Origin of the sequence: Streptomyces sp. NPDC048504 (genome assembly GCF_043200035.1) — a bacterium.
In the GTDB taxonomy this organism is placed as follows: Bacteria; Actinomycetota; Actinomycetes; order Streptomycetales; family Streptomycetaceae; genus Streptomyces.
In genome coordinates, this window is record NZ_JBICXA010000001.1 from 234,183 (window position 1) to 457,477 (window position 223,295).

General features: G+C 70.1%; 218 protein-coding genes, 1 tRNA gene and 2 pseudogenes (1 of these 221 only partly in view). 108 read left to right on the forward strand and 113 right to left on the reverse strand.

The features are described from left to right. Positions 1-25 precede the first annotated feature (25 nt). Complete coding sequence (locus tag ACGFY9_RS01040) at positions 26-469, reverse strand: ATP-binding protein (protein ID WP_393750662.1); 444 nt, start codon at positions 467-469, stop codon at positions 26-28. Positions 470-716: 247 nt separating this feature from the next. Here ACGFY9_RS01040 and ACGFY9_RS01045 point away from each other — a divergent pair, with 247 nt between their 5' ends. Genes ACGFY9_RS01045 through ACGFY9_RS01055 form a run of 3 tightly spaced genes read left to right on the forward strand, consistent with a single transcriptional unit; the run spans position 717 to position 1,966 of the window. Then, on the forward strand, positions 717-1,595 hold the full coding sequence (locus tag ACGFY9_RS01045; protein ID WP_393750664.1) for a helix-turn-helix domain-containing protein: 879 nt from the start codon (positions 717-719) through the stop codon (positions 1,593-1,595). Between the two features lie 5 nt (positions 1,596-1,600). Further along, a complete protein-coding gene (locus ACGFY9_RS01050) occupies positions 1,601-1,777 on the forward strand; it encodes a DUF397 domain-containing protein (protein ID WP_393750666.1) in 177 nt (58 codons plus the stop codon). 3 nt (positions 1,778-1,780) lie between these two features. After that, the gene (locus ACGFY9_RS01055; protein ID WP_393750668.1) at positions 1,781-1,966 is read left to right on the forward strand and encodes a DUF397 domain-containing protein; all 186 of its coding nucleotides are present in this window, start codon (positions 1,781-1,783) and stop codon (positions 1,964-1,966) included. On the opposite strand, the gene ACGFY9_RS01060 is transcribed toward ACGFY9_RS01055, so the two are convergent. Both ACGFY9_RS01060 and ACGFY9_RS01065 read right to left on the reverse strand, forming a co-directional pair. Beyond that, positions 1,963-2,697 carry a hypothetical protein gene (locus tag ACGFY9_RS01060; protein ID WP_393750670.1) on the reverse strand — a complete coding sequence of 245 codons (735 nt, stop codon included), beginning with the start codon at positions 2,695-2,697 and terminating at the stop codon, positions 1,963-1,965. The two genes, ACGFY9_RS01055 and ACGFY9_RS01060, sit on opposite strands and share 4 nt — an antisense overlap. 116 nt (positions 2,698-2,813) lie before the next feature. Continuing rightward, the gene (locus tag ACGFY9_RS01065) at positions 2,814-3,722 is read right to left on the reverse strand and encodes a D-alanyl-D-alanine carboxypeptidase family protein (protein ID WP_393750671.1); all 909 of its coding nucleotides are present in this window, start codon (positions 3,720-3,722) and stop codon (positions 2,814-2,816) included. A 315-nt stretch (positions 3,723-4,037) separates the two neighbouring features. Between ACGFY9_RS01065 and ACGFY9_RS01070 the strand changes: the two genes are divergently transcribed. Next, positions 4,038-4,721 (forward strand): GntR family transcriptional regulator, encoded by a 684-nt coding sequence (locus ACGFY9_RS01070; protein WP_393750673.1) that lies wholly within the window; start codon positions 4,038-4,040, stop codon positions 4,719-4,721. Next, positions 4,718-6,040 carry a nitrate/nitrite transporter gene (locus tag ACGFY9_RS01075; protein WP_393750675.1) on the forward strand — a complete coding sequence of 441 codons (1,323 nt, stop codon included), beginning with the start codon at positions 4,718-4,720 and terminating at the stop codon, positions 6,038-6,040. Before ACGFY9_RS01070 ends, ACGFY9_RS01075 begins: the two co-directional genes overlap by 4 nt. Before the next feature lie 7 nt (positions 6,041-6,047). On the opposite strand, the gene ACGFY9_RS01080 is transcribed toward ACGFY9_RS01075, so the two are convergent. Then, positions 6,048-6,854: an SAM-dependent methyltransferase gene (locus tag ACGFY9_RS01080; protein ID WP_393750677.1), complete on the reverse strand. Its 807-nt coding sequence runs from the start codon at positions 6,852-6,854 to the stop codon at positions 6,048-6,050. Between the two features lie 103 nt (positions 6,855-6,957). After that, positions 6,958-7,782 (reverse strand): maleylpyruvate isomerase family mycothiol-dependent enzyme, encoded by an 825-nt coding sequence (locus tag ACGFY9_RS01085; protein ID WP_393750678.1) that lies wholly within the window; start codon positions 7,780-7,782, stop codon positions 6,958-6,960. Positions 7,783-7,961: 179 nt separating this feature from the next. Here ACGFY9_RS01085 and ACGFY9_RS01090 point away from each other — a divergent pair, with 179 nt between their 5' ends. Beyond that, positions 7,962-8,786 carry a carbon-nitrogen family hydrolase gene (locus ACGFY9_RS01090; RefSeq protein WP_393750680.1) on the forward strand — a complete coding sequence of 275 codons (825 nt, stop codon included), beginning with the start codon at positions 7,962-7,964 and terminating at the stop codon, positions 8,784-8,786. 21 nt (positions 8,787-8,807) lie between these two features. Here the strand turns inward: ACGFY9_RS01090 and ACGFY9_RS01095 are convergent, their stop codons facing one another. Together ACGFY9_RS01095 and ACGFY9_RS01100 are read right to left on the reverse strand one after the other, a co-directional pair. Further along, positions 8,808-9,299, reverse strand: a complete 492-nt coding sequence (locus ACGFY9_RS01095; RefSeq protein ID WP_033285334.1) for an LURP-one-related/scramblase family protein — start codon at positions 9,297-9,299, stop codon at positions 8,808-8,810. After that, on the reverse strand, positions 9,296-10,303 hold the full coding sequence (locus ACGFY9_RS01100) for a GlxA family transcriptional regulator (RefSeq protein ID WP_393750681.1): 1,008 nt from the start codon (positions 10,301-10,303) through the stop codon (positions 9,296-9,298). The genes ACGFY9_RS01095 and ACGFY9_RS01100 overlap by 4 nt, the downstream gene beginning before the upstream one ends. Before the next feature lie 52 nt (positions 10,304-10,355). Here ACGFY9_RS01100 and ACGFY9_RS01105 point away from each other — a divergent pair, with 52 nt between their 5' ends. Both ACGFY9_RS01105 and ACGFY9_RS01110 read left to right on the forward strand, forming a co-directional pair. Then, positions 10,356-10,751, forward strand: a complete 396-nt coding sequence (locus ACGFY9_RS01105; protein ID WP_393750683.1) for a cupin domain-containing protein — start codon at positions 10,356-10,358, stop codon at positions 10,749-10,751. Between the two features lie 106 nt (positions 10,752-10,857). Further along, the gene (locus ACGFY9_RS01110) at positions 10,858-11,649 is read left to right on the forward strand and encodes a class I SAM-dependent methyltransferase (protein ID WP_393750685.1); all 792 of its coding nucleotides are present in this window, start codon (positions 10,858-10,860) and stop codon (positions 11,647-11,649) included. 160 nt (positions 11,650-11,809) lie between these two features. Here ACGFY9_RS01110 and ACGFY9_RS01115 read toward each other — a convergent pair whose 3' ends face one another. Beyond that, on the reverse strand, positions 11,810-12,001 hold the full coding sequence (locus tag ACGFY9_RS01115; protein ID WP_393750687.1) for a DUF397 domain-containing protein: 192 nt from the start codon (positions 11,999-12,001) through the stop codon (positions 11,810-11,812). 10 nt (positions 12,002-12,011) lie between these two features. After that, a complete protein-coding gene (locus ACGFY9_RS01120) occupies positions 12,012-12,857 on the reverse strand; it encodes a helix-turn-helix domain-containing protein (RefSeq protein WP_393750689.1) in 846 nt (281 codons plus the stop codon). 219 nt (positions 12,858-13,076) lie between these two features. On the opposite strand from ACGFY9_RS01120, the gene ACGFY9_RS01125 reads away from it, so the two are divergent. From ACGFY9_RS01125 to ACGFY9_RS01150, 6 genes are all read left to right on the forward strand, one after another. Beyond that, positions 13,077-13,520 carry an ATP-binding protein gene (locus ACGFY9_RS01125; RefSeq protein WP_393750691.1) on the forward strand — a complete coding sequence of 148 codons (444 nt, stop codon included), beginning with the start codon at positions 13,077-13,079 and terminating at the stop codon, positions 13,518-13,520. Between the two features lie 76 nt (positions 13,521-13,596). Further along, positions 13,597-13,770 (forward strand): hypothetical protein, encoded by a 174-nt coding sequence (locus tag ACGFY9_RS01130; protein WP_393750693.1) that lies wholly within the window; start codon positions 13,597-13,599, stop codon positions 13,768-13,770. Positions 13,771-13,780: 10 nt separating this feature from the next. Further along, complete coding sequence (locus tag ACGFY9_RS01135) at positions 13,781-14,953, forward strand: DUF262 domain-containing protein (RefSeq protein ID WP_393750695.1); 1,173 nt, start codon at positions 13,781-13,783, stop codon at positions 14,951-14,953. Then, positions 14,950-16,083 (forward strand): DUF3696 domain-containing protein, encoded by a 1,134-nt coding sequence (locus tag ACGFY9_RS01140; RefSeq protein ID WP_393750697.1) that lies wholly within the window; start codon positions 14,950-14,952, stop codon positions 16,081-16,083. The genes ACGFY9_RS01135 and ACGFY9_RS01140 overlap by 4 nt, the downstream gene beginning before the upstream one ends. Further along, entirely contained in the window at positions 16,064-17,059 is a 996-nt protein-coding gene (locus ACGFY9_RS01145; RefSeq protein WP_393750699.1) for a hypothetical protein, read from the forward strand. The genes ACGFY9_RS01140 and ACGFY9_RS01145 overlap by 20 nt, the downstream gene beginning before the upstream one ends. A 45-nt stretch (positions 17,060-17,104) precedes the next feature. Then, entirely contained in the window at positions 17,105-18,976 is a 1,872-nt protein-coding gene (locus tag ACGFY9_RS01150) for a thioredoxin-like domain-containing protein (RefSeq protein WP_393750701.1), read from the forward strand. Positions 18,977-18,999: 23 nt separating this feature from the next. On the opposite strand, the gene ACGFY9_RS01155 is transcribed toward ACGFY9_RS01150, so the two are convergent. The 5 genes from ACGFY9_RS01155 to ACGFY9_RS01175 form a co-directional block, all read right to left on the reverse strand. After that, positions 19,000-19,164, reverse strand: a complete 165-nt coding sequence (locus ACGFY9_RS01155; RefSeq protein WP_393750702.1) for a hypothetical protein — start codon at positions 19,162-19,164, stop codon at positions 19,000-19,002. 52 nt (positions 19,165-19,216) lie between these two features. Next, a complete protein-coding gene (locus ACGFY9_RS01160) occupies positions 19,217-20,275 on the reverse strand; it encodes a glycosyltransferase (RefSeq protein WP_393750704.1) in 1,059 nt (352 codons plus the stop codon). 216 nt (positions 20,276-20,491) lie between these two features. After that, complete coding sequence (locus ACGFY9_RS01165) at positions 20,492-20,731, reverse strand: DUF6458 family protein (RefSeq protein ID WP_393750706.1); 240 nt, start codon at positions 20,729-20,731, stop codon at positions 20,492-20,494. A gap of 87 nt (positions 20,732-20,818) precedes the next feature. Then, positions 20,819-22,114, reverse strand: coding sequence for a M18 family aminopeptidase (locus ACGFY9_RS01170; protein WP_393750708.1), 1,296 nt, complete (start codon positions 22,112-22,114; stop codon positions 20,819-20,821). Between the two features lie 131 nt (positions 22,115-22,245). Further along, positions 22,246-24,072: an acyl-CoA dehydrogenase gene (locus ACGFY9_RS01175; RefSeq protein WP_393750710.1), complete on the reverse strand. Its 1,827-nt coding sequence runs from the start codon at positions 24,070-24,072 to the stop codon at positions 22,246-22,248. A gap of 133 nt (positions 24,073-24,205) precedes the next feature. Between ACGFY9_RS01175 and ACGFY9_RS01180 the strand changes: the two genes are divergently transcribed. The 3 genes from ACGFY9_RS01180 to ACGFY9_RS01190 all read left to right on the forward strand — a co-directional run bounded on the left by ACGFY9_RS01180 (position 24,206) and on the right by ACGFY9_RS01190 (position 26,419). Next, the gene (locus ACGFY9_RS01180; protein WP_019073480.1) at positions 24,206-24,679 is read left to right on the forward strand and encodes an SseB family protein; all 474 of its coding nucleotides are present in this window, start codon (positions 24,206-24,208) and stop codon (positions 24,677-24,679) included. 109 nt (positions 24,680-24,788) lie between these two features. Then, entirely contained in the window at positions 24,789-25,760 is a 972-nt protein-coding gene (locus ACGFY9_RS01185) for a pirin family protein (protein WP_078622785.1), read from the forward strand. A 215-nt stretch (positions 25,761-25,975) separates the two neighbouring features. Beyond that, on the forward strand, positions 25,976-26,419 hold the full coding sequence (locus ACGFY9_RS01190) for a VOC family protein (protein WP_393750711.1): 444 nt from the start codon (positions 25,976-25,978) through the stop codon (positions 26,417-26,419). Here the strand turns inward: ACGFY9_RS01190 and ACGFY9_RS01195 are convergent. After that, positions 26,362-27,537, reverse strand: a complete 1,176-nt coding sequence (locus ACGFY9_RS01195) for an MFS transporter (protein ID WP_393751739.1) — start codon at positions 27,535-27,537, stop codon at positions 26,362-26,364. The genes ACGFY9_RS01190 and ACGFY9_RS01195 overlap by 58 nt on opposite strands. 120 nt (positions 27,538-27,657) lie before the next feature. Here ACGFY9_RS01195 and ACGFY9_RS01200 point away from each other — a divergent pair, with 120 nt between their 5' ends. The 3 genes from ACGFY9_RS01200 (at position 27,658) to ACGFY9_RS01210 (ending at position 30,105) form a co-directional block, all read left to right on the forward strand. Continuing rightward, a complete protein-coding gene (locus ACGFY9_RS01200; RefSeq protein WP_393750713.1) occupies positions 27,658-28,449 on the forward strand; it encodes an AraC family transcriptional regulator in 792 nt (263 codons plus the stop codon). An 82-nt stretch (positions 28,450-28,531) separates the two neighbouring features. Further along, on the forward strand, positions 28,532-28,930 hold the full coding sequence (locus tag ACGFY9_RS01205; protein ID WP_393750715.1) for a peptidase inhibitor family I36 protein: 399 nt from the start codon (positions 28,532-28,534) through the stop codon (positions 28,928-28,930). 80 nt (positions 28,931-29,010) lie between these two features. Beyond that, positions 29,011-30,105 (forward strand): AI-2E family transporter, encoded by a 1,095-nt coding sequence (locus tag ACGFY9_RS01210; protein ID WP_393750716.1) that lies wholly within the window; start codon positions 29,011-29,013, stop codon positions 30,103-30,105. Here ACGFY9_RS01210 and ACGFY9_RS01215 read toward each other — a convergent pair. Then, positions 30,027-32,219 (reverse strand): SpoIIE family protein phosphatase, encoded by a 2,193-nt coding sequence (locus tag ACGFY9_RS01215; protein ID WP_393750718.1) that lies wholly within the window; start codon positions 32,217-32,219, stop codon positions 30,027-30,029. The two genes, ACGFY9_RS01210 and ACGFY9_RS01215, sit on opposite strands and share 79 nt — an antisense overlap. 165 nt (positions 32,220-32,384) lie before the next feature. Here ACGFY9_RS01215 and aspS point away from each other — a divergent pair, with 165 nt between their 5' ends. The 4 genes from aspS to ACGFY9_RS01235 all read left to right on the forward strand — a co-directional run bounded on the left by aspS (position 32,385) and on the right by ACGFY9_RS01235 (position 36,452). Then, complete coding sequence (gene aspS, locus ACGFY9_RS01220) at positions 32,385-34,148, forward strand: aspartate--tRNA ligase (RefSeq protein ID WP_393750720.1); 1,764 nt, start codon at positions 32,385-32,387, stop codon at positions 34,146-34,148. A gap of 147 nt (positions 34,149-34,295) precedes the next feature. Continuing rightward, positions 34,296-35,273, forward strand: a complete 978-nt coding sequence (locus tag ACGFY9_RS01225) for an intradiol ring-cleavage dioxygenase (protein ID WP_393750722.1) — start codon at positions 34,296-34,298, stop codon at positions 35,271-35,273. A gap of 189 nt (positions 35,274-35,462) precedes the next feature. Beyond that, entirely contained in the window at positions 35,463-35,837 is a 375-nt protein-coding gene (locus tag ACGFY9_RS01230; protein WP_393750723.1) for a hypothetical protein, read from the forward strand. Positions 35,838-35,978: 141 nt separating this feature from the next. Further along, entirely contained in the window at positions 35,979-36,452 is a 474-nt protein-coding gene (locus ACGFY9_RS01235) for a carboxymuconolactone decarboxylase family protein (protein ID WP_393750725.1), read from the forward strand. Here the strand turns inward: ACGFY9_RS01235 and ACGFY9_RS01240 are convergent. After that, positions 36,440-37,486, reverse strand: a complete 1,047-nt coding sequence (locus ACGFY9_RS01240) for a helix-turn-helix domain-containing protein (protein ID WP_393750727.1) — start codon at positions 37,484-37,486, stop codon at positions 36,440-36,442. The two genes, ACGFY9_RS01235 and ACGFY9_RS01240, sit on opposite strands and share 13 nt — an antisense overlap. Before the next feature lie 228 nt (positions 37,487-37,714). On the opposite strand from ACGFY9_RS01240, the gene ACGFY9_RS01245 reads away from it, so the two are divergent. Beyond that, positions 37,715-38,443: a DUF4142 domain-containing protein gene (locus ACGFY9_RS01245; protein WP_393751741.1), complete on the forward strand. Its 729-nt coding sequence runs from the start codon at positions 37,715-37,717 to the stop codon at positions 38,441-38,443. Between the two features lie 5 nt (positions 38,444-38,448). Here ACGFY9_RS01245 and ACGFY9_RS01250 read toward each other — a convergent pair whose 3' ends face one another. Then, positions 38,449-40,119 carry a glycoside hydrolase family 13 protein gene (locus ACGFY9_RS01250; protein WP_393750729.1) on the reverse strand — a complete coding sequence of 557 codons (1,671 nt, stop codon included), beginning with the start codon at positions 40,117-40,119 and terminating at the stop codon, positions 38,449-38,451. A gap of 159 nt (positions 40,120-40,278) precedes the next feature. Between ACGFY9_RS01250 and ACGFY9_RS01255 the strand changes: the two genes are divergently transcribed. Beyond that, complete coding sequence (locus ACGFY9_RS01255; protein ID WP_393750731.1) at positions 40,279-41,226, forward strand: LAETG motif-containing sortase-dependent surface protein; 948 nt, start codon at positions 40,279-40,281, stop codon at positions 41,224-41,226. An 80-nt stretch (positions 41,227-41,306) separates the two neighbouring features. Here ACGFY9_RS01255 and ACGFY9_RS01260 read toward each other — a convergent pair whose 3' ends face one another. The 5 genes from ACGFY9_RS01260 to ACGFY9_RS01280 form a co-directional block, all read right to left on the reverse strand. Next, a complete protein-coding gene (locus ACGFY9_RS01260) occupies positions 41,307-42,818 on the reverse strand; it encodes an ATP-binding protein (protein ID WP_393750733.1) in 1,512 nt (503 codons plus the stop codon). An 87-nt stretch (positions 42,819-42,905) separates the two neighbouring features. Continuing rightward, positions 42,906-43,865 (reverse strand): nucleoside hydrolase, encoded by a 960-nt coding sequence (locus ACGFY9_RS01265; RefSeq protein ID WP_393750735.1) that lies wholly within the window; start codon positions 43,863-43,865, stop codon positions 42,906-42,908. A gap of 129 nt (positions 43,866-43,994) precedes the next feature. Next, positions 43,995-45,245 carry a threonine--tRNA ligase gene (thrS, locus tag ACGFY9_RS01270; RefSeq protein ID WP_393750736.1) on the reverse strand — a complete coding sequence of 417 codons (1,251 nt, stop codon included), beginning with the start codon at positions 45,243-45,245 and terminating at the stop codon, positions 43,995-43,997. A 582-nt stretch (positions 45,246-45,827) separates the two neighbouring features. After that, positions 45,828-47,198: a hypothetical protein gene (locus tag ACGFY9_RS01275; protein WP_393750738.1), complete on the reverse strand. Its 1,371-nt coding sequence runs from the start codon at positions 47,196-47,198 to the stop codon at positions 45,828-45,830. Then, positions 47,191-47,958, reverse strand: a complete 768-nt coding sequence (locus ACGFY9_RS01280; protein WP_393750740.1) for a cyclase family protein — start codon at positions 47,956-47,958, stop codon at positions 47,191-47,193. The genes ACGFY9_RS01275 and ACGFY9_RS01280 overlap by 8 nt, the downstream gene beginning before the upstream one ends. 113 nt (positions 47,959-48,071) lie before the next feature. Between ACGFY9_RS01280 and ACGFY9_RS01285 the strand changes: the two genes are divergently transcribed. Next, complete coding sequence (locus ACGFY9_RS01285; protein WP_393750741.1) at positions 48,072-48,935, forward strand: LysR family transcriptional regulator; 864 nt, start codon at positions 48,072-48,074, stop codon at positions 48,933-48,935. A gap of 205 nt (positions 48,936-49,140) precedes the next feature. Here the strand turns inward: ACGFY9_RS01285 and ACGFY9_RS01290 are convergent, their stop codons facing one another. Continuing rightward, entirely contained in the window at positions 49,141-49,722 is a 582-nt protein-coding gene (locus tag ACGFY9_RS01290; protein WP_393751743.1) for a hypothetical protein, read from the reverse strand. Beyond that, positions 49,674-50,765, reverse strand: coding sequence for a substrate-binding domain-containing protein (locus ACGFY9_RS01295; RefSeq protein ID WP_393750743.1), 1,092 nt, complete (start codon positions 50,763-50,765; stop codon positions 49,674-49,676). The genes ACGFY9_RS01290 and ACGFY9_RS01295 overlap by 49 nt, the downstream gene beginning before the upstream one ends. A gap of 679 nt (positions 50,766-51,444) precedes the next feature. On the opposite strand from ACGFY9_RS01295, the gene ACGFY9_RS01300 reads away from it, so the two are divergent. After that, positions 51,445-52,224, forward strand: a complete 780-nt coding sequence (locus ACGFY9_RS01300) for a hypothetical protein (protein ID WP_393750745.1) — start codon at positions 51,445-51,447, stop codon at positions 52,222-52,224. On the opposite strand, the gene ACGFY9_RS01305 is transcribed toward ACGFY9_RS01300, so the two are convergent. From ACGFY9_RS01305 to ACGFY9_RS01330, 6 genes are all read right to left on the reverse strand, one after another. Then, on the reverse strand, positions 52,221-54,254 hold the full coding sequence (locus ACGFY9_RS01305; RefSeq protein WP_393751745.1) for a TerD family protein: 2,034 nt from the start codon (positions 54,252-54,254) through the stop codon (positions 52,221-52,223). The genes ACGFY9_RS01300 and ACGFY9_RS01305 overlap by 4 nt on opposite strands. A gap of 140 nt (positions 54,255-54,394) precedes the next feature. After that, positions 54,395-55,165, reverse strand: coding sequence for a TIGR03943 family putative permease subunit (locus tag ACGFY9_RS01310; protein WP_393751747.1), 771 nt, complete (start codon positions 55,163-55,165; stop codon positions 54,395-54,397). Next, positions 55,162-56,121, reverse strand: coding sequence for a permease (locus tag ACGFY9_RS01315; RefSeq protein WP_393751749.1), 960 nt, complete (start codon positions 56,119-56,121; stop codon positions 55,162-55,164). Before ACGFY9_RS01315 ends, ACGFY9_RS01310 begins: the two co-directional genes overlap by 4 nt. Positions 56,122-56,266: 145 nt before the next feature. Further along, the gene (locus tag ACGFY9_RS01320) at positions 56,267-57,610 is read right to left on the reverse strand and encodes a tetratricopeptide repeat protein (RefSeq protein WP_393750747.1); all 1,344 of its coding nucleotides are present in this window, start codon (positions 57,608-57,610) and stop codon (positions 56,267-56,269) included. Between the two features lie 48 nt (positions 57,611-57,658). Continuing rightward, a complete protein-coding gene (locus ACGFY9_RS01325) occupies positions 57,659-57,913 on the reverse strand; it encodes a DUF397 domain-containing protein (protein ID WP_393750749.1) in 255 nt (84 codons plus the stop codon). Continuing rightward, positions 57,885-58,721, reverse strand: a complete 837-nt coding sequence (locus ACGFY9_RS01330; RefSeq protein ID WP_393750751.1) for a helix-turn-helix domain-containing protein — start codon at positions 58,719-58,721, stop codon at positions 57,885-57,887. Before ACGFY9_RS01330 ends, ACGFY9_RS01325 begins: the two co-directional genes overlap by 29 nt. Before the next feature lie 113 nt (positions 58,722-58,834). Here ACGFY9_RS01330 and ACGFY9_RS01335 point away from each other — a divergent pair, with 113 nt between their 5' ends. Beyond that, positions 58,835-59,152: a DUF6401 family natural product biosynthesis protein gene (locus tag ACGFY9_RS01335; RefSeq protein WP_393750752.1), complete on the forward strand. Its 318-nt coding sequence runs from the start codon at positions 58,835-58,837 to the stop codon at positions 59,150-59,152. 237 nt (positions 59,153-59,389) lie between these two features. On the opposite strand, the gene ACGFY9_RS01340 is transcribed toward ACGFY9_RS01335, so the two are convergent. The 5 genes from ACGFY9_RS01340 to ACGFY9_RS01360 form a co-directional block, all read right to left on the reverse strand. Further along, positions 59,390-59,980 carry a Uma2 family endonuclease gene (locus ACGFY9_RS01340; RefSeq protein WP_393750754.1) on the reverse strand — a complete coding sequence of 197 codons (591 nt, stop codon included), beginning with the start codon at positions 59,978-59,980 and terminating at the stop codon, positions 59,390-59,392. Positions 59,981-60,160: 180 nt separating this feature from the next. After that, positions 60,161-60,829 (reverse strand): hypothetical protein, encoded by a 669-nt coding sequence (locus tag ACGFY9_RS01345; RefSeq protein ID WP_393750756.1) that lies wholly within the window; start codon positions 60,827-60,829, stop codon positions 60,161-60,163. 151 nt (positions 60,830-60,980) lie between these two features. Further along, the gene (locus ACGFY9_RS01350; RefSeq protein ID WP_393750758.1) at positions 60,981-61,817 is read right to left on the reverse strand and encodes a hypothetical protein; all 837 of its coding nucleotides are present in this window, start codon (positions 61,815-61,817) and stop codon (positions 60,981-60,983) included. A gap of 134 nt (positions 61,818-61,951) precedes the next feature. Further along, positions 61,952-62,497 carry a WD40 repeat domain-containing protein gene (locus ACGFY9_RS01355; protein WP_393750760.1) on the reverse strand — a complete coding sequence of 182 codons (546 nt, stop codon included), beginning with the start codon at positions 62,495-62,497 and terminating at the stop codon, positions 61,952-61,954. Beyond that, positions 62,391-63,005 carry a helix-turn-helix domain-containing protein gene (locus ACGFY9_RS01360; RefSeq protein ID WP_393750762.1) on the reverse strand — a complete coding sequence of 205 codons (615 nt, stop codon included), beginning with the start codon at positions 63,003-63,005 and terminating at the stop codon, positions 62,391-62,393. Before ACGFY9_RS01360 ends, ACGFY9_RS01355 begins: the two co-directional genes overlap by 107 nt. 206 nt (positions 63,006-63,211) lie before the next feature. Here ACGFY9_RS01360 and ACGFY9_RS01365 point away from each other — a divergent pair, with 206 nt between their 5' ends. Continuing rightward, positions 63,212-64,456: an amidohydrolase gene (locus tag ACGFY9_RS01365; RefSeq protein WP_393750763.1), complete on the forward strand. Its 1,245-nt coding sequence runs from the start codon at positions 63,212-63,214 to the stop codon at positions 64,454-64,456. Here ACGFY9_RS01365 and ACGFY9_RS01370 read toward each other — a convergent pair whose 3' ends face one another. The 3 genes from ACGFY9_RS01370 to ACGFY9_RS01380 all read right to left on the reverse strand — a co-directional run bounded on the left by ACGFY9_RS01370 (position 64,457) and on the right by ACGFY9_RS01380 (position 67,632). Continuing rightward, positions 64,457-65,677, reverse strand: a complete 1,221-nt coding sequence (locus tag ACGFY9_RS01370; RefSeq protein ID WP_393750765.1) for a hypothetical protein — start codon at positions 65,675-65,677, stop codon at positions 64,457-64,459. 99 nt (positions 65,678-65,776) lie between these two features. Further along, positions 65,777-66,958 (reverse strand): PP2C family protein-serine/threonine phosphatase, encoded by a 1,182-nt coding sequence (locus ACGFY9_RS01375; RefSeq protein ID WP_393750767.1) that lies wholly within the window; start codon positions 66,956-66,958, stop codon positions 65,777-65,779. Between the two features lie 35 nt (positions 66,959-66,993). Further along, complete coding sequence (locus ACGFY9_RS01380) at positions 66,994-67,632, reverse strand: NAD(P)-dependent oxidoreductase (RefSeq protein ID WP_393750769.1); 639 nt, start codon at positions 67,630-67,632, stop codon at positions 66,994-66,996. Between the two features lie 101 nt (positions 67,633-67,733). On the opposite strand from ACGFY9_RS01380, the gene ACGFY9_RS01385 reads away from it, so the two are divergent. After that, positions 67,734-68,204, forward strand: coding sequence for a hypothetical protein (locus tag ACGFY9_RS01385; RefSeq protein WP_393750770.1), 471 nt, complete (start codon positions 67,734-67,736; stop codon positions 68,202-68,204). 70 nt (positions 68,205-68,274) lie between these two features. Here ACGFY9_RS01385 and ACGFY9_RS01390 read toward each other — a convergent pair whose 3' ends face one another. After that, complete coding sequence (locus ACGFY9_RS01390) at positions 68,275-68,844, reverse strand: SH3 domain-containing protein (RefSeq protein ID WP_393750772.1); 570 nt, start codon at positions 68,842-68,844, stop codon at positions 68,275-68,277. 189 nt (positions 68,845-69,033) lie between these two features. Here ACGFY9_RS01390 and ACGFY9_RS01395 point away from each other — a divergent pair, with 189 nt between their 5' ends. Beyond that, positions 69,034-70,011: a hypothetical protein gene (locus tag ACGFY9_RS01395; protein ID WP_393750774.1), complete on the forward strand. Its 978-nt coding sequence runs from the start codon at positions 69,034-69,036 to the stop codon at positions 70,009-70,011. Here ACGFY9_RS01395 and ACGFY9_RS01400 read toward each other — a convergent pair. Then, entirely contained in the window at positions 69,893-71,254 is a 1,362-nt protein-coding gene (locus ACGFY9_RS01400; protein WP_393750775.1) for a PLP-dependent aminotransferase family protein, read from the reverse strand. The two genes, ACGFY9_RS01395 and ACGFY9_RS01400, sit on opposite strands and share 119 nt — an antisense overlap. Positions 71,255-71,350: 96 nt before the next feature. On the opposite strand from ACGFY9_RS01400, the gene ACGFY9_RS01405 reads away from it, so the two are divergent. From ACGFY9_RS01405 to metG (ACGFY9_RS01430), 6 genes are all read left to right on the forward strand, one after another. Continuing rightward, a complete protein-coding gene (locus tag ACGFY9_RS01405) occupies positions 71,351-72,103 on the forward strand; it encodes an alpha/beta fold hydrolase (RefSeq protein ID WP_393750777.1) in 753 nt (250 codons plus the stop codon). A 36-nt stretch (positions 72,104-72,139) separates the two neighbouring features. Then, the gene (locus tag ACGFY9_RS01410) at positions 72,140-73,138 is read left to right on the forward strand and encodes an endonuclease/exonuclease/phosphatase family protein (protein WP_393750779.1); all 999 of its coding nucleotides are present in this window, start codon (positions 72,140-72,142) and stop codon (positions 73,136-73,138) included. A gap of 26 nt (positions 73,139-73,164) precedes the next feature. Then, positions 73,165-75,267 (forward strand): FUSC family protein, encoded by a 2,103-nt coding sequence (locus ACGFY9_RS01415; RefSeq protein WP_393750781.1) that lies wholly within the window; start codon positions 73,165-73,167, stop codon positions 75,265-75,267. Between the two features lie 147 nt (positions 75,268-75,414). Beyond that, the gene (locus tag ACGFY9_RS01420) at positions 75,415-77,181 is read left to right on the forward strand and encodes a VWA domain-containing protein (protein ID WP_393750783.1); all 1,767 of its coding nucleotides are present in this window, start codon (positions 75,415-75,417) and stop codon (positions 77,179-77,181) included. A gap of 134 nt (positions 77,182-77,315) precedes the next feature. Next, entirely contained in the window at positions 77,316-79,037 is a 1,722-nt protein-coding gene (gene metG / locus ACGFY9_RS01425) for a methionine--tRNA ligase (RefSeq protein WP_393750785.1), read from the forward strand. Between the two features lie 4 nt (positions 79,038-79,041). After that, entirely contained in the window at positions 79,042-80,625 is a 1,584-nt protein-coding gene (metG, locus tag ACGFY9_RS01430) for a methionine--tRNA ligase (protein WP_393750787.1), read from the forward strand. Here the strand turns inward: metG (ACGFY9_RS01430) and ACGFY9_RS01435 are convergent. Then, positions 80,622-81,365: an SDR family NAD(P)-dependent oxidoreductase gene (locus tag ACGFY9_RS01435; protein ID WP_393750789.1), complete on the reverse strand. Its 744-nt coding sequence runs from the start codon at positions 81,363-81,365 to the stop codon at positions 80,622-80,624. The two genes, metG (ACGFY9_RS01430) and ACGFY9_RS01435, sit on opposite strands and share 4 nt — an antisense overlap. Positions 81,366-81,481: 116 nt before the next feature. Here ACGFY9_RS01435 and ACGFY9_RS01440 point away from each other — a divergent pair, with 116 nt between their 5' ends. Beyond that, entirely contained in the window at positions 81,482-82,132 is a 651-nt protein-coding gene (locus tag ACGFY9_RS01440) for a TetR/AcrR family transcriptional regulator (protein WP_393750791.1), read from the forward strand. Positions 82,133-82,178: 46 nt separating this feature from the next. Next, positions 82,179-82,655 (forward strand): hypothetical protein, encoded by a 477-nt coding sequence (locus ACGFY9_RS01445; RefSeq protein WP_393750792.1) that lies wholly within the window; start codon positions 82,179-82,181, stop codon positions 82,653-82,655. Between the two features lie 50 nt (positions 82,656-82,705). Here ACGFY9_RS01445 and ACGFY9_RS01450 read toward each other — a convergent pair whose 3' ends face one another. From ACGFY9_RS01450 to ACGFY9_RS01470, 5 genes are all read right to left on the reverse strand, one after another. After that, positions 82,706-84,067: a polysaccharide lyase family 1 protein gene (locus ACGFY9_RS01450; RefSeq protein WP_393750794.1), complete on the reverse strand. Its 1,362-nt coding sequence runs from the start codon at positions 84,065-84,067 to the stop codon at positions 82,706-82,708. 127 nt (positions 84,068-84,194) lie between these two features. Next, positions 84,195-85,205: an intradiol ring-cleavage dioxygenase gene (locus tag ACGFY9_RS01455; protein WP_393750795.1), complete on the reverse strand. Its 1,011-nt coding sequence runs from the start codon at positions 85,203-85,205 to the stop codon at positions 84,195-84,197. A gap of 77 nt (positions 85,206-85,282) precedes the next feature. After that, entirely contained in the window at positions 85,283-85,471 is a 189-nt protein-coding gene (locus ACGFY9_RS01460) for a DUF397 domain-containing protein (RefSeq protein WP_393750797.1), read from the reverse strand. 17 nt (positions 85,472-85,488) lie between these two features. Continuing rightward, positions 85,489-85,668 carry a DUF397 domain-containing protein gene (locus tag ACGFY9_RS01465; protein ID WP_393750799.1) on the reverse strand — a complete coding sequence of 60 codons (180 nt, stop codon included), beginning with the start codon at positions 85,666-85,668 and terminating at the stop codon, positions 85,489-85,491. A 3-nt stretch (positions 85,669-85,671) separates the two neighbouring features. Further along, entirely contained in the window at positions 85,672-86,523 is an 852-nt protein-coding gene (locus tag ACGFY9_RS01470; RefSeq protein ID WP_393750801.1) for a helix-turn-helix domain-containing protein, read from the reverse strand. Positions 86,524-86,755: 232 nt separating this feature from the next. Here ACGFY9_RS01470 and ACGFY9_RS01475 point away from each other — a divergent pair, with 232 nt between their 5' ends. The 3 genes from ACGFY9_RS01475 to ACGFY9_RS01485 all read left to right on the forward strand — a co-directional run bounded on the left by ACGFY9_RS01475 (position 86,756) and on the right by ACGFY9_RS01485 (position 88,979). Continuing rightward, on the forward strand, positions 86,756-87,178 hold the full coding sequence (locus ACGFY9_RS01475) for an ATP-binding protein (RefSeq protein WP_393750803.1): 423 nt from the start codon (positions 86,756-86,758) through the stop codon (positions 87,176-87,178). A gap of 80 nt (positions 87,179-87,258) precedes the next feature. Beyond that, a complete protein-coding gene (locus ACGFY9_RS01480; protein WP_393750805.1) occupies positions 87,259-88,194 on the forward strand; it encodes a hypothetical protein in 936 nt (311 codons plus the stop codon). An 86-nt stretch (positions 88,195-88,280) separates the two neighbouring features. Then, a complete protein-coding gene (locus ACGFY9_RS01485) occupies positions 88,281-88,979 on the forward strand; it encodes a DUF6445 family protein (RefSeq protein WP_393750807.1) in 699 nt (232 codons plus the stop codon). A 47-nt stretch (positions 88,980-89,026) separates the two neighbouring features. Here ACGFY9_RS01485 and ACGFY9_RS01490 read toward each other — a convergent pair whose 3' ends face one another. Next, entirely contained in the window at positions 89,027-89,518 is a 492-nt protein-coding gene (locus ACGFY9_RS01490; protein WP_393750809.1) for a hypothetical protein, read from the reverse strand. Positions 89,519-89,677: 159 nt separating this feature from the next. On the opposite strand from ACGFY9_RS01490, the gene ACGFY9_RS01495 reads away from it, so the two are divergent. The 5 genes from ACGFY9_RS01495 to ACGFY9_RS01515 all read left to right on the forward strand — a co-directional run bounded on the left by ACGFY9_RS01495 (position 89,678) and on the right by ACGFY9_RS01515 (position 93,968). Next, positions 89,678-90,958, forward strand: a complete 1,281-nt coding sequence (locus ACGFY9_RS01495; protein WP_393750811.1) for a hypothetical protein — start codon at positions 89,678-89,680, stop codon at positions 90,956-90,958. Between the two features lie 72 nt (positions 90,959-91,030). Then, the gene (locus ACGFY9_RS01500) at positions 91,031-91,546 is read left to right on the forward strand and encodes a hypothetical protein (RefSeq protein WP_393750813.1); all 516 of its coding nucleotides are present in this window, start codon (positions 91,031-91,033) and stop codon (positions 91,544-91,546) included. Between the two features lie 50 nt (positions 91,547-91,596). Further along, positions 91,597-91,998, forward strand: coding sequence for a VOC family protein (locus ACGFY9_RS01505; RefSeq protein WP_393750815.1), 402 nt, complete (start codon positions 91,597-91,599; stop codon positions 91,996-91,998). A 113-nt stretch (positions 91,999-92,111) separates the two neighbouring features. Next, positions 92,112-92,849: a response regulator transcription factor gene (locus ACGFY9_RS01510; protein WP_393750817.1), complete on the forward strand. Its 738-nt coding sequence runs from the start codon at positions 92,112-92,114 to the stop codon at positions 92,847-92,849. Between the two features lie 6 nt (positions 92,850-92,855). After that, the gene (locus ACGFY9_RS01515; RefSeq protein ID WP_393750819.1) at positions 92,856-93,968 is read left to right on the forward strand and encodes a sensor histidine kinase; all 1,113 of its coding nucleotides are present in this window, start codon (positions 92,856-92,858) and stop codon (positions 93,966-93,968) included. A 42-nt stretch (positions 93,969-94,010) separates the two neighbouring features. Here ACGFY9_RS01515 and ACGFY9_RS01520 read toward each other — a convergent pair whose 3' ends face one another. Continuing rightward, a complete protein-coding gene (locus ACGFY9_RS01520) occupies positions 94,011-94,382 on the reverse strand; it encodes a DUF6479 family protein (protein WP_393750821.1) in 372 nt (123 codons plus the stop codon). A 10-nt stretch (positions 94,383-94,392) separates the two neighbouring features. Beyond that, positions 94,393-95,937 carry an FAD-dependent monooxygenase gene (locus tag ACGFY9_RS01525; RefSeq protein WP_393750823.1) on the reverse strand — a complete coding sequence of 515 codons (1,545 nt, stop codon included), beginning with the start codon at positions 95,935-95,937 and terminating at the stop codon, positions 94,393-94,395. Between the two features lie 120 nt (positions 95,938-96,057). Here ACGFY9_RS01525 and ACGFY9_RS01530 point away from each other — a divergent pair, with 120 nt between their 5' ends. Beyond that, on the forward strand, positions 96,058-96,693 hold the full coding sequence (locus ACGFY9_RS01530) for a TetR/AcrR family transcriptional regulator (protein ID WP_393750825.1): 636 nt from the start codon (positions 96,058-96,060) through the stop codon (positions 96,691-96,693). 97 nt (positions 96,694-96,790) lie between these two features. Here ACGFY9_RS01530 and ACGFY9_RS01535 read toward each other — a convergent pair whose 3' ends face one another. Continuing rightward, the gene (locus tag ACGFY9_RS01535; RefSeq protein ID WP_393750826.1) at positions 96,791-98,740 is read right to left on the reverse strand and encodes a YncE family protein; all 1,950 of its coding nucleotides are present in this window, start codon (positions 98,738-98,740) and stop codon (positions 96,791-96,793) included. Positions 98,741-98,925: 185 nt separating this feature from the next. On the opposite strand from ACGFY9_RS01535, the gene ACGFY9_RS01540 reads away from it, so the two are divergent. Continuing rightward, positions 98,926-99,183 (forward strand): hypothetical protein, encoded by a 258-nt coding sequence (locus tag ACGFY9_RS01540; protein WP_393750828.1) that lies wholly within the window; start codon positions 98,926-98,928, stop codon positions 99,181-99,183. Between the two features lie 25 nt (positions 99,184-99,208). On the opposite strand, the gene ACGFY9_RS01545 is transcribed toward ACGFY9_RS01540, so the two are convergent. Both ACGFY9_RS01545 and ACGFY9_RS01550 read right to left on the reverse strand, forming a co-directional pair. Beyond that, entirely contained in the window at positions 99,209-100,090 is an 882-nt protein-coding gene (locus ACGFY9_RS01545; RefSeq protein ID WP_393750830.1) for a calcium-binding protein, read from the reverse strand. A 189-nt stretch (positions 100,091-100,279) separates the two neighbouring features. Beyond that, positions 100,280-101,413, reverse strand: a complete 1,134-nt coding sequence (locus tag ACGFY9_RS01550; protein ID WP_393750832.1) for an acyltransferase family protein — start codon at positions 101,411-101,413, stop codon at positions 100,280-100,282. A 164-nt stretch (positions 101,414-101,577) separates the two neighbouring features. Between ACGFY9_RS01550 and ACGFY9_RS01555 the strand changes: the two genes are divergently transcribed. The 3 genes from ACGFY9_RS01555 to ACGFY9_RS01565 all read left to right on the forward strand — a co-directional run bounded on the left by ACGFY9_RS01555 (position 101,578) and on the right by ACGFY9_RS01565 (position 106,772). After that, entirely contained in the window at positions 101,578-103,122 is a 1,545-nt protein-coding gene (locus tag ACGFY9_RS01555) for a PH domain-containing protein (RefSeq protein WP_393750834.1), read from the forward strand. Positions 103,123-103,284: 162 nt separating this feature from the next. Beyond that, complete coding sequence (locus ACGFY9_RS01560; protein WP_393750835.1) at positions 103,285-105,840, forward strand: hypothetical protein; 2,556 nt, start codon at positions 103,285-103,287, stop codon at positions 105,838-105,840. A 74-nt stretch (positions 105,841-105,914) separates the two neighbouring features. Further along, the gene (locus tag ACGFY9_RS01565; RefSeq protein ID WP_393750837.1) at positions 105,915-106,772 is read left to right on the forward strand and encodes a hypothetical protein; all 858 of its coding nucleotides are present in this window, start codon (positions 105,915-105,917) and stop codon (positions 106,770-106,772) included. 132 nt (positions 106,773-106,904) lie between these two features. Here ACGFY9_RS01565 and ACGFY9_RS01570 read toward each other — a convergent pair whose 3' ends face one another. The 7 genes from ACGFY9_RS01570 to ACGFY9_RS01600 all read right to left on the reverse strand — a co-directional run bounded on the left by ACGFY9_RS01570 (position 106,905) and on the right by ACGFY9_RS01600 (position 115,591). Then, positions 106,905-108,044 carry a hypothetical protein gene (locus ACGFY9_RS01570; protein WP_393750839.1) on the reverse strand — a complete coding sequence of 380 codons (1,140 nt, stop codon included), beginning with the start codon at positions 108,042-108,044 and terminating at the stop codon, positions 106,905-106,907. A gap of 87 nt (positions 108,045-108,131) precedes the next feature. After that, on the reverse strand, positions 108,132-110,222 hold the full coding sequence (gene fxlM, locus ACGFY9_RS01575; RefSeq protein WP_393750841.1) for a methyltransferase, FxLD system: 2,091 nt from the start codon (positions 110,220-110,222) through the stop codon (positions 108,132-108,134). A 24-nt stretch (positions 110,223-110,246) separates the two neighbouring features. Then, positions 110,247-111,515: a lanthionine synthetase C family protein gene (locus tag ACGFY9_RS01580; RefSeq protein WP_393750843.1), complete on the reverse strand. Its 1,269-nt coding sequence runs from the start codon at positions 111,513-111,515 to the stop codon at positions 110,247-110,249. Next, on the reverse strand, positions 111,512-114,466 hold the full coding sequence (locus ACGFY9_RS01585) for a lantibiotic dehydratase (protein ID WP_393751751.1): 2,955 nt from the start codon (positions 114,464-114,466) through the stop codon (positions 111,512-111,514). The genes ACGFY9_RS01580 and ACGFY9_RS01585 overlap by 4 nt, the downstream gene beginning before the upstream one ends. Positions 114,467-114,684: 218 nt before the next feature. Next, entirely contained in the window at positions 114,685-114,864 is a 180-nt protein-coding gene (locus ACGFY9_RS01590) for an FxLD family lanthipeptide (RefSeq protein ID WP_393750845.1), read from the reverse strand. Between the two features lie 89 nt (positions 114,865-114,953). Beyond that, positions 114,954-115,130 (reverse strand): hypothetical protein, encoded by a 177-nt coding sequence (locus ACGFY9_RS01595; protein ID WP_393750847.1) that lies wholly within the window; start codon positions 115,128-115,130, stop codon positions 114,954-114,956. 14 nt (positions 115,131-115,144) lie between these two features. Continuing rightward, the gene (locus ACGFY9_RS01600; protein WP_393750849.1) at positions 115,145-115,591 is read right to left on the reverse strand and encodes an ATP-binding protein; all 447 of its coding nucleotides are present in this window, start codon (positions 115,589-115,591) and stop codon (positions 115,145-115,147) included. Between the two features lie 239 nt (positions 115,592-115,830). Between ACGFY9_RS01600 and ACGFY9_RS01605 the strand changes: the two genes are divergently transcribed. After that, positions 115,831-117,114, forward strand: coding sequence for an XRE family transcriptional regulator (locus ACGFY9_RS01605; protein ID WP_393750851.1), 1,284 nt, complete (start codon positions 115,831-115,833; stop codon positions 117,112-117,114). Continuing rightward, positions 117,111-117,650, forward strand: a complete 540-nt coding sequence (locus ACGFY9_RS01610; RefSeq protein WP_393750853.1) for a GNAT family N-acetyltransferase — start codon at positions 117,111-117,113, stop codon at positions 117,648-117,650. The genes ACGFY9_RS01605 and ACGFY9_RS01610 overlap by 4 nt, the downstream gene beginning before the upstream one ends. A 51-nt stretch (positions 117,651-117,701) precedes the next feature. Here ACGFY9_RS01610 and ACGFY9_RS01615 read toward each other — a convergent pair whose 3' ends face one another. Further along, positions 117,702-117,980 carry a hypothetical protein gene (locus ACGFY9_RS01615; RefSeq protein ID WP_393750855.1) on the reverse strand — a complete coding sequence of 93 codons (279 nt, stop codon included), beginning with the start codon at positions 117,978-117,980 and terminating at the stop codon, positions 117,702-117,704. 87 nt (positions 117,981-118,067) lie between these two features. Between ACGFY9_RS01615 and ACGFY9_RS01620 the strand changes: the two genes are divergently transcribed. After that, positions 118,068-118,292: a transposase gene (locus tag ACGFY9_RS01620; protein ID WP_393751753.1), complete on the forward strand. Its 225-nt coding sequence runs from the start codon at positions 118,068-118,070 to the stop codon at positions 118,290-118,292. A 276-nt stretch (positions 118,293-118,568) separates the two neighbouring features. Here the strand turns inward: ACGFY9_RS01620 and ACGFY9_RS01625 are convergent, their stop codons facing one another. Next, positions 118,569-118,919 (reverse strand): antibiotic biosynthesis monooxygenase family protein, encoded by a 351-nt coding sequence (locus tag ACGFY9_RS01625; protein ID WP_393750857.1) that lies wholly within the window; start codon positions 118,917-118,919, stop codon positions 118,569-118,571. 382 nt (positions 118,920-119,301) lie between these two features. On the opposite strand from ACGFY9_RS01625, the gene ACGFY9_RS01630 reads away from it, so the two are divergent. From ACGFY9_RS01630 to ACGFY9_RS01655, 6 genes are all read left to right on the forward strand, one after another. Beyond that, on the forward strand, positions 119,302-120,438 hold the full coding sequence (locus tag ACGFY9_RS01630; RefSeq protein ID WP_393750859.1) for a beta-ketoacyl-ACP synthase 3: 1,137 nt from the start codon (positions 119,302-119,304) through the stop codon (positions 120,436-120,438). 264 nt (positions 120,439-120,702) lie between these two features. Continuing rightward, a complete protein-coding gene (locus ACGFY9_RS01635) occupies positions 120,703-120,939 on the forward strand; it encodes a phosphopantetheine-binding protein (protein ID WP_393750860.1) in 237 nt (78 codons plus the stop codon). After that, positions 120,936-122,171: a beta-ketoacyl-[acyl-carrier-protein] synthase family protein gene (locus ACGFY9_RS01640; protein WP_393750861.1), complete on the forward strand. Its 1,236-nt coding sequence runs from the start codon at positions 120,936-120,938 to the stop codon at positions 122,169-122,171. Before ACGFY9_RS01635 ends, ACGFY9_RS01640 begins: the two co-directional genes overlap by 4 nt. A gap of 46 nt (positions 122,172-122,217) precedes the next feature. Further along, the gene (locus ACGFY9_RS01645; protein WP_393750863.1) at positions 122,218-123,213 is read left to right on the forward strand and encodes a 3-oxoacyl-ACP synthase III family protein; all 996 of its coding nucleotides are present in this window, start codon (positions 122,218-122,220) and stop codon (positions 123,211-123,213) included. Positions 123,214-123,294: 81 nt separating this feature from the next. Next, the gene (locus ACGFY9_RS01650; protein ID WP_393750865.1) at positions 123,295-124,074 is read left to right on the forward strand and encodes a ferredoxin; all 780 of its coding nucleotides are present in this window, start codon (positions 123,295-123,297) and stop codon (positions 124,072-124,074) included. Further along, positions 124,071-125,279, forward strand: coding sequence for a cytochrome P450 (locus ACGFY9_RS01655; protein WP_393750867.1), 1,209 nt, complete (start codon positions 124,071-124,073; stop codon positions 125,277-125,279). The genes ACGFY9_RS01650 and ACGFY9_RS01655 overlap by 4 nt, the downstream gene beginning before the upstream one ends. 10 nt (positions 125,280-125,289) lie before the next feature. On the opposite strand, the gene ACGFY9_RS01660 is transcribed toward ACGFY9_RS01655, so the two are convergent. Further along, positions 125,290-126,669, reverse strand: coding sequence for a GMC oxidoreductase (locus tag ACGFY9_RS01660; protein WP_393750869.1), 1,380 nt, complete (start codon positions 126,667-126,669; stop codon positions 125,290-125,292). Between the two features lie 274 nt (positions 126,670-126,943). On the opposite strand from ACGFY9_RS01660, the gene ACGFY9_RS01665 reads away from it, so the two are divergent. Beyond that, entirely contained in the window at positions 126,944-128,887 is a 1,944-nt protein-coding gene (locus ACGFY9_RS01665; RefSeq protein WP_393750871.1) for a protein kinase, read from the forward strand. 61 nt (positions 128,888-128,948) lie between these two features. Here the strand turns inward: ACGFY9_RS01665 and ACGFY9_RS01670 are convergent, their stop codons facing one another. Beyond that, entirely contained in the window at positions 128,949-130,289 is a 1,341-nt protein-coding gene (locus ACGFY9_RS01670) for a lipase family protein (RefSeq protein ID WP_393751755.1), read from the reverse strand. A gap of 160 nt (positions 130,290-130,449) precedes the next feature. After that, entirely contained in the window at positions 130,450-130,740 is a 291-nt protein-coding gene (locus ACGFY9_RS01675) for a hypothetical protein (RefSeq protein ID WP_393750873.1), read from the reverse strand. Positions 130,741-130,839: 99 nt separating this feature from the next. On the opposite strand from ACGFY9_RS01675, the gene ACGFY9_RS01680 reads away from it, so the two are divergent. Then, positions 130,840-131,322 carry a hypothetical protein gene (locus ACGFY9_RS01680; protein WP_393750875.1) on the forward strand — a complete coding sequence of 161 codons (483 nt, stop codon included), beginning with the start codon at positions 130,840-130,842 and terminating at the stop codon, positions 131,320-131,322. 37 nt (positions 131,323-131,359) lie between these two features. Here ACGFY9_RS01680 and ACGFY9_RS01685 read toward each other — a convergent pair whose 3' ends face one another. Next, positions 131,360-131,731: a winged helix-turn-helix transcriptional regulator gene (locus ACGFY9_RS01685; protein WP_393750877.1), complete on the reverse strand. Its 372-nt coding sequence runs from the start codon at positions 131,729-131,731 to the stop codon at positions 131,360-131,362. A gap of 93 nt (positions 131,732-131,824) precedes the next feature. Here ACGFY9_RS01685 and ACGFY9_RS01690 point away from each other — a divergent pair, with 93 nt between their 5' ends. Then, positions 131,825-132,685: an SDR family oxidoreductase gene (locus ACGFY9_RS01690; protein WP_393750879.1), complete on the forward strand. Its 861-nt coding sequence runs from the start codon at positions 131,825-131,827 to the stop codon at positions 132,683-132,685. A gap of 32 nt (positions 132,686-132,717) precedes the next feature. Here the strand turns inward: ACGFY9_RS01690 and ACGFY9_RS01695 are convergent, their stop codons facing one another. Continuing rightward, entirely contained in the window at positions 132,718-133,329 is a 612-nt protein-coding gene (locus tag ACGFY9_RS01695; RefSeq protein WP_393750881.1) for a TetR/AcrR family transcriptional regulator, read from the reverse strand. Positions 133,330-133,403: 74 nt separating this feature from the next. Here ACGFY9_RS01695 and ACGFY9_RS01700 point away from each other — a divergent pair. Next, a pseudogene (locus ACGFY9_RS01700) lies at positions 133,404-133,688 on the forward strand (alpha/beta fold hydrolase); the annotation flags it as partial. Positions 133,689-133,948: 260 nt separating this feature from the next. Here ACGFY9_RS01700 and ACGFY9_RS01705 read toward each other — a convergent pair. Beyond that, on the reverse strand, positions 133,949-134,779 hold the full coding sequence (locus ACGFY9_RS01705; protein ID WP_393750883.1) for an alpha/beta fold hydrolase: 831 nt from the start codon (positions 134,777-134,779) through the stop codon (positions 133,949-133,951). A gap of 233 nt (positions 134,780-135,012) precedes the next feature. On the opposite strand from ACGFY9_RS01705, the gene ACGFY9_RS01710 reads away from it, so the two are divergent. Beyond that, positions 135,013-135,660: an RNA polymerase sigma factor gene (locus ACGFY9_RS01710; RefSeq protein WP_393750885.1), complete on the forward strand. Its 648-nt coding sequence runs from the start codon at positions 135,013-135,015 to the stop codon at positions 135,658-135,660. After that, positions 135,657-136,628 carry a hypothetical protein gene (locus ACGFY9_RS01715; protein ID WP_393750887.1) on the forward strand — a complete coding sequence of 324 codons (972 nt, stop codon included), beginning with the start codon at positions 135,657-135,659 and terminating at the stop codon, positions 136,626-136,628. Before ACGFY9_RS01710 ends, ACGFY9_RS01715 begins: the two co-directional genes overlap by 4 nt. A 127-nt stretch (positions 136,629-136,755) precedes the next feature. Here the strand turns inward: ACGFY9_RS01715 and ACGFY9_RS01720 are convergent, their stop codons facing one another. From ACGFY9_RS01720 to ACGFY9_RS01735, 4 genes are all read right to left on the reverse strand, one after another. After that, positions 136,756-137,379 (reverse strand): NADPH-dependent F420 reductase, encoded by a 624-nt coding sequence (locus ACGFY9_RS01720; protein WP_393750888.1) that lies wholly within the window; start codon positions 137,377-137,379, stop codon positions 136,756-136,758. A 43-nt stretch (positions 137,380-137,422) separates the two neighbouring features. After that, the gene (locus ACGFY9_RS01725) at positions 137,423-138,157 is read right to left on the reverse strand and encodes an SDR family NAD(P)-dependent oxidoreductase (protein WP_393750890.1); all 735 of its coding nucleotides are present in this window, start codon (positions 138,155-138,157) and stop codon (positions 137,423-137,425) included. 126 nt (positions 138,158-138,283) lie between these two features. Then, positions 138,284-139,219 (reverse strand): SDR family oxidoreductase, encoded by a 936-nt coding sequence (locus ACGFY9_RS01730; protein WP_393750892.1) that lies wholly within the window; start codon positions 139,217-139,219, stop codon positions 138,284-138,286. Positions 139,220-139,326: 107 nt separating this feature from the next. Further along, positions 139,327-139,959, reverse strand: a complete 633-nt coding sequence (locus ACGFY9_RS01735; RefSeq protein ID WP_393750894.1) for an NADPH-dependent F420 reductase — start codon at positions 139,957-139,959, stop codon at positions 139,327-139,329. A 278-nt stretch (positions 139,960-140,237) separates the two neighbouring features. On the opposite strand from ACGFY9_RS01735, the gene ACGFY9_RS01740 reads away from it, so the two are divergent. Next, positions 140,238-141,140 carry a LysR family transcriptional regulator gene (locus ACGFY9_RS01740; protein ID WP_393751757.1) on the forward strand — a complete coding sequence of 301 codons (903 nt, stop codon included), beginning with the start codon at positions 140,238-140,240 and terminating at the stop codon, positions 141,138-141,140. A gap of 569 nt (positions 141,141-141,709) precedes the next feature. On the opposite strand, the gene ACGFY9_RS01745 is transcribed toward ACGFY9_RS01740, so the two are convergent. The 4 genes from ACGFY9_RS01745 to ACGFY9_RS01760 form a co-directional block, all read right to left on the reverse strand. Further along, complete coding sequence (locus ACGFY9_RS01745) at positions 141,710-142,015, reverse strand: hypothetical protein (RefSeq protein WP_393750896.1); 306 nt, start codon at positions 142,013-142,015, stop codon at positions 141,710-141,712. 218 nt (positions 142,016-142,233) lie between these two features. Then, positions 142,234-143,415, reverse strand: a complete 1,182-nt coding sequence (locus tag ACGFY9_RS01750; protein WP_393750898.1) for a serine hydrolase domain-containing protein — start codon at positions 143,413-143,415, stop codon at positions 142,234-142,236. 158 nt (positions 143,416-143,573) lie between these two features. After that, the gene (locus tag ACGFY9_RS01755) at positions 143,574-144,233 is read right to left on the reverse strand and encodes a response regulator transcription factor (protein ID WP_393750900.1); all 660 of its coding nucleotides are present in this window, start codon (positions 144,231-144,233) and stop codon (positions 143,574-143,576) included. Positions 144,234-144,325: 92 nt separating this feature from the next. Continuing rightward, on the reverse strand, positions 144,326-145,621 hold the full coding sequence (locus tag ACGFY9_RS01760) for a sensor histidine kinase (protein WP_393750902.1): 1,296 nt from the start codon (positions 145,619-145,621) through the stop codon (positions 144,326-144,328). A 178-nt stretch (positions 145,622-145,799) separates the two neighbouring features. Here ACGFY9_RS01760 and ACGFY9_RS01765 point away from each other — a divergent pair, with 178 nt between their 5' ends. The 3 genes from ACGFY9_RS01765 to ACGFY9_RS01775 are packed head-to-tail and all read left to right on the forward strand — an operon-like array spanning position 145,800 to position 149,287. Further along, positions 145,800-146,012 carry a hypothetical protein gene (locus tag ACGFY9_RS01765; protein ID WP_393750903.1) on the forward strand — a complete coding sequence of 71 codons (213 nt, stop codon included), beginning with the start codon at positions 145,800-145,802 and terminating at the stop codon, positions 146,010-146,012. Beyond that, entirely contained in the window at positions 146,009-146,752 is a 744-nt protein-coding gene (locus tag ACGFY9_RS01770) for an ABC transporter ATP-binding protein (protein WP_393750905.1), read from the forward strand. The genes ACGFY9_RS01765 and ACGFY9_RS01770 overlap by 4 nt, the downstream gene beginning before the upstream one ends. A gap of 3 nt (positions 146,753-146,755) precedes the next feature. Further along, positions 146,756-149,287, forward strand: a complete 2,532-nt coding sequence (locus ACGFY9_RS01775; RefSeq protein WP_393750907.1) for an FtsX-like permease family protein — start codon at positions 146,756-146,758, stop codon at positions 149,285-149,287. A gap of 67 nt (positions 149,288-149,354) precedes the next feature. Here the strand turns inward: ACGFY9_RS01775 and ACGFY9_RS01780 are convergent, their stop codons facing one another. After that, on the reverse strand, positions 149,355-150,365 hold the full coding sequence (locus ACGFY9_RS01780; RefSeq protein WP_393750909.1) for an FG-GAP-like repeat-containing protein: 1,011 nt from the start codon (positions 150,363-150,365) through the stop codon (positions 149,355-149,357). Positions 150,366-150,421: 56 nt separating this feature from the next. Continuing rightward, positions 150,422-152,608 carry an ATP/GTP-binding protein gene (locus ACGFY9_RS01785; RefSeq protein WP_393750911.1) on the reverse strand — a complete coding sequence of 729 codons (2,187 nt, stop codon included), beginning with the start codon at positions 152,606-152,608 and terminating at the stop codon, positions 150,422-150,424. A gap of 324 nt (positions 152,609-152,932) precedes the next feature. Here ACGFY9_RS01785 and ACGFY9_RS01790 point away from each other — a divergent pair, with 324 nt between their 5' ends. Then, positions 152,933-154,144 carry a serine hydrolase domain-containing protein gene (locus tag ACGFY9_RS01790; protein WP_393750913.1) on the forward strand — a complete coding sequence of 404 codons (1,212 nt, stop codon included), beginning with the start codon at positions 152,933-152,935 and terminating at the stop codon, positions 154,142-154,144. A 77-nt stretch (positions 154,145-154,221) separates the two neighbouring features. Continuing rightward, positions 154,222-154,929, forward strand: coding sequence for an alpha/beta fold hydrolase (locus ACGFY9_RS01795; RefSeq protein ID WP_393750915.1), 708 nt, complete (start codon positions 154,222-154,224; stop codon positions 154,927-154,929). On the opposite strand, the gene ACGFY9_RS01800 is transcribed toward ACGFY9_RS01795, so the two are convergent. The 5 genes from ACGFY9_RS01800 to ACGFY9_RS01820 all read right to left on the reverse strand — a co-directional run bounded on the left by ACGFY9_RS01800 (position 154,896) and on the right by ACGFY9_RS01820 (position 158,193). Continuing rightward, complete coding sequence (locus ACGFY9_RS01800) at positions 154,896-155,819, reverse strand: YihY/virulence factor BrkB family protein (protein WP_393750917.1); 924 nt, start codon at positions 155,817-155,819, stop codon at positions 154,896-154,898. The genes ACGFY9_RS01795 and ACGFY9_RS01800 overlap by 34 nt on opposite strands. Then, complete coding sequence (locus tag ACGFY9_RS01805) at positions 155,809-156,396, reverse strand: hypothetical protein (RefSeq protein ID WP_393750919.1); 588 nt, start codon at positions 156,394-156,396, stop codon at positions 155,809-155,811. The genes ACGFY9_RS01800 and ACGFY9_RS01805 overlap by 11 nt, the downstream gene beginning before the upstream one ends. 100 nt (positions 156,397-156,496) lie before the next feature. Then, complete coding sequence (locus ACGFY9_RS01810) at positions 156,497-157,489, reverse strand: DUF6286 domain-containing protein (protein WP_393750921.1); 993 nt, start codon at positions 157,487-157,489, stop codon at positions 156,497-156,499. After that, positions 157,486-157,671, reverse strand: coding sequence for a hypothetical protein (locus ACGFY9_RS01815; RefSeq protein ID WP_393750923.1), 186 nt, complete (start codon positions 157,669-157,671; stop codon positions 157,486-157,488). The genes ACGFY9_RS01810 and ACGFY9_RS01815 overlap by 4 nt, the downstream gene beginning before the upstream one ends. A 63-nt stretch (positions 157,672-157,734) precedes the next feature. Next, positions 157,735-158,193, reverse strand: coding sequence for an Asp23/Gls24 family envelope stress response protein (locus ACGFY9_RS01820; protein ID WP_393751759.1), 459 nt, complete (start codon positions 158,191-158,193; stop codon positions 157,735-157,737). Here ACGFY9_RS01820 and ACGFY9_RS01825 point away from each other — a divergent pair. Next, positions 158,150-158,341, forward strand: a complete 192-nt coding sequence (locus ACGFY9_RS01825; protein ID WP_393751802.1) for a hypothetical protein — start codon at positions 158,150-158,152, stop codon at positions 158,339-158,341. The two genes, ACGFY9_RS01820 and ACGFY9_RS01825, sit on opposite strands and share 44 nt — an antisense overlap. A gap of 109 nt (positions 158,342-158,450) precedes the next feature. Here the strand turns inward: ACGFY9_RS01825 and ACGFY9_RS01830 are convergent, their stop codons facing one another. From ACGFY9_RS01830 to ACGFY9_RS01845, 4 genes are all read right to left on the reverse strand, one after another. Then, positions 158,451-159,590, reverse strand: coding sequence for a lactonase family protein (locus ACGFY9_RS01830; protein WP_393750925.1), 1,140 nt, complete (start codon positions 159,588-159,590; stop codon positions 158,451-158,453). A gap of 151 nt (positions 159,591-159,741) precedes the next feature. Further along, the gene (locus ACGFY9_RS01835; RefSeq protein ID WP_393750927.1) at positions 159,742-160,053 is read right to left on the reverse strand and encodes a hypothetical protein; all 312 of its coding nucleotides are present in this window, start codon (positions 160,051-160,053) and stop codon (positions 159,742-159,744) included. An 86-nt stretch (positions 160,054-160,139) separates the two neighbouring features. Next, a complete protein-coding gene (locus tag ACGFY9_RS01840; RefSeq protein ID WP_393750929.1) occupies positions 160,140-161,837 on the reverse strand; it encodes a transglycosylase domain-containing protein in 1,698 nt (565 codons plus the stop codon). Continuing rightward, positions 161,834-162,970, reverse strand: a complete 1,137-nt coding sequence (locus ACGFY9_RS01845; protein WP_393750931.1) for a sigma factor-like helix-turn-helix DNA-binding protein — start codon at positions 162,968-162,970, stop codon at positions 161,834-161,836. The genes ACGFY9_RS01840 and ACGFY9_RS01845 overlap by 4 nt, the downstream gene beginning before the upstream one ends. A gap of 157 nt (positions 162,971-163,127) precedes the next feature. Here ACGFY9_RS01845 and ACGFY9_RS01850 point away from each other — a divergent pair, with 157 nt between their 5' ends. Both ACGFY9_RS01850 and ACGFY9_RS01855 read left to right on the forward strand, forming a co-directional pair. After that, positions 163,128-163,676 (forward strand): SigE family RNA polymerase sigma factor, encoded by a 549-nt coding sequence (locus ACGFY9_RS01850; RefSeq protein WP_393750933.1) that lies wholly within the window; start codon positions 163,128-163,130, stop codon positions 163,674-163,676. After that, positions 163,669-164,376: a hypothetical protein gene (locus tag ACGFY9_RS01855; RefSeq protein WP_393750935.1), complete on the forward strand. Its 708-nt coding sequence runs from the start codon at positions 163,669-163,671 to the stop codon at positions 164,374-164,376. Before ACGFY9_RS01850 ends, ACGFY9_RS01855 begins: the two co-directional genes overlap by 8 nt. Before the next feature lie 24 nt (positions 164,377-164,400). On the opposite strand, the gene ACGFY9_RS01860 is transcribed toward ACGFY9_RS01855, so the two are convergent. The 5 genes from ACGFY9_RS01860 to ACGFY9_RS01880 all read right to left on the reverse strand — a co-directional run bounded on the left by ACGFY9_RS01860 (position 164,401) and on the right by ACGFY9_RS01880 (position 168,737). Continuing rightward, on the reverse strand, positions 164,401-164,976 hold the full coding sequence (locus ACGFY9_RS01860; RefSeq protein ID WP_393750937.1) for a hypothetical protein: 576 nt from the start codon (positions 164,974-164,976) through the stop codon (positions 164,401-164,403). A 26-nt stretch (positions 164,977-165,002) separates the two neighbouring features. After that, complete coding sequence (locus tag ACGFY9_RS01865) at positions 165,003-166,457, reverse strand: hypothetical protein (RefSeq protein ID WP_393750939.1); 1,455 nt, start codon at positions 166,455-166,457, stop codon at positions 165,003-165,005. Beyond that, entirely contained in the window at positions 166,454-167,263 is an 810-nt protein-coding gene (locus ACGFY9_RS01870; protein WP_393750941.1) for an ABC transporter ATP-binding protein, read from the reverse strand. The genes ACGFY9_RS01865 and ACGFY9_RS01870 overlap by 4 nt, the downstream gene beginning before the upstream one ends. A 74-nt stretch (positions 167,264-167,337) precedes the next feature. Then, positions 167,338-168,180: a zf-HC2 domain-containing protein gene (locus ACGFY9_RS01875; RefSeq protein WP_393750943.1), complete on the reverse strand. Its 843-nt coding sequence runs from the start codon at positions 168,178-168,180 to the stop codon at positions 167,338-167,340. Further along, a complete protein-coding gene (locus ACGFY9_RS01880) occupies positions 168,177-168,737 on the reverse strand; it encodes an RNA polymerase sigma factor (RefSeq protein WP_393750945.1) in 561 nt (186 codons plus the stop codon). Before ACGFY9_RS01880 ends, ACGFY9_RS01875 begins: the two co-directional genes overlap by 4 nt. Before the next feature lie 283 nt (positions 168,738-169,020). Here ACGFY9_RS01880 and ACGFY9_RS01885 point away from each other — a divergent pair, with 283 nt between their 5' ends. Beyond that, positions 169,021-169,392 carry an acetyl-CoA synthetase gene (locus tag ACGFY9_RS01885; protein WP_393750947.1) on the forward strand — a complete coding sequence of 124 codons (372 nt, stop codon included), beginning with the start codon at positions 169,021-169,023 and terminating at the stop codon, positions 169,390-169,392. A 37-nt stretch (positions 169,393-169,429) separates the two neighbouring features. Here ACGFY9_RS01885 and ACGFY9_RS01890 read toward each other — a convergent pair whose 3' ends face one another. Further along, entirely contained in the window at positions 169,430-172,090 is a 2,661-nt protein-coding gene (locus ACGFY9_RS01890; protein WP_393750948.1) for a glycosyl hydrolase, read from the reverse strand. A gap of 155 nt (positions 172,091-172,245) precedes the next feature. Further along, positions 172,246-173,454: an MFS transporter gene (locus tag ACGFY9_RS01895; protein ID WP_393750950.1), complete on the reverse strand. Its 1,209-nt coding sequence runs from the start codon at positions 173,452-173,454 to the stop codon at positions 172,246-172,248. 299 nt (positions 173,455-173,753) lie between these two features. Here ACGFY9_RS01895 and ACGFY9_RS01900 point away from each other — a divergent pair, with 299 nt between their 5' ends. From ACGFY9_RS01900 to ACGFY9_RS01935, 8 genes are all read left to right on the forward strand, one after another. Beyond that, entirely contained in the window at positions 173,754-174,521 is a 768-nt protein-coding gene (locus tag ACGFY9_RS01900) for an RNA polymerase sigma factor (protein WP_393751761.1), read from the forward strand. Further along, positions 174,518-175,483, forward strand: a complete 966-nt coding sequence (locus ACGFY9_RS01905; protein WP_393750952.1) for a CU044_5270 family protein — start codon at positions 174,518-174,520, stop codon at positions 175,481-175,483. The genes ACGFY9_RS01900 and ACGFY9_RS01905 overlap by 4 nt, the downstream gene beginning before the upstream one ends. Positions 175,484-175,596: 113 nt before the next feature. After that, positions 175,597-176,805: an AAA family ATPase gene (locus ACGFY9_RS01910; protein ID WP_393750954.1), complete on the forward strand. Its 1,209-nt coding sequence runs from the start codon at positions 175,597-175,599 to the stop codon at positions 176,803-176,805. A gap of 20 nt (positions 176,806-176,825) precedes the next feature. Beyond that, positions 176,826-178,445 carry a VWA domain-containing protein gene (locus ACGFY9_RS01915; protein WP_393750955.1) on the forward strand — a complete coding sequence of 540 codons (1,620 nt, stop codon included), beginning with the start codon at positions 176,826-176,828 and terminating at the stop codon, positions 178,443-178,445. Between the two features lie 63 nt (positions 178,446-178,508). Then, entirely contained in the window at positions 178,509-179,684 is a 1,176-nt protein-coding gene (locus ACGFY9_RS01920) for a sensor histidine kinase (protein ID WP_393750957.1), read from the forward strand. Beyond that, entirely contained in the window at positions 179,681-180,340 is a 660-nt protein-coding gene (locus ACGFY9_RS01925) for a response regulator (protein WP_393750959.1), read from the forward strand. The genes ACGFY9_RS01920 and ACGFY9_RS01925 overlap by 4 nt, the downstream gene beginning before the upstream one ends. 111 nt (positions 180,341-180,451) lie before the next feature. Then, complete coding sequence (locus ACGFY9_RS01930) at positions 180,452-181,090, forward strand: GPP34 family phosphoprotein (RefSeq protein ID WP_393750961.1); 639 nt, start codon at positions 180,452-180,454, stop codon at positions 181,088-181,090. Between the two features lie 21 nt (positions 181,091-181,111). Further along, on the forward strand, positions 181,112-182,662 hold the full coding sequence (locus ACGFY9_RS01935; RefSeq protein ID WP_393750963.1) for a carboxylesterase/lipase family protein: 1,551 nt from the start codon (positions 181,112-181,114) through the stop codon (positions 182,660-182,662). A 1-nt stretch (position 182,663) separates the two neighbouring features. On the opposite strand, the gene ACGFY9_RS01940 is transcribed toward ACGFY9_RS01935, so the two are convergent. The 4 genes from ACGFY9_RS01940 to ACGFY9_RS01955 all read right to left on the reverse strand — a co-directional run bounded on the left by ACGFY9_RS01940 (position 182,664) and on the right by ACGFY9_RS01955 (position 186,090). Next, a complete protein-coding gene (locus ACGFY9_RS01940; protein ID WP_393750964.1) occupies positions 182,664-183,401 on the reverse strand; it encodes an NADPH-dependent F420 reductase in 738 nt (245 codons plus the stop codon). Between the two features lie 105 nt (positions 183,402-183,506). Further along, positions 183,507-184,103, reverse strand: a complete 597-nt coding sequence (locus ACGFY9_RS01945; protein WP_393750966.1) for a TetR/AcrR family transcriptional regulator — start codon at positions 184,101-184,103, stop codon at positions 183,507-183,509. 90 nt (positions 184,104-184,193) lie between these two features. Beyond that, positions 184,194-185,084: a helix-turn-helix transcriptional regulator gene (locus ACGFY9_RS01950; RefSeq protein WP_393750968.1), complete on the reverse strand. Its 891-nt coding sequence runs from the start codon at positions 185,082-185,084 to the stop codon at positions 184,194-184,196. Between the two features lie 256 nt (positions 185,085-185,340). Beyond that, positions 185,341-186,090: an SDR family oxidoreductase gene (locus ACGFY9_RS01955; protein ID WP_393750970.1), complete on the reverse strand. Its 750-nt coding sequence runs from the start codon at positions 186,088-186,090 to the stop codon at positions 185,341-185,343. A gap of 221 nt (positions 186,091-186,311) precedes the next feature. Between ACGFY9_RS01955 and ACGFY9_RS01960 the strand changes: the two genes are divergently transcribed. The 11 genes and pseudogenes from ACGFY9_RS01960 (at position 186,312) to ACGFY9_RS02010 (ending at position 195,482) form a co-directional block, all read left to right on the forward strand. Further along, positions 186,312-186,596: a hypothetical protein gene (locus ACGFY9_RS01960; RefSeq protein ID WP_393750972.1), complete on the forward strand. Its 285-nt coding sequence runs from the start codon at positions 186,312-186,314 to the stop codon at positions 186,594-186,596. Positions 186,597-186,742: 146 nt separating this feature from the next. Then, positions 186,743-187,558, forward strand: coding sequence for an oxidoreductase (locus tag ACGFY9_RS01965; RefSeq protein WP_393750973.1), 816 nt, complete (start codon positions 186,743-186,745; stop codon positions 187,556-187,558). 79 nt (positions 187,559-187,637) lie between these two features. Then, complete coding sequence (locus tag ACGFY9_RS01970) at positions 187,638-188,240, forward strand: TetR/AcrR family transcriptional regulator (RefSeq protein WP_393751763.1); 603 nt, start codon at positions 187,638-187,640, stop codon at positions 188,238-188,240. A gap of 313 nt (positions 188,241-188,553) precedes the next feature. Next, positions 188,554-189,471 (forward strand): alpha/beta hydrolase, encoded by a 918-nt coding sequence (locus ACGFY9_RS01975; RefSeq protein ID WP_393750975.1) that lies wholly within the window; start codon positions 188,554-188,556, stop codon positions 189,469-189,471. 137 nt (positions 189,472-189,608) lie between these two features. Then, entirely contained in the window at positions 189,609-190,181 is a 573-nt protein-coding gene (locus tag ACGFY9_RS01980; protein WP_393750977.1) for a TetR/AcrR family transcriptional regulator, read from the forward strand. A gap of 434 nt (positions 190,182-190,615) precedes the next feature. Next, positions 190,616-191,620 (forward strand): NADP-dependent oxidoreductase, encoded by a 1,005-nt coding sequence (locus tag ACGFY9_RS01985; protein WP_393750979.1) that lies wholly within the window; start codon positions 190,616-190,618, stop codon positions 191,618-191,620. Between the two features lie 228 nt (positions 191,621-191,848). Further along, a pseudogene (locus ACGFY9_RS01990) lies at positions 191,849-192,626 on the forward strand (IS5 family transposase). After that, positions 192,623-193,054: a hypothetical protein gene (locus ACGFY9_RS01995; protein ID WP_393750981.1), complete on the forward strand. Its 432-nt coding sequence runs from the start codon at positions 192,623-192,625 to the stop codon at positions 193,052-193,054. The pseudogene ACGFY9_RS01990 and the gene ACGFY9_RS01995 overlap by 4 nt, the downstream one beginning before the upstream one ends. A 119-nt stretch (positions 193,055-193,173) precedes the next feature. Next, positions 193,174-193,752, forward strand: a complete 579-nt coding sequence (locus ACGFY9_RS02000; protein ID WP_393750983.1) for a GNAT family N-acetyltransferase — start codon at positions 193,174-193,176, stop codon at positions 193,750-193,752. A gap of 213 nt (positions 193,753-193,965) precedes the next feature. Next, entirely contained in the window at positions 193,966-194,628 is a 663-nt protein-coding gene (locus ACGFY9_RS02005) for a hypothetical protein (RefSeq protein WP_393750985.1), read from the forward strand. A gap of 11 nt (positions 194,629-194,639) precedes the next feature. Next, entirely contained in the window at positions 194,640-195,482 is an 843-nt protein-coding gene (locus tag ACGFY9_RS02010) for a hypothetical protein (protein WP_393750987.1), read from the forward strand. A gap of 406 nt (positions 195,483-195,888) precedes the next feature. Here ACGFY9_RS02010 and ACGFY9_RS02015 read toward each other — a convergent pair whose 3' ends face one another. The 4 genes from ACGFY9_RS02015 to ACGFY9_RS02030 form a co-directional block, all read right to left on the reverse strand. Next, positions 195,889-197,295 (reverse strand): restriction endonuclease, encoded by a 1,407-nt coding sequence (locus tag ACGFY9_RS02015; protein WP_393750989.1) that lies wholly within the window; start codon positions 197,293-197,295, stop codon positions 195,889-195,891. Between the two features lie 1,142 nt (positions 197,296-198,437). Then, the gene (locus tag ACGFY9_RS02020; protein WP_200679579.1) at positions 198,438-198,830 is read right to left on the reverse strand and encodes a type II toxin-antitoxin system VapC family toxin; all 393 of its coding nucleotides are present in this window, start codon (positions 198,828-198,830) and stop codon (positions 198,438-198,440) included. After that, entirely contained in the window at positions 198,830-199,063 is a 234-nt protein-coding gene (locus ACGFY9_RS02025; RefSeq protein WP_381245451.1) for a hypothetical protein, read from the reverse strand. The genes ACGFY9_RS02020 and ACGFY9_RS02025 overlap by 1 nt, the downstream gene beginning before the upstream one ends. Positions 199,064-199,375: 312 nt before the next feature. Next, a tRNA-Gly gene (locus ACGFY9_RS02030) sits at positions 199,376-199,446 on the reverse strand. A gap of 561 nt (positions 199,447-200,007) precedes the next feature. On the opposite strand from ACGFY9_RS02030, the gene dcd reads away from it, so the two are divergent. Continuing rightward, positions 200,008-200,583, forward strand: a complete 576-nt coding sequence (dcd, locus tag ACGFY9_RS02035) for a dCTP deaminase (protein ID WP_393750991.1) — start codon at positions 200,008-200,010, stop codon at positions 200,581-200,583. Positions 200,584-200,585: 2 nt separating this feature from the next. Beyond that, positions 200,586-201,083, forward strand: a complete 498-nt coding sequence (locus ACGFY9_RS02040; protein ID WP_393750993.1) for a phosphoribosyltransferase — start codon at positions 200,586-200,588, stop codon at positions 201,081-201,083. A 103-nt stretch (positions 201,084-201,186) separates the two neighbouring features. Here ACGFY9_RS02040 and ACGFY9_RS02045 read toward each other — a convergent pair whose 3' ends face one another. The 5 genes from ACGFY9_RS02045 to ACGFY9_RS02065 all read right to left on the reverse strand — a co-directional run bounded on the left by ACGFY9_RS02045 (position 201,187) and on the right by ACGFY9_RS02065 (position 208,628). Continuing rightward, positions 201,187-202,215 (reverse strand): Yip1 family protein, encoded by a 1,029-nt coding sequence (locus ACGFY9_RS02045; protein ID WP_393750995.1) that lies wholly within the window; start codon positions 202,213-202,215, stop codon positions 201,187-201,189. A 116-nt stretch (positions 202,216-202,331) separates the two neighbouring features. Next, on the reverse strand, positions 202,332-203,828 hold the full coding sequence (locus tag ACGFY9_RS02050) for an FG-GAP and VCBS repeat-containing protein (protein ID WP_393750997.1): 1,497 nt from the start codon (positions 203,826-203,828) through the stop codon (positions 202,332-202,334). Between the two features lie 1,447 nt (positions 203,829-205,275). Further along, positions 205,276-205,668, reverse strand: coding sequence for a hypothetical protein (locus tag ACGFY9_RS02055; RefSeq protein WP_393750999.1), 393 nt, complete (start codon positions 205,666-205,668; stop codon positions 205,276-205,278). A gap of 61 nt (positions 205,669-205,729) precedes the next feature. Then, positions 205,730-206,131, reverse strand: a complete 402-nt coding sequence (locus tag ACGFY9_RS02060) for a hypothetical protein (protein ID WP_393751001.1) — start codon at positions 206,129-206,131, stop codon at positions 205,730-205,732. 205 nt (positions 206,132-206,336) lie between these two features. Then, positions 206,337-208,628 carry a (Fe-S)-binding protein gene (locus ACGFY9_RS02065; RefSeq protein WP_393751002.1) on the reverse strand — a complete coding sequence of 764 codons (2,292 nt, stop codon included), beginning with the start codon at positions 208,626-208,628 and terminating at the stop codon, positions 206,337-206,339. 240 nt (positions 208,629-208,868) lie between these two features. Between ACGFY9_RS02065 and ACGFY9_RS02070 the strand changes: the two genes are divergently transcribed. The 6 genes from ACGFY9_RS02070 to ACGFY9_RS02095 all read left to right on the forward strand — a co-directional run bounded on the left by ACGFY9_RS02070 (position 208,869) and on the right by ACGFY9_RS02095 (position 215,774). After that, positions 208,869-209,891, forward strand: a complete 1,023-nt coding sequence (locus ACGFY9_RS02070; RefSeq protein WP_393751003.1) for an MraY family glycosyltransferase — start codon at positions 208,869-208,871, stop codon at positions 209,889-209,891. Positions 209,892-209,987: 96 nt separating this feature from the next. Next, positions 209,988-211,832: a molecular chaperone DnaK gene (gene dnaK, locus ACGFY9_RS02075; RefSeq protein ID WP_393751005.1), complete on the forward strand. Its 1,845-nt coding sequence runs from the start codon at positions 209,988-209,990 to the stop codon at positions 211,830-211,832. Continuing rightward, positions 211,829-212,500 (forward strand): nucleotide exchange factor GrpE, encoded by a 672-nt coding sequence (gene grpE, locus ACGFY9_RS02080; RefSeq protein WP_393751007.1) that lies wholly within the window; start codon positions 211,829-211,831, stop codon positions 212,498-212,500. Before dnaK ends, grpE begins: the two co-directional genes overlap by 4 nt. A gap of 60 nt (positions 212,501-212,560) precedes the next feature. Continuing rightward, complete coding sequence (dnaJ, locus tag ACGFY9_RS02085) at positions 212,561-213,748, forward strand: molecular chaperone DnaJ (RefSeq protein ID WP_393751009.1); 1,188 nt, start codon at positions 212,561-212,563, stop codon at positions 213,746-213,748. A 5-nt stretch (positions 213,749-213,753) separates the two neighbouring features. Further along, a complete protein-coding gene (locus ACGFY9_RS02090) occupies positions 213,754-214,206 on the forward strand; it encodes a heat shock protein transcriptional repressor HspR (protein WP_033284884.1) in 453 nt (150 codons plus the stop codon). A gap of 461 nt (positions 214,207-214,667) precedes the next feature. Continuing rightward, on the forward strand, positions 214,668-215,774 hold the full coding sequence (locus ACGFY9_RS02095; RefSeq protein ID WP_393751011.1) for a substrate-binding domain-containing protein: 1,107 nt from the start codon (positions 214,668-214,670) through the stop codon (positions 215,772-215,774). A 100-nt stretch (positions 215,775-215,874) separates the two neighbouring features. Here ACGFY9_RS02095 and ACGFY9_RS02100 read toward each other — a convergent pair whose 3' ends face one another. Further along, a complete protein-coding gene (locus ACGFY9_RS02100) occupies positions 215,875-216,057 on the reverse strand; it encodes a DUF397 domain-containing protein (protein ID WP_393751013.1) in 183 nt (60 codons plus the stop codon). Between the two features lie 10 nt (positions 216,058-216,067). Then, a complete protein-coding gene (locus tag ACGFY9_RS02105; RefSeq protein WP_393751015.1) occupies positions 216,068-216,949 on the reverse strand; it encodes a helix-turn-helix domain-containing protein in 882 nt (293 codons plus the stop codon). Between the two features lie 227 nt (positions 216,950-217,176). Here ACGFY9_RS02105 and ACGFY9_RS02110 point away from each other — a divergent pair, with 227 nt between their 5' ends. Together ACGFY9_RS02110 and ACGFY9_RS02115 are read left to right on the forward strand one after the other, a co-directional pair. Next, positions 217,177-217,575: an ATP-binding protein gene (locus tag ACGFY9_RS02110; protein WP_393751017.1), complete on the forward strand. Its 399-nt coding sequence runs from the start codon at positions 217,177-217,179 to the stop codon at positions 217,573-217,575. Positions 217,576-217,738: 163 nt separating this feature from the next. Next, positions 217,739-218,386, forward strand: a complete 648-nt coding sequence (locus tag ACGFY9_RS02115; protein ID WP_393751019.1) for a Uma2 family endonuclease — start codon at positions 217,739-217,741, stop codon at positions 218,384-218,386. Between the two features lie 16 nt (positions 218,387-218,402). Here the strand turns inward: ACGFY9_RS02115 and ACGFY9_RS02120 are convergent, their stop codons facing one another. From ACGFY9_RS02120 to ACGFY9_RS02130, 3 genes are read right to left on the reverse strand one after another with little or no spacing between them, the layout of a single operon-like run. Continuing rightward, positions 218,403-219,245: a transglutaminase N-terminal domain-containing protein gene (locus ACGFY9_RS02120; RefSeq protein WP_393751021.1), complete on the reverse strand. Its 843-nt coding sequence runs from the start codon at positions 219,243-219,245 to the stop codon at positions 218,403-218,405. A gap of 1 nt (position 219,246) precedes the next feature. Next, the gene (locus ACGFY9_RS02125; protein WP_388110794.1) at positions 219,247-220,179 is read right to left on the reverse strand and encodes an alpha-E domain-containing protein; all 933 of its coding nucleotides are present in this window, start codon (positions 220,177-220,179) and stop codon (positions 219,247-219,249) included. Continuing rightward, positions 220,176-221,723, reverse strand: a complete 1,548-nt coding sequence (locus ACGFY9_RS02130) for a circularly permuted type 2 ATP-grasp protein (protein WP_393751023.1) — start codon at positions 221,721-221,723, stop codon at positions 220,176-220,178. The genes ACGFY9_RS02125 and ACGFY9_RS02130 overlap by 4 nt, the downstream gene beginning before the upstream one ends. A 262-nt stretch (positions 221,724-221,985) precedes the next feature. Between ACGFY9_RS02130 and ACGFY9_RS02135 the strand changes: the two genes are divergently transcribed. After that, positions 221,986-223,047: a LuxR C-terminal-related transcriptional regulator gene (locus ACGFY9_RS02135; protein WP_393751025.1), complete on the forward strand. Its 1,062-nt coding sequence runs from the start codon at positions 221,986-221,988 to the stop codon at positions 223,045-223,047. Here ACGFY9_RS02135 and ACGFY9_RS02140 read toward each other — a convergent pair. Further along, positions 223,010-223,295 carry the 3' end of a helix-turn-helix transcriptional regulator gene (locus tag ACGFY9_RS02140; RefSeq protein ID WP_393751026.1) on the reverse strand. 698 nt of this gene lie beyond the right edge of the window, so the window shows 286 of its 984 coding nt (coding positions 699-984); the start codon falls outside the window, past its right edge; it ends in the stop codon at positions 223,010-223,012. The two genes, ACGFY9_RS02135 and ACGFY9_RS02140, sit on opposite strands and share 38 nt — an antisense overlap.

A 223,295-nucleotide genomic window follows, 5' to 3' on the forward strand; every position in this document is an offset into this window, starting at 1 on the left:
CGCAGTGGCCCCGGAGCGAGGCCGTTCAGGGTCCCGCGATGTCCAACTCCGCCCAGACGGTCTTGCCCACCGTGAGTCTCTCCACGGCCCAACGGGCGGCCAGGGTACGGACGATGAGCAGGCCGCGGCCGAACTGGTCATCTGGGGTGGAGGTTTGGGGAGACGGCAGCCGTTCGCCCCTCGGGTCGGTGACCGCCACGCGTAGTGCGTTGCCGGTGAGGGACGTCTCCACACGGAACAGGCGGTCCCGCAGGCACCCGTGCAGTAAGGCGTTCGTGCACAACTCGCTTGCCAGTAGCGCCGCGTCGCCGACGGAGTGGGGGTGTCCCCAGGCGGCGGTGAGGTGGGCGACGTGTCTGCGGGCGCGGGGGATGTTGATCGGGTACGGGGTGTAGGTGACGGCGTCGTAGTGGTCGTAGCGGCGGTGGTCGTGGGGATTGGGGAGTCCGGGAGGACAGGAGTCGGTCACCGGGGTGCACCTCCTTGTGCGGTGGGGGGACGGGGGCCAGGTGGGGTGGGTCTGCCGTGCTGTGCTGGGTGTGGGCAGCGCGGTGCACTTCCGCCAACTGGTTTCGCTGGGTGGCTTGTTGTGCACTGACGGTAGCGCTCCATGGCGGACGGCAGCAACTAGATCTCGGCAGAAAAATTCCTGCCTTGGTTGTGGGTTGCTTCGGGAGGACTACAGACTGGGGCGACTCATGGGGAAGGAACGCTGTATGGGCAACAACCCTGACCGCGGGCGGACGGTGACCACCGTGTTGGGCCGCAGGCTCGGTGGAGAGCTTCTTCGGATGCGGGAGGCGCGTGACCTGCGGCAGGCGCATGCCGCCGAAGCGCTGACGGCGTCCGTGACCAAGGTCGCGAAGATCGAGCGCGGGCAGGTGCCGATGCGCGACCCCGACGTCAGGGCGCTGTGCCACTTGTACGGCGAGAGCGACGAGGCCGTGATCGGGAAGCTGCTGGCCCTCGCGAAGGCGGACCGTGAGCGGCGGAAAGCGCACGGCTGGTGGAACCAGTACCCGCAGCTGGAGGCGATGGTCGAGTACGTGGCGCTGGAGGACATCGCCACCAACATCAGGACATGGCAACTGGCCGTAGTCCCGGGGCTGTTGCAGACGCCGGACTATGCGCGGGCACTGGCGGTCGGCAACGGCCACTGGGAGGACCCGGATGGGATCGAGCCGTTCGTCGAGTCCCGAATGGCACGACAGGCCCGGCTGCACGGAGAGGCCCCGCTGGAACTGTGGGCGGTCGTGCACGAGGCCGCCCTGCGTCAACTCGTGGGTGGGCGTGAGGTCATGCGGGCCCAGCTTGGGCATCTGCTGGACATGGCACGCCGACCGAACGTGAAGCTCCAGGTGCTGCCATACCTGGCCGGTGCGCATCCGGGGATGACGAGTGCCTTCACCATCGTGTCGTTCGCCGAGCCGGGTGCACTGGACGTGGTCCACGTGGATACCACCTCGTCGACCGTATGGCTGGAGAGCGATACTGATGCCGACCACCACAACGGGCTCTTCGACCGGATCACGCGGTTGGGCCTCGCGGGGCAGAACTCGGTCAGACTGATCGACGCGATCCTGAAGGAGACGTAGCCCGCGTGCCCGCATTCGAGTTCGTCAAGTCCAGCTACAGCGGCGGGAACGCCGGTCAGGAATGTGTCGAAGTCGCCCGCAACATGTCCGACACGGTAGCCGTCCGTGACTCGAAAGACTTGGACGGGCCGATACTCCGGCTCACCCCCATTGCATGGACAACGTTCACCAGAGACCTCTGAACCGTGCCCCTCTTCGAGTTCACCAAGTCCAGCTACAGCGGTGGAGATGCCGGGCAGCAGTGCGTCGAAGTCGCCCGCAACATCCCCACCACCATCGCCGTCCGCGACTCCAAGCAAGGCAACGGACCCGTACTCCAGCTCGCCCCCCCCGCCTGGGCCGCGTTCGCCGCGCACGTGGGTGCCGTCTAGCCCCGCTCCCACATCGGGGAGTGCGCTTCCCTCAAGTGCTCCGTGAACACGTTGACGACGATCGGGAAGAAGTCGGTGAACCGTTCACCGGCCGACCCCCCTCCCATCCCGCCCCCGCCGAAGAACGCGTCCAACTGCTCCTCGGTGTGGAACACGGCGCGCGCCTCCGCGCACTCGGCGATCAGTCCCGGCAGCTGCCAGGGGCACCACGGGTGGGTGTCCGAGACGACCAGCTGGAGGCCCTCCTCCAACGTGGCGTCCTGCATGTCGTCGTCGACGGCGAGTCCGTCCTGGCCGAAGTAGTTCAGCAGGAACTGGTTCAACCGGGGGAAACGCAGGGCGAGTTCACGGGTGGTCAGGGGTGTTCCGAAGAGCGTTTCCCGGTCGAACGGTGCCTTCCAGCGCTCCACATACGCAGCCATCGCCCGGTAGACCTCGGGTGTGCGGGCCGCCGACTCGGCCCTCGGGAAGTTCGTGAGGGAGGGGTGTCCGCCGGCCGGGTCGTGCGCGAACAGGTTGGCCGCCAGGTGGAGTTGGGCCGCGATCTCGTACAGGTTCCGGCCGCCGCCCTCCCCGGCGTTCCACAGCCCTCTGATCACCGGGAACAGGTCCCGCCGCCACGCTTCGGCGTCGTCAGGGACGGGTTTGCCGTGGTCCCCGTACTGGCTGAGCAGAGTTCGGGCGCCCTCAAGAGCGAAGTGCTGCGCAAGTTCCCGGTCGTTCGCCGGCATCGCCGACCCAACTCCTCACGTGACGGTCGTACGAGCAGCCGTACGACAGGAGCCGCCGTACGACAAAGGGACCCGCCGCTGGCATGCGGCAGGTCCCCGAAGAACGTGTCGGTATGTCAGATCGTCGCGAAGCCGTAGTTCAGGAGCTTCGTCGCGTCCGTCGCGCGCTGGGTGACCGACGACGAGGCGAGGACCGTGCCGATGACCGTCTTGCCGTTGCGGGTGGCGGCGAAGACGAGGCAGTACTTGGCCTCGGGGCCGGAGCCGGTCTTCACGCCGATGGTGCCGCTGTAGCTGCTGAGCAGGGTGTTCGTGTTGGTCCAGGCAGCCATCGTGCGGGTGCTGCCGGTCTTGGTGACCGTCTTGGCGGTGTACTTCTTGGTCTTGACGACCGTCTTGAACGTGGAGTTCTTCATCACGTTGCTGGCGAGCTTCGTCAGGTCGCGCGGCGTCGAGTAGTTGTTGCCGTTGCCGATGCCGTCGAACGAGTCGAACTTGGTGTTCGTCAGGCCGAGCGTCTTCGCCGTCGAGTTCATCTTGCCGATGAACGACTTCACGCGCGCGGCCCGGGTCGAGCCCGTACCGAACTTGTCGGCCAGCGCGTACGCCGCGTCGCAGCCCGACGGCAGCATCAGGCCGTAGAGGAGCTGACGGACGGTGACCTTGTCGCCGACGATCAGGTGGGCGGAGGAGGCGGTGTTGGCGACGATGTAGTCGCTGTACGCCTTCTGGATGGTGACCTTGGCGTCGAGGTTGAGGTTCGACTGGGAGAGAACGACCTTCGCGGTCATGATCTTCGTCGTGGAGCCCGTCGACCGCTTGGTGTCCGCGGCCTTCGTGTAGAGCGTCTTGCCGGTGGCGTTGTTCATCACAAAACCGCCCGCGGCCACGATCGACGGCTTGGTGACAGCCTGCGCGGGTGCCGCGGTCAGGGCGCCGGTCGCGAGCACGGCGCCTGCGGTCACGGTGACCGCGGCGGCTCTGCGGAAGCGGCTGCCCTTGATGCCGGTAATGGCAGTAATCAACTGAGGTACCCCGAATACGTTGAATGCCCCTGAGGAACGGCCCAGTTGGAGGGGGGAAAGAGAGGGCCGCACGTGTGTGACACGTAAGTAGCACAGAAGGTTGTGCGGTTGCTGCGCCGGGTTCCCCGAATGTGTGAAACGCCCCCGAGAACCGGCCGCGGAAACTACGGAAACTCACGCCGTACACGCATCCCCGTAGACGCAATCCCGGCTTCCCCCGGTTCCCTTCGATCCCCCTCGGTTCCGCTCCCCTCGCTTCCGTCCGCATCCTGGACGCCCGTCCTCATGCGTACGTGTTGTATCTATGCTGTCCTCATGCCGTCCCCGTCCCCCGCTCCGTCCCTCGCCTCACCATCCGCCGTCAAGCAACCCCCCGCCGCCGACCGCGTCTACGCCCACGTCAAACAGGGTGTCCTGGACCGGCGTTACGAAGGCGGAACCCTGCTCACCGAGGGCGAGTTGGCCGAGGCCGTCGGAGTGTCACGGACACCCGTGCGCGAGGCGCTGCTGCGCCTGGAGGTCGAAGGGCTGATCAAGCTCTACCCGAAGAAGGGCGCCCTGGTCCTGCCCGTCTCCTCGCAGGAGATCGCGGACGTGGTCGAGACCCGGATGCTGGTCGAGCAGCACGCGGTCCGCAAGGTCGTACCGGCGTCGCCCACCCTCATAGCCCGGCTCGAAGAACTCCTCGACCGGCAGAAGGAACAGGCCGCCGCGGGCGACCTGGCCGGCGCCGCCGTCACCGACCGCTGCTTCCACGCCGAGATCGTCCGCAGCGGCGGCAACGAGATCCTCTCCCGCCTCTACGACCAGCTCCGCGACCGGCAGCTGCGGATGGGCGTCGCGATCATGCACTCGCACCCCGACCGCATCGCCAAGACCCTCACCGAGCACGCGGCGATCCTCGACGCGCTGCGCACCGGCGACGCCGAGGCGGCCGCCGGGATCGTCCATCAGCACGTCGACTGGTTCTCCCACCTGGCTCGGGGCGAGGTCCGATGAGCGGCAGCAGTAGTAGCAGTTCCAGTTCCGCCCTCTCCCTTCCCGGTGATCCGCCCGGCGGCCGCCGCGCCCTAGCCGTGTGGGGCATCGGCGTCTCCGTCTACTTCGTGGCCGTCATCTTCCGTACGTCCCTCGGTGTCGCCGGCCTCGACGCCGCCGAGCGGTTCCACGTCAACGCCTCGGCCCTGTCGACGTTCTCGATCCTCCAGCTGCTGGTCTACGCCGGCATGCAGATACCCGTCGGCCTCCTCGTCGACAGCCTCGGCACCAAGAAGGTGCTGACCATCGGCGTCCTGCTGTTCACGGCAGGCCAGTTGGGCTTCGCGTTCTCCCCCTCCTACGGCACCGCCCTCGCCTCCCGCGCACTGCTCGGCTGCGGCGACGCGATGACGTTCATCAGCGTGCTGCGGCTCGGCACCCGCTGGTTCCCGGCACGGCGCGGCCCGATGGTCGCCCAGCTCGCGGGCCTCGCGGGAATGGCCGGAAATCTCGTCTCCACCCTGGTGATCGCCCGCCTGCTGCACGGCATCGGCTGGACGGCCGCCTTCGCGGGCAGCGCGCTCGCGGGCGTCGTAGTCCTCGTCCTGCTTCTTCTGTTCCTGAAGGACCACCCGGAGGGCCACGAACCGGAACCCTTCCCGCATCGGGGCGCCGCCTACGTCCGCCGCCAGATCGCCGCCTCCTGGCGCGAACCGGGCACCCGCCTCGGCCTCTGGGTGCACTTCACCACCCAGTTCCCGGCCATGGTGTTCCTGCTCCTGTGGGGCCTCCCGTTCCTGGTCCAGGCCCAGGGCCTGTCCCGCGCCACCGCCGGCGAACTCCTCACCCTCGTCGTCCTGTCCAACATGCTCGTCGGCCTGGTCTACGGCCAGATCGTCGCCCGGCACCACACCGCGCGGCTGCCGCTGGCGCTCGGCACGGTCGGCGCTACGGCGCTGGTGTGGGCGGTGACGCTGCTCTACCCCGGTGACCACGCGCCGATGTGGCTGCTGATCGTGCTGTGCGCGGTGCTCGGCTCCTGCGGGCCCGCCTCGATGCTCGGCTTCGACTTCGCCCGCCCGGCCAACCCGCCGGAGCGTCAGGGCACCGCCTCCGGGATCACCAACATGGGTGGTTTCGTGGCCTCGATGACGACCCTGTTCCTGGTCGGCGTGCTCCTCGACGCGACCGGCGACAACTACTCGATCGCCTTCTCGGTGATCTTCCTGCTCCAGGCGGTCGGCGTCAGCCAGATCCTCCGGCTGCGGCGCCGGGCGGCCCGCCGCGAGAGCGAACGCCTCGTGGCGAGCCGGGTGGAGACGGTCCACGTACCCGCGTGAGCCTCTCTCAGGCTGCTACGAGGGTGAGGTAGGCGAGCCCCAACACACCCCGGTAGCTCATCCATTGGGCCCGGTGCCGGTCGAGCCGTTCGCGGGTCGCGGCGGCCAGGGGATGGTCGCCGTGCCCGGCCAGCCACACCTCCGCGTCCGCCTGGTACGCCGACTCGAACTCCTCCCACTCGTCCGCGTTCGCCGTCTCGGTCCACTCGGGCCGGAACCTGGCCGCCACCGCGTGATCGACGAGCGTCCCCAGGTCGTAGTGCTCGTCGGCGCGCGCCTCCGGCCACATGCCGGCCAACTCGGCCGTCGTGGGCGGGCGTTGCCAGAACCCCTCACCCAACAGCACACGTCCCCCGTCGGCGACGAGCCGCCGCAACTCCCGCAGGGCTTCAACGGTGTGCCGGGGCGGCTCCTCGGCGCTGAGAGCCTGGCTCGCGCCCAGACACAGCACCAGATCGGCCGGCCCACGCACCGTCCCCACGGCCGACTCCTCGACGAACTCGACCCGCTCCGCGAGCCCCCGCGCCTCGGCATCGCGCCGCCCACGCGCCAGATCCCGCGCGTTCACGTCGACCCCGACACCCCGCGCTTCCGGTACGGCGGTCAGGACCCGGAGCATCAACTCGCCCCAGCCGCAGCCGATGTCGAGCACCGTGCGCGGCCCCGCACCGGCCAGTCGCCGCACGATCCCGGCGGCACGCGCCTCGGAGAGCGGGCTGTGGAAGGTGAGCCGGGTGAGCCGGGGAGGCCCGTCGTCGGGCTCGGCACGGTCAGCGGTCCCGGTGTTCTCGGTTCTGGACGTCACGTCAGACATGCGGCGGAGGCTAGCCGCGGACGGCAGACCACCGACAACGATTTTCCCGCCCCGGTGAACGAGTTCCCGCCCCCGGCGACCGACTTGGGCGTGTTGGTCCGTGCTACTTCGTGATGGTGAAGTTCCGCAGTATCGAAGCTGACAGCTCCGGATCGCCGTCCGCCTTGATCTTGTCCGACACCGAGTCGGGGGTGACCCGCCCGCAGGCCAGCCGTACGTATGTCTCCCAGTCGAGGATCAGGGTCGCGGCGGGGCCGAGCGCGGGGGCGGTCTCCAGGGTGCCGCGGCCCTGGATGTCGACGCGGATCGTACGGAGGAACTCGATCGGACCGTGCACGTCGAAGACGACCGCCGAACTGCGCGGTGCGCCCGAGTCGTCGGCGACGATCTTCGGGAGCGCGGCGAGGAGCACGTCACGGGCGATGTGCGCGCCGGGCGAGTCGAGGTTGCCGGGGCGGCCGAGGGCGGTGCGCAGGTCCTGCTCGTGCACCCACACGTTGAACGCGTGGTTCCGCATGGACTCTTCGAGCGTGACCTCGGTGCTGACGTGGCCGCGGACCTTCGTGCCGGGGTCGCGCGACTCGTTCCGCAGCTGACGGTTGCGGCGGATGATCGTGTACTCCAGCTCGGACGTCATCTCCGGCGCCGTGTGGTGGCGTCGTACGTCGACCTGCATCTCCATGTACCGCTGGTTCTCGTTGGTGACGTGGTAGAGGTCGCGCGGGAGGGTGTGGATGGGGCGCGGGTCGCCGAGCATCTCGGTGTCCAGCCCGATGACATGGGAGACCACGTCGCGCACCGACCAGCCCGGGCACGGCGTTCGCCGGTTCCACTCTCCCTCCACGAGCGGGGTGACCAGCTCGGATATCGCGTCGATGGAGTGGGTCCAGGCGTCGGCGTAGGGCTGGAGAGTGGGATGCAGACTCACGGAACGGGACCCCTCGGCGGTCGGTACAGGTCGGGTGGCGGGCGGCGTTGCCAGCGGGAGGTGGCTGTCGGCGGGTGTCTTGAAACGCTAAGTTACGCTGCTGTGAGGCACCCCGGCAGTGCTTTCGTGTGACGATCGTAGGCCCGTGTGAACGGCTCGAATGCCAGGACGGTGGTAGTGTGCGCGCCTCTCTCCTTCAAATCGCCGTAGAAGAGGGCGAATCGGTCGAATCTCGCCGGGTTCGGGTGGCGTCCCTCGTCCGTGAGCAGGCCGGTGCGGATCTCGTCGTCCTGCCGGAGCTGTGGACGACGGGTGCGTTCGCCTACGAGCGGTTCGCCGAGGAGGCCGAGCCGTTGGAAGGCCCGACCCACGAGGCGATGGCCAAGGCGGCGAGCGACGCGGGCGTGTGGCTGCACGCGGGCTCGATCCCCGAACGCACAGCATCCGACGGCGGCTCCGCCGCGGGTGACGGGCCTCTCTACAACACGTCCCTCGTCTTCTCCCCCTCCGGTGAACTGGCCGCCGCCTACCGCAAGATCCACCGCTTCGGCTTCGACAAGGGCGAGGCCGTACTGATGGGCGCGGGCAGCGAACTGGTGACGGTCCGTCTCCCCGAGACGGTCATCGGTCTTGGCACCTGCTACGACCTCCGTTTCCCCGAACTCTTCCGCGGTCTCGTCGACGCCGGCGCCGAGACCCTCGTCCTCCCCGCGGGCTGGCCCGAGCGCCGCCGCTCCCACTGGACCCTGCTGGCCCAGGCCCGCGCGGTCGAGAACCAGTCCTTCGTCCTCGCATGTGGAACGGCCGGTACGCACGCGGGAGTTCCCCAGGCCGGTCACTCGATCGTGGTCGATCCCTGGGGCGAGGTCCTCGCGGAGGCGGGCGCGGGCGAGGAGATCCTCACGGTGGACTTCGACCCGGGGAAGGTGGCCGTGACCCGGGAACAGTTCCCGGCGCTCAAGGACCGGGTGCTGGGGCTGGAGCGCCCGCGGCGAGTCGGGTGAGGAGCGGATTCCGGTAGGGCGTCAGTCCTCCCGTTCCTTCTCCGCCAGGTGGATCACGCAGACCGCCACCGCGATCAGCAGGGCCGCGTCCGCGTCGTCCCGGACGATGTCGACGCCGTAGGTCTCCCGGATGTGGAGCCAGCGCCGGGAGATCTGGGCGAGGAGTTCGCCGTCGTAGTCGACGCCGAACTCGCGGTCGAGGATCTTGCCGCTGACGTCGAGTTCGGTGCCGTCGACGAGGGACACCTTGTAGTGGTTGCGCAGCAGGGAGAACCGCTTGTGCTTGATGGTCGCCAGGGGCTCACCGTCCCGTTCGATGACCATCGTGTCGCGCAGGGCGAGCATCTTCTTGTGGATGTCGATGAGCACGCGCCCGTGCGTGTCCTTCAGCTCGAAGGTGTCCCTGATGCGCATGGCCTTGCCGTCGACCAGGAACACCTTGTTGCCGTTCTGGTCCTCGATCCAGTAATCCTCACCGAAGCCGAGGATCCGATCGCGTACGAGGAATCTCATGACATTACGGCTTCCCCGGCAGCCGGTCCGAAACGCCGCCGATAGGCCGACGGGCTCAATCCCGTCTCCCTCCGCAGCCGCATCCGCAGGTTCGCGCCGGTGCCCAGACCGCACCTCGCCGCGACCACGTCCAGCCGTTCCTCCCCGCGCTCGATCAGCCGGCACGCCAGCGCCACCCGTTCCCCGGTCAGCCAGGCCAAGGGCGTCGTCCCCAGCTGCGCCCGGAAGCGCCGGTGCAGGGTCGCCGGACTGACCGCGGCCCGGCCCGCCAGTTCGGCCACCGTCAACGACTCGCCCAGCCGTTCCTGCGCCCACGCGAGCAGCGGCGCGAGCGACTCGTCGGGCACATCGGGCAACGGCCGCTCCACGAACTGCCGTTGCCCGCCGTCCCGGTGGGCCGCGAAAACGAGCCTCCTGGACACCGCGTTGGCGATCTCGGCGCCATGGTCCCGCCGTACGACATGCAGCCCCAGGTCGAGCGCGGCGGCGCTCCCCGAGGCGGTGAGGATGTCCCCGTCGTCCACGAAGAGGACGTCCGGTTCGAGCCGCACGCGCGGGTGCAGGGCGCGGAAACGGTCGGCCCACATCCAGTGCGTGGTCGCCCGGCGCCCGTCGAGCAACCCCGCCTCCGCGAGCGCGAAGCTCCCGGTGCACAGGCTCATGACACGGGCCCCGCGCGCGTGGGTGCGCCGGATGGCGTCGAGGACGGCCACCCCGCGTGGTACGACGTTGTCGGGCCGGCCCGGCACGACGAGCGTGTCCGCCGTATCCACCCCGTCGAGACCATGCGCCCCGGTGAGGGTGAAGAACCCGTGGTTCATCCGCACCTCACGCGCGGGCGTGCACACCAGCACCTCGTACAGCGGCCCGGGCAGCCCGAGTTCGGGCCGAGGCAGCCCGAACAGCTCGGTGGCGACGCCGACTTCGAAGGGGTTGGTGCCCTCGTCGACGATCACGGCGACCCGATGAGGGCGGTGCGGGCGCTGAGAGGATCCTTGCGGCATGTGCGATTCCTAGCACTCGTGGGGCCGCCCCGACACCCCGCAGGCTGACCCCATGACAACCACGGAACCCATCTCCCTCCCCGCCGCCCTCGCCTCCTTCACCGACCGGTGGAGCCCCCGCATCGTCACCACCGTCAACGACTACGACGTCCGCGTCGCCAAGGTCGAGGGCGAACACCTCTGGCACACCCACGACCACACCGACGAGTTCTTCCTGGTCCTGGAGGGCGAGTTGCACATCGCACTCCGTGAACAGGCAGGGGAGCGCACGGTCGTCCTCCCCAAGGGCAGCGTCTTCACGGTCCCGCGCGGCACGGAACACAAGCCGTACGCCCCCGTCCCGTCCGAGATCCTCGTCCTCGAACCCACGGGCACGCTCTCGGTCGGCGACCAGCACGAGGAGATCCCGGCCCATGTGGACGCGACGACGGGTCACACCCTGAACTGACCCGCTGCCGCTAATTTCGTTGGCCCGCACTCCGCGATCGTGTTGGCTGGCGGCACCGGACTGGCAGTACCGCTGGTGTCCGCTCGGCCGTAGCAGGGAGTTGAACGTGCAGGACGGTGTTGTCGACCCCGTTGCCCACAATCGGGCAGCCTGGGACAAGTACGTCCAAGAGGGCAACGAGTGGTCGAGGCCGGTGAGTGCCGAGGATGTCGAGCGCGCCCGCAGGGGCGACTGGTCGATCGTTCTCATCGGGCACGAGCCGGTCGACCGCTCCTGGCTGCCGGCGGACCTGACCGGCAAGGACGTGCTGTGCCTGGCCTCCGGCGGCGGCCAGCAGGGTCCGATCCTCGCCGCCGCAGGGTCGCGGGTCACCGTATTCGACAACTCACCCGGCCAGCTCGGCCAGGATCAGCTGGTGGCCGCGCGCGACGGACTCGAACTGCGCACCGTCCTGGGCGACATGCGCGACCTCGGCGCCTTCGGCGACGCGACGTTCGACGTCGTGTTCCATCCGGTCTCCAACCTGTTCGTACCGGACCTGGCACCGGTGTGGCGCGAGTGCTTCCGCGTCCTGCGACCGGGCGGAACTCTGCTCGCGGGCTTCCTCAACCCTGATGTGTACCTGTTCGACCACGAGGCGCTCGACGAGCGCGGCGAGCTGATCGTCGTGCACAAGCTGCCCTACAGCGATGTCACGCGGTACTCCGCCGAGGAACGCGCCACGAAGTTCGGCGCGGAAGCCGCTCTTGAATACAGCCACACCCTCACCGACCAGATCGGCGGGCAACTCGCCGCGGGGTTCGTCCTCACCGGCTTCACGGAAGCGCCGCACCAGTCCGACGCATCCGCTCAGTACATGTCGCACTACTTCGCGACGCTGGCGGTCAAGCCGGGCTGACCCTGGCAGCCCCACGGCCGCGTGCCTGTGGTGTCGGTGTGCTGTCGGATCTTTGTCGGCGGGGTCTGGAACGTCTCCGAGATCCTGCTCCTCGAACCGACGGGCACGTCAACGGTCGGCGATGAGCACGTGGCCCGGACCATGTGGACGCGATGACGGGTCACGCCCTGAACTGGCCCTTCAGTGCGGTGAGTAGGGCGTTCAGGGCGGCGGGGGTGGGGGCAAGGAGGGTGGCGGGTTCGTCGCTCTCGCGGAGGTGGAGGGTGGTGGGGGCTGTGGCTATCTCCAGGCAGTTGGTGTCGTCGTCTCCTCCTGAGAACGACGATTTCTGCCAGCGGAGAGTCTGAGACACGGCATACCTTTCACAGTTGCTGAGCGATACGGCGGATGAAGTCGACGGACGCCTCCGGCGGGAGGGCGGCACCTTCGACTCGTTCAAGGCGCACTCGGTAGCGGTTCAGTTGGGCGGGGGCATCGATGAACTCGGCGCCGTGCGTTGTGTCGATCTGCGCGGTGTCGAGTCGAGGGACCACCCCGCCAACGTACTGCAGAGGAAATCCCGCACCAGCGAAGCCGTCGGCCACGAACGGAATGACGCAAATCGTGACGTTCGCCTGCTCGGATGCTTGGAGAAGGTGCTCCAACTGGGCGCGGGTGACTTTGGGTCCGCCGACGCGCATTCGTAGCGCGGCCTCGTGGATGGTCACGTCATACGGCGTTCCGTTCTTGAGTACCTGCTGGCGTCGTATCCGGAAGGCGATGCGAGCCTCGCGGTCATCCTCGGGAAGATGCGGCTGCGCAAATACCGAGGCGCTGCGCACATGGTCCTCGGTCTGCAGGATCCCCGGAATGTGTACAACCTCGAACGTGCGGACGTACGACGCGTGGTGCTCCAACTCGGCGAGATCCAGAGCCTGGAGAGGCACCACGCCCCGGAATTCCTCCCACCAGCCCTTGTCCCGCTCGTTGGCCATGTCGACCAGTGCGTCGATGACCTGGGCGTCATCGCAGGAGTAGTGCTCGGCGAGCCTTCGTAGCCGTTCCTCGCTGACGCCGTGCTTTCCCGACTCGATATTGCTGATCTGCGCCTGGCTCGTCCCCAGCCAGGCCGCGACATCACGGGACACCAGCCCCGCCGCCTCGCGCAACCTGCGCAACTCCGCGCCAAGGCGTACCTGACGTGCGGTGGGGATGGCCCTCGGCGGCATGAGATCTCCTCAGTTCCACTGACTCGGTTGCGGCGTTGCAAATATATCGAGTACCTTCGTGACGTACTCACGGAGGGTGCCCGCGTGGTCACCCATCCGCAACTCCCGCACGCACGCCCCCCGTTGGAAGTGCCACCCCGGCCGTCGGCACCGGGGCGCCGGACAGCAACGAGCCCGGGTTCGTGCAAACCCCCCTCACTCCACCGGAGTTGATGCCCCATGCCCTCATACACCTTGATCTGCCCACCCCTCGACACCTCTCCCCACATCGCCCGCGACTTCGTCGCCACCGTCCTGCGCACGCTGGAGCTGGACCGTGCCCTGGTCGACGACGCGATCCTCTGCACCTCGGAACTCATCACCAACGCCTGCGTCCACGCGAAGGGCGGTGACGGCACGGTGCTGTGGCTGGCGGTGGAAGAGGGGCGGCTGCGGGTCGTGGTGTACGACGGGGACGAAAACCCGCCGGTGATAAGGGAGTTGACGGCAGAACCGGGTGAGCGAGGCGGTGGCCGGGGCCTGTACCTGGTGGACGCCCTCACCGAGGGCCGCTGGGGACATGGCCCGGACATTCCGTACGGCGGTCAGCCCCACCCGGAGGGCAAGGCGGTGTGGTTCGACCTGCCCGCTGACCCACCTGTACGACGCCCGGCATCACCATGACCGACCCGCCCAGCCTTCCGAACGGCGACGCCGACAACTCGAAACAGCAGCCGTCGTCCTGGGCCACGCACGGCTGATGGTGGACGACAATGCACCCCTGACAGTCGACGAACTCCGCTGGATCGCCCGCCGTTTGGTCGCGTCTCTGACGGACGTCCTCGGCCTCGCCGCCGGCCGGCGCCGCGCACCGCCGAAGCACGGCGGGGGAGATCGACGCAACGCCCCCATCTCCTCGATCACCCGCCCCTAGGATGGCGCACATGGCAATCGAAGGTGCGCAGACGACCCCGGACGTCGTGGAGGACGTGTTCGAAGGACACGCCACGGACATCGAGGTCGAGGACTCCAGCGGGGACACCGAGCGGATCCAACGGCCGTGGAACCCCGACCAGATCCGGGTGAACACCAGCCAGTTCTCCCTGCGTAACATCCTCGACCAGATCGACGAGGGATCCATCGAACTCGCTCCGGACTTCCAGCGGTTGCAGGTGTGGCGCGCCGATCAGAAGTCCCTGCTCGTCGAGTCCCTGCTGCTTCAGATCCCGCTGCCCGCGTTCTATTTCGCGGAGGACACCGACGGGTCGTTCCGGGTCGTCGACGGCCTTCAGCGGTTGTCCACACTGCATGCGTTCGTCCGGGGCGGGGAGAAGACCGGATTCGCCCTTGGGAAGCTGGAGCATCTGGACGACCTGAAGGATCTGCGCTTCAGCGATCTCCCCGTGCCGTTCCAGCGGCGGATCAACAACACCCAGCTGATCGTCAACGTGATCGATCCGACGACCCCGCGCGGAGTGACGTACGAGATCTTCAAGCGGATCAACACCGGCGGGACCCCGCTGAACGCGCAGGAGATCCGCCACTGCATGAGCAGCCCGCGCAGCAGGGGCGTCCTGCACCGGATGACCCACACTGACGCCTTCGCCAAGGCCACCGGGGGCCGCCTCACCAACCACATCCGGATGAACGACCGGGAGATGGCACTGAGGTTCGCCGCGTTCTGGCTGAAGGGCGTCGAGGCGTACCAGGAGCGTCCCATGATGGAACTGTTCCTGATGGACGCCACCGAGCTGCTCGACGATCCGAAGCAGGTCCCGGACGAGCGGGTGGCCGCGCTGGAGGCCGCCTTCGAACGTGCGATGACCCATGCTTACCTCGTCTTCGGGGAGCACGCCTTCCGCAAGTGGCCCAAGGGCGACGACTACCGCCGTCCGATCAACCGCGCCATGTTCGAGAGCTGGTCGCTCGCCCTGGCCGACCCCGAACACACCACCGCCGATCTGCGTGCGCGCCGCACGGCGGTAGTAAAGGCCGCGCGGACGCGGATGACCGTCGACTTCGTCTACCTCAACGCCATCACCTCTTCCACCGCAGACCGGTTCCGCGTCGACTACCGCTTCAAGGCCGCCGTCGAGGACGCGGGAGCCGGCCGGTGATCACCTCTCTGGAGATCCGGGGCTTCAAACGATTCGAGTCGGAGTCGTTCGAAGTGCGCCCCCTGACCGTCCTCACTGGCGTCAACGGCGGCGGCAAGAGCACCGTGATCCAGTCCCTGCTGCTGGCCCGGCTGGCGGCCATGTCCGGCGGCGGCAAGGCGGGCGGCACGGTCCGGCTGAACGGGCCGCTCGGCCTGGCCCTCGGCGAGGCCCGCGACGTACTCAACTGGACATCCGGCGCGACGGAGATCACGGTACGACTCGGCGGACCGGACGGTGAGTCATGGGTGTTCGGCTTTGGCCTGCCCGATGCCGAACAGGCCCTGCATCTAGACGTACGGAGGCTCCCGGTGGCGGTCGTACCCGGTATCGGACCGGGTGTCGCCGATCCCGCCTTCACCTATCTGTGCGCGGAGCGCCTCGGTCCGCGCGACACCCTGGCCCTGTCCGCCGACGAACCCGACCGGATCGGGGTGGGTGTGCACGGCGAGTTCACGGCACAGGTGTTGGCGCTGCGCGAGACTCGTGCGATCGGCCCCCGCAGTCCGCGCGGGGAGGTGCGGGGTCCGCTGCATCACCCGGACGGCGCCGGTCCGCAGCTGAGAGCCCAGGCCGAAGCGTGGGCATCGGAGATCATCCGGCCACTACGCATCACCGCCCGCTTGGCCGCAGGCATCATGGCCGGGACGATCCGCTTCGGTGAGACGAGCCTCATCGGTGAGGAGATCCGCCCCGCCAACACCGGCTTCGGCGTCTCCTACGCCCTGCCCGTCATCGTCGCCGGTCTGCTCACCGAGCCGGGCGACCTGCTGATCGTGGAGAACCCGGAGGCCCATCTGCATCCGGCGGGACAGTCCCGTCTGGGCCGCTTCCTCGCGCGTGTGGCGGGCAGCGGGGTGCAGGTACTCGTGGAGACGCACAGTGACCACGTTCTCAACGGAGCCCGGCTCGCCGTAGCGCAGGACGGCTCGCTCCCCGCGAAGGACATGGTCACGCACTACTTCGATCACGACCGCACCCTGCCCATCGGCATCAACGACAAGGGCGAACTCAGCCACTGGCCGAGCGGCTTCTTCGACCAGATCGAGACCGACCTGGGGAGGCTCGCCCGTGCTCGACGTGGCAGGTGATGCCAAGGCTGGCGACGACTATCGCGTCGTCGTCGGCGAGGAGTGCTTCGACTGGCGGGAGCTGACGGACTCGGATCTTCAGGACGCCCTTGACCTGCTCGCGGAGTTATTGGAGCCGCTTGCGGACGGCCGCAAAGCAGCTCTCATGGAACCCGCGTACGAAACCGAGTGCCGCCCGTCCGTCGCGCTGTTCGACGTCCTCTATTCACCGGACGGCGGATTACCCCGCGACAAGCGAGTCCGGCTGCAGAAGCTGCTGGGCAAGTGCAAGCGCGTGGAACCCGACGAGGCGGATGTGCCCCAGCCGGTCCGCGTGGCCGACGGCCCCTGGCGCGAGCCCTCTTGGGGCATGGCACACGCCCTGGCCAGGGCGGCGGACGGCCGGGCCATGTCCTGCCTCCTCGCGCCGTACGCCAAGGAACCCGACTGGCCGTCCGGCTGGCTCACCGTCACGCGAACGACGGAGACGGGCCACGACGAGGTGAAGGCCCACGTCCTGCGGATGCCGGAGGACGCGCCGGGTTTCTGGCGAGGCCTGTTCACCCACGAACCCGTCCCGGCCGAGCACTTCTTCGTCTTCACCGAGGACGCCTTCCCCCGGCTGCTCTTCGCCGACTCCCTGCGCCTGCACCACTTCAAGGGCTCCTACGCCGAGGTACTGCCCTGGCTGGTCACGCTCCTCGGCGCTCTCAACGACCAATTCTCCCGGACACTGGCGGACTGTGGTGGCGACCTGAACCAGGTCATGCGCAGGTTCGACGCGCTGGGTCTGGACATCTCTCCCGAGAGTGCCAACACGAAAAAGAACGTCAAGGCATGGGAGCAACGCAACGTCGACCATGACGGCGACACCTACCGGTGCGACTGGCACGGCAAACGTCTCTATGACCGCGACCGTGTGCACTTTTCCCTGCCGATCCCCGAGCGGGACGGCCGGATACTCGTCGGGATCTTCGTGGGTCATCTCGCGACGTGACGGTCCGGTGAGGTGACTGTCAGTGGTGGGTGGCAGTCTTGATTCATGACCGATGCATCCGCGACCCCGACTCCCCGACGCGCCCGTGTCCGCGCCCCCCAGCTCACCGGCAAGGGCGGCTGGCTGAACACGGGCGAGAAGCAGTACAGCCTTGCCGACCTGCGGGGACGCATCGTCATCCTGGATTTCTGGACCTTCTGCTGCATCAACTGCCTGCACGTTCTGGACGAACTCCGTGAGCTGGAGGAGAGGCACCGGGACACGGTCGTGATCATCGGCGTGCACTCGCCGAAGTTCGTGCACGAGGCCGAGCACCAGGCGGTCGTGGACGCGGTCGAGCGGTACGGCGTCGAGCATCCGGTGCTCGACGACCCGGAGTTGGCGACCTGGAAGCAGTACGCCGTGCGCGCGTGGCCGACGCTCGTGGTGATCGACCCGGAGGGGTACGTCGTCGCACAGCACGCGGGCGAGGGTCATGCGCACGCCATCGAGCGGCTGGTGGAGGAGCTGGAGACCGAGCACACGGCGAAGGGCACGGTCCGGCGCGGCGACGGGCCGTATGTCGCACCGGAGCCGGAGCCGACGGTCCTGCGCTTCCCGGGCAAGGCACTGGCCCTGCCTTCCGGCACCTTCCTGGTCAGCGACACCACCCGGCACCAACTCGTCGAGCTGGCGGCGGACGGGGAGAGCGTCGTACGGCGGATCGGTTCCGGGACGCGCGGGCTCGGTGACGGTCCTGCCGACTCCGCGAGCTTCAACGAACCCCAGGGGCTCGCCCTCCTCGACGACGGTTCCGTCGTCGTCGCCGACACCGTGAACCACGCGCTACGGCGGCTCGACCTCACCACCGGCGCCGTGACCACCCTCGCGGGCACCGGTCGGCAGTGGATGCAGGGCGAGCCCACCTCGGGCCCCGCCCGCGAGGTCAGCCTCTCGTCGCCCTGGGACGTGGCCTGGTGGCAGGGCAAGGTGTGGATCGCCATGGCCGGAGTCCACCAGCTCTGGGCCTACGATCCGAACGACAACACCGTCGCCGTCACCGCCGGCACCACCAACGAGGGGCTCGTCGACGGACCTGGACCCGAGGCCTGGTTCGCTCAGCCCTCCGGACTCGCCGCGACCGCCGACCGGCTGTGGCTCGCCGATTCCGAGACGTCCGCCCTGCGCTGGGTGGACCTCGGCGGAGCCGTCCACACCGCCGTCGGCACCGGGCTCTTCGACTTCGGGCACCGTGACGGAGCGGCCGAACAGGCGCTGCTCCAGCACCCGTTGGGCGTCACCGCGCTCCCGGACGGCTCGGTCGCGATCAGCGACACGTACAACCACGCCCTGCGCCGCTACGACCCCGCGACCGGCGAAGTAACCACACTGGCCACGGACTTGAGGGAGCCGAGCGACGCCGTCCTCGTCGGCGACGACATCCTGGTCGTCGAGTCGGCCCGGCACCGGCTGACCCGGCTGCGCCTGCCGGAGGAGGCCGTGCGCGTCGAGTCCGTGGCCCATCGCACCCAGCGCGCGGCCACCGAAGTCGCCCCCGGCGAGCTGAAGCTGGACGTCATCTTCCAGGCGCCGGCGGGGCAGAAGCTCGACACCCGCTACGGCCCCTCGACCCGGCTCCTCGTCTCAGCGACACCGCCCGAGCTGCTCCTCGCCGGCGAGGGCGCGGGCACGGACCTGAACCGCACCCTGGCCCTCGACCCGGCCGTGGTGGAAGGCGTGTTGCACGTATCGGCCATGGCGGCGTCCTGTGATGACACTGCATCCAATAGCGGCTCCGCCGCGGGCGCCAACGAGTACCCCGCCTGCCATGTCCACCAGCAGGACTGGGGTGTCCCGGTCCGCCTCACCGAGGGCGGGGCGGACCGTCTCCCCCTCGTGCTGGCCGGCATGGACGACCGGGCCGACCAGGACGCCTGAAACGGGGGACCTCCGGCAACGCCCTATCGGCGGCGCGGGCGCGGTGCCAGCTTGTACAGCGCCATGCCCGCCGCGACCAGCGTGGTCGCCGCCACCATCATCGCCATGCTGCTGAACCACAGTCCCGTCGCGGCCAGCGTGGCACCTCCGGCGCCGGTGGTACCGGCGCCGACAACTCTTCCGTACATAAACGTTTCTCCTAAGGGTTCCGCTACAGCGTTCCGGTGCGTGAGGGGTGGGCTAGGTCGCCACCCACTTCTCCTCGCTGCGGCGGGCCAGGCCCCACAGGGAGGTGAAGTAGACGGCGTGCTGGAAGAGGTCGTAGAGCATCTCCGGGACCATCAGCGCGGCCACCAGGACCGCGACGGGTCCGGCGCGGCGTACGGAGACGATCTTCTCGACCACGAAGATCAGGCCGATGGCGGTCCAGAACGGGGAGAGGCCGGGGAAGCCGTAGACCGCCGTGTAGGTCGCCATGAAGGCCAGGTAGACCAGGAAGGACAGGGCGCCGAAGCCCATCAGGAACTGCTGGAGGAAGTAGCGGGCGGTGACCTTGGTCCAGCCGTAGTCGCGGAGGTTCTCCAGGGCGCCGCGCTGCCAGCGGAGGCGTTGGTGCCAGAGTTTGGGGAGGCTGGTCATGACCTCGGTGGTGACCGCGCAGCCCGCCGGGGACATAGCGCGGTAGCCGAGCGTCTTGACCGCCTTGGTCATCTCGTCGTCCTCGGTGAGGGAGGCGAGGCTGTAGTAGCCGTCGCCGCCGCCGATGAGACCGTCGAGGCGGGCCCGACGCACCTCGCGCAGGACGCGGGCGCGGAACATCGTGCCGGTGCCGGTGAGGACCTGGGCCTTGCCGCCGGTGCGGTCCAGCTCCCAGGCGTAGCGCTGGAACTCCATGCGCTGGAGGAGGCCGAGGAGGCCGCCGCCCTGTTCGCCGTAGAAAACTCCGCCGACGGCGCCGACCTTGCGGTTGAAGGTGGCCGTCGCGGTCTCGCTGAACCAGGGGTTGAGGACGGTGTCCGCGTCCTGGACCAGGAGGAGGTCGCGCTCGTCGAGGTGGGGCAGGACCCAGTCGATGGCCTGGTTGAGGGCGCCGGCCTTTTTGTGCAAGTTGCCCTGTGTGGCGAAGACTTCCGCTCCGTGCGATGCGGCTACGGCGGCGGTGTCGTCGGTGCAGTTGTCGGTGACGACGACGATCAGGTCGGGTTTGCGGGTCTGGCGCCACAGGCCCTCGATGGCGGCGCCGATGCGGTCCGCTTCGTTGTGGGCCGGGATCAGGACCACCAGCCGTGGTTCGAGCACGGCAGCGCCCCCCAGTGAAGATCGTGAGACGGGCCCGGGGCTGCCTCTCCCCGGACCCTCAACTGCACAGAGTCTTCACGAGGTTCACACAACCGCACAATACGACTTGCGTCACGGATTGCTCACGGTTGTCTGTGGATGTCCTGTGCGGGCGATTCGGCCCGAGTGCGGACTACGCCCGCGTATCCACCGCTGAAGGATCCGGTCAGGCGTGGCTCAGGCGCCGTAGCCACCGCGGTAGCCGCGTGTCTCGTCGTCCTCGACGACGGTCGTCTGGCCCGGTATCAGCACGCGTCGGCGCCGGGCCAGGCTGCTGAACGTCACGACCCCGATCAGCCCGACGGCCATGAGAATGACGCCGACCAGGTCGAGATTGACCCCCTGCATGTGCCAGTCGGTCGCGAACGTGAGGATCGCGCCGACGGCGATGAGGATGATGCATCCGCCCAGGCCCATGAGTGTCGCCTCCCTGTCCGGTCCGGTCGGCCCGGTCCGCCTCCGGGTACCCGGGAAGGCAACCCCCATGCGCCGGATGGGAGTTGACTAACCTTCCAGGAACGCCGCCAGCGCGTTGGCCAGCAGGAACGGGTCGCGGTCGCCGCAGAGTTCGCGGGCGCTGTGCATCGAGAGGATCGCCACGCCGATGTCGACGGTCTTGATGCCGTGCCGGGCCGCGGTGATCGGGCCGATCGTCGTGCCGCAGGGCATGGAGTTGTTGGAGACGAAGGTCTGGAAGGGCACGTCGGCCTTCTCGCAGGCGGCGGCGAACACCGCGCGGCCCGAACCGTCCGTGGCGTAGCGGTTGTTGACGTTGACCTTGAGGATCGGTCCGCCGTTGACCCGCGGGTGGTGCGTCGGGTCGTGCCGCTCCGCGTAGTTCGGGTGCACCGCGTGACCCGTGTCGGAGGACAGGCAGACGGTCCCGGCGAAGGCCCGCGCCCGGTCCTCGTACGACCCGCCGCGCGCGAACACCGAGCGCTCCAGGACCCCGCCGAGCAGCGGCCCGTCCGCGCCCGTGTCGGACTGCGAGCCGTTCTCCTCGTGGTCGAAACCGGCGAGCACGGGGATGTACGGCAGGTCCTCGCGGGCGGCGGCGGACGCGAGGGCCGCCAGGCCGGCGTGCAAGGAGAGCAGGTTGTCCATGCGCGGGGCGGCGACCAGCTCCTCGTCGCGGCCCAGGTAGGCGGGTGCCTCCACGGAGTGCGTCATCAGGTCCCAGCCGGTGACCTCGCCCGGCGCGAGCCCCGACTCCTCCTCCAGGAAGGCGATCAGGTCGCCGTCGCGGACGTCGTCGCCCAGGCCCCAGATCGGCTGGAGGTGCCGCTGCTTGTCCAGCTTGAGCCCGTCCGCCGACACGGAACGGTCCAGGTGGATGGCGAGTTGGGGCACCCTGAGCAGCGGCCGGTCCACGTTCACAAGGCGTGTCGAACCGTCCCGCAGGGTCAGCCGGCCGGCCAGACCGAGATCGCGGTCCAGCCAGGAGTTGAGCAGCGGCCCGCCGTAGATCTCGACGGCGACCTGGCGCCAGCCGTGCCCGCCGGTGTCGGGACGCGGCTTGACCCGCAGGTTCGGGGAGTCGGTGTGCGCGCCGACGATGCGGAAGGGGGTGTGGGGGGCCGCACCTTCGGGGACGAACCAGGCCACGATCGCGCCACCGCGCAGCACGTACTTGCCGCCGCTGGTGCCGTCCCATGCGTCCGTCTCGGCGACCTGCCTGAATCCGGCCTTTTCCAGCCGCTCGGCGGTGTTCGCCACGGCGTGGTACGGCGTGGGACTCGCCGCCAGGAAGGACAACAGGTCGTCGGTGTGGCCGCGGTCGAAGCGGGAGGGTTCGCTCATGGGGTTCACCTTAACGACGTACGAGGGCCCGCTCCCGGCGCCGGGAGCGGGCCCTCGCAAGGGCGATGTGGGGTTTCGCGAAGCTGTTCCGGTCTGTCCCGGAACGGGGTGCGGGGCTGGTGCGAGGCTGTCTAGAAGGCTGCCTCGTCCAGCTCCATCAGGTCCAGTTCCACGCCCTCGGCCACCTTGCGGGCGAGGGTCAGGCCGGGCAGCACATTGGCCGCGAAGAACTTCGCAGCCGCGATCTTGCCGGTGTAGAAGGCGCGGTCCTTGGCGGAGGCCGTCTCCAGCTTCTCGGCGGCGATCGCCGCGCCCTTGAGGAGCAGGTAGCCGACGACCACGTCACCGGAGGCGAGCAGCAGGCGGGTGGTGTTGAGGCCCACCTTGTAGATGTTCTTGACGTCCTGCTCGGTCGCCGCGAGGTCGGTCAGCATCAGGCCGACGATGGCCTCCAGCTCGACGGCCGCCTTGGCGAGGTGCTCGCGGGCGCCCGCCAGGTCCTCGCCGCCTGTCCCCAGCGCGAGGAACTTCTTGATGTCCTCGGCGAGGGAGTTGAGGGCCGCGCCCTGGTTGCGGACGATCTTCCGGAAGAAGAAGTCCTGGCCCTGGATCGCGGTGGTGCCCTCGTACAGGGTGTCGATCTTGGCGTCCCGGATGTACTGCTCGATCGGGTACTCCTGGAGGAACCCGGAGCCGCCGAAGGTCTGCAGCGACTGGGCGAGCTGCTCGTAGCCCTTCTCGGAGCCGTAGCCCTTGACGATCGGCAGGAGGAGGTCGTTGAGGGCCTCCAGGGCGGCGGCGTCCTCGCCGGAGGCCTCCTTGACCTGGATCTCGTCCTGGATCGCGGCGGTGTACAGGACCAGGGCGCGCATGCCCTCGGCGTAGGCCTTCTGCGTCATGAGCGAGCGGCGCACGTCGGGGTGGTGCGTGATGGTGACCTTGGGCGCGGTCTTGTCCATGAAGTTCGCCAGGTCGGGGCCCTGGACGCGCTCCTTGGCGTACTCCAGCGCGTTCAGGTAGCCCGTCGACAGGGTGGAGATCGCCTTCGTGCCGACCATCATGCGGGCGAACTCGATGATGCGGAACATCTGGCGGATGCCGTCGTGCTTGTCACCGATCAGCCAGCCCTTGGCGGGGTGGCGGTCGCCGAAGGTCATCTCGCAGGTGTTGGACGCCTTGAGGCCCATCTTGTGCTCGACGTTCGTCGCGTAGGCGCCGTTGCGCTCGCCCAGCTCGCCGGTCTCGAAGTCGAACTCGTACTTCGGGACGAGGAACAGGGACAGGCCCTTGGTGCCCGGTCCGGCGCCCTCGGGGCGGGCGAGGACGTAGTGGAGGATGTTCTCCGACATGTCGTGCTCACCGGACGTGATGAAGCGCTTCACGCCCTCGATGTGCCAGGAGCCGTCGTCCTGCTGGACGGCCTTGGTGCGGCCGGCGCCGACGTCCGAGCCCGCGTCGGGCTCGGTGAGGACCATGGTGGAGCCCCACTGCTTGTCGACGGCGATCTGCGCGATGTGCTTCTGGACGTCGTTGCCCTCCTCGAAGAGGATGCCCGCGAACGCGGGACCCGAGGAGTACATCCAGACGGCCGGGTTCGCGCCGAGCACCAGCTCCGCGTAGGCCCAGATGAGGGAACGGGGCGCGGTGGAGCCGCCGATCTCCTCGGGCAGGCCCAGACGCCAGTACTCGGAGTCCATGAACGCCTTGTACGACTTCTTGAAGGAGGCCGGGACGGGCGCGGTGTTGGTCTCGGGGTCGAAGACGGGAGGGTTGCGGTCGGCGTCCGCGAAGGACTCGGCCAGCTCGTTCTCCGCGAGCCGGGTCAGCTCCTCCAGGACGCTCTTCGCGGTGTCCGTGTCCATCTCCGCGAACGGACCGGTGCCGTACAGCTTGTCGCGCCCGAGGACCTCGAAGAGGTTGAACTCGATGTCGCGGAGATTCGACTTGTAGTGCCCCATGGCGACGACTCCGTAGAAAGATATGTACGACGAGACTTGTACTAAGCAGTAGCTACGATGATGCTACCCGTCGGTAATAAGACGCAACCCCAAGCCGTCCATCTGTGACTCGTTACTCGTTACTCTTGCGGGCATGTACGGCTACGACCAGAACGTGGGCGCTCAGCAGGGGTACGTCCCGCCCCAGCAGCAGATGGCCGGTGGCGTGGGCGGCTACGGCCAGCAGCCGCCGCTCTACCCCGAGCCGTCCCCGCCCTCGCTCGCGGACGCGGTGCGCGCGTTCACCACCGGGCAGATGGCGGCCGAGGACTTCCAGCAGGTCTTCGCGACCTCCAAGGTGTACTGCCCACGCGGCGACAACCCGGGCTTCCTCGCGCTCCACAACACCCAGCAGCCGGTGATCCCGATGTTCACCTCGCTCAAGGAACTGCGCCGCTACGCCGGCAAGGAGTCCAAGTACTTCGTGATCACCGGCGCCGAGGTCATCGACCTGCTGCCGACGGGGTACGGCTTCGTCGTCGACATGGAGGGCGAGCACCGGATGGTGTTCGACGCGAAGGCGGTCGAGCAGATGGTGGAGTTCGCGATGCGCAGGATGTACGGCTAGTTCTTCCACCCCTGTGGAGCCCGGAGGGAATGCCCTCCGGGCTCCTTCTGTTGTGGGGTAGCAGAAAGTTCAACGCTCAACTAAACTCGACGCACAAGGAGGTCCCGACATGCCTGCAGTGACCGTAGAGAACCCGCTGACCCTGCCCCGCGTGGCCGCGCCGGCCGACGCCGTGGCACGTCCCGTGCTCGCCGTCTCGACCGCGCCCAGCGGTTTCGAGGGTGAGGGCTTCCCGGTGCGCCGCGCGTTCGCCGGGATCAACTACCGCCACCTCGACCCGTTCATCATGATGGACCAGATGGGCGAGGTGGAGTACGCGCCGGGCGAGCCCAAGGGCACCCCCTGGCACCCTCACCGTGGCTTTGAAACCGTCACGTACATCATCGACGGCGTCTTCGACCACCAGGACTCCAACGGCGGTGGCGGCACCATCACCAACGGCGACACGCAGTGGATGACGGCGGGCGCGGGCCTGCTGCACATCGAGGCGCCGCCGGAGTCGCTCGTCGTGTCCGGCGGTCTCTTCCACGGCCTGCAGCTGTGGGTGAACCTCCCGGCCAAGGACAAGATGATGCCCCCGCGCTACCAGGACATCCGCGGCGGTCAGGTCCAGCTGCTGACGACCCCGGATGGCGGCGCGCTGCTGCGCGTCATTGCCGGTGAGCTGGACGGCCACCAGGGTCCCGGCATCACGCACACGCCGATCACGATGATCCACGCGACGGTGGCACCGGGTGCGGAGGTCACCCTGCCCTGGCGCGAGGACTTCAACGGTGTCGCGTACGTGCTGGCGGGCAAGGGCTCGGTCGGTGCCGAGCGGCGCGCGATCCACATGGGCCAGACCGCCGTCTTCGGCGCCGGTTCCTCGCTGACCGTCCGCGCGGACGAGCAGCAGGACGGGAACACCCCGGACCTGGAGGTCGCGATCCTCGGCGGCCAGCCGATCCGCGAGCCGATGGCGCACTACGGTCCGTTCGTCATGAACACCCGCGAGGAACTCCAGCAGGCGTTCGAGGACTTCCAGAAGGGGCGGCTGGGCACGATCCCCGCCGTGCACGGAATGGGTGAGGGCGGCCTGTAAGCCTCGCCGGAGCGGAAGTGACCGAAGCCCCGTCCTTGTGTGGACGGGGCTTCGGCCGTGTCGGCTCGGCGCCGGGATGCGGATTTTCCGGAGTTCGGTGGTCGGCGGATGTCGAGAACGTGCCGTCTGCTCCGTCCCAGGGACATCGGCGGCCACCACCGGCCGCACGGAGAAGCCGTAGCGGGAAGCCGTACCGGGAAGAAGGAGAGATCACCATGGCGATTCAGCGGATGGACAATGTAGGCATCGTCGTCGACGACCTGGACGCGGCCGTCGCGTTCTTCGTGGAGCTCGGTATGGAGCTGGAGGGCAGGGCGCAGGTCGAGGGCCTCGTCGCCGACCAGTGCACCGGGCTCGACGGCGTCCGCTGCGACATCGCGATGGTCCGGACCCCGGACGGCCACAGCCGCCTGGAACTGGCCAGGTACCGCAGCCCCGAGGCGACCAGTGCCGGTCCGCGCGACCGGCCGCACAACATCCTGGGCACCCACCGCGTCATGTTCGCCGTCGACGACATCGAGGACACGGTCGCCCGCCTGCGCCCGCACGGCGCCGAACTCCTCGGCGAGATCGCCCGCTTCGAGGACAGCTACCTGCTCTGCTACGTCCGCGGCCCGGAGGGCATCATCGTCGGACTGGCCGAGCAACTGCCCGTCTGAGTGTCGTACTGGCCCGGTTCGCGCAGGAACGCGGAGAGCAGCATCGCGAGTACCGGCACCGTGGCGAGTACCGCGAGGGCGCCCCGGGGACCGTAGTGCGTCGCGATGAGGCCCAGCAGCGGCATTGAAAGTCCGCCGGCGCTCACCGCGAGGCCCAGTGTGACGCCGGCGGCGGTGCCGGGGCGGCTGGGGAGGTAGTCCTGGCCGAGCTTGATGAGGACGGCGAACGGGATGTTCGAGATCAGGCCGACCAGCAGCGCGAGGGGCAGCGCGGCGTATTCGTCGTCGCAGATCAGCATGAGCCACAGGGCGGGCAGCATCGCCGCGTTGCCGATCTGGACGGTGCGCACCATGCCGATGCGGTCCGCCAGCCGCCCGCCGAGCAGCGTGCCGGCGACACCGCCGCCGAGTTCGAGCGTCAGGGCGAGCCCGCCGAGGCCGCTGCTCGCTCCCAGGTGGCGGATCCAGTACAGCGAGATGAAGGTGTTCAGCCCGGTCGAGATGGTGGACCGTACGATCTCGACGGCGGTCAGGGCCGCGAACCGGCCCGGCAGGTCCCTGCCCTGGCGCCGGACCGCTCCGACCGCCGTGGCGGATGTGCGGTTGTGGTGGCGGAACAGGACGAAGCCCATGAGGACGGCGGGCGGGATGAAGAGGGCCGTGGCGCTCATCCCGAGGGTGTCCAGGGCCGGGGTGACCAGCGCCGGGGCGATGAAGAAGCCGACGCTGCCGCCCGCGGCGAAGTAGCTCATCGCGGTGGCGCTGCCCCCGGCCGCACGGCGTGCGTCGCGGCCCGCGGGCGGATGGAACATGGCGACACCGACGCCTGCCGTCAGCAGGAGGGCGAAGACCAGTGGGTAGGAGGGCGTCAGTCCGGACAGGCCCGCCCCGATCCCCGCCAGGCCGACCCCCAGCGGCGACATCCAGCGCAGCCGGAACCGGTCGGCGAGCAGTCCGATCGGCACCTGGGGCAGTGCGCTGCCGAGCGTCGCGGCGAGGGCCAGGCCCGACGCCTGTACGTAGCTGAAGTCGCGTTGCAGTACGAAGTAGGGGACCGCGGCGGGTACGAGGCCCTGGTAGAAGTCGTCGACGGCGTGGGCGCTCGCCCAGATCCGTATCCGGCGCCAGTGTCCGGGCGGACCACCCGCCTCACGGGGAGTGTCTGCTTCCTGGATGGTTGTCACGCGTCCACGATGGGCCGGAACACCCCGGGCGCGCTTCCCGTATTCTGCCTACCTATGTCGCAGATCCGCCACGAGCCCGTCGCGCCGACCACCACCCGGTTCCTCGGTGGCGGCGAGACCATCGACCGGCACCGCCACGACGACCACCAGCTGATCTACGTCAGCTCGGGCGTGCTCGCGATCACCACGGAACACGGCTCCTGGATCGCCTCGAACGACCGCGCCGTGTGGATCCCGGCGAACACCTGGCACGAACACCGCTTCCACGGCCGGAGCCGCTTCCACACCGTCGGTTTCCCCGCCCACGGCAGGGCGCCCCTGCTCGACGCCGAACGCCCCGCGGTGATCGCCGTCGACAGTCTGGTGCGCGAACTGCTCATCGCGCTCACCGGCACCGCCCTCACCGACAGCGAGACCCGGCACATCGAGACAGTGCTGCGCGACCGGCTGCGCCGCGTGACGGCCGAGCCCGTCGCCCTGCCCGCGGCCCGCGACCAACGGCTGGCCGACGCCTGCCGCCTCGTCGAAGAGGACCTGCACGAGCCCTGCACCCTCGGCCGGCTCGCCGGCCGCGTGCACACCAGCGAGCGCACCCTCTCCCGCCTCTACCGCGACGAGTTCGGCATGACCTTCCCGCAGTGGCGCACCAGGGCCAGGATCTTCACCGCGATGGTCATGCTCGCCGAGGGCACCACCGTCACCGACACCGCCCACGCCTGCGGATGGGCCACGACCAGCGCCTTCGTCCAGACCTTCGCCCAGACGGCGGGCATCACCCCCGGTGCCTACCGCGCCGGCATGGACAGGACCGCGGCCGGCGAGAGAGCGGGTGCTCCGTCCGGGTGACCTGGGCCCGGCCGGGGCATGAAGGTGCCGCGCACGGAAAGAGACCGGCTGAAAGTGGACACCGACCGCAAGGAAGTCACCCGTGCGTATCCGCATGACTCTGGCCGTCGCCATGGCAGCCACCTGTCTCGCCCTGACCGGCGCGGCCAGCCCCTCTCAGGCCCGTACCCCCGCCACCTCCACCGGACAGGCGGCAAGCGCCGCGCAGCACCGCGCGGACGAGAACTGCGGAGCGGGGGAGATCTGCTTCTGGCACGACAGGAACTACTCGGGCACCCCCTGGCGATGGAGCCCCGCCTCCGGGTACCGGGACATGCCGTCCAACCTGCACGACCACGTGTACTCCTTCAAGGCCAACGCCAACGCCTGCTTCATCGACTGGAGCCCCCAGGAGAAGCGGCCGGTCGTCTCCGGCGACTACGCCAAGGCCTACGACACCAACTTCGGCACGCGGATCGACGCGGTGGGCCCCACCTGCTGAGTCCCTAGGGGTGCTTCTCGCGTCACTCGGGCGGGCCGTCCCGGCGGGACGGCCCGCCCGATGCGTGGTCGGCTGGGACCGTGCAGCTCCTCCCCGTTCCCGTCCGGCGCCTCGCCGCCTGGTGCGCCGTCATCCTGCTCGTCTCGGGGGTCGGCTACGTCGGGATCCGACTCTGCTCCGAGTTGCGGACCGCCGTGACGCCCGTGCTGCTCGCCCTGCTCGGGACCGCACTGCTCGGGCCGTTGTACCGGCGGCTGGTGAAGGCGCACGTGAACCGGTCGGTCGCCGCCATGATCACCTGTGTCGCGGTCGTCGCCGTGGTCGGCGGGGCCGTGTACATCGTCGTGGCCGCGCTGATCGACACCGGGGACCAGATCGTGTCCTCGCTCAAGGACGCGGGGAACTCCCTCGCCGACCACTTCGGGGCCGCCGGCACCTCGGTGGACGACCTGGCCTCCAACGCGAAGGAACTGCTCACCAAGTTCGGCGGGACGGCCGCCTCGAACGTCATCAGCGGGGTCAGTGTCGTCGGCGAGACCATCGCGATGGCCGTACTGGCACTGCTGCTCGTCTTCTTCTTCCTCCGTGACTCCGACCGGGCCGCAGGGCTGCTGCGCTCGCTCGCGCCGCACGGCACCGCCGATCTCGTCGAGGCCATGGCCCGCCGTGCCTTCGAGGGCGTCGAGGGATTCATGCGGGGGACCACCGTCATCGCCCTCATCGACGCCCTCTGCATCGGCATCGGGCTGCTCGTCCTGGACGTACCGGGGGCGTTCGGCCTGGCCGCGCTGGTCTTCGTCGGTGCCTACATCCCCTACCTCGGCGCCTTCCTCTCCGGCGCGGTCGCCGTGCTGGTCGCGCTCGCCGACCGGGGTGTCGTCATCGCGCTGTGGGCCCTCGGGGTCGTTCTCGCCGTGCAGGTGCTGGAGGGGCATGTGCTCCAGCCGATGATCCAGAGCCGGACCGTGCAGATGCATCCGGCGGTGGTGATGATCGCGATCACCGCGGGCGCGTCCGTCGCCGGGATCCTCGGCATGCTGCTCGCGGTGCCGCTGACCGCGGCCGCCTTCGGGGTCGTCCACGAACTGCGGGAGCGTTACGCGTCCCAGGACCCGAACTCCGAGACGCCGCCCGGGCCGTCGCCCGCGGTGTCCCCGTCGCCGTCGGACTCGTAGAGCTCGAACCAGATGCTTTTGCCCTCGCCCCTCGGGTCCACGCCCCAGGTCTCGGCGAGGAGTTCGATGAGGAGCAACCCCCGCCCGGAGGACGCCAGTTCGCCGGGGTGGCGCTTGTGCGGGAGATCGTCGCCGGCGTCCGTGACCTCGACCCGCATCCGCCGCTCACCGGGCTCGCCGGTCACCTCGGCGGTCAGCAGGGCGTCGGCGTCGGTGTGGACGAGGACGTTGGTGAGCATCTCGGAGACGAGCAGGACAGCGGAGTCGACCTGGTCGGCGCCGGTCCAGTCGTGGAGGAGTTCGCGCAGCTGCTGCCGGGCCACCGCGATCCGCTCGGGCTCGGCCTGCGCGACGGTGAGCACCGTACGGCGGATCTTCGGGGGGACGGTCGTCGTGTCGCCGCAGCCGCAGGCCTCGCCCTCGCGGGACAGCAGGAGTACGGCGATGTCGTCCTCGCGGCGGTCCGCGAGCGGGCCGGTGGTGTGGTGAGAGGAGGGTCCGTGGACCGCCTGGACGAGCGCGTCGGCGAGTTCCTCCAGGTCGCCCTTGTGCTCCTCCAGGATCGTCCGGATGCGCTGCCAGCCCGTCTCCAGGTCGTGGCCGCCGGTCTCGATCAGCCCGTCGGTGCACATCAGCATGGTCTCGCCGGGCTCCAGGGCGAGCGTGGTCGTCGGATAGTCGGCGTCCGGGTCGATGCCGAGCGGCAGCCCGCCCGCCGTGGGCCGCATCAGCACCGTCCCGTCCGCCATGCGTATCGCCGGGTCGGGATGGCCGGCGCGGGCGATCTCCAGGACCCCGGTGGCCGGGTCGGCCTCGACGTACAGGCAGGTCGCGAAGCGTGGGTCGGCCTTCTCCGCGTCGCCGTTGGTGATGCCGTGCAGGAAACGGGAGGCGCGGGACAGCACCGCGTCGGGCCGGTGGCCCTCGGAGGCGTAGGCGCGCAGGGCGATGCGGAGCTGGCCCATCAGCCCGGCGGCGCGCACGTCATGGCCCTGTACGTCACCGATGACCAGGGCGATCCGGCCTCCCCCGGAGGGGGTGCCCCCAGGCAGCGGGATCATGTCGTACCAGTCGCCGCCGACCTGGAGTCCGCCGCCGGTCGGGATGTAGCGGGCGGCGACGCTCATGCCCGGGATCTCCGGGCCCAGCGTGGGCAGCATCGAGCGCTGGAGCCCGTCGGTCAGCTCGCGCTCGGACTCGGCGACACCGGCGCGGGAGAGGGCCTGGGCGAGCATCCGGGCGACCGTGGTGAGGACGGACCGCTCGTCGGGCGTGAAGGCGACCGGGTAGGTGAAGGCGGCCATCCAGGCGCCCATCGTCCGGCCCGCCACGGTCAGCGGCAGGAACGCCCAGGACTGCCGGTGGAAGTGCTGGGCGAGCGGCCAGGTGACCGGGTAGCGCTCCTTGTACTGCTCCGGCGTGGACAGATAGACGGCACGGCCCGTCCGTACGACCTCGGCGGCCGGGTAGTCCGTCATCGTCGACATGTGCGAGAACGGGTCCTCGTCGCCCGGCTGGTGCCCGTGATGGCCGACGATCGTCAGGCGGTCGCCCGATACGCCGAACACCGCGAGGCCGTCCGGTGAGAAGCCCGGCATCGAGAGGCCCGCCGCGACCCGCAGCACCTCCGCCGTGGACCGCGCCTCCGCGAGCGCCCGGCCCGCGTCCAGCAGGAACGCCTCGCGGGAGCGCCGCCAGTCCCCGGTGACCGCCGTCCGCCCGGCCGGTGTGCCCGGCGTGGGCTCGGTGACCTCCTGGAGGGTGCCGATCAGCTCGTACGACCGCTTCTCGGGGTTGTAGGACGGCTTGGAGCGGCTGCGGACGACGCGGATGACCCGGCCGCGCTCGTCCATGATCCGGATGCGGACCTCGGCGAGGGTGCCCTCGGCGACGGCCAGCCCGATGACCCCCGTGATCTCGTTCCAGTCCACGGGGTGGAGTCGGGCCCGGGTCTGGGCCTCCGTGAGGGTGGTCTGTTCGGGGGGCAGCCCGAGCAGCCGTGCGGCCTCGGCGTCCACCGTGACCAGCTCCGAGGCGGTGTCCCAGTGCCACAGACCGGTCGCGAGGGCGGCGAGTACCTCCCCCACGGCGGGCAGGGGCTCACCAGTGCGCATTGCCCCACTCTAAGAAGAGGAGATCGAAACCTGCCACCGAGGGAGCCTTGCGTTAATGGTGGGGAGGCGATCAATGGGTGGCCGGTACCCTTGGGACGTCCGGGCTCCGGCCCCGGACGTTTCACGTGAAACACTCCCCGATCCGCGAAGGCTGGATGAACGACGATGCATCGGTACAGGTCCCACACCTGCGGCGAGCTCCGCGCCTCTGACGTCGGCACCGACGTCCGGCTGAGCGGCTGGCTGCACAATCGCCGAGACCTGGGCGGCATCCTCTTCATCGATCTGCGCGATCACTACGGCATCACGCAGCTCGTCGCCCGCCCCGGCACGCCCGCGTACGAGGCCCTCGACAAGGTGACCAAGGAGTCGACGGTCCGCGTCGACGGCAAGGTCGTCTCCCGCGGCACGGACAACGTGAACCCGGATCTGCCGACCGGCGAGATCGAGGTCGAGGTCGGCGAGGTCGAGCTGCTCGGCGCCGCCGCCCCGCTCCCCTTCACGATCAACACCGAGGACGGGGTCAACGAGGAGCGGCGTCTGGAGTACCGCTTCCTGGACCTGCGCCGCGAGCGCATGCACCGCAACATCATGCTGCGGTCCTCCGTGATCGCCTCGATCCGCTCGAAGATGGTCGCCCTCGGCTTCAACGAGATGGCCACCCCGATCCTGTCCGCGACCTCCCCCGAGGGCGCGCGCGACTTCGTGGTCCCGTCCCGTCTGAACCCGGGCAAGTTCTACGCCCTTCCGCAGGCGCCGCAGCAGTTCAAGCAGCTGCTGATGATCTCCGGCTTCGACCGCTACTTCCAGATCGCGCCCTGCTTCCGTGACGAGGACGCCCGCGCGGACCGCTCGCCGGGCGAGTTCTACCAGCTCGACGTCGAGATGAGCTTCGTGGAGCAGGAAGACGTCTTCCAGCCGATCGAGAAGCTGATGACGGAGCTGTTCACGGAGTTCGGCGGCGGCCAGGAGGTCACCTCCCCGTTCCCGCGCATCCCGTTCCGCGAGTCGATGCTGAAGTACGGCTCCGACAAGCCGGACCTGCGCGCCAAGCTCGAACTCACCGACATCACCGACGTGTTCGAGGGCTCGGAGTTCAAGGCCTTCGCCGGCAAGCACGTCCGCGCGCTGCCGGTGCCGGACGTCGCTGCGCAGCCCCGCAAGTTCTTCGACCAGCTCGGCGACTTCGCGGTCACCCTCGGCGCGAAGGGCCTGGCCTGGGTCCGCGTCACCGAGGACGGCTCGCTGACGGGCCCGATCGCGAAGTTCCTGACCGAGGAGAACGTCGCCGAGCTGACCAAGCGCCTGTCGCTGGCCGCCGGTCACGCCGTCTTCTTCGGCGCGGGCGAGTTCGAAGAGGTCTCGAAGATCATGGGCGCGGTCCGCGTCGAGGCCGCCAAGCGTGCCGGGCACTTCGAGGAGGGCGTCTTCCGCTTCTGCTGGATCGTCGACTTCCCGATGTACGAGAAGGACGAGGAGACCGGGAAGATCGACTTCTCGCACAACCCGTTCTCGATGCCGCAGGGCGGTCTGGAGGCCCTGGAGACCCAGGACCCGCTGGACATCCTGGGCTGGCAGTACGACATCGTCTGCAACGGCGTGGAGCTGTCCTCCGGCGCGATCCGGAACCACGAGCCCGACATCATGCTCAAGGCCTTCGAGATCGCTGGCTACGACCGTGACACCGTCGAGGAGCAGTTCGCCGGCATGCTGCGCGCGTTCCGCTTCGGCGCCCCGCCGCACGGCGGGATCGCCCCCGGCGTCGACCGCATCGTCATGCTGCTCGCCGAGGAGCCGAACATCCGCGAGACGATCGCGTTCCCGCTCAACGGCAACGCGCAGGACCTGATGATGGGCGCGCCGACGGAGCTGGACGAGACGCGGCTGCGTGAGCTGCACCTGTCGGTGCGGAAGCCGCAGCCGAAGTAGGAGCAACACGTAGGTAGTTGGGGCTCGAAACCGGCGTCGGTTTCGAGCCCCTTTCGTATGCGCACAGGATTCACAGCGCATTCTCATGTTCATGTCACGCCGGGCGCCTTTAGCGTCCCGGGCATGACGGATTCCCGAGTACCCCCCATGGATTCTCAACCCCCCACGGACTCCGAAGTCCCAGAAGACAAAGGCCAGTTGGCGCGTCGTACGGTCCTGGTGGCCGGCGGTGTGGCGGTGACGGCGGTGGGCGTCGCCGGAGCGCTGTCGGTGAGCGCCTCGGCGCAGGAGGCCACCACCGCGCCCCCGACCCCGACCGGGGACACCTGCTACACGCTCACCTCGGAACTGGTCGAGGGCCCGTACTACATCGACGCCGACAAGATCCGCCGCGACGTCACCGAGGATCAGGAGGGCATCCCGCTCACCCTCGACCTCACGGTGATCGACGCGGACACCTGCAGACCGCTGCGGAACGCGGCCGTGGACATCTGGCACTGCAACGCGACGGGCGTCTACTCGGGCTACGAGTCGACCGGCGGAGGCGGCGGCCCGGCCCCCACCGGCGCACCGCCCTCCGGCACCCCGACCGGCACCCCCACGGGCGGCCCGCCCGGTGGCGGCGGAGGCCACCAGGAACCGACCGACGACGACCGCTTCCTGCGCGGCACCTGGCACACCGACCGCCACGGCCACGTCACCTTCAAGACGGTCTTCCCCGGCTGGTACCAGGGCCGTTGCGTCCACATCCACGTCAAGGTGCATGTCGACGGTGAGTGGACGGACGCCGGTTATGAAGGCGGCCACACCTGCCACACCGGCCAGCTCTTCTTCGACGAGAAGTCGGTCATCGCGACGTCGGTCCTGGAGCCGTACGTCTCGAACACGGCGACCCGCACGACGCTCACCGAGGACGGGATCTACCCGCAGAACGGCCACGAGGGCGGCCTGCTGTACCTCCAGTACGACCGGCGGCGCATCGGACGGGGTGTGCGGGCGCGCCTGACGCTGGGGGTGGCGCCGGACGAGACGAACGAAGGGGAGGGCGGCGGAGGCCCGGGCGGTCCGGGAGGCCCGAGCACGTCGGCGTCACCGTCGGCTTCGCCCTCGGCCTCGGCGAGCTGACGAAGGCACGCCCCGTCCCGGCCCCGTACGTCCGCCACGCCTCCCGTGCCTTCCGCCGGCTCCCCGCCATGGAAACCTCGCAGCCGACGCACAGGAATATCGATGTGCCTGCACAGAGGCAGGGCGTGTCATGGACGTACGGGGCCGGATCCGCCCGGCCCGTGACCATGTGAAGGCCTGGAGGAAGCGATGGGATACGTCGTGCTGCTCGCACTGCTGTTGATCGCCGGGGCGGCGTTCGCCGTCGTCGTACAGCGTCGCTCGCGCCGGGCCCGCGGCGACTCCGACCTGTCCGACCTGGACGCCGAGGTCGAGGCCAGCGGCTGGGTCCTCCGCCTCGGCGCGAGCCTGTCGGTCCCCGAGGCGAGGATCTGGGCCGGAGCCGGCGAAACGGCGACCCGGGCCCTGACCGACGCCGCCGAGTGCCACCGCGCCGCCGGCGCCCGACTGTCCGCGGCCCACACGGCGGACGAGTACGCGGAGGCGACGCGGGCGGCCAAGGAGGGCCTCGCCCATATCGCCACGGCACGGGCGGCGCTGGGAGTGGCCGCCGTGGCGGCGTAGGCGGGCAGCTGTGGCGCCGCACCGGTGGCGTCCGCGGGGCCGGAGCGAGAGCCGACTCACATTCAGGGCTGTCACATTCCCAGGGGCCCGTTCCGTCAGAGCTGTGTAAGCAACAGCCACGACAGAACAGAGGAGCCCACCATGGGTGCCCGACTGAACCCCTTCGCCAGCCCCGTCGCCGGCAAGGCCCTGAAGCACTTCATCGCCGCGGGCAAGGTCATCGACGACTCGCCGCTGCCCGCCGCCACGCAGGAACTGGTGAAGCTGCGCGCGAGCCAGATCAACGGGTGCGGGTTCTGCACCGACATGCACAGCAAGGACGCGGCCGCCGCGGGTGAGACGGCGGTGCGGCTCAACCTCGTCGCCGCCTGGCGCGAGGCGACCGTGTTCAGCGACGCGGAGCGCGCCGCGCTGGAGCTGGCCGAGGAAGGGACCCGTATCGCGGACGCGGCCGGCGGGGTGTCGGACGAGGTGTGGCAGAACGCGGCCAAGCACTACGACGAGGAGCAGCTCATGGCGCTCGTCTCCCTGATCGCCCTCATCAACAGCTTCAACCGCATGAACGTCATGCTCACGATGCCCGCCGGCGACTACCAGCCCGGTCAGTTCGCCTGACGCGGACCGAGCAGGAGCGCCGCCGACGCCAGCGCCGCATCCCGGGGTGTGCCCAGGTCCAGGCCGGTCAGTTCGGTGATGCGGGCCAGCCGGTAGTCCACCGAGTTGGGGTGGAGGCCGAGGGCCCGGGCCGTGGCTCTGCGGTCCTGGCGGCCGGCGAGGGGATCGAGGAGTGCCGCGATGCGGGCGCTGCCCGCGCTGGAGCGGGACAGGTGGTACTCCAGGAGTACGTCGTCCAGGTGGTGCGGGCCGGGCGCGTGACCGCAGGCCCTCGCCACCCGCACGATCTCCGTGCCGACGCGGGCCGCGTCCGGGATGTCCTCGGTCCTCTCCGCGACCGTCGCGGCCGGCCGGAGTCCCGGGCCCGCCGCCTCCCGCAGTACGGCCGTCGCCGCGTCCGGCAACTCCGTACGGCCCGGTACGAGCGCGTGGCCGCCGCTGCCGTCCAGCAACGCCGGTACCTCCGTGCCGAACACCCGGTCCAGGGCCGTCTGCACCCGGCGCACGAGTCGCCGTAGCGCGACACCGCCGGGCTGCCGGGCCGCGAACCGCAGGTGTACGACCAGGACCGGACCCTCGATCGCGTCGAACGGTCCCGCCCCCTCCAGCGACGCCCTTGCCGGCGACCGGCGTTGCTCACCACGCTCGGCCGCGATGGCGGCCTGTCCGTCGAGGTAGCTCTCGGTCACCGCGTCGGTGAGGGCCGGCCAGAGGACGTGGGCGCCGGAGGTGTAGGTCCCCAGGAGGAGTTGGAGGGGGATGCCCTCTTCCGCGCGTTGGAGGGCGCGTTCCTGGAAGTACCGCAGGCCGTCCTCCGTGGGGCGGAGTGGCTGTCCGGCGGCCGCGGTGCGCAGGAACCCGCGCAGGCCGTGCCGGGCCGTCGCCGTGATCTCGACGTCCTTCACCTCGGCGGGCAGCTCCGCGTACCCGTGCAGATCCTCGAAGACGGTACGGGTCATGCGCCGGGCCAGCGCGTTCACCCGCGGTTCGCAGCGGGCGGCGAGCGCGCGGGCGGCCGGGGAAAGGGTGCGCATTCTCCGGAATCTATCCGGCCGGTGCGGCCGTACGACAGCCACAAGGACCCGGGCGGCAACCGGAGTTGCTGTCCGTCACTTGTGACGCGCCCCACTCCGGCTTTACCAAAACAAAAGACTTCGAGCGCCTCCCCGATCCGTACTTCTGACTGTCCGTACCGCCGACGGGCGGTCCATGACACAGGAGGTACGGTGCGCTTTTCGCGGAACGCGACGGGAACGATGGTTGTGGGCGGTGCCCTCAGCCTGACCCTCGTCGCACTGGCCTATCCGGCGATGCTGGGTGTGACCACGGTTTCCAGCTCGGCCACGCGCGTGATCGCCAACACGCAGTGGGGGCCGCTGACCGAGGCCGACCGGGACTTCGTGGTCAAGGTGCGCGCGGCGGGGCTGTGGGAGTACCCCGTCGGCCAGATAGGCCTGAAGAAGGGGGCGAGCCCGGCGGTCATCACCGCGAGCAAGCACCTCATCGACGGGCACGCGGCGCTGGACTCGACCGTCCGCAAGATCGCGCCCATGCTCAACATCACGATCCCGAACCAGCCCAGCCCGCAGCAGCAGGGGTTCATCAACACCCTGAACGGCGACAGCGGCAAGCAGTTCGACACGGACTTCGCCAACATCCTGCGCGTGACGCACGGTTCGATCTTCAACACGATCGCGAAGATCCGCTCCACGACCGAGAACACGCTCGTTCGGATCCTCGCCAACCAGGCCAACGCGACGGTCCTGGACCACATCACGGTGATGGAGGAGACCGGCCTGGTCAACTTCAGCCAGGTCCTCTTCCAGGAGACGACCCCGCCGAAGCTGCCGGCCACGGACCTGACCCCGCCGCCCCCGGCCGCGGGCCAGCCGGAGGTGGTGCTCACCCCGCCGGTGAACAGCACCACCCAGCCGCCGGTCCTCCCGGGCGAGGCGTCACCCAGCGCCAGCCAGACCCCGACCGTGGGGTGATCCCGCTACAGCCCCAGCCACACGGTCGTGTCCGGTGCCAAGAGTGCCGAGGGTCCCAACTGCCCGTCCCCCGCCGCCGGTTCGCTGCTCAGCAACACCTCCCCCGGCGGCAGGGCGACCGGCACGTCCGACAGGTTGGTGACACACCGCCAGCCGTCGGAGCGCGCGAAGCGCAGCACCCCGGGCGGGCTGTCCGCGGCCCAGGTCAGCTCCTCGCCTTCGAGCAGCTTGCGGCGCAGGCGGAGTGCGGTGCGGTAGAGCTCCAGGGTCGAGCCCTCGGTCCCGTCCTGTGCCTCGACGGCGTACGACGCGAAGCTCGCCGGCTGCGGCAGCCACGCGGGGCCCGACCCGAAGCCGTACGACGGCCCGGTCGAAGTCCACGGCAGGGGGACCCGGCAGCCGTCGCGGCCCTTGTGGGTGTGGCCCTGCTGTTCCCAGATGGGGTCCTGGAGGACCTCGACGGGCAGGTCGGCGACCTCGGGCAGACCGAGTTCCTCGCCCTGGTAGACGTACGACGAACCGGGCAGCGCCAGCATCAGCAGGGTCGCGGCGCGGGCGCGGCGCAGGCCCGCCGCCGTGTCGACGGGCGGCGTGCGGCCGTTGGACAGGAGCCAGCTGTTGGGGTCCGTGCCCGGTGGCAGCATCAGGCGCGAGGCGTGGCGTACGACGTCGTGGTTGGACAGCACCCAGGTGGCCGAGGCGCCTGCCGCGCGGGCCGTGGCGAGCGAGCCGGTGATCACCTCGCGGAGTTCGTCCGCGTCCCAACCAGCCTCCAGGTACTCGAAGTTGAAGGCCTGGCCGAGTTCGTCCGGGCGGGCGTACAGGGCGCGGCGGGCGGCCGGTACCCAGGCCTCGGCGACCGCCATGCGGGGCGGGGTGTAGGTGTCGAGGACCGTACGCCGCCAGTCGCGGTAGATCGCGTGGACCTCGTCGCGGTCGTAGTAGGGGTGGCTGCCGGGCGGGAGGTCGTCGAGGACGGCCTCGGAGTTCGCCGCGAGGGGGCCGATGTCGCGCAACGGCTCGTTGAGGTCCTTGGCGAGCGCGTGGGCGACGTCGACGCGGAAGCCGTCGACGCCCCGGTCGGACCAGAACCGGAGCGTGCTGCGGAAGTCCTCCCGCACCTCCTCGTTGTCCCAGTTCAGGTCGGGCTGTTCGGGCGTGAAGAGGTGCAAGTACCACTGCCCGTCCGGGACTTGCTTCCACGCGCTGCCGCCGAAGACCGACGGCCAGTCGGTGGGCGGGAGTTGACCGTCCTCGCCGCGCCCTTCCCTGAACACGTAACGGTCGCGGGCGGCGGAACCGGCCGGGGCGGCGAGCGCCTCCTGGAACCAACTGTGCAGCCGGGAGGTGTGGTTGGGCACGATGTCGACCATGACCTTCAGGCCGAGACGGTGGGCCTCGGCGACCATCGCGTCGAAGTCGTCGAGCGTGCCCAGGCGCGGGTCGACGTCGCGGTAGTCGGCGACGTCGTAGCCGCCGTCGGCGAGTTCGGACGGGTAGAACGGGCTGAGCCAGAGCGCGTCGACGCCCAGCGCGGCGAGATGACCGAGGCGCTGGGTGATGCCCTTGAGGTCGCCGAGCCCGTCACCGTCGGCGTCGGCGAAACTGCGCGGATAGACCTGGTAGACGACGGCTTGACGCCACCAGTTCGGGTCACGGGAGGACAGGTCGGTCACGTGGTCTCCTTATGAATTCCCGCTGCGCTGACGGAAGTTGACAGTCATCTTCCGGTGGACCCACGATGTGCACACGCTGTGGCGCATGTGACCAATGGGCCCGGTGTTTCCTTCGCTGCTCAGCTCCTCCACTCCTTGCCAGGCCAAGATGGGATAAGTATGTCCATAGCGAGTCGTGTCACTGTGCGTCGCCTGTTGGGGACAGGCGCCGCCTCTCTCGCCCTCGCCGCAGCCTCCGTCGGCGCGGCGTCCGGGGCCTGGGCCACGGGTGGTCACGGCGGTGGCGGTGACGGCTGGGAGTCCGGTGGCCACTACCAGCCGGGCTCCGGCGCCGGCACGGTCACCGAGACCGAGGGCTGCCAGTTCTCGCTGAACGGCACGGACTTCTTCCCCTCGGTCAAGGTCGACGACCAGAACCTGAAGCCCACCGACGACGGCAAGATCCACATCAAGGTCCGCACCGCCGGTGACGCCTCCACCTGCACCGCCTCGCTCGCCTCGTACATCGCCCACGGCCCGACGTTCGCCACCTCCGGCCAGCAGGTCTTCGTCGACTTCGACACGGTCACCGTGAAGAAGGGCCAGACGGACTCCCTCGACATCGCGGTGCCGGACGAGGGCTGCTTCGCGCAGATCGACCTCTACCGGGGTGCGGTCAAGTTCGACGGCAACCCCGCCGCCGGCGACGGCCTCGTCCACGGCGACCTGCCCAAGGGCCCCGACCACACGGTCATCAAGGACAAGCTGATCGCGGCCTGGAACGGCGGCACGAAGGACTGCACGACCACCGAGTCCCAGCCCCCGTCCCCCTCGGCCCCGGCCTCGGTCCCCCCGTCGGCCCCGGAGTCCACCCCGCCCGCCTCGGAGTCCTCGACCCCCACCCCGAGCGCCTCCGAGTCGACCCCGGAGTCCGCCACCCCGACCCCGGCCACCTCCGAGTCGACCACTCCTGCGGCAGCCCCCTCGCCCAACGGCGGCGGTGGCGACCTCGCGGAGACCGGCGGCGGCAGCAACACCGGCGCGCTGGTCGGCGGGGCGGCGGTCCTGCTGGCGGGCGGGGCGGCGATCGTGGTCGCTACGCGTCGCCGGCGGGCTTCGCACTCGTAGCCGTATCCGGGTAGTAGCCGTATCTCTCCGGCCCCCCGCCGCTCGCGCCCGTCTCAGGGTTGGTGAGCGGCGGGGTTCGTTCAGGGCGTCAGCGCCGTCGGCGTCGCACGGCCGTACAGCTCGTCGAGGCCGATCAGCAGCACACCGCCTCCTTCGGCCCGGGCACGGAGAGCGTCGCTGAAGCCGACGGCGCTGAAGCACGCCAGCCCGCACCGCGTCGTGTCCATGCCCCGGCCGGCAAGGAGTTCCCTGGCCCGCCCGAGACGTTCCAGATGGTTCACCCCCATGACGGTCGCCCACTTCACCTCGCCCAGCAGCGTGACCGCGGGACTGCCGGCGCCGGACCCCGGTTCGACGACGGCCACATCGATCTCGATCTGCCGGCGCTCCTTCGGGTCGGCCACCACACCGCTGCCGACCTCGCCCAACGACGTACTCAGCAGGGATCGCCCGGGCCCGAGCACGTACTCCCGGCACATCGCCTCGAAATGCGGTCCCGCGACCTGCGCCGCGAAGCGCTCCGCCGACTGTGCCCAGACCTCCGCCGCCTGTCCGCTCTCCAGCCGCGCCCAGGCCGGACGCATGACCGCCTCATAGAAGTTGATCAGCGGCTCGGTGATGCGGTACTGCGACTTTCCGGCCCTGAAGATGTCCGCCTCGCGGGCCAGCAGGTGGCTGTCCTCCAGGACGTTCAGCGGATGCGAGATATCGACGGACTTGCGGCCGATGTAGCCCGCGATGCCGCCTCGTGTGGTGTTGCCCTGTGCCACCGCCGCGAGTACCGAGTGGTACAGCGCGGTGTCACGGATGTCGGCCTCCTCGGCGAGCAGGTAGCGCGCCTCACGGAAGAGTGGACTGAACGGCGAGAGGACGGTCCGGCACACCCAGTCGTCGAAGTCCCCCAGACCGGCGGGGATGTCGTCCGCCAGGAACTGACGGCGGTACGCGGGAGTGCCGCCGACCACTGAGTGCAGCCGTACGGCGAGCGCGGGATCGTCGGAGACATCCCAGAAGTCCGCTGCGGCCCGGTAGCCGAAGGGACGTACGACGAGTTCGAGCTGGGCCCTGCCGCGCAGGGGCGCGGTGCTGGCGAGCAGCCCTCCCATGACGGACATCGCCGAACCGCAGAGGAGGAGCCTCATGCCGCTCTCGTCCACCTGGAAGCGGTCGATCACGCGCTGGATGAGCGAGGGAAGCTCCGGCGCCACCTTCACCAGATACGGAAACTCGTCGATGACGACGAGGAACGGGCTGGCCCCGCGCCCCGGCACGGCGAGACCGAAGAGAAACGAGATCGCGTCGTCCCAGGTCGCGAAGGTGAAGGGCACCGGAGAACCCTGGTGCTCGGCCAGGGCCGTGCTGAACTGCCGGAGCGATTCGGCCTCGGTTCCGGCGGTGGCCCCGAAGTAGAAGCCCCCGCACTGCTCGACGAGCGCCCGCAGGAGATACGTCTTCCCCATGCGCCGTCGGCCGCTGACGATGCCGAGCATGGCATGGGGCAGCGGCCGGTTCACGAAAGCGCTGAGCGCGTCCCATTCGGCGCCGCGGTCGAAGAGACGGGACGGCTTGTCCGGCCTTGCGTGACGCTGCACGCACCCTCCTGAACGGTTAGGGATACACCCCTAAGGAGTGTATCCCTAACCATTGCCTCCGCGCTCCCGGTGAACAGACCGTGCCCTCTACCCCTCGACCGTCCCCAGCCACAGCTTCACGTACCGCTCCACGTCCACGTCCAACCCCACGTCCACCAGGGCCTGTTCGCGGGCGCCGTCGTGGATCTCGGACTCGCCGGGGCGCGGACGCCGGTCGACGATGGTCTGTCCTCGGCCCGGCCCCGGGGCGAGGGAGACCTCGACCGGCAGGAGGCGGGTGGTGAGGCCGCCCGGGTCGGCGACCGCGCAGACCGCGCCCGCGTCGCCGAGGCCGCCGGTGGGGGTGAGGTCGTCGGAGAAGGCCGGGTCGCGGTGGGCGAGCAGGTCGCCGGCGAGCTTCAGCCGGGGCTCCGGACTCTCCCGCAGCCGCTGGACGTCGGCGGCCGGAACCTGCACCCGCTCGAAGACGTCCAGCCCGTACATCGTGATCGGCACGCCGGCGGTGAGCAGGATCGCGGCCGCCTCCGGGTCGTGCCACACGTTGAACTCCGCGACCGGCGTGGCGTTCCCGACCGCCACCGCGCCGCCCATGAACACGATCCGCTCGATGTTGCGAGTGACCTCCGGGAACGTACGCAGCAGCAGCGCGATGTTCGTCAGCGGCGCGGTCGGGATGAGGGTGACTGGGCGGGGGGAGGCCAGGATCTCGCGGCGCAGCAGGGTCACCGCGTCCACGTCGACGGGCCTGCGCGTGGAATCGGGCAGCCCCATGTCGCCCATGCCGTCCTGCCCGTGGACGTGCGCCGCCGAACGCGCCGGCTCGATCAGCGGCCGGGCCGCACCCCGCGCGACCGGGATGTCACCGGCACCGGCGTGGTCCAGGACGATCAGCGTGTTCCGTACGACCTGATCGACATCGGTGTTCCCGGCGACACAGGTGACCGCGCGCAGGTCCAGACCCGGGTGGCGGACGGCGAACAGCAGCGCCAGGGCGTCGTCGACCCCCGTGTCGCAGTCGATGATCACGGGGATGGGCTGACCGGTCACGTCAGGTTCCTCTCGGGACGGTTCGGTGAATCGAGGCAGTTCAAGGCGGCTAAGCCAGTTCAAGCAGCCAAGCCAGTTCAAGCCAGGTCAAGGCGGTCCAAGGCAGTTCAAGGCAGTTCAAGGGTGACCTTACGCATCCGCCCACAGCGCGGTGCCGCGTGCCTCGACCCGGGCGCCGATGTGGTGCAGCAGTTCGGCGGGCGCCAGCGGCCCGATCCGCCGCCCGTCCCGCAGTCGTACGGCGACCAGGTCGTCGGCGGCCTCCCGTTCGCCGATCACGGCCTGGTACGGGACGAGCCGCGCCGCTCGGACACGGGCACCGAGGCTGCCCTGCTCGGGGGTGGCCAACTCGGCGCGCAGGCCGCCCAGCCGGGCTCGGCGGAGCAGCTCGTGGGCCGCGTCCGCCTGCGCCTCCGACACCGGCAGCACGACCAGCTGTACGGGCGCCAGCCATGCCGGAAAGGCGCCGCCGTGCTCCTCCACGAGGTGCGCCACCGCCCGTTCCACACTCCCGATGACGCTGCGGTGCACCATCACCGGCCGGTGTTTCGCGCCGTCGGCGCCGATGTAGTGCAGGTCGAAGCGTTCGGGCTGGTGGAAGTCGATCTGGACGGTGGAGAGGGTGGCCTCGCGGCCGGCCGGGTCGGCGATCTGGACGTCGATCTTCGGGCCGTAGAAGGCGGCCTCGCCCTCGGCGGACTCGTATGCGATGCCGGAGGTGTCGAGGACCTCCTTCAGCATCGCGGTGGCCCGCCGCCAAAGGGCCGGATCCGCAACGTACTTGCCGCCGTCCCCCGGCAGCGAGAGCCGATGGCGGGAGGCGCGGATGCCGAGATCGGCGTAGGCGTGGGCGATGAGGTCCAGGGCGGCGCGGGCCTCCTCGACGGCCTGGTCCAGGGTGCAGAAGATGTGGGCGTCGTTGAGCTGGATGGCACGGACGCGGGTCAGTCCGCCGAGGACGCCGGAGAGTTCGGAGCGGTACATGCCGCCCAACTCGGCGATACGGAGGGGGAGTTCGCGGTAACTGTGCGAGCGGGACCGGTAGATGAGGGCGTGGTGGGGACAGAGGCTGGGCCGCAGTACGACCTCCTCCGCGCCGAGCCTCATCGGCGGGAACATGTCGTCGCTGTAGTGCGACCAGTGCCCGGAGATCTCGTACAGCTCCCGCTTGCCGAGCACGGGCGAGTACACGTGCCGGTAGCCGGCGGCGCGCTCCAACTCCCTTACGTACTCCTCCAGTTCATGCCGTACGGTCGCGCCGTCGGGAAGCCAGTACGGCAGGCCCGCGCCCATCAGGGGGTCGGTGTCGAAGAGGCCGAGCCCGCGGCCGAGACGGCGGTGGTCGTGCGGGTTCTTCTCGCTCGGGTTCTTCTCGCTCATGGGTTCCTCGCTCTGCGACGGGCGGGGCGAGGAATCCGGCGACGACGAAGCCCCGGGGCACTCGCCCCGGGGCTTCGACTCGGTTCAGCAGTCAGCGCGCCGGGACAGGGTCCGGCGTCGTCGTCCAGGAGGACGGGAACGGCTTGGCGCGCTTCATGCGGCGGACGCTAGCAGCCCTGCGAAGACTCCAGCCACCGATTTTCGGCTGCGCCGCCGCGGGGGCCGGTCGCGCCCGCGCGGCAGAGCCGTGCCTGTGAACGCTGCCGCCGTGCAGGCCCGCACACAGGTACCGCTCCCCTGGGTCGACTGCCAGGGCGCGTACATCGAGGAAGGGCAGGTCACCGGAGGCATCGTGCGACCCCGAGGCATCCGACATCCTGAACGCGGCGATGAAGGTCTTCAGGGCATCGCTGGGTCGCACCCGGCCTTCGGGGCCACACGCGGGGGCATCGACTCTCGGCACGGATGGGGTCGTCGGCACACGGCGACAGGCCGGCTTCTGCCCTTCAGTGACGTGCGGGCTACCTTTTCCGGCCGCAGGGAGGGGCAGGGTTTCTCTGGCTACGCCGACCGCGGTCGCCGCTACGCGGTGGTGACCAGGACTGAGGAGAGCGAGAGCAGCGCGGGCGGCAGGACTGCCTGCCGGTCCGAGAGGGGGAGGACTTCCTCGGCGATCTGCAGGCCGAGGGTTTGCGTCATGAAGGTGCGGCGGCCGGTGACGCGTGCCCACATCTGCGGATAGCGCTCGGCGAGTTCCGCGCGCAGGTCGGCGTCAGCGATCGCGACGGCGTCCTCGCAGTTGGCGGCCAGGTCCGGTGTGGATCCCACGGGGATGATGTCGGCTTGCAGGGACATGCCGGAGTGGACGGTGCCGTGGGATCCGGCGGCGAAGGGGCTGTCGAGCCACTCGTCGATGTGCTGCAGGTGCCCGGGGTTCAGCAGCGGGCGGATCGACGACTTCGCCAGCTCCTGCGTGGTCTGCTCGGCGATCTCGGCGGTCGATGCCCCCAGGGTGAGGCCCCGGTACCAGGTGACGATGGCGCCGAAGTAGCCGGCCGCGAAGCCGATCTGCCGCTGGTCGAGTTCGTCGGCGCGCAGCACGTATCCGGCACGCGAGGTCAGTCCGCCTTGGAGCCCGACCGCGGTCGACAGCAGGTCTCCGTGCCCGATCACGCGGTCGCTGGGGCTGCACAGGCCCACGACCTTGCCGGACCCGGTGGTCAGCATCACGTGCGCGGTCAGAGGCAGACCGTTGAGGGCCATGTGCTCGGCGGTCGCCAATTCCGAGCGTCCGGGCTTGAGGGCCTGGAGTGCGCGCCAGGCGTGGCCGGCGGCGCGGGTGGCGCGGTGCTCGTTGAGCGCGATCTGGTCGGCCTCGTTGCGGGAGCGCAGGCCGTCGATACCCATGAGAATCGACGTGGCGTCGGTGAGGTTCTGGGTGACATCGAGGACCTCGCCGATCACGAAGGCCGGGACGGCGTAGGCGTACGGAGAGAGGGGGGAGTCGCCGGCCGTGATCTGCCGCCATCCGACGAGTCCCACGCGGGATTGCGGGCCGACGCCGGCCTGGCGCAGGGCTGCGGAAATGCGCTGCTGGATGCTGCGGTCCTGCCCAGGCAGACTGAGCGACTGGCACAGCACGGCGGTCGCGGTGACGGGCAGGCCGGGGATCATCGCGCTCGACTCGTTGCCGGCGAGGATCCAGGGTGCGTTGTCCAGGTCGAGGACCACCAGGGCTTCCTCGAACCGGGGATCGAAACCCGTCAGGTAGAGGCTGTTGCCGGGGTGTTCCCGGTCGGCGTAGGCGATGAGGTGGGTAAGGCCCAGCTCGCGCATCCGCACGCGCGTGCGGATGATGCGGCCGGCGTACACCTCGCCCGACAGGACCGGCTCGGGTTCGAGCGCGGACAGCGGGGGGAGCGCGACGTCGCGCAGCGTGATGTGATCAGGCACGGGAGTCTCCCTTGGCGACGAGAGCGACTGCGCGGACCGGGGAACCGGTGCCGCCTGCGATCTTCAGCGGCAGGGCGGCGAACAGGACCACCGGGGGCAGCCCGTCGAGGTTGGTCAGGTTCTCCAGGACCAGGACGCCGTTGGGCAGGAACTCGTAGTGCGCCTTCAGGTCGGCGCCCGACACGTCACCGGGGTCGATGCTGATGCAGTCGATACCGATGGCCTTGATGTTCTTGCCGCGCAGGTAGGCGGCCGCCTCACCGCTCAGCCCCGGCCAGCCGCGCAGGTAGTCGAAGCCCTCGGGGATGCGCTTCCAGTGCCGGGCCCAGCCGGTGTTGATGATGACGATGTCGCCCTCACGGACCGGCTCGTTCGCCTCCTCCCAGGCCCGCACGTCCTGCAGGCTGATGTGGTGGCTGGTGGCCCCGAACGGGCCGAAGGCCATCACCACGGCGCGGCCGATCAGCTGGGACACGCTCAGGTCAGCGGTGGAGATCCGCCGAGGATCCTCGGGATCGGGCACGAAGTGCGAGGGCGAATCGATGTGCGTGCCGGAGTGGTCGCACATGATGAGCTGCTTGAATTCCGCGACGTCGTCCATCGACACGTAGTCGGCGATGATGTACTTCGGATGAGTCGGAAAAGTGGGGATGCCGATTTCGAGCGTATGGCTCAGGTCGACGATGTCGAAGCCATGCAGGGTGTCGGCGAGACGGTCGATCTCACCGACAGCGTCTATCTCGTTTATCTGGGGAGTCATGCAAGTAGCGAAACACGCTCGCCGGAGCGGTACCAAAGACCACTTCCCACTTACCTAAGAGGAAATGGCTATAGGGCACACCTATGAGATGAGATGCCACTTAGACTGGGCCTATGACAGTCACTCTGCGGCAGATCGAGTACGCGCTCGCTGTCGACGAAGCGGGGGCCATCTGCGCCGCCGCGAAAGCACTGCATGTCGCCCAGCCGTCCCTGTCCCAGCAGATCTCGACCCTGGAGCGCTCCCTGGGTGTCGTGCTGTTCGAGCGTACGGCGACGGGCACCTCCACCACTCCCGCGGGGCGGGCCTTCCTCGTCGAGGCCCAGCAGGCGGTGCATGCGGTCGAACGTGCGCGGGAGGTGGCGGTCCGTGCAGCGAGCAGCTCGCGCAAGGGCGTCATCATCGGCGCGAACGAGATGACGCCCACCCTGTGGCTGGCGAAGTCCGTGGCAACTCTGCGGGCGTCCCCTTCGAAGCTTTCGACTCGTGTCGTGAACTTCGCCGACGCGGAATCGCTCATCGAGGCAGTCGGATCGGGAGGTATCGACGTCGGCGTCGGCCCTCTTCACGCCTCGTCGTGGCGGGAGCGAAAGCACCGCATCGGCTCACTGGAACTCGGGATGGCCGTTCCCCACGGCTCTTCCCCCACGGCTCCTGCACCGGCCGGGAACCTCGGTGCACAGGATTGGGTCACCTGCCCGTCGAACGCTCCGGTCTTGACCGGACTGCGGAAATCGATCGGTGACACGCGTACGGACGATCCGTCCGCAGCCAGTCTGAATGCCGCCCTTTCCTATGTGGACGCCGGCCTGGGAGCGACCCTGGTGCCCTCCGGCTACGCCCTGCCCGCGTCGCTTGAGCTGGTGACCATCAATCCCCCGCCGACGGTGGACGTCTATGCCTTCGCCCTGCGCAGCACCGACGCGGTGACGTTCAACCGGATCGCTCGAGAGATCACCACACACCACGACTCCTGAACCCTGCCCTCGGTCCGCGCAGGACCCAGGACTCCCCTCGGACCGCGGTTGAGGCAGCGAGCCGTTCTGCTCCTGCTTCGAGGCCAGAGCGACTGTCCAGTCCGATGGCCGCGATCCGTGGCCTCACCGGAGGTCGCCATCGTCTGCCCGTGTCGCACCGTGCCGTGGCGCTGTCCTTCGTGTTTCTGTGCCAGGCGGCGGCATGTCATGGGGTCGGTGCGCGCCAGGCGCGGCCGACGGCCTTCTGGCTGCGGCGGGAGACGGAGCCGATGACGAGCATGCCGAGCAGGGCGGACCAGACGGAGCCACGGCCGCCGATGACCACCGCGGCGATGGCCGGCATCAGGCTGCTGCCGCCACCGGCGGACAGCGCGGCGCCGGCGGTCCGGCCGGCGAAGAAAATGCCGCCGACTGCGGCGAAGCCACCGGCGATCGCGAAGACGGTGATACGGATCATCGGCACGCTGATACCCGCGCGGCGGGCCGCCTCCGTACCGCCGCCGACCGCGAACACCTTCCGGCCATAGGCGGTGCGGCGCAACACGAAGTCCACGATGATCAGGCAGGCCAGGAAGCTGACCAGCGCGTTGGGGACGCCGACGGCGTTGTTCACACGACCGCCAGGGGCGGGCGCCGGACGGGCGCTGCGAGGCGGGCCGTGGCGAGCCAGGAACGTCGCGGCGTTCCCGGGCCCGGACCGAGGGTGAGAGCCGGGGCCCCCGGACGGCGAGGCCGGGCTTATTCGAGGCCGGCCTTCTTGCAGGCGGCTGCGTATTCGGCGGTGCAGATGTCGGCAACCGTGTACAGGCCGTCCTTGACGACCGTGCCGTTGATGTTGTCCACCGTGACCGACACCGGGGTCAGCAGCCGGGAGGGCACCTTCTCGCCGGAGCCGCTGGTCTCGGTATGGGTGGCGAGGGAGGAGATGTCCTTGCCCTGCAGCAGGTTGACCGCGAGTTGGGCGGCAGCCTCGGCCTCGGGCTTGAACGCCTTGTAAATGGTGGCCGACTGGGTTCCGGTGAGGATGCGCTGGATGGCGGCGAGCTCGGCGTCCTGACCGGTCAGTGGGATGCGGCTGATGCCGGCGCCCTTGAGGACGGTGGCGATACCGCCGGCCATACCATCGTTGGCGGCGTAGACGCCCGCGATGTTCTTCGAGCCGAGCTGGGTGATCGCGGCGGACATCTTCTGCGCGGCGACGGTGTCCTTCCACAGGCCGGACTGCTCGTAGGCGATGTCGACCTTGCCGTCGAGGGCCTTGTGGGCGCCTTCCTTGAACTTGGCGGCGTTCGGGTCGGCGTCGTCACCGTTGATCATGACGACCTTGGACTTCGTGGTCGCCCTGGGGCCGAGCGCGGCGAGCAGGGCCTGGCCCTGGAGCTCGCCGACCTTGACGGTGTCGAAGGAGACGTACGCCGAGACCGGGCCCTGGGCCAGTCGGTCGTAGGCGATGACCTTGATGCCCTTGTCGACCGCGGACTTAATGGAGGACTTGATCGCGGCGGAGTCCTGCGGGTCGATCACGATGACCTTGACGCCCTTGGTCACCATGGTGCTGACCTGCTGAGCCTGCTTGGCGGGGTCGCCGGCGGCGTTCGCGTACTCGACGGTGCAGTCCGGGCAGAGAGATTCGACCTTGGCCTCGAAGTACGGCTTGTCGAACTTGTCGTAGCGAGTGGTGACGCTGTCCGGTAGCAGGAGGCCGACGGAGTTGCCTCCGGAGGAAGAGCCGGTGCTGTCACTGCCGGAGTTGTCGTTCCCGGCCTTCCCGCAGGCGGCCACGGAAAGTGCCATCGAAACCGCGGCGGTACCTATGACGAATCTGCGCATGGTTGCGTTCATTTCGGAATGCCTCCGAGAAGGGACCGCAAGGTGCGGCCGGCGTGGAACTGGAACACCGCTGCTGATAAACGGGTTCAAAACATGGAACGGTCAATCTGCGCACCGGCACAATCGGGTGTTCATCGTGGTGTCCATCGTCCACATCGCACGATCGGACCGGGCTTGCACCGCGTTGCCGTATGCCTATAGCTGTGCAGTCAAGCCGCATTCGTCCGCTTGATACAAAGACGGGTTTCCTCTTCGTCGATAGGGCGAGCCTCTTACCTGGCCCGCCATGGATCAGCGCTCGCACCCGGCCCAAAGCCGAGGCATCGAAGCCACGGAGGCCGACAAGTCGTCCAGAGCGCTCCCTCGAACCAACTCATCCCGGCACGGTCGAAACGCTCACCCTGAACCGGCCTCCAGGCCGCTCCAGCGAGTCGTCCGTGGCCGCCGGGCCGCCGGTCGCCAGGTCGCCGCAGAGCATCTGGACCGGGGCGCGGGGCTGTGTTTGATTTGCGGCTACCGCCGCGTGGGCGCGACCAGCCCCCACCGGGCCCGCACCCGACGCACAACCCACGCGCCCCCTCTCACCCGGACGGCCCGGCGCGCTGGTGGGCGGGCGCGGGCGGTGGTGCCGTTGGGGAACGCACCCCGTGCACGGCACCCCGCCCCAGGAGGGACCTCGATGACCCGTACCCCGGCCCGCGTCCTCGTCGCGATACTCGCCGCGGGCACCCCGCTGACCGCGGCCGGCTGCGCGAACGAGGCGATCCTGCACAAGGTGACGACCGCGCCGTCCCCCTCGGCCGTGCGGACGTCCCCCGCCGCCCATGCCTCCCCGGCCGCCGCCCCCGTCCTCACCCCGGCCCAGGCCCAGGCCGCGCTGATCACGGACGCGGATCTGGGCGCCCCCTGGACCCCGACCCAGGGCACGGCGACCTGGCGGGACACCCTGCTCAAGGCGAAGACGGCCGCACCCGACTGCCAACGCCTCCTGGACGCCCTCTACGCCGACGAACTCCTCGGCACCCCCGCGACCACCCAGGCGGTGACCACCCTCGACGACACCGGCGACGAGGCCCAACTCCGTTACCAGGTGGCCGCGTTCAAACCGGCGGACGTGGACCGCACGATGACCTGGCTCACGTCCCTCCCCCAGAAGTGCGCGAACTTCACGGCGACGACAACCCGCTCCGGCACACAGACCGTGACCGTCACCGAGGCCACCCTCCCGAACGTCGGCGACGCCCGCGAGGGCCTCCACCTCACCCTCACCGGCACCACCCCCGAGGGCGACCAGTCCACCCTCACCCTCGACACCGCCGCCGTCCGCATCGGCGACGACACCATCACCTTCACGAACGGCGGCCTGGGGAACGTACCGGCGGACGCGATGCAGCAGGCGCTCCCGACCGGCGCGCAACGACTCACGGATGTGCAGAAGCAGGGGCGGGTGCAGATCTAGGCGTCGACGGTTCGCCGGGCCCGCGCCGCACGCCCGTCCAGGTGCACCACCACACTCGCGTGGAAACGGTCCACGGACTCGTCGACGCTGCGGATGAATCCCGATTCGGCGGTGCCCCGGGTGTTGCCCATGCCCCTGAAGAGGGAGAGCCGGAAGCCGGTGATCTGTGCCCCGTTCTTGGGGAGGATGTCGGCCGGTTCGGGCCGCAGACGTTCCAGCGTGCCGCGCGGCCCGCCCGTCTGCCCCTCCAAGAGGGTCTCGACATGCAGGTCGGCCGGTGCCTCGGCGAGCCGGCGGATGAGGCGCTTGGCCCAGGTGAGGGGGTAGCCCTGGTCGGGTGCGGCGATCTCGATGGACGTGCGCAGCTTGCCGGTGCGCAGGTCGGCGCAGAGGGCGAGGACGCCGGGCGTGCCCTCGATACGGAGTTCGGCGTCGAGCCGGCCGTCGACGCAGAGCCGGTCGGCCAACGCGGCCCGTCGCGATGCCGGGTCGGTACCGCGCTTGGCGCGCTGCACAGGCAGCACCTTCTCGCCGAGTTCGCCGCCGAGCCGTAGACACACCTGCCGGACGAGCCGTTCCCAGCTCTCCACGACCTCCATCGCCCGCGCGTCGCCCTGGCACAGGGTGTCGGTGTCGATGGCGTTGCGCACGGGCACCCAGGAGCGGCCCATGTTCTGGAAGCCGTGGCAGCCGGAGTTCTCGTGCTGGAGGTAGTGCAGCAGTTCCTGGAGCAGCCAGGCGTGCGCCGCGTTGCCGACGCCCTCGTGCCGGATCAACAGCTGTGCCTGGTGGGCGACTTCGGCCCAGGACAGATGCCAGAGCGCCACCTTGTGCTTGCGCCGCCCGTCGAGCTTGACCTCCACCAGCGGGCTGCCCTCCAGTTCCACGTCGTTGGAGAGCGTGATGACGGCCTCGTATCCGCGCCGGGCCGCTATGTCGGCGTAGGCCTGCACCTGGTCCGGCTTGAGCGGGTTGCCGTTCGTCTTCGTCTCGACGAGCGCGGTCCACAACTTGCCCGCCCGCTCGACCCGGATCACCCCGTCGGGCCGCCTCGGGGACTCACCGTTGGGCAGCGTGACCTCGGTGAACGTCTCCATCCGCCCGACCGGCGCCCCGAACGCGGCCGTCAACCGCCGCCCGAACTCCGGCACTTGGGCCATCACCGACAGCAGCACGGAGGTCGCCCGGGTCTCCCGCTCGTGGTCGCTCTTGAGCGCGGACGCCGGGAAGAGCCGGGCCCCCCGCCAGGAGTCGTTCTCGGCGAGCGACTTCTTGGCCACCTTCGGCAGGGTGACCTTCTTCTTGGCCGTACGAGGACGGGCGGGACGCGGAGCTGCCTCGGCCCCGCCACCCGCCTCGGGTACCGACTCGACCGCGGGACTCGACGGCTGCGCGGGAATCACGGAGACGGCTTCCGGCGCACGGACCGGGGCTTCGGAGTCCGGCTCGGCGTCGGAATCGGAAGCGCCCTCCACGTCTGCGTCCGTGCCCGCGTCGTCGTCGATGTCGACGCCGAAGTCCGTTGCCACGCCCGCGAGTCCGGACTCGTAGCCTTGTCCGATCGCCCGGAACTTCCAGTCCCCGCCCCGCCGGTAGAACTCGCCGAAGAGCAGCGCGCTGACCTCGCCGGGATCGTCGATCGAGAAGCGCAGCAGGCTCTCACCGGAGCCGTCGGCCAACGTCAGGCGCAGATCCTGCAGTTCGGAGAAACGGGCGCTCTCATAACGGCTCGCCGCTACAACGATCTGATCGACTCCGGCCGGAATTGCGGTCAGATCGAACGTGATCCGGTCCTCGCTGCCGTCCGCCGTCGGCGCCTTGCCGAGCAGCTGGACGCTGCCGTCTGCGGCGACGGGGTTGTTGTAGAAGTAGAAGTCCCCGTCGCTGCGCACTTTTCCGTCCGCGGTGAGCAGCAGTACGGAGACGTCCGCGTCGCCCTCTCCCGTCGGACTGCCCCAGCTCAGGCTCATCATCACCGACCCGACGTCCTCGCTCAGCGACGCCAGACCGACGTTCCCACCCTTGACCATCTCGTGCACGAGGCCCCCCAGATGCACGGCCGCACAGCACTTCCGGCGGCCCCTGTTTCGTAGCGATGTGTGACGCGCTCCACACCCAGCGCATCAGAGGCACCTTAACGCGCAGGAATCACCCGAACCTCCAGAATGCGTCAACGCTTGTCATACGGGTCAGCCGGTTCCTTCACCTGCTTGACCACCGTCGCCTTGAGCACCGGCGGCCACGCCCCGTCCGTCCCGAGCTTGCCCTTCGGGATCCACGTGCCCGTGGCCGTGACCCAACTGTCCGTCTGAGGCGCCCCGTCGGCCTCGTCGCCCCGGATCTCGACCTTGCTGATCGTCGCGTCGGCCGCGCAGCAGGTGACCAGGAGGCGGGTGAGGTACCAGGTTCCGTTGGAGCCGTGGGTCACGAAGCCGGTCATGCGGAGGGTGCGGCCCTTGAGGGAGCGGCCGGTGTCGTAGATCGCGCGGGAGCTGTACTGGGCGACCGAGATGTCCAGCACCTTTCCGGCGGGGAGGGCGGGGAAGGCGCCCACGCCCTGCGCCGCCCGTTGCGCCTCCTCGCGTGACGCGCTGTATGAGCCCAGTGCGGGAGGCGGGAAGAGCAGGAGCGCCAGGGCGGGGAGCGTCAGCAGCCAGGCGATTCGCGGGCCGCCGTGCGCGTGGGAGTGGGAGTGCGAGTGGCCGTGCTCGTCTTCCTCTTGCTCCTCCGGGTCATCCTCCTCGTGCTCCTCGTGCTCCCTGTGCCGCATTCCCCTCACCGCCGCGGCCAGACCCAGCAGGATCAGCAGCGCTCCCGACACGACCAGGTACGGCCTCAACGCCGCCTGCACGTACCGCAGATACAGCTCGCTGAAGAGGGAGATCCGCAGTACCGCCCCGCCCGTCAGCAACAGCAGGACCGCCGAGCCGTAGCGCCTCACAACAACCACCAACCCACCAGCGTGCTGCTGGCCACCGCCACCAGCCACGTCGTCGAAGAGAAGCGGAAGGCGAAGGCGCGGCCGAACGTGCCCGCCTGGAGGGCGATCAGTTTCAGGTCGACCATCGGGCCCACCACCATGAACGCCAGCTTCGCCGCCGGCGAGAAGCCGCTCAGCGAAGCCGCGACGAACGCGTCCGCCTCGCTGCACACGCACAGGACCACCGCCAGGAAGGCCAGCAGCAGGAGGGACAGCCAGGACGAACCCGTGAAGATGTCCAGGATCGAGCGCGGTACGGCGATGTTGAAGGTGGCCGCCGCTGCCGCGCCCAGGACCAGGAACCCGCCCGCGTGCAGGAAGTCGTGCTGAAGGCCTGCTACGAAGGCCTTCACGCCCGTTCGTGAAGAGGCGGCCGTCTGCTTGCGCTTCGGGAGGCGTAGCCACTCCTCCTTGCCGAATCTCGCCCAGAGCCAGCCCATCACCACAGCCGTGGCGAGGGAGGCGATCAGGCGGCCCAGCACCATCTTCGGCTGACCCGGGAACGCGATCGACGTCGCCACCAGCACCACCGGGTTGATCGCGGGGGCCGAGAGGAGGAAGGCCAGTGCAGCCGCCGGAGCGACCCCCCGCCGCATCAGGCTGCTCGCCACCGGTACCGACGCGCATTCACAGCCGGGGAGTACGACGCCTGCCGCGCCCGCGATGGGGACGGCGAGGGCCTGGTTGCGGGGGAGGAGGCGGGTGAACACCTTCTCCGGTACGAACGCTCCGATCGCCGCCGACACCACCGTGCCCAGCAGCAGGAAGGGGACGCCCTGGACGGCGACCGCCGTGAACACCGTCCACCAGGCGGCCACGGCCGGGGTGTAGAGGTCGATCGCCACCATCGGGCCGAGGACGGAGACGACCGTGGCGATGGCTACGAGCGCCGCGCCGCCCAGGACCGCGTAGACCATGGCGCGTACGGCCAGGCGCAGGCCGTCGACCACGGTCCGTTCGTTCTGCACGCGCACGCGCCTGTCTCATCCCGTTTCGCACCACTACCGCTACGGCTCGTCCGTCGCACGGTAACCGTCGGCGCTGTGCGGTATCCCCGATTTGTCAAAGAGGAGGCTGTGCGGGGGCCGGGCCCAGGGTCGTCGTCCCGGGGGCGGTGCGGTGGCCGAGGCCGGTGCGGTACGCGTCGAGGGCCGCCTCCACCCGGCCGGTGCGGCGGAGCAGGTCGCCGAGCATGCGGCACAGGTCGGCCAGGTCGCCGGCGGCGCCCGCGCGTTCCAGCAGGCTGAGGGCGCGGACGTAGTGCTCCTCGGCCGCGTCCGTGTCGCGGGCGTCCTCGGCGATGATGCCGAGGAGGCGGTGGGCGGCGGCGGAGTGCAGGGCACCGCGTTCGGAGCTGAGGTCGCTGAGGACGTCGTGGAGGAGGGCGGCGGCCTCGTCGGACTTGCCGCGTTTGTGCAGTACGTCGGCCAGTTCGACGGCGACCTGACTGCTGTACAGCGCCGCGCGCTTCGCCGTCAGCATCGCCAGTGCCTGTCTCAACTCGACCTCGGCGCACTCCAGTTCGCCGTCCTGGGCGTAGACGTAGCCGCGCATCCAGTGGCAGTTGGCGAGTTCGGTACGGAACTGGAGCTGACGGTACAGATCGGCGGCCTTGGCGAGGGAGGCGTCCGCCTCGGCGACCTTGCCCTCCGCTATCAGCGTCCGCGCCACCGAGCGGTGCATGCGCGCGAGCAGCGCCGGGTCCGCCACCTGCGGCGCGAGCGCCAGCGCCAACTCCGCCGCCTGGGCCGCCCTCGCGTGCGCGCCCATGTCCATGTACGGCCCTATCGCGCTCGCGTAGAGCAGCAGCAGGGCATCCGGGTCGTGCAGGCCGCCCCGGTTCAGCTCGTCGAGGGTGGACTCCAACAGGTAGACGGCGTAACGGAGTTCACCGGTGAGGTAGTGCGCCACCGCACGGCCCCGGATGGCCGGGACGCGGGACGGGAGCGGCTCGTCGGCCAGTCGGCGCTCGGCGCGCTCGAAGTACAGGCGGGCGGCGGTCAGGTCGCCGGTGTCGAGGCCGCATTCGCCCAGCCCCAGCAGCGCCACCGCCTCCTCGTCCGCGAGCCCGAGGGTCTCCGCCTCCGCGAGGAGATCGGCGTACTGCTCGGTGGCCTCCTCCGACTCCCCTGTGGCCAGGGTGCGTTGGGCCTCGGTGAGGCGCAGGCGGAGTTCGGTGGCGAGGTGGGCGGGGCGGCCGGTGGCCAACTCCTCGTAGGCGACGCCGAGTCGGTCGGCGAGGTGCCGCAGCGCGTCGTCGGAGGGGCGGACCCGGCCGGCCTCAAGCGTGGAGATGTACGCGGGCGTGTAGGCGGGCTCGGCCAACTGCCGCTGGGTGAGCCCGCGTTCGTGCCGCAACTGCTGGACCCTGCGCCCGATGACTTCCGGGTCGTCCCGTCTCACCATGCATTAATCATGCCAGTAAGCCGAGTTACAGACTGGCGAGTAACTCAGTTACATGCAGAGTGAGTTGATGAAGTCCTCGAAGTGGGCGCGGTTGATGGTGACAACAGCTCCGCCGGGGTTCTTGGAGTCACGGATCGCGACACAGGGGGCACCGGCGGCGACCTCGACGCACTCGCCGCCGTTGCTGCCGCTGAAGGACGACTTGCGCCACGCCGTAGCGCCGATGGGGGCGCACTCGACACAGTCACCGCCGTTGCTGCCGCTGTAACTGGACTTACGCCACGTCTTCCGCCCGGTCTCCATAACGTTCCTCCATCACGCGCGCGATCAGGTCGGCCGAGTCCTCCACCGAGAGGGCAGTGGCCTGCAAGCGAGCGTATCCGACCGAACGTTCCCTGATGACTTCCGGGTTGGCGGTCATGTGCCCCTGGTCGTAGCCGTCTGAGTAGTAGATGTCGGGGTCGTCGTCCAAGCGCAGGAGATTGAAGGAACCCATCGTCGCGGCGTGCGCGCCTGCGGAGAACGGCAGCACCTGGATGTTCACCCAGGGGTTCTCGCGAAAGCTCACCAGACGGGCGAGTTGTTTGCGCATGACCTCACGGCCGCCGATCTCCCGGAGCAGCACGGCCTCGTCCAGCACGACCCAGACCGCAGGCGGCTGCTTCTTCTCCAGGATGCGCTGCCGCTCCATCCGTGCCGCGACCATCTCCTCGATCTTGTCCGGGTAGTCGACGGCCAACACCGCCGCCGCGTACTCGGGCGTCTGGAGGAGGCCGTACACCACCTGGCACTGATACGTGGAGATGAAGGAGGCCTTCGCCTCCATCTCCGCGTACGGCTGGAACCATTTGGGGAGTTGGCTCCGCAGAACCATGCCGATCATGCGGGTGAAGGACCCGTCCGTCATGAACGCGGCGTCGAGGCGTTCGGCGAAGTTCCGGGTCGGGACCTTCTGCGCCGTCTCGATCTGCCCGATGAGCGAGCCGGTGCAGTAGAGGATCTTGCCGAGGCCCTCCAGCGTGAGACTCGCCGCCTCCCTCAACCGACGGCATTCGTAGCCGAAGTAGTCCAACGGGGATGCGCTCGGGTCGAGTTGGCGAACGTGGACCATGCGACAGTCACCTCCGAGTAGTTACCGGCCTGTCGCCGAGAGTAACTACTTGATGCCGCCCGGGTGATGAGAATCACGAACTCTCCATAACGCTCGTAACGTACGGTGGAGAAATGTCCCCTTTGGTCAAGATCAGCGACTCGTACGCGCCGCGCTTCGCGGAGTTCGCGTTCGAGCCCGCCTTCGTGGCCGCGGTGGACCAGCACGTGGCTGAACTGCGTGAACGCCTAGCCGCGGGCGGCCCGGATCTGACGCCCCCGCCCCCGGACCACGCCGACCTCGCGGACTACGCGCTGGGCTTCCTGGACGCGCTCGCGGAACTGGACTGGCGGGAGCCGGTCGGCCACGACTACGCGGTGTGCAGGCTGACCGCCATCAGCTGGCTGGTGCATCGGCACGGGCTGCTTCCCGAGCAGCGCCACGGTGACTGAAAAAGGCTTTCCGGTGACTCAACTCGCCCTGAAGCCCTTCCCGTTGCGTACTCCGACCCTCTAAGTTAGGCACGCATTAAGCGTGCTTAACTCATCGCTGTCGTCGCCGTAGTTGTCGCTGTCGTTGCGAGGTAGGTATGTCCGCGCGTTACGTCAGAGGATTCTGCGCCGCTGTCATCGCCGTCGCCGCCTTGATCGGAGCGGCCGCGGCGAGCCCGGCCAAGGCTGCAGACGGGGTCAGCGCATCATGTCCTTCGCGCTGTAGCGGGGCAGATCACCCGTCGCAACCGTCCACGTCCCCAGTTCGGCAGCAACGGTGACGGTGTTGCCGTAGGGCAGGTGCAGGCGGTTCTCGTACGCGGGGCGCCCCTCGCGCTTACCGATCTCCCACTGGTACGTCCATGTGCCGTTGCGCGGGTCGACGATCAGGTAGTGGGGGATGCCCATGGCCGGGTAATCGGCGGCCTTGTCCACGTAGTCGTTGTCAGGGTTCGACGGGGAGACGATCTCGATGGAGAGAAGGATCTCCCGGGGGTCGAGCGGATCGTCGGTCTCCATGGCGCTCCTCGGCACGACCAGGAGATCAGGGACGCGGAGTTTGCCCAGGGATGCGTCATCCGTGTCCGTGGCTTCGGCGACGATCATGCCGTCCGGCAACTGAGCGGACAGTTGGTCGCGGACGACCACCGCCGTGAGCTGGTGGCGGGGGCGCGGGCTCATCATCATGACGAGCTTCGCGTCGCTGATCTCCGGAAACATGAAGCCGGGCAGTGGCGTGAGATGCTCGCGCAGCTCACGCAAGTGCCGATAGATGGCCTGCTCAGTCATGCCTTGTCCCCTTTGGAGCAGTCACGAGGAGCCCGGGTCCACTATGCGAACGCTCCCTCTGGCCTGCCGGTGGAACCCATGGTAGCCAGGCCCGGTGTCCTCAGTCGGCCCCGACCGTCGCCCCGAACGCGAGCCCGGCCCCGGCGGCCGAGCCCCGTCCGGTTCACCGGTGAAACGGGTTCAGCACTTCCACGTGGCCCAGTGCAGCTCGCCCTTCAGGGAGCCGTCCGACCAGGCGACGGGCGTGTCGATGTGGATGCCCGAGGAGCCCTGGCCCGGGTAGTACCAGTAGTAGTGGCCGTCGACCCGCTTGCCGTAGTGCACCTCCAGCCAGCCCACCGAGTGCCGGACGTACGGCGCGAACCAGTACGCGCCCTTGTAGCCGGGGCGGATCGTGTTGGTGATGGTGCCGGCCGCGGTGCGGGTGTTGCCCAGGGTCCAGGTCTCGGAGGTCATCGAGCTGGCCTTCATGCCCGCCTCGAAGGTGTCCGAGAGGCCTGCGCTGACCTCGATGCTCTGGCCCTGCTCGTAGGAGTACGAGGTGTTCGTCGAGTAGCTGTAGTTCACGGCGTACGTGCCGTTGTCGGTGCCCGCGCAGTTCGCGACCACGTTGCTGGCCTGGTGCCGCTTGCCGAGCGCGGTCCAGGCGTTGACCTCGTGGTACTGGCAGGAGTCGGGCTTCCGGCTTCCGCTGTCGTGGTTGCAACTGGCGAGCACGTCCGGCTTGTCGTCGCCCCAGCCCGGGCTGGAATTCGCACTGGCGGTCCCCGTGGAGACGGGAATGAGCACCAGGGCGAGAGCGGGCGCCAGTAGAGCCAGTCGGTGGCGGCCGCGCGGGAAGACCTTCATGGTCGTTCTCCTCGTCGATACGTCGGTCGGCGTTGCCGCCCGCCACGGGTGGCAACGCCTCCGATCGTCATCGCCGCGGAGTTGATCGGACAGTCCCGCCCGAGGGGCGAATCAACTCCGGATCACGGCCTTCACCTGCACTCGCGTCGCGCTACATGCCGGACGACCCCGGCATGTCGTCCCGCCGCGGGTCCGTGCCCATGCCCCTGCCCATCTCCGTGCCCATGTCCGTCCGCTCCCGCACCGGCTGGTTCGTCATCGCGTCCTGGCGGCCCGACTGGTAGGCCGTGAGGCTGCCCCTGGCGTTGGTGGTCTCGCGCTCGGCCGCCATCAGCATGCGCTCCATGCGCTGGCGCATCGGGGTGATCATGCCGCCGCCGACACCGACGATCAGGATGCCGGCCGCGGTCGCGAGGGCCGCGTAGAGCACCGGCTGGGTGACCGAGGTGGCGATGCCCGCCTGGCCGAGGGCCGCGATCACGCCGAGCGCCATGATGCAGGCCCAGACGATGGTCGCGAGCATCTTGCCGTACGACATGGACGAGAGGGCGCTGCCCACGATGCCCCGGACCGCGTTGGCGATGGCCATCGCGACGACGACCAGGACGACCGCGACGATGCCGCGCGGGAGCCAGGCGACGATGCCGTTGATCATCGTGCTGACCGGGTTGGAGCCGAAGACGCCGAGCGCGAGCTGGAGGGTGATCAGCATCAGCGCGTAGTACACGATCTTGCAGACGATGCCGGTCATGTCGTACTTGGAGTCCCGCAAGTACCGTTCCGTACCGGCCCGTTCGGAGAGTTTCTCCGAGCCGACCTTGCGCAGTACCCGGTCCAGGACACGGGCGATCATCTTCGACACGAACCAGCCGATGGCCAGGATGACCAGGAAGCCGACGAGCTTCGGCACGAACTGCGCGACCTTCGACCAGGCGTCGTTCAGCCCCTGGGTGAAGTTGATGGCGAGGGTGGCTTCGGGAACAGCCATGGGCGGCACTTCCTTCGGTGGGTCCTGGTGGGTACTACTGGCCCCCTTGTTTTCTTCGTTCTTCATCAGTGGAGCAGCGCCGTGCGGACGCGGCCGCGTGAGCTGGGCCGTACGGGTGAGAAGCCACCGGATGATCAGCAGATACGGCGGTACGGGGCGTCCGGCACGTACGTCCGCCACTGCGCCCGGGTCAGTTCCGCGTTCCCGGTGCGCGCGCAGATCCGTGCCAGGGCCCGGCCCGGGTCCACGGCGTAGCGCTGGAGCGGGACGTGGGCGCTGCCGGCGTAGACCGTGGTGCCGTCGGGGCTGAAGGCCAGCGAGGTGATCGCCTCGCCCGGAGTCGTCAACGGGGCGCTGCTGAGCGGCTGTTGGGTGGCCACGTCCCAGAGGTGCAGGCTGCCGCCGCTGCCGCCGACCGCGAAGGCGCGGCCGTCGGGGCTGAAGACGACGGCCGAGACGCCTTCCGGGTCGGTGCCGAAGGGAGTGGTGCCGATCGGGGCGGGGAAGACGTTGCGCAGGATGCCCTCGCGGTGGCGCAGTCCTCCGTCCCACAGGTCGACCCGGCCCGTCTGGTCACCGACCGCCAGCGTGGAGCCGTCGGCGCCGAAGGCGAGCGCGCCGATCTGGTCGCCCCGCACGAGGTCGTGCCCACTGGACCGGCCCGAGGGCAGCCGGGCCACCCTGCCCTCGCCGACCAGCAGCCCGTCGTCCGGGCGGACGGCGAGGTGGCTGCCGGTGACGCCGGTGAGGACCGCCCCGGTACGGCGGCGCCGGGCCGTCGTCGTCCGGATCCGTCGACTCGGCGGCGCGGTTCGCCTCCGCCTCGGCCTCTTTCCAGCGCGGGCCCCACTCCGCCGGGTCGCCGTCGCAGGCCCGCACGTACCCCTCGACCACGGCGAGCGTCGGCAGCCGTTCGCCGGCCGCGGCCTGGGACAGCGTGGTCGCCGAGAAACCCGCCGCCTTCGCCATCGTCCGGTACGACGGTCCGCCCGCCGCCCGGCGCAGCTCCCGCAACGCGTGCGCGAGCCCCTGCACGGCACCCGCCCGCGGGTCGACCGGTCGCTCGGGACGACCCATGCGCGTACCTCCGTACACCTGACGAAAGTGACATCCGAAGCGATGACCATACGGACCAGGAAACGGCCGGGTTGCCCCTGGGTGACGTGTGGGTGACGCCGGTCCGCCCATGTCCTTACAACGGGATTGATTGCCCTGGTGGGAGGGGCGTGCCAATCAATACGGCGGCCGGAAACATGGGTCGTGGCATCCCCCACACCGGGATCGCGGGGACCGGCCGATCTCACGCCGGGACCTCCACCAGCCGCCCCGGCGGGGCATCCCCCCTGTCCCGCCGGGGCTCCCGTACGCACAACCGGCCCGCATACGCTGCCCCCGTGACCACTTCCCCCGCCGCGCGCGCCGCACTCGACCTCACCGCCGACCTCCCGGTCCCCGACCTGGAGGACTTCTACCGGGACCTGCACCGGCACCCCGAGCTGTCCGGCAGCGAACACCGCACGGCCGCGAAGCTCGCCGAACGCCTCACCAAGGCGGGTTACGACACCGTCGAGGGCATCGGCGGTACCGGCGTCGCCGGGGTGCTCCGCAACGGCGACGGCCCGACGGTGCTGCTGCGCGCCGACATGGACGCGCTGCCGGTGCAGGAGGAGACCGGGCTGTCGTACGTCTCCTCGGTCCCCGGCGCGATGCACGCCTGCGGGCACGACCTGCACGTGACCTGGCTGGCGGGCGCGGCCCAGGCGCTGGCCGCCGGGCGGGACGCCTGGTCGGGGACGCTGGTGCTGGTGGGCCAGCCGGCGGAGGAGACGGGTTCGGGCGCGGCGGCGATGGTGGCCGACGGCCTGTACGACCGCGTCCCGCGCCCGGACGTCCTGCTCGCCCAGCACGCGGCACCGGGTCCCGCCGGGTTCTACCCGCACGTGCCCGGCCTGATCATGTCGGCCTCGACGGACATCGACATCGTCGTCCACGGACTCGGCGGCCACGGCTCCCGCCCCGAGGCGACGGTCGACCCGGTCGTCACGGCCGCGTACCTGGTGACCCGCCTGCAGACGATCGTGTCCCGGGAGATCGCGGCCCGTGACTCCGCCGTCCTGACCGTGGGCCGTATCGAGGCGGGCACCCGGCACAACATCATCCCGGCCGAGGCCCGGATCTCCCTCAATCTGCGGACCCAGTCCGACGACGTGCGGGAGCGGATGATCGCCGCGATCCGCCGTATCGCGTCCGGCGAATGCCTCGCCGCGGGCTGCCCGCGCGAGCCCGAGGTGACCATCGGCACCAGCCTCCCCACGATGGTCAACGACGCGGACACCGACCGCCGGATCGCCGCCGTGCACACCGAGGTCCTCGGCGCGGGCACGGTCTTCGACCCCGGCCCGGCGACCGGCAGCGAGGACTTCCCCCACCTGGTCCCCGAGGGCGTCCCGTACTCCTACTGGTTCGTGACGAGCACTCCGGCGGACGTGTGGGACGCGGCCCCCGGCACGGACCTGATGGAGAAGTTCCACGCCGTCCCCAGCAACCACAGCCCGCGGTTCGCCCCGGACCTGGTGACGGTGACGCCGGGTGTACGGACCCTGGTGTCAGGCGCGTTGGAGATCCTGACGGTGAACTGACTAGCCCAGCAGCTGGAGTTGGACCAGGTGCTGCTGTACGTGATCCAGGGCGCCCGCGCGGCGCCCTGGCACCCGGCTCCTCAACTCGGCCAGTCCGGGCCCGAGTTCACGAGCGCGGGCCGGTTCGTGGATCTGCCCCCACTGGTGATGGGCACGGTCCACGGCCGCCTCGACGGCGGCCGCGTCGGGTGACTGTCCCGCCGCCAGCCGCGCCGAGGCCACCGCAAGCCAGGCCCGACAACTCCGCACCGGATCCCCCGCCAACATCGCCAGATCGGCCCGCACTTCGGTCCAGTGCAGCGCTTCTTCGGAACCCCGGCCGTGCGCGCGGACGGCGGCCTGCTCGTGCTCGGCGGCGAGGGCGTCGGCGTCGAGGTGCCGACCGGCTTGCGCGGCGGAGGCGACGGCGATGTGCGGGTCGCTGTCGCGGCTTGGCGGCGCGCTGTCCTCGCTCCGAGCGGCACTCTTTGGACTCGGGCCGGCATTACTCAGCCCGTCTGGGGGTCCCCCCTCTGGGGGAGTTTGAGGACGAGGCCCCTTCAGGGCCGACGGGGGTCTGGGGGCGGAGCCCCCAGGGACGCCCGCCCCGACGCTCCCCGGCGAGGCAAGCACCACGTCCGCATACCCCTCCGCCCCCAGCCGGCCAACCGCCTGCTGATGCAACTGCTCAACCGGCGGACGCCACCCGCTGCGCAGAATCGTCGCGACCGCCTTCATGTACGCCGGCGCAGCCACCACACGCCGAGCGGGAGGCGGTGCGATGCGACCGTAAACGGCGTTCGTGCGGCCCGAGTCGAGTGGATGAGCCCGCAGCCACTGCCAGGTCTCCGCATCCGTGTGCAGGTCGAGCAGCAACGTCGTCGTCCCGGGTGCGCGCAGGCGCAACTCCTCCCGGACCCAGGCCCACGGAAACGCCGTGTAGCGGACGGTCGCCGGGGTCGTACGAGCCAGGGCCAGATGCGGAAGGTGCTGTTTCCGGTCGAGTTGGAGCTGGCCGGTGACGAACACGGTCAACGGACCCGGTGCCGTGGCGGCGGCCCGCAACCGGGTCAGGACAGCCTGCGGCTCCAGCGGGTCGGCGAGTTCGACAACGTTGGCGGTGTCCGTGCCGGACAGGACCGCGGGGTCGACGGCCGCGAGGACCGGCAGCACCGACGCCGCGTCCACCAGGCATCCCTTGCCCACCGGCGAGGCCGCGAGCAGCAGCACCGTTCCAGGCATACGTCCTCCCCCGAACCGTCCAACACGGCGATCACATCGTTCACTTCGTACCGCAGCACCGTAACCTCTGCTCACCCTCTGCTGCCGCAAAGGGTGATGTCAGGACCGCCGTACCGCGAAGATCGTGGTGTCGTCGGCGAGATGTCCGCCGCTGTGGCGCAGGGTGCCGTCACGGACGTAGGCGACGAGACGTTCCGGGTCGGCGAGGTGCGGATCGGCCGACACGCCTTCCGTGACAAGGGACTTGAGCGGGTAGAAGACGCCCGCCCCGTCCCGCGCCTCCGTCACCCCGTCGGTGACCACGAGCAGGGTCTCCCCGGGGGCGAGGGTGATCCGGAGCGTCGGCGGCGGCCCGTCCATGTGGGCCAACTCGCCCAGCCCGAGCGGGAGTCCGTGCCCGGGCGGCAGGGACCGTACCCCGTGCGGGCCGACCACCAGCGGGGGTTCGTGACCGAAGTTGACGACCTCGACGGTGTCCGGTTCGGCGACGGGGAAGCTCAGCAGGACGGCTGTCGCGAACCGGTCGATGCGGTCGTCGTCCTCGCGGTCGAGGGCGGCGAGATGCAGCCCGTGCCGGTGGATCCGGGTCTCCAGCCGCGCGGCGACGGTCGCCAGCTCCCGCTCGTGGTACCCCGCCTCGCGGAACGTGCCGAGCAGCGCGGCCGCCGCCTCCACCGCGCCGAGCCCCTTGCCCTGGACGTCACCGACGAGCGCGCGGGTGCCGTACAGGCCGGGCTGGATGTCGTAGAAGTCGCCGCCGACGCGGGCGAAGGCGTCCGCGGCGAGGTAGACGGCCGCGTGGTCGAGGCCGCCCCAGCCCGGCGGCAGCGGGCGCAGCAGCGTACGGCGGGTGGTCTCGGCGACGTCCCGCATGCGCAGCATCCGGCGTTCGCCGCGGACCCGGACCGCGCAGGCCAGGACGGCGAGGGCGCCGCCGACGCCGACGAGGATGAAGTCGGGCAGCCCGGTCTGGTACTGGCGCGGCCAGGCGTGGTCGGCGAGGACGTAGGTGCCGAGGCCGAGCACCGCGAACACGGCCGTGCCCCGCACCCCGCAGATCGCCGCGGCGATACCGGGCACGAGCACGATCCACGAAACGGTCCGGAACTCGCCGCTGGTGTACCAGTCGACCAGCAGGATGGTGACGAGCACCAGCAGCGGCGGTATCCAGGCGACGCTCCGCCCGCGCACCCGCAGCAGGTGCTGCCGCCGGAGCGCGTCGGGGTCCCCGGCGCGGGGCAGCCGGTCGAGCGGGGAGCGCCCGGAGTCGCCGTGGCGCACGAGTCCGAACCCTGTTCCACGACGGCGCACGACCGTCAGTACGCGACCGACATCCGGCCGCGCGGGTGGGCGTCCGCTTCCAGTTCGTCGACGAAGGCGACCGCGTAGTCCTCGGCGCTGATGAAACTGCGGCCCTGGTCGTCGGTCATGAACTGGTCCCCGCCGACGCGGAAGCGGCCGGTGCGGGTGCCGGGGGCGATCTCGGCGGCGGGGGAGACGTACGTCCAGTCGAGGCCGTCGTCCAGGGCGCGGTAGTAGGCGAGGACGTCGCGGTGGGCGTGCGCCTCCGGGAGGTAGGCCTCGGGGAATCCGGGCTGGTCGCTGAGGGCCTGCCCGGGGGCGACCTCCAGGCCGCCGGCGCCGCCGACCACCAGGAGCCGTCCGACACCGGCCGCGCGGACGCCCGCGACGAGGGCCTCGTTCAGGGCGAGGAAGGGGCCGCGCGGGTCGCTGCCGTCGCGGGGCGGCACGCACGCGGAGGCCACGGCGTCGGCGCCGCGCGCGACCTCGGTCACCATCGCCGGGTCCGTCGCGTCGGCCGCCGTGGCGGTGACCCCGGGGACGGGCGACTGGCCGGAGCGGCTGACCGCCAGGACCTGGTGGCCGCGGGCCGACGCCTCCGTCGCGATCCGGCTGCCGACCATGCCGGTGGCGCCGAAGAGTACGAGCTTCATGCGCCCCAGCGAAACACGCTGCAACGGAGGCCGCACGCCGACTTGCCACCGCCTCCGCCGGGGTGTGCATTGGTAGTACGGGGAGAGAGAGGAGTGCTCTCATGGCTCAAGCGGCACCCACGCCCGGCGGAATGACCGGCCCGGGCAACACCACCGGCCGGGGCGGATTCACCAGCAATCTGCCCGACATCTTCGACGCACGCGTCCACCGCGTGGCGAAGGTCGCGATCCCGGTCGTCCTGGGACTCGTCTACGGCTACTGGGCGGCGGCCAACCGTCGCAGCGGCGGCCCCATCACCGGCTGGAACATCCTGTTCGGCTTCGTGACGGCGCTCGCGTTCATCGTGCTGTGCCTGGCGGTCGCGCAGTTCGCGCCGCTGCTCAAGCGCGAGCTGCACTCGCTGGTCAAGTCCGGCTTCGCGGGCGCGGCGCTCGGCTTCCTCTACAGCCAGACCGGCGAGAGCGTGCTGCGCTCCACGGCCCTCGGTCTCGCGACCACGGCGGCCGTCTTCCTGGTCTTCTTCTACCGCTATTACACGCGCGAGGACGGAGAGGGCAACCGCGTCCGCTGACCGGACACGGACAGCAACACATGGGCCCCGGCACCGAGTTGGTGCCGGGGCCCACGCGTTGCCTGTCTCCCTACGGTGCCCAGTTCCAGATGCCGCCACCGGTCTGCGAACCGGAGGAACTCCAGCTCCACGAGCCCGAGACGCTCCACGACCCGGAGGCCGACGTGCTCCACGAGGACGAGCTGTTGTCGTTCCAGTTCGGGTCGTTGTTCCAGTTGGAGTTGCCCGAATTGCCGTTGCCGTCGCGCCAGCCCGGACACGGGTCCGAGCAGGACGGCACGCCCTGGCCGCCGGTGTCGACGAACGCGGCGCTGGCCCAGGCCTGCGCGCCGACGAGCCAGTACCAGTCGGGATTTCCGTTGACGCTCTGTCCCCTGACCACGCATTGGACGCGGTCCTGACTGCCCGGTGCGAGCGAGTCGACGACAGGGGAACGGGTGGTGGGCGACTCCCGCACGTTCAGATCCGTGCGGGACACGATGGTGCCCCAGATCGGACTGCCGCCACCGCCGCCACCGCCATGTCCTTCGGCGTACGTGGTCGGTGCTGCCGCTGCCGTGGTGCCCGCCGCCGCGACGGCGAGAGTGCCACCGGTGAGCAGGGCCGCGGCCAGAGTCCGCAGGGCCGGAGTGGTGCGCATGTTCGGCCTCCTTCTCCCCAGCTCCAGGAAACACCCGTTCGGGTGAAGCCTCCACCCGAGAGCGGACTCCCCAGTTCCGCCAAGGGTTCCGCGACCGGGACCGCCCATTCGGCTTGACATTCAACCCATACGCAGTCAAAAAACCCCGACCCGCTCGCATACGACGCCCCCCGGCCGTGTCCTGAGGAGGTGCCCCCACGTCTCCGGAGCGCCCTGTCGGCCGTCCTCGTCGCCCTCTCCTGCTTCCTCACGCCCTTCGGCGCGCTGGCGGCCTGGGCGGCGTACGGCCTGACCGACTCCGGCCGCTACGTCACGACGATGGCGCCGCTGGCCGCGGACCCGGCCGTACGGAACGCGATCGCGGACACGGTCGGCGCGGGCATCCTGCGCGAGGTGCGGATCGGCGGGATCCAGGTCGGCGGAGCCAAGGCCGGCCGGGTCCGGATGAGCGCGACCCAGGGCGTGATGGCGCCGTTCGTGCACGACGCGATGCGCTCGTTCACCGAGACCGAGGCCTTCCGCGTGGCCTGGGACGAGGGCAACCGGGTCACGCACGACGCCGTCCTGAACGCCCTGGAGGACGAGGGGCGGACCGGCGCGGTCACCGTAGACCTCGCCTCCGTCACCGCCCGGGTCAAACACCAACTCGCCCGCGAGAACCTCCCGTTGGCGAACAACATCCCCGTCCAGCACACCCGGGTCGAGGTTCTCCCGGCCGGTGAACTGGGCCCGCTCCGGAGGGAGTTCCACGTGCTTGAGGTCGCCGGCTTCTGGCTCCCCGTGGCCGCCGCCGTCTTCGCCGTCACCGGTATCGCCGTCGCCGTGCGCCGCCGGCGCGCGATCACCGCGACCGCGCTCGGCACGGCCCTCGGCGGCGCTCTGCTCGGCCTCGCGCTCGCGATCGGCCGCCACTTCACCGTCGCCGACCTGCCGGCCGAGCTCTCCGGGGCGGCGGGCGGCGCGATCTACGACGCCCTGACCGCGACCCTGCGCACGGTCGCCTGGCTGCTGCTGGGCGTGGGCCTGACGGTGGCCGCGCTGGCCTGGCTCACCCGATTCGCCCGCCCGGCACGGGAGTTCCTGCTCCTGCGCCTCCTGCGAGACCGGCGAGCGTCCGCAACGCCCGCCGCAGATCGGGCACAGCAGCCGACGCGAGCCCAAGTCTGACCGCGTCCGGGGTCACCTTCGGATCGACGCTGAAGGCGGTCCCGGGCGTGATGGCGATCCCGTGCGCCGCCGCGGCCCCCGTGAAGGTGTCGGCCCGCCAGGGCGCGGGCAACTCCCACCAGGCGTAGTAGGTGAGCGGATCGGCCCGTACGGCGAACTCCCCCAACTCCTCGACGACAAGCCGGTGTCGGGCAGCCGCCCCCTCCCGCTTGGTGTCGACCAGCCGCGCCACAGTGCCGTCGGTGATCCACCGCATCCCCGCCTCCAGCGCGAACCGCCCCGCACTCCACCCACCCGACCGGATGGCAGCACCCACGGCCTCGACCCGCCCCTCCGGCACGACGAGAAACCCGACGGTGAGCCCCGGCGCGACCCGCTTCGACAGCCCGTCGACGACATGGACGAGACCGGGGGCGTAGGCGGCGAGCGGCGCGGGGGAGTCCGGATGGAGGAAGGACCAGATGCGGTCCTCGACGACGGGCAGCCCCAACTCCCGCACAGCATCGGCGATTTCCCGTCTCCGCGGCTCGCTCGTCGTCACGGAGGTCGGGTTGTGGAGCGTCGGCTGGAGATAGAGCGCGGAGAGGGGCGCTGTCCGATGCGCGGCGACGACCGACTCCGGCCGCAGCCCGCCCCCGTCCGCCTCCAACGCGACCAGCGTGACCCCGAGCCGCCCCGCGATCTCCCTGACCAGCGGATACGTCAACGGCTCGACCCCGACCCGCCCGCCCGGCCGGACGAGGGAGGCGAGGGTCGCGGCGATGGCCTGCCGGGCGTTGCCGCTGAAGAGGACGCGGTCGGGGACGGGTCGCCAGGCGGGTGTGGCCAGCAGATCGGCCGTGGCCTCGCGGGCCGCCGCCGTGCCGGTGGCCGGGGCGGGGCGCAGCGCCTCGGTCAGCACGTCCGGGCGGAGCAGGGGCGCGAGCGCCGGGGCCAGCAACTCCGACTGGCCGGGCGCGGAAGGGTAGTTGAGCTCCAGGTTCACCGGGGCGGTGGTCGCCGCCTCGACGATCGCCCGCCCGTACGGCCCCGCCGCCGCGGCCCGCACGAAGGTGCCGCGGCCGACCTCCCCCACCACCAGTCCCCGGCGCACGAGTTCGGCGTAGACACGCCCCGCCGTGGAACCGGCGATCCCGTGCCGACGGGCGAACGCCCTTTGCGGGGACAGCCGTTGGCCCGGCCGGAGCCGTCCGGAGGCGATGTCGTCCGCGATGCGGTCGGCGATCCGCCGGTAGTCGCCCACGGGGCCACCCCTCTCCACGTCTCTCGTCACGGCACATTGCACCGAGAGCAAAGATTTTATTGCACCGAGGAGTTGGGCGGACCTAGGGTCGATCGCATGCCACCCCTTACTTCCCCTTATCTCCCCCTTGTCCTCATCCATGGCCACCCCTTCGACCACACGATGTGGACCCCGCAGATCGAGGCGTTCTCCTCCGCCCGCCGGGTCATCGCCCCCGACCTGCGCGGCTACGGCGGCTCCCCCTCGACCCCCGGTGTCACCGACTTCGCGGACTTCACCACCGACATCGAGGCCCTGCTGGAGAAGGAGCAGGTGGAGACGTTCGTGCTGGCCGGGCTGTCGATGGGCGGCCAGATCGCGATGGACTGCTACGGCCGGTTCGGCAAGCGCGTCCGCGGTCTGGTCCTCGCCGACACCTTCCCGTCGGCGGACACCCCGGAGGCCGCCCGCATCCGGAACACCACGGCCGACCGCCTCCTCCGCGAGGGCATGCGCGGCTACGCCGACGAGGTGCTGGAGCGGATGGTGGCACCGTCCGCGGACCCGCGGGTCAAGGCGCACGTCCACCGCATGATGACGGCCACCGACCCCGGGTCCGCCGCGGCCGCCCTGCGCGCCCGCGCCCAACGCCCCGACTACCGTGCCCTGTTGACCCGGGTCACGGTCCCGGCCCTGGTGGTCGTGGGCGCCGACGACACCTACACCCCCGTCTCCGACGCGGAGGCGATGCACGCGGCGCTCCCCGACTCCACGCTCCGGGTGATCGAGGGCGCGGCCCATCTGCCGAATCTCGAACGCCCCGAGGAGTTCAACGAGATCCTGGGGGAGTTCCTGGCACACGTGGGATGATTCGGGCATCTGCGTCCACCGGCGGAAGGTAACCCCTTGGGCACCGCGACCACCGAGTGGACCGCCGCCGACTTCGTGCCCGAACGCCATCGCGCGCGCCGCTTCTGGCGATGGTGCGCCGGGCTGCTGTTCACGGGCGTGAGCGTGGTCGTAGGGTGCCGCACGGCCGACACGGACGCCACCACTCCCGTCCCCCAACTCCTCGCGTTCTTCCCCTGGTTGCTCGCCCCGACCGGCGTCGGACTGTTCCTCTCCCTCTTCACCCGCTGGCGGCTGGGACTGGTGTGGGGAGTCGCGCTGCTGGGCCTGCTGGCGTGGTTCATCGAGCCGTACGGGAAGAGCGGTGATCCGAGCGGTCCCGCGATCGCCGAGCTGCGGGTGCTGACCTCGAACGTCGAGTTCGGGCGGGGGACCGGCTCGCTGGTGCCGGTGATCCGGCGGGAGCGGCCGGACGTGGTGTTCGTGGAGGAGTGCGAGTACACCTGCCAGGCCACGCTGCGGCGGGACTTCGGCACCGAGTTCCCGTACCGGCAGGCGGTGGCGGCGGCCGGTTCGCACGGGTCGGTCATCCTGAGCCGCTTCCCGCTCAAGGGCACGAAGGGCGTCACCGGCACGATGGGCATGCCGGGCGCGGTGGCCGACGTAGCCGGTCATGCCCTACGGCTCCAACTGGCGCACCCCATGCCCCCGTTGCCGAACCAGGTCGCTCTGTGGCGCCGAGAACTGGGCAGGCTCCGGACCTTCGCGGCCACGGACCCCACCACCCCCACGATCCTCGCCGGCGACTTCAACTCCTCCCAGGACCATGCCGCGTTCCGCCGCATCCTGGACACCGGCCTGCGCGACGCGGCCCGCATGGCCGGGCACCCGCGCACCCCCAGCTGGCCGGAGCGCTTCACCCCCACCTTCGGCACCCAGATCGACCACGTCCTGCTGTCCGGGGACTTCTCCGCGAACAGCGCCCGTTTCCTCGACATCACCGGCACCGACCACCGCGCCCTGCTGGTCGACATCACACTCCACCAGCACGAATAGGCAGAGGCGCTGCTCATAATGGGCGCATGTCCCGCGAGTTCCCCATCGGCCTCACACCCCCCGACTGGCTGGTGAGGAACCTCCAATCGCAGCAGGCCCCCCTCAACCGGCCGGCCATCGCCCGCGCCGCCATCGCGATGTCCCTCCCCTTCACCATCGGCCTGGCCGTCGGACAACCCGCCTACGGCGCCCTCGCCTCCATGGGCGCCCTCTCCGGCGTCATCGGCGACACCGCCGACGCGTACCGCATGCGCATCCTCAACATCGCGATCCCCCAGCTCTTCGGCGCGATCGGCGTCACGCTCGGCTCCGCGGTCTACGGCCACGGCTGGTACGCGGTCGCCGCGCTCACCGGCATCGCGCTCGTCTCCGGGATGATCTCGACGATCGGCGCGGTGGCCTCCGTATCGGGCCTGCTCCTGCTCCTCAACTCGGTGATCGGCGCGGGACTTCCGCTCCCCGGCGCATGGTGGACGGCCCCCGTCCTGATGTCCGGCGGCGGCCTCCTGGTCCTCCTCCTGGCCCTGCTGGCCTGGCCGTTGCGTTCCGGAATCCCGGAACGGGCGGCGGTGGCGAACACCTACCGCACCGTCGGCGACCTTCTCGCCACCTGCGGCGACGACCCGACGGCGGCCTACGACGCGGCCCGCCAGGCAGTCACCCAGTCCCTCAACCAGTCGTACGACCTCGTCCTCGCCCGCCGAGCCCGCCACCACGGCCGCAGCCCCGAACTGACCCGCCTGCTGGCCCAGTTGAACGCCATCACACCGGTGGTGGAGGCGGCCCCCGCGGTCCACCAGTCAGGCCACCCCCTCCCGCCCCAGATCCGCGAGACGGTCCGCCACCTCGCGCACGCTGTCGAGACGGGCTACACGGGCCCGATAGGCCTCGACCTCCCCGCCCCCACCGGCGAGACGACCCGCGCGATCGACCACGCCCTGCGCCACGCGGCCGAGGTCGTCACGGCCCCGGACGTGGACCCGAGGGGCATCGACGACCGCCTGGGCCGCCCGGCCGCGCTGCGCATCCGCACGGCGAGGGCGGCGCGCAACGTCCTGCTGTCGTCCGGCTCCTGGCGCTACGGCCTGCGCCTGGCGGTCTGCGTCGGCCTGGCGCAGGTCCTGGTCTCGACGGTCCCGGTCCCCCGCTCGTACTGGGTGGCCCTGACCATCACCTTCGTCATGAAGCCCGACTTCGGCTCGGTCTTCTCCCGGGCACTGCTGCGCGCGCTCGGCACGGTGGCGGGACTGGTGATCGCGGCGGCGGTGCTGTCGGCGGTGCCGCGGGGCTGGTGGGACGTCCTGGTCCTGCTACTCCTCGCCCCCCTGATCCCGGCCCTGACTCCACGCGGCTACGGCTACCAGACAATGGCGATCACTCCGGTGATCCTGCTCCTCTCCGACGTCCTGAACCACCAGGGCACGGCGCTGCTGCTCCCCCGCCTGGTGGACTCCCTGATCGGCTGCGGGATCGCGCTGGTCGCGGGCTATCTCCTCTGGCCGGAGAGCTGGCACACGCGGGTGGGGGACCGGTTGGCGGAGGCGGTGGCGGACACGGCGGCGTACATGGAGTCGGCGTTCGCCACGTCGGAGGGTTCCGCCGTGGGGGTGGAGGCGGGCAGGTCGGAAGGTGTCGGCGGGGGTGCGGAGGCGGGCAGGTCGGAAGGTGTCGGCGGGGGTGCGGAGGCGGGCAGGTCGGAAGGTGTCGGCGGGGGTGCGGAAGTGGACCCGGCCGCCCGTGCCCGTATGCGCCGCCGCCTCTACCGCGACCTGTCCGTCATCCGTACGGAGTTCCAGCGCGCCCTCACCGAACCCCCGCCCACCGGCCGCCTCGCCGCCGGCTGGCTCCCGCTCGTCGTGGCCGTGGAACGGATCGTCGACGCGACGACGGCGGCGAGGGTACGGGTGAAACATGGAGCACCACCGCCGTCACCGGCCGAGGTGACCCAAGTGGCGCTCCAGCTCCGGGAGTTGTCGGAGGGCGTACGCGAGTCGGAGGTGCTGGTGGAGGTCCGAACGGATCTGACGGGCCCGGCGCAGAGCGTGCTGGAGCCGTTGCGACAGGAAGTGGCGGCGGCACGGGCGATCGCGTCGCCGTACCGAGGCACAAACAGGCAGGTGAACGGGTGAGCGAAGTGGTGGCTGAAACAGGGGGTGTTGACGAGACGCGTCTCATGCGCCTTGCCCATGCCTAAGATCGCCGTCCGGGGCCGCTAACCTTACGTGTCCGTCCTGGCCAGGGATTGACGGCTTCAACTCACGCGAAGGGTTGCGCACATGGGCATTCTCACTCTCCTGCGGAATGCATTCGGCAGGTCACGCAAGGAGCGTGCCGCCGGAGCAGAGGGTGCGGAACGCACTCCTTCGCAAGAGCAGCCGACCACGGTGGCTGTGGAACCGGACGCGAAGGTCCCGTCCCCCTCCACAGAACCCGACCTCACCTCGACGCCGAAGCCGTCACCCGCGGCAACGGTCCCGGAACCCCGCCCGTCCTCCGCTTTGGAGGACGACGACGAGCACGAGCTCGTGGCGCTGGCCTTCGACAACGTGTCCGTCCCGAAGCCGACGACGTCGGCGGAAGGGGCGGAAGGGGCGGAAGGTACCGGGGCTGCGGCCGAGCGGGAGCCGGTGGCGGTGCCGGTGGCGGTGCCGGTGCCGGTGCCGGAGGCTGTCGCCGAGCCGACGGCGGAGGTTGTCGCCGAGCCGACCGCCGAGGTTGTCGACGAGCCGGTGACCGAGGTGACTGCCGAGCCGACTGCTGAGGTGGTTTCCGAGCCGGCTACCGAGGTGACTGCTGAGCCGGTGACCGAGGCCGTGGTTGAGCCGGCTGCTGAGGCTGTTGCCGAGCCGGTGACCGAGGCCGCCGTTGAGCCGACGGCTGAGGCTGCTGCTGAGCCGGTCGTCGACGCGGAGCCGGTCGTCGAGGCGGAGGCCGGGGCAGAGTCTGAGCCTGCGGTTGAGGTGGCGCCCGAGGTCGAGGCGGAGCCGGTTGCGGAAGCCGAGCCGGTTGTCGAGGCCGGGGCGGAGCTCGCGCCTGCGGCTGAGGTGGCGCCGGAGGCGGAGGCCGAGCCGGTCGCCGAGGTCGAGGTAGAAGCCGAGCCTGCCGCTGAGGTGGCGCCGGAGGCGGAAGCTGAGCCCGTCGCGGAGCCCGAGGTGGCGCCGGTCGCCGATGTCACGCCGGAACCGGAAGCCGAGGCTGTCGTAGACACCGCCCCCGAGCCGGTCGCGGCCGAAGCCATCGCCGCCGAACCTGCTGCGGAACCGGTGGCGGCATCCGCAGACGCGGATGCGGATGTACCCACCCCCCTGGCCGCGGCCGCCGACGGTGGGTCCGCCCCACAGGGGCCACCCGCACTCGACGACGAGAGCGTCACGGGCGGTGCGGGTGGGGAAATCATTGGGGCCGAGGGCGTAGCCGAGGCCGTAGGGGCCGGTTCCGCCGCCGCCGCTCTCGCCAAGGCCGACCTCACCGGTACCCGAGCGAAGCTCTACCTCGTCCTGGACCGCTCCGCGAGCATGCGCCCGTACTACAAGGACGGTTCCGCCCAGGCCCTCGCCGACCAGACCCTCGCCCTGGCGACCCACCTGGACCCCGACCCCACCCCCACCGTCCACGTCGTCTTCTTCTCCACCGAGGTCGACGGCACCACGGACCTCACCCCCGCCTCCCCCGAGAACGCGATCGACGAGGCCCACGCCGGCCTCGGCCGCATGGGCCGCACCAGCTACCACGCCGCCGTAGAAGCCGTACTCACGCACTACGACAAGAACGCCACCCCCGGCACCCCCGCCCTCGTCGTCTTCCAGACGGACGGCGCCCCGGACGCGAAGACCCCGGCCACCCAGTCCCTCACGGACGCGGCCAAGTCGCACGCCTCGGTGTTCTTCTCGTTCGTCGCGTTCGGCGACCACGACAACAAGGCCTTCGACTACCTCCGCAAGCTGAAGACCGACAACACGGCCTTCTTCCACGCGGGCCCGACCCCCCTGGAGCTCACGGACGCGGAGCTGTACGACGGCGTACTGATCGACTGGCGCCCGTAGCACCACCATCTGGAAGAACCCCCGTCCCGCCCGCTTCCCACCCCGTAAAACGGGAGGCGGGCGGCACACCCATGTCGGCTACGATTTCAAGGTTCGCAACAACAGCAACACACCGACCTGGGAGCAGCCCCCCGATGGCTCGACACCTCATCACCAGCGCCCTTCCGTACATCAACGGGATCAAGCACCTGGGCAACATGGTGGGGTCCATGCTCCCGGCGGACGTGTACTCCCGCTACCTCCGCCAGCGCGGCCACGACGTCCTCTACATCTGTGCGACGGACGAACACGGCACCCCGGCGGAGCTGGCCGCGAAGGAGCAGGGCCTCCCCGTAGCCGAGTTCTGTGCGCAGGCGCACGACGCGCAGAAGGCGGTCTACGACGGCTTCGCGCTGGCCTTCGACTACTTCGGCCGCAGCTCCTCCCCCCAGAACCGCGAGATCACCCAGCACTTCGCCCGCCGCCTGAACGAGAACGGCTTCATCGAAGAGCGCGCGATCCGCCAGGTGTACTCGCCCACCGACGGCCGTTTCCTCCCGGACCGCTATGTGGAGGGCAACTGCCCCCACTGCGGCTACGACAAGGCCCGCGGCGACCAGTGCGAGAACTGCACCCGCGTCCTGGACCCGACCGACCTGATCAACCCGCGCTCGGCGATCTCGGGCTCCACCGACCTGGAGGTGCGCGAGACCAAGCACCTCTTCCTGCTCCAGTCGAAGCTCCAGCACGAGGTCGAGGAGTGGGTCGCCGCCCACGAGGAGGAGTGGCCGCAGCTCGCGTCCTCCATCGCCCGCAAGTGGCTCACCGAGGGCCTGCACGACCGCGCGATCACCCGCGACCTGGACTGGGGCGTCCCGGTCCCCGCCGACACCTGGCCGGAGCTGGCGGCGGAGGGCAAGGTCTTCTACGTCTGGTTCGACGCCCCGATCGAGTACATCGGCGCGACGAAGGAGTGGTCGGACGCGGCGCCCGCCGGTGAGACGCGGGACTGGAAGTCCTGGTGGTACGAGAGCGACGCGACCGTCCGCTACACGGAGTTCATGGCGAAGGACAACGTCCCCTTCCACACGGTGATGTTCCCGGCCACCGAACTCGGCATCCGCGAGCCCTGGAAGAAGGTCGACTACGTCAAGGCCTTCAACTGGCTGACGTACTACGGCGGCAAGTTCTCCACGTCCCAGAAGCGCGGCGTCTTCACCGACCAGGCCCTGGACATCCTCCCGGCGGACTACTGGCGCTACTTCCTCATCGCCAACGCCCCCGAGTCGGACGACTCGTCCTTCACCTGGGAGCACTTCACCGCCACGGTGAACAAGGACCTGGCCGACACCCTCGGCAACTTCGTCAACCGCGTCCTGTCCTTCTCGAAGAAGCGCTTCGGCGACGAGGTCCCGGCCGGCGCGGACGCGGGCGAGGCGGAGGCGAAGCTCGGCGAGGAGATCGCGGGCCTGCTCGCCGAGTACGAGAGCCAGATGGAGGCCCTCCAGTTCCGCAAGGCCGCGGCGGCGCTCCGCGCCCTGTGGTCGGCCGGCAACTCCTACCTGGAGGAGAAGGCCCCCTGGCTGGAGATCAAGACCGACCCGGAGGCCGCGGCCCTCACGCTGCGCACCGCGATGAACCTGATCCACCTCTACGCGGTGGTCTCGGAACCCTTCATCCCGTCCTCCTCGGCCGCCATGCGCCAGGCCTTCGCCCTGAAGACCGACACGGCGACCTGGGTCTCCGCCGACGAGGCGAAGTCCCTGTCCACCGTTCCCGCCGGCACCCCCTTCATCGTCCCCCCGGTCCTCTTCGCCAAGCTCACGGACGAGGACCTGGAGACGTACAAGGAGCGGTTCGGCGGAGACCAGGGGTGACCCTGTGACGTACTACGTCACCACCCCCATCTACTACGTCAACGACGCCCCCCACCTCGGCCACGCGTACACCACCGTGGCCGCGGACGTCCTCGCCCGCTGGCACCGCCGGCGCGGGGAGGACGTCTGGTTCCTCACGGGCACGGACGAGCACGGCCAGAAGATCCTGCGCACGGCGGAGGCGAACGGCGTGCCCCCGCAGGAGTGGGCGGACCGCCTGGTCGAGGAGTCCTGGAAGCCGCTCTGGGACCATCTCGCCATCTCCAACGACGACTTCATCCGTACGACGGAGCGCCGGCACACGGACCGCGTCCAGGAGTTCGTGCAGGACCTGCACGATAAGGGCGAGATCTACAAGGGCGGTTACGAGGGCCCGTACTGCGTGTACTGCGAGGAGTACAAACTTCCCGGCGAGCTGATCGAGGCGGAGGACGGCACCGGTGTTCCGCTCTGCGCGATCCACCGACGCCCGGTGGAGATCCTCAAGGAGGAGAACTACTTCTTCAGGCTGAGCGAGTACGGCGACCGCCTCCTCGCCCACTACGACGCCCACCCGGACTTCGTCCAGCCCGCCTCGGCCCGCAACGAGGTCGTGAACTTCGTCCGGCAGGGTCTGCAGGACCTGTCGATCTCCCGCTCGACCTTCGACTGGGGCGTCAAGGTCCCCTGGGACCCCTCGCACGTGATCTACGTCTGGGTCGACGCGCTCCTCAACTACGCGACCGCCGTGGGCTACAACGAGAACCCGGCGAAATTCGGGGCCACCTTCCCCGCCGACGTCCACCTCGTCGGCAAGGACATCCTCCGCTTCCACGCGGTGATCTGGCCGGCGATGCTGATGGCCAACGGCCTCCCCCTCCCGGGCCGGATCGCCGCCAACGGCTGGCTGTTGGTCGGCGGCGAGAAGATGTCCAAGTCGAACCTGACCGGCATCAGCCCCGAAACGCTGACCGCGCACTTCGGCGTGGACGCCTACCGCTGGTACTTCCTGCGCGCGATCGCCTTCGGCCAGGACGGCTCCTTCTCCTGGGAGGACTTCACCGCCCGCTACACCAGCGAACTCGCCAACGGCTACGGCAACCTGGCGTCCCGGGTGACCGCGATGACGGCCAGGTACTTCGACGGCGCGCTGCCCGCGCCGGGGGAGGAGACCGAGGCCGAGCGCTCACTCAAGGCGGCGCTGCTGACGGCGACTTCGGAGGCGGACCGCCGTATCGGGGACCAACTCGACTTCCAGGGCGGCATCCTGGCCGTCTTCGACTTCGTCCGCCGGGTCAACGGCTATCTGACCGACCAGGAACCCTGGAAGGTCGCCAAGTCCGGCTCCCCCGAGGCGCGCGACCGCCTGGCGACGATCCTCTACACGGCCGCGGACTCACTGCGCGCGATCGCGATCCTCCTCGAACCGGTCATGCCGGAGACGTCGGAGCGGCTGTGGGACTCCCTGGGCGCGTCGACATCCCTGGGCCCGCTGAGTGACCAGCGAGTCCGGGAGGCCTCGGCCTGGGGTGCGCTTCCGCCCGGCTCCCCGGTGACGAAGGGCGCGGTTCTCTTTCCGCGCCTTGAGGAACGTACGGACGACTCCTAGCCGAGCACGCTGAACGTGTCCTCCGCCTGGTCCCGTCGCCGCACCAACTCCCAGGCGCCGTCGGCGATTTCGTCCGGGTCGAGGGTGCGGTCGCCGACGTTCCCGAACTGCTCGGGGTTCGATGTGACCAGCTGGTGGATGTCACCGCGCTCGATGAGGCCGCCGATGACCAGGGTCCCGGCGTAGACCCCCGTGTCGGCGAGTGCCGCGTTGAGGGTCAGGGCGTAGTTGCGCAGGGCGGCGGCCGAGACGGCGAGTGCGCCGAGCGTGGGCATCGGCACCACGGCACTGAGCCCGCCGGCGAACACGAAGGCACCGGCGCCCCGTTCGACCATGCCGGGCAGCACCTTGCCCACCACGTCGACGGCCGGATACATCCAGGTCATCGCCTCCTGGACGCCGACGGAGTCGGTCTCGGTGATCGACTTGGGGCGGCTCTCGTCGAGGTCGAGGGCGCCCGGGCCGTAGTACGCGAGGTCGATCCGTCCGTATCGCTCGATGACCGCGTCGAGAACCGAGCCGAGCTGCTTGGCGTCGCGCACATCGGCGACGTAGGACACGGCTTCGACGCCCGCCGCGGCGAGGGACTCGACATAGCCGGCGTGCCGGACGTCGCTGCGGGACACGAGCACCACGGCGTACCCCTCGCGGCCGAAGCGGTGGGCGACGGACAGGCCGAGCCCGGGGCCGACCCCGAGGACGACGGCGACCTTGGGCTGTTGCGATGCAGATGCGGGCATGACGGAGCCTTCCGGGACGACTTCACGGACACGGCTAACTTGAGGAGCACCTCAAGTTATGTCTCCGACCGTAGCACGGAACCTGAGGCTCACCTCAAGTTCCGTATGATGGCGTCATGCACCAGACCGATCCCGCGCCCACCCCCAAGCCCCTGCGGGCCGACGCCGCGCGCAACCGCGACAAGCTCCTCGTGGCCGCCACCGACGTGTTCGGCGAGCGCGGTCTGGACGCGCCGCTGGAGGAGATCGCCCGGCGGGCCGGGGTCAGCATCGGCACGCTGTACAACCACTTCCCGACCCGGGAGGCGTTCTGGGACGCGATCTTCCCGGAGCGGCTGGCCGCGCTGGAGCGGATCATCGACTCGGCGCTGGCGGCCCCGGACCCCTGGGACGGGTTCGTCGGGTATCTGGAGGGACTCTTCGCGCTACAGGCCGAGGACCACGGCCTCAACGACGCGATGGCGCAGCGGTTCCGGCCGGCGGGGGAGGTCGAGCAGGCCTGTCACCGCGGCTTCCGGCGCGCCGAGCAGATCATCGAACGGGCCCGGGACAGTGGGCAGTTGCGCCCCGATTTCGAGCCGGAGGACCTGGTCACCCTGATCTGGGCGATGTCCCAGGTGATCCGTGAGTCGATGGCCACGGCGCCCAACACCTGGCGCCGCTGCCTGGCGTTCTTCCTCGACGGTCTGCGGGCTGGTGCGGCGCGTCCCATCGCGGTGCCACCATTGACCCCGGGTCAACTCAGCGAGGTCATGCGGGCTCGGTGACGGACCCCGACGTAGACGTGTTCGCGCCAACCCGTAAGGTGCCGCCATGGCAGTCCCCGAGGTCATCCCGATCGCCTACGACCCGAACCAGCGCAGCGGGGCCGTCGGCCGCTACGCGGACGGTCAGTTCCTGGCGTCGGTCACCTACGCGTTCCCCCAGGGTTTCCGTCCCGCCGACGGCTGGGAAGAGCAGAAACGTCTCTACACGGTGCTCCACACCTTCGACGCCGCGGGCCGGTACCGCGACTCGGAGATCTGGTGCGCCGGCACCTGGGCCGAGCAGCAGCACGCCCCGCACGGCGACGGTTCGGTCCTCTCCCAGGCCCGCATCCACCTGGCGAAACTGCTCCGCGCCCTCCCCCGCCGCAGCTACACCGACATCGCGGTCCGCCCCTTCCAACGCACCGTGGACGGCGTCCTGTTCGGCCTGCTGGTCGAGGAGGACGAGGACGGCAGCTGGGCCGAGCTGTACCCGGACCGGCACGCCTTCGGGCCACCGTGGGACGGCACGTACGACAGCTGAGCCGCAACTGCCCTGTCGGCAAGGGAAGTTGCGGCTCCAGAGCGCGACCGCTACTTGAGCACCCCGGCCCCAGTGGTGGTCGCGAGCTCCGTCGGCAGGTTCTTGGCGGAGGTCTCCAGCCCGGCCGTGAGGGTCGGCGTCCAGTTCACGGTGGTCTTCAGCTTCTTGGAGTTGGCGGCGTTGTAGGCGGCGACGAGGTCGGTGGCGGTTCCGTTGACGAGGTTGCCGCCACCGGCGATGGACCCGGTGCCGTCGCCGCTGAACAGCTTGCTCACCTTCTGACTGGCCGAGGTCTTCCAGTAGTTGTCCTCAGCGACGACCTGGGCCTTGGCCCGCGAGTTGACGCTGTACTGGAGCACGTACCCGTTGAGGGTCGTGGTGTCGAAGTAGTTGTTGTAGATGTGGATCTGCCCGATCCGGGCCAGGGGCGCCCGCTGCACGATCCCCTTCCACACGTTGTGGTGGATGGAGACGCGCAGCTTGCCGACGCTGTCGGTGTCGCTGGAGCCGATGAGCATCGTCTTGTCGTGGTTGGTGAACTGGTTGCGCTCGACGGTCACCAGGTCCGAGCCCTTGGTGATGTCGAGGTCGCCGTCGTGGATCTGGTACTGGCGGCCGTAGTACGTCGGGTCGGCGGTGTCGAGCCCGGGCGCGTCGGTGAACGTGTTGTGGTCCGCCCAGACGTGCGTGGCGCCGCGCAGGGTCACGGCGTCGTACTGCGAGTTCCAGTTCCCGCTGTCCCCGTCCGTCGGGTCCCACTGCGGGAAGCAGTCCTGGGTGGCGGCGAAGGTCAGGTTCCGCACGATCACGTTGTCCACCTTCTGCACCTGGAGCATGCCGCCGGTGATCCCTGCCTTGGTGCCGGGCACGCCCACGACGGTGGTGTTGGCCGGCACCCTGAAGATGATGTTCTTCGCCTGCTTGGTCTGCGCGGCGGCCCGCGCCTTCTCCTGCGTGCCGGAGGGGAGCTTGGAGGTGCCGTAGGCGGAGGGGGCGTAGGCCTTCAGGTACGCGGACAGCGAATAGCCGGTCCCCGCCGAGTAGTCGGCGCAGCTCAGCTTCTTCCCGGAGTCGTCGGTGTTGGCGTCGATCGTGCCCTTGATCTTGACGATCCGGGGCGTGGTGTCACTGGCCGACCCCAACGCCTTCACGAGCTGCGCGCGGGTGCTCACGGTGAAGGTGTGCGCGGCATCGGCCTTCGCGCCGCCAGTGGTACCGGCCCCGGACGAGGCCCAGCCGTCCTTGGCGGCGAGCGTCTGGTGATACAGGTCGACGCTGGTACTGGCGGCGTTCGCGTTGAGCACGAGAAAGCCCGCGCCGATGCCCGCGGCGGCCACGGCAGCCGTGACGACGACCGTGCGGCGCTTGCGGAGGGAGCGGCGGTGGGAAGGAGCGGGGGAAAGCGTGGCCACGGGAAGTCCTTTGGTGCGGCGAGGGGTTACGACTCCTCAGTGGCCGTCAGGATCAAGAAGGTTGCCGCGGCCCGCCAACTTTCTTGATCCTGAGCAAAGTTACGACTTACGGCCTATGCGCTGCGCTCTATGAGGACGCGGATGCCGATGCCGACGCGCTCGGCTGGGTGTCCGTGCTGTCGTGCGTCTCGTCCGGGGCGACGCCCATCGTCAGGTGCGCCCGGACACCCTTGGCGATGCGCTTCTTGTCGTAGTCGAGGTAGAGCAGGCCGCCTTCGTGGCCGTTCTGCGGGTAGATCGTGTCCTCGGTGAGGGTGGTGCGGGTGGTGGTGTTCGTGGAATACGGCTCCACCGTCGCCGACGCGAGCACGGACTTCTCGTCGAAGAAGAGCTGGCCCGTGTGGCAGGTGTGCCCGCCTTCATAACCGGCGTCCGTCCACTCACCGTCGACATGCACCTTGACGTGGATGTGGACGCATCGGCCCTGGTACCACCCCGGGAACACCGTCTTGAAGGTGACGTAGCCGCGCTTGTCGGTCTTCCAGGTGCCGCGCAAGTACCGCTCGTCGTCGGTCGGTTCGGAGTGACCACCGCCGGTTCCGCCGGAGGGGGCGCCGGACGGGGGTTCGCCGGTGGGCGTACCCGAGGGTGTGTCGGTCGGCGTTCCCGAGGGCGCGTCGGTGGGAGCGCCGCCGCCTCCGCCACCTCCGCTGCCCATCGCCTCGTAACCGGAGTAGATGCCGAGTGCGGTGCAGTGCCAGATGTCGACGGCCGCGTTCTTGACCGGCTTGCAGGTCTCCGAGTCGATCACCTTGAGGGTGAGGGTCAGGGGAATGCCCTCCTCGTCTTCGGTGATGTCCTGGCGGATCTTGTCGGCGTCGATGTAGTACGGCCCCTCGGTGGTCTCCGAGGTGAGCGTGTAACACGTCTCGGCGCCGCTCGCCGTGCTCTTCCCGGGCGCGGTGGGGCTCGCCCCGTCCGCGAACGCACTCGCGGCGAGCCCGCCGCCCACACCGACCGCGGCAACGGCGGCCCCGCCCGCGACGACGACCTTGCGCCGGGTCAAGTCCCGTTTGTGCGCCGGGGATTGGCTACGCGGTTGTTCCGGCGACTGGTTGGCTGTTTCGTTTCCCGTCATGCCCGGACCGTAGGTAAGAGGCCTGTAAGGAACATGGGTGTGGGCTGTGGTTTCCCATGAATCCTGAAGGCGCCTCCTCAGCGGGGGCCGGTGCGCTGGTCGCGTATGCGGTGGAGGAGGGCGGCGAGGGTGGTGGGGGTGAGGGGGAGTATTCGGGCGGGGTCGTCGCTCTCTCGGAGGAGCAACTCGCCTTCAGAGGCTGCCATTTCCACACAGCTGGCCCCGTCGCTTCCGCTGGAGAAGGTGGACTTCTGCCACTCGATCACGGTCACAGCTCCTTCCGTTATCGCGGGTCCGCTCCAAGGTGGCGCAGGAGCCCGGCAAACCCGGTGCAGGTGACGGGAAGTATTCGGCTCGGATCGTCGCTCTCACGGAGAAGCAGGGCGCCGTGGTTCTGGGCCAGTTCCACGCACTCGTTGCCGTCTCCGCCACCGGAGAACGAGGACTTCTGCCACTGGATCACGCCTTACAGCTCCTTCGTCATTCGGTGGATGTAGTCCTGCGACTTGGCAGGGGCGAGAGCCGCCGCCTCCACCCTACGGAAGAGGGTTCGCATGGCCAGTAGTTGGGCGGGCGCATCCAAGAACGCCGAGCCGTACGGGGCGTCCCGCTGCACGGTGTCCAGTTCGGGCACCGGTCCACCGGCATAGAACATCATCGCGCCCGCGCCGGCGAAACCGTCCACGTCGAACGGGATCACGCGCACGGTGATGTTCGGCCGCTCCGACTGGCTCAGCAGTTCGTCGAGCTGAGCGCGCGCTACCAGGCGGTCTGCGACGCGCGTGCGCAGTACGGACTCATGCACCAGCGCCTCATAGGAAGCGGCACCCTCTCGGGCGAGGACCTGCCTGCGGCGCATACGATGTTCCACCCTCAACGCCCGCTCGTTTTCCGGTAGTTCCGGAATGACGTAGTCGAAGACTGCCCGCGCATAGTCTTCGGTCTGGAGCAGCCCGGGCACATGAGCCGTGCCGACCACCTGCATGAACCGCGCATGATGCTCCAGCTCGGCCAGATCCTGGAAGACGGGTGGCAGTACGTCCCGGTACTCGTCCCACCACCCGCGCGTACGATCCGTCGCCATCTCCACGAGGGCATCGACCAACTCCTGGTCTGCGCAGGCGTACTGCACAGCGAGTCGCCGCACCCGGTCCCCGCTGACGCCGGCATTCCCCGCTTCGATCTGGCTCATCTGGGCCGGATTCGTGCCGAGCTGCCGAGCTGCCTCTCTGGACGTCAGCCCCGCTGCCTCCCGGAGCTTGCGCAGCTCAACACCGAGCCGTACTTGCCGAGCTGTCGGCTGAGTCCTCGCAGGCATGGGCCTCACTCCCTCAACGTCACTACTGCCACCGGGTTGAACGACCCGATCGGGTGCCAGATTACGAGAACAGCTTGCCTTGGCAAAACATTTGGCCCTACCGTCAGTGACGCGACGCACACCCTGCGGAACACCGGGACCCCGGAAGCGCACCGCCCCGCCATGCCATGCCGGCCGCGACAAGCCACCGCCCGCCGACCCGCCAACTCCCCCTCCCTACCAGGAGTCACCCATGCCCGAAACCGACGAACAAGCCGCCCCCTGGGAATACACCCTCACCATCCCCCACGACCCCCGCTCAGTCACCGTCTGCCGCCGCACCCTCCGCCTGATCCTGACGATGCACGGACTGATCGGCCTGGTCGACACCGCCGAACTCCTCGCAACGGAGCTGGTGGGCAACGCCGTTCGCCACACGGAGGGGCCCGCCGCGCTACGAGTCTCCTGGGCGCCCAGCGTCCTCCGTATCGGCGCCTGGGACGCGAACCCCGAACCCCCGCAGCCTCCACGTGAGTTGACCGCGATCACCGATCTGGAGGAGGGACGCGGGCTTGCCTTGGTCAAGGCCTGCGCGAACCAGTGGGGCTGGCAGCCCCTGTCCAGGAACGGTCACCGGGGCAAGTGCGTCTGGTGCGAACTGGGCGGCGCGGCCTGAACGTTCCTTCGCCCCTCGAAAGAGTGAACGTCCCCGAATCGGCCGGACAACCCGGTCCTTGATCCACCTAGGTTGCGCACATGGTCACATCAGCTCACGAGGGCATGCACCGCATCTTCCAGGAGCGGCCCGAGATCCTCACGCCCGTCTTCGGCGTGCTGGGCATCGCGTTACCCGAGAAGGCGGCGGTCTACGCGATCACCTCCGACGTGACGGAGACCCGGCCGATCGCACGGCACATCGACACCGCGCTGCGGGTGTGTCCTTCGGACGGGGAGGACTTCCTGCTCGCCGTCGAGTCACAGGAACGGCGGGATGAGAGGAAGGAGGCGAGCTGGCCGTACTACGTCGCCTACCTGCAGTCGAAGTACAAGCTGCCGGTCCTGCTGCTCGTGCTCTGCCGCGACCGGGCCACGGCCAAGTGGGCGGCCGGTCCGTTCGACTGCGGTACGTGCGGCTGGACCGTCCAGCGAACGTGGCCCCTCGTCGTCGGACCGGACAACCTCCCGATGATCACGGACGCGAGGACCGCCGCCAGAAATCCCGCGCTGGCCGCGTTCTCAGCCCTGACACACGCCAACAACCGCGACTGCGACGCCATACTGGACGCACTGGACCACGCCCTGACGGGCATGGACGCAGACGCCTCCGACTACATCTACCAATTCCTGGACGTCACCCTCGGGGAGACCCCCGCCGGAGACAAATGGAGGAGCATCATGGGTTTCGTCAACTACTTCCCCGGCCGGGGCCACCTCATGGAGAGGGCCTATCTCGAAGGTCAGGCCGAGGGCAAAGCTGAGGGTAAAGCTGCGGGCGAGGCCGCGCTGATCCTGCGGCTGCTCGAGAAGCGCGGAGTCCTGGTCTCCGAGGGCACGCGGGAGCGCATCACGTCCTGTGCCGATCTCGACACTCTGACCCTCTGGTTCGACCGGGCCCTGACGGTCACGGTCTCCGAGGATCTGTTTGCCGAAGGAACAGACGGTGCAGAAGGTTCAGCGGACGCCACCCCGTGACCTTGACCGTCAACTACCCTTCGTTGACGGAATGTTGACCGGTGCATGGCGCAGCGTTGGTGAACCCCCGCTATACGTTCGGCCCTATGCCACTCCCCCCACACCCCCAGCAGCGGGCCCGCCAGCAGGCGCCCCTCCCCGTCCTCCCGTACCGCAAGCCCACCAAGGGCCGCGACTACTGGGTGCTGAACGACGTGCTCCCGGACGTGGATGCCGTACGGGAGCGGTGTCTCGCGAAGGACGACTGGGTCAAGGGGTATCCGTACACGTCGGAGACCTGGCCGGGGCTGCGCGCCATGCCGGGGCTTGAGCCGGCCGAACTGGGGCGGATCGAGCGGCTGGTGAAGCAGGCGATCGGGGTCAAGGAACTGTGGGTGGAGAAGGCGCCCGGCGGCGGGACGCTCAACCACAACTGCATCCAGGTCGTGGGAGAGGGCGAGAGCGAACCCCGGCCGCACACCGATTCCCGCGCCCTGTGCCGGTACGCCGCCGTGCTGTATCTCAACCCCTCCGTGCCGAAGGACTGCGGGACCAGTTTCTACCGGCAGCACCTGCCCGGCGGACGCCTCGGCGGCAACGTCGTGCAGGCCCCGCACAACAACCTCGTCGAGGCGCTGGGTACGCGGTTCGTGGCGCCGGACGCCTTCGAGGAGGACGTGCGCGTGCCGCACAAGTACAACAGCCTGCTGCTCTACCACGCCAACCTCGTGCACAGCGCGACCGGTTACCACGGCAGCACGCTGGAGGAGAAGCGGATGACCGCCGTCTTCTTCTGGATGGCCTGAGTACCGTTCCTACGGGAGTTCGCGAAGGCCCAGCGGTAGTTGGGGACTCAGTACCGCAGCGCCCTGCCGACGTCCGCCTTCACCCCGCCCGACAGTTCGCGGTTGCTGCGGGCGGTCGCCGTAGCGGACTTGTGGGCCGGGACGTGGGAGACGGTAACGACGACGGTGTCGAGCAGGTTGCCGGCGTCGTCCTTGAACTCCACTTGTACGGCGAAGGACTTGGCCGAGCCGTCGGTGTTGTCGACGGTGACCTCGACGGTGCTGCGGCCGGCCGAGTCGGTGGCGGGGGTGGCGAGTCGGACGGCGTCCTTCGCGTCGACGCCGTTCTTCACGTTGTCGAGCCTGCGGCCGGCCTCGGCGGTGGCCGACGCGATCGCGCCGGTGGCCTGTGCGCCGATGGACGAGACGGCGGACGCGGCCTTGCTGGCGACGGAGGCGGGTGTGCTGTCGTCAGAACAACCGGTCAACCCGGCCAGACCGGTTAGGCCCAGGGTGACAGCCGCCGCCACCCGCACCGCACCGCGCCTGTTCCAGGTCATGTCGCCTCCATGAGCGTCGGGTCGTCCCCCAGGCAGTCCCTCCAGTGAAGGGCCGATGCCGTACGGCCGCATGCCGGCGTCACCCGAACGGCACCGCACTGCTCGCGGCCCCGGGCCATCAGGGGTGCGCTGGCAGTCACACGCGCGGAGGAGGCACGGGTGACGGAACTCGACCGGCTGCGGGCGCGGGTGGCCGAACTGGAGGCGGAGCGGCGGCCGCGGCACCGGGTGCGTTCGCTGGTCGCCGTGGTGCTGGTGATCGTCGGGTGTGTCCTCGCGCCACTTGGCGTCGTGGCCGCGTGGACGGCGGACACGGTGGGGGACACGGACCGTTATGTGAAGACGGTGGCGCCGCTCGCCAACGACCCGGACATCCAGAACGCCGTCGCGAACCGGGTGACGTCGGCCGTGATGGACCGCCTCGACCTCACCGCGCTGCTGTCCGGTGCGGCCCCCGACCAACGCCCGTTGCTGGAAAAGGCGTTGGGGGCACTGGGGGGCTCCCTGGAGGACTCGGTCCGTGCCTTCGTGCACGACAAGGCGCAGGCTGTGGCCGCCTCGGACGCCTTCGCCCGGATCTGGAAGGACGCCAACCGCCGTGTCCACAGCACTGTGGACAAAGCCCTGACCGGCAGTGGGGGCGGTGCGGTACGGCTCGACGACGGCGCGGTGACGCTCGACGTGGGCCCGGTGGTGGACCAGGTGAAACAGCGGCTGGTCGACGAGGGGATGACGGTCGCCGGGAAGATCCCCGAGATCCACACGTCGGTCACGCTGCTCAAGAGCGACGACCTGGGCAAGTACAGGACGTACTTCCGGCTGCTCCAACTCGCCGGTACCTGGCTGCCGTTGGTCGCGGTGCTGCTGGTCGCCGCGGGCGTCCTGCTGGCGCGACGGCGACGGCGCGCGCTGGTGACGGGCGCGCTGGGCATGGCCGCCACGACGGCCCTGCTCGGCATCGCGCTACGGATCTTCCGCGCCGTCTACCTGGACGCGCTCCCGGCGGGAGTGTCCCCGGGCGCGGCCGGCGCGGTGTACGACGCGCTGACCCGTTTCCTGCACACGACCGTACGGATGGTCGTGGCGCTGGGCGTGGTGGTCGCGCTGGGCGCCTGGCTGACGGGTCCTGGCCGCCGGGCCGGTCTCGTACGACGGCTGTGGACGTCCGGGATCGGGGCGGTGCGGGCGGTGGCCGACGGGGCGGGGCTGCGGACCGGGCCGGTGGGGCCCTTCGTGCGCCGGTACCGGGCGTGGATCAGCTGGGTGCCGGTGGGCGGGGCGCTGCTGGCGTATCTGCTGTGGTCGTATCCGACGGGGTGGGTGGTGGTGGGGCTGGGGCTTGCGGTGCTGTTCGCGCTGGCGGTGGTGGAGTTCCTGGCGGCGGAACCGGGGCCGGGGCCCGAACCGGGTGCCGCGTCGGGTGTCACCCGTATGGCGTAACTCCCCTGGTGGAGGCGGTGTGGCGGCCGGATGGTCGAAGCACCACACACCACAGAGAGGTGGGGTACGGCCATGACCCAGCAGCCGCACTCGACGCAGCAGCCGCAGTCGCCGTCCGCCGGCGGCCAGGAGCGGCCCCCGGCCTGGAACGACTCCGGCCAGGCCCCCGGGACCCGGCGCCACGACGCGCCCCCGTCCGGTGGCGGCCTCGCGATGGGCGGCGCGGTCTTCGCCGGCGTCCTGATGCTGATGAACGGGGTCATCGCCATCCTCCAGGGCATCTCCGCGCTGGCCAAGGACGACGTCTACACCCGCGTCGGCGACTACATCTACAGCATCAGCCTCACCGGCTGGGGCGTCATCCTGATCTGCCTCGGCGCGGTGGGCGCGATCACCGGCTGGGGCATCCTCCAGGGCATGAGCTGGGCCCGGGTCTGCGGCATCGTCCTCGCCAGCCTCAGCGCCATCCTCCAGTTCATGTTCCTCCCGTACGCCCCGGTCTGGTCGGTGATCATGATCGCGGTGGACGTGTTCGTGATCTGGGCACTGGCGGTGTACAACCCCGCGCCCGCCGGGGCGAGCCGGTAGAGAAGGGCAAGGGTCGGACAACGGTCGCCATCGGTGTGCATGATGCACCGATGGCCCGACTCCGCGACATCGTCATCGACTGCGCCCGTCCCGCCGCCACGGCCCGCTTCTGGGCGGCGGCGCTGGACGGGTACGCCGTAGCTCCTTACGGCGAGGCCGAGTTGGCCCGCCTGCACGCGCTGGGTGTGGCGGGCCCGGACGACGATCCGACGGTACTGATCGAACCGGAGGCGGGCGGCCCGCGGATCTGGTGCCAGCTCGTACCGGAGCCCAAGTCGGCGAAGAACCGGCTCCACCTGGACCTGCTGGCAACGGACCTGGAGGCCGAGACCGGTCGGCTGGTGGGCCTTGGTGCCGGCGTCCTCGCCCGCTACGAGGACCACCACCTGCTGGCCGACCCCGAGGGGAACGAGTTCTGTCTGTTCCCGGTCTCGGACCGGGCCGATCCGTGACGTGAGCCGGCCGCCCCCCGGCACACCGCGGGGATCTTACGAAACGCGGACGTCCTGTCCCCCGGAGCCGGTGCGGGGCACCATCGGCGGGCGTGGAGTGCGAGGCTGGCCCCATGCAGCAGTCGTACGAGAAGGTCGGGAAGGCCGAGGGGGCGGTCGGTGCCCGGGTGCTGGTCGTCGATGACGATCCGACCGTCGCCGAAGTCGTCTCCGGGTATCTCGACCGGGCCGGGTATGTCGTGGAGCGGGCCGCGGACGGGCCGGAGGCGCTGGCCAGGGCCGACGCGCACTGGCCCGACCTTGTCGTGCTCGACCTGATGCTGCCCGGGATGGACGGGCTGGAGGTCTGCCGGCGGATGCGGGGGCGGGGACCCGTGCCGGTGATCATGCTGACCGCTCGGGGGGACGAGGACGACCGGATCCTGGGGCTGGAGGTCGGGGCCGACGACTACGTCACCAAGCCGTTCAGCCCTCGGGAACTCGTGCTGCGGGTGGAGTCCGTGCTGCGGAGGTCCCGGTCGCCCGTCGGGTCCGCCGTACCGCTGAGCGCCGGGGGACTGGGCGTGGATCCCGCCGCCCGCCGCGCCACCAAGGACGGTGCCGAACTCGCCCTCACCCACCGGGAGTTCGATCTCCTCGCCTTCTTCCTGCGGCACCCGGGGCGGGTGTACGGGCGGGAGGACCTGATGCGCGAGGTGTGGGGGTGGGACTTCGGTGATCTGTCGACCGTCACCGTGCACGTGCGGCGGTTGCGCGGGAAGGTCGAGGACGATCCGGGGCGACCGCAGTACATCCAGACGGTGTGGGGGATCGGGTACCGCTTCGATCCCACCGGCACCGAGGGGGACTGACCGGTCATGAGTGACGCCCTGCTCATCCTGCTTTTCGCCTTTCTCGGAGCCGCTGCCGCCGGGGTACTCGGTGCCGGTGCCCTGTGGTTGCTGCGGCGGCGGTCGCTCACCGCGTCCGTGTCCGTCGTCGCCGCGGTCGCCGTGACCGCGATGCTCGCCGGGACGCTCGCCGTGGCGCAGGCGATGTTCCTGTCCCGGCACGATCTGTCCGTGGTCACGACCGTGGTCGCGATGGCCGCCGTCGTCTCCCTGCTCACCGCCCTGCTGCTCGGCCGCTGGGTCGTCGCCCGCAGCCGTGAACTCGCCCTCGCCGCCCGCGACTTCGGCGACGGCGGCGACTACTCCGCCCCCGCACGCCCCGCCACCGCCGAACTCGCCGACGTCAGCCGCGAGTTGGCCGCCACCAGCGCCAAGCTCGCCGAATCCCGCGACCGCGAGCGGGCGTTGGAGTCCTCGCGGCGCGAACTCGTCGCCTGGATCTCGCACGACCTGCGCACCCCGCTGGCCGGTCTCCGCGCGATGTCCGAGGCCCTGGAGGACGGGGTAGCCGCCGATCCCGGCCGCTACCTCCGCCAGATCCGCACCGAGGTGGAACGCCTCAACGACATGGTCGGCGACCTCTTCGAGCTCTCCCGCATCCACGCCGGATCGCTCGCCCTCACCCGCTCCCGCATGTCCCTCTACGACCTCATCGGCGACGCCCTCGCCGGCGCGGACCCGCTCGCGCGCGAGCACGGCGTACGGCTGGTCGGCGACCGGATCGAACCCGTGCCCGTCGAGGTCGACGGCAAGGAGATGAGCCGGGTGCTGGGGAATCTGCTGGTCAACGCGATCCGGCGGACGCCCGCCGACGGCACCGTGGCCATTGCCGCCGAGCGGTCCGCCGACGGGGTCGTGCTGTCCGTGACGGACGGGTGCGGCGGGATTCCCGAGGACGATCTGCCGCGCGTCTTCGACACCGGCTGGCGTGGCACGCACGCCCGGACCCCGCCCGCAGGGGCCGGGCTGGGCCTCGCGATCGTGCGCGGGATCGTCGAGGCGCACCAGGGGCGGGCCGCCGTACGGAACGTGTCGGGCGGCTGCCGGTTCGAGGTGACGCTGCCCGCGGCGGAGGTGTGAGCCGATCCCAGGGCGAACCCGCTCGGTGAACCCTGGGTCAGGTCACACGTGGCCTATGCCGCCCCCGCCGAAGGAACCGCTCCTCCCGGGCAGCCAGCGCAGCCGGCTCTGGTCCTTACCCGTTCTGGTTCCGGAGTGATGGAGCTGGTACGGCATCAGCCGCTCCTTCTCCTCCGAGGCGACGGGCATCTCGTCGGGCTCCCGCATCTCGCGCATCTCGTGGACGGCGCCGCCTGCGGGGAGGTGGGGCTGCTCCTCGGGGAGCGGCCGTGGAAGTTCCTGGTCCCGGACCTTCATGCCGAAATGGATGGCCCAGACCAGCGCGCCTGCGATCACCAGGCCACCCAGAAAGGCGGCGCCCACGTCGAGAGTGTTGTGCGACGCGGCCAGCAGTTCATACGTTGCCGTGCTCATACTTCGAGTATCACTCTTTCGGTGGGAATGTGGTCATTCGAGTCAGATACTTCGCCACTTCTGCCGGGTCCCGGGTCAGCAGCGCCACGTGATTGTCGGGGCGGACCAGGACGAGCGCCGGGCCGGTGACGCCGTACGCGCGACGGGCGTGACCCTCGTGGTCCCGCAGATCACCGCCGCCGTCCACCGTGAACGCCTGGAGCAGGTCGCCGTGCCCGACCGCCAACTTGCCGACCGCGTCCGCGACTTCGGCGCCGAAGCCGAGCAGGGTGAAGCGCGGGTCCGCGTACACCTGGAAGAGCCGGACCGGGTGGCCGGAAGCGTCCAGACACGGGGCGTCGGGGGCGCGGTCGCCGGGGCGCAGGACGGCGGGGTCGCCGGTGGTGGCGGGGGTGGCGAGGGAGCTCCAGCGGTAGCCGGTGCCCATCGGGGGCGGGGCGGCGGCCTCGACGCCGGTACCGGGTTCCTTGACCGCTTCGCGCACCCGGGCGTACAGGTCGGTGCTGATGCCCAGGGTCCAGGCGGCCACCGGGAGGCGCTCCTCCTCGTAGGTGTCCAGGAGGCCGGGGCCCGCCTGCCCGGCGGTCGCGAGGGCGAGTTTCCAGCCCAGGTTGTAGGCGTCCTGGATGCCGGTGTTCATGCCGAGGCCGCCGGCGATCGGGTGGATGTGGGCGGCGTCCCCGGCCAGGAGGACCCGGCCGACGCGCATCCGGTCGGCCATGCGGACGTTGACCCGCCAGAGGGAGAGCCAGGTCGGGTCGGTCAGCGTGATGCCGGGCACCTGTGCGTACCGGTCGAAGATCCGCTGGAAGCTCTCCAGTGACGGTGGCAACGGGTCGCCGCTCGCGTCGAGTTCGGGGCCGGCCTGGAACTGGAAGGAGTTCGTGCCGGGCATCGGGCAGAGCATCACTCCGCGCCCGTCCGACGCGAACCACTGATGCCAGACGTCCCGGCTGATCCCCTCGGCCTCGACGTCACCGACGACCATCGACTGGGTCTCGTCCGTCGTACCGTCGAAGCGCACCCCCATCGCCTTGCGCACCCGGCTGCGCCCGCCGTCGCAGCCGACGAGATAGCCCGCCCTGATCCGCCCGCCGTCGGCGAGGACGGCCGTGACACCGCTCTCGTCCTGCTCGAACCCGGTGACCTCCGTGCCGCCTTCGACGCCGACGCCGAACTCCGCGAGCCGCTCGCGCAGGAGTTTCTCCACCTGCCACTGCCCTATGAGGACCCCTCGCTCGTACGGCGCGTCGGGGGTGGGGCGGGCGTCCGCGAAGGGGTCGGTGTCGTTCACATGCGCGCCGTCGAAGTACTTGCGGAACGGCAGTCGTGTCGTCCCGACGGCGAGGGCGCGCTCGGCGATGCCGACGTCCTCCAGGACCTCCAGGGTGCGCGGCTGCAGGCCCTTGCCCCGGGACTCCCGGTGCGGAACCGGTGCCGCGTCCACGATCCGCACCCCCGCACCGCGCCGGGCCAGCTCGATGGCGAGCGTGAGGCCGGTCGGTCCGGCGCCCACGATCAGCACACCTTCGTCCCGCACGCCTTCGTCGGTCATGAGGGTCCTCTCGTCGTCGTGCGTCCATGGAACACCGGCCGGCGAGAAAATGCAACCCGGTCTCAGAAGATTCTCGGTCTCATTCAATCCCGAGCCTCATCTCTGTGTAAACTGGCCCGCATGGACGAACCCGCCGGTCTGCGCGAGCGCAAGAAGGAACGCACGCGGAACCTCATCGCTCAGGAAGCCCTGCGTCTCTTCCGCGCGCAGGGCTTCGACGAGGTGTCCGTCGTCGAGGTCGCGGCGGCGGCCGAGGTCTCCAAGGCCACGCTGTTCCGGTACTTCCCGACCAAGGAGGACCTGGTCCTGCACCGTTTCGCCGACCACCTCGGCGAGGCGGCCCGGGTGGTGCGGGCGCGCCCGGCCGGTCTGACCCCGACGGCGGCCCTGCGCGACCACTTCCTGGCCGGACTCGCCGCCCGGGACCCGATCACCGGCCTGAACGACCACCCCGAGATCCTGTCCTTCCAGGACCTCATCTACCGCACGCCCAGCCTCCGCGTCGGCATGAGACAGCGGTACACCAGCCAGGACATCGACGCGCTCGCGGACGCCCTGCCGTCCGGCTCCGGCGCCGCGCCACCAATCGTCAGACATCTGGCCGCGGCCCATCTGATCGCCGTACAGCAGGAGTTGGGGCAGGAGAACTGGCGGACGATCACGTCGGGACGGACCGCCGACGAGGCGTACGACGACGCGGTCGCGGCCGCGGAGGGGGCGTACGGGCAGCTCATGACGGGGCTGGACGCGGTGTAGCCGGCGGACACGCGAACAGCCCCGCCCCGAGGACGCACGGTCCTCGGAGCGGGGCTGCCCCGCACCCGTTGAACCCCAACTCCTGGGGAAGCGGGTACTAGTTGGAGAAGTACAGGTACTTCCACCCGGTGTACGTCGTCGAGTTGACGTTGTCGCCGGACGAACCGTTGATGTACGCGGCCCGGATACGGGCCTTGATGCCGGACTCGCCGGGTGCGCCGAGGTTCACCGCGACCTTGCCGTTCGTGTTCAGGGCGAAGTACTCCGAGTCGGAGTCGTACCAGTGGCCGTCGTAGTAGACCTGCAGGTCGAGCCGCTCCTGGCGGTTCTTGTAGTAGGTCATCGTCGTGGTGACGATCGGCGCCGAGTTCTTGTGGAACCAGTAGTACGACGTCGAGCCGATCTTCGCCGTCTTGTAGTGCTTGGTGATCGCGGTGGAGACCTTGACCTTGGCGTACGCCGTGACCTTCACCGTCTTGGGCGCGTAGCGGGCGTCACCGGCGAAGGCCGCGGAGACGGCGGTGTCGCGGGTCATGTCCACGGTCACCGTGATGTTGCCGCTGGAGTTGACCTTGCCGGTCTTGATCAGCTTCTTCGGCTTGTCGCTGCCGAAGGGGTCCGAGTAGATCGCGACCGTGCGGTTCTTGTACGTCTTGCCGAGGTGCGCGGTGAACTTCACGTCGGCGCCGTACGAGTACAGCTTGCCGTTGTTGTTCAGGCTCAGGGTCGTGGCCGCGCGGGACACGGCGACCTTGTCGGAGGCGCTGACCGCCGCGTGCCCGACGTCGCCCGCGTAGCTCACCTTGTACGTGACGGTGCCGCCGGCCGGCGGGGTGTCCGTGAACGAGTAGGTGCCGTTCGCCTTCACCGTGACGGTGGGCAGCGCCTTGCCCTTCGTCGACTCCAGGTCGGTGCGCGTGACCTGGAGCTTCGCACCGGCGGGCAGCGCGACCGTGGCCGAGAGCTTGCCGGTGACGGTGAGCTTCTTGGCGCGGGGGGCGGAGGACGGGGCGTTGACCGTGAGGGTCGGGACGTTCTTGTCCGGGTCGGTCAGCACCTTGAGGCTGTACTTGCCGGTGGACGTCCCGACCAGCGCGAAGATGCGGGAGGAGTCGGGGGACCAGGTCAGGTCGGCCGTGCCGTAGGAACCGACGGTGTACGTACGGGTGGGCTTCGTCGCGTTCGGCCGGTACGTCGTGACCTTGTTGCCGTCGACCTGGGCGACGAAACCGACCCGGGAGATGTCGGCCTGCTGGCCCGCCGGGAGGGTGCCGGACTGCGTGAACGTGCCGTCCGCGTAGGCGTCCAGGACCTGGCCGTTGACCAGCACCCGGTCGGCGCCCGCGGCGAGGTCGATGTCGCCGATGCCGCTGTTCAGGGTGTAGTCGCCGTGGTACCAGGCGGTGAGCGCGGGCGTGCCGCTCGACACGTCGAGCACGGCCATGGAGTCGGTGGAGAGGCCGGTCTCGCCGATGGCCAGTACGCCGGGCCGCAGCGGGTCGGTGTCCAGCAGGGCCTCGCCCCAGATGTCGACGGAGGTGCCCTGGTTCGGGAACTGCGCCAGCGTCACCGGGTCGGTGCCGCTCGCCGGGTCCACCGTCGGGTCCACGGAACCGAGGTCGCCGTCCCACTGGTCGCCGTAGGTGAACCACACCTTGCCGCCGGCGAAGGCGATGTGGCGCGGGCCGGTGTCGGTGGGTATCGCGTAACGGGTCTTGACGTCGAGGGTCGCCGCGTCGATCGCCACGATCTCGTGTGTGTTCTGCACCGCCGCGTACACGGTGGCCCCGTCGTCGGAGACGGTCAGGCCGGTGACCGAGCCGATGCCGCCCACCGAGGCGAGGACGTTGCCCGCGTAGTCGGTGGCCGCGACCGTTCCGGCCGAGGTGTCGCCGACGAAGACCCGCTTGAGGGCCTCGTCCGCGACCAGGCCGCCGGGCGAGGTGACGTTGGCCGTCGCCGCCGAGGCCGTACCCGTCGCCACGACGCTGAGCGCCGCCGAGCCGAGAAGGACCGCGAGCGCTGTCGCGGTCGAGATGCTGCGCATCCGCACGTGCTGTTCCCCCCACAAGGAAAACCGGTCCGGGGACCGGGAGTTGAGAGCGCCGCGCAACACCCGGACGTGACCGCGGATGAGAGACGCGGTGACGCGCGGGGCGCGGCTGCTGGGAGCAGCGTATGACATGGCTGTGACAGCAGGGAAAGGGGTTAACGGCTTGTCGTGTACGCGCGTTGTTCGGGGACTCGCGCTCGCTGCTGCGGGACGAGCTGTTCCCTCCGTTCGGCGACGCGCGGGCCTGTGCCGGGAGCGACCTGAAGCTGCCGGGCGCGATCACCGCCGGGGGCGCGACGATCCCCGCCGACGCGACCGACGTCCACTACCGCACACGGAACGGCGCCGCCCAGGTCACGTCCGTGGAAGTGTCCACGTTGTACGGCGACGCGTTCCGCGTACCGGCCCGGGCCGTGGTCGGCTGCGCCACGCCCTGAGCCGGTCCGCCAGCGTCGGCGTGCGTCAGTTCTGGTGGACGACGTTCCGGCCCGGCCCGCCGGACAGGACGTCCGTGCCCGTGCCGCCCCACAGGGTGTCGTTGCCGGAGTTGCCGTAGATCGTGTCGGCGCCGGCGTCGCCGTAGAGGACGTCGTTGCCCGTGCCGCCGTAGATGAAGTCGTTCCCGGCGCCGCCGTGGATCCTGTCGTTGCCCGCGCCGCCGGTCAGGCTCTGGGCGGCCGCGCCGCCGGTGATGACGTCGTTGCCGGCCCCGCCGTCGGCCGCGTCGCCGGTGGTCGAGATGGTGTCGTTGCCGTTGCCGCCCTGGGCGATGGTGCCCGCGGTGGCCTTGATGGTGTCGTTGCCGTTGTCGCCCCAGCCCACCGAGTACTTGCCCAGGGTGAGGGTGTCGTTGCCGGTGCCGCCCGAGATGTAGTTGCCGTCTACGCTGCCGTCGTCGGTGGCCTTGTCGTTGCCGGCGCCCAGGTCGACCGAGGCGAAGTAGTACGTCTGGCCGGTCTTGTTGTGGTAGGCGACGGTGTCGTTGCCGTTGCCGAGCGTCAACTGCAGGGTGGGGTACGGGTCCTGGCTGTCCAGGGTGGCCACCGTGCAGGAGACCTTGGTGTGGTCCGAGGCGGTGGGGTACGCGCAGCCCGTGCCCGGCTTGATGGTGACCACATCGTCGATGACGTAGGTGATGGTCGAGAGGTCGGTCGTCGACGCGGTGACGACCGCCTTGTTGGTCTGGCCGGCGGCGGCCGTGTAGAGGACCTCGTTGCCCCCGTTGCCGAGCGCGGCGGTGGCCGGCGCCGTGGCCGCGCCCGCCGTCCCGGCGAGGAACAGCGGAGCGGCCAGGCCGGCACCGAGGGCGAGGGTCACGAGGCGACCGGGAGAACGAGAGGGCATCGCACAACCTCCGTGAAACGTAAGGGGAGTTGACAGAACCCGCGGAATTCGGGTGCCACCACAGCGTGTGACCCTCTCCCCGGAGGCTTGGTTGTGCCCTCTCGCGCACGGGTGTCGCCCCACCGTGAAGTGTCAGCGGTGATTCAGCGCGAATTCACGAACTGGCCCGCCGATCCACTACAACCATCGCTAGGGGCGGGCGAGTTCGCTCGCGTCACGACGGAACGCCCACCGCAGCTCCGGTTCCATCACGCCCCGGAAGACCCGCCGCACCGGCGGGGTGCACAGCGCGGTCACGACGGCGGCGGCGACCACGGTCACCGTGACCTCGCCGAGGGGGCCGCGCATCCACGAAGGGTCGTACCAGCCCCAGGACTTGGCGCCCTGCGCGACGAACCCGTGCAGCAGATAGCCGTAGAGCGTGCCCGCGCCCAGGGCGGTGAACCAGGTGCGGCGGCGCGGCACCCAGGCGAGGAAGCAGGCGACCAGGAGTGTCGAGCAGGCGAACAGGGCCAGCGTCATCAGCGGCCCTTCCCAGGCGTGGGCGCCGAGTTGCTCGGCGCTCGCGTTGTGGAACAGCCAGGCGTAGTCGAAGCGCGGGACCGCCCAGTACGCCACGGCGAGCGCGACGACGAACACCGGCACCGCCAACTGCCGTACCTCCGGCCGCCGTACGAGCTGGAAGTGCTCCGGCTTCAGACACAGCCCGAGCACGAAGTACGGCAGGAACTGCAACACCCGTTGCAGATCGAGGTCGTTGCCGATGGAGGGGGACAGGGTCGCCAGCATCGCGATGACCAGGGCCACCGGCAGCGGGTGGCGTACGTGCTTCCAGATCGGCGTCGTGAGCCGCCAGACGAACAGCGCCGCCAGGAACCACGTCAGGTACAGCGGGTCCAACAGGCTGATGGCGCGGTCGGGTTGGTGGTCCGTCCAGCGCGTGTAGAGCGTGTACGCCGTCTCGAACACGACGTACGGGACGACGACTCCCCCCAGCAGCCGCCTGATCTGCGGCGGGGTCGCCCGGAAGCTCCGCGAGAAGTACCCGGAGATCACGATGAACGCCGGCATGTGCACGGCGTACACGAGCGTGTATAACGCGGTGACGCTACGGCTGCCGGAGCGCAGCGGCTCCCAGGAGTGGCCGATCGCCACCAGCACGATCGCCAGGTATTTGGCGTTGTCGAAGAAGGGGTCGCGTTGCTTTCCGGGAGTGCGCTCCGACGCGGTGGGCTCCGCTGTGGGGGCGGGGGACGGCAGGGTGGAACCGTGGGCCTGAGGGGAGCCGGGGGTCTCGGCGGAGGCGGTGGAAGAAGCACGCATTCGGCTCGCCTCACCGCTCCGCGGCGGTTCAAACATCTCACTAGCCTCTTTTTTCCCGCCTTCTTCCCGCCCTCTTCTTGCCTCCTGCGGGCAGCCTGGCCCGCAGGAACTCTGCCGGAGATCGCACAAGCGCTTGCCGTCCGTCCGCTGGCACAGTCGTCGGCATGACCGATGTCCCTGAGGTGACCTGCCGTCCCCGCTCGCGCCGCGCCCTGTGGATCTCCGTCGCGTTCGGGGCTGTGGGGGCGGGTGCCGCGGGGGCGTGGACGGCGTACCGGGGCCCGGACCCGCTGGCGCTGTCCCTCGGCGGGTCGCTCGCGCTCATCGCCGTCGTCGGGCTCCACGTGGTCACCGCCCGGGTGGACGCCGACGCCCACGGCCTGCGGTCCCGGACGCCGCTACGGCGCTGGAGCGCGCCCTGGTACGAGGTCGCCGACCTGCAGATCCGGCTGAGACACAGAGGTTCGCGGAGCGGGGAGCTCCGCCGCGTGAGTGTGCTGTTGCGGAACGGACACCGCCGGACCCTGCCCCTGCCGGTCGGCCGTCCCGCCGAACTCGCCGACTTCCACGACCAGTTGACGGCCCTGCGCGCACTGCACCAGCGCTACGGAACCGACGTCCCGGAGTCCGCCCGCATCCGTGTCGTCGCGGACCGCACCGCCGGGAGCGTCCCGGTGGCGGCGGTCGCCTGGTGCGCGGCGCTGCTGATCTGCGCGGGCGTGGCGGCGGCGTTCGTGTCGGACGTCGCGGCGGACCAGCGGGCCTGGGAGGCGGCCGTTCCGTGCACGGCCGCGGCACCGGTCGCGCAGCGCGGGGAGTGCCTGACCCGCACCTCGGCCGTGATCGCGCGGACCGACCCCAACCGGCCCAAGAAGACCAGCTGGGTGTACTTCGCCGACAACCGGCCGTTCGAGCGCCTGGCGGTCCCGGTCGAGGCCGCCGACGGGTTCAGTGCCGGTGACAGGGTCCAACTCACCTTCTGGCGCCACGAGGTGAGGACGATCACCGGTTCGCGCTACATCTGGCACCGGCAGGTCCAGTCCGCCGGAGGACAGGCCGTCGTCGCGGCCCTCGCCGCCCTCGCCGCGGGCTACCCCGGCGCCCTGGTGCTGGTGAGCCTGCGCAACCGCCGGCTCCCCGACGACGAAGTCCTGCCCTCCGCCCTGCCGTTCGCGTTCGTCGTCGCCGGTACGGCCCTGTGGCTGATCCCCCTCTGCTACCTCCACCCCACCACCTTGTTCGCCTCCGCCACGACGATCACGTGGGCGGCGGCGGGCACGCTCGGCACGGCGGCGCTCTTCGGCTGGGCCTGGCGCGCGACCCGCGTCCGCCCACCTCAACCGGCCGAAGTGACCGCGGAACTCCCCGAGTCGGACGCGGAGGTGTTCGTGTCCGCGCGCTTCCTGGAGGGCACCGACTACAACCCGCACGGCTTCGGCACCCACATCGCCCTCGGCTACGGCCCGCCCGCGGTGACCCCGGGCCCGGGCCGGTTCGCGGCGCGCCGGATCCCGGTGGAACGGCTCACCGTCCGGACGGTACGACGGGCGCGGGGCGGCGACGGCGACACCGTGCCCAGCGATTGGCACATCGCCGAACTCGACGACGGGGGGCGGCTGGTGAGGCTCGCGGCGGCGCCGGACGACCTGGCGCTCGTGCTGCGAGAGCTGAGGGTGGTGCACGAGCCGTCGGTGCGCGAGCCGTCGTAGTGAGGTCGGGTGTGAGGGTGCCGTAGCCGGGTTCTTCGCGAGGTTCCGTGCGAGGGTGCCGTAAGCAGGTTTTTTGCCAGGAGATGGCATTCCTGCTGGTCAAGCTGTCACTCCCGGGAGTTATGGTCCGACCTGCTTGTTCACACTTTCCACAGGAGCTTCATGCGCCTCAAGCAGGTCTCGCTCACGGCGGCGATATCGGTCGTCGCCGGGCTGACCACCGCAACCGTCGGCCTCACCGGCACCGCCGCCTGGGCCGACAGCACGGCCGCGCTGCCGCTGTCCCACTACGCGCACATGCTGGTCGACACCGCTCACCAGCACCTCTTCTTCAGCCAGGGCGCCGGTTCGACCGGCATCGTGGTGACGGACCTGGCGGGCAACCCCGTCACCACCCTCACCGGCGAACAGGGCGCCACGGGGCTGGCGTTGTCCCCGGACGGCGGCACGCTGTACGCGGCGCTCGCGGACGGTGACGCGGTCGCCGCGATCGACACGGCGACCCTGACCGAGTCCGCGCGCTACGCGACCGGCACGGGGAGTGGGCCCGTCTCCGTCGCGGTGGCGGGCGGGAAGGTCTGGTACGGCGCCATGGTGGACGGCCGGGGAGCCGTCGGATCCGTGGACCCGGCCGCCGCCGAGCCGGTCGCGACACCCCAGTCGGTCATGTCCAACTGGCCTGCCACGCCGCAGCTCGCGACGGGCGGCGGTGTGCTCGCGGCCGAGGAGATGAGCCCGAGCGACACAGACATGGCCACCTTCGACGTCTCGTCCGGCACGGCGACCACCATGGCCCACCTGGGGGTCTCCGGCGGTCCGACGACCGCGTTCCAGGTCACCGGCGACGGCAAGAAGGTGCTGCTCGCCACGGCCGGCGACGCCGTCCTGCGGGCCTACCGCACGGCGGACATGGCGACGGCCAACCCCGACGTGTACTGGGTCGGCGGAATCCCGTCCGGGCCCAACTCGCTCACCCTCGACACCGACGGCACGATCGCCGTCGGCAGCACCAAGGGCTCGGCGCCCGGCCTGTATCTCTACGCCGGCTCCCAACTCCGTGAGAACTACGTCCCGTTCCCGTCCGGGACGCTGGCCCCCGACGGCCTGGAGTGGGGCGGGGACGGTACGACGCTCTACGGCGTCACCCAGGACTCCACGGGCGCCTACACCCTGAACGTGCTGGCCTCTCCCAAGCTCACCGACTCCCAACTCGCCCTGAGCATCCCGGGATACGCGGTCCCCACCAGGGAGTTCACACTCAACGGCACGTTCACCACCAACGGCTTCGTCCCGGCCGGCGCGAAGCTCCAAGTCACCCGCGACGGCGTCCAGTTGCCCGACGTCACGCTCGGCGCCGACGGCACGTTCGCGATCAAGGACACCCGGGACGACGAGGGCACGGACACCTACCAGGTGTCGTACGCCGGTGACGCGACGCACCGGCCCGCGACGACCTCGCTGAAGGTGTACGTGACGCGGCTGGTGACCGACGTCGAGTTCCAGGAGTTCAGTTCGGCGACACCCCACTCGGTGGTCTTCACCGGCACCCTCAGCTCGCGGGACCTCGGCACCTTCCCTCAGGGCACCACCCTCCAGGTGACGCGCACGAACGAGGACACCCAGGAGTCGGTCCCGCTCCCGTCGGTCCCGGTCGATCCGGCCACCGGCGCGTTCACGGTCACCGACGCCCCGGACGCCGCAGGGTGGTTCACCTACCGGGTCGCCTTCGCGGGCGACGCGGCACACCAGCCGTCGGCCGACGAACCGTCCGCGATCGTCAAGCCGTACACCCCGGCCCTGACCCTCAAGGCCCCGGCCACCGCCACCCGCGCCGCCGCCCTCGCCTTCGGCGGCACCCTCGGCGACGCCCCGTACCCCGCCGGCGAGACGGTCACCGTGTCCCGCACGGACCTGGCCCACACCTCAACTCCCGTCACCTGGACGGTTCCTGTGGGTACGGACGGGAAGATCACCGTCAAGGACACCCCGTCCATCGGCGGCGCCAACGCCTACAAGGTCGACTACCCGGGCGACACCGCCCACCAGGCGGCCACCGCGTCCTCGACCGTCCAGGTGTCCCGCGCCGCGACGGCCGTCTCCGTCACCAGCAACGAGTCGACGTACACCTACGGCGCGACGGCCACCGTCACCGCCCACCTCGGCACGACGTACAACAGCCGTACGGTGTCGATCTGGGCGACCCCTGCGGGCGGCAAGAAGACGCTGGTGAAGACGGCGGCCGTGGACAGCAAGGGCAACCTGAAGGCGACTTACAAGCTCACCCACAACACGACGTTCACGGCGTCCTTCGCCGGCGACTACCGCTACGCCCCGGCGACGGCCACCCGTGCCGTCCACGACCAGGTGGGGATCGCCGAGAAGCTGGGCGGCTCCTACACCAGCATCAAGTACGGCACGGTCACCTACCGCGTCTACCACCACACGGTGAAGCCGCAGGTGACCGGCACGGTGTCGCCGGACAAGTCCGGGCAGTGCCTGCGGTTCCAGGCCCAGGAGTACTACAACAAGGCCTGGCACACGCTCACCACGTCCAGCTGCTTCTCCCTGGCCACGGGCAGCGTCGGGACGACCAGCCTGAGCCTCACGAACGCGGTCAACCAGAAGTTCCGGGTACGGACCGAGTATGTGGCGGGGGCGAAGGACGCGACCAACGTGAGTACTTGGGGTGGGTGGTTGTACCTGACGGTCAGGAACTGACGGCCAGGAATGGGCAGTTGGGACTCGACCGGCGTAGGCCGGCCCTGGTCGAGTCCGCTGCTACGGTCGCACGCATGACGCTCTCGGTCTCCCCGGGTCAGGCTGTCGATCTACGAGTGTGGCCGGTCGACGAGGTTCTCGATCGCGTCGAGCGGTCTCTGCACGTGCGCTTGCTGCCGGACACGGTGGTGCGCAAGCGCTGTTCCGTGGGGGCGCGAACAGACCGTGACACCTGGGTACGGATCGAACGACGCCTGCTCGACAAGATCCCCGACCAAGGATGGAACGGCACGGAATCCGCCGCACGTCCGGAAGGCATCGCCCGGCCCGAATGGCACGGATGCGTGGTCTGGCGGGACCCGGCCCGACCGGTGATGTGGCGGGCCGACGAAACCGAGCTCCTGCCGGGACCTCCCGTCGGCGCCGCCGTGTTGAGCACGGCCCCGGGGCTGCCGGATGAGTGGTGGACCGCGTTGAACACCTCGTTGGGCGCGTTGGCGGCCCAGCGCACGGGGCGGGTCGCCACACCGGACACTGTCACCATCACCCAGTCCCTCGTCACCGAGTCAATCCACGGCGTCTTCACCGACGACTTCGATACGACCGTCGAGCGGTGGGTGCTGGCCCACGCGGATCTGAACTGGGCAAATGTCTCCGCGCCGACGTTTACTCTCTTCGACTGGGAGGACTGGGGCAACGCCCCGCTGGGCCTGGACTCGGCCTCGCTCTGGGCGAGTTCGCTCGCCGTCCCGGCTCTGGCCGACCGCGTACGGCATGAGCGGCGGGCCGACTTCGGGAGCAGGGACGGCAAGTTGATGACGTTGTTCGTCTGCTCGAAGATCCTGGGGCCGTACGCACAGCCGGAGGATCCTCGGCTGGGACCTGCCCGGCCCATGGCCGAGCGGGTCGTGGGGGAGCTTCGGGCGGGCTGAGCGCGGGAGCAGTACCGAAGTAGACGCCGGTCCGGCCCTCCTGGACGATCCGCGCACCGGTCGCGCGGGCCGAGGCGCGAGGACGTCGCCTGGATGGGCGGGTCACTCTCACCTTCCAGGCGTGTGCGCCCATCAGGCTGTCCCTGCCGGAGTCCCTTGTTGTCCTGTCTCGAAGGGGCGTCGGAGGCTTGCCCGGATCACACTGTCACTCGCACGGAGAGCCGACGTCAGTTCCCGTTGCAGCTCCTCCGGGATGGTCCCCGCTCCGAGGGCGCACGCCTTCACCAGCGCGCGGCAGTCCTGCACTTGCCGTTCCGTGGCGATCGCGATGAACAGAGGGTGCGCCAGGTTCTCGCGGGCGGCGTAACCGTCTTCACCGTCCGTCGCCCTCCGGTGCAGGTAGTCGACGATGCGGTGAGCGGCGGGTGCCTCGGCGGAACCGATCGCGTCGAGGACGGTAAGTCCGAGCCGGGTGTCGAAGACGGTCACCCCGAGTTCACTCTTCCGCTCGGAGTAGGTGGTCACCAGGCTCGCCAGGTGACCGTCGAACGGTTGCCCGGCGTCTCGGCGGCACAGGACGGACAGGCTTGTGGTGACGGCTTGCTCCCATGGATCGCCGGGCAGCGTGGCGGCGAGGAGAGCAGCTGCTCGTGCCGTGTCACCCTCAACGAGGGCGGTCAGTACGGCGACTTGGCGCCCATCGAGCATTCGCTTGCCCACGCCACGGTGGGCTTCGATGTGTGTCAGGGCTTCGGCCCAACGTCCCTCGGTGGTGAGGGTGCGTGTGCCGTCGGCGAGGAGCACGCGCCACAGCCACGCCCGGATTTCCTGGCGGTCTTCGTCGGTCGCAGTGAGGTCCGCCGGTACAGCGACGTCCTCGAACCGAGCCGCTGCGCCCGCCTTGACGGCTGCGTACAGGTCGAGCAGCCGTTGACGTCCGTCGTCGCCGCGGCCGGCGCGAATCTGGAGGCGGGCGAGGTTGACGACCGGTTCCAGCCCCCGAATTGCACTCATGCCGGGCAACGGGCAGGCGTCGAGGTAGGCGGCGGCGTGCTGGTGGCACATCTCGCGTGCGAGGTCGGGGAGGCCGAGGTCGGAGGCGATGAGCGCGGCCTGGTTGTAGACGGCCGATGCGAGGCCCTGGTCGGTCTTCTTCACTGCGGTGTCGGCCAGGTCGACGAGGGCGCGTACACGCAGAGGCAGAGGCAGGCAGGCGGGCCGGAATCGGGCGACGAGTGGGAAGCGCTGGGCTATGGGTCCGTGCGTGTCCATCGACTCCTCCGGCGTGAATGAGAAATGGTGAGGAGACGGTGGCCGCCAGTCGTACGCCGGCGGCCACCTCTCGCTACGTGCAGGGCGTCACTGCCAGTCGACGACGATGCGGTTCAGCGGGGTGTCGAGAGCGAAGAGCCCGGGGCGCTGCTCGATGGCGGGGGCGTCGAGGGGCTGGATCTCGAACGTGGCCTCGCGGCTGCGGTATTCGCGGTCCCAGGTGCGGATGGCGTCGGCGACCTTCGCGGCCAGCTCGTCGCTGCCGGGGCCGTGGCCGATGACCCCGAACTCCCAGAGCTTGCCGCCCTCGGGGGTCTTCTCCTTCGACGGGCGCCGCGCCAGGTAGGTGATGGCGCCCTTGTCGACGACGGCGGTGGAGGAGGGGTAGGGGTCCTCGGTGAGCAGGGCGCCCTTGGAGCTCTGGGGGAAGAGCATTCGGATCAGGCCGGAGGGGAGGGAGCAGGTGACGAAGAGTTCCATCCACTCCGGTGACTCCATGGCCTGGACCGTCATGCCGGTCCATTCCTCGGTGCGCGGCTGGTCCAAGACACCAGTGAGAGCTTTGGCGTTGATGTTCTGCCCGGCGGGAGCCTGGAGTCGTACGGTGCCGTCGATACTGAGGGGGATGGTTCGGCGGTCGTCGTCGGCGATGCCCCTCCTCAGCGGCATGAAGGTGTTCATCTCGCTGCCGAGGGAGACCCATCGGCCGTCGCGCTGCTCGTAGGCGATGGAGCGGGAGACCGTGCCCTTGAGTCGCTGGGGGACGAGGAGCCGTCCGCTGGGGGCGAGTTGCTGCAGCCAGGCGTGCGGTACGCCGTGGGCGCCGACGGTCGCGATGATCCGGTCGTACGGTGCTCCCTCGGCGTAGCCGAGTGCTCCGTCGCGGGTTAGGGCCTCGACGTTGGTGATCCCGGCGGCGGCGAGGTGCGCGCGGGCGCCGTCCACGAGGTCGTCGTCGACGTCGAGGGTGGTCACGTGTCCGCTCTCGCCGACCAGGTGGGCGAGCAGTCCGGCGTTGTAGCCGGTGCCGGCGCCGAGTTCGAGGACGCGCTGGCCGGGCTGGACATCGAGTTGGTCCAGCATGAGGGCGACGACGCTCGGTTGGGAGGCGCAGGAGATCGATGTGCCGTCGGTGTCGTACTTGATGTGCACCGGTGCGTTGGCGTAGGCGTCTTCGAGTGACGCTTCGGGCACGAACACGTGGCGGGGTACGGTCCGCAACGCAGTCTCGACGGCGCTCGTGCGCGCGTGGCCTTCCGCGCGGAGCTGGTCGACCAGGGCGTTGCGGAGGCGCTCGGCGTCCGCCGCGGGGGTGGTGATCGTGTCGGTGTTCACTGCGCTGACGCTATCGACGCCGGCGTTTGCCGCGTCGGTGGACGCGGTGTTGTCACTCGTTCCCATGACTACCTCTCGTGCGATGTTGGACAGTGTGCTCTGGTCGTTCCGGAGGAGACCGGCGCGGTTGGCGTGGAAGATCACGTGGTGGGCGATGACGGCTCGCAGGCCGCGGGTGAGCCCGGCGTTCGCGGCGGGGGAAGCGAGTGCGGCGCCCGCCCTCTCGAAGGCGGAGACCCAGTCGTCGTGCCCTGCGAGTGGGCCGTTGGGGCGGCACAGTCCGTGGGCTTCGGCGGTCATCAACTTCCGCATCGCGGGCACCAGTTCGGCGACCCGCCCGATGGGCGGAGGCGCGGCAGCTGGTCGGAGAGCGGCGACCTTCGCCCACACGTCACCCTGCTCGAACCAGTCCAGGCCGGCCGCCCGCATCATCGCGCTGGCCAGCAGCACGGCGGTTTCCCGACGCCCCAAGTGCTCCGGGCTGGGCTGGTAGGTGAGCAGATGGCGACTGTCTTGGTGGAACAGGTCGTGGGCGACATCCATGGCCTTGGGCCCGCCGAAGGCGTCGGTCTCGGGCTCGTAGACGCAGGGCAGCCACGACACGACCGTGCCGTCGTCAACGAGATCACTCAGCAGCGCTTCGACAATGGGCGAGGGCTCATCGGCGACGTATCGCAGCGGCCAGGGCTGCTTGTTCATGAACCACCAGCCGGTGAGATGGCCGTCCGCTTCAGCCGCAAGCAGCACGGCGGCGAAGCGTTCGGCGATGGCTCGCTGGGCACTCTCACGGCCAGCGAAGGTGATGTTGTGTTGCTGCCAGAGGTCGGGGCAGTCCGGGGGCATGCGGAGCTCCTTCGGTCGATGAGTTCAGGCGATCAGCAGGCAGGCGTCCCAGGCAGATTGGGGTGGTCTAGTGGTGCTGGGGGCGAGGACTGCCAGGGCGATGCCTGCGGCGCCGTCGAGGAAACCGGGGCCTCGCGACTCGTCCCGTATCAGCGTCGAGGCCCCGTGTGCGGGGTCTGTTGTCGGCGGGTGAACTGCATCTAGGAGCACGGGGATTGCAGCGCGGAGCCGTCCGACGGTCGAGGGATGGGCGTCGTCGGCCGCGCGGGCGGCGATGTGGGCGAGGCCCGCGAACCCGTGGCACAGGCCGTTGTCCGTCGTGGCCTTCAGCTGGTCGAGGTCGGTGAGGGCGGCCACGAGCGCGTTCTCCGCGTCGACCTGGCGCCCGGCGTCGCCGAGGGCGAGCGCGGCAAGTTGCTGGGCGCGGGCGAGACCGGCGGTGCCGTAGCACCATGACGGCCGCCGGAGTACGGACGGACTAAGTCGGCCTGCGCTCAGCTCACTTCGGGTGATCCAGTACGGCCACGTCGCCCCTCGGCCGGTGTCCTCTCGCCAGCGGTCCAGCCAGGCCAGGATCCGTCCCAGTGCTTCGGTGTGGCCGTTGACGAGGGGGCCCTGCCGGACGGCGAGTGCCAGCAGCGCGAGCACGCCTCCGATGCCGTGTGCCATGCCGTTGTTGGCGTGCCCGCCGGGGAAACGGTCGTCCGGTCTGCCTGAGGGGCCTGTGGCTGTCCACCAGCCCGGGAGGAACTCATTGTCGTGCGTGATCGGTTGGGTGAGGCGTACGCAGTAGTCGAGTACGGCGCGGAGACCGGTGGCGCCGGGATTGCGGCGCAGTAGGTAGGCGCCGTAGCCGGTCAGGCCACGGATGGTGTCGAACTCTGCGATCGCCGGCGGGAGTTCGGAGTCAATTCGGCGGTGTGCGGCGTCGAGGCGAAGGTTCACGTCGGTGGTCATCTGGTGGTCGAGGGTGTCGAGGGCGCGCTGATAGGCACCGGGTAGATGATCGGCGGCGCGGGCCAGGGCGTGGGCGAAGGCGGGTGCACCGTAGAAGGGGTGGCTGTCGGGGCCGCTGGTGAACGGTTCACGGGAGGCGGCGGCGAGCCAGTCGTGAGCGCGCTGCCAGGAGCCCAGTCCGGCTGCGGCCCGCTCGATGTGCAGGAGCGCGATGCCGGGAAGGCCGTAGGCAAGGTTCTGCCTATGGGAGATCGCCGGCCCAAGGCGTGCCGTGTGCGGGTTGGCCAGTTGGTCGGCGACGGCTGCTGCCAGGTCGAGCGCCATGTGGGTGGTCACGCTGTCCTCCCGGTGGCGCGTACTGTCCAGGCCAGGGCTGCGGCGCGGGCGAGATAGAGGCAGACCTCTTCCTCGGGGAAGTTCACCGCGATGTGCCGCACGAAGTGGACGTGCAGCAGGGAGGTCAGGACGTCGTCGACGGCGATGCCTTTGGTGTCCGGGCCAGGCAGGTGCGGTCGGCAGGCGGCGAGTGCTGCGTCGCGGTCGGCCCACGCCGACACGATGGCTGTTCCTCCGGGGGCTGCACGCAGGGTCGCCCAGTTGTCGCGAGGATCGGCGAGACGTACGGCGTCGGCGAACTGCGGGCGAGGTACTGGCGCGGGGGCTCTGGGCGGGATGTGGTCGATCAACCAGCGCATCCCGGCTTGCGTGCTGCCGAGGAACGCGGAGGCGATGGCGACGGAGTGTGCGGCCACCAGCGCGCGCTCGTGTGGACGCCGTGGTTGGGAGAGCTGGGCCAGGACTGCGTACGAGTCCGCCCGGAAGACTTCCTCGGCCGCGTCCCATGCGGCACCGGAGCCCCAACGGCCCATCTCCCTATAGGAAGTTGGGTAACGCAGGTCGGCAAGCAGGCCAGCGCCGCGCAGTTCGTCGGCCCATGCGCTCACCGTTCGGGCCGTCTCGCCGAATGCCTCCGGAGTGGGGAGTGCGATGCGCAGGCGTAAGTGCTGTTCGGGATCCCGGAAGCGGATGAACCACCATGGAGGGGAGCCGAGTTGTTCGAGGAGTTCGGGCAAGTGGCGGGAGAGCAGGGTGTCTTGGCGGCGTGGGTCTCCGTACAGGGTGGCCAGGAGCACTGACGAGGCGGCTGGTGTCTGGATCTGGGCCGGTGAGAGGGCGCGGGCTTGGGTGGGAGTGGGCAGGGGTGGCCACGTTGTCGGCCGGGCTGCCTTGAGAGGCACCACTACCTCGTGGGCACGGCCAGCACACCAACCAAATGCATCGGATTCCGGGGCTTCGACGAGCACGGCCAAGTTCGTACGGTCGAGATGCTGGCGGAGCAGCGTCTGGTGGCCGGTCTGGTCGAGGTCGAGGAACAGCCGTCGGTCGTCCTCAACGAGGAAGACCCGCCGAGGCAGCCGCCGTTGGGCCCGCCAGTCGGTGAGCACGGCGTCCCACTCGGCCCGAGGGCGTGTACGGCTGGGCAGTGATGGTGCTTCCAGTCGCCAACGGGCCGGGGCCAGCACCGTGCGTCCGTACCGCAGACGCGGCAAGAACGGCATCGCCGCTGCGGCTCCCCAGTCGAACATGGTGACCTGCGCGCACTGGGCGCGGGACAGCTCGGTGAGGAACCGCGCCAGGGGCGGAGTGTGCGTGCGGAGGTTCAGCGCGTGCATCCCGACGGCCTCGATGCGCTGGCCGCGCTCGGGGGCGGCGAGGTACATAAGGCGGCCGTCACACCCCACCGCCAGGTCCTCGGGCGTGAGGACATCGTCGCCGGGAGCACGGTGTTCTTGGAGGCTGATCACGGTGGGCAGGATCTGCGGGGCGCGGGTGACGTGGGCGCTCTCGGGGAGCAGCGGTGGGAAGGAGAGCTGCGCGGGCACGGTATTGCCGTCCGCGGCCGGGAGATCGGCAAGCTCTGCGGCCAGGGCCTGACGGTCGCCGGGGGCCAGCACGCTGAGGAACCGGCCTGTAGAGACGCCGACGCCACGGGACACGCTCACGACCTCCAGCCGGAACCTCCCGCGCTGCAACTCCCGCAGGCTGGCCGCGTGCACCCGCACGCTGATCTCCAAATGCGATGGCAGCCGGGGCTCTTCGGGCCCCACGTCCAGGGCCGCGATCAGCTCGTCGGTGAGGAGTACCTCGTCGCGGCCATCGAGCGCGGCGGCCTGCGCGAGCCGTAGGAGAACGTCATCGCGGGCGGAGACGCGAGGCCGACGCGCGCCAGCCAGAGTGCCTGGGTAGCCGTCGGGATAGCCGGTGCCGCTGTCCGCCACGGCCTCTCTGAGCGGCACCATCGTGCCGATGCCGTACCGCTCGTAGAACCGCTGGTGGTACGCGTTCCACGCGGCGGTCCCGTACGGGCGGGTACTCACCCGGGTCAGAATGAGGGCGGCGCGCTCGACCTCTCGGGCTACGGCGTCCGGCAGAACGATCTGCGCGTCCAGCCGCAGGTCGAGCGCAACGGGGTGACGACGCAGCCCGGGCACGAGTCCCCGCATCCGCGCCGCGACACTGCCTCGGCCACCTCGCGTGGCGCACTCCCCCAAACCCTCGTGGACAGCGCGCAGCTCGCGCACTGTCTCCGCGACCGGGGCGAGGGTTGCGGCGTCGATCGCGTCGAGCTGGGCAAGCAGATACCCGAGTACGTCGGTCTCGGTGCTCGGTGCGTGCAGACTCGTGATCAGCACCCGGCGCCGGATCAACTCCCTGAGCAGAGCACGCGACTTCACGTGCCCGGCCTCCGGGAACTCCGATCGGAGCTTGTCCAGGAGCGCGCCGAAGCGGATCGGCGCCCGCGTCGCGGCAAGGACCGTACGCACAGGGTCTGTCAGTGCCAAGGACGCCTCGACCGCGCGCGTCCGGTCGTCCTGGACATCGGGCTGGAACGGCACGATGAGCCGGTCTCCTCGGCTCGTCACGGTGTTATTGACGACGACGGGTAGTCGTTCGAGAAGGTCTGGGCACGACTCCAACTGCTCGATCACGGCGTCCAGCCATTCCGCCCCGGCGCGGCCGACGGCCAGGTGCTCCACGCCCCAACCGGCATGCGCCTGCGCACCGAACGCGGCGGTGGCCACGCCGGCGAACAAGCCGAAAGGTGTTGCCCGATGCTCGGACCGCAGCAGATAGCGGGCCACGGACAGCGCCGTACGCCGCACGTCGCGCGAGGACGGTTTCTCAGAGGTGCATAAGCTCCGTACTTGTACAGCCAGAGCTGGGCTGGCATGGTGCAGGGCTTCAACGACGTCGTCGTCGGACCAGACCGTGCGTAGCCACGAGATGCTGGCGACTGATGCGTTGGACGAGGGATCGTCGAGGTCAGGCAACCGCCGGCACGGCAACACTGGCCGGGCAACGGCTCGTACGAGAGCGGTCGTGCCGGTTCGGAACGCTGAGGGCGGAGCAGCCACCACTACCTCCTTGGGCGAGGGACGGACGGGCGGTGCCGTCACGCCGTAGAGCGCGACGGCACCAGACCGGAGAGGCCCGAAGCCTTGGCTCAGGCGACGTTGGTGGTGCAGGCGCCGCAGGTGGAGCCGCAGTTGTCGTCGGTCAGGTTGACCAGGCCCGCCGGGTCGGCGATCTCGACGAGGGAGACGTCGAGGTCGAACCCGTCTGTTGCCGCGGGGGCCTGCTGGTTCACCAGGGTGGTGCTCGGTACTACGGTGCTGCGCGTCATGCCAACTCCCTTAAGTGGTTGTGGTGTTGTGGTGGCGCCCGCCTCCGGCCGCACGGCGTAGAACGGCACGACCGGAAGCGGGAGTTCGGTCAGCCGACCGGCTGGCAGTCGGGTGCGCAGACCCAGAGCCGGAACGGCAGGCCCAGATGGCGCACGTCGCCCAGGATCCGGCCGCTCGCGCCCAGATATCGGGCACAGTGGGCGCAATCCATCGCCATCTGCCGTCGGGGCCGGAGGTAGGCGACATCCGGAAGAGGTGAGGTCATTGCGGCCGGGGTGCTCATTCGTCGCCCTCGATTAGGAGTTCGGCCCAGACCTCCTTGCCCCACGGGCGCTTGCCCGAGCCGTGCAGGTCGTAGCCCCAGCGGTCGGCGACGGCGTTGATGAGGAGCAGGCCACGCCCTGACTCGTCTCCGTCACCCGGAGGACCGAGAACAGGCAGGCGCGAAGGTGCCCGGTCCACCACCCCCACCCGTATCCGTTCCGCGCTCGGCCGCCCGACCATCAGGCGGATCGAGTGGCACGAGGTATGCCTGACGGCGTTCGCGATCAGTTCCGAGATGATCAGCGCGGCACGGTCGGCGAGGTCGTCGAGGTGCCAGACGCCGAGGGCGTCACGGACGAGCTTGCGGCCGATCTCGGCCGTGGACGGCTCGCACGGGAAGGTCTGGCTGTAGGCGGGGTGGCCGGTGGGGGCGGCCTGAACTGGCGTACTGAGACTCGTCATTGGGCGTGGGGCCTTCGTGTTGTCTCGGCGCCCGGCTCGCCCCCTTGGCAGGTGTCAGGGGCGGCCCGGGCCGGTCAACAGCCGCCCGCACATGGGTGACGGGCAACCAGCAACAACACAACTCCCTTTCACAGCAGGTTGGTTAGGGCGATCAGCTGGTCTCCTGACGCAGCCGCCTAGGGCGATTTGACCTTCCGTTTACCTGGCGGGTGCAGGGATGTGAGAGCTACCGTGCGGACATGGACACCACGCGCAACACCGTCCTGGAGGCGTGGATGGCCGAGCACGGCCACAGCTCCAACAGCCTTGCCGACACGGTGAACAGGGCTTTAGAGCGACTGACCGGGAGACCTGGCGGCCTCGACGGCTCGTCGGTCCGGGCCTGGAAAGCGGGCCGGGTCAAGTGGCCAAAGTCGGCTACCCGTAAGGCACTTGAGGACGTCAGCGGTCTGCCCGCCGTCGCTCTAGGGTTCGTGCCATGGGGCCGGGCTCGGCCCACCCCAGCCCCACCGCAGCAGGAGGACCCCGACATGAAGCGCCGTACCCTCGTCGGCGGCATCGCGGCGGCTGCCGCCGCAGCAGCCGCGCCCGGCACTACCTCCCCCCGCCGTATCGGCATGAGCGACGTCGACCGCCTGCATAAGCGCTTAGCCGAACTCATCGCCAGCGACCACCGCCACGGCGGCCAACTCGGCATCGAACACCGGGCCGCCGCACTCGCCGACGAAGCGCTCAACCTCCAGAACGCCGGCAGCGCCACCCAGCGCGTACGCAGCAACCTCTACGCCTCCGCAGCCGCCTTCCGCTCCTCGGCGATGTGGGCCGCCATCGACGGCCGCCGCTACGACGACGCCAAGGCGCACATGCGCGAGGCGCAGGCACTCGCCGAGATGTCCGGAGACCAGGCGATCAAGTTCCGCATCTGGAGCCACGCGGGCACCATGTACCGGCACATGGGCCGCCCCGCCGACGCGTTCGCCGCCAACGACGTCGCCCGCAACCTCCACCTCACCCGCCGCGACCCCCTGTTCGCGTCCCTCGGCCTGGCCCGACAGGGCGCCATCCACGGCGCAGCACAGGACCACACCGGCACCCGCCGTGCGTTCGAGCAGGCCCAGGACGCCATGCTGCGCGCCGACCCCGCCGACTACCGCCCGGTGTGGATGCTCGCCTTCTACGACCAGGCCGAGCTGGATCACTTGGCCCTGTCCGCGTACCTGGCACTCGGCGACTACCCGACCGCCGAGTTCCACGCCCACCGCTGCCTGTCCGCGCTCCGGCCCCACATGGCCCGGTCCAGGGCCATCACTACGACCCGCCTCGCACACGCGCAACTCGCCCAAGGTGCCCCCGAAGCCGCGACCGCAACCGCGATGAAGGTCCCCACCGAGGCCGCCACCCAGCACGCCCGAGTAACGCGCATGCTCCAAGAGTTCGGCGCAGCACTGCGCGCCACTGCGCCAGGCAGTACCACCGTGCAGACGTGGACCGAGCACGCCGCCACCTGGAGGATGGCCGCATGACCACGGCGCCCGCCATCGAACTGCGCACCTTCACCACCCTCGACACCGTCCGCGGAGACCTCCTCGACGTGTACGCCGAGGTGCGCGCCCCACTGCTCCACCTGCCGAATTACACGGTCACCGCGTTCGGCGAACGCCTGGACCGGCACGGCACCGAGCCGGGGTTCGTGGCCGTCCTCGCGTACGCGGACGGCCATCCGGTCGGCTACGTCTACGGCAACACCATCGAGCACGGGGACCGGTACTGGCAGCGCACCAGCCCGACGCCGGCCGAGAAGTACACCGAGCGCCCGGCCGTAGCCCTCAAGGAGATCGGCGTCCGGCCTGCTTGGCGCAAGACTGGCACTGCCCGCCGTATCCACGATGCATTCCTCGCCGCACGCGAGGAGCCGTACGTCACGCTCATGGTCAACTCGGCGGCTGGGGACGGAAAAGTCCACGCGCTTTATGAGTCGTGGGGGTACGAGGACATCGGGCAGAGCCAGCCGTCACCAGCCTCCCCGGTCCTCACCGTGATGATTCGTGCCAGCCACTGACCTTGTTCTTTATCTACGACAGCCGAAGCCGCTGTTGGTGTGTGGTGGTGTTCAGTGAGGCGGATCCAGGTACGCGTCGTGCACGGCGTAATGGATGACTGCCTGGCATTTCTCCAAGGGGCTGGGCGCGGCCCCGTGCCGCCAGGACGACCACACGTCGAGGACGTCTTGGGCCAGTTCGACTTCGAGTAGGTAGGCCAGGCCGTGCGGCGGGACGTCGAACGCTGCGAAGACAGCGTCTGAGGCAGCCGTCCAGGGCTTGGCAGCGTAGATGACTCCTTCGGCAGGCTGTTCTTCAAGGGACTGCAGAAGGTCCAGGAGTGAAGGCACGCAGAGAGAGTACGGCGCTCTTTTCGAACTGCTCCCCGAGCGAGGTCATCCACCTGGGGATTCGCCGGACGTGCAGGCGTCACCCGCCTGGCCTTGATGCTGCGGGCTCTTCCCGTCGACTTGGTCGGGCGGATCCGCGGTGACCGGGTGATGGGCCTGCCGAAGCAACTTCGTGCCTACGATCCCAAGGGCGGGCGCCCGCCCAAGTACGGGCCGGAGTTCCGCTTCGCCAACTCCGAGATGTGGCCCGAACCCTCCGTGACCACGGCTACCGACACCACCAACTACGCCAAGGCCCAGGCCGAGGCGTAGGACCGGCTACACCCGAGGCTGACCCACCGCTCGGCCTGGCTGGTACACGACGGTGAACTCCCCATCAGTGAGGGCACTTTGATCCGCCTCAAAGTCGAGCACCTCCCCAAGGAGCGGGAGATGCCGCCGGTATGGCTGTGGTTCTCGAAGACCAAAGCCACCCTGGCGGACGTTGGACCGCGTCGCAATCAGATGCCTGGAGGCGGAAGAACCCGTGAAGGGAGACCGGCGAGAGTCTTGGCGGGCAGGGCGGCTGCCTTGCCGGTTACGACTTGCTTAGCTCTCCTTGGGCCCGGCCTGCTGCACCACCTCGAACGTCCACAGCGTCGAGTCCGTCGCGGCAGGCCTCGGCCGCTCACCCTGCGGGGCACCCGGTGCGGAACCCTCCGTGGGCCCGCCCCGGTGCGCGGCCTGCCCCATCCCCGACATCCAGTTCTGGAAGTCCTCCTCGGCGCGCCAGCGCGTGTACACGAGGTAGGTGTCGGTGCCCTCGACGGGTCGGAGCAGCTCGAACCACTCGAAGCCGTCCGAGCCGTCCACCGTCCCGGCGCGGTTCGCGAACCGCTTCTCCAGCGTCTCGCGCTGCTCTTCGGGGACGGTGAGTACGTTGATCTTGACGATGCTCATGGGTTCATTCTCCCAGCCGGCGTCGGCTCGGTTCCGTCGTGGGTCAGCCAGGGCAAGCTCGAACTCCTCTCCGGCATGGGGCATCAGCAGCCCACGCCCCGAACTCACTCCGCAGCGCGCCGGGTTCGCCCGTCTTCCCCGAACTGACATGACCCCGGGGGCGGTTGTGCGTCGAACGGCCGCTCCAACCGCCCTCTTTCGGGTGATCTGCGAGCCACGTAACAGACGTAACGTTTCCTCACTTCGCTCTCTGAGCTGCGCTTTTGCGGAAAACGGGCCGAAACTGTTCACGTGTTCGCATCGCGTCACGCCCCAGCCTCGATCTTGATCCCCTCTACAGTCGTGCACGCTCGTCCAAGATCACTTCCCCATCGAGGCGTGTGTGACCTTCCGACTGCCCAGCGCAGCCCCGCTCTTGAGAACGCCGCAGACGGCCGTCCTTGAGGGCGTCGCCGGTTTCGTCCCCCCGGACGCGGTGCCGAACCACGCCCTGCCCGCCGCGTGGGACGTCGACGACGCCTGGGTCCGCCGACGCACCGGCATCGGCGAACGCCGCCGCGCGGCACCGGGCGTGACCACCGGCGACCTCGCGCTGGAGGCGGCCGGCCGCGCGCTCGCGGTCGCCGGCGGCCCCCTGGTCGACGCCGTGATCGTCGCCACCTCCACCCCCGACCGGCCGATGCCCGCCATGGCACCCCGGCTGACCACCCGCCTCGGCCTCGGCGAGATCGCCGCGTGGGACGTCTCCGCCGCGTGCAGCGGTTTCGTCTACGGCCTCGCCGCCGCCGTCGGGACCCTGACCTTGGGGTGCGCCGACCGTGTCCTGCTGGTCGCGGCCGAGGTGTACTCGACGCTGCTCGACCCGCAGGATCGTTCCGCCGGAATCGTGTTCGGCGACGGCGCGGGGGCGGTGGTCCTACGGCGCGGTGAGCGCGACGAGCCGGGGGCCGTCCTGGCGCTGGACCTCGGCAGCGACGGCTCGGGTGACCAGCTGATCCAGGTGGCCGGCGGAGGTGCGCGGGAGCGTTCCCGGCCCGGTGAATTCGGCCCGGACGACCGTTACTTCCGTATGCGGGGGCGTGAGGTGTTCCAGCATGCGGTGATCCGTATGACCCAGTCCGCCCACACCCTGCTCAAGCGCGCGGACTGGGCGGCCGGGGATGTGGACCGGTTCTGCGCCCATCAGGCGAACGCCCGCATCCTCTCCGCCGTCGGCGACCGCATCCCGGTCCCCGGCGAACGGCATGTCACCAACATCGCGCGCGTCGGCAACACCGGCGCCGCGTCCATCCCGCTGGCCCTGGCCGACGCCGCCGCGCGGGGTGAACTCCGCGCCGGGGAACGGGTGTTGCTGACCGCCTTCGGCGCCGGACTCACCTGGGGCTCGGCGGCCCTGGTGTGGCCGGAACTGCCGACCGTGCCGCACGTCGACACATCCGGCGCGGATGCCGCGGCCGCACCCGCCGCCAACCGGGCCGCACCCGCCACCGACCCGGCCCTGCGGACCCGGATCGCCTGAGACCAGCCTCGCCTGAGACCGACCTCGCTTGATACCCGCCCCGCTTGAGACCGACCCCGCCTAAGACCGCGCCGCCTAAGACTCACCCCGCTCCAGACCCGCCTTCGCCTGAGACCGACCTCGTCCTAGACCAACCCCGCCCGTCCCCGTGCGTCCCCGTCACCCCCCTCCACCGACGTCCGCCCTGCAAAAAACAGGTCGGACGACTCGGTTCCGGAAACCGGCTTACCCCGAAGCCCCGCCCGCCCCGTCGAAAGGAACCCCATGTCCCCCGCCCAGACCGCCGTGACCGCCGTACTCACCGAGAAGTTCGAGGTCAGCGCCGAGAGCATCCGGCCGGAGGCCACTCTGGAGAGCCTCGACCTCGACTCCCTCGCGCTGGCCGAACTCGCCCTCGCGCTTCAGGAGCAGCTGGGGGTTCCGGTCGCGGAGGAAGAGGCCGCCAAGAACAGCACCGTGGGTGAGCTCGTCGCCGCGCTGAACGCCAAGCGGGAGCGATGAAGGCGGCGTCAGCGCCCGTGTCCGTCACCGGCCTGGGGCTCATCACCCCGGCCGGGGTCGGCCGCGAGGAGACCTGGAAGGGGGTCCTGAGCGGGCGGTCCGCCGGTGCCACGGATCCCGAACTCAAGGGCTGCGCCGTGGACTTGTCCTGCCGTATTCCGCTGATGACCCCGGAGCAGGCGCGGATCGGCGGCGGCAAGGCCTGGCGCATGGGCCGGTTCAGTCAGCTCGCCGTGCTCGCGGCGCGCGAGGCCGTCGCCGACGCCGGTCTCGACCCGGCCGGGTGGGACGGGGCACGGGTCGCCGTGGTGATCGGTTCGGGGCTGGCCGGGGCCGCGCATCTGGAGGACCAGACGATCCGCCACCACCAGGGCGGTCCCGAGCTGGTGTCGCCCGCGCTCGTGCCCATGCTGATCTCCAACATGGCGGCCGGGGAGGTGTCGTTGGACCTCAGTGCCCATGGGCCGTCCCTGGCGACCGAGACGGCGTGCGCGTCCGGGGCCAGTGCCCTGGCCGTCGCACGGGGGCTGCTGCTCGCCGGGCTGTGCGACATCGCGGTGGCGGGCGGCGCGGAGGCGGCCGTCACCCCGGTGATCACGTCCGGCTTCCAGCGGATGGGCGCGCTGTCGTCCCGGGTCGGCGAACCGGCCGCCGCCTCACGGCCGTTCGCCGCGGACCGGGACGGGTTCGTGATCTCCGAGGGGGCCGCGATCCTCGTCCTGGAACGGGAGGCGGACGCGCGGGCGCGTGGAGTGCGCCGGTACGCCCGTCTAGCCGGGGCCGGTCAGTCGTCCGACGCGTATCACCCGACTGCCCCTGCTCCGGGGGGAGTTCACGCCGAGGCCGCGCTGCGGTCGGCGCTCGCGGAGGCGGGGCTGCGCCCGGCGGACGTCGATCACGTCAACGCGCACGGGACCTCGACACCGCTCAACGACCTGACCGAGGCGGAGTTGATCGCGCGGGTGCTGCCGCACCGGCCAAGTGTCACCGCCGCCAAGGGAGTTCTCGGGCACAGCCTCGGGGCGGCCGGCGCCATCGAGGCGGCGCTCACCGCCCTGACCGTCCACCGCTGCACCGTCCCGCCGATCGCCAACCTCACCCCGGACAACCTCCCCTTCGACCTGGACTGCGTCACGGGCGAGCCCCGCGAACAGCGCGTCCGGGCCGCCGTCAGCCACTCCTTCGGGTTCGGCGGGCACAACGTGGTGCTGCTCCTCACCGCCGAGGACTGACGACAACTGCCCGAGGGCTGAACCGGATTGAAGTGAGGAGGGCCCAATGACCGTTCACAGCACCATCGTTCACGCCACCGTCCACATCCCGGAAGGGCGCCAGAGCGTGGCCGCGGTGGAGGACCGCTTCCGGGCGGGCAGCCCCGCCGTACCGCTGTCGCGCGGGGTGCTCCAGCGCATGTACGGGCTGGCCGAGCGCACCGTGGCCGACGACCTGGAGCAGCCCTCCGACCTGGCCGCGCACGCGGCCCGGCGCCTGTTCGAGGACACCGGCACCGAACCGGGCGCCGTCGACCTGCTTCTCTACGCCGGCATCCTCGCCGACATGGAGGAGCCGGCCACCGCCCATGTCGTCGCCGACAAACTCGGCCTGGGCTGCCCGGTGTTCGACCTGAAGAACGCCTGCAACGGAGTCCTCAACGCCCTTGAGGTGGCCGACGCGTTCATCCGGAGCGGGCAGTACCGGCGGGTGCTGGTGACCACCGCCGAGGTCAGCACCCGGGAGAGCCGCTGGCAACTGGACGACCCCGCCGACCTGTTGACCGCGCTGCCCAGCCTCAGCACCGGTGACATGGGCTCGGCCCTGCTGGTAGAGGCGGGCGACCGGCCCGGCATTCTCGGCTCGCGGTTCTTCGCCAACTCCTGGGGCTGGCGCGCGGCGACGCTGCCCAACCCGTACGCGCAGCACCGCGAGCTCGGCCATCTCCGCATCGACTCCGCCCAGTTGGTGGGGTCGTTCCAGGGGCTGCCCGGCAAAGTGCGGGGCGCGCTGCGGGAGTTGGGCGTCCAGGGCGACGACCTCGACGTCGTCTGTGTGCACCAGCCGTCGGTGCCGTTCACCAAGGTCGTCTGCGACTGGGTGGGCGTGGACGAGAGCCGCGTCCTGGCGACCTTCCCCACCCACGGCAACGTGGCGACCAACACCATCCCCCTCCAGCTCGCCGCCGCTCTCGACAGCGGCCGCCTCCAACGCGGCGACCTGGTCGGCATGTTCGGCTTCGCGAGCGGGGCCAGCGCGGGAGTGGTCGTCTGCCGCTGGTGAACGCCCTGGGGGAAAGCCGCCGGTGAACCGCGACACCTCCCGAGCCCCCGACACCGTACGAACGCGAAGGCACAAGGCACCATGACGACGACCCGCACCCCCAAAACCCCCCACACTCCCCGCGTCCCACCCCTTCCGCCCGCCCAATGGCCCCCGGCCCTGAGGTCGTTGCTCGCCGGCTCCCGGCAGGACGGCCCCGGCCGGGAGAACCTGTTCGGCACCCTCGCCCACCACCCGGTCCTCGCGCACGCCTGGCTCTCCCTCGCCCGCGTCCTCACCCACGAGGGCACCCTCGGCCACCGCAGCCGGGAGTTGATCGTCCTGCGGGTGGCCCACCGGTTGGACGCGCCCTACGTCCACGGTCGGCACCGCACCCGGGCCGAGGACGCCGGACTGACGGCCGCCGAAATCGAGGCGACGGCGGCCGACCTGGCCGTCCACCCCTGGCAGCCGGAGGACCGTGCCCTCCTGGAGGCGGCCGACCTCCTGGCCGTCAACTCCGCCATCCCCGAGGGCCTTTGGGACCGTCTCGCCCGCGTCCACACCCCCGAGCAGCTCGTCGAACTCCTGGTCCTGGCCGGCCAGACCGCCACCATGTGCACGACGCTCAACACCCTCCGCACCCCCTCCGACCGGCAGCCCTCGCTCACCGTGCTCCTGGACCGGGACCGCTGTTGCAGCGCGGGTCAGTGCGTCGGCGTCGCGCCCGAGGTGTTCGAGCAGGACGAGTCGGACGGCCGGGTCGCCCTGCTCGTAACGGAGCCGGACGCGCGGTACGCCGACGAGGTGCGCTTCGCCGCCGACCTGTGCCCCAGCGGGGCCATCACGCTCGTCGACCACGAGGAGACAGCCCACCCATGACCGCCCTCACCCTCACCGCCCCCGCCCTCAACCTCCCGGCCCCCTACGGCAGTTGTCCTTTCTCCCCGCCTCCCGCCTACACCGCCGCCGCCCGCGAGGCCGCCGTCACCCGTGCCGTGCTGCCGGACGGCACCGCGTGCTGGCTGGTCACCGGGTACGACGAGGTACGGGCCGTGCTGGCCGACGCCCGCTTCAGCGCGGACGCGCGCACTCCGGGGTTCCCGTTCCTGTCCGCCGGGCAGCGTGAACTGGCCACCGCCAAGCCGAGTTTCATCCGCATGGACGACCCCGAGCACGCCCGCCTGCGCCGGATGGTCACCAAGGACTTCCTGGTCAAGCGCATCGAGGAACTGCGCCCGGGCATCCAGGACATCGTCGACCGGGCCGTGGACCGCATGACCGAGGGCCGCACCTCGGCCGACCTGGTGGCGGACTTCGCGCTGCCGGTCCCGTCGCTGGTCATCTGCCTGATGCTCGGGGTGCCGTACGAGGACCACGACCTGTTCCAGTCGCTCAGCCGTACCCTCCTCGACAACCGCACCACCCGCCCGGAGGCGGAGTGGGCGCACGCCCAACTCATGGGTTACCTGGCTGAGTTGGCGGAACGCAAGCGTCGCGAACCCGGTGACGACATCCTCAGCCGGCTCGCCGCCCGCGAGGACCTGACCGACCAGGAGACCGCGTCACTCGGCTTCCTGCTCCTGGTCACCGGGCACGAGTCCACCGCGAACATGACGGCCGTCAGTGTGCTCGCCCTGCTGCGCCGTCCCGAGCAGGCAGAACTCCTGCGCGAACAACCGGAGTTGGTGCGAGGTGCCGTAGAGGAACTCCTGCGCCACCTCACGATCATCCATCTCGGTCTCGGCCGGGCGGCGACCGAGACCGTGCGGGTGGGCGAGGTGACGATCCCGGCGGGCGAGGGCGTGATCTGCATGCTCTCCACCGCCAACCGCGACGAGCTACTCTTCGCGTCCGGCGCCGACTTCGACCTCACCCGCGACGCCCGCCGCCATGTCGCCTTCGGCTACGGCATCCACCAGTGCCTGGGCCAGACCCTGGCCCGCGTGGAACTCCAGATCATCCTCACCACGCTGCTACGACGCCTGCCCGGTCTGCGCCTCGCCGTCCCAGCGGACCAACTCACCTACAACCAGGACAACATCGTGTACGGGCTGCGGGAACTTCCGGTGACCTGGGTGCCGTAGCGCGGGTTGGTCAGAAGACCCGCCCGAGGTCCTGCTGCACGATCGTCCGCATGCTGTGTTCCGCGAGCGCGGCGATCGTCATGGACGGGTTGCAGGCGCCGGTGGAGCCCGGGACGCGGGCGCCGTCCAGGACGTAGAGGCCCTTGTGGCCCAGGACGCGGCCGGTGAGGTCGACGGCGTCGCCGAACGGGACGCCGCCCAACGAGTGCCAGGTGGACGGGGCTTGGGCGTTGGTGTCGATCATGAGGCCGCCGCCCGCGCTGGCGATGTCCTGCATCTTGCCGGCGATCAGCGTCTGCAACTCGGCGTCCGCGTCCGTCGGCCAGGTGAGGACCGCGTCGTCGGTGGTGGCGTCGTAGGCCCAGGTGCCCGCGCCGTCGACGATGCCGAAGCCGACGACGGTGAGGGCCGTGACTCCCGTCTGCTGTATGGGTGATCCGGCGTGCACGACCGTGAGCGGGATCGCGCTGCTTGGGTCCCGGCCGCCGACGCAGGCCGGGCCGCCCTGCTGGGTGCCGGCGTCGCCGGTCGGGTTGATCCAGGCCCAGATGCGGTCGCCGTTGTTGCCCCAGCCGGTGCCGATGGCGTCTGGCAGGTCCGGAACCAGGTTCTTGGCACGGGACTTGACCAGGAGACGGGTGGTGCCGGGTGAACCGGCGTTGAGGAACACGGCGTCGGCGGTGATCCAGATCTGCTCCTGGACGGTGCCCGCGGTGTCGATGCGGTCGACGGACAGCACCCACTTCTTGTTCGCGTCCATCGCGAGGTCGCGCACGATGTGGAGGGGCGCCACCCGCACCAGTCCGGTCGACTCCGCCTGCGCGAGATAGGTGACGTCGATGGAGTGCTTGCCGCCGTTGTTGACGCCGAAGGCGATGTCGCTGGTGGTGTACGTCGGGTCGTACAGACCCTCCAACTCGCCCCGGACACAGGCCCAGTCGATGGGCAGCGGCACCTCGAACGGGGTCAGGCCCGCCTTCGGCGCGATGTCCTGGAAGAGCCGGGACGACTTGTAGGGGTCGGAGGCGAGCACGTCGTAGGGGATGGTGGAGATGCCCAGCATCCGGGAGACGGTCGGGTAGGCCCAGAGGCTGAGGTCGTCGTAGAGGCCGGCCGCCTGCGGGATGGAGGTCGCGAAGTCGGCCTTCGTCGGTTGCAGGGTCATGCCGTGGTACATGATCGATCCGCCGCCGACGGCCGCTCCGCACATGGCGGTCATGCCGTTTCCCACGACGGCTTCGAGCACGCCCGTGTAGGGGGTCCAGGTCTGGGTGCCGCCGCCGACGATGGCGTGGTCGGTGAGCCAGGCGGAACGGTTGTCCATGTTCGCGAAGCGGCAGAACGTCGTCGCGTCCGGGCCGGTCGGCCAGCGCTTTCCGCGCTCCAGCACCAGGGTGGAGACGCCGGCTTGGGCCAGCCGTAACGCGGTGACCCCGCCGCCGAAACCGGTGCCGACGACGACGGCCCGTTCGCGGAGTTCCGTGACGGCGGCCCGGGTTGAGGCTGCGGCCCGGGTCTGTCCGGCGGCCAGGGCGACCGCGCCGAGGGCGGTCGCGCCGAGCAGGCTGCGGCGGCTGAGGGTGGGGTGAGAGGAGGTGTGTTGCCTGAAGTGCCGGATCTGTACACTCCGTTACCCGTCAGAACCGTGATCGAGGGGTGGAACGGTGCCGGTGACACCAGCGGCCGGGGACAGGATCGACGGCCGGTATCTCCTGCACGAGCCCATCGGCACCGGCGGCATGGGCGTCGTATGGCGGGCGTGGGACGAGCGGCTGCAGCGCTGGGTCGCGGTCAAGTGCGCACGCCTGGACGACGATCGGGCCACCCGACGGCTCATGGGCGAGGCGCGCAACGCGGGTCGGCTGCACCATCCGAACATCGTGGCCGTCTTCGACTTCGTCGACGAGGGCACCACCTGCTGGATCGTCATGGAGTACGTCCCCTCCCGCAGCCTCGCCCAACTCATGGCGGAGCGTGGCCCGTTGGCGCCCGAGGAGGCCGGGTCGATCGGCTGCCAGATCGCGGACGCGCTGGTGAAGTCGCATCGCGCGGGCGTGGTGCACGGCGACGTGACCCCGGAGAACATCCTCGTCACCGACGAAGGCGTCGCCAGACTCACCGACTTCGGGATCTCCCGGGCCCTGTGGAACGACGTCACCCAGAGCGCCACGGGCAGCGTGCGCGGCAAACCCCGGTATCTGGCCCCCGAGGTGGCCAAGGGGCAGCCGGTCGGCCAGAAGGCGGACGTGTTCTCCCTGGGCGCCTCGCTGTTCACGGCGGTCGAGGGGCAGTCGCCGTACGGCGAGGCCGAGCACCTGATGACGTATCTGGCCCGGGCCGTCGAGGGACGCGTCGAGCCCACGAGCCGGGCCGGTCAACTGACCGAGCCGCTCGCCGAGTTGCTGGAGGTGGAACCCCGGAACAGACCCGACGCCGCGCAGGCGCTCAAGCTGCTTCGGCACGCCACCCCGCCGCCCGCGGACGTCCAGGACCGCATCGACCGCGGCACCATCGCTCTCACCTCCCCGACCCTCCGGCTGGGCCAGGCCCTGCGCCGTACCCGGGACGCCGTCACGGTCCCGACGCGCAGCCCGCGCGCCCTGGCGATCACGGCTGCGGCGGTGGTCACGACCGGCGCGCTCGCGGCCGGGCTCGTGTTCTTCGCCCCCTGGGACTCCAAGGGCACGGACGGCAAGGACACCGCCCGGACCGACGCGAAGCCCTCCGCCTCGACGCGGGCGGGAACCATCGGCGACGAGCGTACGGCGGACCCCTGCGGGCTGATCGACGCCGCCTCGCTGAGCCGCTTCGGCGACACGGTGCTGGACCCGGACTACGGCGAGCTCGACCGGTGCGACGTCATCGTGCTCAACAACAGCGGTGACGACAACGCCGGCGTGCAGGTCAACCTCGACTCCGACCGGGACAGGTTCGACCACATCGAGGGCACCGATCTGGTCGCCGACGGCCTCCTCACACGCGTGACGATCAAGCGGGACGGGGTGTTCTGCGAACGGGCCGTCCTGACCCTCGACGGCAGGCAGATCCGCGTCATCGGGCAGCAGTTCGACGCGAAGACGTCGCCCGACCCGTGCCAGATGGCCGACGCCGCCACGGATCACGTGGTCAGCGTGCTGGCCCACGGCCCGGTGCCCAGGCGTACGTCGGCGCCCGCCGCGAAGTCCCTGGCCGGCCTGAATGCCTGCTCGCTGCTCGACGCCGACGAACTCAAGCGACTACCCGGCGTCCAGTTCGACAACGAGGACAGCGGGTTCGGCTCCTGGAACTGCGACTGGTCCAGCGACGGCGACGGAGACCGCGAGGTGGAGATCCAGTTCACCCGGTCCAACTCGCTGGACGGCGACGACGGAACACTGGTGAACGTCGCCGGCACCAAGAGCTACTACCAACCTAACGAGGAAGAGGACGACAGCTGCACCGTACGGACCCCGCACCGCACCTACACGGACTCCGTCGGCCAGCGCACCGTCGAGATCCTCCAGCTGAACGTCTACGCCCCGGAGCCGACCAGGCAACTGTGCGACAGCGCGGCGGTGTTCGCGACCGTGGTCGTACACAACATCGCGAAGGAAATGGCGGAGCGGTGAGATGACCCCGGCGGAAACCCCTCCCGAAAGCGGGGGCGAAGGGGCAGGGCGATCAGGGCGGTCAGGGCTGCACCGGCATGGTCCAGCAGTTGGAGGCGGTGGACCTGCCCGCGAGGCGGTCGGTGAGCCAGGAGATCGCGTCGCCCTGGTCGGTGAGGAGGGGCGCGAAGTGGTTGAGGAGCGCGCTGCCGACACTGGGCAGGACGACGGGCTTGTACGTGACGTCACCGCCCAACGCACACCAGTCGAGGGCGAGTTGGCGGGCCTGCGCGTGCGGGACGAGGTTGTCGCTGACGCCGGTGGCGAGGCGGACGGGCCCGGACGGTTTCAGCCTGCCGATGCGCTGCTCGTCAAGGAACTTCTGGAGCGCGGGAGTCGAGGCGATGATGTCGCTGACGGACGACCCGTCGGTGGTCCAACTGCTGCTCCGCGTATAGCCGTAGCCGAGCAGCGCGTCCGCGACGCACATCGTCGACAGGTCGGTGAGCGCGGCCTTCCCGGCATCGTTGAGATGCGCCTCCGCGAGGGGTTTCAGTTCCGGGTCGGACTGCAGGAACCCGTTGAGCGACCAGCCGAGCGCGCCCGCGAGTTCGCTGCCGTCGATGGCCTTGGTGACGGAGGTCAGGTTGGCGGGCGGGGCACCGGCGTACGTCCCGGCGAGGGTGACGTCCGGGGCGTAGGAGGACTGGAGTTCGGCGGCGGCCGCGGTCGCTCCGCCGCCCTGGCTGTAGCCGTAGAGCCCGACCGGTGACCGGGTGGAGACCGATGCCCCGGCGACCGAACGCGCGGCGCGCACGGCGTCCAGCACCGCGTGCGCCTCGTCGATCCGGTTGACGTAGGTGTGCAGCCGGTCGGTGGCACCCAGTCCGACGTAGTCGGTGACGACGACGGCGACGCCCTCGGCGAGGAGCCGGTAGACCGCCAGATCCTCGTAACCCACCGAAACCGTCTGGCTGTTGAGGGACAGCGGGTGCTCCAGCCCCATGGACGCCGAGCACTGGTCGCCCTGCCCCAGGGTGCCGGGGGCGACGGCGACGAGGGGGCGCGGACCGGCGCCGGACCAGTCGGCGGACGGTTCGATGTAGGCACCGGTGACGGCGACGGGCTGCCCGTTCGAGTCGGTGGACTTGTACATCAGGCGGGTCGCGGTGCCTGGCAGGGTGCTGCCGTCGAGGCCGGGCAGGCTCAGGGCGAGGGGGAGGGGCTCGCTGCGGACGAGGGCGCCGTCGGCGGCGGGCAGGGTGGTGGGCGGGTTGTAGAACTCGGGGATGGTGACGCCTCTGGAGACGACCTCGTCCGCGGCGGTGGCGGGGCCGGCGGTCGTGAGGGCGAGGGCCTGGGTGGTGAGACAGGCGGCGGCGGTGATCGCGGCGGCGAGCAGGTCTCGTTTGCGTGCGGGCATGCGTGCGGGCATGGCGAACCTCCTGTGGAGCGGCCGTCCGGAGAATGGTTCGGCTGGAACTTACCTGCGGGTAAGTTACTCGTGATACCCGTCGGTAGGTTACGTTTCGGTAATGTGACTGACTGTCAGCCGATTCTGTGAGCCGGTTGTCAGGTGGCCGTCATCCCGCCGCCGTCGCAGCGGCCACCAGCTCCAGGAACCCGGCGACGGCCTGCGGCTCGCTGACCATCAGATCGTGACCGGTGTCGATGTCCCACAACCGCCCGGCGGCGCGCGCCGGTTCGAGGTCCGCGGGATCGCGGTACGGCAGCGTCGATGTGCATACGATCTGGGACTGTGGAAGCGCCCGCACCCCCGCCTCGTCGTGGAGCCGCAGCGGCTGGTCGAAGCACTTCCACGGATGCGGTGTGATCTTCGGTGCGAGCCAGGCGATGTCGTCCGGATCGGTCAACCCGGTGCGATCTGGCCGTATGCGGAGGTGTTGCCGGGGGTGGGGCGGTGAGTGCGGGAACGGATACGGGACGGTCGGTTGAGGTGAGGAGTGGGCAAGGTGAGTGCGAGCGAGGAGCGGGAGCACTGGGAGTTGCTTCCCGAAGTCGGCCTGGGGCCACTGCGGTTGGGAATGAGCCCGGCCGAGGTCGCCGACGCGCTCCAGGTTCCTGGGCCGCGTGAACGAGTGGGCGGTCCTTACGCGCAGGAGGACTTCGCCGACGGGGTGAAGGTGTTCTACGACGCGGGCAGGCTGGCGTGCGTCGCGCTGGACGCGGTCACTGGCCCACAGGTGTCGCTCGTGGGCACGCCACTGGCCGGCCGCGATCCCGAACAGGCGCACCAGTTCCTTCTCGACTACGCGGTCGAGTACGGGAGTTGTCTGCTGTACACCACCGACGGCTCCCTCTCCTTGACGGATCTGGGGCTGCTTCTGCGGTCGCAGCAGGTCGGGGACGTACGGCTGTCGCGCCCGCTCCTGGTGAAGGAGGAGTGGTTGGAATCGGAGTACTACCGCGACCGCCTACCGCTCGAAGGCACCTAGGCGCTGCACCTAGGTGCTGGCGCTGGGCTGGGGTTCGCTAGCCCGCGTCGCCCGCCGACAGCCGCCGCGTGATCCGGTCGAACAGGTCCGACAGCGGTTCGCCGACGTCCCGGCCGAACTCGGTCAGCCCGTATGTGACTTGGGGCGGGGTCGTCGGTTCGACCTCGCGCCAGAGCAGGCCGTCCTGGACCAGGGTGCGGAGGGTCTGGGCGAGCATCTTCTCGCTGATGCCCTGGATGCTCTCGCGGAGTTCGTAGAAGCGGAGGCTGTTGTCGCGCAGGGAGATCAGCACCCAGACGCCCCATCTGCTGGTCACGTGGTCGACCATGTCGCGGGCGAGGCAGTCGGTGTGAAACACCTCATACCGCGGAGTCGGCTCGACGCTTCTCTCCTGCACGCCTTCCGTCATGTTATGAGCTTACCTCTGGGTATGTCCTTACCGAAAGTTAGCCGGGCTCCTAGCGTGAAGGCCGTAGAAGTACAGGCTGCAAGGGAGCTGAACATGATCGTGGTGACCGGGGCGACCGGGAACATCGGCCGGCCGTTGACGCGGGCGTTGGCCGAGGCGGGGCAGCAGGTGACGGCGGTGTCGCGGCACGCGCCGATGGCGCCGACGGCGAAGGTGTCGGTGCCGGACGGCGTCCGTCATGTGGTCGCCGATCTCGCCGAACCGGCAGGCCTCAAGCCCGCGTTGGCCGGAGCGAAGGCACTGTTCCTGCTGCTCTCCGGCGACCTGCACGCCACCGGGGCCAACCCGGCCGACATCATCGCCGTAGCCGAGGCGGCCGGGGTCCGCAGGGTCGTCCTGCTCTCCACCCAGGGCGTGTCGACCAGGCCGTTCGGTGCGACGCGGATCGCGATGCGCGCGCTGGAGGACGTGCTGCGGGAGTCCGGCCTGGAGTGGGCGATCCTGCGGCCGGGCGGCTTCGCCTCCAACGCCCTGTGGTGGGCCGAGTCCATCCGCGCACAAGGGGTCGCAGCCGCGCCCTTCGGCGACATCGGCGTGCCGATCGTCGACCCGGCGGACATCGCCGAGGTCGCGGCGGCCTGCCTGGTGGACCACCAACACGCCAGCGCCGTCTACGAGTTGACTGGCCCGGAGGTGATCACCCCGCGCGGGCAGGCGGAGGCCATCGCCGCCGCGCTGGGTTCGCCGGTACGGTTCCACGACCTCACCCGCGAGGAGGCCAAGGCCGCGATGTCCCAGAGCATGCCGGCGGAACTCGCCGAGGACACCCTGACCATCCTCGGTTCCCCCAGCCCGGCCGAACGGCGCATCAGCCCGGACGTCGAACGGGTCCTCGGCCGCGCCCCGCGCCCGTTCGCGGACTGGGCAGCGCGGAATGTGGACGCGTTCCGCTGATACCGGCCGGGGACGTGCACTGAGCGTGCGCTCTAACCCCGGCCGCGCAGAGCCTGCGCGAGCGCGCTCATGCTGATGTCGACGATCGCGCCGAGCTGCTTCCCGCTCGCCCCGGCCCTGCTCATCACGGCCAGCGACTGATTGACCGCCGTGATGTGCGTGGCGTGGTCCTCGGCGTCACCTTCGCTCAACTCCGCGCCGCGCAGGGCGGTTTGGAGCCGCGCGCGCTGCAGCCCTACGGCTTCGATCGCGCGCGCGGCGATGGCGGGGCTGAGGACGGGCGTCGCCATCGCGGTCTGGGCGACCAGACAGCCGTCCGGTACGGCGGGGTCGGCGATGCGGTGCAGGGTGACCTGGAAGAACGCCCGGATCGCCGACAGCGGTTCCCCGGACCCACTGGAGGAGCCGGAGGAACTGGAAGTGAGCGCCTGCTCGTACCTCTCCCCGTACCGGAGGGCGTACCGGTCGAGGCAACGCAGATAGAGCGACTCCTTGTCGCCGAACGAGGAGTAGAGGGAACTCCGGTTCAAACCGGTCGCGTTGGAGAGGTCGTCGAGCGAGGTGTCGGCGTACCCGTCCCGCCAGAACTGGATCATCGCCGCATCGAGCGCGACATCCACGTCGAACTGCTTCTTCCCGGCCATCCGCACGCACCCTGTCCTCGATCCAGCCCATCTTATCCTGAACTGAATGGTTCAAGATGGGCTAGCCTGGATACATGACCGAAGCCGACATCACCCCGACCGGCTCACCCGAGGAGAACCCCGCCTCTGTCACCGGCCTGCCGCTGCGCGACCTCCCCGGCTTCACCCACCGTTGGGTAGACGCGGACGGAATCCGCCTGCACGCAGTGGAGGGCGGCAGCCCGAGCGTCCCCACGATCGTCCTGCTCGCCGGCTTCCCGCAGAACTGGTGGGCCTGGCACAAGGCGATGCCCCGCCTCGCCGAACGCTTCCATGTGATCGCGGTCGACCTCCCGGGCCAGGGCCACTCCGACCGTCCCGGGCGGGACTGGGGGTCTGCACCCACGCCGGCTCGGCGTTCGACGGGCGGGTGCGGTTTGAGCGTGCGGGGTGCGAGCTGTTCGTCACCGGGAGGACGCTTCCCTCGGGTGCGCCCGGTCGGGTCTGGGTAGCGCGCGGGGTTCCTCTCCGAACTCGTGTATCCCTGCGGGCTCCACACGGCTCGGCGCCCATCACCATGTACGGCCAGGGCCCAGGTCACTGACCTGGGCCCTGGCCGTACATGGGGACTGAAGCAACCTCAGTCCGTCTCCCCCGGCTTCACCACCGTGCTCACGAAGTCGCCGATCGCCCCCAGCGTCGCCCCCAGCGCCTCGATCTGCGGGAAGTGGGCCGCGTCCGGGATGGGGGCGAAGTGGCCGTTGGGGAAGGAGTCGGCGTAGCCGCGGCCGTACTTGAGGGGGGCTATGCCGTCCTCCTCGCCCCAGACGACCAGGACCGGGACCGTGACTCGGTGGAGGCGGGCGCGGAGTTTCGGGTCGTAGGTGAAGTGGTCGCCGCCGTAGACCGCGAGGGTCTTCTGGTTGGCGCCGGCCGCGGCTCGCTGTTCGTCGGTGAAGGAGGCGAAGTCGGGGCGGAACTCGGCCTTGGCGAAGGAGAGTTGGCTGACGTCGGAGGGGGCCATGGTGCGCGGGTCGACGACGCGGTTCTCGACCATGTGGGCGTGGATGCCGACCGCGTTCAGGAGGGTCAGGGCGCCGATGCGGCCGTGGTTGTCGCGGAGGGCCATCTCTGCCGCGATCCAGCCGCCGACCGAGTTGCCGATCACCATGACGCCCTTGAGGTCCAGCGTGTCGAGCAGGTCGAGGTAGGCGATGGCCAGGTCGGCGACCGTGTCGAAGCGTTCCGGGCGGGGCGTGCCGTCGAAACCGGGGTGGGTCGGTGTGACGACGTACACGTGCTCGGAGAGGGCGGAGGAGATGCCGGCGACCGTGCGCGGGCCCGCGCCGCCGTGGAGTACCAGTACGCCGGTGCCCTCGGTGTTCTCGCCGAACTCCTGGATGGTGACGGTGAGTCCGCCGGGGAGGGCGACGGTGCGAGCGGGGGCGGGGGTGGAGGCAGGGGTGGTCATGGTGAGGAGTCCTTGTCGCTTGTTCTCGCTTGCTGAGAGCTGGCTCTCATTAAGGTAGGGGGTGGGCTCTCTTTATGCAAGTCAACTCTCACAATGAGGGTTGCATATTGGTGTGGATGGGTGTGGAGGGGTGTGGAGGGGTGTGGATGGGCGTGCGAACGCGCGAACGCTCTTGGAGTCCGATGACAAGTACTGGTTGAGACCGTCGTCCGGCGGTCGGAAACGGAGACTCGGTGAAACCGGATGAACCGGGCAACCGGCGCCGCGGCGCGAGCCGCCACCGCGCCGGCGAACCTCACCGCGCCGACGGCGAACTCGGCGACAGCGAAGCCCAGTTGACGCGGTCCGCGCAGGGCGACCCGGCGGCCTTCACCCACCTCGTGAAGACGCATTCCTCCGCCCTGCACGGCTACTTCGCCCGGCGTATGCCCGCCGCGTCGGAGGATCTGCTGGCCGAGACCTGGCTGCAGGCGTTCGCCGCCCGGCGCACGTTCGACCCGGCGCGGGGTTCGGCGCGGGGCTGGCTGTTCGGGGTGGCCCACAACGTGCTCGCCCAGCAACTGCGGCGGGCGGGACGGCGGGAGCCCGCACCGGGACCGGATGTCACCGACCCCTGGCAGGTCGTGGACCAGCGGCTGGACGCCGCCGCGATGGCCCCCGCGCTACGCCGGGCACTCGCCGAACTGCCGCCGGAGGAACGGGAGTTGCTGCTCCTGATCAGCTGGGAGCAGCTCACCCCGACCGAGGCCGCCGCCGTGGTGGGCATCCCGGCGGGCACCGCCCGTTCGCGGCTGCACCGGGCCCGCGGCCGACTGCGCGACCGCCTCACGCCGTCCCGCCCGGCGGGCCGGAACCTGACCGCGACGGGAGACCTCGCATGACCACGTACGACGACACGGAGGCGAACGGTATGAATGAGCGAGGCGCACTGCTGGACTTCCCCGGTGCCGATGAACTGGCGACGGCGGGGCACGTCGAGCCGCTGTCGGAGCGGGCGTTGGCCCGGGTGCTGGCGGAGGTCGAGGCGGCCGTAACCACGGAAGGGGCGGGCGTGACCAGCGCTGGGGCGGACGTAACTACCGAGGCAGCGACCGGTGTTGTCGTCGCGATGCCGGAACGGCGGTTGCTCGGGCGGCAGTTCGGGCGCCGCCGGGCCCTGATCGGGCTGCTGACCACGGCCGCGGTGGCGACCGGTGTGGTGACGTACGCCAACAGCGGCGCGACCTCGGCGGGCACGGGCACGCACAGCGAGGCGCGTGCGAACACCGCGTCCGTCTTCCTGGACGACATCTCCACGGTGGCCGCCGGCCAGTCGGTTTCCTCGGGGAAGTACTGGAAGACGCGGACGACGGTCGGGACGGCGTACATCTCGCGGTCCATGGACTACTACGTCGTCAACGGCGGCAAGGTGTACCGGAAGGGGCTGCGGCCCGACTGGCAGGTCGGGCCGAAGGACCTCGACTGGAAGGGACTTGAGCAACTGACCACGGATTCGGGGAAGTTGCTCGGCCTGCTGCAGTCCCCGCCGCGGCCCAAGAGTATCTCGCCCTTCGACCAGGCGGTCACCCTGCTCACCGACTCCCCGGCGAGCCCGAAACTGCGGGCCGGGGTCTTCAAGGCGATGGGCGGCCTGAAGGGCGTCAAGCTGCTCGGCCAGGTCAAGGACAGTACTGGGCGCGGTGGTACGGCAGTCGAGTTCGCCGAGGCCAGGAGTCTCGGCCAGGTGATCGTCGACCCGAAGACCAGCGCGATCCTGGAGTACACCTTCACGTGGACGGCCGGGCCCAGCAAGGGCAAGGCCACCCACCAGACGTTCCTGTCGACGGGCTTCACCGACAAGCTCGGCTGACGCGGAACGGGTGGGCGGGGCGAACGGGTGGGCGGGGGCGTCCTCTCCTCGCCCACCCGTGTCGGCCGCCGAGGACGAGGACCTGCGGGAGAAGCAGCCATGCGCGGCGAGTCGGGGCTCCGAAGTCTCAGCCGGTGAATTCGTCGACGCCGAGCGCGAAGTCCCAGTGGCCGACCCCGTTGTTGGCGAGGGCCACCGTGACGAGGCCCATTCCTTCCAGCCAGTGCGCCATTTTCAGGCCGCCGACGTCCAGCGGGCGCAGCCCGAGGCTCTCGATGAATGCCGCCACGTCCGTCTTGGCCTGTGCGTTGTCGCCGGCGATGAAGACGCTGGGCCGACCCTTCTCCAGGACATTGCGGAAGATGGTGTTGAACCCCTTCACCACACTGGCACTTGCCGGGACCACCTTGGCGGCCTCCTGCGCGATGGAGGTCTCCTCGCTGTGGGCCAGTCCGTCGAACGTGGCGTTGAAGGGGTTGCTGATGTCGACGATGACCTTGCCCGCGAGGGCGTCCCCGTACTCGGTGACGACCGGGACGACACCGTCGTACAACAGGGCCGTGATGACGATGTCCCCGGCCGGGGCGGTGCCCCACTTGCCCGTCGTCGCGCCGCCGCCCAGAGCCTTGGCCAGGGCATCGGCCTTGGACTGATCGCGTCCCATGACCTCGACGGTGTTGCCGCCCGCCACCGCGAGCGTGCCGATGGCACGGGCCATGTTCCCCGTACCGATGAGGGTGATGCTGCTCATGAGATGTCCTCTCTTCTCTTCCTGTTCGTTCCTGGTGGGTGGTTCAGATGGCGGTGGTGCCGCCGTCGGCGACCAGTTCCAGACCGTTGACGTAGCTGGAGTCGTCGGAGGCGAGGAACAGGGCGACGGTGGCGATCTCTTCGGGGCGGCCCATCTCTCCGCGGGGGATGAGGGACTCGAACGCGGTCTTGGTCGCCTCGTCGAACAGTTCTTCCTGTTTGGCGGTGGCGACCTGACCGGGGGTCAGGACGTTGACCCGGATCCTGCGGTCGCGCAGTTCGTTGAGCCAGACGCGGGCCCAGGCCTGCTGGACGGCCTTGCTTCCCGCGTAGAGGCTCCAGCCGGGGAAGGCGCCGAGGGAGGCGTTGGATCCGGTCATGAGGATGGAGCCGCCGTCGTTGAAGAGCGGGAGGGCCTTCTGGACGGTGAACAGGGTGCCGCGGGCGTTGAGCCCGAACCAGGTGTCGAACTGGGCCTCGGTGATCTCGCCGAGCGGGGCGGGCTCGCCCCCTCCGGCGCTGGCCCACAGCACGTCGATCGAGCCCTTTTCCCGCTTGACGGTGTCGTACAGGCGGTCCAGGTCCGCCAGTTCGGCCGCGTCACCCTGGACGGCGGTGACGTTGCGGCCGATCAGCTTGACGGCGTCGTCCAGGGCTTCCTGCCGCCGGGCCTGGATGAAGACGTGCGCTCCTTCCTCGACGAACAGTTTGGCGCCGGCCAGTGCCATGCCGGTGGATCCGCCGGTGATCACCGCTACCTTGCCATCGAGCTTTCCCATGATCACTCCGTAGAATTGATGAGTATCCGAATTGGGTATCCGAATTGGGTATCCGAATGAATTGATGAGTATCCGAGACGGTGAACCCTTGGAATTTCCCGACTCGTTGCGATTCGGGTCCAGCCGTCAGCCGGCGGGGAAATAATGGCCGTTGTCCAAATCGGCGAACAGGCCGGGCCGAGCGGGTTCCCAGCCGAGGGTCCGGCGGGTTATCAGATTGGACGCCGGGTAGCTCTGCGTGACTATGTTCGCGAGGAATCCGAAATATCCCGGCACCATCAGTACGTCCACGGGAACGCTGACGACGGGCAGGCCCAGACGGTTGCCGATGGCCTCGGCGATCTCGCGGAACGGGATGCCTCCGTCCCCGACCGCGTGCCAGTACTTCCCGGCCGGCCCCTTCTCCAGCGCCAGGCGGAACAAGGAGGCGACATCCTGGATGTGCACGGCGTTCCACAGGTTCGCGCCGTCTCCGGGGTAGCCGACGAAACCCTTCTCCTTCGCGAGCGCGATCAGCACGGGGAGGAAGCCGGCACGATCGGTCGTGCCGTGCGCGATGTTGGCGATCCGCACGATCGAGGACCGCACTCCCTGCTCGGCGAGGCCGATCACGGTGGTTTCCACGACGTTGCGAATCCGCAGGGTGCCCTTGTACTCGTCGCCGCTCGGAAGGGCCGGGTCCTCCTCGGTGACCGGTCGGCCCAGGTCCCCGCCCGAGCCTATGCTCCCGGCCGCGACCAGCGGCTTTCCGGTTCCCGCGAGTGCCTCGCCGTACGCGAGCATGATCGGGACCTCCGCGGCGGCCACGGCGTTGAGCCCGCCGGAGGGGAGCAGGTCCTGCCTGTGTGCGACGTGGATGACGCCGTCGGAGTCGGCGGCCGCCTCCTTGAGCCCGTCGAGATCCTGGAGGTCGCCGCGACGCACCTTCGCGCCGAGCGCGGACAAAGCCGCCGCGGCGGTGTCCGACCGGGCCAGGCCGGTGACCTCGTGCCCGGCGGCGATGAGCTCGGGGACGATGTACGAACCGGAATGGCCGGTCCCGCCAGTGACGAAAACGCGCATGCTGCTGCTCCTTGTGGGAGTGGGTGGAGGGGTCGTTCTTCTCGTGCCGTGGATCGCCTGGCGTGATGTGGCCTGATGTGGCGCGAGAGACGGTGGTGCGGGTGCGGTCAGCTGAGAATGCCGACCCCGAGGGAGAAGTTGGTGTGCTTGAGGGAGTGGGCGACGAGGCCCAGCTGCAACAGGGCGACGTTCTCCAGCGCCCGCGCCATGGGCAGCTCCCCGATGTCCATCGGGCGCAGCCCCAGGCTCTCGATGAACGCCGACACGCGTGCCTTCGCCTGCGCGTCGTCGCCGGCGACGAACACGTCCAAGGGGCGCCCCTCGGTCTGGCCGGCCGCCAGAACATGGGAGAACAGGGTGTTGAACGCCTTGACGACATGAGCGCCGGCGGGGGCCGCCTTGGCGATCTCCTGCGCGCCGGAAGTGCCGTCGGGGGTGACAAAGCTCTGGAAATCGGGGGCGACGGGGTTGGCGATGTCGATGATGACCTTGCCGCGCAGTGCGTCCCCGTACTCGCTCAGCACCGCCGCCGCGCCGGCGTACGGCACGGCGAGGACCACGATGTCCCCGGCCGGGGCGGCGCCGGCCGTCCCGACGGTGGCGCCGCCGAGCGCGCCGGCCAGTTCCTTGGCCTTGGCCGGGTCGCGGCCGATGATCTCGACGGTGTTGCCGCCGGCCAGCGCCCGGCGGGCCAGGGCGGCGGCCATGTTCCCCAGGCCGATAATGCTGATGCTGCTCATGGGTGTGCCTGCTTTCGTCGACGCCTTCGAATGACGCGATGGGCGGCGCTCAATTCCTGATGTGTTCATTCGGGGCCTGGTCCTGCCGACCATTTCCGATGCCGAATTCTCGTGCCGAACTCCCGTGCCGAACTCCCGTGTCGAATTCTTGTATCGAATTCGCTTCGATCCCATCAGGTACCTATTCAGGCTGCCACTGGCCCGAGTCGGTGTCCAAGACCTCTTTTGGCCGTGGTGATACCCTGAATGCATCACCGGGCCGGGGAGGCGTCATGGATCTGGATCTGGACCTGCGCAAACTGCGTTACTTCGTCGCTGTGGCCGACCGGTTGCACTTCGGCCACGCCGCCGATGAGCTGCATATCGCGCAACCGGTGCTCAGCCGGCAGATCCGCGCGCTGGAGCAGGACCTCGGCGCCTCGCTGTTCACCAGGGATCGCCACGGCGTGGCGCTGACCGACGCGGGCCGACAACTGCTCGCCGACGCCGGTCCGCTGCTCGCCTCCACGCACGCGGTCCGCCGCCGGGTGTCCGTGGCCGCCCGTGGCAACCGGCGGCTGATGGTCGGTTTCCGGGCCGGCATCCCGGTCATCCCGGCGGCGCGGGCGTTCGAGGCCCGGCACCCGGACGTGGTCGTGGACGTGCAGCGGATCGAAGGGGACGACCAGGCCCCGATGCTGCTCGACGGCCGTATCGACGTCGCCTATGTGCGGCTGCCCATCGACGAGACCGGCCTGCACCTCACCCCGCTGTACGCCGAGCCGCGGGTGGCGGTGCTGCCCGCCGGCCACCGGCTGGCCGGCAAGGAAGAGGTCACCGAGGCCGACCTGGCCGGCGAACCGCTGGTCTGGCATGCCGACCCGGGCACGCAGCCCACCAGGCGCCCGCACCCCAACGCCGGGTACGTGGTGCGCGGGGTGGACGAGACGCTTGAGCATGTCGCGGCCGGCCGGGGCATCTCGTTCCTGGCCCGTTCGGCGACCGTGTTCTACTCACATCCGGACGTCGTCTATGTGCCCATCCCGGATCTGGCGCCCGACCAGGTGTGCCTCGCGGTGGCGGCATCGCGTACCTCGCCGGTGGTCGACGACTTCGTCGCTGCGGCTCAGTCGACGGCCGAGATCACGGCGGAATGCGGGAACTACGAAATGTGGCAGCTGGGAAGCGATGCCATTTCGTAGTGCCAGGCGTCGGGCAGCGAAGCCGCCAGATCCTCCCACGCCGTGTGCACGTCCTCCCCGACCATCCCGAACCGCGTGATGACAGCGACGCGTTGACCGTCCTCGTCGTCGAGTTCGAGCGCCGAGGCCGGACCGTGCGCCGCCGCGGAACACCCGCCCGCCTACGGTCCGATCGGTCACGTGCACCCGGCCGGCGCACGCCTCCATGACCGCCGGGGCGAACACCGCATCCAGCTGGGCAAGTTGATCGCCGTTCTCCCACGCCGGAATCTCGAAAGGCGCTGACGCTACGGCGGCCCGCGCGCCGGCGTCAACTTCCAGGGCAGGTGTGTGCCCTGTGCGGCCGTGGCGTGAGTCTCACCTGGTCGGCGGCGACCCGGAGTGGTTGCGCGGTCGCGGGATTCACAGCACGACCTGGCCGTCGGCGACGCCGAACGAGAGGTAGGGCTTTGTGGCGTTCAAGGTCCCGCCCTTCTCCGTGAGTAGCGGGTCCGTATCGTCTGGCCCTTGTCGCCGGGTTGCCCGACCGCCGCCCCGGGGCACTGAAAGCACCGTCTCTGCAGCGGAGTTCAGGTCCGGGGACACCGTTCGCCGTTCTTCACCACGGTCACCGCGACCAGGGTGGTCACGGCGTGCGGTCCGGGCCCCGGTATCTGCGAGCACACCTTCCAGTCGCATGCGAGCAACTGGGCCCGGTCTTCAGGGGTGGCGTCCTGGGATTCGACCCGGTCGAAGCCCTGCGCGCGGGCCCGGTCCTGCGCGTGGGAGAGCGTGAGGCCGCGCAGGTCGGGAAGGGTCGCCCGTTGGCGCTTGCTGTGGTTCGAAAGGGCCAGCAGGGCGGCGATGATCACGGCCACGACGAGGAACTTGCGCATCGGGCGCTCTCCCGGTGTTCATCCGGCGGGTGACTTCGAAACTACGAGTCGGACCGGTCGGATCCCTGGGCCCGGAGGCGGCACTTCGCCGTGCTCACCAGTACTGCGGTACTGGTGGCTCTCATCCTCAAGGGCGCCTCGCCCCCGACCGCCCGACGTCACCCGGCCCGGCGCCCGCACCTCACCACCGAGGACTCCAGGTCCCCGGGAGGGACGGGCTACTTCCTTGCCGTTGCGCAGAGTTCGGTGTCGATCAGCGCGTTCTGCGCCATCTCCGTGGACAGGTCGGACGCGCCGTCGCCCGTCGCCTCCAGGACCACGGTGCGACGGCCGTCCGCGCTGACTCCGTCGCGGGTGGTGTAGCCCATCAGGTCGCCGGCGTGGCTGTAGTAGACGCCGCCGCAGGTCAGGGGGATCTCCATCAGGCCCAGGCCGTAGCGGGCGCCGGGCCAGACGGGGTCCAGGGACGCGGCTCGTACCGTCGTCTTCATCTCCGCGAGCTGGGCCGGGTGCAGGAGCCTGCCGCCTAGCAGGGCCGAGAAGAAGCGGGTGAGGTCGTTGGTCGTGCTGATCATGGCCCCGGCCGAACCGGCGGCCGTCGGGTTGAGGTCGGTGACGTCGATGGTCGGGCCGGATCCGCCGAAGTCCGAGTAGCCGTGCAGGTGTTGGCCGGGGATGCGGGACGAGGTGTCCGGGGCGGAGGTGTCGCGCAGGCCCAGCGGGCGGATGACGCGCCGGGTGACCTCCTGCTGCCAGGTGTGGCCGGTGGCCTTCTGGATGATCATTCCGGCGACGATGTAGTTCGTGTTGGAGTACTCCCACTGGGTGCCCGGTGCGAAGTCCGGGGCGTGGCGCATCGCGATGCTCACCAACTGCTGCGGGGTCCACGTGGTGTAGCGGTCGGCCTCGAAGTCCGCCACTGTGCTGATCTCGGGGAAGTCGGCGGTGTAGTTGAAGAGTCCGCTGGTGTGGTTCAGCAACTGCCTTACGGTGATGGCGTTTCCGTCGTTCCCGTTCCCGGACACCGTGCCGGGCAGCCAGTGTTCGACCGTGTCGTCCAGCGACACCCGTCCCTCGCCGACCAGTTGGAGCATCACCGTCGACACGAACGCCTTGGTGCTGCTCGCGATCCGGAACTTGTCGGTGACGCGGGCCGCCCGGCCCGTGGCGGTGTCGGAGACCCCGGTGGTCGCGTAACGCCGTCCGTCCGGGCCCGTCGACTGGGCCACGACGGCGACGGTGCCCGTCTTCTCGATCGCGTCCACGCTCTGCTGGAGCGTGGTGCGCTGCCGGGACTTCGTGGAGCTCGTGCCGTCCTTCGCGCTCGCCGCCGGTGTCGCCAGGCCGAGGCCGAGTGCGGCCAGTGCCGCTACGGCGGTGAGGTGACGGATCGTCATCATGAGCTGTCCCCTTGGGAGTTGGTGGTCCGGGACACCGGACTCGCGGTGTGTTCCGGCGTGTTCACCAACCTAGGGAGACGGCACGCGGTGATCGATCCAGTGCGCGGGCCGGTCCGGCGTACAGCCTGCTGTACCGACGCCCGTCATTCGATGGGGTGTCAGCCCAGCCGCCGCAGATCCTCCAGGTAGCGCAGGACGGCCGCGACCCGGCGGTCCACCTGGTCCGTCGGGGACAGGTCGAGCTTGGCGAAGATGCTGCGGATGTGTTTGTGGACGGCGCCGTCGGTGACGACGAGTTTTTCGGCGATGGCGGAGTTGCCCAACCCCTCGGCCATCAGGGCGAGTACGTCCCGTTCGCGGGGGCTGAGCCGGTCGAGACGGGTGTCCTGGCGGGAGCGGGTGAAGAGCTGGGCGACGACCTCCGGGTCGATGGCGGTGCCGCCGGCCGCCACGCGGTGCAGGGCGTCCAGGAACTCCTCGACCCGGCCCACCCGTTCCTTGAGCAGATAGCCGAGACCGCTCACCCCGCCGCCGAGCAGCTCGGTCGCGAAGCTCTGCTCGACGTACGCGGACAGCACCAGCACCGCCAGGTCGGGGCGTCGGCGCCTGGCCTCGACCGCGGCGACGATGCCCTCGTCGGTGTGGGTCGGCGGCATCCGTACGTCGAGGATGGCGACGTCCGGTTTGTGTACGTCGATGGCGTCGAGGGCTTCGTCCGGGGTGCCCGCGGTGGCCACCACGTCCAAGCTCTCGGCGCGCAGCAGCAGGGCGAGGCCCTCGCGCAGCAACGGGTCGTCTTCGGCGATCACGATCCGCATGTCAGTCACGCTCCACAGCTCATGTCCACAGCTCGCACTCCACAGCTCACGTTCCGCATCGCAGGCTCTCTTCGCTCGTCACGGTCCCCAACTCACCGGCCACAGGGGAGATCCACGGTGAGGACGGTCGGGCCACCCGGTGGGCTGGTCAGGGTGAGGTCGCCGTCATGCGCGGCGATACGGCGGCGGATGCCGGTCAGGCCCGAGCCGCCGTCCGTGTCCGCGCCGCCCCGTCCGTCGTCCTCGACGCGCAGGACGAGCCGCCCGCCGGTGCCGCGTGCCGTGATCGTGGCATGGGCGGCGCCGCTGTGCTTGGCGATGTTGGTGAGCGCCTCGGCGACGACGAAGTAGGCGGTCGCCTCGACGGAGGCCGCGCAGCGTGCGGGGACGTTCACGTCGATCCGGCACGGCACCGCGCAGTCCGCGGCGAGCCCGGAGAGCGCGCCCGCGAGCCCCCGGTCGGCCAGCACCGGCGGCAGGATGCCGCGCGCGACCGTCCGCAGCTCGGCCAGCGCCATCTCGGCGGCGGACTGGGCGCGTTCGAGGAGTTCGTCGGCGCCCGCCGGATCGCGGGCGACCATGCGGCGGGCCGCCCCGAGCAACACGGCTACGGAGACAAGGCGGTTCTGCGCGCCGTCGTGCAACGACCGCTCGATACGCCGCAGTTCGGTGGCGTGCGCGTCGAGGGCGGCGGCACGGGTCGCGGTCAACTCCGCGACGCGCAGGGAGAGATCCACGTCGGGACCGGCCGCCAGGAGCCGCCGCCCCGGCCCCGACTGCAGCCGGGCCATCCCGGGCGCCAGCCCCAGGATGATCGCGATCCAGCCCACGCCCAGCAGCGCCACGGCCAGGGCGTCCGGCCAGGTGTGGGCGTTGCCGATGCCGAGTGACGTGGCCGTCGTGTTCTCCGGCATGAACGTCCAGTACAGCGGGAACGCGCTGTCCCGCACGGCCGTGATCGGCAACAGGACACCGAGCAGCCCGAGCAGCAGGCCGAGGGTGGAGTGCCGTAGCAGCCAACGCAGTTCGCGGTGGGTGGTGGGGTCTACGAGGGCGGCCCGCAGCCGGGTGGGCGGGGGCTGCGGCGCTACGACCTCGGGGCCCCGGCGGGCGAGCCGGTCACGTTCGCGACCGGCCAGGGCGTGCAGGGCGCGCAGTGACGCGGGTGCCGTCAGCAGCCCCACCCCGACCACGCTCGTCACGGCGGTGAGGGCCAGCCAGAGCAGCAACAGGGCGGCGGGCACAGCTGTGTTGAGGCCGGAGGCGAGCTCGGCGATCGCCTTGCCGGATGCGCTCAGGGTCCTTAGCGCGATGTCCTTGAAGCTCTCGCGTCGGGCGGCTGTCCCACCGCCCGTCCCACCGCCCGCTTCGCTCGTGCTCGCTGTCATGCGAACGACCCTATGCCGTACGTGAGTTCTGTGTGGGCGGAGGAAGAGGGGAGTACAGCCTGCTGTACCCCGAACCGGGCGGGCTGCGGGATCGGCCGCGAGGGGTACTGATCCATAGCGTCGACGACGACAGCCGGACCCCCGGAACGCACCGCTCAGCACCACGGGAGAAGCCCCCATGCCGAACACGACGACGACCACCGAACCCGACCGCCTCAGCCCCGGGGACATCGCCCGCACCCTCCTCTGGATCGTCGTCGTGGCCAGCGCGCTCACCAACATGGCGGCCTCCTTCGGCGGCGCCGACACCTGGGTGCACCTGGTGTGCGGCGCGGTCACCGTCCTGTGCGCGGGCACCCTCGTCGTACGCAACCTGCGGGGCCGGCGATGAACACCACAGCAACTGCCATGACCTCCGCCGCCATCGCCCTGGTGGGCGTCAGCAAGGCCTACCCCGGAGGCGTACGCGCCCTGGACGACGTGTCGTTGACCGTGGAACGCGGCACCTTCCTCGCCGTGATGGGGCCTTCGGGTTCCGGCAAGAGCACGCTGATGCACTGCGCCGCCGGGCTCGACTCCCCGACGTCGGGCAGTGTCCGTATCGACGGTCACGAGATCGCCGGGCTGAACGAGACCAAGCGCACCCAACTCCGGCGCGAGCGGGTGGGGTTCGTGTTCCAGGCGTACAACCTGATCCCCTCCCTCTCCATCGAGGACAACATCACGCTGCCGCTCCGGCTCGCGGGCCGCACAGCGGACCGCGACTGGCTGCGCACGCTGGTGGAACGGGTCGGACTGGCCGACCGGTTGAGCCACCGCCCGGCCGAGCTGTCCGGCGGGCAGCAGCAACGGGCCGCAGTGGTACGGGCGTTGGTGGCCCGTCCGGCGGTCGTGTTCGCCGACGAACCGACCGGCGCGCTCGACCTGCGCAGTGCCCACGAGGTCCTGGACCTCCTCCGCGACCTCGTGAACGACCTGCGCCAGACGGTCGTGATGGTCACCCACGACCCGGCCGCCGCCGCCCGCGCGCATCACGTGCTGGTGATGGCCGACGGCCGGGTCGTCGACGCCCTCAAGGCACCGACCGCCGACGAACTGGCCGCTCGTCTCGTCGAGTTGGGGAGGGTCTGAGCCATGTTCCGTCTCGCGATACAGATGGTCGGGCACCGCGTCACCGCGCTGATCGCCGTGGCCTGCGCGGTCCTCGGCGGTGCCGCCCTGGTCACCGCCACCGGCGTCCTGGCCGAGTCCGGCCTCCGTTCCCACCTGCCCGCCGGGCGCCTCGCCGGAGCGTCCGTCGTGGTCGCGGCCGACCAGGAGTTCCACCCGCCCGGCGATCTGGCGCTCGCGCTGCCGGAACGCCGCAGGATCCCGGCCCAACTGGTCGGCGAACTCGGCCGGTTGCCGGGTGTGACCACGTCCGTCGGCGACATCGGCTTCCCGGCCGCGCTCGTCGACGCGCACGGTCGGGTCGTACCGCCGTCGTCCGGAGATCCCCAGGTAGCGGGGCACGGTTGGTCCTCGACGAAACTGCTGGCGAATGCGCGGGTCACCGGCAGCGCGCCGACCTCTTCCGGCGAGGTCGCCGTGGACAGTGCGACCGCCGCCGCGACCGGCATCAAGCCGGGCGACCGCGTCCAGGTCGTCGTGAACTCCCGCCCCGCGAACGGCTATCGCGTCTCGGCAGTCGTCAACACGCCGGGCGCCGGCGTCTACTTCGCCGACAAGGCGGCCGTAGGACTGACGGGCCGTTCCGACCGAGTCGATCTGGTGGGCCTCCGCACCGCGCCCGGTGCCGAGGCTCGGGTCGCCGCCGAAGTCCGTACGAAGCTGAAGGGCACCGGGCTCCTGACCGTCACCGGGGCCGAGCGGGGCGACACGGCCGCACCCGGGGCCGGAGCCTCACGCTCGCTGCTCGTGCTGCTCGCCGGGTCGCTCTCCGGGATCGTTCTGCTGATCACCGGGTTCGTGATGGCGAGCGCGCTGGCCGTGGCGATCGGTGGGCAGCGGCGGGACCTGGCGCTGATGCGGGCCGTCGGGGCAACTCCCAAGCAGATTCGGCGGTTGGCCGCCGCGCAGTCCACCGTCGTGGCCGCCGTGGCCGTGGCACCCGGGGTGGGGCTCGGGTATCTGCTGGCCGGACAGTTCCGCGGGCTGCTCGCGGACCGGGGGGTCATACCGGCCGAACTCCCGCTCACCTTCAGCCCGTTGCCCGCGCTCGCGGCGATCGTGCTGATGCTTCTCGCCGTGCAGGTGTCGGCCCGTTGCTCGGCGTGGCGCACCTCGCGGATGCCGGCCACCGAGGCGGTCGCCGAGTCGCGGAGCGAACCGCGCGATCCGTCGCGGGCCCGGACCCGTATCGGCGTGGCCGTCATCGTCGTAGCGACGGTCATGTCGGCCCTGCCGCTCTTCTCCCGCACGGTCATCGGCGCTACGGCCACCTCGCTCGCCGGGATCATCGGGGCGATCGGGCTGGCCACGGCGGGACCGGCGCTGGTACGGGGCATCGGCGGTGCGGCGGCGCGGGCGACGAGGGCAGGGGCCTCCGCGCCGACCTGGCTGGCGATGGCCAACCTGCGCGCCTACGCCCTGCGCAACGCGGGGATCGTCTCCACGCTGGCCATGGCGGTCGTGTTCGTGCTGACGTACACCTTCACGCAGACGACCGTGCTGGCCGCCACCGCCCAGGACACCAGCGCCGGCACGCTGGCCCAACTGCGCCTGAACGCACCGGGGTTGGGTGGGTTGCCCGACGGCACGCTCGCCGCCGTACGCAAGACGCGGGGCGTGCGGGCCGCCGCTCCCGTCGGGACGACCACCGTGGTGTGGGAGTACAAGCAGTTCGGTGACCCGGCGGTCGACTCGGGTTCCGCGACGATCCTCACGCCGGACGCGGCGGGCGTTCTCGACCTCGACGTACGGGACGGCAGCCTGAGTCGGCTGTCCGGTAGGACAGTCGCTGTCAGCAGTGATGTCGCGCGGACGCGTTCCGCGACGGTGGGGCACACGGTGGATCTCGTCCTCGGGGACGGAACTCGCGTCGACGCCAAGGTAGTTGCCGTGTACGGGCGGGGGCTCGGCTTCGGCACGGTGGTGCTGTCGCACGACCTGGCCGCCGGGCACACGACCACGGCCCTCGACCAGTCCCTCCTGATCCGTACGGACGGCACGGCGAAGGCGCGGCAGAACCTCACGTCTTTCGCGGCCGCCCGCCCCGGCCTGACCCTCGGACCCGCCAACTCCCCTTCCACCGGCGGCCTCAAGGACGCGCCGCCCGAGGTGTGGATCAACCTCGCGACGATCGTGGTGCTGCTCGTGTATCTCCTGCTGAGCATCGCCAACAAGCTGGTCGCGGCCACCGCCCAGCGGAGGGTGGAGCTGGGTGCCCTCCGGCTCAACGGCACGACTCCCCGCCAGATCCGCGCGATGATGCGCCGCGAGGCCGCGATGACGGCGGCCACGGCACTCACCACGGCTCTGCTGCTCTCCGCGATCCCGCTGGCGTTGCTGGGCCAGGGTTTCCTCGGCCACCCCTGGCCGGCGGGTCCGGTCTGGCTGCTGCCGGGGCTCGCGCTCACGGTCACGGTGACGGCTTTCCTGACCATCGAACTGCCTACGCGGCAGGCGTTGCGGACACCGCCCGCGGATGCGATCCGCGCGTACTGAGCCGGATACGGGAGACAGCGGAAGGCCCGGGTCGACGACCCGGGCCTTCGCGAGGGAACGAGACGGCTCACGCGACGGACTTGTACGCCTGCCAGCCCGAAGCGATCTTCGTACGGCCGCCGAACGACCCCTTGCCGTTGCCACTGTTGCGCCACACGTTGCCACCGGTGTCGCGCGAGACCAGATCGGCCTTCCCGTCCCCGGTGATGTCGCCGACCCCGACGACCGCGTTGTACGACCCGCCCCAGGCGGAGAAGACCTTCACCCGTGCCCCGAACGTCCCCTTGCCGGTGCCGTTGTAGCGGTACAGGTTGTTCGCCTTGTCCTGGGCGAGCAGGTCGCCGATGCCGTCACCGTTGAGGTCGCCGGCGCCGACGACCTTTTTGTACGTCTTCCAGTCCGCGTACAGCTTCACGCGCGCCGACAGCTTCCCGGTACTGGTGCCCTTGTACAGGTAGACGGTCCCGGTCGCCGTGTTGCGCGCGATCAGGTCCGGGCGGCCGTCCTTGGTCACGTCACCGGTCGAGGTCAGCACGTCGTACTGGTTCCAGCCGGAGGTGCCGAGCGAGGTGTACCGGGTCGTCGGCGTCGGCGCCTTGCCGCAGGCGGGGTGGTAGGCGCGCAGCGCGCCGCTGCTCAGCCGGACCAGGATGTCGTTGCACCGGTCGCCGTCGAGATCGCCGTACGGCACGGCCTTCGCGCTCGTCGGCCAGCCGTTGCCGGACACCTTGCTGCCCAACGTGCCCTTGCCGGTGCCGCGTTGGACGGTGAGGGTGCCGGAGGAGCTGAGGGTGACGAGGTCACCGACGCCGTCGTTGCCCGCGTAGTCGCGCGGTGCCGCCGCTCCCGCCGTCACCGTGAGGCTGCCGGAACGGGTGAGGGCGGCGCCCTTGCCGTCGGCGGGCCGGGCGGTGAGCGTCCAGGTGTAGGTGCCGTTGGGGACGAGGCGGCCCGCGGAGTTCTTGCCGTCCCAGGCGGCCTTCAGCAGCCCGCGGGCGTCGGCGCCGGACAAGGTGCGCACGGTGGTTCCGGCCGTGTCGCGGACCGCCACCTGCCATGCGGCGGCGGGCTTCGACAACCACCAAGTACCGGTCCAGCTCGCGGTGTTGGCGGTGACCGTGGAGTCGATCGCGGTCAGCGCGGACGCCGGAAGCCGGCCGGCACGACATGGACGCGCTGCTCGGTGTCGGTGTACGCGACGCCGCCGCCGAAGCGGTCCACGGTCCAGTCGGTGCCGATCCGGCCCTTGTCCTTGCCGATCTCGGTCCAGTCGGCCACCTTGTGGCTCGGCAGATCGGTGTAGGCGCCGCTCGACGGCAGTCCGCCGTGCAGGTCGAAGAGTGTCAGCCCGCCGGTCGACCCGGTGCCGGCGACATGCTGGACGAAGTAGCCGTCGCCGAGCAGGACCCCGCCCTGGGGAGCGGTCGACGTCTTCTTGGTCGTACGGTCGTAGACGCCCGCGCCCCGGGCGACGCCCCCGAAGTCCTCGCAGGTCCAGTACACCCAGCGGCCCACGGCCTGGAGGTCGGCCGGGGTGCAGCCGTTGCGGGTGGTGAAGGATTCCCCGGCGCTGCCGGACGGGAGCCCGGTGGCCGTGATCGTGCTCCCGGTGGCCGTCCCGCTCCACAGGGTGTCGCCCCACACGGCGGCGGCGACCCGGTCGCGCTTCTTGAGCACCTTCGGCGCCGTCCCGTCCACGGGGAACTCGGCGACGTACTGCTGACCGGAGGACGCCCCGTCGACGATCGCGTACCGCCCGGAGAGACCCTTCAGCTGCGGGGAGTCGTCGCCGGTGTCGAGAGTGGGGCCCCAGCCGGTGGCGCCGTTGGCGTACAGCATGGTCAGGCCGGACTCGGTGGAGTCCACGCGGCCGTGCCGACCGGTGCCGTCGGCCAGCAGCTCATTGCCGTCCCGGCCGTTGACCAGGGCGTCCACACTCGACGTGACCACGCCGGGGGTGGTGCCGGTGGCGAGCCAGGTGCTGCGGTACACGCCCTCGACCGTGGACGGCTCGTACAGCGTGCTGTTGCCGGCCGTGGTGAGGACGCCGCTGCCGAGCGCGAGTCCGTTCACCGTCGCGGGCATCGGCTCCACGGCGGTCACCCGGCTGCGGGTGACCGAGCCGTCGGCACCCTTGGCGATCCGGTACACGCCCCAGTCGAGGTCGCCCCGCTCGACGTACGTGTCGGCCCCCGCCACGAGGACGGAACCGTCCGGAGCCTGGACGATCTGGTGGGCGGCCGGGTCCATGACCTTGGCCATGGACGTGTCCGTGCCGTCGGAGCTCAGGGCCCACAGGGGCTGGCCGCGGTACAGGTTGTCGCCGGGCGACACCGGTTCCACGCCGAGCAGCTTGTCGCCCACGATCCCGTACGTGGCCTGGTAGCTGAGGGAGCCGGTGTCGAACGTGCGCGGTGCGGCGGACAGGTCGGCACGGTCGTACACGTCGGCCTTGCTGCGCCCGCTCCGCACCCGCACCACCGAGTCGGCGCCCAGCCGGAAGCCGCTCACCTCCCAGCCGTTGTCGGCGTCGACGCGGTCGGGCAGCGCGCCGAGGACGCCGGTGGAGAGGTCGACGAGGCCCCAGTGGCTGTAGCCGTCCCCGTCGGCGCCGGTGTCGTAGCGGAGGATGACGGATCGCGCGTCGCCGTCCTCGACCTGGACGTTGGCGGCGCTGTCGGGCAGCCCGGTGACGGCGGTCCGAGTGGCCTGGCCCCCGTCCTGGACGCGCCACAACTGATAGGCGTTCGGGTTGCCGTCGGCGGCGTCGGTGCTGGTGAGGACCGTGTCGCCGAAGGTGCCCTGGTAGGTGGAGCCGTCGGGAACCGGCACCACGCCGGTGTTGCCCGAGGTGCCCGCGCCCTTGAGGAGGGTGACCCGGGCGTCCGCCGCCGAGTAGAGGGCGACGGTGTCCGAACCGTCCCCGTAGTAACCGGTCTTGAAGGACGCGGCGTGGGTGAAGTAGCCGGTGTCGATGTCGTACGCGAGCGGGGCGTCGAGCCGTTGCTCCAGTGCGGTGGTGGTGCCGGAGGCGTAGTCCGTCCACAGGAGCCGGTCGTCGCCCTCCTGGGCCCAGAGGAAGCCGCTGGTCCCCGCGTCGAGGATCTGCGTGGCCCTGGGAACGGCACGGGGCGCGGCGTCCACCACGACCTCTCCGGCCACGGTGGCGAAGGCCGGGGACGGCAGGGCGGCGAGGGGGAGGCTGAGCGTCAGTGCCGCCGCCAGGACGGCCGCGACACGCGCCGGTGGCGGGACGAGGCGCGCCTGACCCGCCCCGAAAGAGGGTCTCTGTCTGTGCCGACGTCGGCAGAGTCGGGCCACGATTCCTCCAGAAGGCAAGAAGAAGGCATGGCGGACGTACGGCAACGCCCTGGCATTTTCCCCCGGCCCCCCGACGGCTCCCCCATGCGCGTAAGGGAAGCGAGCCTAACAGCATGGGCATGACCAAGCGGGGGACGAGGTTCAGACCGTCGGACGAGAGGCCGCGGGCCCGTCGTCGAACGTCTGTCGGGTCGGTCGGGTGGTGCGGCCGAACACCGGTCCGATCGAGTGGACTCGCAGGGGCGCGCACCGCAGGTGGGCCCCCCGCCCGACTCCGGATGGTGCCGTGGCAGCCCCACCCCCGATCCGGAAGAAGCGCCCCACATGCGACGTACTCCTCCCCGACGCCTCCTGGCAGCCGCGCTGCTGGCCGCGTCCGTACTGGCCGCCCCGGTGATGGCGACCTCCGCCAACGCCACCGCGGTGGTCCACCCCGCCCCGCACGACCGGGACCACTGCTCGTCCGACGGCCTCGGCCGGGGCGTCACCGCACGGCTCGACAAGGCCATCGCGGACGTCCGCAAGAAGGCCGCCATCCCCGGTGGAGCCGTCGGGCTGTGGATGCCCGGCAAGGGCTGCTACGTCCGTGCGACCGGCGTCGCCGACAAGGTCACCGGGCAGCCGATGAGCACGGACTTCTACTCGCGGATCGGCAGTGAGACCAAGACGTTCACGGTGACCGCGCTGCTCCAGCTCGTCGACGAGCGGCGGATCGGGCTGGACGACCCGATCTCGCGCTACGTCCACGGCGTGCCGAACGGCCGTCACATCACCCTGCGCCACCTGGCCGAGATGCGCAGCGGGCTGTTCCCGTACAGCGCCGACGCCGACTTCGCGCACGACCTGCTGAGCGACCCGAGCCGCACGTTCACCCCGCGCGAGCTGCTCGCGTACGGCTTCAAGCACCGCAACACCGCCGCGCCGGGCAAGGTGTTCGTCTACAACAACAGCAACCTGGTCCTGCTCGGCCTGGTGATCGAGAAGGTCACCGGCCACCACGTCGCCGACGTCATCGACCGACGGGTGCTGCGCCCGGCACACCTGGACCAGACGCTGTTCCCCGACGGCCCGAACGTCCGCGAGTTCCCCGAGCCGCACGCGCACGGCTACACCAACCAGACGCTGACCGGCGCGGTCGCCGACTCCACCGACTGGAACCCGAGTTGGGCCTGGTCGGCCGGCGCGATGATCTCGACCATGCACGACCTGCGCGGCTGGGCGAAGACCGTCGCCACCGGAGAACTGCTCAGCCCCGAGACCCAGAAGCAGCGGCTGAAGACGCTGCCGACCGGATTCCCCGGCCTCACCTACGGCCTCGGCATCTTCGAGACCGGCGGCTGGATCGGGCACAACGGTTCCATCCCGGGCTACGAGTCCGTGACCGTCTACCTCCCCGCCCTCAAGGCGACCCTGGTCGTGCTGATCAACACCGACATCACCACCGGGGGCCAGGAGCCGTCCACGCTGCTCGCCCGCGCGATCACCCAGATCGCCACCCCCGACCACGTCTACGACGGCTCGGCCCCCACGCGCTAGCAACGTCCCGCCCTGAACGACACTGAACCCCCGGGTCGACGACCCGGGGGTTCCGTACGAGTGGGCAGCGGGTGACTGTGGCGGCCGAACCAACCGAACAACACGTCTCATTGGTGCTACGGCGACGTCCGCCGCGCCCGAAGGCCGCCGTCCTGGTGCTGCACGGCGGCCAGGAGAAGAGTGAACGCCCCGCCCGGCCCTGGCAGTTGGCCGCGCTGCGCATGGGCCCTGTCGTACGCGCCGTGATCGCCGCGCTCCCCCACCAGGACATCCTGGTCGCCCAGGCCCGTTACCGCGTACGCGGCTGGAACGGCGATCGTGCCGACCCGGCACGCGACACCCTCCGCGCGCTGGACGTCCTCGCCGAACTCACCGGCCCTGTACCGACGTTGCTGCTCGGCCACTCCATGGGCGGCCGGGCCGCCCTGCGCGCCGCCGGTCACCCCCAGGTCCTCGGCGTGGTCGCCCTCGCCCCATGGTGGCCACCGGGCGAACCGGTCGAGCAGACGGCGGGCCGCCGCATCGTCGCCCTGCACGGCGAACGGGACCACGTCACCTCGCCCACCGAAACGGCCGACTGCGTACGCCGGGCCCGGGACGAGGGCGCGGCGGCGCGGGCCGGCATGGCGGTGATCGCCGGGGGCGACCACGGGATGCTGCGCCGTTACGGTGTCTGGCACGGGACGGCCTCGGCCCTCGTCGCCCACCTGCTCGACCCGGCCGCCGTCCCCGACCCGCTGCCCGAGGAGAGCTACGAGCCCGGAACCTCCCCGGTACTGCTCTGACCGACCTCGCGGGAGCCGGCGCCCTTGGAAAGCTCCGCCGCGAACTGCGCCCCGCTCAGCAGCGCCAGGTTCGACAGCCACAGCCACACCAGAAACACGACACTGCCCGAGAGGGACCCGTACAGCCTGCTGTAGGCGCCGAGTGTCGTGGCGTACGTGGAGAAGCCGGCGGAGACGATCAGCCACAACGCGGCGGCCAGCACTCCGCCGGGCAGGCTGTGACCGCGTCGGCGTGCCCCCGCCGGGCCCGTGTGGAAGACGACCACGACCAGGAGCGCGACCAGGCACAGCAGGACCGGCCAGCGCAGCAGGTCCCACGCCCAGGCGGCGGTCTCGTCCACGCCGGCCATCCGGCCGACGGCCTTCGCGAGCGGGCCGGTCAGCAGCAGGGTGAGTGAGCCGACGAGGAGCAGGCCGAGCAGGGCGAGCGCGGTGAGGATGATGCGGGGTGCCTTGCGCCAGGGTGAACGCCGGTCGTGGGTGCCGTGCATGCGGTGCAGGGCGCGGCGGAACACCGCCAGGTAACTCGTGGACGACCACAGCGCGCTGACGCCGCCCGCCACCAGCAGGGGCCATGCGGTGCGGTCCGTGCGGAGTACGTGGTTGAGGGCCGCGTGCAGTTCGGTGCCGGAGTCGGCGGGGGCGTACGCCGTGACGTGGGTGACGAACTCCTCGGCCGTCTCCGGGCTGATCATGCCGAACGCGATGACGGTGGCCAGCATCGCCGGCAGCACCGCGAGGATCGCGTAGTACGTGAGGGCCGCCGCGTAGTCCGAGATGTCGTCGTTCCACAGCGACACGGGTGTGCGGCGCAGCGCGGGCCACCAGGCCGCCGGCGGCCGGAACCCGGCGATCCGGCGGACCCGCCCGACGTACGACTCAGCGGACATGGGGCGCCCGGTGGTGCGAGGCGGCGCTCAGCCGGAGCCGGGTGTGGGTGGTGTACGGGGCCGCCGCGCCCTCGGCCTCCGCCGTCACCGTGCGCAGGGCTGGCAGTACGGCGTCCGGGGACGTGTCCGGGGCCAGCCACACCCGCAGTTCGACCTCCAGCCGCCGCCCGCGCCGGGGCAGTACCCGGGCATGCGTGCGTGCCACACCGGGGACGGCGGACGCCCGCGCCGCCACTGCCTCGCCCAGCGCCCGCGGACGTACCGTGCAGCCGGGGGAGGGCAACGCCGGCCGCCGCCCCGCACCCGAACTCCCTTGCCCGAGTGCCCAGTACGCGAAGACCAAGGTCAGCCCGATCGACCCGGCCGGCACGCTCGGCGTCCACCAGCCCTCACCCCGCACCTGCGCCGGCCACCCCGGCCCCAGCAGCACGGCACCCGTACCGGGGGACGCCCACCAGGACGGCAGTTGACGCGTGACGGTCCGGTCCGTGGCCGCGAGCCAGGAACCGGCGAGGAGGAGTCCAAGTCCGGTGACGCCGAGGGCGGTTCGGTTGACGGCCGTGTGGGTGGCGCGCATCACTGGTCAACTTCCTTGATGAGTGCGGCGGTTCAGGGGGTCGGGCGTGATGTGGTCGGAGGCGCCGTGCAGTTGGCGTGCATCAAGCAGTCGGAGCGCGTCAGGCAGTCGGGGTGCGTCGACCGTCAACTCCATTGGCTGCTACGACAGTTTCGGGCACGGGGGTCGGCGTGGGCGGCTGCCACACCGGTTCCGGGGTGACGGTGACCCGTATCCGCGGCTCGCGGCGCAGTCGGCAGGAGGTGACGGTGGCGCGGGCGGCCGCCGTCACCGCGGCGGACGCCTCGGCCCGGTCGCCGAAGGCGAGTGACGCCCGCACCGCGATCCTCCGGCGTCGTACCCGGACCCGTACCGCCCCGATGCCGGCCACGTCGCCCACCGCGTCGCGGACCAGGGACTCGACCGCCGAGCGGTCCACGGCGGCGTCGACGCGCTCGGCCTCCGTACGGACGGTGGACCGGTGCCGTAGACCCGGAGTGACGGCGAGCACGATCATCCAGACGCCGAGCAGGGCCGTCAGACCGCCCGCGATCACGACGGCCGGGTCCCCGGGCCCGTGCCCGGAGAGCCAGCGTCCCGCCGAGACGCGCCAGGCCGCCGCCGCATGGTGGGCCATGTGCACCTCGATCAGGTCGACGGCGAGCGCGCCGCAGCCGAGGGCGGCAGCCGAGGTCAGCAGCGCGACCGGGAAACGGCGGCCGGACCACCAGCGCGCGGCGGTTCTCAGCGGGCCGGTGACGGTCTCCCCGGCCGGAGATGCCGGAGTCGCCGCGGACACCGGAGGGGCGGAGTACCTGGGCGCCGCGAGCGACGTGACGTCGACGCGTGCGGCCGGTACCTCCAGTCCGGTCAGTGCCCGGGTACGGTCCACCACGTGCCGTTGGACGTCCTGAACGCCGTCGGCGAGCGGGGACGGACAGGGGAGCGTCACGCCGAGGGACACCTCCGCCTTCCGGCCCCGTACGGTCGCCGCCGCCCGGGCCGCGCGCCCGGGGAGCGCCTCGGTGGTCGCGCGTTCGGCGATCCTGCGGACCGCGCGCTCCGAGACGGTGGTGGTGCCTCGCTGTGCGGCGGGCGCCGCGGCAGTGGTCATCGACGGCTCCGTTCGAACGCATCCCGTACGTCCCGGACGCTGCCGCCGCGTTCGAACCAGCGGCCCAGTGCCCAGCCCGGGCCGCCGAGCGCGGCCACGAGCAGGAAGGCGCCGAAGCCGCCGAACCAGCCGGCGAACGCCAGGGCCATCCCCGCGATCATCCCGACGAACGGTGCGTTCATGCCCGTCCACCTCCACCTCTCCGCCGGATCCACCACTCCTGCCCGTGCCCCTGACCGGGCGTCCTACTCCACCCGGGCCTCGCCGGTGTGGACGGCCTCGTGCTCGTCGGGCAGGTGGACGTCGTCGACGGTGACGTTCACCTCGGCGACCTCAAGACCGGTGACGCGTTCGACCGCGGAGATGACGTTCTCCCGCACGTCCTGGGCGACGTCCATCACGGACACCCCGTACTCGACGACCAGGTCGAGATCGATGGCCGTCTGCCGCTCGCCCACCTCGACCTTCACACCGGGCCCCCCGTTCGGCCGGCCACCGGGTACGCGGTCGCGCACGGTGCCGATGCCGCGCGAGAGGCCGCCGCCCATGTCGTGGACGCCGGGGACCTCCCGGGCGGCGATACCGGCCACCTTCAGGCCGGGCCTGACGGGCCGGCTGCGGTCGGCTCTGTCGCGGGCGGCGCACTCGGGTGGAGTGCGCATGACCCGCCCGGACGGCGACGACGGCCCCTGGCACGTCGAGATCCACGTCGTCGCGCTACGGCGGGCCCGGACCGTGGACGTGGCACGCGTGGTCCGGGACACGGTCGAACGGCGCCTGGACGCACTGGAGTCGGCCCGGTCCCCGCAGTCGGCACCGAGGGTGACCGTGACGGTCACGGGGCTGGTCTGACGGGCGCCGGGGTGACGGCGAGGCGACGGCGAGGTCCGGGAACCCGGCGGCACGGAGCGGCCGTTGGACTCCCGGACTCCCGAACATGCTTACAGGTACCGGTAGTTGATCAGCCGGCGACTATGCCCTCGCCACCCACCGCCCCCGGCACCACGACCGAACCGATCGGGGTGAGCGAGCCGTTGGCGCCGACCCGGAACTCGTCCACGACCCCCTTCACGCCGGTCTGGACGTACAGGTACCGGCCGTCCGACGAGGCGGCCGCGTCGACCGTGCCGGCGTCGGTGGCCGTGTTGCCCAGCGCGGTCAACTCGCCCTGGGCGCCCGCCCGGTAGCCGGAGAGGGTGCCGCTGCCCGCGTTGGAGACATAGAGGTGATCGCCTGCCGTCACCGCCCAGCAGGTGGCGGTCTGGCCCGTCGGGACGGTCCCCTCGGCGGTCAGTCCGCCGTCGCGGCCGACCGTGAAGGTGCCCACCGAGTTCGTTCCGGCCTCCGTCACCCGGATCCGCCCGGCGGAGTCGAAGGCGAACCCGAACGGCACGGCGCCGGGGGTCGAGGTCACCACGGGTTGGGCGGACGGTCCGCTGTGCACGCCGACCGGGAAGACGTCGATGCTCTGCCCCGAGGCCTTGGTGGTGACGACGAGCTTCGAACCGTCCGGGGTGAAGGAGATCTGCCCGACGGCCGAAGTCGCCTTGTCCAGACCGAGGTTACGGTGCCAGGACGAGACCTTCACCAGCCGTTCGCCGGTCCGCACGAAGCCCTGTACGGAACCGCCGCCGAGCGTGTTGGCGACGTAGACCCGGTCGCCGTGGAACGTGACGCTGACCGGGAAACTCCCGCCGCTGGAGATCTCCTGGACCCGCCGCAGGTGCGTGCCGTGCACGGCGAAGACGGTCACGGTGTCACTGCCCGCGTTCACGGCGTAGAGCAGCTGGTTGTGCCGGTCGTAGGCGAGCGACCCCTGCGAGGCGAGGTGGTCCGCGACGGTACCGGCCAGCATGCCGCCCTTGCCGCCGGTGGAGTAGACGCCCTTCTGGGCGAGGGTGCCGTCGGCGGCACGTGCGTAGGCCACGACGGTGTTCGCGGTCGTGTCGTCGCTCTGCACGAACACGGTTGAGCTGCCACGCAGTTGAGCACGGGAGCCGGGGGCGTGGTGCGCGTCGGCGGCGACGGCCGCGGGCGCGGCGAAGAGAGCGGCTGCGGCGAGGGCGGCGCAGGTGGCGATGGCGCGGGTGGCGAGGGTCATGCGTGCGTACTCCTCTTGCGGAAAAGGGGAATGGGGGGCCGGCGGGCTTCTCGCGCTCGTCGCCGGACGATTCGCAACGCTAGACCGAGATCAGGGGGACGAAACGGCTATAAGGCGCACTCTGGGTCGACGTCCCGGGTTCGTAAGAAGCTCAGTGGACACCGAACCGCCGTGCCTGCCGGGTGGCGCTCTCGGCACCCGCGCGGCTGTCCTTGCCGAAGAGGAAGCTCAGGACGACGGCGACGGTGAAGGCGCCGGCCAGCCGCAACGCCCACGCGGCGGCCGAACCGTCCTCGATGACCGATGCGAAGACGGCCTGGCGCATCAGGACGCCACTCAACGGAAACGACCCCGCGCAGCTCAACCCGTAGACCCACAGCGGCGGTTCATTGAAGGCGATGAGGACCGAGGCCGAGACGACGACGATCACACTGAGTACGACGGTGAGCGAAGCGATGTCCATGCCCGTAAGCATTCCGTCGGCCTACCACCGATTCGTCGACGCAACGGAGGAACAGGGTCTCTATCCAAGGGTAGAGAAGCTCCTGCCTATCCCGCCCCCGCCGTGGCCAGTCGCCAGATCTGTGCCGCCGTTTCCGCCGCGGACTCGGTCGGTGGTGGGTTGTTCGGGAGTTGGGCGGGGACGGTCGTGTTCTTCTTCTTGCCGGGGCGGTCGGCGAAGAGGGCGATTGTCAGGGTGAGTTGGGGGTCCTGGGTGGTGGACCAGATGGTTCGGCGGGTTGTTCCGCCGCCTGCTCCGGCGGTGAAGGAGGTCTGGGGGGTCTGAGGGGTCTGGGGGGTCTTCTGGGCGGTGGGGCGCGACGGGATCGCTGCCTCGGACGTCTTGGACATGTACGCGTTCACCATGAACACGCCCTGCTCGTCCAGCATGCGCCGTGTGTCGGGGTGCGCGGTGTACACCTGTCGGCCGTCCCGGGTGATCTTCGTGATCGTGTACGGGGCCGCGTACACGCCGTTCGCCGCCACGGTCGCGTAGGCCGAGGCCAGTTTCAGTGGGGTGGGGGCGGGGGTCTTCTGGAGGCCGGTCAGGGGGGTGGTGAGGGGGACCTTGCCGAAGGGGTCCAGGGCCGTTCCCGCTTCTACGGCGCCGCCCACCGCGTCGTTGAACGGCTGCCGGGCGTAGTCCGAGCCCCCGTACAGGAGCCGTACCGCTCCGTCGCCGGGTTTGATCGCCACGACCGCCGTGTGCAGCGTGGTGCCCTTGCCGTCCTTGTCACCCTTGCCGCCTTTCAGGTTCTTCACCGCCTCGGTCGTGGCGTCCTGGAGGGCCAGGTCGAACGTGGTGTGCACGGTGTAGCCGCCGCGGGCCAACTGGTCCTCGGTGATGCCGAGCCGGTCGGCGGCCTCCTGCGCCGCCACGTCGATCATGTACTGCCGTTGCCCCTCGGTCGTGCCCGGCGGGTAGAAGCGGAAGGCCGGGAAGGTGGCGTCGGCGCGTTGCTTCGCGGTGATGGCGCCGCTTGTCGCCATCGCGTCGAGGACCCATGACCAGCGTGCCTTGAGCGTCGCGGTCACCTTCGGATCGGAGCCCGCCTTCTCGTAGTACGACGGGATGTTGACGATCGACGCCAGCGCGGCGCCCTGGGAGACGGTCAGGTTCCGGGTGTCCACGCCGAAGTAGTTGCGCGCGGCCGCCTGGATGCCGGCCGAACCCCGGCCGAAGTAGACCGTGTTGAGATAGCCCGCCAGGATGTCGTCCTTGGATCGGGTGCGGTCGAGTTTGATCGCGATCAGGGCCTCGTGCGCCTTGCGGGACAGGGACTGTTCCGGGCTCAGCAGGGCGTTCTTCACGTACTGCTGGGTGATGGTGGAACCGCCCTGTCGTTCGCCGCCGGTCAGGGAGGCCAGTACCGCGCGGGCGATGGCTCGCGGCGAGACGCCGTCATCCGTGCGGAATGAGCGGTTCTCGGCCGCGATCACCGCGTCCTGGACGGATCGCGGGACCTGTGACAGGGGTACCTCCTGGCGGTCTACTGGGCCGCGTCGGCCCAGGTAGGAGCCCTTGTCGTCCACGAAAACCGTGCTTTGGGTGACTGTTTCCGGGTGCGGCTCGGGGATGTCCGTCAGGCGGTACGCGACGACCGCGGCCGTGCAGACTGCCGCGATCAGCAGGACGAAGGTGATGAGCAGTCGGCGGAGCAGGCGGCCCCGGGTGCGGCGGAGGCGCAGGCGGAGCGGGATGCGCCGCAGGTGGGCACGGGCGCGGGCGTGGATGCGGCGCTTCACTCGGCCGCCCCGCCCCGCGCGACGGCCTTGCCGGCCGCGTCGTACACCGTGACGGCCGGGCCGCCGTCGACGGAGCTCGACTTCAACTCCTCCGGTGACAGGGGTGTGCGCGCGTACCAGACGCCCCAGCCGGGGCTGCCCGCGAGCGTGAGGACCGTACCGGTGATCCTGTGGTCTTCGACGGTGACTTCGACGCGTGCCGGGTCGGCGGACAAGCCTCGGTACAGGCCCGACAGGAAGTACGAAGTGCTGTTCAGCGGGTCGGGCTGTACGGAGACGGCTGGTTTCCCGCTATCGACGCTGACCTTCTTGCCGCTCCCGTACGTGTCCTTGTCCTGGTACTTGTCCCGGTACTTGTTCCTGTAGGTGTCATCGGCATCGGCGTCGGTCAGGCCTTGGAACTGGTTGGGTACTTCCGGCGTCGACCAGTGTTTGCCGTCGGTGGTCAGCCAGACCTGTACGCCCGGTACGGCGTCCACCCGTTCGCCGGGTGCGACGATCCGTACCGGGCTCTGCGCCACGTCGGCCGCCCCGCCGCCCGACCCGCCCGTGGAGCCGCCGCTCATGAACCGGTCCGCGCCGGACACGACCCCCGGCACGAGCAACACCCCGCAGGCGGCAGCCACTACGCCGCTACGGCGCCGTCGTAGCGCCCGGCCGTGCTGTTCGACGGCATCGAGCTGAACGTCCAACGGGACAAGGCCGGCAGCGGCCTCGGCGAACAGCCGCCGGAGTCGCTCGGCATCACCCCCGCAGACCGCCAGCCCCCGCCGAGCCCGGCTCCTGACCGCACCGGAAGACCAGCCGAGCAACTGGGCGATCTCCGCCTCGCGCAGGCCCTCCCAGTGCAGCAACACGAGCACGGCCCGTTGGGCCTTGGCGCGGCGTGCCCGCCCCCGGGCCCCGCGCAGACACTCCTTGACCAGGAACCGTCGTACATAGAAGTCTGCGTCGTGCCGAGGTATCCGGCGCCACCGCGCGCACACCCGCACCAGGGTTCTCCGCGCCAACTCGGTCGCCTCCCGGGGGTCGTCCGGGCCGCCCGGGGTGCCGGAGAGCAGGTGGGCGGTGGTGACCAGTTCGGGCAGGCGCGCGCGTGCGTACGCGGCGAAGTCATCGGGGGAGTGCGGCACTTCGGGGTCCTCCGGTACGGCTGTGGGGGAAGTGGATCCAGGGGCGCGTGTTTTTCGTCTTTCCTGTGGGGCGTGTGGTGAGGACGCGGCCATCGGGACCTGTACGCACGGCGAGGGCGGTCAGGTTGCACGGGAATTCCAAGACTCCGGTGAGGTCATGACCGAGGACGAGTTCGACGCTTTCTACGCGGCCGCGTTTCCCCGTCTGACCGGCCAGCTCTCGGCGTTCACCGGAGACCGGGAGGAGGCGCAGGACGTGGTCCAGGAGGCGTTCGTACGGGCCTGGGACCGGCGCGGGGACTTCCTCGCGGACGAGGCACCCGAGGCGTGGATCCGTACGGTCGCCATGCGGCTGGCGGTGAGCCGCTGGCGCCGGGCGCGGCGCTGGCTGGAGCTGGTGCGCCGTACTCCACCGCCCGGGGCGGTGCCGGGACCCGACCCTGATCACACGGCACTTGTCGCCGCGCTGCGCCAACTGCCCAAGGCCCAGCGGATGGTGATCGTCCTGCACCATCTGTGTGACGTGAGCGTCGAGCAGATAGCCTCCGACACGGGTGCGCCCGTGGGCACGGTCAAGGCCAGGTTGTACCGGGGACGAGCGGCGCTCGCGAGGCATCTGACGGTTGACGAGGCCGGCGGGGCCGATGAGGCGGGCAAGACCGGCAAGGCGGACGCGCCGGTTCGGAAGGAGAGCGGACGTGTCTGACGAACTCTCCAAAGACGAAGTCTCCGCCGCCGAACTCTCCACCGCTCTGCGTGAGCTGGCGGCACAGCATGAGACCTTCCCGGTTCTCCCCGGCGCCGATGTCCGCGGTCGTGCCGTGCGCCGGGGGCGCCGCCGTAGGGCGGGCGTGCTGGGCGCGGGCGCGGTGGCCTTCGCCCTCGTCGCCTTCGCGCTGACCGTGGGTTTCACGCACTCCGCGGGGGAGGGGAACGAGCGTCAACTCCCGGCCGCCACACATGCCGACCCCGTCCCGTCACCCCGCGTCACCTCCGCCGGGGTGGCAACTCCCGTACCGCGCGCGCCCGCCCTGGGCTCGGTCGTCCTCGGCAAGCGCGTCCTGATCGTCGGGAGCCGGGTCATGCCGATCACCTCCGGCCTCCCCGACAGCCGCAAGCTGACAGGGCCGTTGACCGTCTACAAGAAGCACGAGACGAAGGTCGTGACCGTCACCGACCTGGCCGGTGGCGCCGCCTACACCACGGCGATCTCGCTCGCGGTCGAACTGCGCGACGCCGACGACCAACCGGTCTACGTCGGCATCGCGTTCTCCTCCAAAGAGAAGAGCACCGGCAAGCAGGACACCGGCGCCGGCTGGATCGGCCTGGACGCGGCCGACGCCAAGTGGTTCTACGAGGACGCGAAGATCGGGAGCGTCCTTTCGGTCACGCGCGCCATGTCCTGAACGCCGTCCCGGACCGCCGACCGCTTACCGCCTCGGTCCCGCGAGGGCATAGGCCGCGGTGCCGACGCCCAGGAGAAGCAGGGCAGTCCAGGTAGCCACTGCCGTGCCGGCCGGCAGCAGCATCCAGGTCGCCACCCGCATCGCCGTACTCGTGGCGGCCGGGGCGAAGAACGTGAACGACAGCCAGGCGAACGGCAGTGTCCAGGCATACCGCCCGCCCGAGAGCGCCGCGCCCAGCGCGGCAAGCCCGGTCAGCCCCGCGCTGTCCCGGACGACGAACTCGGTGGCGGCCATGGGCGTGCCCATCACCCGCACACTCAGCAGCACCGCCGCGACCACCGCCCCGGCCAGCAGCACGTGCGCCGCTCTACGCGGCACCCAGCGGATCGCCGCCGTCCGGTCCAGCGCGAGGTCCTGCCCGCTGAACCCGATGGACGCGGCCATCACCCCCGTGGCGAGGGCGAGTACGGGCAGCCGTGGATCACCGGTCCCTTGGGAGCTGTCCCCGGCGAGTGCCCTCATCGCGACCGCGCCGATCACCAACGCGGCGAGGAACGCGGGCACTTGACGCGAACGCGTGTACAGCGTCAGCCATCTCACCGGGACGTACCTCACCGGCACGTACCTCACCGGGACGCCCGCCCCGCCACCACGTCGAACGGGTCCCCCTTGCAAGCCAGCGCGGCGCCCCGCATCGCGTCGATCCGCGAGACCTGCTCAGCCCGCGGAAGCGCCGTGAGCTTCTTCCACACCGGGCGGGCCTTGGCGTCGACCTCGGCGCGCATTCCCACCGTTGGGCCAGGCAGCGGCTTCAACTCCCCGAGGACCCACCCGACCGCGACAGCCTGCGCGTACTGGTCTCCCCCGAACCCGCTCCACCCCACCGGAGTACACCCCGGCACCAGGCCTTTGGCGAGCAGGGCCCAGGTCAGTTGCCGCTCACCCCGCGCCGCCGCGACGAGGTCGTCGTCGAAGTCGAACAGCACAGTCGTACGCGACCACTTCGGAGTCGAACCCTCCGCCTGCACGGCGGTGTTCTCCCGCACCGAGACCGGCGCCCGTCCGCCCAACGCACCGCGCAGCAGCCGTAGCGCCTCCTCGCCGGGACCGGCCAGGTCGCCGAGCCGGTCCTGATGCGTCCTCGTCACGCACACCGGCCCCTCGCACACCGACTCCGCGGCGGTCTTGTCGACGACGTACATCCGGCTCGGGTCGGACGGGAGGACGAGCAGGGCGAGGACCGCGCCCGCGAGGACGGGGGTGAGGGCGATCAGCCGGGCGCGGCGGGTCGTGGCGACGAGGAGCGCGAAGCCGGTCGTGGCCATGCCGAGGACCCAGATCGTCTGCCCGATGTGGACGGAGGCGGAGAGCGTGACGAGGGCGCTGCGGACCTCGTCGACCTCGGGTGACAGGAGGGAGAGGCGGTTCGGTTCCGTGGTCGTGAACCCGTTCGCCGGGTCGATCGTCGCCGTCCGGCCGAGCGACATGTGCATGAGGGCGGTGAACGCGAACGCGCTCATGGCCAGGAGCGGTGGGGTGAGCGCGGACGGCAGGGCCCGCCCGGCGCCCATGCCGAGCAGAGCCCCGGCCACGAGGAACAGCGCCCCCACGAGGGAGATCGGTAGCCAACCGGCGTGTGTGTAGTCGGTGTTGGTGAGTACCTGGACCCCGCCGACGAGGACGAGGAGTGCGTAGGCCGAGGTGAGCGTGATCGCCGTCGCGCCCGCCGGTACGGCCGCGCGGTGCCGGGCGGGACGCGGAGTGCTCGTCAGCAGCTCGACCATCCTCGAACGGTGGTCGCGCAGCCCCTGCAACGCCCCGAACCCCACGGCGAGCGGCCACAGATAGAACAGCAGGCTCCGGGTCCACAGGGCCAGGGACGTCCACTGGGCCGTCCACGCCGTGGTGCCGTTCCACCAGCTGCCGTTCACCAGATACAGGAACGCCAGCGCGCTCGTCAGGATCACGCCGCCGGCCCAGGGGGCGACGGAACGCCTCAACTCGATACGCAGGACACGGAAGTTGACGTCGGCGTACGGGACGCGGGGGTTCAAGTCGGTCGGCGGGGTACGGCCGTTCACCAGGAGCCCCTCGCCCGCTCGGGCTCCGACAGCAGCGCCGAGTAGCCCCGCTCCAACGGGCTGTCGCCCACATGCTCGGGTCCACCCGCCGCGGCCAGCTCATCCGGGGTGCCCTGGAAGACCAGCCGCCCCTCGGCGAAGAGCACGACATCACCGCAGGCGGCGGCGACATCCTCGACCAGATGGGTCGACACGACCACACAGGTGTCCGTGCCCAACTCCTGCAGCAGTTCACGGAATCGCAGCCTCTGCGCCGGGTCCAGCCCGGCCGTGGGTTCGTCGAGCAGCAGGATCGCCGGGTCGTTGACGATGGCCTGCGCGATCCCGACCCTGCGCACCATGCCACCGGACAGCGCCTTCATCCGCTCCTCGGCCCGGTCGGCCAACCCCACCCGTTCCACGGCGCGTTGGACCGCCCCCGGGATGTCCGCCTTGGGCACCTCCTTCAACCAGGCCATGTACTCGACGAATTCACGCACGGTGAACCGCTTGTAGTACCCGAACTCCTGGGGCAGGTAGCCGATCCGGCGCCGCAGCGCCCGATGCTCACCCGTCCCGCCCGCGGACTCCCCGAGCAGCTCCAACGTCCCCTCGGCGGGCCGCAGTACGGTGGCCAACGCCCGGATGAGGGTGGTCTTCCCGGCCCCGTTGGGCCCGAGCAGCCCGTGCACACCGGTACCCAACGACAGGTCGAGCCCGTCGACGGCCATCCGCTTCCGGCCGACCCTGACCTTCAACCCGGTGGCCCGGATCTCCCAGGCGTAGGGCGTCGGCGCGAGGTCGGCCGCGCTCACTGCGAGCATCATGTGACGGTCCTTTCCAACGGGTTCCCCCATGGCTTCTCTCATCGATCCGATCTCTCGATTCGATCTCTCGCCGGTCACCGATGGGCTCCCAGCACGGAGTACGCGCCCCGGCGGACGATCACGACCCCGACGCCGACCGCGAGAACCAGCCCCCACACGGCCAGCCCCCCCGCCTGCAATGCGAAGGTCGCACGGCTGGCGACCACGGTCGGGGCGACAACCACGCCGGCCCATACGGCCACCACCGCGACGGCGGCACGGGTCACCCCGACGACACCGCCGAGCGCCAGGGTCGTAGAGGTGAAGGCCAGACAGGGCAGCAGCCACTGCGCGGCCGTCACCCCCGGCACCCCCGTGGCCCAACCGCCCACCAGCAGCGCGGGAACGACGACGGCAAGCACGGAAGCCGTTCGCCGCAAGACCAGTTGGAGCCCGGCCCGGGGCACGGAAGCCGTCAACTCGTAGGCCGGGTCGAGCCCTTGCGACCAGGAAGCCGCGACGCCGAGCACGGGCAGAACCGGCGCGAGCAACAACACCAGCGACACACGGCCGGAGCCGTCCCCGAACCCGTAACCGCCGCCGACCAGGTCGAGCAGCAGCGCGAGCAGAGTGACACTCACGACCATCCCCACCCACGGCACCATCACCGGCGTCAGCCAACTCGACACCCGCACCGGCCGATACCGCCGCCGCGACACGGGCACGGCCAGCCGAGGCTCAAGCCCGTCCCGCACACTTCCGACGAGCGCCGCCACCCCCGGCACATCCGCGGCGACGACCGCCGCGAGCCGATCCCGGCAGACCCGGCACGTCTCCAAATGGGCTTCCACGGCCCACACTTCATCGGCGGTGAGGTCGTCGCCGCCACCGCGCGCGTAGCAGCCGATGATCCGAGCCGACGCATGTTCCACGCTCATGTCAACGCCCTCCGCATCGCGATCCGGGCCCGGCGCGCACGGGTCTTGACCGTGCCCTCGGGCAGCCCGAGCAGGACAGAGGTCTCCCGGACGGACAGCCCGTCGAGCACCAAGGCCTGCAGTACTTGCCGGAGTTCCGGCGCGAGGGTCCGCAGCGCGTCCCCGACATCCCCGCCGACGGTCGCCGCGAGCACCTCCTCCTCGGCGCCGGGCGCGGCGTCGACGGAAGCGGCGGCCGGTGGCGGCTCGGCGTGATGGGCCCGGCGCCGGAAGGCGTCGACGAGCCGCCGCGCCGCGATCGTCCACAGCCACCCGACGGCCGTCCCGCCCACCGAGGCCCCCGCGAACGCCCCTGCCGCCCGCCACACCGCCAGATACGTCTCCTGCATCACCTCGGCGACGATCTGCTCGTCGGCGCAGCGCCGACGCAGCCTTACGGCCATCCACGGCGCGGTACGCCGGTACAGCTCGTCGAACGCCGCACGGTCCCCCCTGGCCACCAGCCGCACGAGCCGTTCCTCGTCCAGCTCGCCGAGTGCCTTCCTCGCTGCTCTCACACCGGCTAGACGCCGGACACGGCCCGCAGGTTTTCCGTCTGACGTGAGCCCCGTCACATCACATGGCGAAGGTTCGCCAGGGCATGCTGGTGGTCCGACGCGCGGGCCGGGAGGTGACGGGATGCGGTGGTGGGCCGGGGGACGGCTGGTAGCCGTGGTGGTGGTCCTGGCGGGGTGTCACGCGTCGGAAGGCGGTGGGCCGGTGGGAGGGGCGTCGGAGAGCAGCGGCTCGGCGAGGCCGTCGGCAGTGCCGTCCGCCGGCCCGACCCGGGGAAGCCCGTCGGTGTCGGCCACGGGTTCCTCCGCTTCGCCGGCGAGCTGTGCCGCCGGGCACACGGAGGTCACCGCCGGCCCTGGCGACGCGGTCGTACGGCGGCTCTGCGTGCGGCCCGGGACCGTGGTGTCGCTCGTCCTGCGGCCTCGCACGGACGACAAGCGGTGGACGGCCGTGCGGAGTTCAGCGCCGGTTCTCGTCCTCGCGTCCGGGTGGCGGGTGGACGCGGACGGCACGGCCCACGCCTCGCTGCGGTGTGCGGGGACGAAGGGCGGTACGGCGGACGTCATCGCGTCCGCGAAGGCGCCGGACGTGGCGGGTGCGGCGAAGGCCGCCTTCACCCTGCATCTGAGCGTGGTGCCGTTCACGACGCAGGGGTGACCCCGGCACCCGGGATCACCCCTGCAACCTTGCTACGTCACTTACAGTCGCTCACCTTGATGGTGTAGATGCCGCGGCCGTGGGTGGCCGCGTACAGCGTTTTGCCGTCCGGGCTCAGCTTCAGCTGGAGCACGGCGACGGCCGGGAGGCTTCCGACGCGCTCCCAGGTCGTACGGCCCGGTGCGCGGTAGACGACGCCGAGGTCGGTGGCGACGGCGAGGCCGCCGTTCGGTGTGACGACCGCGGAGTTGGTCGGCACGTCGGGGAGGTTCTTCGAGATGTCCTTCCAGGTGGTGCCGCCGTCGGTGGACTCGAAGACGTGGCCCACACCGGCGCCGGGGCCCTCGGTCCAGTGCCGGGAGAAGCCGTTGACCGCGAGGTAGACGTGGTCGGCGTTCTTGGGGTCGACGGCGAAGCCGGCGAGGTAGCGGTTGGGTACGGTGCCGTCCGCGCCGGTGGCCGGGAGGGTGATGTCGTGCCAGCCGGTGCCGTCCGCGTTGCCGACGGAGATGCCGCGGGCGAAGCCCTGGTTGTTGCAGGGGCCGCACCAGGCCGCGTAGACCTTGCCGCCCGAGGCCGCGACGGCGGTCGCGGTACGCCCGGCGCCGAGGTCGTAGACGCTGGTCCACTCGTCGCCGCTGCGGATGGCGTAGCCGTGGGTCTGGACCCAGATGTGCCGGCCGCCCGCGACCCAGGTCGAGCTGTTCTTCATGTCCGCTGTGATCGGGGCGATGAAGCGGGCCTCACCGGTGGCGTTGTCGGCGGGGGCCACGTTGTACGACGTGATCTTGCTGGGGTCAGTGATCCAACTGCCGTCGTTGATCGCGCAGTTCTGGGTCACCTGGATGGCGAGGTAGACGTACTCCTCTGCCATGTTGCAGCCGTTGGCCGGGTCCGTGAGGGTGTCGCCGCCGTCGCCGCCGAAGTTGGACCCCATCACGGTGTCGTTGCTGCGCAGGATGGACTGGCCGTTGTCCTGGAGGCCCCCGGTGACGGAGACGCCTCCGTACGTCAGGTCCTTGCCGACGCCGACCGAGTAGTACTGGAGGGTGTCGATGGTGCCGTCGTTGAGCGAGGACCAGTCGGTGGCGTGACCGGAGGCGTCCTGGGAGCCGTTGAGCGGGCGCTTGTAGACGCCGCCGTCGTTGCCGACGTAGACGAAGCTCTTGCCGTGGTAGCTGCCGATCGCTACGCCGTGCTGGTCGGAGTGGGTGGTCGGGCTGCAGTCGCCCGTCTGCTTGGTCGGGTCGATGCTCCAGCAGGGGAAGCCGAAGTTCCAGTACGGGCCGACGGTCGACCAGTTGGTGCCGCCGTCCTTCGTCTCGTAGACCTCCTCCAGGCCCGCGTAGACGTGCTCCGCGTTCGCCGGGTCGACGGTCAGGAACTGGTTGTACCAGGCCTGTACGCCCGGCATGTAGCCGCTGGAGGTGAGCGCCGAGCCGTCGGCGGCCAGACCCTTGTAGTCGGCGATCTTCGTCCAAGGGCCGGTCGGGGAGCCGGACTTGGAGACGTAGATGCCCTCCAGACCGCTGTCCGGGTTGGTGTTGAGCTGCTCCGGGGACTGGTCGATGGCGTAGTAGCGCGAGCCGTCGGCGGAGCGGGCGAAGGTGACGTTGCCGACGTTGTCCGCGTCGGTCGGCAGGTCGCCGAAGCCGGTGCTGATCCGGGTCCAGGTGCCGCTGGAGTCCTTGGTGTAGAAGCCGTTGTAGTCGTCACCGCTGCGCCAGCCGACCGCGAGGACCACCTCGGAGGGGTTCTTCGGGTCGATCGCGATGTCGTTGGCGATGTTCTTGTACGCGGCCGAGGCGTCGTTCGCGAGTGAACCGCCCGGCAGATAGGCGGGGTTGGGCGCGAACTCCAGCTTCCAGGCGCCCTTGAGGGTCTTGGTGGAGTGGCTCCACACACCCTCGCTGGTCGCCGCCCACACCTTGCCGCCGCCGAAGCGCAGCTCGTGGATGGTGGTGGACTCCAGCTCGTCGCCGCCGACCCGGCTGCGGGAGGAGAACGTGCCGTGACGGGGGTTCGACAGGACGTAGACGCCGCTGCCGAGGTAGGCGTCCGCGTTGGTCGTCGCCTCGCCGGTGCCCAGCCACAGCCGTCCGGCGCCGTCCAGCGCGAGCGCGCCGGTGGACTGGGCCGGCAGCTTGTCGCTGATGGGCTGCCAGTGACCGCCTCCGGTGTGCGAGCGCCACACTCCGCCGCCCGCGCTGCCCGCGTACACGTACCCGTCGTCGTCGGCGGCCATCGCGGCCATCCGGCCGGTCACATTGCCCGAGCCGCCACTGGAGTTGGAGTCGTAGTCGCGGTAGCGCGGGTCGTCGGAGTTGTACGGGAGGTCGGTGATGTTGCGCCAACTGCCGCCGGTGCTGGGCAGGTCGGCCAGACTCGTCCAGGCGGCTCCGTACGCGCCCGGTGCGACGATGCCGGGTGAGGTGCGGGCCTCGGCATACTGGTCGGCGCCCTCGGCTATCTCGTCGGCCTCGTTGCCGTCGTCACCGCCGTCGTCGTCGGCCTTGGCTTTGGGGCTGACCGCACCCACCGACTGGTCTCGTTCGGCGGTGAGTTGAGCGAGCGCGCGGACCCCGAAGGGGGTGCCGCCCGAGCCGGGCGCGGCGCCGGCGGGTATCGCCACGAGTGCGGCGGATGCGGTGATGGCGCAGATCGTGAACCAACGTCTCTTGCGGGTCGGTTGTGACACCAGGGCCTCCCGGGCGGGCGCGGATACAGCCGTTGGAGACGACCCGACCACCCGCGGCGGGAGGAGTCCGGCATTTGGACAGTCCTTGACCAGAACCTGTCACTAGACATGGCCGGAAGCCGACCCGTTCACCGCGCCTTCATCGGGGCTCCGGGTCAGAGTGCCGCGGTCCGCGCGCGGGCGATGACCGGCAGCACACCGGCGAGGACCAGCGCGATGCCGCCCGAGACCAGCAGCGGAAGGCGGCCGTCGGCGCCCCAGGCGAGTCCGGCCCACACACCCGCGAGCAGTACGGCGGCGCCGGTCGCGCCCTGGAAGAGTCCCTGCGCGGTGCCCTGCTGGCCGTCGGGGACGAGCGTGGAGATCCAGGCCTTGCCGACGCCGTCGGTACAGGCCGCGAAACCGCCGTAGAGCGGCAGCACCACGAACACCGCCCAGGGGCTGTGGATCAGGCCGAGGCCCAGATAACCGATCGCGAAGAAGAGCAGGCCGGTGGCGAAGACCAGCGGGCGCGGCAGCCGGTCGGACAGCGCTCCGGCGGGGTAGGACAGGGCGGCGTAGACGAGGTTGTAGACCGCGTACGCGCCCACCACCCCGGCCGTCGAGAGGCCCAGGTCGTGGGCGCGCAACAGCAGGAGCGCGTCGGGGAAGTTGACCAGGTTGAAGGCGAGCAGCACCCCGAGAACCCGCCAGTACGGGCGCGGCAGGGACCGCCAGGGTGTGCGGGCGGGCCGCGTCGAGGAGCTGCCCTTTTTTCCGGCTCGGGGGTCGCGGACGGCGGCGACCAGCGCGACCGACGCGACGGCCGGGATCACGGCGACCCAGAACAGGGGGCGCAGCCGGTGGTCGAGCGCCTCGTACAGGACCAGCCCCACGAGCGGGCCGACCACCGCGCCGGCGGTGTCGGCGGCCCGGTGCAGCCCGAACACCCTGCCGCGCTGCCCCTTCGGTACGCCCTCGACGAGCAGGGCGTCGCGAGGCGCCCCGCGCATGCCCTTGCCGAGCCGGTCGGTGACCCGGGCGAGGAGCACCAGCGGCCAGACGGTCGCCAGCGCGATCAGCAGCTTGCCCACCGCGGCCAGGCCGTAGCCGACGCCGATCAGGGGACGACGGTCGAACCGGTCCGCGAGCCGCCCGGCGGCCACCTTGGTGATCGACGCCGCACCCTCGGCAAGTCCCTCGATCGCACCCACGACGGCGGGCGGGGCGCCCAGCACCACGGTCAGGAAGATCGGCAGGATCGGGTAGAGGAGTTCGCTGGCCGCGTCCTGGAGAAAGGACACCCCGCACAGCACCTCGACGTTGCGGGTCAGCCACGCGGGGCGGCGTCCGGCCGGTCGCGGGGTGCTGCTGGGCTCGGTCACGGGTACAGGATCTCCAGGAAACGGGCGGGCGCCGTGGCGGCGCCGGCCGGGACGGGGGTTGTCGCGGGTTCCTGAGATTGCCGTACCGGGCCGCTGTACGGCCTCCTGGGCACGGGTGAGGGGCATCACATGGGAGTTCTCTGAGCTTCATCCGGGGTTCGAGCCTCTGGCCGCGTTACGGTGACGCGGCGTAAGCGGGCAACCGGCGGGCCCGCGCGGTGGCAGTCTCGGTCCGGGACGGTGGGCTTGGTGTGATCGTCGCCACAGAGACGACAAGTGCCGAGCGGACAGGGCTGGTTGTGGAACTTTCCCTGCGTGACCGGATACGCGCCGGCGATCCGGAAGCCTTCGCCGAACTGTTCGGCGCGCATGCCCGGGCCGTCTACGGTCATGCCGCCCGGCTGTCGGGGGACCGGAGCACCGCGGAGGACGTGGTGTCCCTGACCTTCCTGGAAGCCTGGCGGCTCAGGGAGAAGCTGAGACCCGAAGCCGCGGCCCCGGACGAAGACGCCCGAGACGCCGACGTGCCCGAAGGCGACGGACTGCGCCCCTGGCTGTACGGCATCGCCACCAACGTCCTGCGCAACACGCGCCGCGCCGCCCGCCGGCACAGCGCCGCGCTCGCCCGGCTCCCCTCCCGCCCGGCGGACCGTGACACCCTGCCCGACTTCGCCGACGACGTCGTCGGGCGCATGGAGAGAGCCGAGCGGCTCGCTGCCGCGCACACCGCGCTCGGCCGGCTGCGCAGGGCCGAGCGGGAGGTGTTCGCGCTGTGCGTCTGGTCGGGGCTGAGCTACGCGGCGGCGGGCGAGGCCCTCGGCGTGCCGGCGAGCACCGTACGGTCGCGGCTCGCCCGGGCGAGACAGCGGCTGCGGACGTTGTCGGAGGCGGAGTTGGCCCGGCCTGCGTCCGCCGGGCGGCCGGCCGGGTGGCCGGGGGAGCCGAGTGCCGCCGCGACACCGGATGTTCCACCTCAGCGGAAAAAACCGGGACTCGGCCCGCGCACCGGACAGGTACCGGGTGGCCGTCCCGAAACGGCCCGGTCGACTCAGGAGAAGCACCGATGAACCCCGAAGAGCGCGAGGAACTGGCCAGGCTGCTGCCGAGCCCGGGTGAGCCGGTCCTGACGAGCGACTGCCACGACCTGCTGAAGGACCATCTGATGAGAGAACTCACGGAGTTCAGAGACTTCACCGAGCCGGCCGCCCCGGAACTCCCGGACAGCGCGACGGCACCCCGCCGGCGAGCGCGTGCCCCTCGCCGCCGGTTCGCCGTCATCGTCGTACCCCTCGCCACGGCGGCGGCGGTCGTCGCCGCGGTCCTCGCCGGCGCCGACGGGTCCAGGCCCGCCACGACCGATACGGACGCGGTCGGCCTCCTGAATCACATCGCCGAGGTCGCCGCCGCGAAGAAGTCCGTGCCCGTCAGGGACGACCAGTACGTCTATGTCCGTACTCAGGGCTCCATGAAGTTCTCGGACAAGGACATCCGGGTCCTGCGCGAGGCGAGCTGGACCGCCGTCGACGGCAGGCGCGCGGGACTGCGCCGGGTCACCGTGCTGGTGGGTCCGCCGTTCCGGCCCCGGGACCCGTTCTCCTCGTACTCCAAGGGCACGCACGACATGAAGCTGAGCCCCGACCCGAACGTCGCCACGTTCCGTGAGCTTCAGGCGCTGCCCACCGAACCCAACGCACTGCTGGAGAAGATCTACGCCGACACGAAGGGGGAGGGGCAGACCCAGGAGAGCGAGGCGTTGGAGAAGATCGGCGAGCTGCTCCCCGACGCCACGCTCCTGCCCGAACTGAACGCCGCGCTCTATCGTGCGGCCGCGAAGATCCCGGGCGTCTCGGTCGTCTCCGACGCCAAGGACTACGCCGGCCGCTCGGGCATCGGCCTGAGTTTCAAGGAGCTCGACGGCCGCACGGTCTGGGTCTTCGACAAGAAGTCCTACGACTTCCTGGGCTCCGCCGACGAGGCGCTGCTGGACGTCGGGGTCGCGGACAAGGCGGGCGAGACGCCGGCCGCATGACTCCCTGTTCCTGGAGAGCCGTTCCGTCCCTCGGCTACCTTGCGCCTCGTCGTAGTCTCGCGGGAAGGGCCGTCTCGGCAGCCCAACAGGGCGTCACAGGCTAGGAGTTGACCATGAGCGAGCCGGGCGGGCCGGGCGTGCGGGACACGGCCACGAGGCTGCGGGCGATCAGCGACGAGTTGTCGGACCGCTTCTACGAGCGGGCCGACGTGGTGCGGACGCTGGTGGTGACGCTGCTGGCCGGACAGCACTCGCTGCTGCTCGGCCCGCCCGGAACGGCGAAGTCCGAGCTGGCCCGGGAGCTCACGGGCAGGTTCGAGGGGGCGTCCTACTGGGAGATCCTCCTGTCGAAGTTCACCGCGCCGACGAGGATGTTCGGCCCCGTCGACGTCGCGGCCCTGGCCCGGGGCGAGTACCGCCAGGTGTACGAAGGCCGTGCCACGACCGCGCACATCGCGTTCATCGACGAGATCTTCAAGTGCTCCACGGCGGCGCTGAACGAGACGCTGGGCTTTCTCAACGAGCGGATCTACCACCCCGAGAGCGGCGGCGAGCCGATCAACTGCCCCCTCATAGGGGCCATCACGGCGAGCAACGAACTGCCCAGCGGGGACGACACCGCCGCGATCTACGACCGGCTGCTGGTGCGGATCGAGGTCGGGTACCTGGAGGACCCCTCGAACTTCGCCGCGCTGGTCCGCTCCGCCGTCCGCCGCCCGGCGGCACCGACGCGGACCACGGTCGAGCTGGCCGCGCTGCGGCACGCCGTGACCGAGGCCGTCCCGGCCGTGGACGTGCCCGACGTGATCGTGGACGCGGTGTGCACCCTGCGGGCCGCCCTGCGCCGCAGGGAACTCGTCGCCTCCGACCGCCGCTGGCGGCAGGCGGTGGGCCTGCTCCAGGCGTCCGCGTACCTCGACGGCCGCCCGGCGGTCGCCGAGACCGACCTGTCGGTGCTGACGCATGTGCTGTGGGACTCCCCGGCCCAACGCCCGACGGTCGAGCGCGAAGTGCTGCACCTGGTCAACCCCGACGCCAGGGAGGCACTCGACCTGGCCGACACCATCGACGAGCTGGAGGCCCAGCTCGACGCCATGGCGGGGCAGTCCCGCGAGGCGCTGAGCGAGTGGGTGATCAAGAAGGCCCACAACCAGCTCGCCACGGCGGGGAAGCGGCTGGAGAAGCTTCGCGAGGAGGCGGCGGGCGCCGGCCGCTCCACCGCCGCCATCGACCGGGTCGCCGGCCGTCAGCGCGCCGTCCGCGCCCGCGTTCTCACCGAGGCCCTCGGCATGGACGCGAGCATGGTGCAGGCCCAGCTCTGAACACCGGGGGATCAGGACCCATGAATGGGACACGGGGCAGGCTCGACGACCTGGCGAGCCGGGCCGGGAGGTGGCTGGGCGGGTCCGCCGCCGCATCCGAGCGGCACACCACGGCCGTGGTCGCGGACCGGTTCGACCGGTTCACCTGGCAGGACACCTATGGGCAGTCGGCCGGACTGCGGGACCTGGCCGAGGAGCTGAACCAGCGCTACGACCACGCCACCGACCTCCTGACCGACGCGTTCCTGGCCGCCTACAAGGTCGGACCGCGGCTGCGCGAGCACGCGGAGATGGACCCCTCCCGACTGGTCAACCACCAGGTCATCACCTCGCTCCTGGACTCCCCGGAGTTCGCCGAGCTGCACCGGGAGACGGCCGGCGACCCCTACGCCGCTGCCATGGCCGTCCTCGCCCAGGCCGCCGCGCTGCGCCGGATATTGGAGAGTTCCCGGGATGCCCAGGAACAGGCCGACCGGGCGAAGAAGGCCCGGCAGGCAGCCGAAGGCGCGGCGACCACCGTGGGCGAGGCGCTCCAGGAGGCCGTCGACCAGGCCGACGAGGACGGCACCGTGCCGTCCCGCGCCGACGACGCCGTACAACAGGCGATCGAGGCCGCCGGCGCCGCCGAGGCCACCGCAGGGCAGGCCGCCCGGGCCGCCGCGCAGGCCCTCACGGCGGTGGCCCCCGGTGTCCGGGCCGCCGCGCGGAACGCGGTGGCGAAGGCCGCCGGGGCCGCGCGGGAGGAGGGCGCGCTGATGCGGGCATGGGGAGTCGGTCCCGGCGAACTGGAGCGGATGCCCTTCGACCAGCGGGCCCGGCTCGCCGAGCGGCTGCGCACCGGCCGGCTCGCCGAGTGGGCCGAACTGATCGGCCGTTTCCGGCAGATGGCCGCCGGCGAGCGCGCCCGCAAGGTCGAGAACGCCACCGGAGAACTCGTCGGCGTCACCCTGGGCGACGACCTCTCCCGCGTCATCCCCTCCGAACTGGCCAACCTAGGCCTGCCCGCACTGCGCGCGGTGTTCGCCGCCCGCTACGCCGCCGGGGAGCTGATGCTCTACGACAGCCAGGGCGAGCAGAGCACCGGCCAGGGCGCCGTCATCGCGTGCGTCGACACCTCGCACTCCATGTACGAAGCGGGGCCCGGCGGAGTCACCCGGGAGGCGTGGGCCAAGGCATGCGCCCTGGCGCTCCTCGACCAGGCCCGCCACGCGGGACGGGACTTCGTCGGCATCCTGTTCTCCGCCGCCGACAAGCTCCAGGTCTTCCGCTTCCCGGCCGACCGGCCCGCCGGCATCGCCCAGGTCCTCGACTTCGCGGAGACCTTCCTCGGCGGCGGCACCAGCTACCAGCGCCCGTTGTCGGCGGCCGGCGAACTGCTGGAGGCGGAGTTCAACGACACCACCCGCGCCCGCGGCGACATCGTGATGCTCACCGACGACGACTGCGGTGTCACCGAGACATGGATGCGCGGCTGGAACGAGGCCAAGCACCGGCTCGGCTTCCGCGTCTTCGGCGTGGCCATCGGCGCCCCGCGCGTCGCCGGAGCCGACTCGGTCCTGGACGCCCTGTGCGACAACCTGCGCTCCATCGAGGACTTCACCGACGTCCACGCGGCCGCCGACCTTTTCCGCGTGATCTGACCCGGGCCCGACCCGGGCCTGCTCGTCACGAGGGGCGGCCGCGTCACTGGATAGGGTCGGGGAGTGGACCGCAGCAGCAGACAGCCGGGCGACGTGGTCGCCGGGGAGACGCGGAGCGAGCTGTCGTCGCGGGCGGTGCGGGCGCTGTGGTGGGGGTCGGCCGGTCTGGTGCTCGCCGTACCCGGTACCGCGGTGCTCGTCGCCGGCGCGGAGCGCGGCTGGCGCCTGCCCGTGGCCCTGGTCCTGGTTCTTGTGCAGGTCTGCGCCCTGAGATGGCAGGTGCGGGCCCCGGTCGCCGTACTCGCCGTGAACGCGGCGACGGGGATCGCGGTGTGGACGCTGCTGCCCGCGGTGTCCCTGACGGGGGCGCTGCTCGCGGCGCAGATCGCGCTGTGCGTGCTGTCGGCCACCAGGCCGCGGCGGGTGTCGGTGCGGGCGCTCGCGGCGATGTGCTTGCCGGTGCCGCTGGCGTTCGGGGCAGGGGGCGGCCCCGCGGGGGTGGCGGTCTGCCTGCTGGCGGTGGTCCTCGCGTGGACCGTGGGCCAGTGGCGCCGGGCGCAGCGGGCACGGTCGGCGGCGGAGACGCGCCGGGCCGTGGTCGAGGAGCGGGCGCGGATCGCGCGCGAGGTGCACGACGTGGTGGCGCACACGCTGTCCGTGATGGTCATCCAGGCGGGTGCCGCGGATGACGTGTTCGCGGAACGCCCCGACCAGGCCCGTCAGGCGCTGCGGGCCATCGAGACGGGCGCCCGCTCGGCGCTCGGGGAACTGCGGCTCCTGCTGCGGGCGTTCGGCCCCGAGGACCCGCGGGACGGCGAGGCCGGGGAGCAGCGGGAGCCGGGGCCTTCGCTCGCCCGCCTGGACGAGTTGGCCGACCCCGTGCGGGCGACCGGGATCACCGTGAGCGTGCGCCGCGAGGGCGCCTTCGACGGGCTGCCGGCCGTGGTGGACCTGGCGGCGTACCGGATCGTCCAGGAGGCTCTCACCAACACGCTGCGCCACGCGGCCGGCGCCGACGAGGTGGGCGTGTGTGTGAGCGTCGAAGGGGAGTGCGTGAGGATCTCGGTGGTCGACAACGGGCGTGCGCCACAAGGCCGTTCGGACGCGGCGGGAGCGGGACGCGGTCTGGTGGGGATGAAGGAGCGCGCACGGCTCGTGGGCGGCAGCCTGCGCGCCGGCCCGCTGCCCCGGGGCGGGTTCGAGGTGGCGGCGCGGCTGCCGGTGGAGCGCGTGTCATGACGCTGCGGGTGGTGGTGGCCGACGACCAGGCCCTGGTCCGTACCGGATTCCGCATGATCATCGACGCGCGGGACGACCTGGAGGTGGTCGGTGAGGCCTCCGACGGCCGGGAGGCGGTGCGGCTGACGCGGGAACTGGCACCCGACGTGGTGCTGATGGACGTACGCATGCCGGTCGTGGACGGCATCGAGGCGACCCGGCGGATCGCGGAGTCGGGCAGCGCGGCCCGCGTGCTCGTGCTGACAACCTGGGACCTGGACGCGCACGTGCTCGCCGCGCTGCGGGCGGGGGCGAGCGGATTCCTGCTCAAGGACATGCGCCCCACCGAACTCGTCGACGCCATCCGCCTCACCGCGCGCGGCGACGCGCTGCTGGCACCGGCCGTGCTGGGCCGCGTCCTCGACCGGTTCCTGCGCACCACGCCCGACGCGGCGCCGCCGCCCTCGCTGCGGGATCTCTCCGGCCGCGAGCGGGAGGTGCTCACCCTGATCGGGCAGGCCTTGTCGAACGCGGAGATCGCCGAGCGGCTGCGCCTGTCGGAGGCCACCGTCAAGAACCATGTCACCGCAGTACTGCGCAAACTGGGCCTGCGCGACCGCGTCCAGGCCGTCGTCGCCGCCTACGACCACGGCCTCGTGGAGCCGCACCGCCCCTGACGACGCCTCCTCCTCAAGGAGGAGGCCGGGCCGCGGTCCTCCCGCGTTCCCAGTGCCCTTCCGTTCCCGCGGCCGATCCGTTGCCGGGGTTCCCCGCCATAGCGTCGAGGTGTGAACGACGATCTGGCCTGCCTCATGTACCTGCTCGCCTACGACGACGCGGCCGAAGGCCCCTACGACCGTTCCCGCACCCAGTTGCTGGTGCGTGCCGCCGCCCTGGTCGACCTCGCGTCGCGCGGCCGGCTGGCGGAGGACGGCGGCGGCAAGGTCACCGTGTCCGACGCCCGGCCGACCGGTGACCCGGTCCTCGACGGCGTGCTGCGTGACGCCGCCGGGCACGGCTGGAAGCACCTCGTCCGCCGCCACCGCAAGCAGACCCTGACCCAGGTGGAGGACCGGCTCGCCGCGGCGGGAGTACTCACCGTGAAGGCGCGCCGCACCCCCTTCGGCACCCGGCGCCTGACCGTGACGGACCGCGCCGTGCCCGCCGCACTCCGAGCCCGGGTCTCGGCGGCGCTGCACGGAGACCGCCCCGTCCGGGAGCTCTCCGCCGCCGACGCCGCGCTGCTGGCACTGGCCGCGGCGGGCGGCATCCGCTCGGTCGTTTCACGGCAGGACCAGAAGACCTTCCGGGCCCGTATCGACGCCTGCACGGGGTCGCTGGCCGCCCTCGCGCCGGGCCTGGAGAAAGCCGTACGCACTCTGCCGATGACCATGATCGCCGCGAAGGGCGGCATGGGCGGCAGCTGACGAAACGGGGAGACGACGACCATGCACCGCGTCCTGACCACCCTGGCCTGCGCCCTGACCGCCGTCCTCGCGACGGCCTGGTCCGCGGCGCCGCCGACCCAGCCCGCCGCCACGACCGTACGAACCGACGGCGGCCTGGTGCGGGGTGCCGCCCACGACGGCTACCGCACCTTCGAGGGCATCCCGTACGCGGCGCCCCCGGTCGGCCGCCTCCGCTGGGCACCGCCCCGCCCCGCGGCCCCCTGGCCCGGGGTGCGGGACGCGACCCGGCCCGCGAGCGCCTGCCCGCAGCCGGCCGGCGAGGTACCCGGCGGCAGCACCGACGAGGACTGCCTCCACCTGAACGTCACCACGCCCGACGACGCGGGACCCGCGCGCCCCCGGCCCGTGATCGTGTGGCTGCACGGCGGCGGCCTCACCACCGGAGCGGGCAGTTCCTACGACGCACACCGCATGGCCACCCGCGGCGACGTCGTGGTCGTCACCGTCGACTACCGCCTCGGAGCCCTCGGTTTCCTCGCCCACAGTGGGCTGCCCGGCTCCGGCACCTTCGGCCTGGCCGACCAGCAGGCGGCACTGCGCTGGGTCCGCACCGGGATCGGCGCCTTCGGCGGCGACGCGCACAACGTGACGCTGGCCGGCGAGTCCGCAGGCGGGTACTCCGTCTGCGCCCAGCTCGCCTCACCCGCCGCCGCGGGCCTCTTCGACCGGGCGATCATCGAGAGCGGCCCGTGCACAGGCCGCCCCGACCGGCCCTTCGCCCCGTCCTCCGTCCCCCTGTCCACGGCGCGCGCCACGGGCACGGACCTCGCGGCGAAGGTCGGCTGCGGCTCCACCCACGACGTCCTGTCCTGCCTGCGACGCGTGACCGTCCCGCGCCTGCTCGCGGCCCAGGACACGGACCAACAGCCCGCCTACGCAACCCCGTTGCTGCCCACCGATCCCGCGGCGGCGATCACCGCCGGCCGCTTCCACCACGTCCCCGTGCTCATCGGCAACAACCACGACGAGGGCAACGGCTGGGCCGCCGGCATCATCCAGGCCGGCAACCCCGTCACCCCCGACACCTGGCCCGACGTCGTGTCCGCCTTCTTCCCCTCCCCGGGGCAGGCCGAGGCGATCGTCCGCGAGTACCCGGTGCACCGCGCCGACGGAGGCCCGGTGTTCGGCGCGGTCATCGGCGACGCGAACTTCGCCTGCCCGACGGCAGACACCGACGCGGCCCTGCGCGGCGCCCAAGTACCCACCTGGCGCTACGAGTTCGCCGACGAGCACGCCCCACCGCTCACCTCCGGCACCCCGCCGTTCCCGCTCGGCGCCCCGCACGCGAGCGAACTGCCCTACCTGTTCGACCTGGGCGGCCGCCCCCGCGACCTGACCGCGGCGCAGCACCGGCTGGCCGACACCATGATCGACTACTGGACCCGCTTCGCCCGCACCACCGACCCGAACGGCCCGTCATCACCGCACTGGCCCCGGCAGACCGTCCTCTCCCTCGCACCGGACCACATCGCCCCCACCCCCACGGCGGAGCCCCGCCACCACTGCGCGTTCTGGAACGCCATCGGGTGACTCAGCGGTGGGCGGCGCGGTTCATCTCGACGACGTCGTCGACGGTGGGGTTGGCCGGGAGGGCGGCGAAGCGTTCCGGGAGGCTGTCGCGGATGGCCGCGTCCTTGACGCGGTCGGCCGCGGCCAGGGCCGCCGGCAGCTCGTCCAGGGTCAGCTCGGTGCAGTAGGCGGGGGCGTTGGGCTGCTGGCGCCAGGAGTCGGCCAGGGTACCGGCGTCGTAGGGGTCGAAGCCGGTGTCGTCCACCAGGCTCATGGCCACCTTCCGCGCCTCCTCGGAGTCGCCCGCGACCGGGATGGCGAGGCGGCCGGGTGTTCCGGCCGGGACGCCCTTGGTCCGCTGGGTTTCGGCCAGCGCGGCGTTCCACGCCTTGACCACGGGGCGGCCGAGCGACTCGGCGGTGTACACGCTCTCCACCTGGCCGTTGTCCACCGCCTCGATCGGCTCGCTGAGCATGCCGGGGTAGTAGTTCGCGGTGTCGATGACCACCGTCTCGTCGGGCACCGACGCGAACAGGTCCGCCAGCTGGCCCGCCACCCCGAACGGGATCGACAGGACGATGACGTCGCGGCCCTGCACGGCGTCGGCGAGGGCCGCCGCGCGGGCCCCGGACTCCAGCACCTCCGCCCGGACGGCCTCGTGGCCGCGGGCGTCGGCCACCTGGACGTCGTGACCGGCCGCGCTGAGCTTGGCAGCGAGGTTCCCGCCGATGGCACCGGCGCCTATGACAGTAATGTTCATGATTTGTCCCTTCGGAGGTTGTGCTGCCCTGAGGGCAGCGCGATGTGATGGCCGTGCGGTGGTGCCGCCTCGCCTTGCGGGGGTCGGGGCGGGGAGGCCGGCGGTTTACGCCTGGGTGTTGTCCCCTTGGAGGTAGCCGCTGGCGATGAGTGTGCGGAGTCGGTCGAGCGGCTCCTCCTCGGTGCCGGTGCCCTTGATCCAGGCGACGGAACAGGCCGCGAGGAACAGGTCGTGCCCGCGCACCGACGCGCGCACGCGCCCCGCGAGCTGTGCGGCTCGCACGTACTGATCGGTGGCGGAGATGAGGATGTCGCAGGGAATCGTGAGCGGATTGTCCGGCTCCTGCGCCCGGGCCGCGGCCATGAGCGGGTCAGGCAGCCCGCTGAAGGCGCTGAAGTACTCCTCCATCGCCCGCAGCCACTGCTCCAGCGCCTCGGCCGGGTCGCCGAGCCGCTCGATGTCCGCCTGGCGGGCCACCAGTTCTTCGGATCGCGTCTGCAGCACGGCCGCCAGCAGCGCTTCACGGGTGGGGAAGTGCCGGTACAGGGTGGCGGGCCCGACGCCTGCCTCCTTGGCCACCGCCTCAAGGGAGGTGCCGACGCCGTACCGCAGGAAGTGACGCTGTGCGGTCTCCAGAAGGGCCGCGCGGTTGCGCTGGACGTCCGCGCGGGGCTTGCGTCCCCGCGGTTCACCGGCGCTCATGCGCCCTCCTGCCTGCCGTGACCCTTCGGCCGCATCAAAACGGATGAAGCCTCCGTATATGTTCGAGAGTAAAACGGAGGCGGCATCCGGTCAAATGGGCGGCCTGAGCGCGGAACCCGGCCCGGCCCCCGGTCCAGGACATGAGGGGGTGAGCTGTTGGTGCCCGACGACGGAGAGCAGTTCGAGTTTGCTGTGGCTCTCCGTGCCGGGGCGGGTGGTCAGCACCACCAGGGTCTGGGCGCGGTTCTCGGTGTACAGGAGCTGGGCGTCGACGTCGATGCGGCCGAGTTCGGGATGGAGGACGGTCTTGCAGTCGTCGTTGCGTTGCGCGACCTCCTGAAGTTCCCACATGCGGACGAACTCGGGGCTGTGTTCCTGGAGTTCGGCGAGGATACGGGCGGCCCGGGGGGTGTCGCTGCCGGCTGTCAGCGTGGCCCGCAGGCGCGCTGCCTGGGCACGGCCGTGGCGTTCATGGGTCTCCTCGGGAACCATCAGACGCTCGGCCGGGTCCATGAACCAGCGGTAGTAGCCGCTGCGGGCCAGACCGGTGTGGCGGGTCTGGTCGCCGAGCAGCGCGACGGCCAACGGGTTCATCGCGAGGGTGTCGAACAGGTCGGTCTGCACCATGGCCGGGGAGTCGTCCAGGCGGTCCAGGACCCGCATCAGGGTCGGGCTGACATGTTCGGAGCGGTGGAAGCGGGCCGGGGCGTTGTGGCCGATGAGGACGAAGAGGTGGTCGCGTTCGTCCAGGGTCAGCCGCAGTGCCCGGGCGAGAGCCGCGGTGATCTGGACGGAGGGCTGCGGAGCACGCTGCTGCTCCAGCCGGGCGTAGTAGTCGGTGGACATGCCGACGAGCTGCGCGACCTCCTCCCGGCGCAGCCCCTGCGTACGCCTGCGCGCACCCTCGACCAGCCCGACGTCGCGGGGCCGCAACATCTCACGCCGGTGACGCAGGAATTCCGCCAGTTCCTTCTTGTCCATGTCACCCATCCTCGCCGCATCCCGCCCGGCTATCCAGAGACCGCCGATCCATGGCTGAGCACTCCCCTCCCATCCGCGCAAAGGCGCTCGTACGGCCGACGCCGACGCCGACGGCGCTCGCAGCGAGACGTCCCGATGGTCACCTGACCCGCATGACCCGCATGACCCGCATGACCCGCATGACCCGCTGGGAAATGCGCCGAGGCCGACGGCAGGGAAGACGGCCCTGTTGTTCCGCGTCGGGCTTCCAGGTCCGTCAACTGCCGCTGATCATGGCGAGAACGTCGTCGTAGGAGCCGTTGGCCACCGCGTCGCGGATGAACCCGGCGCGCTCGACGACAAGCTCTTTCGCGTCGGGCTTCTCGCGCAGCAGGTCGAGGGTCTCGCTGAGGAAGTCGTCCAGCGGCATGGACTGGTCGCTGTCCTGCTGGCCCAGCAGGGTCGTGCGCACGCCCGGCGGGACCACCTCGATCACCTGGACGCCGGCGTCGGCACCGGCGAGCTGGATGCGCAGGCTCTCGGAGAAGGAGTGCAGCGCGGCCTTGGTCGCGCTGTAGGTCGGGGTGCTCGGGAACGGTACGAACGCCAGCGCGGAGGTGACGTTCATGACGACCGCGTCGTCCTTGCCCACCAGCAGGGGCAGGAAGGCGTACGTCATCCGGATCGTGCCGAGCAGGTTGGTCGCGACGTGATCCTCGGCGACCGGGAGTTCGGCCGGGTCGAGGACGTTCTCCAGCAGCATGATGCCGGCGTTGTTGACCAGGACGTTCAGCTCCGGGTGGCTCGCCGCCACGGTCTTGCGGGCATGGGCGATCGAGTCGGGGTCCGCGACGTCGAGGACGAGCCCGTCGATACCCGGGTGCTCGGCCGTGATCTCGTCGAGGAGTTCCTTGCGCCGGCCGGCGACGACCACCTTGTTGCCGGCCTCGTGCAGACGCAGGGCCAGACCGAGGCCGATGCCCGAGGTGCCGCCGGTGATCAGGATCGTGTTGCCGGTCGTCTTCATGAGGGCTTTGCTCCTTCGGTACGGCGGGCCGGTGAGCGCCCGCAGCCTCGACCGTAGGAGCGCCCGCGCAGGGGCGGGAGAGGAAGGTTTATCCATGGATCGGCGGTCTCTGCCTCGTGAAGTGGCCCCCGCGGCGGATCCGGTGCCGTGGACGGTGGAGGTGGCGGTGATGGTGACGTCGATGCCGAGACGGCCGGCGTCGGCTGACGACGGCGAGGACGGTGACTGAACCGCCCAGCTCCGGCCCGCGCCGGCGCCTGATGGTCCCGCTCGGTGCCTTCGCCTCCCTCCGCCCGGAGGAGGTGGCCGCACTGCGCCGCCGACTTGTCGATCTCGCCGCATGCTCCCCGCACGTCACCGGCGGCCCCCGGACCCGGGCGGGCAGCGCACCGTCCACCTGCCCGACTTCACGCACCAGCGCAGGCTCGCTCAGGGCGTCGACGCGGAGGTACGTGCCCAACTCCGTGAAGCTGCGGCATCCCGGCAGAGCGGCGACCGTGTCGTGAAACAGCGACCGCTCGTCGCCGAGCGCCGTCGGCTCGGTGGAGCCGGCTGGAACACCGGACGTGACCACTTGCCATCGACCCACGACCACCGTATGGTCGTACGAACGTAAGGCATACGAACGTAATTCAAGCCAAGGGAGTCCGTGATGGCGACAAATCGGCCGGTGGCGCTCGTGACAGGGGCCTCATCGGGGATCGGCAAGGAGACGGCCCGCGCCTTCGTCGCGGCAGGTTTCGAGGTGATCGGAACCGGCCGCAAGACCTCCGGACTCACCCCGCCCGCCGGGGTGACATACCTCGATCTCGACGTGGCCGACGACGACTCGGCCACCGCCGTGGTCGGAAAGGTGATCGACCGGTTCGGACGCATCGACGTCCTGGTCAACAACGCGGGCGTCGGCTCGGCGGGCGCCGTCGAGGAGAACTCCGTCGCCCAGGCCCAGAACGTCCTGAACGTCGACGTCCTCGGCGTCATCCGTATGACGAAGGCCGTCCTGCCGCACATGCGCGCCCGGGGCGGCGGACGCGTCATCAACATCTCGTCCGTCCTGGGCCTGATCCCCCAGCCCTACATGGCGCTCTACGTCGCCGCGAAACACGCCGTCGAGGGCTACTCCGAGTCGCTGGACCACGAAGTCCGCGAACACGGCATCCGCGTCCTCCTCGTCGAACCCGCCTATACCAGGACCAGCTTCGACGCCAACGCCGCACAGCCCGACACCCCGCTGCCTCTGTACGCGGAGCGACGGCGCGTCTTCGACGAGGTGATCGCGGATGCGATGAAGGCGGGCGACGATCCCGCGGTCGTCGCCAAGGTGATCGTCACCGCGGCCACCGACAAGAAGCCGAAGCTGCGCTACACCGCGGGCCCCCTCGCCGCGCGCATGAGGACGCTGCGCCGCTTCGCCCCCGCCATCACCTTCGACAAAGGAATCCGCAGATTCAACCGGATGCCCGCCTGACATCCCGGTCCGGCTTCAGGGGCGGTCCGCCCCGCGAACACCACGTCGGAGCGTGTCCGGAGCGCAAGCCCCGGCCGCGATGGAGGAACGCCTCGTGCGGTACACGAAGGAACACAAGCAGGAGACAAGGCAGCGGATCGTCGAGACGGCCGGTCGCCGGCTCAAGCGGGACGGCATCGACGGCTCCGGAGTGGCCACGCTCATGAAGGACGCGGGCCTGACCAACGGCACCTTCTACGCCTACTTCTCCTCCAAGGACGACCTCGTCGCCACCGCGGTCGCCGACCAGATGCGCGCACAGCACGAGAGCATCGTCGCGCAGGCGGCACCCGGCCGCGCCGGACTCGAACAGTTGATTCACTGGTACTTCTCCACCGAGCAGCGCGACAACGTCGAGGACGGCTGCCCCAACGCCGCCCTGCTCGACGAGATCGGACGCTCCACCGATCCCACCAGGCAGGCGTACACCGACGGCGCGCTGGTCCTCATCGACGGCTTCGCCGCCCGCCTGGCACCCCACGATCCGCCGTCGGCACGCCTGAAGTCACTCAGCCTCCTCGGCATGATGGCCGGGACGCTTCAGCTCTCCCGCGCCCTGACCGACCGGCAACTCGCCGACCAACTCCTCGAACAGGGCATCCACAACGCCCTCGCACTCCTGGATGCCGAGCAGCACGGCTGAGACGCCAACCGCGTATCGATCACGGGGCCGGCCGGCTCGAACAGGGAACAGGGTTCGTCGGGTCCCTCGACAACCGCATCCGCTTCGCCGGCGGGGTCGCCACCGCTCCGGCAGACGAGATCGGCGCCGACCGCACCGACCTCCGGGGCCGTCCCGGAAACCCGTTCAACGACATCGCGGAGAGCGACACCCGCGAGCGAACTCCTGCACACCCTCCGGCTGCACCCACCACCCCACCCACACCGCCTGACAAACCCCGGCGATACCGGTCCTTACGGGCCTGTATGCCCAAATTGCCCCATGGAGGCACCACATGTCTGAGCGCACTGCGGTTGAACTGAGCCCGGAAGCAATCCAGTTCGCGGAATGGCTGGCCACAGGGGCGAATCCGCCGTCCGAGCTGGACGCGGCGCGCATCCAGGCGGAGCAGGTCCATCTCGCGGCCCGGGAGCCGGAAGGGGTCACCTACCGTGAGGTGGACGCGGGTGGCGTGCTGGGAATCTGGTGCGAACCGGTCGATGCCGACACCGACCACGTTCTCCTGCACGGTCACGCCGGGGGCTCCGTTCTGTCGTCGGCGTTCGTCGACCGGAAGCTCGCCGGCCATATCGCCAAGGCCGCCGGGGCCCCCGTGCTGGTGCTGGACTTCCGGCGGGCACCGGAACACAAGTACCCGGCTCAGGTGGACGACGCGGAGGCGGCCTTCAACTGGCTGCTCTCCGAAGGATATGAGCCGGGAAACATCATCACGATCGGCCACTCGATCGGCGGGTTCATCGCGGTCGCCCTGGCGCTTCGCCTCCGCGACAAGAAGCAGCCGCTGCCCGGAGCCATCGTGTCGATCTCCCCCTGGTGCGACCTCGAGATCGCCAACGAGACCATCACGGCCAACGCCGGGACGGACAAGATCCTCGGCAAGGGTCTGCTGGAGTTCTTCCGTGACGCCTGGATCGGCGGCACGGGCATCGAGTTCACGGACACCCGGATCAATCTGAACCGGGCGGACCTGAGCGGTCTTCCCCCGACCCTCGTCTCCTGGGGAACGTACGAGGTCCTGGCCGGCGAGGACGAGGAGTTCGCCGCCCGCGTCAAGGACGCCGGAATCGACACGGCGACCGTGGTGGTCCCCGGAGGCCAGCACTCCTACGTCTACGGCGCCGGCCGGATTCCGGAGACCGACGCAGCCATCGCACGGATCGGCGCATGGGTCCGGGAGAAGACGAAGATCTGACCGAGCGGTAGAGGCTCGGCTTCCACGACACCGTGGACGCCTTCTTCGCGTGGGTCGCCCTTAATATTATGTTCGTCAGGCCATCGATTAGGGTGGAGTGCGTCGCAATGGCCTCGCGAAGCGAATGGAGGAACCCTGTGGCGCGCTACGCCAAGGAGCACAAGCAGGTGACGCGGCAACGGATCATCGAGACGGCCGGCCGTCGGTTCAAGCAAGACGGCATCGACGGTTCGGGCATCTCCACGCTGATGTCGGACGCCGGGCTCACCAACGGGGCTTTCTACGCTCACTTCGCGTCCAAGGACGACCTCGTCGCCCATGTCGTGGCCGACGAACTGCGCACGCAGGTCACGAGCTACGGCACTCTGCGGCCCGGCCGCCCGGGACTTGAGGACCTCGTGCGCGAATATCTGTCGGCTGAGCACCGGGACCACCCCGGCGTCGGATGCCCCTCCGCCGCCCTGCTCGACGAGATCGGCCGCTGCGGGGACGGGACCAAGCAGGCCTACACCGACGGCGCGCGGGACATCCTGGACGAGGTCGCCGCCCGCCTGGCACCTGAGGATCCGCAGTCCGCCCGCGGCAAGGCCATCGGGCTCTTCACCATGTTGGTGGGGGCGTTGCAACTGTCCCGCGCCCTCTCCGACCGCAAGTTCGCCGATGAGGTCCTTGAGCGGGGAATCGAGAACGCCCTCGCGTTCATGCGCTGAGGGAGGCGGCCGAACCCGCGTGCCCATGGAACGCACCGGCCGGCACCGCGAGGCCCTTCTTACGCCCGGGCGGTGCACCAGCCGGCCCCATGCCGCGTCAATTCCTCGCCGATAGTTCCCGCGTCCGCCGCGAGTGCGGCGCCCTTGCGAGGGGCGGGTCGACTTGCGGGCCACCGGTCGGCCGCTTAGGATTACGAGCATAATTTAATTGGCGGAGCGTCGCGGAAGGTTCTGCCGGCGGAGGTAAACGTCGGGCGCGCCCCACTCGCGATCGTCATCCAGGGTGCTCGCCCCTTCAGTAATGGTCGCGAGCAAAAGCCCCGACTGAGGCCCGTCGCCCCAAAGAGCGTGTACTACCAAAAATCACCAACCACCCAGCGAAGTCCGGAATGAACAGCACCCCGTCCGCTTGCGGGCGAGATGAGGAGCCGACGATGAGGGCCTTCACGGTAGAGCGCTACGGCGGCAAGGCCGGCGTGCGTGTCGGCGATGTGCCGGACCCGGAGGTGGGCGCGGAGGACGTGCTGGTCCGGATCCACGCCGCGAGCATCAACCCGCTCGACCGCATGATCCGGGACGGGGAGATGAAGGTGGTCCTGCCGTACAAGGTGCCGTTCGTCCTGGGCAGCGACCTGGCCGGGGTGGTGGTCGAAGTGGGTGCGGCCGTTACGCGGTTCGCGGTGGGCGACGAGGTCTTCGCGCGGCCCGACAAGGACCGGATCGGCACGTTCGCCGAACTCATCGCGGTGCACCAGGACGACGTGGCGACCAAGCCGGCCACGCTGACCATGGAGGAGGCGGCCTCCCTTCCCCTGGTCGCCCTGACCTCGTGGCAGGTGCTGGTCGAGCGGGCGCGCATTCAGCCGGGCCAGAAGGTCCTCGTCCACGCGGGTTCCGGCGGTCTGGGCACCATCGCCATCCAGCTGGCGAAGGAGCTGGGTGCGCACGTGGCGACCACCACGAGCACGGCCAACGTCGAGCTGGTGAAGCGCCTGGGCGCGGACGTCGTCGTCGACTACAAGAAGCAGGCGTTCGAGACGGTGCTGCACGACTATGACGTCGTCCTGGACTCGCTCGGCGGCGAGACGCTGAAGAAGTCCCTGGACGTACTCAAGCCCGGCGGGAAGGTCATCAGCGTCGCGGGCCCTCCCGACGCCGCTTTCGCCAGGGAGCTGGGAGCCAATCCGTTCGTCCGGCTGGCGATGTCCGCGCTGAGTTTCCGCATCCGGCGAAGCGCCCGGCGCCGCGACGTGACGTACTCGTTCCTGTTCATGAAGGCCAGCGGGGACCAGCTGCGCGGACTCACCCGTCTCATCGACGCAGGCAGGATCCGACCCGTCGTCGACACGGTGTTCCCGTTCGAGTCGATCCGAGAAGCGCTGGAGTACGTCGAAGCAGGGCGTGCGAAGGCCGGCAAGGTCGTCGTCAAGATGACGTGAGGGAACGGGACTGCCGCTCAGCCGGGGCACGGGCCCGATCCACCGGCGCGCAGTCGCCGTCGGCTGACGGGAACGAGGTTGGGCGCAACTGTCCCCAGGAGACTCCGGAGGCGCCTCCGACCTGCGCTTAGAACACGCGGAGCCGGTCGACGGGCTTGGCCGTGCTGGAGTGACGGGGGGAGCGACCGCAAGCCCTACAAGAGCGATTTATCCGACGAATGCTGGGCGCTGATCGAGCCGGTGACCACTGCGTGGACGGCGAAGCACCCGTCCGTCAGCGGCCGGCAGGGCAACTACGAGATGCGAGAGATCGTCAACGCGCTCCTCTACCGGTCCCGGACCGGCTGCCCATGGGACTACCTGCCCCACGGCCTGCCACCGCCCGGCGCGGTGAAGTACTACTTCTGCACATGGCGCGACGACGGCACCGACGAGGTCATCCATGACCCGCTGCGCTGGCAGGTGCGTGAGAGCCGGGGACGTTTGGCCGACCCGAGTCTGGTGGTGCTCGACACCCGGAGTCTGCATGCCGCCGCGTGCGTACCCGCGGCCACGACCGGGCGGGACGCCGCCGGGAAGGTGCCGGGTCGCCAGCGGGGGCCGGCCGTTGACGTGCTGGCCTGGTGATCGCCGTGGTGGTGCGGCCGCTTCCGTGCATGACAACGCCTTCGGTACCGCATTGCTGGACAAGGCCGCCGCGGGGACCTCCACGGTGACGAAGGCGCTGGTGGACCAGGGGTTCAAGAAGACCGTGGTCGACCACGGCGCCGGCCTGGGCATCGCGGTGGAGGTCGTCGAGCGCGACCCGGCCGACCACGGCTTGGTCCCGCAGCCGATCCGCTGGAGAGTCGAGCAGACCAACGGGATCCTGATGCTGCGCCGCAGGCTGGTCCGCGACCACGAACACCGCCCGGCCAGCTCCGAGTCCCGGGTGTACTGGGCGACAGGCGATGTGATGACCCGTCGACCGACCGGCACCTCCACCCCGTCCTGGCGCGGCGCGTGAGCGCCGGCCCACAGCAGCCCCTCGGTGCCCTGCTGGCACGTCTGGAGGTCCGCGAGCGGCAGATCGCTGTGGAAGCGGAGGCCGCTCACGAGCAGATCCAGCAGCTGACCGCGCTGCTGGACGGACTCGCCCGGGCCGCCGAGCACATCACGATCACCCGCAAGACGCTCCTGGAACTGCCCGACGAAACGCCCCCGGCACCGGCCACACCGAAGCCGGCCCTGCCCGGCGGCCCCGCCTGCCAGCAGATCATGGCCGTGTTCGCCGAAGCCGACGCTCCGCTACGGGCGAGGAACGTGTGCGAGGCGATGGACCTGGACCTCGTGCCCAACAACATCAACAAGGTCCGCATCAAACTGAAGCGCCTGACCGGGCGCGGAATCCGCGATGAGACCGAGCAGGGACTTGTTCACAGGCCACGACCGTAACCGCCCGGCAAACCCACCACCGGCCCCCTCACGTTGTTCTGCCGGCCCGCCGAGAAAATCCGTTGCGAGTGCCCGGCATCGGATGTCTGATTGATCGGCCACCGATCACGGGATGGAACATGAGTACGCCGCTGCCCACCCCCTCGTTGCACACCGCTCGCCTGCGACTGCGTGCCTTCGAAGACGCGGACGCGAACGACCTGTTCGCGCTGCAGAGCAACGCCTACGTGCTGCGCTACTGGGACGATCCACCGTGGACCGAACGTGCGCGCGCCGAGAAGTTCATCGCCCGTTGCCGAGAGATGGAAAAGGAAGGCACCGGGGCGCGGCTGGCCGTGGATCGTGTCTCCGACGGCGCGTTCATCGGCTGGTGCACCCTGAACAGGTGGAATCCGGACTTCCGCAGTGCGTCGCTGGGCTACTGCTTCGACGATGCGGCGTGGGGCCACGGTTATGCGACCGAGGCCGCGCGCGCTTTGCTGCGGTGGGCATTCGACACGCTGGACCTGAATCGCGTCCAGGCTGAGGCCGATACCCGCAACGCGGCTTCTGCCCGTGTGCTGGAGAAGCTCGGCTTCGTGCGTGAGGGGACGTTGCGGGAAGACTGCGTTGTCAACGGCGAGGTCTCCGACTCGTGGGTCTACGGGCTGCTCAGGCGGGAGTGGCGGCCGTCGTCCGAGCCGGCTCCCGCCCGCTGAGTCCCATCGCCCGGCACCCGGTATCGCCCCCACGCCCCGAACCACTGATCACTGCACCTCATCCAAACGCAACGACGAACCGGGCAAAGGCTCACATCCCGCCCACTCGGGCCACCCTCGACGACGCCGTTGCCCTTGGCCTGGGCGTCGACTCACTTGAAAAACGGATAGCCGGGTCGGTCACGCTCGGCAGGACCGGGGGCCCGGATTCACGTGATCGAACCGCTGATGATCAAAGACTGCCCAATTGCTTCTTTTGTGCTGCTCGGATCCGCGACGCTGGGAGCGGCTCCCGCGCACGCCGACGCTTCCGGCGTCACCGATCAGTCATCAACCACTGTGGAAACCAGCGCTGTTGACGACCCGACGACAGCGAGCGCGGACGGGGGTCAGCTTTTCCTGGCCTCCGACGAGCAGTACGTCCAGACCTTCGGAGTGGCCAAGGCCGCTCAAGACGGGCTCACTTACGAAGCTGTCGCCCAATCCGATTCCGTGGCGGATTCCGCCGTGGCCGACGACACGGACAAGTCCGTCTCCCAGGCGGACTCCGCGGACGTGGCGGCCGGCGCTGCGACAGTCGATGACGCCGCGACCAGTCACTGGAGCGTGGTGAAGCTCGTGGCCCATGACAAGGCCATCAAGGCGGCGGTGAACGAGCATCCCGAACACGGGAGCACGAAGACCCGCAAGGTGTACGGCGCTGTGCTCTACGACACCCTCGGGATCGTTCTCGCCCGGGTCAAGGTCATCGCGCAGTACCACTGGGAGACCAAGGACCACAAGTACAAGCTCGCCGACACGGATGACGAGACCGGTGTGATCACGGCCTATTGCGAGGGTGTCAACAAGTGCCCCGACGCGTTGCACCGGGTATGACGGAGCATTCGATGACGTGGGACGAGACGGCCCTCTCCGGTCTGCAGGCGCAGTTGGCGCACGAAATGCTCGGCCGCGCCACGGCGTTCGCCCTCGGACCGGAGGCCCGGCTCGTCCGCGGGGTGGTGACGTCCCCTCAACGAGGCGATGTCGGCCGCGTCGTCGTATGGGACGGACAACGGCTGGACAGCTCGGTCGCCTTCGACCTGCCGCTCACGGACCTGCACGGCGGGAACATCCCCTCGGGGGACCTCGCGGCTGCCCTCCGTAGCGCACTGGCCGACTGCTCCGAACGCGAGGTCGAGCAGGCGCCGCGTGATGCCTTCGGGATTCCCGTGCTCGACGGGTCCACCGCCGTCCACACCTTCATGGCGCGGCCACGCTTCCACCTGACGGACGCGCTGCACGCCGCAGCCGCGGGCTTCGCCGCCCTCCCGGCACCGGACGAGCCCGCAGAACTACGGCTGCGGGGGTTCCTCCTTCTCGATGAGGCGACGTGCCGTCTGTACCTGGACACGCCCGAGTCGGAGGACGCGCCGCCGTTTGGTGTCGACCTTCCTCTGCGAGACGAGGACGGCTCAGTCGTCGTCGGCGTGACGGCAGCGCACGCCGCGCTGCCGGCCCTTGTGTCGGGAGAGTTGGAACGCCTACGGAAGGACGTCCACGACCCTTACTGCCGTGCCGTCTACGACTTGGTGGACTGGCTCTGTCCCGCAGGCATCGTGGGTCTGAAGCTCCCTTTGCCAGGCGACCCCGCAGGTCCAATTGCAAGGAGTCCCTTCCGACGCCGTTCTCGTGACGATCATCCTGGTACGCCTCGCGATCGTGGACCGACGTTCGTCAGCGCACATTGAGGCACACGGAGGGCACGCCGCCCTCGAATTGGACTAGACAACAAAGAACCCCCGGGCCGTCAGCCAGGGGACTTCAATAAGAGCGGGTGACGAGAATCGAACTCGCACTCTCAGCTTGGGAAACGACGGCGCTTGCGCGGTCGCATGGCAGCTGACCTGCGCAGATGCGTTCGGGGCTGGCAGGCGTGACGGCGTGTTGGCACCGCTGTTGACCGTGGGTTTCCGCTCTGAAGGGCACGCTATGGGCACGGCCGTTGGAGCCGTACGCCTCGGAGCGATTGGTTGACCTCGCAAGCGGGCAACTACACGGGCGTCGCGGCCGAACGGGATACGTAATTACGGATGTGTATGCCGCGCTGAAAGCCGATCGTGGTGGCAGGGGCAGCGGGGCCGACGCCCGTGGCGCTTACCGCGGGCGCCGCTTCGGTGGCGTCGGGCCCGGGATGACGTCGAGGTCCATGTGCTCCTTGAACAGGTGGACCAGGTTGGCGCCGTCGAGGAGTTCGAGCCTCCCGTGCTCGTTGGCGAACCCCTCGCTCGCTCGGCCGAACCATGAGGTCGTCACCAGGATGCCCTTGGCCGCACGCTTGTGTTCCACGACGCCGGCGAGAGCGGAGACGGTCTCGAACGGCACCACGTTCTTGGTGCGTTTGGCCTGGATGATGCACAGCCCTTTCATGACCGGGTCCGTGTTCATCGCGACCGCGTCCACACCTTCGTCCTTCGACGGCTGTGTGTTCACGCTGTCCAGGCCGATGGCCTCGAACAGTTGCCGGATGAGGTGCTCGAACTCTGTGGGGGTCAGGTCCATCAGTACGGGGCGGCTGTCCAGGCCGGCCACGACGTCCAGGCTGTCCATGAGGCGGAACTTGGACAGGTCGAACGTGACCAACGGCCTTACCGGCTCCAATTCGTACGGGTTGGGCGAGATCAGTGAACGCAGCCGCTTCAGGCAGGCCCGCGGGTCCACCTGCGTCAGGACCAGCTCACCGAACTCGGCCCGATCAGCCTGGAGCGTGATCAGGCACGGATGGACGTTGCGCCCCGTGGCGCGGTCGATCGTGGCCACATGCCCGTTCAAGGCGACGGACTGGACTACGCCTTCGGTGTCGGCGGCGAAGAGTTCGTGGACGGTACGCAGGGCCGTCTGGGCCAGGATTGACGCGTAGAGTTCCTTGCGCTCCTTGTCCGGCTTCGGGACGGCTGTGATCTCGTCACGGGTCTTCACGTACCGGTACGCACGGGCCGCAGGCACCACGTCTTCCAGTGGTAGGTCGATCTCGATCAGCAAGTCACCGGTGTCCGCACGAAACGAGACCTGGTGGCTCCTCGGGAAACCGTGCGGATACACGGAGGCTGCCAGGACCTGGTCGGCGAACCATTCGACAGCGTCGACATCCCTGTCCTGGTATGCGTTATGGCGCCCCTCAAGAGTGGCGTTCCACGCCTCGACCCGGGCAGCTTCCTCCCGGTTTTCCTTCTCGTGCTGTGCGCGGGCCTTCTGCAGCTTCTCCGCGCGCTTCTTCTCGTCGCGCGCGTGGTCTCGCAGCGCCCTGTCGAACTGCTTGCGAGCGGCTTCGACCTCCGCGTCGTACCCTTTTCGTCCGAATCCGAGAGCACCCAGCAGCCCCCGTGGCGGCTGCGGCTCGTACTCCTCCCACCTGGGCAAGGGCGCGGCTTTGGCACGGCCCTTGGGCGGTACGAACGGCGCGGGAGTGAACTGCTGCCTCAACCGCTCGAACGTCAGCGGATGCCCGTCCAAGACGGACGTACGCAGCAGCCGGGAAAGCTGCTCGGCATCGTGCTCGGCCACGCTCGTACGGTCGACAGCCTCTTGGGCGCGGGCTGCTTCGTACGCCAGCTTCTCTTCGCGAGCCTTCCGCTTGGCCTCGGCCTCGGCGGCCTTCCGGGCCTTCTCCCGCTCTCTGGCCTGCCTCGCGAGTTCCCGCGCGTAAGGATCGTTCCCGCCCGCCACTGTTTGCCCCCAGCTCAGTGATTGATCGTCAGTTCGCAACGTTCCGCAGTATCCCGTACCAGGTCGATGGCGTCAGCAGGCACTTGCCGAAGGTGCCTTCTGGCGTGCACTGCCCGGCCACTCCACGGCTGAACCGTCCGGCGGCTCCCGATCGCGGTGGAGACAGTGCTGGATCAGCGTGCGGTGGCCCGGAGGACGAAGGCCGCCATGAAGAGCGAGAGCCCGGCCCCGTGACGAGTGGTGGTGAGCGAGCCGGGTCGTTTGACCGCCTGGCCGACGATGACGGTCTCCGCGCTGGTGACGCTGAGTCCGGCCTGGTCGTGGGTGATGAATCGGTAGAAACTCTCCGGTGTGGGGATCCAGACGGCGATGTGGTGGTGGCGAGGGCTCGGTGCATGGAGGGGTGGGCCGCCAGGGAGCGTCCGACGGCGTCGAGGCGGTCCGGGGCGACGTGCATCATGATGTTGCGTTGATGGTGAGCCCGAGCCGTTTCGGGTCGATGACGACGTGGGTGAGCAACTGGCTGCCCGTGGTCGGGCGGGTGATGCGGCGTCGGAGGGTGGAGTCGGGGTAGCTGGTGCGAGCGGCCCGAGGCCGAGGCGCGTGCGTCGTCGCGCAGTTCCGCCAGGATGGCGTGGTCGGCCTCGTCCAACTCGGTTGCGGTGACGGCCTCTTGTAGGGCCGCCGGTTCCGCCGCGGTCAGGACGTCGTGGCGCCAGTCGGTCGCTTCCGAGAAGACGTGGGGCACTGTGGAGGCGGTCACCGAGGTGACCGCCCGGGGAGAGGGGAGCCGACGGAACACCAGGGCGTCGCGGGAGCCGGGCTCGGTCCAGGAGATGGCGTGTATCTCGTCGCCGGATGCGGAGAGGTCGATGAAGGGGGTGTCGTCGAGTGCGGCCAGTACGGCGGTGATGGCGTCGGGTTTGCCCCGCAGCAGCACACCGGTCGAGTCCGGGCCACGCCTGCACTGCAACGACGTCTTAGGCGGGCATGTCGACGGTCAGCCCGGCTGCTTGGGCGGCATCGGCCAGTCGTTTGTCGTACGTGACGAATGAGGTGAGCTGGGAGCGGATGCGGAGAGCCGTTGCCAGGTGGATGGCGTCCAGACTCCGTACGGTCGTCGGTTTCACGGTCTGGGCCAAGATGCGAATGCCGGCATCCAGCTCCACCAACTCGATCAGGTCGAGGACCGGGTGGAGCCGGGCGACGGCTTCCGGGGCGTAGCGTGCCAGGGCTCGCGATGACTCGATCTCCGCCAGAACCGAACTCGTCCATCCGGTCTCCGCCCGTTCGTCGAGCCAGTTGCGCAATGCCTGCGACTCGGATTCGGCGTGGACGAGTTTCACGACGGCGGCTGAGTCGAGATAGATCATCAGCGCTCGTCCTCGCGGCCGCGGGCGATCTCCGCGGCGATGTCGATGCCGTCCGGTTCGCCGAGTGGCATACGTAGGACCGCGCGACGCATCGCGGCAGCCCGCTCTTTGCGTAGAGCGGCTTCGAGTACGGCTTGGCGGATGGCCGCCGAGCGTGAACTGCCGTCATGAGTGAGAACATCGAGAGCGTGCTCGGTCTCCGAGTCGCTGCGGATCGTGATGGTGTCAGCCATGCAATCAATGTAAGACAACATGTCTTACGCGGCAAGGTCCAGGCTCGCGCCCCCTCCGTGGTATGGAAATCGCCAGCCGGTCCGGCGGAGGGCACGGCAGGCTGAGGGCTTTCATCGGGGACTGCCGCGGTGGGTGCCATGAAACAGCAGGTCAGTGGCGCGTTTCGGCGACCGGGGTGGTGAGTGGGTGGCCCTCGGCAAGCAACTCGTGCCCTCCGCGTGCCCAATCTCAGGGACCCTCGTGTGCTAGAAAATGCGACAGAGGGCCTCCCACGAAGGAGCCCCAGGCCGCTGACCTGGGGCTTCAATAAGAGCGGGTGACGAGAATCGAACTCGCACTCTCAGCTTGGGAAGCTGATGTTCTACCACTAAACTACACCCGCGAAAAACGCCGGTTGAACCGGTGTCGGAACGCTCCGTCACTGTACCGCATGTCAGGTCCCCGGCGCTGAAGCCGTGGGGCTGCGGCTGCGTTCCGTAGGGCGGACGGGGCTGCGGCGGGCCGGAGTTGGGGCGTACGGTGGAGGCGTGGAAGAGGGTCTGGGTGGGACCGGAGTGCCGCCTGGAGAGTCGTTCCTTTCATCCCGTAATGTGGCATTTGGCGTCCGGCGAGCAGCAGTCGGGCGCGGCTCTTGGGGAAGGGACTCATGGACTTGATGGAGCGCACCGTCGTCCGATGTGCCGATGGGCACGTGTTCAGTACCGCTTCGTTCCCGATGCAGCAGGCGGAGCGGCTCGGCCCCGGCCGGCTCGTGAGGTGTCCACGGTGTGCCAGGCTCCGCAGTGTGGTGCTGGTGACCTTGGAGAAGCAGTAGAAGTAGCAGTAGAAGTAGCAGTAGAAGTTGCCGCGGATACAGCACTGGTAGCAGCAGTACCGCGGTAGTCGCAGGCGCGCGGGTCCGTCCGATTGTGGTCGGTCCGCGCGTCTTGCGTATCCTCGGGGCGTGCTTCTCTCAGACAAGGACATCCGGGCCGAGATCGACGCCGGGCGGGTCCGGATCGATCCCTACGACGAATCCATGGTGCAGCCGTCGAGTGTCGACGTGCGCCTCGACCGCTACTTCCGGGTGTTCGAGAACCACCGCTACCCCCACATCGACCCGTCCGTCGAACAGGCGGATCTGACGCGGCTGGTGGAGCCGGAGGGCGACGAGCCGTTCATCCTCCACCCCGGCGAGTTCGTGCTCGCCTCGACCTACGAGGTCGTGACCCTCCCCGACGATCTCGCCTCGCGCCTCGAAGGGAAGTCCTCCCTCGGCCGGCTCGGGCTCGTCACGCACTCCACCGCCGGGTTCATCGACCCCGGGTTCTCCGGCCACGTGACGCTGGAGCTGTCGAATCTCGCGACCCTTCCGATCAAGCTCTGGCCGGGCATGAAGATCGGCCAGCTGTGCATGTTCCAGCTCAGCTCGTCGGCCGAGTTCCCCTACGGCAGCGAGCGCTACGGTTCCCGCTACCAGGGCCAGCGCGGCCCGACCGCCTCCCGTTCCTTCCTCAACTTCCACCGGACGCAGGTGTGACCGTGGCCGGTGTGCGGGAGAACCTGACCTACGAGGCGTTCGGCGTCGCCGTGCGCGAACTCGCGCAGACCATCGCCGACGACGGCTACGAGCCCGACGTCGTCCTCAGCATCGCCCGCGGCGGAGTCTTCGTCGCCGGCGGCCTCGCCTACGCCCTCGACTGCAAGAACATCAGCCTTGTGAACGTCGAGTTCTACACGGGCGTGGGCACCACCCTCGAAATGCCCGTCATGCTCGCGCCCGTCCCGAATGTGATCGACTTCTCCGACAAGAAGGTCCTGATCACCGACGACGTCGCAGACACCGGCAAGACCCTCAAACTGGTCCGCGACTTCTGCCTCGACACCGTCGCCGAGGTCCGCAGCGCGGTCGTCTACGAGAAGTCGCAGTCGCTGGTGAAGTGCGAGTACGTGTGGAAGCGCACCGACGAGTGGATCAACTTCCCGTGGTCCGTCGAACCCCCGGTCGTGCGTCGCACCGGCCAGGTGCTCGACGGCTGAGCGGTGGCGGTGGTATCTCCTACGACGACGAAGGGCTCCCGGTGCGCACCGGGAGCCCTTCGTCGTCGTAGCGGAAGAGAAGAACTGTCGTAGCGGAGAGCCTCTAGAACGTGCCCAGTTTCACGATCGACAGCAGGGCGATGAGCTGGATCGCCGACGCGCCCAGGGCCTTCGGCCAGGGGAGGTCGTGGGAGCGGCTGACCATCATCGTGAGGAGGGCGCCGGCCGCCACCCAGGTGGCCCAGCCGAGGGCCTGGACGAAGGTCGCGTTGCCGCCGAAGAACATGGCGAAGACCAGGCGGGGGGCGTCCGTGAGGGACATGATCAGCATGGAGAGGCCGACCGTGGGCTGCCAGGCCCCGTCGCCGCCGAGCTGGCGGGCCAGGGTGTGGGTGACCACGCCCAGGACGAAGGACGAGAGCACCATTGCCACGGCCGTGATCAGGACGATCGGGACAGCGTTCGCCAGGGTGGCGCTTATCGCGTCCGCGCGGGCGCCGTCGAAACCGAAGACCGCGAGCAGGCCGTAGAGGAACGTCACGATCAGGGCGGGGCCCCACATCGTGTAGTCCCGCATCTGGAGGAAGGTCTGCTGGGGGGCGAGGACGATGCCTCTCAGCAGGTCCTTCCAGTGCAGGCGGGGGCCGACCGGGCCGGTGGGCGCCTGGGCCGAGCCCGCGCGGTACGTACCGCCCTGGGTGTACGGGTCCTCCCCTACGGCGAAGGCCTGGGTGCTGCCCGGGTTGTTCGCCGCGTACGGGTCCGGGGTGCCCGGGTGGGCGCCCTGTCCGTACCCGCCGCCGTCGCCGAAGTACTCCGGCTCGTCGCCGTAGGCGCCGTTGCCGCCGTTCCCCTGGGACCACTGCCGGCCGCCGCCCGCAGGGCTTCCGTACTGCGGTTGCTGCTGCGGGTACGGCTGCGGTGCCGCGGGATAGCCGTACGGCTGTCCCTGCGGCGCCGGGGGCGCCTGCTGCCCGTACGGAGGTTGTTGAGGGCGCGCTTGCGGGGCCCTGCCGTCCCGGCCGCCGCGTCCGATCCTGAATCCAGCCACGTCATCGAACGTACCTGGTTCCACGGAGACGCGTGTCGGGCCGGGGGTTTCGGACGGGGCTTTGCTGCCGAGCTGTGACATCCCCTAAGGGGAGCCCGGTGGGAGCCCTGAGGGGGTGACAGGGGCCGGGCCCGTGCCGGCCGTGGTGGTCGGTCGGCACGGGCCCGGCGGAGAAGAAGTGCAGGCCGGGGCGGGTCCTAGTCGGCGAAGAGGGAGCCGAACTGGGCCGTGCCCGAGGTGGAGACGCCCACCGAGGTCACGGAGAGGGCGCGGGACCCGGTCGTACCAATCTTCGTGCCGGTGGAGGGCAGGTAGGTCACCGCTCCGTCGCCGCCGTCCTCGGCCTGGCCGATGATCAGGTCCGCCTTGCCGTCGCCGTTGACGTCGTCGAGCTTGACGTCCTCGCCGAACAGGTCGTTCTTCTCGTCCGTGCCGGGGACACCCGCCGTGCTCTGGGCGAAGGACTGGAGGCCGGTGGAGGTGTTGATGCCGCTCGCGGAGCCGTACATGACGGTGACCATGCCGGCGTTGGAGACGCTGCCGAGGTCCTCCGCCGGGGTGGAGACCACGAGGTCCTGGTAGCCGTCGCCGTTGACGTCACCCAGGTCCAGGTCCCAGCCGAAGCCGTCGCCCTTCTCCGAACTGCCGGGCACGTTCCCGGTGTTCTGGGTGATGCCGGTGGTCGACGCCGGGCCGGACGCGGAACCGTAGGTGATGCTGGCCTTGCCGCCGTTCGCGGCGTCGGGGATGGTCTGGCCGCTGCTGGTGGTCGCGTCCCAGTCGGCGCCGGTGACGATGTCGCCGTAGCCGTCGCCGTTGATGTCGCCGATGCCGGTGACGATGCCGGGCTTGAGGGTCTTGACGCCCGTGACGCTCAGGCCGGTCGCGCTGCCGGGCAGGTAGTAGTTGGTGTTCCAGCCGTTGTCGGTCTGCGTCTCGTAGCCGTCGACCACCAGGTCGGTACGGCCGTCGCCGTTCACGTCACCGGCGGTGAGCTGCTCCGGGCCGTACGGGAAGCCCGAACTGCCGGGCTGGATCGGGGGCTTGACGGTGTAACGGCCGCCGGGGCTGCCGGTGGAGCTGCTGAAACCGCCCTTGTAGACATAGAGGGTGGCGGCCGAACTGCCCACCGCCAGGTCCGCCTTGCCGTCGCCGTCGAAGTCGCCGGCCGCCAGGGACAGGCCCCAGTAGTCGTGCGAGGAGACGGCCGGGTCCGGTACGTCGCTGCTCTTGCCGGTGAGGCCGCTCGCCGAGCCCCACAGGATCGCGAGGGCGCCGCCGTCGGTGTCGGTGCCGACCTTTTCGCTCGGCGAGCCCACGGCGAGGTCGTCGTACCCGTCGCCGTTGAAGTCGGCGTACGCCGTCGCGCCGCCGAACCAGTCGCCGGCCTCGGCGGTGCCGGGCACGGTGCCGGAGTTCTGGCTTATGACCGAGCGCTTGGCCGAGGTCACGCCGGTGGCGCTGCCGTACAGCGCGACTATCTGGCCGGCGTTGGCGTGGCCGCTGACGTAGGCGCCGGGGGCCGAGGCCACGACGTCGCCGTAGCCGTCGCCGTTGAAGTCGGCCTTCGCGACCTTGAACGAGTCGGCGGCGGTGGCCGTCGTCGCCGAGAGCGTGAGCAGACCGCCCGTGAGAGCGGCCGCGGCGGCCGTCGCGAGGGCGAGGCGCAAGTGCGGGTGGTGCTTCTGGTGCATGCGGGGTTCTCCTGCGGCATGCGGGGGATGCGTGGCGGGCATCCGCGTCGATGGGGTGCGGACCATCCGTGTTTGCCGGGCGTTGTCCCTGGCTTCACGGGTGGTTGGCGATCAGGAGACCTGTGGTGGTGCGTAAAGGTTGTACGTGGCTTCGGAGGTGGGCGGGGTTCTTGGGGCGGGTGCGGCGATGACAACTGCTGGGGTTCGACTTGCCGCCCTGAGCTGACACTTGCGGACGTTGTGAGGTGACCGTTGGGCCGCCCGCGTCTTGGTCAGTGTCGGGATTGCGGGAGCCGAGTAAAGGGCGCTCCCTGCGGTCGCGTCGGCTACGCCGATTGCGCTGCGCTTCACCCTTGACTCGTCTCCCGCAATCCCGTTGGAGAAGCGAGCGGGCGGCCCAGGGGGATGGGTGGCCAGGGAGCCATCCCCTTGCCTGAACTGTGCTGCCGGCCGGTGCGTGGGGGCGCGTTCGCGTCTCGCCAGCACGCCGCCTCGGCTCAGCGGCCAGCGGTGGGTGGGTGGTTGCGGGAAGCCGGGGGTAAAACTAACCACCGTCGCAACTCTTGACCGGTTAGAAATGACCCCGGCTTCCAGAGGGGGCCGGGTCGGGGGCGGGGGTGGCGCGTTGGCGTCTCGCCCGCACGCCGGGTCGGCTTGGCGCCTGTCGGCCGGTGGGGGCTTGCTGCGCGAGACGCCAACAGGTCAAGGGGCAGGGGGCGAGGAGGGGTGCTGGGGAGTTCGTGGCCGGAGGCGAGGGGTGAGTAGTGGGGGGGCGGTTCTGGGGCACGGGCGTGTATCGGGACTTGGGGCCGGGGTGGGGGGGGCGCGCTCGTGTCTCGCTTGTATGTCGGACAGCTTGGGTGATTGGCAGTTCTGGCCGTGGGCGTGGGTGCTGGCCTGGGTGGTGACCGCCCTCGTCTGCCAATTGGCACTCCCCGGGCGGCATCCGGTCCGTAGAAATATGGCATCCGTAGGAATGTGACAGTCGAGAGGGTGGTGTCACACTTCTCCGGCCCACCCACCCTCGGCCCCCTGCCCTGGTCCTGGCCTGGCCCTGGCATCTTTGGAGGCTGGGGTCTTTTCTAACCGGTCAAAGGTAGCGAAGGTGGTTAGATTTACCACCGGCTTCCAGCAACCACCCACCCACCGCTGGCCGCTGAGCCCGCCCGGCGTGCAGGCGAGACGCGAACGCGCCCCTCCGCACCGGCCACCAACGCAGTACAGGCGAGGGGGTTCCTACCTGGCCACCCGTTCCTTCGGGCCGCTCGCTCGCTTCTGAAACGGGCTGGAGCGGCCCTAGTCAAGGGTGGCCCGCAGGGCCATCGCCGCAGGCGACGCGACCGCAGGGAGCGCCCTTTACTCGGGCCGTGGAAGCCCGACACTGGCCAAGAAGCGAGTGGCCCAACGGCTGCGTACCAAGCCGCGTCCGCTTTCCCTGCGTCGTGTCTTACGACGTGCAGACGTCCTTGAGTTCGCTCGCCGCCGCGTCGATCTTGCTGGAGTCGGGGTTCGTGTCGCCGTTCAGGATGGCCTTGTTGTAGTCGGAGATCGCCTTGTTGAGGTTGTCGACCGCCTTGTCGACCTTGGTGTTGTCCGAGTTGACGTCGATCTTGGCGATGGATTCGTCGTCGTGGATCGCCCTGAGGCTGTCGGAGATCGTGTTCCAGTTCTTCAGACAGTTCAGGGAGTTGGAGGCGTCGGAGGCGTCGGAGGCGTCGGAGGGGTCGGTTGGGTCGCAGGCCGTCAGTAGTCCGGCAGTGAGGGCTATGGCCGCGGCTGTGGTGGCGAGGGTGGCCGTACGGCGGATGCGGATGCGGATGCGGTGGCGGTTCGTGGGCATGGAAGTCCTTCGGGGTGAGTTCTGCCTGGGGGAGGGGGCTGCGGGGGGCATCGGGTCGGGGTCAGGCCCAGGGCTCTTCCAGTCGCGCCTTGGCGGTCTGCTCGCGGCGGCCCGCTAGCAGACCGCCCGCCGCGCCCAGGGAGACCAGACCCATCCCGGCCGCCGTCGCGATGCCCTTGACGCCGTCCATCGAGAGGTAGCAGAACGCGGCCACACCCCCGTTGAAGAGGAACAGGAACCACAGCGTCGACCGCTTCGACAGGAACGCCTTGATCTTCGGCTTCTTCGCGATGCGCGAGCCGGCCAGGAGGGAGACGGCGATACCGGCGTAGGTGGCGGCGTTCTTCGCCGTACCGTCCAGCACCGCCCCGGAGGCCGTGCTCGCGGCGAGGCCGCCGACGAAGAACGACCACAGCAGCAGGTTGGCGACGAACGACTTCACGGTGGCGAGCAGCGACTTCACGGGATTTCCTTCGGCGGGGATCGGAGGAGAGAGGGTGTTGTCTCTGGCCTCTACGATTCCGTCGCGGACTCGCCGTCACGAGGGACCGTTCTCCCGGATGCATGGTGTAGCGCGCTACACCACGGGCCGGGACCGGGGGACGGTACGACGATGCCCCGCACCCCTTCAGCGAGGGGGCGGGGCATCGTCGTAGGAGACTGGCTGGTTACTTCACCGGCTGGGGCTCCGGGGCGTTCTCCGGTTCCGAGGCGCCTGCCGGGGGTTCGTCGTCCGACGGCTTCTTGACCGAGTCCAGGAGGAGCTGGGCCACGTCGACCACCTGGATCGATTCCTTGGCCTTGCCATCGTTCTTCTTGCCGTTGACCGAGTCGGTCAGCATCACGAGGCAGAAGGGGCAGGCCGTGGACACGATGTCCGGGTTCAGGGAGAGGGCCTCGTCTACGCGCTCGTTGTTGACGCGCTTGCCGATGCGCTCTTCCATCCACATGCGCGCGCCGCCGGCTCCGCAGCAGAAGCCGCGTTCCTTGTGGCGGTGCATCTCCTCGTTGCGCAGGCCGGGGACGCTGGCGATGATCTCGCGCGGGGGCGTGTAGATCTTGTTGTGGCGGCCCAGGTAGCAGGGGTCGTGGTAGGTGATCAGACCTTCCACCGGCGTCACCGGGATCAACTTGCCCTCGTCCACCAGGTGTTGGAGCAGCTGGGTGTGGTGGATGACCTCGTAGTCGCCGCCGAGCTGCGGGTACTCGTTGCCGATGGTGTTCAGGCAGTGCGGGCACGTCGCGACGATCTTCTTCGCCGACTTGGGCTTTGCCGACTCCGCCACGACCTTGCCGTCGTCGTCCAGCTCCTCGCCGAACGCCATGTTCAGGGCCATGACGTTCTCCATGCCGAGCTCCTGGAACAGGGGCTCGTTGCCGAGCCTCCGCGCCGAGTCGCCCGTGCACTTCTCGTCGCCGCCCATGATCGCGAACTTGACGCCCGCGATGTGGAGGAGTTCCGCGAAGGCCTTCGTCGTCTTCTTGGCGCGGTCCTCCAGGGCGCCGGCGCAGCCGACCCAGTACAGGTACTCGACCTCGGACAGGTCCTCGATGTCCTGGCCGACGACCGGGACCTCGAACTCGACCTCCTTGAGCCACTCCAGGCGCTGCTTCTTCGCCAGGCCCCAGGGGTTGCCCTTCTTCTCCAGGTTCTTGAGCATCGTCCCGGCCTCGGACGGGAACGCGCTCTCGATCATCACCTGGTAGCGGCGCATGTCGACAATGTGGTCGACGTGCTCGATGTCCACCGGGCACTGCTCCACGCAGGCGCCGCAGGTGGTGCAGGACCACAGGACGTCCGGGTCGATGACGCCGTTCTCTTCGAAGGTGCCGATCAGCGGGCGTTCCGCCTCCGCGAGAGCCGCCGCGGGGACGTCCTTCAACTGCTCCTCAGTCGCCTTCTCCTCGCCCTCCATCGACTTGCCGCCGCCCGCCAGCAGATATGGGGCCTTGGCGTGCGCGTGATCGCGGAGGGACATGATCAGGAGCTTCGGGGAGAGCGGCTTGCCCGTGTTCCACGCCGGGCACTGCGACTGGCAGCGGCCGCACTCCGTGCACGTGGAGAAGTCCAGCAGGCCCTTCCAGGAGAACTGCTCTACCTGGGAGACGCCGAAGACGTCGTCGTCGCCCGGGTCGGTGAAGTCGATCGGCTTGCCGCCCGACGTCATCGGGAGCAGGGCGCCGAGGGAGGTCTCGCCGGTCGCGTTCCGCTTGAACCAGATGTTCGGGAACGCCAGGAAACGGTGCCAGGCCACGCCCATGTCCGTCTTCAGGGCGACCGTGATCATCCAGATGAAGGAGGTCGCGATCTTCACGCCGGCGAAGAGGTAGGTGAGGTTCTGGAGCGTGGAGACGTCCAGGTGCCGCAGGGCCGACACCACGGGGTACGAGATGAAGAAGGACGCCTCGTAGGCGTCGACGTGGTGCTGGGCTCCCTCAAGGGCGTGCAGCATGAAGATGCAGACGCCGACGATGAGGATGACGGCCTCGACGAAGTACGCCTGGCCGAAGTTCGAGCCGGCGAAGCGGGACTTGCGGCCCGGGCGGTTCGGCTTGCTCAGCTGGCGGATCACGATCAGGGCGAGGATGCCGAGGACCGTCATCGTGCCGATGAACTCGACGAAGACGTTGTACGGCGCCCATTCGCCGATGACCGGCAGCAGCCAGTCGGCCTGGAAGAGCTGGCCAATGGCGTTGACGATCGTCAGCAGCAGCGAGAAGAAGCCCACCGCCACGAACCAGTGTGCGACGCCGACGACACCCCAGCGGTTCATCCGGGTGTGGCCGAGGAACTCCTTGGCCACGGTGACGGTGCGCTGCACGGGCTCGTCGGTGCGGGTGCCCGCTGGCACGTTCTGGCCGAGTCGCATGAAGGTGTAGATCTGCAGGACGGCGCGGGCGAACAGCGCCACACCGACCACGATCAGAACCAGCGACACGATGATCGCGGCGAGTTGCATTTCAGGGCTCCTCGGGCCTGCGAGGGGTCATGGCACTACCGCTCAGCACATTACTAAGCGGTAACTTAATCGGTTCGACCGAGACTACCCCTATCTTGCGTCGCACTGTAGCCAGCCGTGCGGTGATGTGTGTCGCTGAGGGTCGCCTAAAAAGGCCTGCTCCGGGCTTGTTCCCAAGCTTGTTACGGTCTGATCGTGTTATTCATACTGAATTGGTACATCTGCGTCTAATTTGGATTCGTGCTCTACGGGATTCTCGCCGCCACGACCGCCCTGCTCCTCGCCGCCGTCCTCGCCGCCCTGCTCCGGGTGCCCGCCCTCAAGGCCGGCCTCGTAGACCGGCGGCGCCGGACGCGACCGGTGCCGCTGCTCGGGGGACTGGCCGTCGTGCTCGCCGTCGTATCGGTGACCTGGGCGTGCGACTGGACCGGCGTCGCGCCCCTCGGTGACGGGGTCGGCGGACTGCTGGGCGCCGGGTCCGCCGTGGCCGTGCTCGGGCTCGTCGCCGATGTGTGGCGGCTGAAGACGCGGTTCCTCGTCCTCGGTACGGCTGTCGCGGCGGCCTGTGTCGTGCCGTACGGGGAGATCGGGGTGCCCGGCGGGCTGCTGGCGGCGGTCTGGATCGTGTTCGTCGCCGGTGCCTTCAAGGGGCTCGATCACGCAGACGGGCTGGCCGGGACCGTGGGGGTGGTCACCGCCTTCGGGGTCGGGGCCTGTGCCGCGATGGAAGTGATGGACGGGTTCGCGGTGTTGCTCAGTGTGCTGGCCGCCGCGCTCACCGGGTTCCTGATGCACAACTGGCATCCCGCGCGGATCGCGCTCGGCGCGTGCGGGTCGCTGTTCACGGGGTTCGTGCTCGCCTCGGCCGCCGTGGTCACGCAGGTGGGGCGCGGGTTCGCGTCCAGTGCGGGGGTGTTGTTCGCGCTGACCGCGGTCGCCAGTGCCGATGCCGTACTGGTGCTGCTGTCGCGACGGCTGGCCGGGCGGGCGTTGTTGCGGGGAGGGCCCGATCATCTCGCCCATCGGCTGCGGCGGTTGGGGCTCACTCCGCAAGGAGCGGTGGTGGTCCTGGGGGTCGGCGGGTTCTCCGGAGTGCTCGTCGGGGTGCTCGTGCACAACGGGTGGGTGGGCGAATCCGCCGTCGTGTGGGTGGCGGGCGCGGCCCTGGTCGTCGTGTTCGGACTGCTTAAAGTCACTGTCTACGGGGTGCGGCGTGCCGCGTCCACGCAGGTCAGGGGCCAGTTGCGTGTAAGGAACGGATAAGAGTTGAGCCTGGTCGACTCAGCTCTGTTGACCCAGCGGTGAGTGTCGTGCACACTTGAGTCCGTTCCACTCAAGTCATTGCTGGAGGAATCAACCATGGCACGTGCGGTCGGCATCGACCTGGGCACGACTAACTCCGTCGTCAGCGTTCTTGAAGGCGGCGAGCCCACCGTCATCACCAACGCAGAGGGCGCCAGGACCACGCCGTCCGTCGTCGCCTTCGCCAAGAACGGCGAGGTGCTCGTCGGAGAGGTGGCCAAGCGCCAGGCGGTCACGAACGTTGACCGGACCATCCGTTCCGTGAAGCGCCACATGGGCACGGACTGGAAGATCGAGCTCGACGGGAAGAACTTCAACCCGCAGCAGATGAGCGCCTTCATCCTGCAGAAGCTGAAGCGCGACGCCGAGGCCTACCTGGGCGAGAAGGTCACGGACGCGGTCATCACCGTCCCGGCCTACTTCAACGACTCCGAGCGCCAGGCGACGAAGGAGGCCGGCGAGATCGCGGGCCTGAACGTCCTGCGCATCGTGAACGAGCCGACCGCCGCGGCGCTGGCGTACGGCCTCGACAAGGACGACCAGACGATCCTCGTCTTCGACCTCGGCGGTGGCACCTTCGACGTGTCCCTCCTGGAGATCGGCGACGGCGTCGTCGAGGTGAAGGCCACGAACGGCGACAACCACCTCGGTGGTGACGACTGGGACCAGCGGGTCGTCGACTACCTGGTGAAGCAGTTCGCGTCCGGCCACGGCGTGGACCTGGGCAAGGACAAGATGGCCCTGCAGCGTCTGCGCGAGGCTGCCGAGAAGGCCAAGATCGAGCTGTCGAGCTCCACCGAGACCTCGATCAACCTGCCCTACATCACGGCGTCCGCCGAGGGCCCGCTGCACCTGGACGAGAAGCTCACCCGGGCCCAGTTCCAGCAGCTGACGGCCGACCTGCTGGAGCGCTGCAAGACGCCGTTCCACAACGTCATCAAGGACGCCGGCATCTCCATCAACGAGATCGACCACGTCGTCCTCGTCGGTGGCTCCACCCGTATGCCGGCCGTCGCGGAGATCGTGCGCGAGCTGACCGGCGGCAAGGACGCCAACAAGGGCGTCAACCCGGACGAGGTCGTCGCCATCGGCGCGTCCCTCCAGGCCGGTGTCCTCAAGGGCGAGGTCAAGGACGTCCTGCTCCTCGACGTGACCCCGCTGTCCCTCGGCATCGAGACCAAGGGAGGGATCATGACCAAGCTCATCGAGCGCAACACCACGATCCCGACCAAGCGGTCCGAGATCTTCACCACCGCCGAGGACAACCAGCCCTCCGTGCAGATCCAGGTCTACCAGGGCGAGCGCGAGATCGCGGCGTACAACAAGAAGCTCGGGATGTTCGAGCTGACCGGTCTGCCGCCGGCCCCGCGCGGTGTCCCGCAGATCGAGGTCTCCTTCGACATCGACGCCAACGGCATCATGCACGTCACGGCCAAGGACCTCGGCACCGGCAAGGAGCAGAAGATGACCGTCACCGGCGGCTCCTCGCTGCCGAAGGACGAGGTCGACCGCATGCGCCAGGAGGCCGAGCAGTACGCGGACGAGGACCACCGCCGCCGCGAGGCCGCCGAGTCCCGCAACCAGGGCGAGCAGCTCGTCTACCAGACGGAGAAGTTCCTCAAGGACAACGAGGACAAGGTCCCCGGCGAGGTCAAGACCGAGGTCGAGGCCGCCGTCGAGGAGCTGAAGGCCGCGCTCAAGGGTGAGGACACCGCCGAGATCCGCACCGCCACCGAGAAGGTCGCCGCGGTCTCGCAGAAGGTCGGCCAGGCCATGTACGCCGACGCCCAGGCCACGCAGGCCGCGGGCGGCGACGCCCCGGGCGCCGAGGCTCCCAAGGCGGACGACGACGTGGTGGACGCCGAGATCGTGGACGACGAGCGCAAGGACGGTGCCGCGTGACGGAGGAGACCCCGGGCTTCGACGAGAAGCCCGACGTCCCCTCCGGCGCCACCCCCGAAGACGCCGAGCCGAAGGCCGCCTCCCCCTCCACGGGGGAGGGGGCGGCCCCGGCAGGGGACGCAAGTGCACAGATCGCCGGTCTGACGGCCCAGCTGGACCAGGTGCGCAAGGCGCTCGAAGAGCGCACCGCGGACCTCCAGCGGCTCCAGGCCGAGTTCCAGAACTACCGCCGCCGGGTCGAGCGGGACCGCATCGCGGTCAAGGAGATCGCCGTGGCGAACCTCCTGACCGAGCTGATGCCCACGCTCGACGACATCGGCCGCGCGCGGGAACACGGTGAACTCGTCGGCGGTTTCAAGTCGGTGGCCGAGTCGCTGGAGACCGCCGCGGCGAAGATGGGACTGCAGCAGTTCGGCAAGGAGGGCGAGCCCTTCGACCCGACGATCCACGAGGCCCTGATGCACTCGTACGCGCCGGACGTCACGGAGACGACCTGCGTGGCGATCCTGCAGCCCGGGTATCGCATCGGCGAGCGCACCATCCGCCCCGCGCGGGTGGCGGTCGCGGAGCCGCAGCCCGGCGCCGCGCAGACCGGCAAGGCGGAGTCCTCGGACGCCGCCGAGACCGCGGACGACGACAAGGAGAGCGGTGGCCCGGACGAGGGCTGACATCGCAACCCACGGGACCCGCAAGGGGAGTAGCACCAAAGGAAAGGAGGGACGTCGAGGATGAGCACCAAGGACTTCATCGAGAAGGACTACTACAAGGTCCTCGGCGTCCCCAAGGACGCCACCGAGGCCGAGATCAAGAAGGCGTACCGGAAGCTCGCCCGCGAGTTCCACCCGGACGCCAACAAGGGCAACGCCAAGGCCGAGGAGCGCTTCAAGGAGATCTCCGAGGCCAACGACATCCTCGGTGACCCCAAGAAGCGCAAGGAGTACGACGAGGCCCGCGCACTGTTCGGCAACGGCGGCTTCCGCCCGGGGCCGGGCGGCGCGGGCGGCGGCAACTTCAACTTCGACCTGGGCGACCTCTTCGGAGGCGGCGCCCAGGGCGGAGGCGCCGGGGGTGCCGGCGGCTTCGGCGGCGGGATCGGTGACGTCTTCGGGGGCCTGTTCAACCGCGGCGGCACGGGCACGACCCGTACGCAGCCCAGGCGCGGCCAGGACATCGAGTCCGAGGTCACGCTCAGCTTCACGGAGGCCATCGAAGGAGCCACGGTCCCGCTGCGGATGTCCTCGCAGCAGCCCTGCAAGGCCTGTTCGGGCACCGGCGACAAGAACGGCACACCGCGCGTGTGCCCGACCTGCGTCGGCACCGGCCAGGTGGCGCGCGGCTCCGGCGGCGGCTTCTCGCTCACGGACCCGTGCCCGGACTGCAAGGGCCGCGGCCTGATCGCCGAGCACCCGTGCATCGAGTGCAAGGGCAGCGGGCGCGCCAAGTCCTCCCGGACCATGCAGGTCCGGATCCCCGCGGGGGTCACGGACAGCCAGCGCATCCGGCTCCGCGGCAAGGGCGCACCGGGCGAACGGGGCGGTCCCGCAGGCGACTTGTACGTCATGGTGCACGTCGACGCGCACCCCGTGTTCGGCCGCAAGGACGACAACCTCACGGTGACGGTCCCGGTGACGTTCGCCGAGGCGGCACTGGGCGGCGAGGTCAGGGTGCCCACCCTGGGCGGGCCCCCGGTGACGCTGAAGCTGCCCCCGGGCACGCCCAACGGCCGGACAATGCGCGCCCGCGGCAAGGGCGCGGTCCGCAAGGACGGCACCCGGGGCGATCTCCTCGTCACGGTCGAGGTGAGTGTCCCGAAGGACGTCACGGGGAATGCTCGTGACGCACTGGAGGCGTATCGAGAGGCGACCGCGGGCGAGGACCCGCGGGCGGAGCTGTTCCAGGCCGCGAAGGGAGCATGAGAGTGATGGACGGCCGTCGACGCAACCCGTACGAGCTGACCGAGGAGACCCCGGTCTACGTCATCTCGGTGGCGGCCCAGCTCTCCGGCCTGCACCCGCAGACGCTGCGCCAGTACGACCGCCTCGGCCTGGTCTCCCCGGACCGCACGGCCGGGCGCGGCCGGCGCTACTCGGCCCGCGACATCGAACTGCTGCGCACCGTCCAGCAGTTGTCGCAGACCGAGGGCATCAACCTGGCCGGCATCAAGCGCATCATCGAGCTGGAGAACCAGGTCGTCGCGCTCCAGCAGCGTGTCGCCGAGCTCCAGTCGGCGGTCGAGGGCGCGGCGGCCACGATGCAGCAGCGCGAGGCCGCGGTGCACGCGTCGTACCGGCGCGACCTGGTCCCGTACCAGGAGGTCCAGCAGACCAGCGCGCTGGTGGTGTGGCGGCCGAAGCGGCAGCAGTCTTCGGACTGACGTCCACGTACATGTGAAGGGGCCCGGAGACCGATGTCTCCGGGCCCCTTCGCGCGCGTCGAGTGATGAGGCGGTGCCCCTGGACTCGTTGCCCGCCTGTCGCGGGCGGAACCGAAGTCCCGCGTCACGCTCCGGCGACGGCCGTCGTGTGTCTGGCTGGGTTCATGCGGTCCCCTGTCGGATCGGTCGCGGCGGCACATGGCCGTTGCCGATCACGACTTGTGAAGACGGGAGTTGGTTGTGCTTATCTTTGCCCGTTCATGAACTCCCGTTGAGTGGAGGGTCCGTAAAGAGCGTTTGGATGGGGTTCCGCAGCGTCTCCACATACCAAACGGAACGTGGCGTTGCCATCTCGTTAAGTAGTTCCGCTTGACGCCGGTGGTCGCGGCCGCGTTGGCTTTTCAGTCACCTGGGTTGCAATGCTGCACCCACGTCCGCACGGCACCAGAAGTGAGCTCCCAATGCGTCGTATCGCCATATCCGTGGCCGCGTCCTCGCTGGCCCTCCCCCTGGCCGCCTGTGGCGTGCTCAACTCGTCGGGGAGCAGCACGGACGCGACTCCGGCGAAGGGCAACGACATCACGGTGGGGGTGCTCATGCCGGAGAAGACGAACACGCGGTACGCGGAGTTCGACTACCCGATCATGAAGGCGAAGATCCAGGAACTCACCGCGAACAAGGGCAAGGCCGAGTACGAGAACGCCGGCGGCGTCGCGGCCACGCAGGACAAGCAGATGCAGAAGATGATCGACGAGAAGGTCGACATCATCGTGCTCGACGCCGTCGACTCGCACGCCATCCGGACCATGGTGAAGAAGGCCAAGACCGCCGGCATCCCGGTCATCGCCTACGACCGGCTGGCCGAGGGCCCGATCGACGCGTACGTCTCCTTCGACGGTGAACTCGTCGGCGAGGTGCAGGGCCGCTCGCTGGTCGAGGCGCTGGGCAGCAACGTGGACACCTCCGACAAGATCGTCATGATCAACGGCTCGCCGACCGACCCCAACGCCGCGGTGTTCAAGGGCGGGGCGCTGTCCGAGCTGCAGGGCAAGGTGACGATCGCCGAGAGCTACAACACCAAGGCCTGGGACCCGGTCATCGCCCAGCAGGAGATGACCGAGGCGATCGGAAAGCTCGGCAAGAACAACATCGCCGCGGTGTACTCCGCCAACGACGCGATGGCCGGCGGCATCATCAAGGCCCTGAAGGCGTCGGGCCTGACGAAGATCCCGCCCGTCACCGGCCAGGACGCCGAACTCACCGCCGTGCAGCGGATCGTCACCGGCGAGCAGTACATGAGCGTCTACAAGCCGTACCCCGACCTCGCCGAGGCCGCCGCGAAGATCGCGGTCGCCAAGGTCCAGGGCAGGGACATCGAGTTCGACGCCCTGACCCGTGACACGGTCGACAGCCCAACGAACAAGAAGATCCCCTCGCAGCTGGTGTCCGTGGTCGCGCTGACGCAGGACAACATCAAGACGACGGTGGTCGCGGACGGGATCTACAAGATCTCCGACATCTGCACGGCCGACTACAAGTCCGCGTGCTCGTCCATCGGACTGAAGTAGGCCGGCTGAAGCAGATCGGCTCCGGCCGGGCGCCTCGACGGTGTCCGGGACGCCGTAGCCGCCCGCGTACGCGACTCCGGCGGCGGGTACCTCGCCGGACTCAGCCGCGGGACTTGAGGTGCCGCAGCAGGGCGGCGAGGCCCTCGGGGGCGGCGGCGAGGGTGACGTCCGGGGTGTCGCTCTCGCGGAGGCGGATCGTTTTGTCGGGGGCGGTGGCGACGTAGAGGCACTCGCCCTCGGGGCCGCCGCTGAAGGTCGACTTCTGCCAGGCGAGTTCAGTCATCGGGGCCTCCCTAGAGGGTGTAGAGCACATGCTGGATGAGTGCCAGCGAGTCCTTCACCGAGTGTGTTTCCGGGGCCAACGATACGTCGACGGGGGCGAGGGCGTTCTCCGACAGGTACCGGAACAGCGCTTCGTACCGGGCCAGGCTCTGCCTGTCGCCCAAGTATGTGAGGCCGAGGGGTAGTTCGAGCAGTACGGTGCCCAACTCCGGAACGTCTGGGACGGCGTGGACGAAGTTGCCGCTGAGGGCGGGGTGTGCCTGGGCGGTGAACGGATAGATCTGGATGGTGACGTTGGGCAGCCGCGCCAGTTCGATGAGGTGCAGCAACTGCTCTCGGACCACGTTGACTCCGCCGAACCGCAGGTGCAGAGCGGACTCGTGGATCACGGCATGCACAGTGGGCGGGTTCTCGCGGGTGAGTACCCGCTGTCGCTCCATACGGAACTCCAGGGCGCCTTCGCTTCGTTCAAAGCCCAGGCCGGGAGTGGCGAAGATGGCTCGGGCGTAGTCGGCCGTCTGGAAGAGCCCCGGGATCAACATCGACTGGTGCATTCGAAGGGCCGTGCAACTCGCTTCCAGCTCGGCCGTGTTGAGCGCGTCCAGGCTGCGGCGCTTCTTGTAGGCGCTCCACCAGCCCTTGCCGGTCGCCTCGGACATGGCGACCAAGGCCTCGATATATGCCTTATCTGTACAACCGTAGAGGTCGCAGAGCTCACGGAGTCGTGGGGTCAGGACGGTGGTCTTGCCCGTCTCGATCTGGCTCAGCTGAACGCGGCCCATGCCGATCCGCTCGGCTGCTTCACCGCCCGCCAACCCTGCCTGTTCGCGCAGGTGTTTGAGCTCGAAGCCGAGTCGCCGCTGGCGCTCGCTGATTGTGGTGCGTAGTCCCACGCGTCTCTCCTCGTCGGCGTATCCAAAGTCTGCCCTGGCGGTGGGAGTTGGTCCACCGATTCGGCGATTAGGTTGTTAATGAAATACCTTGCGCGCTACCTTGAGTGCGGCATCGGTCACGCACCGAAACCGCTCAACTCCCCCTGCCCATAAGCCGACAGAGCACCCGCGCCCCGCGGGCGACGCCATCGCCGGGCTCGGACCCCTCACAGACAGGAGTCGTCCTCATGGACCCGGCCCGCCGCGCACCCCACCGCCTCGCCCAACTCACCCACGACTACAGCCTCTTCGCCCCCGCCGACGCCACCGCACCCCGCGTCTGCAGGGACTTCGTACGCGCCGTCCTCTTCACCCACGACCGCGAACCCCTCGTCATGCCGGCGGCGTTGTGCACCTCGGAACTCGTCACCAACGTCCACCTGCACACGAAGGGTTCCGCGATGATCCGCCTCCGGCTCGGCCCGGGCCGTCTCCGGGTCAGCGTCTTCGACGAGAGTCCGGACCCGCCGGTCGTCACCCGTTCCGCAGCCGGGGCGATCGCGTGCTGGGGGCGGGGGGCTCGCCCTCGTCGAGGAGATGGCGGACACGTGGGGCGTCGCGGGCGAGAGGGCGGGGCGGTTCGCTAAGGGAGTGTGGTTCGAGCTGGGCGGGGGCGGTGGATCGTTTTTTCCTCGCTCGAACGGGTGAGCCCAAGGGATCTCTCCTGGTCAGGCCCATCGCCGCACTACCGTGATCGCGTTGCTTGTGCCCAGAGCACACCCAGCCCACACTTGAGGAGGAGGTGCCACCTTGACCGCGCTCGCACATGAGAGGCCCGAGACCATGTCCGACGCTCAGGCTGAATTCCTGAACATGTCCGACCCGGACGAGGGCCTGTGGCAGGTCTGGAAGGCCATGGAACTCCCCGAGGGCTACCGCGCCGAGATCATCGAGGGAGCCATCGAGGTGTCGCCCACAGGTCGCCGTTCGCACGGCCAGATCGCCAATCGCGTGCGCAGGGCCCTGGACAAGTTCCTGGACGGAAGCGAGTACGCCTGCCATCAGGATGTGAACCTGATCCACAAGCGCAAGGCGTGGATCCCGGATGCCTTCGTAGCCCCGGAGGATACGGAGCCATGCGGTGACGAGGAAGACATGGGGGTCAGGGCCGACTCGGTGCACATAGTCATCGAAGTCGTCTCCCCCGGCAAGACCGACCAGGACCGCGACCGCATCCGCAAGCGCCGCGAGTACGCCCGCGCCGGCATCCCCATGTACGTCCTCATCGACGACTACGACGGTCAGGGCGCCGTGACCCTCTTCACCGGCCCCCGCCCCGACAAGGCCGACTGGGAGGACATCCACCGCGTCCCCTACGGCACCGAGGTCACCATCCCCGAAGGCCCCGCCAAGGGCTTCCTGATCGGCGAGGCGATCACCGGCCCCAAGCGGGGCTGAGACGGGGCGGCTCGGACTACGCCACCCGCGTGAACTCCACCGTCACCTCCGGCGGTCCGCCCGCCACCCCCCGGTAGATCCCCTTGTGCGGAGTCACGTCGTCGTAGTCACGCCCCCGCCCGACCACCACATGGGACTCGTCGGGCCGGGTCCGGTTGGTGGGGTCGTAGCCGCACCAGTCGCCGGCCCAGTACTCGATCCAGGCGTGGCTCTGGCCGGCCACCGGGCGGTGCAGCTCCGCCTCGCGCTCGGGGTGGAGATAGCCGGAGACGTAGCGCGTGGGCAGACCGAGCCCCCGCAGCAGGGCGATGGTCACATGGGCGATGTCCTGGCATACGCCGGCGCCCTGTTCCCAGGCCTCGGTGGCCGACGTGTTCACGCCGGTGACGCCGGGGAGGTAGGCCACCCGGTCGGCGACCAGCGCGGAGACCGCGATCGCCGTCCCGTGCGGGTCGAGTCCTGCGGCCGCCTTGCGGGCCTTCTTCAGCAGCTTGGGCGGGACCGTCGTACGGACCGTGGGGCCGATGAACTCCAACAGGCGTGAGTTCGTGGTCCGTTCGGTCACCTCCTGCCAGGCGGGGGAGGGGCCGAGCGGCTCCGGCGGGGACGTCTCGACCAGGCTCGACGCGGTGATCGTGAGGTCCGCGTGCGGGTCCATCAGGTCGAAGCCGGTGACCTGGGTGCCCCAGTAGTCCCAGTACGACCAGGTGGGGGTCGTGGGGTTGACGGTCACCCGCGCGTCCAGTGTCGTCTGGCCGGGGAGCGTGAGCGGGGTCATCCTCACCTCGTTGTGGGAAGACACCGCCGCCTGGGCGTACGACACGCGGGTGGTGTGGCGGATGCGAAGCCTACGGGTCATCTCAGGCTCCTTCCTGGGCCCACTCGACGGGCCCCTGGTACGGGAAGAACAACTCCGCGACCGCCTCCGCCGAGTCCATGCAGGCGTGCTGCAAGTCCTTGAGGAGGGCGGGCAGTTGCTCTTCCAAGGCGTGCGAGTCCAGGTATTCGAGACGGGTGCGGAGGCGGCCGATGGGGCGGCGCGCGGGGTCCTGGCGTTGGCGGCCGAGCGCGGTGAGGCACTCCTCGGCCGTCGTCAGCGCGTGCAGCGCCGAGCGCGGGAAGTCCCGGTCCAGCAGCAGGAATTCGGCCACGCGCGGGGTGTCCCCGAAGCCGCCGTACACGCGCGCGTACGCCTCGTCGGCGCCCGAAGCGCTCAGCAGCGTCGGCCAGTCGGGCGCGTGCGCCGCGTCCAGCACCCGTACCGACAGCAGCCGTACGGTCATGTCCACCCGTTCAAGGCTGCGGCCGAGGACGACGAAACGCCAGCTGTCGTCGCGGCTCATCGTGGAGTCGGCGAGGCCGAAGAACAACGCGGCGCGTCTGCGCACGAGTTCGAGATACGCGTAGGGGCCCGTACGGCGGGCCGCGAGGCGTTGGTCGGCCAGGGCGTGCCAGGTGGAGTTGAGGCACTCCCACATCTCCGAGGAGACGGCTTCCCGGGCGCTGCGGGCGTTGAGGCGGGCGGCGCCGAGCGCGCCCTCGATGGAACAGGTGGACCGGGCGTCGAAGGCGAGCTGGTCCAACACCTGCTGCATGTCGACGCGTTCGCCGCCCGCGTCGACCCCGAGGATCGCGTACAGCGACCGGCAGGCCACGTCCTCGTCGCGCCAGGGGTCCTCCAGCAGTCGGTGCAGATAGGCGTCGAGGATGCGCCCGGTGTTGTCGGCGCGCTCGACATAACGGCCCGTCCACGTCAGGGCCTCGGCTATCCGGGAGAGGATCACGTCGTTCACTGCTGCTGCGCCCCTTCCTGTGCGGCCGTGGGGTTGCCGTCGGGGCCGAGCTGGCGGGGTGCCACCTCGGGCAGTTCGCCGTCCAGGGGCATCTGCCCGGGCTGTTCGGCGGGGCCCTCCGCGAGCACCCAGGTGTCCTTGGAGCCGCCGCCCTGGCTGGAGTTGACGATCAGGTTGCCCTCCTGGAGGGCGACGCGGGTGAGGCCGCCGGGCAGCACCCAGACGTCGGTGCCGTCGTTCACGGCGAACGGGCGCAGGTCGATGTGGCGCGGTGCCATGCGTTCGCCCGCGAGGGTGGGGGAGGTGGACAGGGCGACCGGGCGCTGGGCGATCCAGCCGCGCGGGTCGGCGGCGACGGCTTTGCGAGTGCGTTCGAGGGTCTTCGCGTCCGCCTTGGGACCGATGACGATGCCCATGCCGCCCGCGCCGTCCACGGGCTTCACGACCAGCTGGCCGATCTGGTCGAGGACCGCCTCCAACTGGCCCGGCTCGTCGGGGCGGTAGGACTCCACGTTGGGGAGAATCGGTTCCTCTGAGAGGTAGTAGCGGATGAGGTCGGGGACGTAGGTGTAGAGGAGCTTGTCGTCGGCGATCCCGTTGCCGACCGCGTTCGCGAGTGTGACGTTCCCGGCCTGCGCGGCGTTCATGATGCCGGGGCAGCCGATCACCGAGTCGGGGCGGAAGTGCAGCGGGTCGAGGAAGTCGTCGTCGAGCCGCCGGTATACGACATGGACGGGCACCTCGCCGCGCGTGGTCCGCATCCACACCCGGTTGTTGCGGCAGGTGAGGTCGTGTCCCACCACCAGCTGCACACCCATCAGCCGGGCGAGCAGGGCGTGTTCGAAGTAGGCGGCGTTCCCCGGTCCCGGGGTGAGGACCACGACCCGGGGGTCCTGCGTCCCGGCGGGCGCGGCGGCCCGGAGGGCGGAGAGCAGCTTCTGCGCGTACCCGTCGACGGGGACCACGTGCTGCTCGGCGAAGAGGGAGGGGAAGATCCGCGTCATCGCGCGCCGGTTCTCGATGACGTACGACACTCCACTCGGCACCCGCACGTTGTCCTCCAGCACCCGGATGTCGCCGGCCTCGTCGCGCACGAGGTCGATGCCGGCGACGTGGATGCGGACCCCGCCCGGTGGCTCGACTCCTTGCGCGGCCCGATGGAAATGGGCCGAGTTGAGGAGCAGCCGCCAGGGCACGACACCGTCCTCGAAGGCACGGCAGTGGGAGTAGGCGTCGGAGAGATAGGCCTCCAGGGCCCGCACTCTCTGCGCCACCCCGCGCTGGATGAGATCCCACTCCAGCGCGTCGATGATCCGGGGCACCAGGTCCAGGGGCCAGGGCCGTTCCTCGCCCGCGAAGGCGTAGGTCACGCCGCGGTCGGTGAACGCGCGGGCCATCTGGTCCGCGCGGAAGCGCAGTTCACTCGGCTCGATGGGCTGGAGTGCCGCCAGTACCGGCTCGTAGGCGGTTCTGACCTCACCCGGCCGCACAAACATCTCGTCCCACGCATCGGCCAATGCGTATGCGTCAAATATGTCCGCCATGAGGGGACGTTAAGTGCGATACGTAACACGGCGATCTCTGAGTGATTTCCGGCAGCTCACGCGAAAAGTGATACGGCGAGGGACTCGGTGCTACTGGCCGGACACCCCCCAGCTTGTTGCAAGGCGAGGCACGGAGGCCGGTAGATAGCGGTTGATATCGGCGGTTTTCGGGGGCTGTTCGAGGGGGAGCCGTGTTGCGGAGCAGGACCGGTCCGCGCATAGTTGCGCTGCAAAGAGCCGGGAACCGGGGGTGGGATGGGCGATGGCCGGGCACGGGACGGACGAGCATCCACACGGTGCTGACCGACTCTGCGACGCCGGGGACCGCGTGTACTCCCGGGCCGTACGGCGGGGCCGTGTACCGCGCACGGACGCCGAACCGGTGCCGTGCCTGCTGGAGCTGGCCCTCCTCCACCCCGACCCCGACGACATGGACTGGCTGGTCCCCACCGCCCCGCAGGAGGTCATGACCCGGCTGCTGCGCGGGGTCTACGACGAGGTCAGCGAGAGCCACCGGCGGGTGGGTTCGGCGGTCGCCGCCTTCGAGTGGTACGCCGGTCTCGGCCGCCGTATCCAGGCGTCCGCGATGGCGTCGGCGACGCTGGAGGGCGGCGCCGCGATCCGCGTCCTGGACGGCCTGTCCCGGATCCAGGCGGCGATGGACGACGCGACGGAGGCCTGCACCAGCGAGGTCCTCACCGTCCAGCCCGGCGGCATCCGCCGCGAGCCGGAACTCACGGAGGGCCTGCACCGGGCGCTCGCCCTGCGCGCCCGCGGGGTACGGATGCGCGACCTGTACACCCACGTGGCCCGGCACGGTCAAGGCCTGCTCAACTACCTGGAGTTGATGGGCGACACGGTGGAGGCGAGGACGCTCGACGAGGTCGTCGACCGCCTGATCCTCTTCGACCGCACCGTCGCCTTCATCCCCGCCAACGCCGACCACACGATGGCCCTGGAACTGCGCCACCCGGCGCTGATCGACTACTTCGTCACGGTCTTCGACCGCCTGTGGCGCCTCGCGATCCCGGTCGCGGCCGCCCTGCCGGACACCGGCATCGAGGGCATCTCGCACCGCGAACAGTCCATCGCCGCCCTGCTCGCGGACGGCCACCAGGACGCGGTGATCGCGGAACGGCTCGGCATCAGCGTGCGGACGTGCCGCGCCCACATCGCCCGCCTGTCGGAGACCCTGGGCGCGGCGAGCCGTACCCAACTGGGCGTGCGCATAGCCCAAGCCGGCCTGGACGGCGCCCCGTCCCGCCTGCCGGACGTCCCCGTCCAGCTCACCCCGGCGGATCGAGAATCCCCGACTGCCCGATGAGATAGCCGAGTTGGGCCCGGCTCTCGCTGCCGAGGGTGGCGGCGAGTTTGGCTATGTGGACGCGGGCGGTGCGGATGTTCATGCCGAGGCGGTCGGCTATGACGGCGTCGGTGTGGCCCTCTATGAGGAGGGCGGCTATGGCTCTCTGGCGGGCGGTGATGCCGTTGAGGGACGGTTGCCGGACCGCTTGCGGGTACAGGGGGGTGGCCAGCCGCCACAGTCGGTCGAAGGTGGTGGCGAAGTACTCC

Excerpts from the sequence above, each read along its gene's own strand:
- ACGFY9_RS01045 (WP_393750664.1), top strand. The coding sequence starts at position 717 with ATGGGCAACAACCCTGACCGCGGGCGGACGGTGACCACCGTGTTGGGC.
- ACGFY9_RS01060 (WP_393750670.1), bottom strand. The coding sequence starts at position 2,697 with ATGCCGGCGAACGACCGGGAACTTGCGCAGCACTTCGCTCTTGAGGGC.
- ACGFY9_RS01070 (WP_393750673.1), top strand. The coding sequence starts at position 4,038 with ATGCCGTCCCCGTCCCCCGCTCCGTCCCTCGCCTCACCATCCGCCGTC.
- ACGFY9_RS01075 (WP_393750675.1), top strand. The coding sequence starts at position 4,718 with ATGAGCGGCAGCAGTAGTAGCAGTTCCAGTTCCGCCCTCTCCCTTCCC.
- ACGFY9_RS01080 (WP_393750677.1), bottom strand. The coding sequence starts at position 6,854 with ATGTCTGACGTGACGTCCAGAACCGAGAACACCGGGACCGCTGACCGT.
- ACGFY9_RS01095 (WP_033285334.1), bottom strand. The coding sequence starts at position 9,299 with ATGAGATTCCTCGTACGCGATCGGATCCTCGGCTTCGGTGAGGATTAC.
- ACGFY9_RS01100 (WP_393750681.1), bottom strand. The coding sequence starts at position 10,303 with ATGCCGCAAGGATCCTCTCAGCGCCCGCACCGCCCTCATCGGGTCGCC.
- ACGFY9_RS01105 (WP_393750683.1), top strand. The coding sequence starts at position 10,356 with ATGACAACCACGGAACCCATCTCCCTCCCCGCCGCCCTCGCCTCCTTC.
- ACGFY9_RS01120 (WP_393750689.1), bottom strand. The coding sequence starts at position 12,857 with ATGCCGCCGAGGGCCATCCCCACCGCACGTCAGGTACGCCTTGGCGCG.
- ACGFY9_RS01125 (WP_393750691.1), top strand. The coding sequence starts at position 13,077 with ATGCCCTCATACACCTTGATCTGCCCACCCCTCGACACCTCTCCCCAC.
- ACGFY9_RS01130 (WP_393750693.1), top strand. The coding sequence starts at position 13,597 with ATGGTGGACGACAATGCACCCCTGACAGTCGACGAACTCCGCTGGATC.
- ACGFY9_RS01135 (WP_393750695.1), top strand. The coding sequence starts at position 13,781 with ATGGCAATCGAAGGTGCGCAGACGACCCCGGACGTCGTGGAGGACGTG.
- ACGFY9_RS01150 (WP_393750701.1), top strand. The coding sequence starts at position 17,105 with ATGACCGATGCATCCGCGACCCCGACTCCCCGACGCGCCCGTGTCCGC.
- ACGFY9_RS01155 (WP_393750702.1), bottom strand. The coding sequence starts at position 19,164 with ATGTACGGAAGAGTTGTCGGCGCCGGTACCACCGGCGCCGGAGGTGCC.
- ACGFY9_RS01165 (WP_393750706.1), bottom strand. The coding sequence starts at position 20,731 with ATGGGCCTGGGCGGATGCATCATCCTCATCGCCGTCGGCGCGATCCTC.
- ACGFY9_RS01170 (WP_393750708.1), bottom strand. The coding sequence starts at position 22,114 with ATGAGCGAACCCTCCCGCTTCGACCGCGGCCACACCGACGACCTGTTG.
- ACGFY9_RS01175 (WP_393750710.1), bottom strand. The coding sequence starts at position 24,072 with ATGGGGCACTACAAGTCGAATCTCCGCGACATCGAGTTCAACCTCTTC.
- ACGFY9_RS01180 (WP_019073480.1), top strand. The coding sequence starts at position 24,206 with ATGTACGGCTACGACCAGAACGTGGGCGCTCAGCAGGGGTACGTCCCG.
- ACGFY9_RS01185 (WP_078622785.1), top strand. The coding sequence starts at position 24,789 with ATGCCTGCAGTGACCGTAGAGAACCCGCTGACCCTGCCCCGCGTGGCC.
- ACGFY9_RS01190 (WP_393750711.1), top strand. The coding sequence starts at position 25,976 with ATGGCGATTCAGCGGATGGACAATGTAGGCATCGTCGTCGACGACCTG.
- ACGFY9_RS01200 (WP_393750713.1), top strand. The coding sequence starts at position 27,658 with ATGTCGCAGATCCGCCACGAGCCCGTCGCGCCGACCACCACCCGGTTC.
- ACGFY9_RS01215 (WP_393750718.1), bottom strand. The coding sequence starts at position 32,219 with ATGCGCACTGGTGAGCCCCTGCCCGCCGTGGGGGAGGTACTCGCCGCC.
- aspS (WP_393750720.1), top strand. The coding sequence starts at position 32,385 with ATGCATCGGTACAGGTCCCACACCTGCGGCGAGCTCCGCGCCTCTGAC.
- ACGFY9_RS01225 (WP_393750722.1), top strand. The coding sequence starts at position 34,296 with ATGGATTCTCAACCCCCCACGGACTCCGAAGTCCCAGAAGACAAAGGC.
- ACGFY9_RS01230 (WP_393750723.1), top strand. The coding sequence starts at position 35,463 with ATGGGATACGTCGTGCTGCTCGCACTGCTGTTGATCGCCGGGGCGGCG.
- ACGFY9_RS01235 (WP_393750725.1), top strand. The coding sequence starts at position 35,979 with ATGGGTGCCCGACTGAACCCCTTCGCCAGCCCCGTCGCCGGCAAGGCC.
- ACGFY9_RS01240 (WP_393750727.1), bottom strand. The coding sequence starts at position 37,486 with ATGCGCACCCTTTCCCCGGCCGCCCGCGCGCTCGCCGCCCGCTGCGAA.
- ACGFY9_RS01255 (WP_393750731.1), top strand. The coding sequence starts at position 40,279 with ATGTCCATAGCGAGTCGTGTCACTGTGCGTCGCCTGTTGGGGACAGGC.
- thrS (WP_393750736.1), bottom strand. The coding sequence starts at position 45,245 with ATGAGCGAGAAGAACCCGAGCGAGAAGAACCCGCACGACCACCGCCGT.
- ACGFY9_RS01280 (WP_393750740.1), bottom strand. The coding sequence starts at position 47,958 with ATGACTCCCCAGATAAACGAGATAGACGCTGTCGGTGAGATCGACCGT.
- ACGFY9_RS01285 (WP_393750741.1), top strand. The coding sequence starts at position 48,072 with ATGACAGTCACTCTGCGGCAGATCGAGTACGCGCTCGCTGTCGACGAA.
- ACGFY9_RS01295 (WP_393750743.1), bottom strand. The coding sequence starts at position 50,765 with ATGCGCAGATTCGTCATAGGTACCGCCGCGGTTTCGATGGCACTTTCC.
- ACGFY9_RS01300 (WP_393750745.1), top strand. The coding sequence starts at position 51,445 with ATGACCCGTACCCCGGCCCGCGTCCTCGTCGCGATACTCGCCGCGGGC.
- ACGFY9_RS01305 (WP_393751745.1), bottom strand. The coding sequence starts at position 54,254 with ATGGTCAAGGGTGGGAACGTCGGTCTGGCGTCGCTGAGCGAGGACGTC.
- ACGFY9_RS01315 (WP_393751749.1), bottom strand. The coding sequence starts at position 56,121 with ATGGTCTACGCGGTCCTGGGCGGCGCGGCGCTCGTAGCCATCGCCACG.
- ACGFY9_RS01320 (WP_393750747.1), bottom strand. The coding sequence starts at position 57,610 with ATGGTGAGACGGGACGACCCGGAAGTCATCGGGCGCAGGGTCCAGCAG.
- ACGFY9_RS01325 (WP_393750749.1), bottom strand. The coding sequence starts at position 57,913 with ATGGAGACCGGGCGGAAGACGTGGCGTAAGTCCAGTTACAGCGGCAGC.
- ACGFY9_RS01330 (WP_393750751.1), bottom strand. The coding sequence starts at position 58,721 with ATGGTCCACGTTCGCCAACTCGACCCGAGCGCATCCCCGTTGGACTAC.
- ACGFY9_RS01335 (WP_393750752.1), top strand. The coding sequence starts at position 58,835 with ATGTCCCCTTTGGTCAAGATCAGCGACTCGTACGCGCCGCGCTTCGCG.
- ACGFY9_RS01340 (WP_393750754.1), bottom strand. The coding sequence starts at position 59,980 with ATGACTGAGCAGGCCATCTATCGGCACTTGCGTGAGCTGCGCGAGCAT.
- ACGFY9_RS01345 (WP_393750756.1), bottom strand. The coding sequence starts at position 60,829 with ATGAAGGTCTTCCCGCGCGGCCGCCACCGACTGGCTCTACTGGCGCCC.
- ACGFY9_RS01350 (WP_393750758.1), bottom strand. The coding sequence starts at position 61,817 with ATGGCTGTTCCCGAAGCCACCCTCGCCATCAACTTCACCCAGGGGCTG.
- ACGFY9_RS01360 (WP_393750762.1), bottom strand. The coding sequence starts at position 63,005 with ATGGGCGGACCGGCGTCACCCACACGTCACCCAGGGGCAACCCGGCCG.
- ACGFY9_RS01370 (WP_393750765.1), bottom strand. The coding sequence starts at position 65,677 with ATGCCTGGAACGGTGCTGCTGCTCGCGGCCTCGCCGGTGGGCAAGGGA.
- ACGFY9_RS01380 (WP_393750769.1), bottom strand. The coding sequence starts at position 67,632 with ATGAAGCTCGTACTCTTCGGCGCCACCGGCATGGTCGGCAGCCGGATC.
- ACGFY9_RS01385 (WP_393750770.1), top strand. The coding sequence starts at position 67,734 with ATGGCTCAAGCGGCACCCACGCCCGGCGGAATGACCGGCCCGGGCAAC.
- ACGFY9_RS01390 (WP_393750772.1), bottom strand. The coding sequence starts at position 68,844 with ATGCGCACCACTCCGGCCCTGCGGACTCTGGCCGCGGCCCTGCTCACC.
- ACGFY9_RS01405 (WP_393750777.1), top strand. The coding sequence starts at position 71,351 with ATGCCACCCCTTACTTCCCCTTATCTCCCCCTTGTCCTCATCCATGGC.
- ACGFY9_RS01415 (WP_393750781.1), top strand. The coding sequence starts at position 73,165 with ATGTCCCGCGAGTTCCCCATCGGCCTCACACCCCCCGACTGGCTGGTG.
- ACGFY9_RS01420 (WP_393750783.1), top strand. The coding sequence starts at position 75,415 with ATGGGCATTCTCACTCTCCTGCGGAATGCATTCGGCAGGTCACGCAAG.
- metG (WP_393750785.1), top strand. The coding sequence starts at position 77,316 with ATGGCTCGACACCTCATCACCAGCGCCCTTCCGTACATCAACGGGATC.
- ACGFY9_RS01435 (WP_393750789.1), bottom strand. The coding sequence starts at position 81,365 with ATGCCCGCATCTGCATCGCAACAGCCCAAGGTCGCCGTCGTCCTCGGG.
- ACGFY9_RS01440 (WP_393750791.1), top strand. The coding sequence starts at position 81,482 with ATGCACCAGACCGATCCCGCGCCCACCCCCAAGCCCCTGCGGGCCGAC.
- ACGFY9_RS01445 (WP_393750792.1), top strand. The coding sequence starts at position 82,179 with ATGGCAGTCCCCGAGGTCATCCCGATCGCCTACGACCCGAACCAGCGC.
- ACGFY9_RS01455 (WP_393750795.1), bottom strand. The coding sequence starts at position 85,205 with ATGACGGGAAACGAAACAGCCAACCAGTCGCCGGAACAACCGCGTAGC.
- ACGFY9_RS01470 (WP_393750801.1), bottom strand. The coding sequence starts at position 86,523 with ATGCCTGCGAGGACTCAGCCGACAGCTCGGCAAGTACGGCTCGGTGTT.
- ACGFY9_RS01475 (WP_393750803.1), top strand. The coding sequence starts at position 86,756 with ATGCCCGAAACCGACGAACAAGCCGCCCCCTGGGAATACACCCTCACC.
- ACGFY9_RS01480 (WP_393750805.1), top strand. The coding sequence starts at position 87,259 with ATGGTCACATCAGCTCACGAGGGCATGCACCGCATCTTCCAGGAGCGG.
- ACGFY9_RS01485 (WP_393750807.1), top strand. The coding sequence starts at position 88,281 with ATGCCACTCCCCCCACACCCCCAGCAGCGGGCCCGCCAGCAGGCGCCC.
- ACGFY9_RS01490 (WP_393750809.1), bottom strand. The coding sequence starts at position 89,518 with ATGACCTGGAACAGGCGCGGTGCGGTGCGGGTGGCGGCGGCTGTCACC.
- ACGFY9_RS01500 (WP_393750813.1), top strand. The coding sequence starts at position 91,031 with ATGACCCAGCAGCCGCACTCGACGCAGCAGCCGCAGTCGCCGTCCGCC.
- ACGFY9_RS01505 (WP_393750815.1), top strand. The coding sequence starts at position 91,597 with ATGGCCCGACTCCGCGACATCGTCATCGACTGCGCCCGTCCCGCCGCC.
- ACGFY9_RS01510 (WP_393750817.1), top strand. The coding sequence starts at position 92,112 with ATGCAGCAGTCGTACGAGAAGGTCGGGAAGGCCGAGGGGGCGGTCGGT.
- ACGFY9_RS01515 (WP_393750819.1), top strand. The coding sequence starts at position 92,856 with ATGAGTGACGCCCTGCTCATCCTGCTTTTCGCCTTTCTCGGAGCCGCT.
- ACGFY9_RS01520 (WP_393750821.1), bottom strand. The coding sequence starts at position 94,382 with ATGAGCACGGCAACGTATGAACTGCTGGCCGCGTCGCACAACACTCTC.
- ACGFY9_RS01525 (WP_393750823.1), bottom strand. The coding sequence starts at position 95,937 with ATGACCGACGAAGGCGTGCGGGACGAAGGTGTGCTGATCGTGGGCGCC.
- ACGFY9_RS01530 (WP_393750825.1), top strand. The coding sequence starts at position 96,058 with ATGGACGAACCCGCCGGTCTGCGCGAGCGCAAGAAGGAACGCACGCGG.
- ACGFY9_RS01535 (WP_393750826.1), bottom strand. The coding sequence starts at position 98,740 with ATGCGCAGCATCTCGACCGCGACAGCGCTCGCGGTCCTTCTCGGCTCG.
- ACGFY9_RS01545 (WP_393750830.1), bottom strand. The coding sequence starts at position 100,090 with ATGCCCTCTCGTTCTCCCGGTCGCCTCGTGACCCTCGCCCTCGGTGCC.
- ACGFY9_RS01550 (WP_393750832.1), bottom strand. The coding sequence starts at position 101,413 with ATGCGTGCTTCTTCCACCGCCTCCGCCGAGACCCCCGGCTCCCCTCAG.
- ACGFY9_RS01555 (WP_393750834.1), top strand. The coding sequence starts at position 101,578 with ATGACCGATGTCCCTGAGGTGACCTGCCGTCCCCGCTCGCGCCGCGCC.
- ACGFY9_RS01560 (WP_393750835.1), top strand. The coding sequence starts at position 103,285 with ATGCGCCTCAAGCAGGTCTCGCTCACGGCGGCGATATCGGTCGTCGCC.
- ACGFY9_RS01565 (WP_393750837.1), top strand. The coding sequence starts at position 105,915 with ATGACGCTCTCGGTCTCCCCGGGTCAGGCTGTCGATCTACGAGTGTGG.
- ACGFY9_RS01570 (WP_393750839.1), bottom strand. The coding sequence starts at position 108,044 with ATGGACACGCACGGACCCATAGCCCAGCGCTTCCCACTCGTCGCCCGA.
- fxlM (WP_393750841.1), bottom strand. The coding sequence starts at position 110,222 with ATGCCCCCGGACTGCCCCGACCTCTGGCAGCAACACAACATCACCTTC.
- ACGFY9_RS01590 (WP_393750845.1), bottom strand. The coding sequence starts at position 114,864 with ATGACGCGCAGCACCGTAGTACCGAGCACCACCCTGGTGAACCAGCAG.
- ACGFY9_RS01595 (WP_393750847.1), bottom strand. The coding sequence starts at position 115,130 with ATGACCTCACCTCTTCCGGATGTCGCCTACCTCCGGCCCCGACGGCAG.
- ACGFY9_RS01600 (WP_393750849.1), bottom strand. The coding sequence starts at position 115,591 with ATGACGAGTCTCAGTACGCCAGTTCAGGCCGCCCCCACCGGCCACCCC.
- ACGFY9_RS01605 (WP_393750851.1), top strand. The coding sequence starts at position 115,831 with ATGGACACCACGCGCAACACCGTCCTGGAGGCGTGGATGGCCGAGCAC.
- ACGFY9_RS01610 (WP_393750853.1), top strand. The coding sequence starts at position 117,111 with ATGACCACGGCGCCCGCCATCGAACTGCGCACCTTCACCACCCTCGAC.
- ACGFY9_RS01625 (WP_393750857.1), bottom strand. The coding sequence starts at position 118,919 with ATGAGCATCGTCAAGATCAACGTACTCACCGTCCCCGAAGAGCAGCGC.
- ACGFY9_RS01635 (WP_393750860.1), top strand. The coding sequence starts at position 120,703 with ATGTCCCCCGCCCAGACCGCCGTGACCGCCGTACTCACCGAGAAGTTC.
- ACGFY9_RS01640 (WP_393750861.1), top strand. The coding sequence starts at position 120,936 with ATGAAGGCGGCGTCAGCGCCCGTGTCCGTCACCGGCCTGGGGCTCATC.
- ACGFY9_RS01645 (WP_393750863.1), top strand. The coding sequence starts at position 122,218 with ATGACCGTTCACAGCACCATCGTTCACGCCACCGTCCACATCCCGGAA.
- ACGFY9_RS01650 (WP_393750865.1), top strand. The coding sequence starts at position 123,295 with ATGACGACGACCCGCACCCCCAAAACCCCCCACACTCCCCGCGTCCCA.
- ACGFY9_RS01655 (WP_393750867.1), top strand. The coding sequence starts at position 124,071 with ATGACCGCCCTCACCCTCACCGCCCCCGCCCTCAACCTCCCGGCCCCC.
- ACGFY9_RS01670 (WP_393751755.1), bottom strand. The coding sequence starts at position 130,289 with ATGCCCGCACGCAAACGAGACCTGCTCGCCGCCGCGATCACCGCCGCC.
- ACGFY9_RS01685 (WP_393750877.1), bottom strand. The coding sequence starts at position 131,731 with ATGACGGAAGGCGTGCAGGAGAGAAGCGTCGAGCCGACTCCGCGGTAT.
- ACGFY9_RS01690 (WP_393750879.1), top strand. The coding sequence starts at position 131,825 with ATGATCGTGGTGACCGGGGCGACCGGGAACATCGGCCGGCCGTTGACG.
- ACGFY9_RS01695 (WP_393750881.1), bottom strand. The coding sequence starts at position 133,329 with ATGGCCGGGAAGAAGCAGTTCGACGTGGATGTCGCGCTCGATGCGGCG.
- ACGFY9_RS01705 (WP_393750883.1), bottom strand. The coding sequence starts at position 134,779 with ATGACCACCCCTGCCTCCACCCCCGCCCCCGCTCGCACCGTCGCCCTC.
- ACGFY9_RS01715 (WP_393750887.1), top strand. The coding sequence starts at position 135,657 with ATGACCACGTACGACGACACGGAGGCGAACGGTATGAATGAGCGAGGC.
- ACGFY9_RS01720 (WP_393750888.1), bottom strand. The coding sequence starts at position 137,379 with ATGAGCAGCATCACCCTCATCGGTACGGGGAACATGGCCCGTGCCATC.
- ACGFY9_RS01725 (WP_393750890.1), bottom strand. The coding sequence starts at position 138,157 with ATGGGAAAGCTCGATGGCAAGGTAGCGGTGATCACCGGCGGATCCACC.
- ACGFY9_RS01730 (WP_393750892.1), bottom strand. The coding sequence starts at position 139,219 with ATGCGCGTTTTCGTCACTGGCGGGACCGGCCATTCCGGTTCGTACATC.
- ACGFY9_RS01735 (WP_393750894.1), bottom strand. The coding sequence starts at position 139,959 with ATGAGCAGCATCAGCATTATCGGCCTGGGGAACATGGCCGCCGCCCTG.
- ACGFY9_RS01745 (WP_393750896.1), bottom strand. The coding sequence starts at position 142,015 with ATGCGCAAGTTCCTCGTCGTGGCCGTGATCATCGCCGCCCTGCTGGCC.
- ACGFY9_RS01750 (WP_393750898.1), bottom strand. The coding sequence starts at position 143,415 with ATGATGACGATCCGTCACCTCACCGCCGTAGCGGCACTGGCCGCACTC.
- ACGFY9_RS01755 (WP_393750900.1), bottom strand. The coding sequence starts at position 144,233 with ATGCGGATCGTGATCGCCGAAGACGACCCGTTGCTGCGCGAGGGCCTC.
- ACGFY9_RS01760 (WP_393750902.1), bottom strand. The coding sequence starts at position 145,621 with ATGACAGCGAGCACGAGCGAAGCGGGCGGTGGGACGGGCGGTGGGACA.
- ACGFY9_RS01765 (WP_393750903.1), top strand. The coding sequence starts at position 145,800 with ATGCCGAACACGACGACGACCACCGAACCCGACCGCCTCAGCCCCGGG.
- ACGFY9_RS01770 (WP_393750905.1), top strand. The coding sequence starts at position 146,009 with ATGAACACCACAGCAACTGCCATGACCTCCGCCGCCATCGCCCTGGTG.
- ACGFY9_RS01775 (WP_393750907.1), top strand. The coding sequence starts at position 146,756 with ATGTTCCGTCTCGCGATACAGATGGTCGGGCACCGCGTCACCGCGCTG.
- ACGFY9_RS01790 (WP_393750913.1), top strand. The coding sequence starts at position 152,933 with ATGCGACGTACTCCTCCCCGACGCCTCCTGGCAGCCGCGCTGCTGGCC.
- ACGFY9_RS01800 (WP_393750917.1), bottom strand. The coding sequence starts at position 155,819 with ATGTCCGCTGAGTCGTACGTCGGGCGGGTCCGCCGGATCGCCGGGTTC.
- ACGFY9_RS01805 (WP_393750919.1), bottom strand. The coding sequence starts at position 156,396 with ATGCGCGCCACCCACACGGCCGTCAACCGAACCGCCCTCGGCGTCACC.
- ACGFY9_RS01810 (WP_393750921.1), bottom strand. The coding sequence starts at position 157,489 with ATGACCACTGCCGCGGCGCCCGCCGCACAGCGAGGCACCACCACCGTC.
- ACGFY9_RS01815 (WP_393750923.1), bottom strand. The coding sequence starts at position 157,671 with ATGAACGCACCGTTCGTCGGGATGATCGCGGGGATGGCCCTGGCGTTC.
- ACGFY9_RS01825 (WP_393751802.1), top strand. The coding sequence starts at position 158,150 with ATGACCCGCCCGGACGGCGACGACGGCCCCTGGCACGTCGAGATCCAC.
- ACGFY9_RS01830 (WP_393750925.1), bottom strand. The coding sequence starts at position 159,590 with ATGACCCTCGCCACCCGCGCCATCGCCACCTGCGCCGCCCTCGCCGCA.
- ACGFY9_RS01835 (WP_393750927.1), bottom strand. The coding sequence starts at position 160,053 with ATGGACATCGCTTCGCTCACCGTCGTACTCAGTGTGATCGTCGTCGTC.
- ACGFY9_RS01850 (WP_393750933.1), top strand. The coding sequence starts at position 163,128 with ATGACCGAGGACGAGTTCGACGCTTTCTACGCGGCCGCGTTTCCCCGT.
- ACGFY9_RS01870 (WP_393750941.1), bottom strand. The coding sequence starts at position 167,263 with ATGATGCTCGCAGTGAGCGCGGCCGACCTCGCGCCGACGCCCTACGCC.
- ACGFY9_RS01875 (WP_393750943.1), bottom strand. The coding sequence starts at position 168,180 with ATGAGCGTGGAACATGCGTCGGCTCGGATCATCGGCTGCTACGCGCGC.
- ACGFY9_RS01905 (WP_393750952.1), top strand. The coding sequence starts at position 174,518 with ATGAACCCCGAAGAGCGCGAGGAACTGGCCAGGCTGCTGCCGAGCCCG.
- ACGFY9_RS01910 (WP_393750954.1), top strand. The coding sequence starts at position 175,597 with ATGAGCGAGCCGGGCGGGCCGGGCGTGCGGGACACGGCCACGAGGCTG.
- ACGFY9_RS01915 (WP_393750955.1), top strand. The coding sequence starts at position 176,826 with ATGAATGGGACACGGGGCAGGCTCGACGACCTGGCGAGCCGGGCCGGG.
- ACGFY9_RS01925 (WP_393750959.1), top strand. The coding sequence starts at position 179,681 with ATGACGCTGCGGGTGGTGGTGGCCGACGACCAGGCCCTGGTCCGTACC.
- ACGFY9_RS01935 (WP_393750963.1), top strand. The coding sequence starts at position 181,112 with ATGCACCGCGTCCTGACCACCCTGGCCTGCGCCCTGACCGCCGTCCTC.
- ACGFY9_RS01940 (WP_393750964.1), bottom strand. The coding sequence starts at position 183,401 with ATGAACATTACTGTCATAGGCGCCGGTGCCATCGGCGGGAACCTCGCT.
- ACGFY9_RS01945 (WP_393750966.1), bottom strand. The coding sequence starts at position 184,103 with ATGAGCGCCGGTGAACCGCGGGGACGCAAGCCCCGCGCGGACGTCCAG.
- ACGFY9_RS01950 (WP_393750968.1), bottom strand. The coding sequence starts at position 185,084 with ATGGACAAGAAGGAACTGGCGGAATTCCTGCGTCACCGGCGTGAGATG.
- ACGFY9_RS01955 (WP_393750970.1), bottom strand. The coding sequence starts at position 186,090 with ATGAAGACGACCGGCAACACGATCCTGATCACCGGCGGCACCTCGGGC.
- ACGFY9_RS01965 (WP_393750973.1), top strand. The coding sequence starts at position 186,743 with ATGGCGACAAATCGGCCGGTGGCGCTCGTGACAGGGGCCTCATCGGGG.
- ACGFY9_RS01970 (WP_393751763.1), top strand. The coding sequence starts at position 187,638 with ATGGAGGAACGCCTCGTGCGGTACACGAAGGAACACAAGCAGGAGACA.
- ACGFY9_RS01975 (WP_393750975.1), top strand. The coding sequence starts at position 188,554 with ATGTCTGAGCGCACTGCGGTTGAACTGAGCCCGGAAGCAATCCAGTTC.
- ACGFY9_RS01985 (WP_393750979.1), top strand. The coding sequence starts at position 190,616 with ATGAGGGCCTTCACGGTAGAGCGCTACGGCGGCAAGGCCGGCGTGCGT.
- ACGFY9_RS02000 (WP_393750983.1), top strand. The coding sequence starts at position 193,174 with ATGAGTACGCCGCTGCCCACCCCCTCGTTGCACACCGCTCGCCTGCGA.
- ACGFY9_RS02010 (WP_393750987.1), top strand. The coding sequence starts at position 194,640 with ATGACGTGGGACGAGACGGCCCTCTCCGGTCTGCAGGCGCAGTTGGCG.
- ACGFY9_RS02020 (WP_200679579.1), bottom strand. The coding sequence starts at position 198,830 with ATGATCTATCTCGACTCAGCCGCCGTCGTGAAACTCGTCCACGCCGAA.
- ACGFY9_RS02025 (WP_381245451.1), bottom strand. The coding sequence starts at position 199,063 with ATGGCTGACACCATCACGATCCGCAGCGACTCGGAGACCGAGCACGCT.
- ACGFY9_RS02045 (WP_393750995.1), bottom strand. The coding sequence starts at position 202,215 with ATGTCACAGCTCGGCAGCAAAGCCCCGTCCGAAACCCCCGGCCCGACA.
- ACGFY9_RS02050 (WP_393750997.1), bottom strand. The coding sequence starts at position 203,828 with ATGCACCAGAAGCACCACCCGCACTTGCGCCTCGCCCTCGCGACGGCC.
- ACGFY9_RS02055 (WP_393750999.1), bottom strand. The coding sequence starts at position 205,668 with ATGCCCACGAACCGCCACCGCATCCGCATCCGCATCCGCCGTACGGCC.
- ACGFY9_RS02065 (WP_393751002.1), bottom strand. The coding sequence starts at position 208,628 with ATGCAACTCGCCGCGATCATCGTGTCGCTGGTTCTGATCGTGGTCGGT.
- dnaK (WP_393751005.1), top strand. The coding sequence starts at position 209,988 with ATGGCACGTGCGGTCGGCATCGACCTGGGCACGACTAACTCCGTCGTC.
- dnaJ (WP_393751009.1), top strand. The coding sequence starts at position 212,561 with ATGAGCACCAAGGACTTCATCGAGAAGGACTACTACAAGGTCCTCGGC.
- ACGFY9_RS02090 (WP_033284884.1), top strand. The coding sequence starts at position 213,754 with ATGGACGGCCGTCGACGCAACCCGTACGAGCTGACCGAGGAGACCCCG.
- ACGFY9_RS02095 (WP_393751011.1), top strand. The coding sequence starts at position 214,668 with ATGCGTCGTATCGCCATATCCGTGGCCGCGTCCTCGCTGGCCCTCCCC.
- ACGFY9_RS02100 (WP_393751013.1), bottom strand. The coding sequence starts at position 216,057 with ATGACTGAACTCGCCTGGCAGAAGTCGACCTTCAGCGGCGGCCCCGAG.
- ACGFY9_RS02110 (WP_393751017.1), top strand. The coding sequence starts at position 217,177 with ATGGACCCGGCCCGCCGCGCACCCCACCGCCTCGCCCAACTCACCCAC.
- ACGFY9_RS02120 (WP_393751021.1), bottom strand. The coding sequence starts at position 219,245 with ATGACCCGTAGGCTTCGCATCCGCCACACCACCCGCGTGTCGTACGCC.
- ACGFY9_RS02130 (WP_393751023.1), bottom strand. The coding sequence starts at position 221,723 with ATGGCGGACATATTTGACGCATACGCATTGGCCGATGCGTGGGACGAG.
- ACGFY9_RS02135 (WP_393751025.1), top strand. The coding sequence starts at position 221,986 with ATGGCCGGGCACGGGACGGACGAGCATCCACACGGTGCTGACCGACTC.